The organism is Synechococcus sp. CCAP 1479/10, from assembly GCF_019038515.1.
Taxonomy (GTDB): domain Bacteria; phylum Cyanobacteriota; class Cyanobacteriia; order PCC-6307; family Cyanobiaceae; genus Cyanobium.
Map to the genome: position 1 here is coordinate 1 of NZ_JAFKRJ010000047.1, position 167,920 is coordinate 167,920.

Consider the following 167,920-nt stretch of genomic DNA (forward strand, 5'->3'; position numbering starts at 1 on the left):
CCCCGCCCCCCTGGCGGTGGTGCCCCTGCCCGATCCGGCGGCCCCCCGGCCGGCCGCTGCCACCGCCGCCCCGGCGCTGCCCGCCCTGCGGGTCTACGGGGTGGGGCTGGCGGCCCAGCAGCTGGAGGAGGCCGTGCGCCGCCGCCAGCTGCCGGTCCAGGTGGTGGAGGGCCCGGAGCAGGCGGATGCGGTGCTGAGCGTGCGCGGCCAGCTGGGGCGCGACCCGGAGCTGCGCCGCCAGGCCCGCGACCTCGGCCTGCCGATCCTGGTGATCAAATCCGACACCCCCCACCAGCTGCAGCGGGCCATGGAGCGCCTGCTGGAGCGGCGCCGGGGGGGAGGCGGGACGGACGGGGAGGAACCGGCCGCTCCTGCCCGCCTCGACGACGCCCATGGGGCCCTGGAGGAATGCCGGCTGGCGGTGGAGCAGGTGGTGCTGCCCGAGGGCCGGCCGGTGGAGCTGCTGCCCCGCAGCGAGGCGGTGCGGGCCCTGCAAGCCGAGCTGGTGCACCACTACCGGCTGCGCAGTGCCGTGTTCGGGCGCGGCCTGCAGCAGCGGCTGCGGGTCTTTCCCGCCTGAAGGGGCCTGCCGCCGGGGTGGACGCCGGCGAGTTGACGAAGGACCAGCCGCTGTGGGTAACTAGCAAGGCGCCGGTTTCGGACCGACGCCTGTCCCATCCCATGGGCTTGATTGGGCCGTCGCCAAGCGGTAAGGCATCGGGTTTTGGTCCCGACATTCCTAGGTTCGAATCCTAGCGGCCCAGTTTTTTCTCTCCTTCCAACCGGTGCCTGAACGCCCGTTGCTGGTGTTCGATTTCGATGGCGTGCTGGTGGACGGCATGGCCGAGTACTGGTGGTCGGCCCGGCGGGCGGCCCTGGCCCTGGTCGCCGGGGACGCCGGTGAGCGCGTCGCCGGGGACGCCGCCCCCGCCGCCTGGCACCTGCCGGCGCAGGCGCCGCCGGGGTTCGCCCTGTTGCGGCCCCTGATCCACAAGGGCTGGGAGATGGTGCTGATGGCCGCCGAGCTGGGACGGTCCGACGTCGATCTCGACGCCGCCCTGGCCGATTACGACACCTTCCTCGGGGCGGCCCTGCGGCGCTGGGGCTGGACCACCGACCAGCTGCAGCAGGCCCTCGAGGGGCTGCGGGCCGAGGCCATCGCCGCCGACCCCGACACCTGGCTGGCCCTGCACCGCTTCTACCCAGGCGTCGAGGCGCGCCTGCGCCGCCTGGCGGCGGAGGGGGCCGACTGGGCGGTGCTCACCACCAAGGGCGGGGCCTTCGCGGCCCGCCTGCTGGCCGCCGCCGGCCTCACGCCCCTGGCCCTGTACGGCCACGAACAGGGCAGCAAGCCGTCGGTGCTGGCGCAGCTGCTGGCCGGGCATGACCCCGCTGAGCGTCCCCTGTGGTTCGTCGAGGACCGCCGCCCCACCCTGGAGCTGGTGCGGCGCACCCCCGGGCTGGAGGCGGTGCGCTGCTATCTGGTGTCGTGGGGGTACCTAGGCCCCGGGGACGGGGAGGGGCTGGCTCCCCTGGGCATCCGCTGGCTGGAGCCCGTCGGTTTCGAGGCCCCCCTGGCGCTCTGGCCATGAACCGCTAGAGTACGCCCGTACTACACGGGATTGATACGCCGGCCGCTCCGGGTGGCACTGGTTCTCCAGAGGTCGCAGGATGGCGCCCGGTTCCGGCCCCCTTTCCCATCCCCCACCCCGCGCCTGCACGGCTCCTGCCGGCTGCGGCCCGTTCCATCACCTACCCCCACCATGCCTGCCGATTCCAGGGCCACGGCCGCCGCCGCAGCGTCTTCCTCCTCCCCCTCCACCTCCTACGTGTCCGCCGCCGCCCCCAGCGGCGATCCCCGGGCCGCCGCGGAGCGCGACAAGGCCCTGGGTCTGGTGCTCACCCAGATCGAGCGCAACTTCGGCAAGGGCTCGATCATGCGGCTGGGGGATGCCTCCCGCATGCGGGTGGAAACGGTCCCCACCGGGGCCCTCACCCTCGATCTGGCCCTCGGGGGCGGCTATCCCAAGGGCCGGGTGGTGGAGGTCTACGGACCCGAGAGCTCCGGCAAGACCACCCTCACCCTCCATGCCATCGCCGAGGTGCAGAAGCGCGGCGGCGTGGCGGCCTTCGTGGATGCGGAGCATGCCCTCGATCCGGTCTATGCCGCCGCCCTCGGGGTCGACATCGAAAACCTGCTGGTCTCCCAGCCGGATACCGGCGAGATGGCCCTGGAGATCGTTGACCAGCTGGTGCGCTCGGCCGCCGTCGACATCGTCGTCGTCGACTCGGTGGCGGCCCTGACGCCCCGGGCCGAGATCGAAGGGGAGATGGGCGACCTGGCGGTGGGCAGCCAGGCCCGGCTGATGAGCCAGGCCATGCGCAAGATCACCGGCAACATCGGCAAGTCCGGCTGCACGGTGATCTTCCTCAACCAGCTGCGCCAGAAGATCGGCGTCACCTACGGCAACCCGGAAACCACCACCGGTGGTAACGCCCTCAAGTTCTATGCCTCGGTGCGCCTCGACATCCGCCGCATCCAGACCCTCAAGCGCGGCACCGAGGAGTACGGCATCCGGGCCAAGGTGAAGGTGGCCAAGAATAAGGTGGCGCCCCCCTTCCGCATCGCCGAGTTCGACATCCTCTTCGGCCGCGGCATCAGCACCCTGGGCTGCCTGCTCGATCTGGCCGAGGAAACGGGCGTGGTCACCCGCAAGGGCGCCTGGTACAGCTATGAGGGGGACAACATCGGTCAGGGCCGCGACAACACGATCGCCTGGCTGGAGCAGAACCCCGGGCCGAAGGAGGTGATCGAGACGCTCACCCGCCAGAAGCTCACCGAGGGTTCCGAGGTCACCGCCAACTCGATGAAGCCCCTGGCGGCGGCGGCCAAACTGGCGGCCGCCAAACCTGCGGCCGGTGCCGAGGCCGCCGAGCTGGAGGAGCTGCCGGCCGCGGGCTGATCCCGGGGGCCCCTGAACCAGGCCCCCGGGGCGCCTGGCTCAGGGCTGGGCCGGCAGAGCCGCTCCGGAAGCCCTGGTGCTCGCCGCGGCCGGCTCGGCCGTGGGCTGCAGCACCAGCACCACCCGCTGCAGTTCCTGGATCGCGTCGGCGCCCTCGAGCTTCACCAGCTCCTGGCCGTTGCGGGACTCCACCCAGCTGATGCCGAAATCGGACACCAGCAGCCGCACCATGTGGTTGTCACCCAGGTCGGCGACGAAGGAGGCGCCATGGCCGTCGCGGCCGTCGCCGCAGGTGTAGCAGGTGGCTACATGGCCCTGTTTCCGCAGGGACACTGCCAGGGCCTGGAGGCTCAGGATCAGATCCTCAACGGCCGAGCGGTACTGCTCGGCCAGACGGAGAAACATGGGTCGTTCCCATCACGATCCGCAGATCATAAGGATTTCTTCCGATTCTCGCCAGGCGCTGCGGCGCTGATGGGGAGACCCGCACCCAGGAGACCCGCACCCAGTAAGCCCCCCGGTGTCCCTGCTCAGCCGTCGGCCAGGGTCCACCAGCCCGCCGCCGGGCCGATGAAGCGCACGGTGACCCAGAACAGGGCCAGGGCGCCGATGCCGATCCAGGCCCCCTTGGTGGTGATCGCCACGAAGCGGGAGGCCTGGTCGCGGGTCAGGGGCAGCCAGTCGACGATCCGGGGGGACGTGTCGACGGTCTTGGTTTTGCTGGCGCGTGGCTTGTCGCGGGGCGGCAGACCCTGCTCGGCCCGGCGTTTGGCTTCCCCCATCAGGCGTTCGGTGGCAACTGGCAGCAGGCTAGGAGTCGGGCCGCAACCGGTTCAGGGCCACCCAGGGCTCCAGGGCGGTGAACACCAGCCGCCCCCAGCTGCGGCCCCGCAGGCGGCCGTCCAGCACCGCCAGCCGGCCGCCGCTGCGGCGCAGTCCCGCCACGCCCCGCTGCAGCCGGTTGAGGGCTTCGGGCAGCAGCAGTTCCCGGAACCAGTCACGGCCCTGCTGGCGCAGCACCCCCACCCGGGCCGCCGTGAGCGGATCCTCCAGGCTGGCGATCGGCAGCAGGCCCACCACCACCTGGCAGGGCAGGGGCAGGCGCGGCTGGTTCTCCAGCCACCAGTCCCAGCTGCAGCACACCACCCCGTTGCTCTCCGGGGCCAGGTTCTGGTGGCAAACGCGGCTGCCGAACTCGGCGGCCAGGCCGCTGGCCAGGCCCAGGCAAAGGGCCGGATCGTCGATCAGCACCACCGACAGGCCGCCCTGGCCCAGGACCAGCCGCCGGCCCTGCTCCAGCAGGTGCTCGGCGTACTGGGGACTGTTGGGCAGGGGCTGGCGCAGGGGGGCGTAGAGGGGCAGGGGGTCGGAGAGGGGGGGATCGGCCAGGTCCAGCACCACCGCGGGCTTTAGCCCTAGGGCGGCACCGGAGGCGGGCTGGCCCTCCGCCGCCCGGCCGGTGGCCAGCTCCCCGATCAGCACCGCCCCCCGCCCCACCAGCAGGCCGGCCAGTTCGTTCAGGGGTTCGAGGGGTTGCCGCAGCAGGTTCCACTGCAACAACGACGGATCCACCCGGGCCCAGCTGCTCCAGCCCGCCCCGGCGCTCAGCCAGCGGGGCCAGGGCTCGGGGAGGGGCTCCAGCAGCCGCAGCAGGTGGCGCAGGGGGGCTTCGTCATCGTCGGCCAGGGCCACCAGCCGGTGGGGGGAGCGGGGATGGGCGAGCACCCGGCGGCTGAGCCGTTCGTGCAGGGCCAGCAGGCAGCCTTCGGCGCTGGGCTGGACGCGGCGCAGCTGGTCCCAGTGGCGGGGCTCCAGCTCCACCTCCAGGGCCTCGCGCAGGGCCGCCTCCAGGGTCTCGGCCTCGGGGATCACCAGTTGCCGTTCCCCCAGTTCGCCCTGGCGCCAGGCCGTCACCAGCTCGCGGTGGTCGAGCAGCCATAACGGGGTGCCGGCGGGGGCCCCGGGCCCTTCCCAGCAGGCCAGCTCCAGGCCCACGCTGCGCAGCCGGGGCCACTCCACCCGCAGCAGCCGCTGGCGCAGGGACGGGGTGACCACCAGGGCCAGGGGGACCTCGCTGAGGGCCAGGGGCACCAGCAGGCTGATCCACCAGCTGGGGGCGGTGCCGGGGGCCAGCCGTACCAGGGTGTGGTCGGCCCGGCGCAGGCTGCGGGCCACCAGGCGGCTGAGGGTGAGGTGATGGGGCCAGCGTTCCACCCCCTCTCGCTGCAGGAGAGCCTTGAGGTGCTGGTGGGCGCGGGCTTCCAACATCGCCGGATCGTAGGAAGCTGGCTCCAGCCGATCCGCAGCGACGATGACACCCCTCTGGCAGCGCGAACCGGTGGGGGTGGTGGGCCTGGGGCTGATCGGCGGCTCCCTGGGGCTCGATCTGATGGCGGCCGGGGCCCAGGTGCGGGCCCTGGTGCACCGGCCTTCCACCGCCATGCGGGCCAGGGAGCGGGGGCTGGCCAGCGTGGTGAGCACCGATCCGGCGGTGCTGGCGGGCTGCGGGCTGGTGCTGCTGGCCCTGCCCCTCGACCGGCTGCTGGAGCCGGATCCCGCCCTGCTGGCGGCCCTGCCGGCCGCGGCGGTGATCACGGATGTGGGCTCGGTGAAGGGGCCGGTGCTGCGCCGCTGGCGCCAGCTGCTGGCGGCGAGCGGCGGCGGCCCGGCGGCGTCCCGCTTCGTGGCCTCCCATCCGATGGCGGGCACGGCCCGGGCCGGGGTGGAGGCGGGGGAGAGGGGGCTGTTCCAGGGACGGCCCTGGGTGGCGACCCCGGAGCCGGACACCGACCCGGCGGCGCTGGCGGCGGTGCGGGAGCTGGCGGAGGCCCTCGGGGCCCGCTGGCTGTGCTGCGACGCCGAGGCCCACGACCGGGCCGTGGCCCTCATCTCCCACCTGCCGGTGCTGGTGGGGGCGGCCTTGCTGCAGGCGGCCGACGCCGGGGGCGATGCGGCCTGCGCCACCCCGGAGGTCGGGGCCGGCCTGGTACGGGCCCTGGCCTCCAGCGGCTTCGCCGACACGACCCGCGTCGGCGGCGGCAACCCGGAGCTGGGCATGCTGATGGCCCGTTCCAATCGGGAGGCGCTGCTGGAGGCCCTGGGGCACTACCGGCGCTCCCTGGCCGGCCTCGAAGCGATGGTGCGGCAGGAGGACTGGGGCGGACTGGAGCAGTCGCTGGTGCTCAGCCAGCAATTGCGGCCCGACTTCCTCTGACGCGGCCCGACTTCCTCTGACCGTGGGATGCCGATAGGCTCCGTGCCACATCGATGCCTCCGGGCCCGGCGATGAAGACCAGGCCATCGCGACCGTCTCCGCGCATCCGCGGCGCCAGTGGCGCCACGGGCGGCCGTGGAATCCGCAGTCGCCGGATCCGGCCCGGGTCCTCCCCGGGCACCGTGGTGTTCGTGGGCGAGCAGCGGCTGGCCAAGGTGCAGATCGATGTCATCCATTACGACGCCGATGGCTGGTCGGAGCATCGCGATTTCACGGTGAACGGCTGCGCTGAAGCGGTGACGGAGGGCAGCATCACCTGGATGAACGTCAGTGGCGTCCATGACGTCGCCCTGGTGGAGCGTCTCGGCGAGTGCTTTGGCCTGCATCCGATGACCCTGGAGGACATCGCCAATACCACCCAGCGACCCAAGGTGGAGGAGTTTCCGGGCTATGTCTTCATGGTGTTGAAGATGATCGCCTTCAACGAAGACACCCAGACCATTGACATTGAACATGTGAGCGTCGTCCTCGGCGATCACTTCGTGATTTCCTTCCTTGAGGATGACGGCGACGTCTTCGACGGGGTGCGTGACCGGATCCGTTCCTCCGGCGGCCGGATCCGCTGGATGAAGGCCGACTACCTCGCCTACTCCCTGCTGGACGCCGTTGTCGACCATTACTTCCTGGCCGTGGAACGGATGGGCGACATCATCGAGGAGGTGGATGATCGGCTGCTGGAGGATCCCCATCCCGGCGACATCAAGGAGATCCATAGCCTCAAGCGCTCCATCCTCAGCCTGCGCAAGGCCGTCTGGCCGATCCGGGAGGAGGTGGCCATGATCGTCAAGAGTGAGTCCTCTCTGCTGACGGCCGAGAGCCGGGTGTTCTGGCGCGACCTCTATGACCACTGCATCCAGATCATCGATCTGGTGGAGACCCACCGCGACATTCTCGGGGGCATGCATGACACCTACCTCTCGATCCTCAGCCATCGGATGAACGAGGTGATGAAGGTGCTGACGATCATCTCCACGATCTTCATCCCGCTCACCTTCATTGCCGGTGTCTATGGCATGAACTTCAAGGAGATGCCCGAGCTGGAGTGGCGCGGCGGCTACTACTCGGTGTGGGGGGTGATGATCGTGATCGGCGTCTCCCTGTACCTCTATTTCCGCCGCAAGCAGTGGCTCTGAGGGCCGCACCGGGATCCGCGGTGGTTATGTAGCCAATGCCACTGATTTTGGCTTTTCTTTCTCCCCGCTACGGATCATTGCCGCACCGGGCCGTTCGTGGGCGGAGGCGGCACCCGTTTCTACGGTTGCTCAGGATGCGTTGAGCACGCGTGAGTTTCCTGAGTGATGCGATGCAGCTCCTGAGGGACGCCGGCACGGCGGCGGGCCTCTCCGAAGGGGCGATCCAATGCCATGCCGGCTGCTACCGGGAGAATCTGTCCCGCTGCAGCGAGGCGATGCTGCAGTACGAGCGGGTGTGGCTGCAGCAGCAGCTGCGGGCCCTGCGGGACTGCGAGGGCCATCCGGTGCTGATGGCCCGGGTGGGCGGAGAGGATCGGCTGCGCGCGCTGGTGTCCCAGAGCGTGCTGTTCCAGCTGCTGCTGCAGAACGAGTTCGCCCGGCGCGGCCTGACGCCCGAGGAGCCCCGCGGACCGGTGGTGGCGGCCGAGGAGGCCTGGGAGATCACCAGCGTGCAGGTCAAGCGCGAGTGGGGGATCCTGCCCACCTGAAGCGGATCGCCCTGCTGCACCTGGGGCGGATCCACGACGAGACGCCGGCGCTGCGCGCCCATCTAGCCCGGCGCGGCATCGCCAGCGAGCTGGTGCCCCTGCCCCCGCTTGCGAAGGATGGCGCCCCTGCTCCTGACTGGGGACGCTTCGATCTGGTCAGCGTGCGCGACTGCCGCGGCAGCCACCGTCACGGCGACTTCCTGCCCCGGCTCCGGGCCCTGGCGCAGCAGCTCGAAGCCCTCGGGGTGCCCCTGGCGAACCCCCTTCCGGTGATCGAGGCCGGCCATGCGAAGAACGCCTACCTGCCCCGGCTCGCGCAGGAGGGGGTGGCCCTGATCCCCAGCCGCTGGCTGCCCCGCGGTTGGTGCGGATCCCTGGTGGAGCTCCTGGACACGTGTGGTTGGCAGGAGGCGGTGCTCAAGCCGGCGGTCGGCTCCCTTGGGTGGCACACCTACCGGGTGCGCCGCGAAGGAGCGCACCTGACGATCACGGCAGCCGATGGCAGCCGGCCTGTGGTCACCGGCGCGATGGCGGCCGGCGCGGTTGATGGCTGGCTGGCCGCCCTGACCCGGGACGGAGAGGTGTGTCTGCAGCCGTTCCTGCCCGCGGTCTGCCGGGACGGGGAGTTCAGCGCCGTGATGCTCGGCGGACGTTTCTCCCACGCGGTGGCCAAGACCGTGGCGGCCGGCGGCTGGATCGCCCACGAACGCTTCGGGGGCTGCAACACCCCGCGGGAGGCCAGTGCGGCGGAGCGACGGTGGGCCGAGGCGATCGAGGAGCGCCTGCGCCGGCGCTTCGGGGTGCTGCCCTATGCCCGCATCGACGGACTCCGCGATGGGGCGGGCGAGCTGCTGCTGCTGGAGTGCGAGCTGGTGATCCCGCGCCTGTTCCTGGGTGAGGGCGAGGCCTTCGACCGTTACGCCGAGGTCCTGCTGGGCCCCGCCAGCACCCGCATGGCCTGGTAGCCGTCGAGGGTGGGGGGTTCGCTTTCGGGCAGCTCCTCGGAGCGCAGGGCCACGGCCACCGTCGCGACCCAGGGGCGGGTGCCCGTGTCGGTGGGGAACACCAGCACCACGGTGCCGGCCGAGGGGGTGGTGGCGGGATCCTCCGCCACGATCTCCAGGGCCACCCGGGTGCGGCGGCACTGGAGGGCACGGGCTTCCAGCAGGGCCACGAACTCGTCGGTGTTCCAGCGCGCCTCGGTGCCCTGGCAGGGGAAGCGCTCACTGAGTCCGGCGGCGCTCAGCTCCTCGATGGTGCTGCCGCGGCGCCCATCCCACACCAGCAGCAGGTTGGCGTCATGGCTGAGGGCGTTGTGCTCGACCCGTTCGCGATCCAGCACCAGACGACGCTCGAGGCCCTGCTTCTCGGCGGGCATCGAGAGACACACCTTGAGGGCCTGGGCCACCTCACAGCTGCGCCCTTCGCAGAACCCCCGATGGGCGGTGAGGATGTCGTCGGCAGCGGCCACGATCTCCAGGGCCGGCAGGCTCTGGGTCAGCTCCTGCATCATGGCGTTGAACAGAACACCCCCATCACCGAAGGGGCCGCGGTCGGGATCGGTGGCCTCCAGCATCTGATCGATGGCGGAGCGCACCAGCTCCCGCCTCCAGGTCAGATACGTCATGGGGAATCACTCCGGGTGCAATTTTTTTCAGTGTGTCGCCAGGCGCGAAAACAAGCCACGAGCTGTTACATTCCCCAGCTTTTGTATGAATAGCCACTGTTCAAGGTGTTGGATTCGTGATCAAGCGGCGACGCGTTGCAGCCGCAGCATCGGCGTTTCACCCTCGAAGCCTTCGTCGTAGGCCGTGTCCTCGAGCTGCCCCTGCCAGCCAGGCGGCAGCGTGGCCAGCAGGGGCTCCACCCAGGGATGGACCTTCGGGCGCCGCTCGATCGTGTGGGCGGGGTAGAGGCGCACCTCCCGCCGGCTCACCCGCAGCAGTTCGGCCAGGGCGCGGCGGTGCCATTCCAGGTCGAAGTCGGGTTGTTCGCTGAGCCCGCCGTCGGCGATCGGTGCGTAGCAGAAGAGCAGGTGGCCGCAGAGCACCAGATCGAAGCTGGCCGTCTCGAAGGGAAGGCTGGGCAGCGCCGCCGCCCGGTAGGCCTCCGGGTGGCCGCGCCGGTCGGCGAGGAACGCCTCCAGGGCCTCCAGCTTGCCTTGCTCGAACCGGGACAGGTCGAACTCCGGCCGCAGCGAGTGACTGCGGGCCAGGCGCTCCATGGTGAAGGCGACGTCGTCGCGGCAGCGTTGTTCCAACTCCGCCAGCGACAGGTCGTAGAGGGGGTCGGCCGCCACGCTCTCCACCCCGGCGGCCCGGGCCAGGGCGGTGAACGAGCCGGGACCGCCCGGGCAGTCGAGCACCCGCTGGCCGCGCCAGTCGGCCAGGTCGAGGTTGAAGAAGGCCAGGGCGTCGGCCCCGGTGCGTCCGAAGAACACCACCCTTGGCAGATCCATACGTGTTCCTCAGGGCCCCGCGATGCGGCGCAGACTCAGGGCGATGGCCCCGTCGGCGCGGCGCAGCTCGAGGGCGTCGCCTTCCAGCCGCAGCGTGACGGCCGTGGGCAGGGCGGTCAGGAACTGCCGCTCCTGCTCCATCACCCCGGCGCCCGGACAGCGCCGGCGGGTCGCCACTGGCGTGCCGATGCGCAGGCGGGTGCCCTCCAGCCGCAACGGGGCGGTGAAGCTGTTGCAGCCCGCCGAGCCGGCCAGCTGGCCGCCCTTGAGGACACGCAGCGACAGAGACGTGCCCAGGATCGGGCTCACCAGGGCCTGGCGGCCGTTGTTGAAGCCCGCCACCCGCCAGGTGCTGCCCACCAGCTGCTGCGCCTGGGGCGCCAGCACCAGCAGGGTCCGGCCATCGGCGGCGAGCAGGCGCAGGCGCCCGCCGTCGAAGCGGAAGCTCCGGCTGTTGCGCAGGGCGCTCTGGAAGGCCTCCGCCTGCTGCATCACCACCGGCGGGCAGGCCATCTTCGTGCTCATGCCCCGTTGCGACACCTGCAGGGCCGTTCCCCGCACGCTGACGGGGGCGCCATAGCGGTTGCAGCCGTCGCTGCCCGCCACCCGGCCGTTCTCGAAGCGCAGCGTCAGGCTGGTGCTCCCCACGGGCGGCCGTTCCCCCAGCCGCTCCACCACCCAGGCGGTGTTCTCCAGCCGGGCGGCGGCCGCGGTGGAGGCGAGCGCCGCGGCCTGGGGAGCCGCCGGCAGGAGCACCAGAGCGGAAACGCCGGCCAGGCCGGCCAGGAGGGTCCGGGGGCGGCGCTGTTCGTTCGCTTGCATCGTGATCACAGGGAACTCAGGAACCCAGGCGGGAGGCGATCCAGGCGCCCATGCCGCCGGCGGAGGGGTGGGGCACCGCGTCGCGGTCGAGCCACCAGAACGAAAGGGCCAGCACGTTCAGACCGATGACCAGGGCGTAGATCCGCCAGCCTTCCGGGAGCTTCATGACGTGGGCCTGCGATGGCGGCGACGATAGAACCGCCGCCGCTGGCCCCGTCCCTCAGGCGCCCGGCCGCCGTGGCAGTTGCCGGCCGGCGGCGTCGCTGAGGGCGCGGGGCAGCCGCTGGGGGTCGATGGGCCGCAGGGCGCGCAGATCGAAGCTGGTGTCCACCAGCCGGGGCGGGCTGCCGACCAGATCCAGCACGGTGAGGGTCTGGAAGGGGGTAGTGGTCTGGCCCAGCAGCCGGCGGGGGCCGCTGCCCATGGCCCCGAGGTGGAACAGATCCAGCTGGCCGAGGCGGGCCGGGAAGTAGGCGTGCTGGTGGCCGCTCACGTAGGCCTCCACCCCGTGGCGCTCCAGCAACTGCTGCAGGGCCGCCGGCTGGGCCAGCACCTCCCCCGGGCGGTCGCGGCCCTGGCTTACGGCCCGCAGCGGCAGGTGGCCCACCACCAGACGCCGGCCGGCGGAGCGGGCGGCGGGGCCCGCCAGGACCCGCTCCGCCCAGCGCAGCTGCTCCGCCGGCACCTGGGCGGTGGAGGCGTCCCACACCAGCACGAAGGCGTCCTTCTGGCGGATGGCGTAGTGGAAGGGGAAGTCGCCGCTGTCGACGAACGTCAGCCCGAGGGCGTCGCGGCGCGCCCGCCAGAAGCGGGCCGCCTCGCGGCGGTCGTCGTCGAAGAGGAAGCGGCCGCCGGAGCGGGCGCCGGAGGCGTCGTGGTTGCCCATGGCCGGCGCGAACGGCAGGCCGGCGCGGCGCAGCGGACTGAGAACGCTGCGATCGAAGCCCGCCCACATGGCGGCCAGCCGCGCCTGCCCCAGCCCCGCCTTCTGGCCCGCCACCATGTCACCGGCGCAGATCACCAGATCCGGGCGCAGCGAGGGGATCAGGGCCACGCCCCGGTGCACCTCGTCGATGTAGGTGGTGGAGCCGTAGGAGGCGTTGAGGTCGCTGATCAGCACCAGGCGGGTGCCGCCGCGGGGTGGGGCCACCAAGCCGGCGGCTGCGGCCAGGTCATCGGCCAGGGATCGGGCCGGCCGGATTGCCTGCCAGAGGCCCGCCCCGAGGGCCAGGCCCGAGAGGGTGAGCAGCTGACGGCGGCCAAGGGGCGGTGGCATGGGGCGGCAGCGGGGGTGGACCACGGCAATCCTGACGCCGGCAGCCCCTGGCTCCGGCAGGGGCCGCCCTTCACATCAGGCCAGGTTCCTGGCTGCCGAAGGGGGCCTGGGTCTGGGCCTGGGTCGTCTCCTGGATGGCCAGGCGGCGGCTCTCCAGGATCTGGCCGATCTCGCGGGCGAAGCTGGGCTGGCGGTCGATCATCTGATTGACCACCGTGGCGGAGATCTTCATCACCTCCAGGTCGTTGCTGGCCGCGATCGTGACGGCGCTGGGTTCGCCGGAAAACAGACTCATCTCACCGAAGAATTCGCCGCTTCTGAGGGACAGCAGTTCGCGATCCTCGCCGGTCCCATCGCGTCGGGTCATCAGGGCCTGACCGGCCACGATGATGTAAAGGGCGTTGCCCATCTGGCCCTGGCGGATCACCTTTTCGCCGGCGGCGAAATGCTGCAGGGAAATCCCGGAGGCGGAGGGGGTGACGCTGTCGTCCTCCCGGTTGATCGGCACGTAGGAGGGGATGGCCTGCAGGCTTTCACTGAACTTCTTGGCGAGGCCCTTCTGCTGGCTCGTGGGGCCGTGGAAGTTGTAGACGGTGCGGATCGGGAAGGGGATGGAGAGATTGTTGCGTTTGGCCGCGTACCACACCCGGGTCATGAAACGTTCGCGGATCTGCTCGATCTCGCCGTAGTCACGGATGAAGAACTTCACCTCATAGGTCACGGCGGAGTCCGCATAGGCGAGGGTGAACACATCGGGCTCGGGATCCAGCAGGATCCCCTTGGTTTCCAGGGCCGTGCTCTTGAGCACCTGCCGGGCCAGGTTGGGGGGATCGTTGTAGGAGAAACCGATCTGGATCCGCTCGGCATGGATCGGGGTGGGTTTGGTGAAGTTGCGGATCACCTCGCTGCTGATCAGCTTGTGGGGAATCACCACCATCTCCTGCTCCAGGGTGAGCAGGCGCACGGCGCGCCAGTTGATGTCGATCACCTGGCCCACCACGCCGCCCACCTCGAGCCAGTCGCCCACCGTGAACGGCCGCTCGAACAGCAGGGCGATGCCCGACATGACGCTGCCGAGGGTGTCCTGCAGGGCCAGGCCGATGACGATCGAGCTCACCCCGAGGGCGGTGACCAGGCCGGCCAGATCGGCGTTCCACACGGTGGCCAGCACGAAGGCGGTGCCCAGCAGGATCAGAAACAGGCGGGCCAGATCGATCAGCAGCTTGGGCACCCGGGACCGCCAGGTGTCGGCTTCGGCCTGCTCGAACAGGATCACGTTGAGCAGGGAGAGGGAGGCGTGGATCACGCACACCCAGAACACCGTCTCCACCGTGCGGAACAGGCGGGTGCCGGGATCCATCTGGAGCAGGTGCTGCAGGAAGACCAGCAGCGCCAGCATCGGCACCAGCACGTCCCGCACCAGCCGCACGGTGCCGGCGATGGCCCGCCGCCGCCGCTTGAGCCGGTGGATGATTTCCCCCAGCAGGATCGTGGCCAGGGGGAAGCCGAAGGCCAGGCCGATCCCCCAGAGCCAGATGGGGGTGGGGGTGCTCATGGGGCGCTGACCGGCTCGCCCGCCGCCGCCGCGGTGGTGCTGGTGAGCCGCCAGACCTGCAGGGCGGGCTGGGCCTCGGCGGCCGCGCTGGTGCGCTCGAACTGGTAGAGGTCCTCGAGCCGGTGATGCACCACCGCCGAGACGAGCACGGCCCCGGCAGGACTCACCTGGCTGAGCAGGTGGGCCGTTTTCACCGTTTCTCCCCAGATGTCGTAGACGACCCGGCTCTTGCCGACGATGCCGGCGAGGATGTCGCCGGAGTGCACACCGATCTGGATGCCGAGGTCGAAGCCCCGCTCCAGGTTGAAGCGCCGCAGGATCCCGAGCATTTCGATGGCGAAATCGAGGGCCCGTTTGTCGTGGTCGAGATAGGGCACCGAGAGGCCGCACACGGCCAGGTAGCTGTCGCCGATCGTCTTCACCTTCTCGAGGCCGAAGCGTTCGGCCAGGTCATCGAAGGAGGCCACGAGGTCGTTGAGAATCGCGAGGGATTCATGGGCGCTGAGGGTGGACACGAGCCGGGAGAATCCCTTGAGGTCGGCGAACAGGACGGCCACGTTGCTGACCTCCTCGGCGATCTGGGTTTCGCCGCGCTGCAGACGGCGGGCGATGGCGGCGGGGAAGACGCTGAAGAGCAGCTTCTCGTTCTCCTGGTTCTTCTGATCGACCAGGGCCGTCTGGGTCTGGAGGCTCTGCACCACGGCATTGAAGGACTGGGCCAGCTCGCCGAACTCATCGCCCGAATTCAGGGCCGGGATGCTGGTGAGTTCGCCGGAGGAGACCTTGCGGGCGCTGTCGATCAGCTGCTGCACCGGCTTGACGAACAGATGGGCCAGGGCCATCGCCAGCACGGTGACCACCAGGATCAGCAGGGTGACGGTGATCAGGATCTGATGCTGGAAGGCGTGGATCGGGGCGTAGGCCTCCGACAGGTCCATCTGGGCGAGGATCACCCAGTCGAAGCCCTTGATCTGCAGGGGGGCGTAGGAGCTGAGCACCGGCACGCCTCGGTAGTCGATCACCTGCTGGGTGCCGCTGCCGCCGGCGATCGCCTTGGTCACGGCCGGGGTCGCCACCGGCTGCTGCAGGATCGTGGTGCCGTACTGGCGCAGGCGGGCGATGGCATCGTCCTTGACGCCGCGGGAGGAGAGCTGGGCCAGGTAGGCCTTGGGATCCTCCAGGTAGAAGCGCGAGGCGGAGCGCATCAGCGTGTCCTGGCCCACCAGGATGGTTTCCCCCGACTCGCCGAGGCCGTCCTTCTGCCAGGCCTGGTTGCCGGTCATGACGTTGTTGATCTCGTCGACGGGCATCTGGAAGGCCAGGACCCCCACCAGGGTGGAGCCGTTGTAGATGGGGGCGGCGATGAAGGAGGCGGGGGTGCCGTAGGAGGGGGCGTAGGCGGCGAAATCGACCAGCTGGGTGAAGCCCTTCTCCTTGGAGGCGATCACCTGACGCACCAGCTGGGCGAGGTTGCTGTCCTTGTAGGGGCCGTTCTGGAGGCTGGTGGCGTAATCGGTTTCCTTGAAAACGGTGTAGACGATCTGTCCCTGCGGGTTGATCAGGAACATGTCGTAGTAGCCGAATCTGGCAACGATGTTGCGGAAAATCGGGTGATAGCGGCCATGCACTTGGGAGTAGGTGCTGCCGTCGCGGGCGGCCACGAGCTGCTGCTTCTTGCCGACGGGATTGGGGTTGGCGGCGATGTAATTGTACTGGAGGTGCCGCGTGGCCTTCCCGTTGGGGAGATAGGCGGGCAGATTCGGTGTGCCGGAATGGATCTTGTCGAGGCGCGGCAGGAACTGGGTGCGGTAGTAGTTCTCTAACGCCTGCCCTGACCCGGCAGGCTCGGGTGCGGTGGCGAGCTGGCGATAGGCCGCGTCGAACTGCTCGACGGCGGCAATGATCGACAGATCCTCACTCAGGGTCTGGGTGTGATTCTGGATGGTTCGGAAATAGGACTCAATCTGATAGGCCTTGGAGGCGCGAACGCTGGTGAGCTGATTGAAGACGCGATCGGTGAGATTGATCTGGCCACTGCGATAGCCCAGGGCGGCGGAGAAGAGGGTGGAAAAGCCACTCACCAGAAGCAGCATCAGGATCAGCTTGGATTTGATGCTGAGCTGATTCACCGAACCCCTGGAGAGGTGACGCATCCACACCAGAGCTGTGACCGCTGAAATGCAGAACGTCAGCGTAGTCGGCCGATTCCACTGTTTTGTATTGATTGCAACCCTTCACTTCGCCGTGGCCTGCCGGGGCACCGCGTCGCCTCAGGGCCGGCGCTTCATGCCGCAGAGCTCTGACCAGGAGCCAGGGATGTCGGGTCAGCCGCGGCTTTGCTGGCCCGCGCCAGCAGGCCATGGGCGGCCGGCACGTAGTACAGGGCCAGGGCCGTGGCCCCCACCAGGCCGCCGCAGACCGCGATCGCCAACGGCGGCCAGAAGCCGGAGGGATCGAGCATCAGGGGCAGGAAGCCGACCACGGTGGTGATCGTGGTGGCCAGCACGTGGCGGGTGGCGTGCAGCACCACCGCGGCGGTGGCGGCCGGATCGCCGCTGCGGGCCAGTGGATCGGTGCGGATGGCGGTGAGCACCACGATCGAGTCGTTCACCGCCAGCCCGATCAGCCCGAGGGTGCCGAGGATGGCGGTGAAGCCGAAGGGCGAGCCGCTGAGCCTCAGGGCCAGGGCCGCCAGCCCCACGGACAGCAGCGCCACCGAGGCGATCAGGGCGGCCATCCGGAAGGAGCGGAAGGAGAGCACCAGGGTGGCGGTCATCAGGATCGCCAGCACGCCCACCGTGGAGAGCAGGTTTCCGACCGCCTCGCCGCGGGCATCGGCCTCGCCGCCGTAGGCCAGGCTCACACCGGCCGGCAGCTGCCAGCCCTCCCGCTCGAGCTGGCGGCGGAAGTCCCGCAGCACGGACTCCGGCAGCGCCCCCGCCGTCAGGAAGGCCTGCACCGTGTTGACGCGCTGCCCGTCGCGCCGTTCGATCGCGGCCAGTTCCGGCTCCAGCCGCAGCCCGGCCAGGGCCCCGAGGGGAATCGGAGCCTCGCTGCCGGGCGCCACCAGATCCAGGGAGGCCACCTGCTCCAGATCGCTGCGCTGGGCCTCGGCCACCCGCACCCGCACCGGAACGGTGGTGACCCCCTCCAGGATCGACCCCCCCACGGTTCCCTCGAGGCCGCCCTGGAGCTGGCGGGCGATGGCGCGGTTGTCGAGGCCGCTGCGGCGGGCCTGCTCCTCGTCCACCGCCAGGGCCAGACGGGGCACGGCCTCGCTCAGGCTGGCGGCGGTGTGGGTCACCGGCTCCAGCTGGGCCAGGTGGCGGCGCAGCTCGTCGCCGGTGCGGCGCAGCTGCTCCAGATCGGCCCCCTCCAGCCGCAGCTCGATCGGCGCCTCGAAGGGGGGCCCCTGCTCCAGCTGCTTCACCAGGATCTGGGCCTCGGGGAACTCCTGATCCAGCGCCTGCTGGAGGGAGCGGATCGTCGTCCGCACCCCTTCGGCCCCGCGCAGCTGCACCAGGCCCTGGGCGTAATGGGGGGCGTTCTCCTCGGAGGCGATCACGTTGTAGAAGAAGGCCGGCGCGCTCTCGCCGAGAAACCAGTGCACGTCGTCGACGTGGGGGTCCTGACGGATCCGCTGCCGCACCGCCATCGCCAGGGCCTCGGTGCGCCCCAGGGCGCTCTGCTGGGGCAGCCGCAGCTCGATCTGGAATTGGTCGCGGTTGGTGGGGGGGAAGAACTGCTGCTCGAGGCTGCCGATGGCCAGAAACCCCAGCAACGGCAGCAGCAGCGACAGGGCCACCCCCTTCCCGGGATGGCGCAGGGTCTGGAGCAGGGAGCGGCGGTAGGGGCGGTCGAGGAGGGCCGGGGTGATCCCCTGCTCCCACCAGCGCACGCCTGGCCCCAGGGGCTGCCAGGGCTGCAGCCGGGCGGTGAGGGCCGGGATCACCGTGAGGGAGAGGAACAGGGAGCTGGCCAGGGCCAGGATCACCGTCAGGCCGATGGTGCCGATGAATTCCCCGGTGGCCCCCGGCGAAGTGGCGATGGGCACGAAGGCCAGCACGGTGGTGAGGGTGGAGGCCAGCAACGGCACCAGCAGGTACCGCACCGAACGGCGCACCGCCTGCCCGGCGCTGTCGCCGGAGCGCAGCCGCTGCTGCACCTCGTCGACCACGACGATGGCGTTGTCGATCAGCAGCCCCAGGGCGATCACCAGGCCGGTGGCCGACATCTGGTGCAGGGGCACCTCCAGCACCCGCATCCAGCCGAACACCATCAGGGCCGACAGGGGCAGGGCCGCCCCCACCACCAGGGCGGCCCTGCCGCCGAGCATCAGCACCGACACGGCCACCACCAGCAGCGAGCCGGTGATCAGGTTGCCGATCACGCCGTCCAGGCGCTCCTGGACGTAGCGGCTCTGGTCGAGCACGGTGTGCAGCCCCAGGCCCGCAGGCAGGCTGGCGCGCACCGCGTCGAGCTGGGTGCGGGCCTGGCGGGCCCAGAGGTCGACCCGGGAGCCGGAGGCCACCGTGGCCGACACCACCACGGCCGGCCGGCCCCGCACCAGGGCCAGGCGGGCGGCGGGTTGGCGCACCCCGCGGCTGACGTCGGCCACCTGCCCCAGGCGGGCGCCGGCCCCATCGGCGCCGCTCTGCAGGGGGATGGCGCGGATGCGCTCCAGGGAGTCGAGGGCGCCATCCACCTCCAGCAGCAGCTCGCTGCGGGGGCCCCGCACCTGGCCGGCGGCCTCCTTGGCGTCACTGGCGGCGATCCGTTCGGCGAGCGCGCCCGGGGTGAGGCCGAGCCGGGCCAGCTCCCGGGCGCCGATCTCCACCCGGATCTCCTCCTCCGGTTCGCCGCTGAGCTCCACCCGGTCGGTGCCGGGGAGAGCGCGCAGGCGGCTGGCCAGGTCGTCGGCCAGCCGGGTCAGCAGGCCCAGGTTGGCGGGGGTGTCGAGCTCCCAGGTGAGGCCGACGATCAGGGCGCTGGCGCCGATGTTGCCGTCGCGGAATTCCGGGTCGGTGGCCTCCGGCGGCAGGTTTGGGGTGGCGTCGTCGATCTTGCTGCGCACCTTCCCCCACACCGGCGCCACCTGGCGGATCGACTCCTTGAGACTCACGGCGATCACCGAGGTGCCGGTGGAGGAGGTGGAGTCGAGATGGTCCACCTCTTCCAGCTCCAGCAGGGCCTCCTCGAGGGGTTCGGTGACGAGGGACTCGACCCGCTCCGGGGTGGCCCCCGGCAGGGCGGTGACCACCAGGGCGTTGCGCTGGGTGATCAGGGGGTCCTCGAGCCGCGGCAGGGTGAGCAGGGCCGACAGCCCCCAGACCACCACCAGCAGCAGGGTGAGCAGCTGCAGCTGGCGGTTCCGGTGGAAGACATCGAACATCAGGGCGCCTCCGTGACCCGGACCCCGGGCACGACCCGGTGGGTGCCGGCGGCGATCACCCGGTCGCCGGGGCGCAGGGTGCCGCGCACGAGGGAGCGGTCGCCATCGGTATGCAGGGGCTCCACCAGGCGCCGGACCACCTGGCGGCCCTGCTCCGGCGAGGGACCGGCGGGGCCCAGCACGTACACCGACCAGAGGCCCCGTTCGGCGGCCACCAGGGCGGTGGTGGGCAGCCAGAAGCCGGCGCCCGTTTCGCTGCGCCGCAGGCTGAGGCGGCCCGTGGCCCCCACCGGCAGGTCCTCGGCCGGCAGCCTCAGCACCACTGTGGCGGTGCGGCTGCCGGCATCGAGTTCCGGCAGCAGGGCGCTGACGGTGGCCTGCAGGCGCCGATCCCCCACCCGCACCGGGTGGCGCTGCCCCGGCCGCAGGCCCCGGGCGGCGTCGGGGGGCACCCCCACCCGCAGCTCCAGGGGGGCCGCCTCCACCAGGGTGATCAGCGCCTGGCCGCCGCTCACCACCACGCCCTCATCGAGCCGCCGCCGGCTCACCGTGCCGTCGAAGGGGGCCACCAGCACGCTGCGGGCCAGGTCGACATCGATCTGGCGCAGGCGGGCCTCGGCCTCCTCGACCTGGCCTTCGGCCTGGACGAGCCGACTGCGCAGGGCGGCGCTGCCGTGGATCTGCTGGTCGAGGTCCTCGCGGGAGATCGCCCCCTGGGCATGGAGCCGCCGGCGGCGGTCGCGCTGCAGCTCCGCCAGGATCAGCTGCTGACGTACCTCCTCCACGGCGGCCCGGGCGACATCCCGCTGGGCCAGGGACTGCTGGCGCTGGGCCCGGAGCCGGCGGCGATCGAGGTGGGCCAAGGGCTGGCCGGCCACCACCCGGTCCCCCTCCTCCACCAGCACCCGCTCGAGGGTGCCGGGCAGCTCGAAGCCGAGGCTGCTGCTGCGGCCGGCCACCACCTCACCGGTGTAGTCGCGGCTGGTGAGGAACCGGCTCACCGGCTGGGCGGTCACCACCGCCACCGGCAGGGGGCGCTGGACCTGGGGGCGGGGTTGCCGGAACACCGCCACGGCGATCGCGAGGCCGGCGCCGGCCGCGGCGATCGCGATCGGTGGCCCCCAGGAGGGGGGCCGGCCCCAGCGGGTCCGTCGCAGGGCGCTCAGCAGCGCTGGCGGCGTCGCTGGGGGCGTCCCTGGTGGCGTCGCGGTGGCGGAATCCATGGGGGGACGGCGGCGGGACCCCCTCTGCCCGGCACGACCTGTGCCAGGCACAGAGCTATGCAACAGATTGGGTATGCGCCAAAGTGTATGCACAACTTGTTGGGCAGGTCAATCGGTTCCGGCGGCGGCTGGGTCAGGATCGACTCCCCAGCCGCTGCGATCTCCCCCCTGTCATGGCCCTGGCGCACACGATCCTCACCGTGCTCTGCGAGCGGGACGCCAGCGGCTACGACATCAGCAAGCAGTTCGAGGAGACGATGGCCTGCTACTGGACCGCCAGCCAGCAGCAGATCTACCGGGAGCTGGCCCGGATCGAGGCGAACGGCTGGGTCCGCTGCCAGGTGGTGCCCCAGCAGGGCCGGCCGGACCGCAAGGTGTACGCCATCACCGAGGCGGGCCGGCGGGAGCTCAGCCAGTGGGCCGCCGAGCCCTCGCTGCCCACCCCGATCCGCGAGGACCTGCTGGTGAAGGTGCTTGGCGGCCCCTACAGCGAGCCCGCCCAGCTGCTGGCGGAGGTGCGCCGCCGCCGCGCCGTCCATGCTGGCCAGCTCGCCTCCTATCGGGAGAAGGAGGCCCTGGTCCACAGCCATCCGGCCCTGCCGCTGCAGGAGCAGTACCGCTATCTCACCCTGCGGCGGGGCATCCTGTTCGAGCAGGAATGGATCCGATGGTGCGATGAGGTGATCGCCTTCCTGGAGGGGCAACCACTGGCGCCCGGAGGCTGACGCCATCGGACCTGCGGACCTGACGCACCGCGCCGTGGCGGCCCCCCAGGCTCAGGGCCCGGCCGGCTCGAGGACGCGATGGGAGGGAATCGCATCGAGGGCCATCAGACGACGCTCCACGGCGGGTCCGTTCGCCTGCAACCAGGCCGCCATGGCGTCCCCCGTCTTCGGGCCATAGAGGCGGTGGCTGACGATCACCGCAGTGCCGCGGCCGTCTGTCAGGCGCCAGCGGGCGAAGACGGCCTCGCTGAAGGCGCGGGTGGGGAAGAGGGCCACGACCAGGTGCTCGGCGGGGCGGTCGGCGGTGCGGGGAATGGAAGCCGTGCGCAGCACCGTGGCCCCGTGGCGCCGGTAGTTGCCAAGGGCCCGGTTGGCCATCTCGGCCAGCCCCTCGCCGTCGCTGACCCCGGGGTAGGTGTTGATGGTGACCATGTCCGTCCAGCGGCTCAGGTCGTCCTGGCCCGCCGGGGTGAACTCGTGCTGGTGCTGGGACGACCAGCGCAGCCGGTAGGTCTGGCCGGAAAAGTCCAGCGTCACCGGGGTGGCCGGGGGGCCGGCTGCCGCGGGCGTGGCCATCGCTCCGCTCAGCGCAACAGCCACCAGCAGCGGGGCGGCCCAGCGACGCAGGCCATGGGGGCTGGGCATGGCACGTCGCAACCAGGGGCAGGGTAGGAAGTTCACCGGGGACGGCAGGCGCCAGGGCGCGTAGCGTTGCCGCTTGCTGCCCGAACCGGTGTGGATCGTCGCTGGTTCGCCCCACAGGGACGACGGGTCCTGGCAGCCCTCCTGGCGGGTTGCCTGGGCGGAGCGGGACCCGTCCAGGCCGGGACCGCTGACGGGGGCCCGCCGGCGGTCTCACCCCAGGCGGCCGGCATCCTGCGGATCGTTCGTCAGCGCATGGCCGACGACCATCTCAGGGCGGTGATCGTGCGCGTCACGATCGACGGCAAGGAGGTGGTCACCGAGGCGATGGGCGAATCCATGACGGGCGTGCCCGCCACGGAGGACATGCACGTTCGGAATGGTGCGATCGCCATCTCCTACGTGGCGACGCTGCTGCTGCAACTGGTCGACGAGAACAGGGTGAGCCTCGACGACAAGCTCGCGAAGTGGCTGCCGGAGATCCCGAATGCGGAGCGGGTCACCCTCGGTCAGCTCGCCCGGATGACCTCCGGCTACCGCGACTACGTGATCGGCAATGCCGCGTTCGAAAAGACTGCGTTCGAGAACCCGTTCCGGCAGTTCTCCGTGCAGGACCTGCTCGCCTACGCCGACCTGAAGACGCTCTGGTACGAGCCCGGCACGAGCTGGAACTACGCGCACACGAACTACCTCCTGCTGGGCCTGGCGCTGGAGCGCATCACGGGCCAGACGATGCCCGTGCTGATGCAGGAGCGGATCTTCGGTCCCCTGAAGCTCCGCAACACACGGGACCCCGGCGGAACACCCGCGATCGCGCCGCCGGTGTTGCACGCCTTCTCGTCGGAACGGCGCCAGGGTCTCGGCATCCCGGCGGGGACGCGCTTCTACGAGGAGTCGACCTTCTGGAATCCGTCCTGGACGATCACCCGCGGTGCGGTGCAGTTCACCACCATCCACGACATGGCCACCTCCGCCGAGGCGATCGGAACGGGCCGGCTGTTGTCGCCCCAGAGCCACAGGCTGCAGATCGCTCCGACGCTGCGGGGCTTCGGCCGGCCGATCGAGGGCTGTGCGACCTGCACCACCCTCAGCGACTTCTACACCTATGGCATCGGGATCGTCCTCTCGGGCCCCTGGCTGCTGCAGAACCCGCTGTTCTCCGGACAGGCCGGGGTGATGGCCTATCTGCCCTCACGGAAGATCGCGGTGGCGGTGGCGGTCACCTTCGACGAAGGGGCCTTTGATGCCAGCGGTGGTTACTGCAATGCCGCCGATGACATCTTCCGCGCGATCGGCGCCTATCTGGCGCCGCAGGACGCCCCGCCCGTCAAGGCCCCTGCCAGAGAAAGGTGTTGAAGGATCGCTCGCCCAGCTGGCTCCGGTACTTCAAGGTGTTCTCGCTCGAGAGACTCACCACGGCGCCGAGCCGGTCGGCCAGCTTGAGGCATTGCTGGAACTGCGGGGCGCTGTAGCACTGCACATCGAGCTGGTTGCAGCCCGCCGTGGGCAACAGGCTGGCCTGGAACGGCTGGATGCTGCAGAAGATCGGTTTGGGGTACAGCCGACGCAGCAGATAGAAGTCCTCCAGGGAGTAGTTGGCGAAGAAGTGATCGTCCACCTGGATGCCGTCGCCATGGCGGGCCTCGTGCACCAGATCGCTGATCCCCAGCGCCCGGTACTGGGGAGACTGCACCCACACCACCGGCATCAGTCCCTGGAGGCGGGCCGCCTGGGCCGCCTCCCGCTGCATCGCCTCCGACACCTTGCGGACATCGAGGAACACCACCTTGAAGTCGCTGGCCCGGATGTCGGCCATCACCCCGTTCAGTGACTGCCGGGAGGCGTAGTACCAGATCTGGGGCTGGGACAGCCAGGTGCCGTTGGGGGCCGCCGCCGCCGCTGCCGTGCTGAGGGCCAGGGCCGCGGCCAGGCCGACGGTCGTGGCGGTGGCCAGGGAGCGGAATGGGTTGGCCAGGACCGAGCCCCGGGGTGCGTTTAGTGTGCCCCGCGCTGGCCCTCGCCAGCTCGACCCGCCCGGGCGCCATGCCGTCATCCCTTCCCAGCCAGACCTGCGTGCTCGTGGTGGGGGCGGGCCCCACCGGCCTGCTGCTGGCGGGGGAACTGCAGCGGCGCGGCGTTCCCAACCTGCTGATCGACGCCCGGGCCGAAGCCCTGCACTGGGACCGGGCCACGGTGATCCACCCCCTCTCCCTGGAGATCTTCGAGGCGCTGGGGCTGGTGGACCGGTTTCTCGAAGCCGGCTGCCGGCAGCGCCGGATCCTCATCCACGCCGATGGCCAGCGGCTGGGGGAACTGGATCTGGCCGAATGCGGCAGCCGCTTCGGCTTCAACCTCGGCCTCTCCGAAGAGGTGACAGAAACCATCCTCACGGACCATCTCGAGGGGCAAGGGGGCACGGTGCACCGCTCCTGCCGGCTGGCGGCTCTGGCGCCCCACGGCGAGGGCGTGACCGCCACGGTGGACGGCGACGGGCGGGAGCAGACCGTGCAGGCCCGCTGGCTGGTGGGTTGCGACGGCCTGCGCAGCACCACCCGCGCGCTGAGCGGCCTGGACTTCGAAGGCCATGGCATCGCCAGGCCCTGGGCCGTGTTCGACGCCGCGGTGGAGGGCTGGGCCGACAGCCACGAGGTCAACGCGGCGTATCTGGACGCCTCGCCCCTGATCCTCACGGCCCTGCCCGACGAGCGCTGGCGGGTGTACCTGCGGCCCGCCGCCGAGGAGGGCGATCTGGTGGCGGAGGCCGCGGCCGTGCTGGGGCGCTACCTGCCGGAAGCCCGTTTCAGCGGCGTGGAGAACCCCAGCCGCTTCCACTGCCATAGCCGGGTGGCCAGCGCCTTCCGCGCCGGGCCCGTGTTCCTGGCCGGCGATGCCGCCCACGTGTGCTCCCCGGCCGAGGGGCACGGCATGAACTGCGGGCTGCACGATGCCGCCAACCTGGCCTGGAAGCTGGCCCTGGTGCACCAGGGGGCCGCAGATCCCGCCCTGCTGGACAGCTACGAACAGGAGCGGCGTCCGGTGGCCCAGCAGATCTGCCGCTCCGGCGACGCCACCGAGCAGGCCCACGGGCTGCAGGAGAGCGGTGAGCGCGCCGCCCGCGACCGGGCGATCGCCGCCATGCTGGCCAACCCGGTGGCCCGCCAGCAGGAGGTGGTGGCGGAAACCGAGATGAACGTCAGCTACGCCGGCTCGGCGATCATCGGCGGTGGTGCGGGCCAGCCCTTTGGTGCCGGACAGCGGTTGTCCACCACGATCGCACTGCCGCCCGGGGCCGGCGCGGATCGGCTGCACGCGCTCACCCACCGCTGCGGCCACACGCTGCTGCTGCTGGCCGGCCCGGAGACGCCCCCGGAGGCCATCGCCGAACTGCAGGCCGAACTGGAGGCGGACCGGGCCGCCGGAGCGGTGCCGCCGGCGCTGGTGGAGGCGGTGGTGACCGTGCGGCTGGAGGAGGCGCCCAGGCTGGGCCTGGGGCCCATCACCCTGCTGGCGGTCCGGCCGGACGGCTTCATCGGCCTGCGGGCTGACGTCGATCACCGCAGCGCGGTGCGGCGGTATGGGGGGCTGGTGTTGGGCCGCTGAGCCCGGGACGGGCAAGCAAGCGCCTTCCCAGCCTGCAGCGGGTGGCCAACCCCGACAGTCCCATGGGGGCTATGGGCCCGGGCTGAGCACCAGAAAACCTGCCTCCGGATGGGACGAGAAAGCTTCGATGGCATCGATGTGATCGAGCAGAAGCTCAGCCGTTGCTCCGTTGCCCGCGTTACCGATGGCCAGGCAGATCACCTTCGGCGGGAAACCGCGGCTCATGCTGATCCGCAGAAAATCCTCGTCCTTGGTCACCAATAGGTCGCCGTCAAGGCGAGCCCGATCCCAGATCGCCAGATCGTCGGCCCCACCCAGCCCAAGAAGCCGCACATGCCTTGAACCTGGGAACCCACCGGAGAGCAGAGGCAGGAGACGCTCGGAAAGGTTCTCATCCAGAAGCAGATGGACGCTCACGCCGCCGTGGTCAGGCTGAGGAGCAGGCGTTCCCGATCTGCCGCATAGGCCAGGCAAGCCAGCACGTCGTCATGGTCGAGCTGCGGGAAGTCCTCCAGCAGTTCCGCTTCACTCATGCCGCTGGCAAGAAAGCCGAGCACATCACCCACCGTGAGTCTGGTGCCGCGAACGCAGGGCTTGCCGAAGCGCACGGCTGGATTGATGGTGATCCGCCCTTGGAAGTCCATGGTTCAACGCTAATCCGCCCACGTCGCGTTCAGGCTCGAACGCACACGCGAACCGCACAACCGGCGTGATGGCCGCAACGTCGCCACTGATGGCGACAGCCTCGCCAGGATGGTGACCCCAGCGTCAGGGCCCTGCCCAGGCCGCGCCACACCCGAGAGACCCGTGCCGACAGCAGCGCCCACCTCCGTGCTGACGAAAACCTTCGCGGACTTTGCCCAGCGGGCCGACTATTCGCTGCTGGATTCCCTGCGGGCGGATCCCCAGGCCAGTGGCGACGGCCAGGATCACCGGCCCCGCCAGGTGTTCTCCGGCCATTACGTGCCGGTGACACCAACGCCGCTGCCGGCGCCGGAGCTGGTGGCGCACAGCAGCACCCTCTTCCAGGAGCTGGGGCTGGGCGATGGGCTGGCCCATGACGACCACTTCCGACGCCTGTTCTCCGGCGACATCACGGCAGCTCAGGAGCGGATGCGGCCCTATGGCTGGGCCACCGGCTATGCGCTCTCGATCTACGGCAGCGAATACATCCAGCAGTGCCCGTTCGGCACCGGCAACGGCTATGGCGATGGCCGGGCCATTTCCGTTTTTGAAGGCGTCTTTGGCGGCCGGCGCTGGGAGATGCAACTCAAGGGCGGCGGCCCCACGCCCTACTGCCGCGGCGCCGATGGTCGCGCCGTGCTGCGCTCCAGCGTGCGCGAGTTTCTGGCGCAGGAGTTGATGCACGCCCTGGGGGTTCCCACCTCCCGCTCGCTGACGCTCTATGTGTCTGGATCGGAAACCGTGCGCCGGCCCTGGTATTCCCCGAACTCCCGCTCGTTCGATCCCGACATCCTGGTGGACAACCCGGCGGCGATCACCACCCGGGTGGCGCCCTCGTTTCTGCGGGTGGGCCAGCTGGAGCTGTTCGCCCGCCGCGTCCGCAGCGGTGCCCATCCGGAGGCGCGCAACGAACTGCGGATGATCGTGGTGCACCTGATCGAGCGCAACTACCGCCAGGAGATCGATCCGGCCCTGGACTTCGCTGACCAGGTGGTGGAGCTGGCGGGGTTGTTCCGCGGACGGCTCACGTCTCTGGTGGCGAACTGGATGCGGGTGGGCTACTGCCAGGGCAATTTCAACAGCGACAATTGCGCCGCCGGGGGCTACACCCTCGACTACGGCCCCTTCGGCTTCTGCGAACTGTTCGACCCCCGCTTCCAGCCCTGGACCGGCGGCGGCCAGCATTTCAGCTTCTTCAATCAGCCGGTGGCCGCCGAAGCCAACTTCCAGATGTTCTGGGCCTCCCTGCGGCCCCTGCTCGAGGGCAACCCAGAGGCGCTCGCGCGGCTGGATGCCATCCGCGAGGGCTTCGCCGAAGCGATGGGCCAGGAGCTCGAGGCGATGTGGGCCAGCAAGCTCGGCCTGATCCGCTACGACGCCGAGCTCGTGCAGGACCTGTTGCAGCTGATGGTGAGCTTCAAGGCGGACTTCACGATCTTCTTCCGCAGGCTGTCGGATATCCCCGAGCAGGTTTCGGCCCTGCAGGAGAGCTTTTACCTGCCCTGTTCAGAGGAGCTTGATGGGCAATGGACGCAGTGGCTGCAACGCTGGCGTGCCCGCCTGGCGGAAGCCGGCGACATCCGCGAAACATCGGCAGCGATGAAGCGCGTCAATCCCGCGGTCACCTGGCGCGAATGGCTGATCGCCCCCTCCTATGAACAGGCGGCGCAGGGTGATTACGGCCTGGTCAGGGAGCTGCAGGAGGTGTTCCGCCATCCCTATGCCGCGATGGCTCCGGAGCTGGCGGCGACGTACGACCGACTGAAGCCCAGGGAATTCTTCAACGCCGGGGGTGTGTCGCACTACAGCTGTTCGTCCTGAGCGGAGGACGTTCGCTCTGAGCTGTCTCAGGCTTCGATCAACCACAGGGCCTCGCGGCCGCCCGCGACCCCCTCGCAGTTGAGGCGGCGGTCAAAGCTCACCAGCCGGCCGCCACGGTGTGCCGCCAGCGCCAGCAGGTAGGTGTCGGTGAGCTGGGAGGCTTCCAGCAGTCTTGAAGGATCCACATGGCTCTGGTCGAGCAGGCTGAGCGAGTCCGGCCAGAACTGATGCTGCGGATGGCGGATCAGCTCCGCCACCAGCGGCGCCACCACCGCCGGTGGCCCCGGACTGTTGGGATAGCGGGGCTGGCCGAGGATGCGCAGCACGGCGTTCTGTGTGAGCGGGCAGGTGGCCCACCCCTTCGCCTGCGCGGCCGCAAACCAGCCATGGGCGGGTTCGTGGTGCACGTGGCGCCGATCCAGCAGGGCGATCAGCATGTTCACATCGAGCAGGGCCACACTCACGCCAGCTCGTCGCGCAGGTGGTTCACGAGCTCCAGATCCACCGGTGCTCCCTTCTCCTTCCAGGGCAGCAGGGGCAGGCCGTTGCGATGGTCGGCCCCTGGGTCTCCCGAGCTGGAGCCGGGCGCTGGCGCTGGCGCCACCAGGGCCTGGCGTGCCAGCTCGCTGATCACGGCACCCAGGCTGGTGCGCTGTTGCCGAGCCAGCACCCTTGCCGCCGCCAGCACGTCGTCGTCGAGCTGCAGGGTGGTGCGCATCTGATGTTGACGCATCAAGCATCAATGGTAGGGGTGCCTGCCCTGTCCGGGGTGCTTGCGCGCATACCGCCAGGGGGGCTCCTCATCCCCGCACGACCAGGCTGCCCGTCAGGCCATAACGGCCTTCAGCTGAAGGATCAGCAGCGGCAATTCCACCTGGATCACATCCCACACCACATCAAGATCGACCCCCAGGTAGGCGTGGATCAGTTGATTGCGCATCGCGATGATCTCCCGCCAGGCAATCTCAGGATGGGCGATCCTCACCTCCTCTGGGATGCGAGTGGCGGCCTCGCCGATCAGCTCGATGTTGCGAAGAACGGCGTCCTGCATCAGCTGATTTGCCTCGAACTGCGCACGGTTCAGATCGGCGCAGTAGCCCACGGCACGACGGGCAAACCGATCCATGTCCTGCGAATAGAGGCGCCAATCGCGTTTCGGATTGCCGTCAGAGGGTGATGGCATCCGCCTCCACCGCAGGCCTGAGCTCCTGCCGGAGTGCTTGTTCCGTCACCAGATCGACAGGTTGCTGGAGCAGATCTTCCAGGAACAGCTGGAGGCCATAGAAGCGTCTGGCTGTGGCTGGGCCGTCGAAGGCCACCAGTAGATCCACATCGCTGCTCGGTGTTGCCGTGCCGCGGGCCCAGGAGCCGAAGATCCGCAGGCTGCGCACGCCGAAACGCTCACTCCAGACGGGCGCGTGCTGGCGCAACCGGCTGATCAACGTTTCGGAACTGACGTCCATGGCCGGCAGTGAATGCTCAGGAGTGGCCTGGGATGACGCTAAACCGCCAACGCCAGCTCCGGCACGAACGCCGCCGGAATCCCCCGCTGCAGCCGCCAGCGAATCGCCATAGGCCGCTCGCCCTCGTGGCTCACGTAATCCGCGAACCCGAGGCAAAGAAACGGCAGCGTCACCCCGCCGCGCCTGTTCTCCTCCCGCACGAACAGCATCACCCTGCTTCCGCGCTCAACGTGGTGGATGTATCTCTGCCCGGTGGCGGACGCTTCCCGGGTGAGGCTCTGGCTCTCCCAGTGGAACTCCCACGGGGAGATGGCGTAATCGTTGTAGCGGGTGGTGGGGGAGAACAACCGCTCGGATTTCTTGAGGGTGATGAAGAAGACGTCGCACTGGGTGGCGTCATCAAAGAACACCCCCTCACGGCCGGGAAAAGGGCGGGCCTCGTTCAACAGCCCAAAGGCGGCGAACACCTCGGCGCGGGAGTAGCGGCCGTGGAGTTGGAGGGGGATGGGGGGCGGATCGGCGCGGTCCCAGTCGAGCGGCGCCACCAGGTGGTCGGTGCGATCGAGCAGCAGCGCGAACAGCTCCACCAGTTCGGCGCGGAGACCTGCGGCAACCCAGAGCCGGACGAGGGCCTCGGCCAGGGGCAGGTGCTGCCGGCCGCTGCCCCACAGCTGGGCCATCAACATGCGCCAGCTGCGTTCCGTCTCCGGATCAAAGCCCGCCAGATCGGGCGATGCCGCGCGCTGCAGCTGATCCACCAGCCAGCGCAACCGCTCGGGGTCATCCAGATGCAGCAGCCCCCCGGCGATCCCCCGCCCCAGCCGCTCCTCATCGCCGGTGGCCGCCCCCGACGCCAACCACCCCAACTCTCGCTGCAGCAACGCCCAGGAGCCCGCCACGTTGTAAAACTCCCCCAGCTCCATCCCCAGCCCCTCCAGCAACCCCGCCAGCGAGCAACGCCCGAGGCGGCGGGCTTCGGCGAGCAGCTGGGGACGCCGGTTGGGCAACGAATCTCGCAAATTGGCAAGCACCCGCTCGCTCGCCACCCGATCGAGCTGCAGGCTGCAGCCGGCCGGCAGGAAAGGAAACCCGTCTTTGATCTGCTGCTCCAGCTGGTCGCGGGTGCCGCCGAGCAGGGCGCGGTAGCGCAGGTCGAAGCTGCTGCAGGAACACGATGGCGCTCTCGGTGGGCCGCAGGAACAGCACCGTGTCGATCTCGGGGATGTCGAGGCCTTCGTTGAACAGGTCAACGGCGAACAGGATCTGCAGCTCGCCGGAGCGCAGGCGGCGGATCTGCTCGGCGCGCTGCTCGCGGGGGCTGGAGGAATCGAGGGCGGCGGCGCGCAGGCCGGCCGCCACGAACTTGCGGGCCATCCAATGGGCGTGCTCCACGCTCACGCAGAAGCCCAGGGCCCGCATCGAATCGAGGTTCGTGACCTTGCCTGCCAGTTCGCGCAGGATCAGGCGCAGGCGGGCGTCGTCGGCGGTGTAGAGGTTGGAGAGGGCTTCGCTGGCGTAGCCGTTGCGGCGCCATTCGACCTGCGACAGGTCGGTGCCGTCGTGGAGGCCGAAGTAGTGGAAGGGGCACAGCAGGCCCTGCTCCAACGCGCTCCAGAGGCGCAGCTCGGCGGCAATGCGGCCGTCAAACCAATGGAGGATGTCCTCGCCGCCGGTGCGCTCGGGGGTGGCGGTGAGGCCCAACAGCAGGACGGGCGCCAGGTGGCGCAGCCAGCGCTCGTAGCTGGCGGAGGCGGCTTGGTGGAACTCATCGACGATCACCACGTCGAACGTGTCCGGCGCCAGGTCCGCCGGATCCAGCCCAGCGAGCGACTGCACCGAGGCGAACACATGGCGCCACTGGCTGGGGCGCTGGCCATCCACCAGCAGCTCGCCGAAGGAGCCATCGCGCAGCACCTGGCGGAAGGTGGCGAGGCTCAGGAGGTACGACCCGCTGAAAAGGTGGCACTGAATACAGGAGAGCAGTACGCCTGTTCTCTAGGATCACTTCGGCACTGCATCTAGTGTGCACGGGACTTCAGAGCGCTATGGCTGCCCCCCTGACATGGGTCTCAACCCCTGCTCTCGGCCAGGGCAGATCGAGCGGTGGCAGCGCGGCTGCCGAGCTCTTCGAGGGTGGTGGAAGCCAGCGTCGTCGATCTCTCCTCGAGACTCTCGTTCGTGAGATCTGTCAGAACAGCACTGATCAGCGGATCGGTCGAAAGGCCGCCGAGGTCTGTTTCGACCTGATCCTTCTGCGAGGAGATGAGCGCGATGCCTTTCTCTCAGCCATCAACTGGGAGTCGCTGCGCCCGCATCTGGCTTCCGTGAAGGGGGCCGGGGGAGCTGCCCTGACGCTCCGTGCCGGTATCGACGCCATGGAGGCCGAGACGCTCGTCTGTCTCCGGATCAGCGACAGCGGCACGGCGGGGTTGACCGGAGATGACTGGGACGAGGAAGGAAACTTCCGCCGTCTCTGTGTCCAGAACTTCTCGACTGGGGAGGAAACAGGTCGCGGCGGAAGCTTCGGCCTCGGCAAGGCTGTGAGCTGGATGCACTCCCGCCTGCTCACGGTGCTGTTCACCTCTTCCGTCCACGGGATGGAAGACAGGGGGCTGCGGGTGTTCGGCCGCAGCGAGCTGCCCGCCCATGAGCTGGGTGGAGAAGCTTTTCTTGATGGCGCCTACCTCGGAGTGGCAGCGGAACGGGATGGGATCCCTGTGGCCCTGTCCGACTGGCGTGAGGCAGAGGCAGCCAGCCCGCTGCAGCTTGATCGCGCCGGCATCAGGGGTTCCGGCACATCACTTCTGATCCCGGCATTCCATGAGCCTGATCGAGATGATGTTGGCAGCCTGGGGATTCGTGAGCCTGAGGAGCTCTGCCGCGATCTCACCGACGCCGCAGCGAAGTGGTTTTGGCCCGCCATCAGCTGGGGCCGCCTAAAGGTGCGCTCCCGTGTGCTGGCCTCCGGCGAATCTCGGGCCAGTTTCGAAAGCAGGGCTGAGGTGAGCGGGCTCTGGGCTCCCTTCCTCGCGGCCTCCCGGGCGGAACCCGCTGGAGAGCCGGCGCTGGTGCCCGGTGATTCTGCTGCCACCGACATCACCGGATTCCCCCTGCCCAGCCGCATCCACCCCGAAGACCGACCCGAGCTGCTTCATCCGGCTCTGGAGACCATGATCAGGGTCGGGGTGACACGTGTCTCCCCCAGTGAGGCCTGCCTCCCCTGCCGGTCCACGATCGCCATGATCCGTGGCGCCGGGATGGTTGTGGACTATGCCGAAGGGCTACGCCTCCAGGACGGAGGCAGTTACTGCGCGGTCGCCCTCGTCGGATCCGCGCTGCTTCACACTTTTCCATCCGAGGCGCTGGAAACCTGCAGAGAATTTGCAGGAGATGCCGAGGAATATTTCCGTGCCGCGGAGCCCGTCACCCATGACGATTGGATTCCCACCACACGCAGGTTGCGTGAAAGTTACGACTGGCGAGGCTCTGCTGGCCGGCTCAGGGGACTCCGGGCTGAGATACGTCAGCTTCTCCAGCTTCGCCTCCTCAGTGCCGATGAGCCTGCACCGGATGCAGGACCTGAACTTCTCATGCGAATGCTGAGCCTCGGAGAAGGAGCCGTGCCGGTTTCCTCCGCCACAAAGGGAGAGAAGCCACGACTTGAGGTGCGTGTTGATCGTGAAGGATCCTGGTTTGATCCCCAACGGGGTGGCTGGGCTGTCCAAGGGGAGCTGATCCGCTACGGCCGCGATGACGATTCTGTGACGGCCGGGCTGAGTTTCCGCAGCATCGCCGATTCCGGCCAAGGTGATTCGTGGCGAATCTCCGGGCTTGAAATTCACGGCTCACAGAAGAACCTCACCATGACAGACACCGATGGTCGTCGGCTGGTCTTCTCCGTGGCGCGTGGGTTTTCTTCCGTTCCTTTTCGCTGTCTCGTGTCTCCCCCCGCGGGTGTCGATCCGGCGCTGACCGGTTTCCGTCAGGGAGGTTGATCAATGGAATTCCTTCCTTGGCGAACTGTTGATCTCGATGGGGCCTTCCGCGTCACAGCTCCTGAGAGCATCGCTGAAGAGGTTATTCAGGAGGTCAGCAATGCTGTCACGTTCCGATTCCGTGGTGATCTCAGTGATGTGCGACTGGAGGTCCTGCTCACCCCCCCTTGGGGCTGGGAAGAGTGCTTCCTGCCTCACGAACAGGATGATCCACCCGCGCAGTTTCTCTGCAGGCTGATCAGTCGCTCCACCGGTCGACGCATGGTGATCTCCCTGGAATCCGATGGCCTGGGTCTGTGGTTTGCGGATACTGCCTACACAGCGCTGCTCGATGGTGAGGAGATCCGCGCCGAGGCCCTGCTCGTGCGGACCCGTGAGCCTCAGGCAGCGGTGGACGGTTTCGGCTGCAGAAGGGGGCAGATCCTCGGCCGCAGCAGAATTCACACCGTTCGGTTCTCCGGTCGTCCACGTTCCGCAGAACCCCTGTTCCACCTGCGCTGGGAATCGTTCCCTTCCGGAAACAGCCAGCAGCTGTTCCGGATCCTCCCCGGTGAACCACCCACGATCGAACTGAACGCGGCCGTGAGCTCTCCACTGCGAAGGCTGCTCATGAGTCGCTCGCGTCGACGGAACGGCGGAGCCCTCCTGCGCGATGCGCTCTTCAGCTCCGTCTGTGCCACTGTCTGGCCCGTGCTGGTTTCCACAGCACTCCACGAGCTCGAGACCATCGCCTCAGCGGATCTTTGTGCCACGCCCGAGGAGGCCATAGATCAGCTGGGCAGCTGGCAGAGGCGACTGCTGGCACTGTTTGCGGCAGGGCTGGCCGGAGTGGATCTTGAACCCCATGCCGCGCTCCCGCAGCTTGTCCATGAACTCAGGCGCCCTGGGGGCTTCACGGCCCTCATGCTGAGGTTGCCTGCGCTGATCCAGCAGGAGACCAGGCTGGTCAGGCTGGCCGAGTCGATGGCGGAGGGGGCCCATCTCCCACTCGAGATTGACCCTTCCGGCACAGGCGCTGAAATCGCACCCGTTGTGGGGGTGGACGTGGCATGAACAGCTTTCTTCAGAGGCTGCAGTGCCCCGTCAGCGAGCAGGGCTTGGTCGAGGCCCTGCGAAAGTCAGGCGAGTTGCCCGTGAGCGACCTTTCCAGAAAGGTGGACCTGAGCCGGTTGGATCAGGTTGTCCGGCAGGCGATCACCTCAGGTGTGAAGGAGTCGGCGCTCGATGCCTTCCTGGTCGAACCCCTTCACCGCACTCTCCGCGGTATGGGTGAAGCCCTTCGAACGGACATGCGCATCTGGCACTGGCTCACCGTGGTGCACTACCCCGAGCTGGTCTGGCTCCGATGGAGGGGTTCAGTGCCTGCTGATCCCGAAGAGGGCTTTGTGCTCGGGAACGGCCGAAGGCCGGTGCCCGCCGTGCGTTTTCTGGGCACGGCCTCGATCAATGGTCATGGCCGCAATACCTTTGCTCGCCTCTTCTTTGCGGCCGATCGTTTGATAGGCACAGGTGGCAACGATTATGATCTCGTCCGGAGGCTCTTCAGCAGCCAAGAGCTTCATCTTGGTCTCAGTGACCGCGAATACGGTCTCCTTCCCCATGTGAACCGCGTTCTCACCCGCAGGCTTGCCGATCTGCCGGATCAACAGGTGAGAGCCGGTGTGAGGAGCCTCAACGCTCTTGGCGGTTCAATCTGTCTCGATCTGCTGGATGAGGGAGAGATTGAGCGGCTGGTGTCTCCTGATTCCGTCCCCACTTCCGGCAGTGCATGATGGCGAAATCAACTGTTGTGCAGGCTGATCCTCACCGCCTGAAGGCGCTGAAGGGCCCTGAGCAGAGGCTGGAGGCGCATCCCGAGGCCTGTGAGCTGGACGCACTTCCTGCGCATGTGCGCAAGCTGAACGGCAACAGACCACTTGCGGTGGACCTGTTCTGCGGTGCCGGAGGGCTGAGCCTCGGCTTGCATCGCGCCGGATTCGAGGTGATCCTGGGAGCCGACATCCGGCCGGATTCGATCGCCACCCACCGCCACCACTTCGGGGGATGCTCCCACAAGGGTGATCTGAGTGATCCGGAAGAGCTCCAGAGGATCATTCTTCAGCTCAACCGCTGCGGAGACATCGCACTGGTAGCCGGAGGACCACCATGTCAGCCTTTCTCCCGGAACATCCGCTGGCGCAAGCACGATGAGGATGTGGCCGGACAGCACTGGGAGCTCAACAGCAGTCGGCGGGAACTCTGGGAATCCTTCATGACCGTGGTGGAGGACGTTCGCCCAAGGGCCTTCCTGATGGAGAACGTTCCCGACATCGCCTTGACGGGCGACCAGGAGATCTTCAGAAGTGTGGTGAGCCGTGCTGAAGCGTCCGACTATCGCGTCCATGCTCGGATCGTCTATGCCTGGGAGTACGGCGTGCCGCAGCTTCGGCCCCGGCTGTTCATCGCCGGGACCCGCATCGGCTACAGCTCACCCATGCAGTGGCCCGAACCTAAATACTCTGATCAGGATTCAGCGCCCTCATTGATGGATGCCATCAGTGATCTGCCTCCCCTTGAGGGGGACTGGTGGGAAGAGTGGCAGGAGCGAGAGCATTACAAAGGCCCTTCCACCGCATATCAGAGGCTGATGCGCGACTGGTTACCAGTGGAAGAGAAACTGTTGTATGATCACATCACTAGAAAAGTGCGGGAGGACGACAAAACGACCTTTCAGTTGATGCGAACCACCGGCAAGAAGTATCACCAGCTGGAGGACGAGCATCGGCGTTATCAGGTCACCAGCCGGGCCCAGCGAGAGGGCCGGATTCAGAAGGAGAGTGGTAAGGAGCACAGCTTCGGCAACAAGTACAACATCCTCAGTTTTGATGAGCCGTGCATCACTATCACGGCGCATATGTCGAAAGATGGCTACTGGTACATTCACCCATCGCAGAACCGTACGCTCTCCATCCGTGAGGCGGCAAGAGTCCAGTCCTTTCCGGATGGCTTCCCTTTTCACGGCACACCCTCCAACCGGTTTCACCAAGTGGGGGAAGCGGTTGCCCCTTTGGTGGGCCTAGCTTTAGGTAAGGCACTTCTCAGGGCTGTAGAAAAGACAAACACTTCATGTGCCTGGCTCCAACCGGAAGACATCCGTAATGCTCTTCTGGCTTGGTACAGCAACGAAGGAGGGGGATCTCAGCTTCCATGGGCAAAGCAACGAGAGAACGGTGTGGAGATTCCAGAGGATTTACGTGCATGGCGCGTGTTTCTCGGAGAGCTGGTCGTGACGTCTATGAAGGCAGCACAACAGCAGGTTTTCTGGAAGAGACTGCTGAGCCGTTGGCCAGACCATGAGGCATTTCTTTCTGATCCTGAACCCAGCAGGCGGAGGACCTTCCGCAGCCTTCAGCTGGAAAAGATCGAGAGCCTTCTTCATCAGGTAGCTATCGAATTACGTGAGCATCTTCCTTGGAGGGAGTGGGTAAGACGAGATCTTGAGGGCCTCGGGCGCGACCGCATACGTCAATGCTTAGCGATGGTTGGCATCACGGCAGATCGTTCATGCAGTGTCGGCCTTGGCCGCATGGTTGGGCGGGTCATGGGGGTTGAGCAGCTTGCAGACAGTGGGTCGAGGCAGTTACGGGAGCTTCACCTCGGTCTCATGCTGGGGGGGGATCTCGATGGTCGCATCTATCGAGCTGCAGTAACGGTTGCAGAAACTTGGTGTAAGCCCGAACCTCTGTGTGATGGTGGTAGGGATGAATCTAAGCTGCAATGCCCATTGGCTGGAATTTGCAATCATTCAATTGGTGCGATCCTCGTAGATAGGTAAGTAAAGTGGATTGAATGGTTTGCTCCTAAAATGAACTCATTCTGTTGTATCTTGCCGTCGGCTGTGAATGCCCTTCTTGGCTGTGCCTGCCGTCTGTCAAGCGTCATTTCCACGGCTTCTATTGCATCGTTGATGGGCAACTCTCCCATTCATTATGGTTGTCATGCCACCCATTGACCAAGGTAGTATATGATCAGGTTCGTAGTCATCATAGCTGTCAACGATGCCGTCGCATATTCCGCAAATCTTGTCTATCGATTTGTTCCAAATATAGAGCTTTTGCTCATAGGAAAAAATCCGAACTCGATCTGTGTCGACATATTCTAGCCCTGGGAGAACTAGGTTCGAGATTATTCTGAATCGTGCCTCCCTAATCTCCTTTTCCTTTTGGGCGCCAACAATTGTTCTCCGGTATTCCTCAAAAATTCTCCCCGCTACAGGCATGCTGTCATCGTTTGACTCTACTAGCTTTTCTTCAAATTCTTCAAGTGTTGAACGTATGGTCATCACATTTCTTTCATCCAATCTGATCTTCCGATCTTCTTGGAGAATGGTGATAAACAGAAACAAAGTATAGAAGTCAGAAAGATTACTGGTAAATCGGCTTTGGCCTGGGAGTAAGCGTTTGATCATGCTTAAGGCATTGTCAAACCTTCTTTCATGAGAGGGCTTATCGGGGTAAGACGATTCATAATTCCTGTAGTGGTCCTCTACTTTCTCGCTTTTGTTCTGTGATTGTCCCGTGATGAGAGCTACAAATAGTTCTGAAGTGAATTGTTGGGCCCCCATCCTGTCTGTGGCCTGTTTTCTGAATGCTCGAGATCCCCAAAACTGATCGTCTTGAAGAGCAGCTGTTTTGTCGTAGACCATGGTTTTGAATTCACCATTGTAGAATGCGTTCAATAACTCTTGTGGATTTAGATTTGTTGATGACTTGTTGAGTCGCCGAAATATGTCGATGATGAGGTCTCTGTCTTCAGTTCTTACCTCGATATAGTTAAGTCTATAATTCCAGAATCGCTCGGACATTTCTCTAGGTAGTACTGATGCGTCAGATCCAAGAGGCGCGTCGGTGCAGTAGCAGCCTGATGCCGCGTGGTGAATATCGGTACTCCGTAGGCCTGCTCCACGAAAAGCAAACACATTGTCCTTGAATCGTTTAATGCATGTTAGCCGTTGCTGGCCATCAATAACCTCCCAAATGTCCCTTCCTTGGCTATTTTGGTGGCACCAAAGCCAAATTGGAGGTATTGGGTAGTCTCGTAGAATGCTATCAATCAAGGCTTGCTCTGTTGCATTAGACCATATATAGAACCGCTGGTAGTCGGGCTGTAAAACAAGCTCTTGAGCTCCGGCAAGTCTGCTGATGTGGCTGATATTCCATGTGCCCGGAGTAAACATCATGGGTGAGAAAGAGGCTGGTTGGAATTAAAGCCCGATGGCCTGACCATGTCAAGAGATCCGGAGTTTCAATATGGTGTGAAGTGTCCGAAGGCCGATCCAAGTTGGGTTTGCCATGATGGACTCTTGGCTCGTGGAGGCTAAGTGCTGATTGGCGTCATGACACCATTGATATGAATCTCTTTGAGCGCACTTGGCGTTGTTCCTGTGTGTTGGCTTGGCAAGGGCGATTGGGGGTCGTATGCGAAGTGCTTTAGGAGCTCTGATTCTAATGCTTGGGGATTTCTTGTCTCGCATTCCCAAATAGTCACCACTGTCCATCTTAGCTCCCTAAGGTTTCGAAGGTGCAAGAGGTCGCGTTCCGCATTGCGCAAGAACTTGGATTGCCAGAACTCCCTTCGAGTTTTTGGGTTTGTGGTGAATTTGCATCCAGGATGGCGATGCCAAAAGCACCCGTGAACGAAAATCACGGTCCTGTATTTTGACAAGACTATGTCCGGAGTACCTGGAAGATCACGGCGATGCAGGCGAAAGCGGTATCCAAGTCGGTGCAGCATCTTCCGAACCGTCAACTCCGGTGTCGTGTTCCGCCCCTTGATCGCCGCCATGTTGCGGCTTCGCACCGGTGAAACAGAAATCTGATCTGTCGCGGCATTGTTCTGCTCAGGCACCGCCGAACAGCCTCCTTAGAAGACCCGGAGGTTCTGATGCAGGTGCTTCTGAAAGCTCTGGAGTTTCTGATTGAGAGTTAGAGGAGTCAGAGGTCGCCGAAGGTAAGGACTCTCCCCTTCCGGGATCGTTTTGGTCGCTGGGTTCCTGCCCAGCAGGCACGGATTGAGCAGAACGAGCTGAAACGTACATCTCCTCACGTCGCAGGAATGTCCTGCGGATAAGGGCACCCAGTTCCTCAGGTGGAAGAAGATCGAGCGGCTGCACAACTCCGTAGGCACGGAGATCCTTGGTGGCCTCACGATAGACGCGGGTCTGGATCTCCGCGCTGCTGCTGCTGAGCCGCTCCCGCATGGCGAGGTACTCCTCAGCCAGGCACACAGCGACGTGGGGATTGCTTCCAAGGCTAGGCCTCTCGAGGATGTTGCTGAAATCGTCCTCCTTCAGCTCGCGGATAAGACCCCAGCGATCCGGATGGGATGGTCCTCGATCCAGGCTGAGCACGCGGCGATGGATTCGTTGAAAAGCATTGCGTCCCCCGCCCAGAACACGGCCCTTCCATGCCTTGTCGGATTCCGCAACAGCCGATGGAGGCCAGCGCCAAATAGCGACATCCGGAAGCACAACCACGGTAAGGAATGTCCAGCAGGCATTCCGCAGGGATTCACCGCTGGGCACTCCATCGATCCAGAGGGGTTCCCATCCGCCAAGAATCTCGGCCACCTGAAATTCGAACTCAAGGAAGCTGCGCGGACGCCTTTCCGGGAATCCTTGCTGACGGGCAGCTGAAACGATGAGGTTGCGAAGCTGTTTCAGCGCAGGCTCTTCAACAGGGAAGCCACCAGTGGCCATCACGTAGGCCTGAGAATTCTTCAGCTCCCCTATCGGCTCAAGGGTGGAAGGATCTGAGCAGAGTGCCATTTCGGCCATGATCGGCAGGGCAGCACTGTCCGGCAGCTGGGGAATCAGTATGCTCATGCTCCCTCCGACCCTCCGGCTGAGATGGCCTGGCAGCGTTGGCGAAGGACTCCGGGTTCCTTGCTTGCCTGCTCCCGCAGAGCCTGAGTGGCAGGCGTGCCTTCAATGCCGAGGCTTCTCAGCCACGCGCTTACGACGCTCCCAAGGGAAGCCTCCGGATACTCCTCCTGGGGGTCATAGCCCAGCTCGTCGACGAGGAGGCAGGAGCTGAGCACACTGGCCATGACGTCGGCCCGGATAATCCAGCGGAGCAGGCCATCCTCCTCGGCGTTGAGGCGCTGGATGAATTCCGTTCGGTCACTGTTCAGCAGAAGTGTGACGGAGGAAAGAAGTGGATCGGCAGGGCTTTCAGCCGAAAAAGCAACCAGCCACAGTCCATCGCCGAGGCTGCTCTCGGAAAAACTGATGGCGCGAACTGGAAAGCTGGCAAGGTCTCCCTCCAGAGAGAGAACAGCATCTTCACGATAGAGAACACTGCCGAGGCGAACCTGAAGACCTGCGATGCTTCCGCCACCGCTGTAGATCAGCAGGGTTGCGTTGATCCTGCTGCAGAGATGAGCCGATGTGAGGCTGTACCTCAGTTCGGCAGGATCCGATGGGATGTCTCTGACAGGCTGATCCAATGCCACGAATCGGCGGCCGGTCTGAAGGGTCGAGCCGGTCGACACAATGAGGGCGACTCGAGCACCTTCGAAAAGTGGTGCAAGGCCCGCTTTGGCAAAGAGTTCCTGTGGCTGCCACCCAAGCCGGCAGGTGATCTGCAGCTCGGACTGGTAATCCCAGCTTCCTGATCCATCACGGAAATCCCTGAGGGTGCCATCAATCAAGGCCTGCCACTGTCCAGGTTGCCGGACCAAGGGGAAGAGTGTCGGATAGGGAAACGCTGTTCTGCTCATCGCTGATCTCCTTCGATCAGTTCAGCGGTCAGCCCCACCGCCACATAGTCGGGAACGCTGAGAGAGACGAGAATCTCGACACCCTTGGAAGATGGTTCACATCGAATGGAGCCATCCGCGATCTCAAGGCCCTCACCATCGACGGTGATCCCCAAGATCTCGGGTGCTCTGCCGTTCGGCGCAACGGCTTCCCGCTCCCTTGCATCACTCTGCACCCAGGGAATGAAGCTGATGAGGGCTGTTTCCGTGCTGTCTCCGGTGAGGCGAACACAGAATGTTGCGACGGGAACTTCATCCCTGAGCTCGGTTCCGAGCGGTGCAGGGGATGACAGCTTCAGAGGGCGGCGCCGACTCGGTCCGCCTCTTGGAGCAGGGGCGGGGCCGGCCGATCCCCCTGGCCCGGTGCCGATGAGGGAGCGTCCGAGTTCCCCGGCGAGAGCGGCAAGTGACTCCTGGTCCCTCTCCCTGACCCGCAGGGCGCGGGCGACGTCCGATCCGGAGAGCTTTTTCACACGCTCCTTGATGCGCGTCAGTCCGACATTGACGAATCTGCGCTGGTGTGAAGTCAGCGACTGATCGGCCTTCGGTTCCCAGTCGTCATGAGCAGGTGGCTCGGACCTGGCGTAAGCCTGCTCAACAACGTTGTCAGGGCCTCGATCACAGATATAGACGGCTCCCCACTGGGTCTGATCAGCTTCATTCAGCGAGCCAACCTGGTACCGTACAACTAGCTCAGCCGGTCGAAGCAGCGCCATATGGCAGAGCTTCTCGGGAATCAGGGAATCATCCCCAAGGTGAATCCGGTACCGGTCATCAGCATGGAGCTGAAGAGACGCTTGACACTGTCCGAAGAAACCGATGCGTTGCCTCGGACGTTCACAGAAAACTTCGTCGGTCTGGCTTCTCGCATGCTGAAGGGCCTGTGTTAGAAGCCAGAGAGGCTGAATTGTCGAGGGGTCAGGGAGCTCGGCCTCCTCCCCCAGGATTGACAGCCGACATGTCATCGGGACGGATCCATCCTCGCGAGCGGTGAACTTCGGCCAGCAATGCCAGAGAAGAATCTCCTGAATTCTTGCCATCAAGCGCTTTTTCTGCCCCAGCCCGATTAACTCGGTACGTCCGTTGTCGTCACGAAGATCCTGCAGTTCAGGATCGAGAATCATCAGCGTTGTCCCACGCTGCTCAGGAGTGTGCCGTCCGTACATCCCGAGAGACTGTGCGATCCGAGAGCCCTCTTCGCCTGTCACAGGGTCAACGGATTCCCTTCCTTGGTCTCCGTTGCAGTGAACACCCCACCAGTGGCGGCCTGTATAGCGTTTGCCGTCATGGTCGAAGGCCATGCCTAGTGCCTTGGCGATCAGCCGATTTTCCGGCGCTTGGGCAGTTCCTGTGAGCGAGTGAATGACGACCGTGCTGCAGCCGCTGATCCTGAACAGCGAAGACTTGCCGAACCCGTAGGTACCACCTCCCAGAACCATGTCGCGGGGACTGCCGATATTACGTACGAAGTTCACAAAGTCTGCTACCTCCCCCTCCTGCACTGCCTCTGCAGCAGAGATCGGTCCACCAAGACCCTTGGTACGTTCATCGCTGATCTCCATCACGAGTGGCTCGGGCGAATCGAGAAATCGTTTGATACGCCCCGCAATCGGTTCACCGGCGTCCTGGGGCGGGAGTTCGGAGAAGAAAGCCCGCATTGCCTCAAGATGATCGCTGTCGAGAACCCTTATCCTGATGCGGAAAATCGGGGCCTGTTCACAGCCGAGAGACGCATCCCAGCTGTTCTGGAGGGCCTCTCGGATCACCAGTTCCAGAGGAGACAGCGCCGGCTGACCGAGCAGCCGGATAGCTCCGTCAGCGGCAAGATTGCCATCCCGGCTGTATGGCTCACTGTGGAGATGGATCGGAAACATCTTTTCACTCCATGGCCATGATCGTGCGGCTCAGATCCTCTTCACTCATCCTGAGGTGAGCGGCGTTCCCAAGCAGCACATCGAATCTGAGTTTCGCAATGCCTGGTGGCAGGCAGCCTTCCGCAAAATCGGATTTACGGATACGGGGGAAACCATCAGTGACAGTATACATCGACATCTCATGGAGCGTGAATCGATGTTCAAGCCAGAGATCCTTCTGTTCCTCAAGATAGCCAGCATGAGAGAGGCGCTCAGAAAACTCTTCCTGCTCCTGGATGACGGACAGAATGGAATGGACAAGCTCCGGAACACTGACCGTGCCGATCGGATTTGCACTCATGATGGAGTGGCAGAGATACAGCGAATGGCCTTCGGCAGGTTCCAGCTGATCGAGTCCGTTCACTGTTAGACGTGGCTCCCCTGCAAGATGGGAGGCCTTCGCTTCGATGTCAATCGTTCCCCAGGAGTAGTCACAGGCGGATCCCATAGGACCGTTCCAGCCCTTCCACAGCTCAGGCCGGTGGCGAGTCAGGCGATCGATGAGTAGCAGCTCTCCTGTGAGGCCCAGAATCTCCTCCTGCGAAGGCAGTGGCCCCCCGCTGCGGGAGAGCAGCCGGCGAAAGTCAAGCACCGCATCCATGCAGGCGCGCGATGGCGTCGCCCCTCCCGCGAGGTGATCGACGACCCGGTTGGCCAGAAATCCGAAAGGCTCCTTCAGGTCAGACTCAAGGCAGTCAATGCGTATGTAGGTTTCTGCATTGCCTTGACCATTCTGGAATTGCTGGCGAGAGATTTGAAGCCTCCCGCATCCAGGATTGGGCAACGGAGCACGACCTCCGGGATTGCGGAGCAGGATGCCCCGTGTGCCTCCATCCCCGAGACAGAGAAGTGCATCGCCGGAGCGTAGACCCTCCACATCGAGCGGCATGGCATCGAGACCGGAAGGACTTGGTCCGAGCCGTTCGATCTGGGCCCAGATCTGCAGCATCTTATCGATCATGGATGGCCCTCATCGTCAGTCTCTAGTGAAAGAATCTCTGCCTCATCGAACTCCTCGCCCTCCGCAGGGCGTTCCAGCTTCACTCTGATGAAGTGGCGTGCTGTGGCTCGCGAGACATTTGGGAACACGATGCCCATGCCGAGGATGTGATGAGCGAGCATCTCGGGGCTTTCGAGGCCTGCTAGAAGAGGCAGTCGACTCTGTTGGTCAAGGGGCTTTTCTGGATCCCAGCCTCTTGGCTGAGATTCTCGATCAATTGGATAGAGCAGCAGCAGGGGGCGTTTACCCAGCGCCTCCTCCCGGTAACGCTTCACAGAATCCCAGGAGTCCTTGTCCGTGCTGAAGCCGGGATCCGAAAGACCCCCCAGCCAGGCCCGATAGGCCTCCCGGTTCACATCCACAAGTACATCCGATACCCCCATCAGAGCTTTCAGATAGATGCGCGAGCGGAGTTCCTGATTGATTGAGCCACCGAAGGGAGAATGGAAGGCAGGATTGATCTTGGAGCGGTTGAGAAGCGTGATGCCATTCACCTCGCCGAAGCTGATGCTGCGACCGCCACTGGCCCCGATCACTGCGACATTCCAAGTTTCCATGCATTCCTCGGCTGAATCCAGCTCAGATTCAACGAAGTCGCTGATGCCCTGCATGCTCTCCTTCTCAAGCCTGTAGGTCCTCAAGAAACGAACAACAGCGCGATGATTGACCTTAGGGATGAGAAGAGAACTTCCTTTCCTTTCTGGGTCTCTGCCGCTGTGCTGGACAGCTTCCTTCAGCAGAAGGGCTCCAGCTTCCCAGTTGCTGGCATGAAACTCATTGCTGACAGGAAATCCTATCGTCTGTTCATGGGTTCCATAGTAGCTGATATCGCATTGTTCTAAACTTTCCATTACAAGCTTATTTCTGGCCGTGATGCTGAGGCTTGCAATCTGCGGCACGCGGATGGCCATGTCAGCAGGTGTCCAGCCTTTCCGCGTGATCTCTGAGATCTCAGCGCGGATCAGTTCTTCGACTTGCACAAGGTCACGGAAGGCGTTGTCAAGCTCTCGGGTCATCCAGATCCGCGGCAGATCCTCATAGCCTCGGCGATAGCCGAACCATCGCCCCATTTGCATCAGTGTGTCGTACTGGTTGGTGGTGCGGATGAAGAAACTGCAGACCAAGCCCTCGATGGTCAGGCCTCTAGCGAGGACGTTGCCACCGATCACAATGGTATGGAGTGGTCGATCAGATGTAAAATCAAGGCGCTCGGAGAGCTCCGATTCAGAGTTCTCAACGGTGAGGGTGATCGATTCAGCTGCTGCGAGGAGAAGGGGGCTTAGCTGCTGAAAGTCTTCCGCCTCAGCGGGGCAGTCGAGTTCGGCTCTCCTCCTGCCTTCCAGTGAGCTGGATTCGCGCTGCCAAAGCGCCCGGAGTTCCTCAATACGCTGTGCATTTCCTGATCGCAGGTCTTGCAGAACAGCAGCGAGCCATTCGTTGTGAACAAGGTTTCGCAGTCGCCGATGGCAGCCGGCGTAAATGGTGGTATGGATGAGCATGCAGCAGTGATGGTCCTCTTGCCCGCGATGTGCTCTTGCTGCGAGGGCAAGCAGAAAGTAGTCGCAGGCTGCCTTCAGGCTTGGCGTGAGGGCAGGAGTGAATAGATCACGATTGGTTCTCGAGACAGGCTGTAGAAAGGTGGCGTCGTCATCCGGCACCCTGCGGATGAATGGAAGCTCGGCTTCAAGGTCGGCTCCCTGCTCATCAGCGAAGAGCCTTCTCACGCCGAAATACCCTTCTGGCTCAGCCAGCGAAACGATGAATTCACTGGGATAGAGATCTCTGCTCCCGTCCACCGAGGTCTCTGCCATCAGGATGTTTGCGTACGGAGTTGCCGTATAGCCGACATAGGTGACTCTTGGGAGCTGATCACAAATGTCCCTGATCAGACCATTGATGCGTGAGACGGCACTTCTATAGGCTGATGTATTGATGCTGGCCTGGTCACACTCGTCATCAATGATCAGAGTAGGAATGCTTTTTCGTTCCAGTGCCGACAACCTGCTCATGGCTCTCTTCAGCCGCCTGAGCACTGCTGCATTCTTTTTGACCACCAGAAGGGCGCACTTCCCCCGCTCCAGAGTGGGAAGTTTGATCCCGTCTTCCAGCCTGAAATCCTGACCCTCCGTGGTCCCAACCCACCAGCGTTCGGGGTTGTGCATCACGACGTCGGTTTCGATCCGTCGCTGCGTCTGCTGACGCAGAATGTTCGTCAGTCCCGCCAAGATGATGACCATCCTGTAACCGCTGTCTGCAGCTTTGGCGATGGTTGCCGCCATGCTTGCTGTCTTGCCGCTCTGTACATAGCCGAGCACAAGACCTTGAAACCTTCCCTCAACTCCTGAATTTGGGCAGAGCAGCTCGTTGGTGATTCTTGTGGAGGCCTCATCAATGGAGGAGACGGCCGCCTCACCCCATCCCTTGCTGAGGAGATGATCCCGATATGCGTACCAGTTAGGGCTGGCGTTGTCTCTGGCCCCCAGATACCATCGGCTCTGTCTGCGGCTGCTGATGACCGGAACCGGAAAGAGCCGCACAAGGCCCGCCTCACGCCTTCGGAGGCCAGCGAGCGCTTCGTCGATCAGCGCTTCCTGATCTGCGGTGAGCCCGGGGAAGGCAGACTTGATCTGATCTCCGGCAGCATCGATCCCACCGGCTTCCGTCTGGAGCATGAGCTCCAGCTGCATGGTCACCATGTTCAGGAATGGGCTGCTGGCGCCGGTTGCCTGAGGCAAGGACCCGAATGCTGTTGATGCAAGCCTATCTACTCAGGCCCCCATGCAGGACCTCCTGATTCAATTTGCTGAGTGCCCAACAGAAGAACGTCTCTTCGGACAACCAGGAGCAGGCCTCAATGCCGCATGCGTCAAAAGGTGAAGCTATTCCAGTGGACAAGCCCAGTATCTGCTCGCCATGCTTGCCCGCGATCCACGAAGGAACCTTTGTAGCCGACAATACATCTTTGGCGGTCGCGATGCCAATCTTCACCATGGTCAGCCTTTCTGTGACCCTCTTTCATCGGCATCCCCGAATGCTCAGGTCTGGAGGGGCTGCCAGTTCAGGCGTACCAGTCAGCCCTCCTGGCTCCAGTTCTCCCCAGCTGAGCCGAACACCGGCGGTTTGGCTGCCGTGATCGACGCCGTTTCCACCAGGCCGAGCTGGCTGATTCTGCCGTTCGCGTAGCTGAACATCGCATCCTCCCGCTTGCAGCGGCTGAGGATGTCGTAGGTCACGTTGAGGGCGCTGTTGGCATTGGCCTTTGGCCACCAGATGTAGCCGCCGTCGGTTTCCTGCCGGTAGGTCTGCTTTTGGTTCAGCCACCAGTAGGAGGGCACGGATCCGACCAGTACTTGCGTCTTTGTAGCCGAGGTGAGGCTGGCTGTCTTCAGTAGGCCCGTCTCGACGGGATTACCCCCCGCACCCCACCACGCGCCTCCTCGAAATCCCCCTCCCGCTTCGGGATCAGATGCCAGTGGGCATGAAACACCGTCTGACCCGTCGCCTCGCCTGAGTTCAGCCCCCCTCTTGCTTTGAGCAAACCAGCCCAGCCGCTGATCGACGCGTCCTGGGCACGCAGCTGATCCCGCCGCAGCTTCAGCAGCTCCACCACGGCGTTCCACTCCGGCTGGTGCAGCTCCAGCCCGTCGGCCCCATGACGACGCGGCATCACCAGGCTGTGCCCCTCGTTCTCCGGCAGCACCCGGCCGCTGCCCTCCAGCGCGCAGAACACACAGCCCGCTTCGCGGTGGCCGTAGCTGGCCTGCACACCGTGGAAGTCGGTGCGCCCTATTGCGTAGGCAAACAGCCGTTGCGCTTGCCGGCGTTGCAGCGGAAGCAGAGGGCCTGCAGGTTGCTGATGGCGTCGGAGCCGCCCTGGCTTTTGGGGATGATGTGGTCGCCCTCCAAGGCGCGCTGGTGCTAGTGCTGCGGTGGCGGCTGCGGTGGGCAAACACCTTCTCGCCGCGCTGCTCGCGGAAGGTATCGAGGCGCTGGCGGCAGAGCTCCCGCAGCGCGTCGCGCTCGCCATCGCTCAACGCGTCGCGGCCGATCAGCCTGTCGTGGCCATCGCCATAGGCGGTGATGCCGTTGAAGGTGCACCCGGCCCCACCATGCGCTTCCCAGGATCCGGCGGGTCACGTTGTGCGCCAGGGCCGGGTTGCGGCGGCCGAGCAGTTCCATCAGCATCAGTAGCTGATAGATGTGGCGCATGCGCTCGGCGATGAACTCGCGCAGGCGTTCGTAGGTGGCGGAGGGGGGCGGGGGCATGGGGGGATCCTGGCTGGGGTGAGACGGGGGGTGGCACTGGCAAAGGAGAAGCCTTGCTGCCGTGGCGCTCGCGCGCTCTCCTTCACCCCACAACGACCTGGCGCCCAGAGCCCATCAGCGGGTCCGCCCCGTGGGCACGTAGCACGCGCGCTAACATGGAGGGGTCGTTTCGGGTTGAGTACTACAACGCTCGTGTTCGCGAGGACATCGAGGACTGGCCCGTGGATCTGCTGGCGCGATGCGACGAGCTGCTCGACCTCCTCGAAGATCACGGTCCCCAGCTCGGGCCTCCTCACTCCAAGGCCATGGGCGGCGGCCTGTTCGAACTCAGGCCGATGAGCCGCTCCGGTACCGGGCGGGCTTTCTATTGCTTCTGCAGTGGGCGGGTGATCACCGTGCTCCATGCCTTCGTGAAGAAGACCCAGAAAACACCCAGGCGTGAGCTCCTCATCGCTCGCGAACGCCTCAGGAACGTCAAACGCCATGGCTGACATCCCCTATCAATCGGTCATCCGCAATCGCGGCGCCGAACGCGCCCGGCTCGATCAGGTGCCGGGCTACAGCGAAGCGCGGCAGGAGGCTGCCGTGGAATTCCGTCTGCTCCGGCAGCTCCTCGAGGCACGCCAGCGGGCCGGTCTCACCCAGGAGGAGGTCGCCGTGCGGATGGGCACCACGCGCAGCGCCATCAGTCGGCTCGAGGGATCCCGCAAGCACCTGCCCGCACTGTCCACTCTCCGTCGCTACGCCGATGTGCTTGGCTGCGATGTGGAGATCCAGTTGGTGCCTCGAACCTCTGATGACGCTTCACCGCCTTGGTGAGAGGCTGTGGAAGGCATCGAGGCGCTGGCGGCAGAGCTCCAGCAGCGCCTCGCGCTCGCCATCGCTCAACGCGTCGCGGCCGATCAGCCTGTCGTGGCCATCGCCATAGGCGGTGATGCCGTTGAAGGTGAACCCGGCCCACCATGCGCTTGCCAGGATCCGGCGAGCCACGTCCTGCGCGGGGGCGGAGGCATGGGGGCATCCTGGCTTGGGTGAGACGGGGGGTGGCACTGGTGGAGCAGAAGCCCCGGCGATCACCCTGGCCCACGAATGCTCCCCCATGCAGACCACGCGATCGTTGACGAAGCCAAGATCTGCGACGACCTGCTCTCAGACACGCATCCAGTTGGTCGCTTCAAGGCCAGGGTCTTTCGTTCACTCGGCTACACCGTTGAATCCTGGACACGGCTTCGTGATGATCTGCTCCGCCATGGGCAGACTGGGTCGGTTAAGCGGATCGAGATGAGCACCTATGGGATGAAAGTAGTCATCAGTGCTACGTTGAAAGGCCCCAACGAAGCATCCAGACCATTCCTAACGGTCTGGATGATCCCCGATCATTCCAGCCAGCCAAGGCTCGTCACCGCATTTCCGGAGTCAGTCATGTTCGTCTTGCACCAGACAGTTGCTCTTACCCACGACATACCTGATGCTGGTCTGCAGTTGGGCGATCTCGGTGCTGTCGTCGCTATTCACGATCCTGAAAATGTCGAGGTTGAGTTTGTCGCCGCATCGGGACGCACCCAATCGCTTTTGACGCTTTCAAGCAGCAGCCTCCGAGAGATTGGTGATCAGGATCTGATCGCCGTCCGTTCGCTGGCTACGGCCAAGCATTGAGTTTCGGACGTGCTCAGCGATCCCAACCATCCGCCCGGTGATGAGCTCCAGCGCGCAGAACACACAGCATGCTTCGCGGTGCCCGTTGCTGGCGTGTGCACCGCAGAAGCAGTGCGCCTGCAGGTTGGCGATGGCGTCGGAGTCGTCATGATTTCACCGAGCCGCTGATCGGGCTGCGGTGGCGGCTGCGGTGGGCAAACACCTCTTCGCCGCGCTGCTCGCGGAAGGCATCGAGGCGCTGGCGGCAGAGCTCCAGCAGCCCGTCGCGCTCGCCATCGCTCAGCTCGTCGCCGCCGATCAGGCTGTCGTGGCCATCGCCATAGGCGGTGATGCCGTTGAAGGGGAACCCTGCCCACCATGCGCTTCCCAGGATCCGGCGGACCACGACCTGCGTTGGGGCGGGGCTGCGGCGGGCGAGCAGCTCCATGAGCATCAGCGGTTGGTCGATGGGGCTCATGCGCATGCGCTTGGCGATGGTCTCGCGCAGGCGCTCGTAGGTGGCGGAGGGGGCGGGGGGCTTGGGGGAATCCTGGCGGGTGTGACGGGGGTGGCACTGGTGAGGGAGAGGCCCAAAAGATCCCCATGTCAGCGCCACAACCAGCTCACGGTCGTGATCTGCCGTCCCCCTTAGGCTGGGGAAGCCAGGAAACCGTCATGACAGACCAGCTTGGGCGCATCACCATCAACCCTGAGATCTGCCATGGAAAACCAACCATCCGCGGCTTGCGTTATCCCGTGGAGATGGTGCTCGAACTGTTGTCAGCTGGGATGAGTGCGGCTGACATTCTTGCCGATTATCCAGATCTCGAGGCTGAAGACATCACGGCAGTGCTTGAGTACGCAACCCAGCTTTCCCGAATTCAGCGGGTTGATCTCCTTTCTGCATGAGGATCCTGCTGGATGCCCAGCTGCCACGATCTCTCGTTCGGCCGCTGGAGCAATTGGGTTGCGACGTCCTGCACACCCTTGATCTACCTGATGGAAATCGCAGCGCCGACAGCATGATTTCCTCCATTGCCGACAGCGATGGGAGAGTTGTCTTCAGTAAGGATGCGGATTTCGTCCGTAGTCATCTCTTGCGCGGCACTCCCGCCAGGCTTCTGCTTGTGGCCACGGGCAACATTGGGAACCAGGAACTCACCGCCCTGCTGCTTCGTGTTCTGCCGGAGCTGAACCGGCTGTTTGAAACCCATGTCCTCATCGAGCTGAGTCGGAAGGCATTGGTTGTGAGGCATTGAGCGTCAGTCACCTCCGCGCCGAACAGGTATCTGACCACAGAGCTCCTGGGCCTCCTCTCGGCGATCGTGTGCCGCAGGCGCTCGGAGGTGTCGCAGGGCGGCGGGGGCATGGCTTGAAGCTGGCGGCTCCCGGGCGACCGGGCCAGGTCTGGTTTTGGGCGGCCCGTCAGGCCATCGCCCCTGCTGGGTCCCCTTCTGGTGTGGGCGTGATGCGGCTGCAGCCCACCCGGCTCAGGGGGTGTGGCTGTGCCGCCCCAGACCCTTTGCCCAGACAGGGGCAACATCCTGCCCACCACTGCAAGACTGGTGCCACTGGAGGGCGCCATGCAGGAAATCCTTTTCGTGGTCGAGGAGGCGGAGGATGGTTCCTTCCGGGCCAGCGCAGCTGCCGCGGCGATCCACACCGAGGCCGACACGCTTGAGAACCTCCACAGGGAGATTCGCGACGCCGTTGTCTGCCACTTCGATCCCGGCCAGGCGCCACCCCTGATCCGCCTCCATCACGTGAGGCAGGAACTGCTGGCCCTGTGAGGATTCCGCGGGACGTCAACGGCCAGCTTCTGGCCGAACGCCTGCGGCGCCATGGCTACGTGCTGACCCGTCAAACAGGTAGTCACATGCGGCTGAGCCGAAGCTCTGACGGCCAGCAGCAGCACCTCACCATTCCTGCCCACAAGCCCCTGAGGGTCGGCACCTTGCGGCAGATCCTCAAGGACGTGGCCAGCCAACTGGGCTGCTCGATTGAAGAGGTGATCGGCAGCCTTGAGTTTTAGGGCCGGGCTACGGCGCCTGAGCAGCTCGATGAGCATCAACGGTCGGTAGATGGGGCTCATGCACATCCGCTCGGCGATGAACTGCCGCAGGCGCTCGTAGGTGGCGGAGGGGGCGGGGGCATCCTCGCTGTGCTGTGACGGGGGCGGCACTGGTGGAGGAGAAGCCCCGGCGATCTCCTGGCCCACGAATGCTCCCCACCTCTCTCCCCGCAGCCGCGGCGCGTCCCTAAACCGCTGCCAGAGTGGGCGGGCTTACGGCATTCCATGCCCCACCACGGCCCGCCCCTGGCCCCACCGATCGACCTGGACCGCCTCCTGGAGGCCGGCCTGGGGCGCGACCCGGCGGCAGCGGCGCTGCAGGATCTGGACCACAGCATCGGCTGGGCCGAGCTCGATCGACAGGCGGAGCAGCTGGCCCGGGTCTACCAGCGGCTGGGGCTGCGGCGGGGCGACCGGGTCGCGTCCCTGATCCCCAACCGGGTGGAGCTGGTCGTCCACTACCTGGCCGGCCTGCGCAGCGGCCTGGTGCTCACCCCGCTCAACTACCGCTATGTGTCCCCGGAGATCGACCATGCGCTGACGGTGAGCGGCGCCGCGGCCCTGGTGTTCCACGGCGAGCGGCTGGCCGATGTGCAGGCCAGCGCCGTGGCGGGCGGGCTGCCCCTGGGCTGCCACCGCATCGACGATCCCACCGGTTTCGAGCCCCTGCTGGCCGCGGCACCCGCCGGCGATGAGGCCCCGCCCTGGCCTGACCTGGCGGCGGACGATCCCTGCTTCCTCTTTTTCACCTCCGGCAGCACCGGCCGGCCCAAGGGTGTGACCCACAGCCGCGCCAGCTTCGCCGCCGTGCTCACCTCCCTGATCCAGGCCGTCGAACTGCGGGCCGGCGAGGAGGTGCTGGCCGGCAGCTCCCTGGCCCACCTCGCCTCCTGCGGCCTTGTCCTGGCGGCCCTGGCCGCCGGCGCCTCCGCGGCGATCGCCAGCCGCATCGATGCGGCCACCGTGGAAACCCTGCTGCGGCGCCACCGGCCCTCGGTGCTGCTGATGCTGCCCGCCGCCCTGTTCGAGCTGCTGCGGGATGACCAGCTCCAGCCGCCCGATCTGGGCTCGGTGCGGCTCTGCATCAGCGGCGGCGACAAGGTGCCCCATCAGCTGCAGGAGGAGTTCCGCCGGGCCGCCGGCTTCGGGATCGACGAATGCTTCGGCATGAGTGAGATCGGCTACGCCACCCTGGCGCCCCCGTCGGGCCCGAACCGGATCGGCTCCGTCGGCCGGCTCTGCCCGGGGTTCAGCGCCAGCCTGCGCGACGAGGACGGCAACGAGGTGGCCCCGGGCGAGCAGGGACGCCTCTGGATCCAGGCCCCCTCCCGGATGCTGGGCTACTGGGACAACCCCGAAGCCACCGCCGACACCATCCGGCAGGGCTGGCTGGACACCGGCGATGAGATGCGCATCGACGCCGACGGCACCTTCTGGTTCTGCGGCCGTCGCAAGCAGATCATCGTCCACGACAGCTCCAACATCTGCCCCCAGGAGGTGGAGGAGGCGCTCTCTGAGCATCCGGCCGTGGATCTGGTGGGGGTGATCGGCATCCAGGACCCGGTGCACGGCGAGAACGTGCGGGCCTACGTCACCCTCCGCCCCGATCAGCCCGCCCCCAGCGAAGCCGCACTGATCGCCTTTGCCCGGGCCCGCGTCGGCTACAAGGCGCCGGAGGAGATCCGCGTGCTGCCTGAGCTGCCCCTCACCCCCGTGGGCAAGACCGACCGGCTGGCCCTGCGGCAGCTGGCGGCGGAGGGGCTGCATGCCGGTTGAGGCCTCCCTGCTCGACTGGATCGGCAACCGCGGGCGCCGCTGCAGCGTCGGCGAGGCGGCCGCCGGCACCGGCCTGTCCCTGCAGGAGGTGGAGCCGGGGCTGCTGGCCCTGGTGGCAGAAGTGTCCGGTCATCTGCAGGTGGCCGAGGACGGCACCCTGCTGTTCGTCTTCCCTCCCGCGCTGCGGATGCGGCTGCTGGCCCTCAGCGGCCGCAGGCGCCTGCAGGCCCGGCTGCAGGCGGCGCTGCGCCTGGCCGCCCGCCTGATCCGGCTCAGCTTCGGCCTGGTGCTGGTGCTGGTCACCACCCTGGTGGTGCTCATCCTGCTGGTGCTGCTGATCGTGCGGCTGTTCAACAGCGACGATGGCGACGATGCCGGCCTGGCGTTGCTGCAGGGGCTGGCCCAGGTGCCCCTCACCATCCTGGATCTGATCGTCTCAGGCCTCCGGGCCCCGGCCCGCGAGGGCTCCTCCTCCGTCACGCCGCAGCAGCTGTGGAGCCTGCTCTGGGACCTGCCCGGCGAGGGCGCCGATCCGGCCGCCCTGGGCTTCCTCAGCGCCGTGTTCTCGATCCTGTTCGGCGATGGCGATCCCAATGCCCGCCTCGAGCCGCAGCGCTGGCGCCGCATCGGCGCCTTCCTGCGCAAGCGCGGTGGCGTGGTGATCGCCGAGGACCTCGCCCCGCTGCTCGATCTGCCCGACTGCCCCTCCGATCCCGACCGCCGCCGTGACCTCGCCGATGCCGCCATGCTGCCGGTGCTGCTGCGCTTCGACGGCCGCCCCGAGGTGAGTGAGGACGGGGACCTGATCTATGGCTTCCCCTCCCTGCCCGCCCGCGCTTCCCGCGTTGATGGGCCGGTGCCGCCGCTGCGCGAACGGGCCTTTCGCTTCAGTCGGGCGGGACGCGGGCAACGGGTCGCCTATGGCCTCATCGTCGGGGCCCTGCTGGTGCTCTCGCCGTGGCTGCTGGCGATCACGCCCGCCTGGCTGCCCCCCGTGGCTTGGCTGGCCCGATTCGCCATCGGCTACGCCCTGTTGCTGCTGCTCCTGCCCCTGGCCCGCCTGCCGCTGCAGCACTGGCGCAACCGTGCCATCGCCGCCCGCAATCGGCGCCGCCAGGCCTGGGCCGAGGCGGCCCGCCACGCCGATCCCCAGCTGAAGCGCCGCCGTGCCGTCGCCCGCCGACTGGGCGCCACCGAGGCTGGCCGGCCGGCGCCGCGGGTCGTGTACGACAGCGGCCGCGATCTGCTGGAGCAGTCCATCGACGACCTGGACGCTGGGCCCCGGCCGATCGCCTGAGACAATCCACGCTCGCCTGTGCCCAGCCAAAGACATGTCCGTTCTCGGCAGAGAGGCGATCCTGCAGGCGATCGAAGCGGGCGCGATCGGGGTCACGCCCTTCGTTCCCGAGCGGCTGGGCCCCGCCTCGCTCGACCTCACCCTCGCCCCCACCTTTCGCGTGTTCCGCAAGGTGCACGAGGTGATCGAGGTGCGTGAGCACACCGACTACCGGACGCTCACCGAGAAGATCGTGGTGCCCCATGGCGAGCACATCCTGATCATGCCGGGCGAGACGGTGCTCGGCATCACCCAGGAGCGGCTGCGCCTGGGCCCCGGCCTCTGCGGCTGGCTCGAGGGCCGCAGCCGTTTCGCGCGGCTGGGCCTGATGGTGCACATCAGCGCCCCCTTCATGGGGCCGGGGATCGACAGCCAGCAGGTGCTGGAGATGAGCAACTTCGGTCCCGCTCCGCTCGCCGTGCATCCCGGCACCGCGATCTGCCAGTTCGTGTTCCAGAAGCTGCAGGGCATCGAGAGCTACGCCGGCCGCTTCGCGGGCCAGACGGAGGATTCCTTCTGAGCCTCCCCGGTTCGTGAGGCTGGCAGGCGGGCCTCACCCCAGGTCGTTGATCAGAACGATGCGGTAGCGGGCTTTGCCGGCGCGGAGGTGATCCAGGGCTTCATTCGCCTTGGACATGGGAAAGAACTCCGTGGTGGGTGCGATGCCGTGGCGACAGCTGAAATGCAGCATCTTGTCGGTGGTGGATGGGCTCCCCAGGGGTGAACCGGAGAGGCTTTTCTGCCCGAGAATCATCGGGAAAGCGGCCAGGGCGATCGGTTCAAGGACGGCCCCCACGGTGTGCAGCCGGCCCTTGGGTTTGAGGGCGGCGATGTAGGTGTTCCAGTCGAGGTTGGCGTTGGTGGTGTTGAGGATGAAGTCGAAGCTGCTCGCCGCCCCTGCCAGTTCTTCGGCGTTGCGGGTGTTCAAGGTGCGATGGGCGCCCAGCTGGAGCGCTTCCTCCCGTTTCGAGTCGCTGGTGGTGAAGGCGGTGACGTCGCATCCCCAGGCCCGCAGAAACTTCAGGGCCATGTGACCCAGACCGCCGATCCCGATCACCGCCACGCTGTCGGTGGGTTGGATGCCGAGCTCCACGATCGGGTTGAAGACGGTGATCCCACCACAGAGCAGGGGGCCGGCCTTCTCGGTGTCCAGCCCTTCCGGCAAGGGAGCCACCCAGGTCCACTGGGCCCGCACCCGCGTGGCGAAGCCACCGTGACGCCCGACGATGGTGGCCTCGGCTTTGAGGCAGAGGTTCTGGTTGCCGGAAAGGCATTGATCGCAGGCACCGCAACTGCCGGAAAACCAGCCCAGCCCAACCCGATCGCCGATGCTCAGGCGCTTGGTGTGCTCCCCGAGGGCGACCACCCGCCCGATCACTTCGTGGCCGGGAACAAACGGATAGGCGGTCATGCCCCATTCGTTGTCGAGCATGGAGAGATCGCTATGGCAGATGCCGCAGCTCTCGACGGCGATTTCCACCTCCTCGCTGCCCAGCGGGCCTGGGGTGTAGGCAAAGGGTTGGAGCGGTTGCCCGGCACCGGGGGCAGCAAGGGCCTGGATCGCTGCGGTCATGGGATCGGCGGGCATGGAAACCTGGGAAGCGAGCCTAGGCAGAGCGGTCCATCCCTGTCCGCCTCACCCTTGACGTGACCCCCATCCAGCCCGTCGCCTCAGAAAATCCCCAGCGTCTTCTTCTTGCAGTAGCCCGCCCCGATGTTCATCCAGCCCGAGAGACAGGGCTTGCCGTTGGTGGGCCGCACCTCGTAGTAGATCGGTGAATTGCAGTGCTGCTTGAGGTCGTTCACATATCCCAGCGGGCATTCGTTGTAGCCCGGCAGCTTGGGAATCCGCTTCTGGGCCAGTGCCGGGCCCGGAGTGAGCAGAGGAGCGCTCAGCAGGGGCATGGCCAGCAGACCGGCCGCCAGGGCGAGGGGTGGTTTCGGCATCGTTCGGCTCCTCACATCTTCAGACCCTAGGAACCGCTGGCCGGCGGCGCCTTCGTGACGACGGGCTCATAGCCAAGGGGGAGAAGGTTCCAGTCGCGGTTGAAGACGTGCACCCGCCGGGTGGCCTTGCCTCCGGCTTCGAACGGCAGGCCGGCATGGGCCCAGGCCAGGGCGCTGCCGGCCAGATTGCGCACCGCGAAGCCCCGGCCCCTGAGCTCCCGGGTGTAGAGGCCGCTGCGCAGGCCGATCGTGCAGTAGGGAACCACCAGCCAGGAGCGGTAGCGGGCGCTGTCGCGCTCGAAGTCCTCCTTGGTGATCGCGCCCGGCAGCATCGAGACGCGCCGTTCGTGGGGCTCGCGCACATCGACCAGCACCGCCGGCCGGTCCTTGGGCCGCGCCAGCCACTCGGCCACGGAGATCTCCGGCTGGCCGGGAAACAGCAGCCGCTTCATGCCCCCGTAGCGGCGCCCCACCTCGGCCGCCAGCACGCTGTCGGCGGTGCCGGGGGCCGGCCCACCGCGGCCCACGCCGAGCCCGTGCAGCGCCAGCCCGATGGCGACGGCGGCCGTGGCGGCGACGCTGGTGGCGGCGACGACCACGCGCCCCCGCCGGCGCCGGCCCGGGGCCGTCATCGCAAGGGGATCTCCTGGCACCGGCCGTTCCATGGCCCCAGCCTGGCGCGGGGGCGGCCATGGCGGCAGCGTCTCCATGTCGTGTCGTTTCGCCCCTGGCCCCCAGACTGACTGTCACGACCTGCCCAGCGCGCGGGCACCCCAGCAACGCCATGCCCACCCCCTCCCTGCCGCCGATCGCCGGCCGCGAAGCCGAGATCCTGGCCCTGGTGCAGCAGAGCGGGCCCGTGGCGCTGCCCCGCACCAACCTGCAGCTCGAGGCGATCACCTCGGCCTTCGCCTGTGCGCTGCACATGCACCAGCCCACGATCCCCGCCGGGGCGGACGGGGCGCTGATCTCGCACCTGCAGTACATGCTCGAGCACCCGGGCGAGGGCGACAACCACAACGCCGAACCCTTCGCCCACTGCTACCGGCGCCTGGCCGAGCTGATCCCCCAGCTGATCGCCGAGGGCGCGAACCCGCGGATCATGCTCGATTACTCCGGCAATCTGCTCTGGGGTTTCCAGCAGATGGGCCGCGACGACATTCTCGAAGCGCTCAGGTTCCTGGCCTGTGATCCCGCCGTCGTGCCCCATGTGGAGTGGCTCGGCACCTTCTGGAGCCATGCCGTCGCCCCCTCCACGCCGATCCCCGATCTGAAGCTGCAGATCCTGGCCTGGCAGCACCACTTCGCGGCCCTCTTCGGCAGCGAGGCCCTGCAGCGGGTGAAGGGCTTCTCGCCCCCGGAGATGCACCTGCCCAACCACCCCGACACGCTGTATGCCTTTGTGAGCGCCCTGCGGGACTGCGGCTACCGCTGGCTGCTGGTGCAGGAGCACAGCGTCGAGAATCCCGATGGCAGCGGCCTCAGCCGGAAGCAGACGCTCGTGCCGAATCGGCTGGTGGCCCGCAGCTCCAGCGGCGAGGAGGTGTCGATCACGGCGCTGATCAAGACCCAGGGCTCCGACACCAAGCTGGTGGGCCAGATGCAGCCCTGCTACGAGGCCCTGGGGCTGGGGCGGGTCCCCCTGGGCGACACGTCGGTGCCGGCGTTGGTGGCCCAGATCGCCGATGGCGAGAACGGCGGCGTGATGATGAACGAGTTCCCCCCCGCCTTCCTCCAGGCCCACCGGCGCCTCGCGGCCCAGGACGGCGGCGACGCCGGCACGGTGGCGATCAACGGCAGCGAATACCTCGAACTGCTCGAGGCCGCCGGGGTGGGCGAGGCGGCCTTCCCGGTGATCCAGGCGGTGGGGCAGCAGCGGCTGTGGCAGCGCGTCGGCGCCGCCCCCACCCCCCAGGCCGTGGAGACGGCCATCGCCGAACTGGCCGCCAGCGACTCCTCCTTCTCGATGGCCGGCGCCTCCTGGACCAACGACCTCAGCTGGGTGGAGGGCTACGCCAACGTGCTGGAGCCCATGAACCAGCTCAGCGCCCGCTTCCACCAGGTGTTCGATCCCCTGGTGGCCGAGGATCCCGCCGTGACCCGGAGCGCGCCCTACCAGGAGGCCCTGCTCCACCTGCTCCTGCTGGAAACCAGCTGCTTCCGCTACTGGGGCCAGGGCACCTGGACCGAGTACGCCCGCGAGATCCACCGGCGCGGGGACGCGGCGATCGCCAGGGGCGCCTCAGCCCTGGCCGCCGTCGGCTGAAGCCCCTTCCGGGAGCGGAGCCACCTCGGGGAAGTACCTGGCCATGCAGGCATTGCAGACGCCGTGGGAGAACTCGACGTTGTCGTGGCTCTTGATGAAGGACTCCACGGTCTGCCAGTAGCCCTGGTCGTTGCGGATGCCCTTGCAGTAGGAGCAGATCGGGATCAGGGTTTCCATCACCTCGATGCGCTCCAGGGCGGCGGCCAGCTGGTCGGAGATCCGCTTCAGCTCCAGCTGCAGCACCACCTGGTGGGCCAGGGTCTCGAGGGCGCGGATCTGCAGGTCGCTGAGCTCACGGGGCCGTTGATCGATGACGCAGAGCGTGCCGATCTTGGCCCCGCCCGGTGTGCACAGGGGCACCCCCAGGTAGAAGACGATGTTGGGTTCGCTGCACACCAGCGGATTTTCCCGGAAGCGTTCGTCCTGGCGGGCATCCTTCACCACGAGGGTCTGGTCGCCGAGAATCGCGTGGGCGCAGAAGGACACATCCCGGCTGGTTTCGTTCACCGCCAGGCCCACCTTGGATTTGAACCACTGACGATCGGCATCCACCAGGCTGATCAGGGCGATCGGCACATCACACAACTGGGCAGCCAGGAAGGTGATGTCGTCGTACGACTGCTCGCTCGCCGTATCGAGGATGCGGTAATCGTTCAAGGCCTCCAGTCGGGCCGCCTCGCGGGGAGCCACGTTCGCGCGCATGGGGAGCCCCTTCCTCTGAGTAAACGTAGGCAAGGCCTTTCGGGGGCCCCACCGCGGTTCACATCTCCTCACCCCCTTCGGCCCTGGGCGCCGGGCTGCAGGCGAACGGGGGTGCCGACCGGGTAGACCAGGATTGTGCCGTGCGCTGAGGACTCCTGGCTGGTCCGTTCTCCCGTCTGTTCGGCCGCTTCACGTGGTCTGAACGCCTCAGCGGCGATCCCGCCCCCGGATGGAGCCGCCAGCGGATTCGCGGCGAGAGCGTGCTGCTGGCCGCCATGATCTTCGCCGTCGCGGGGGTGGCCCTCAGCGCCAACTACGTGAGCGCCACCCGACTGCTGCGCAACCAGCTGCGCGACAACCTGCACAGCCTGGTGAGCATCGCCGCCAGCGAGATGGATCCCACCCTCGTCGCCGCCATCACCCGGCCGGAGCAGACGGGAGATCCGGACTATCGCCGCGCCACCGCACCCCTGCTGCGGCTCCGCAGGCTCGTGCCTGACATCTATTACGCCTACGTCTTCATCGCCACGCCGGATGGGCTCCGCTACACGCTCGACAGCACCTACTACGTCCAGAACCCCGGGGCTCCCGCCAGTGCCGTCAGCGTCGGTGACCTCTACGTCGATCCCTCCGACGATGCGCTGCGCGCCGCCCGGAGCGGGGTGGTCACCGTCAGCACCAGGCCCTACACCGATGACTTCGGGTCCTTCATGAGCGGCTTCGCCCCCATCCGCGACAGCGACGGGGCGCTGGTGGGTTTCGTCGGGATCGACATCTCGCTGGCCCAGCTGCAACGCAAGGAGTTGCCCCTGCAGCTCACCTACCTGCTGGGTCTGGTCGGCAGTGCCGGCTTCTCGGTGCTGGCGGCCAACTTCCATCGCCGCTCCCTCAAGGCCCGTGCCCGCGCCTTCCAGGCCATGGCCTCCGCCGAACGGGCCAAGAGCACCTTTCTCGCCACCCTCAGCCACGAGATCCGCACCCCCCTCAACGGCGTCATCGGCATGACCGGTCTGGTGCTGGCCACGGAGCTCTCGCCGCAGCAGCGGGAGTGTCTCGACATCGTCCACAGCTCGGGGGAATCCCTGCTCACCCTGCTCAACGGCATCCTCGATTTCACCAAGATCGAGTCCGGCCATCTGGAGCTGGAGCTCGCCCCCTGCCGGCTGCGCCCCCTGCTGGAGGACACCATCGCCGCCTGCTCCAGCCTCGCCCGGGTCAAGGCGATCGACCTGGACCTGGTGATGCCCCCGGAGCTGCCCGAGGCCATCGTCACCGACGCCATCCGCCTGCGCCAGATCCTGCTCAACCTGATCGGCAACGCCATCAAGTTCACCGACGCCGGCCGCGTTGTGGTCTCAGTGGTGGCCGGGGTTCCGGCGGTGAAGGCGGTGGTTCCGGCGGCGAAGGCGGGGACGATCCCCCTCGAATTCGCCGTCGCCGACACCGGAATCGGCATCCCCGCCGACCAGCTGGATCGCCTGTTCCAGCCCTTCTCCCAGCTGGGCGCCACCGCCCATGCCCCCCAGGCCGGCACCGGTCTGGGGCTGGCCATCTGCCGGCAGCTCGTCGATGCCCTCGGCGGCACGATCGAAGTGGAGAGCATCCCCGGCCAGGGAAGCGTGTTCCGATTCCGCCTGCCCGTGCAGGTGGTGGATGCCGCTGCCGCCCCCGCTCCCGCCGCTGCCTCTGTCGCTGACCCGCCGCCGCTGCCGCCCGCCGACCCGTTCGCGGCGCGCCATCCCCTGCGCATCCTGCTGGTGGACGACAGCGCCGTGAACCGCCGGCTCTGCGAACTGATGCTGCGGCGTCTTGGCTACGAGCCCGATTCCGCCGTCGACGGCCAGGAGGCGCTGGAGCGCCAGCGGCTCCTCGATCCCGACCTGATCCTGATGGATGTGCAGATGCCCCGGCTCGATGGCCTCGAGGCCACCCGCCGCATCAGGGCCGCCACCGGCCAGGCGGATCGGCCCTGGATCGTGGCGCTCACCGCCTTCACCTCCGCCGAGGAGCGGGAGGCGGCGCTGCAGGCGGGCATGAACGCTGTGCTCGCCAAGCCGCTCAAGGCCGAGGCCCTCCTGGCCAGCCTGGTTGCCGCCCATGCCCATGGCCCAACGTGATCCCCAGGCCCACCCACTGAGGATCAGGGCAAGCACAGGCCTCGCTGTTGCCGCTCAGGTCCGCCAGGTCGTGATCAGCCCCTGGACGATGGTGTAGATTCCCGCCGCCAGCAGCACCAGGCTGCTCACCCGGGTGAGGGTGTCGGCGTGGTCGAGCAGTCGCCGGGAGGCGCTCATCAGGCCGACCCAGAGGCTGGAGGCGGCAATCACAGCGGTGTACCCCAGGGCATAGCTCACCATCGTCAGCACGGAAAGCGCGGTGGAACCCGTGACGGCGGCTGCGGCAAGCACCGAGAACAGCACCGGACTGGCACAGGGGGAGCTCACCAGGGCAAAGCCCATCCCCACCAGGAATGGACCACCGGAAGCAGGCAGCTCGGGCAGGCGGGGCAGGGTCAGCGGCAGCCAGCCGCCCAGGTTCAGGCCCATCACCAGGATGATCAGCCCCACCACCAGATGGACCGGACCGCGATGGTCCACCACAATCGCTGAGGCGAACGAGGCGATCAGCCCGAAGAGGCTCAGCACCAGGACGGTGCCGGCCACGAACCCCCCCACCCTGCGGATGGCCTGGGGTCGGCTGATGGGCCCGAGGGTGCCGATGTAACTCAGGTTCAGCGGCAGCATGGCCAGCACGCAGGGCGAGACGCTCGCCAACACCCCGCCACTGAACGCGAACAGGGGAAGCAGAAGTCCCGGCCCGCCGGGCAGGGCCTCCAGCCGATCGGCGTAGGCCTGCGACGCTGACTGGATCGCCAGATCCAGCTGCATGCCGATCACGGGCAGCCAATGGGCCGCCAGGACCCCCAGCAGGGCCAGCCCACCCAGGAGCACAAGAAAGGCCAGGCCTTTCCTGCGGACGGCAGAGCTGTTCATGGCTTGATCATCGACTGGGCTTTCTTGATCGCCGCGATGTAGGCGCGCTCATCCGTGCTGGCGCGGAATGTCTGCACCGTGGCGCCGGTGGCTGGGTTGATCACGGCCACCAGGGAGGTCTGGCTGCGGTTGGCCTCCAGGAACGGGCCAAGTCCGAGGGCACGGGCGGTCTCGCGCGATTTCTTCAGCTGGCTGGCATTGGAGACATCGAATTTCAGGAACGTGGCCTTGCCGGCCTTCTGTTGTCGAAGGGAGCTCAGGGTTGGGTCGATCGTCTGGCACTTGGAGCACCAGCTGGCATAGATGTCGACCACCACGGGTTTGCCCTGCAGGGAGGGGGCGAGGGCGCCAGCCCGTGCCTGGGCGACCCGTTCGGTGACAACCGTGGCGGATGGCCAGGTGCCGGTCACAGAGGAACCAGGCAGGGCAAAGGGATGGCTTCCCCCGAGCGTGAGAGCCAGAGCGGTGAGGGGAGCAGTGATCGGATGTGGCATGGGGGCCCCGAGGGTGACAGCCTTCAGTACCGCCGCAGGCGCCAACCGGATGTCCTCAGGGCAGGGTGAAGCCGGAGGTGTTCAGGTGCTTGAGATCCAGCATCACCACCGCGACCCAGACCAGCACGGCCAGGCCGACGAGGGAGCCGATCACCATCAGCAGGCCGATGATCACCGACTTGGGGGTATCGCTGGCGTTCGGCACGGGCAGGGGGCGAGCTCTCGCCACTGTCCCACGGCCCGGCGGCCTCAGACGGTCGCCTCGGCCCCTTCAGCGCCATCGGCCAGCACCAGTCGCAGCAGCACCGGCGCCAGGAAGGTGGTGCCCATCACCATCAGCAGGATCGCCGCCTCCAGCGACGGCCCCAGCACCCCGGTCTGGGTGCCCAGCCCCAGGAAGATCAGGCCCACCTCGCCCCGGGGCATCATCCCCAGCCCCACCGCCAGCCGGTTGGTGGGCCCGCTGCTGAGGTAGCTCCAGCCGGCCGCCACCTTGCTGACCACGGCGGCCGCCAGCAGGAAGCCGGCCATCACCAGACCCTCGTGGTTGGCCGCATCGAAGGGGTTGAGCACCGACAGGTCCATGCCGCTGCCGATCAGCACGAAGAACACGGTGGCGAACAGGGCCACCAGCGGCTTCACCGCCTCCTCGATCGCGTGCCGGTGGCGCGAGCCGCTGAGGATCAAGCCACCGGCGAAGGCCCCTAGGGCCGCCTCCAGCCCGAAGGCCTGGGCCGCGAAGCAGGCCAGCGACATCACCAGGAAGGCCGCCACCACCACCTCGCCCGGGGCCTTGAGGCGATCGAGCAGCCAGTCGAAGGGGGGCGCGGCGGTGCGGCTGAGGAACAGGGCCACCACCACGAACACCGCGGCCGCGGCGATCAGCTTCAGGATCGGGCCCAGGCTGAAGCCTTCGCCGCCGGCCAGGGCCACCACCACGGCCAGGATCACGATGCCGAGGATGTCGTCGAGCACGGCGGCGCCGATCACCGTCTGCCCCTCCCGGGTGCGCAGGAACTTCAGCTCCCCCAGCACGCTGGCGGTGATGCCGATGCTGGTGGCGGTCATGGCGGCACCGGCGAAGATCGCCGGCAGCAGGGGCACGCCGAACAGGAACTGCAGGCCGAAGGTGCCCAGGGCAAAGGGCAGCACCACCCCGGTGAGCGCCACCGTGATCGCCTGGCCCCCCACCGCCATCAGCTCGTCGAGTTCGCTCTCCAGGCCGGTGAGGAACAGCAGGGCCAGCAGGCCGATCTTCGCCACCGCCTGCAGGTTGGTGAAACCGTGGTCGTAGATCGCCTGCACCTGGTCGGGGCCCACGTGGGCGAGGGCGGCGATGGTGCCCTCGGCGAGGGCGTTGAGCTGGCCGCCCAGCTCCGGCGCCAGGATCAGGTGCAGCCCCGAAACGCCGATCAGCACCCCCGCCACCAGCTCGCCGAGGATGGCCGGCAGGCGGAACCGCACCATCAGCTCCGCCAGGGCCCGGGCGGCGAACAGGATGACGATGAAGCGGCCCACCTCGATCAGGGTCTCGGCCGCCTCGATCTGGTGGCCTCCGGTCGCGAGCAGCAGGGTGGGTGCGTCCATGGCGGGCCGGCAAGGGCGTTGCCGAAATCCTTTCATCCCTGCGCAGGCCGTGGGCCGGGGATCAGCGGACCGGGATCACGGGCCTGGATACTGAAGGGCCAGCCGTCTCCGCCGCCCGCCTCGATGGCCAGGTTCAACCGCTCGCGGCGCCAGCGCCCCGTCAGGGGACGGCTCCGGCCCGGCGCGGTTCCACCGGAGGGCAGACCGCCGGTCTCCCTGGGGGTGGTGGTCGCCATCGGCCTGCTGCTGGCTGGCGTGCCGCTGCTGCTCTTCAACCAGCAGCACTCCGGCGATCAGCTGAAGATCCGCCGCGAACTTCGCAAGTTCTGAGCCCAACGCCCCGTGACCCTCTCCCGCAGCCGCCGCTGGTTCCTGCTCCTGCTGGGGGGCCTGCTCGCCACCACCCTGCTGGCCGCCATGGCGGGCTGGGCGGGCACCACCGCCCGCCCGGCCGATCCCCTGCCCTCCTGGAATCCGGGAGCGGCCCGCGACGGCATCGTCCGCTTCGTCCGCCAGACCACGGACCCCGCCAGCCCTCGCTTCGTGCCGCCCGCCGAGCGCATCGCCACCTTCGACCAGGACGGCACCCTCTGGGTGGAGCAGCCGGTCTACCCGCAGGTGCGCTTCATCCTGGAGAAGGTGCCCGGGGCGGTGACCACCCGCCAGGAGCTGGAGCGGCTTGCCGCCACGGCCCTCAGCGGCATGCCCCTGGACACCTTCAAGGCCGATGTGCGCCAGTGGCTGGCCACGGCCCGCCACCCCCGCTGGCAGCGCCCCTACACCGCGCTCACCTACCAGCCGATGCAGGAGCTGCTCCGCTACCTGCGCGCCAATGGCTACAAGACCTACATCGTCACCGGCGGCGGCCAGGACTTCGTGCGCGTCTATGCGGAGGAGGTGTATGGCATCCCGCCGGAGCAGGTGATCGGCAGTGCCGGCGCCACCCGCTACGGCTACGACAGCTCGGGCCGGCCCTTCCTGACCAAGGAGCCCCGGCTGCTGCTCAATGACAACGACGCCGGCAAGCCGGAAGGCATCCAGCTGATGATCGGCCGGCGGCCCATCGCCGCCTTCGGCAACTCCACCGGCGACCGGCAGATGCTGGAGTACACCAAGGCCGGCGACGGCGCGCGCCTGGCGATGCTGGTGCTGCACGATGACGCCCGCCGTGAGTATGCCTACGGTCCGGCCCTGGGGCTGCCGGACACCAAGGTGGGGCCGTTCACCCAGGGCCTCCATGACGAGGCGGGACGGCAGGGGTGGATCGTGATCAGCATGAAGAACGACTGGAAGCGGATCTTTCCCTTCGAGCGTTGACGGGCGAACCTTGATGGCCGAGATCCCCACTGCGCTCTAGGGTCGAAGTCAGTCGATCCGCCGCCATGAAAGTCCTGGCCGTTTCCCTGCTCAGCGCCTCGCTCGCCCTCGGTGCCGGCTCCGCCGCCCAGGCCCAGCAGCGCTGCACTTTCCTGCAGCCGATCGGTGGCGATGGCACCTCCCCGATCGTTTCCAAGCGGGTCGGGGCTGCCAAGCTGCTCGGCAAGGAGAACTGGAACACCGACTTCATCGTCAACCAGCCCTACAGCAGCTTCAAGTTCTTCTTCACGGCCAACTCCTCCGACGCCAACGCCAAGTACCCGGTGAGTGGCTTCATGAAGTTCAGCGATGGCAGCAATCTGCAGGTGATCAACGAGGTCATGAACCCGCCGATCGGCACCGGGCGGATGTTCGGTCCCTTCCCTGCCATTCCGGGCAAGCAGGCCAGCCAGATGAACTTCAAGGTGGGAGCCAGCAGCGACCCCGGCGCCCTGGGCTTCAGCTACCGAATCTCGGTCCAGGGCTGCCAGTAGGCCCCACTCCGATGCTGCTGCCCCTGCTGCTGGCCCTCTCCCCGGCACCCGGTCCGGTGATCACCAACGGACCCGTGGTGGCCGTGCTGGAGAACCGCCGCCAGCCCAAACCCGATGGCATGGATGAGGTCCAGCCTGTGGCCACCGTCCGGGTGGACGGGAAGGTGGTCGGCCAGCTGATGGGGGCGCTGCGGATCGGCCCCGGCAGCATCGATTCGGTGCTGCAGGTGGTGGAGATGGATCCGTCCAACCCCTACCCGGAGGTGCTGCTCTCCTCGTTCACTGGCGGTGCCCACTGCTGCAACGACACCCGCGTGCTCACCAGCAGCCCCGATGGCCGCCGCTGGTTCGAAGTGCGTCGCGATCCGGTGAACGGTGGGCCCAGCGGCGCCAGCGACCCGCTCGGCAACGGCCGCTATCTGCTGGTGGACGTGGACAACCGCTTCCTCTATCAGTTCGCCAGCTACGCCGGCAGCAGCGCCCCCAGCCAGATCTGGCAGCTGAATGGCCCTCGCTTCGTCGACATCAGCCACAAGCCGGCGGTGTTGCCCCTGCACCGGCGCCGGTTGCAGGAGATGGAGAGCTGGTTCCAGCAGCCGGCCGATCAACGCACCGAGGCCAATGGTTTCCTGGCCGCCTGGGTGGCCACCAAGGCGCTGGTGGGGGAATTCGACAGCGGCTGGAAACGGATGCTGGGCCTCTACGACCGGAGCTCCGACTGGGGGCTGACCTCCTGCGAGGCCGGCTACAACGACAAGGGTGAGTGCCGGCAACCGGAACGGCGCTATGCCAGTTACCCCGAGGCGCTCCGGGCCTTCCTGCGCCGCACCGGTTACCTGCCGGCGGCGCCCTGACTCAGCCCAGGAAGGTCATGGTCAGGCTCACCAGGGCCAGGCCGGTGAGGCCGGTGGCGGTCAGCAGTCCGATGGATCGGTGCACGGGCGTCTCCCTCATGGGCAGAAATCTAGAGCAATCCTTAAGACGCGCAATCGCTCCGTCCTGGCTCGCAGCAATCCGTCATGGAACCGAGCCTCGCGGTGGCTCCCCCGCCCCTGCCAGGCTGGCCGCCCCGGCGACGCACCATGGCGGGTGCCCCCACCATCGCCCTGGCCCTGGAGGGCCAGCTGCGCCTCGATGACCAGCCCGCCCTGCACCGGGCCGTCGACCTGGCCCGGCAGCGTGGCGCGCGGCTGCTGGTGCTGGCCTGCCGGCCGCCATCCCGGCGGCTGAGGGGTCCCCACCAGCGGCGCCTGGAGGCCCAGGCCCTCGCCGCACTGCACGCCCGCCTGGCGGCCCAGGGCGTTCCCCTGCTTCACCATCCCCAGAGCACCACCGCGGCCGCCCTCGCCGAGCTCCATCCCCTGGTGCAGCCCGAAGCGGTGCTGCACGCCGAAGAGAGCCGCCTCTTCGCCACCTGGCCGGTGGCGGCCGAGCGCTTTCCCTTGGTGTTCAGCCCGTTCCGCCGCGGTCTCGAGCGCGACCCGGAACCGCCCCTGCCCCCACCGGATCTCGCCGGGCTAGGGAACGCCTGGGACGAGCTCCCCCGGTCCTGGCTGGCCCCGCCGGTGGCGCCCGGGGCCGGGAGCGATGACCGCAGCGCCTTCCCCTTCCCCGGTGATGAACCCACGGCCCTGGCCCGGCTGGACCACTACCTGTTCGGCTCCGGCGGGCTGCGCGATTACAAGGCCACCCGCAACGGGCTGGTGGGGACGGAGTTCTCCGCCAAGTTCTCCCCCTTCCTGGGGGTGGGCTCCCTCTCGGTGCGGCGGATCTGGCAGGAGGTGCTGCGCTACCAGGAGCTCCACGGCGCCGATGAGGGCTCGGTATGGATGCAGCAGGAGCTGCTCTGGCGTGAGTTCTTCCTCTGGTCGGAGCAGAAGCACGGCGACGCCTTCCATGCCCCCGGCGGCCTTCAGCAGCGCCCGCCCGACTGGGTGGAAGACCGGGAGCGCTTCGTGCGCTGGACCCGCGGCGACGCCGGCCATCCCCTGATCGATGCCCAACTCAACGAACTGCTCACCACCGGCTACCTCTCCAACCGCGGTCGCCAGTGGGTGGCCTCCCACTTCGTCAACGAGCTGCGGCTGCCCTGGATCTGGGGCGCCCGCTTCTTCGAGTGGGCCCTGATCGATGCCCACCCGGCCCTGAACACGGGCAACTGGGCCTACCTGGCCGGCGTCGGCTCCGACCCGCGCAGCTTCGGCGGCAGTCCCCGCCGCTTCGACCTGGAGCGCCAGGTGGGTCTCTACGACCCCGATCAGACCCACCGCCGGCTCTGGAGCCGACCCGCCAGCCTCCCCTCGTGACCCTCACCCTGATCCTGGGCGACCAGCTCCACCCCGACTGGACTCGCCCCTCCCCCCTGCAGCTCGCCCCCGGCCAGCGGGTGCTGATGGTCGAGGACCTCGCCGTGGCCTCCACCTGGCGGTACCACCGCCTGCGGCTGCTGCACACCTTCGTGGCCATGCGCAGCTTCCGTGATGCGCTGGTCGCCCGCGGGGTGGAGGTGCGCTACTGCGAGCTGCCCGAGTCGGTGGGTGTGCCGTTCTGGCAGCGGCTGGCGGTTGAACTGGAGGACGAGCCCGCCAGCCGCGAGCTCCTGGTGGCCGAGGTGGCCGACCGCAGCTTCGAGGCCCGGCTGCAGCGCTTCTGCGTCGAGCAGGGGCTGCGGCTCACCGTGCTGCCCTCACCGGCGTTCCTGGAATCGGTGGCAGGCAGCCGCAGCTGGTTCGAGGGCCGCCGCCGCCCGTTCATGAAGACCTTCTATGAGCGCCAACGGCGTCGCCTCGGACTGCTGCTGGAGGCCGATGGCTCCCCCACCGGCGGACGCTGGAGCTTCGACACCGAGAACCGCCGCAAGCTGCCCAAGGGGTATGTGGAGCCCACCCTTCCGGCGGTGCCGGCCAGCCCCCATGAGCCGGCGGTGCGGGAGCTGATCAGCCGCCATTTCCCGGACCACCCCGGTGAGCTCGGGCCCCTGTGGATTCCCTTCGATCAGGCCGGCGCCGCGGCCTGGCTGCAGCGCTTCCTGGTGGAGCGCCTCGATGGCTTCGGGCCTTTCGAAGACGCCCTCAGCCGGCAGCACGCCACCCTGCACCACTCCCTGCTCTCGCCCCTGCTCAACATCGGGCTGCTCACCCCCGCGGCGGTGATCGCGGCCACCCTGGAGCACGCCCAGCGGAGGCAGGAGGGCGGCCAGCCGGTGCCGATCGCCTCGCTGGAGGGCTTCCTGCGCCAGGTGATCGGCTGGCGCGAATTCGTGCGCGGCATCGACCGGGTGCACGGCGAGCGCCAGGCCAGCGCCAACTTCTGGAACCACCACCGCCGGCTCGCCCCCTGCTGGGACGACGGCAGCAGCGGCCTGCCGCCCCTGGATGCGGCAATCGAGCGGGTCAACCGGCTGGGCTACAACCACCACATCGAGCGGCTGATGGTGGTCAGCAACCTGATGCTGCTCTGCGAGATCCACCCCGGTGAAGTGCACCGCTGGTTCATGGAGCGCTACCTGGATTCCTACGAATGGGTGATGGGCCCGAACGTCCACGGCATGGGCCAGATGAGCGACGGTGGCCTGTTCGCCACCAAGCCCTACATCGGCGGCTCCAACTACATCCTCAAGATGGGCGACTTCAGTAAGGGCCCCTGGTGCGAGATCTGGGACGGCCTCTACTGGCGCTTCATCGACCGCCACCGGGCCTTCTTCCTGGCCAACCCCCGTCTCTCGATGATGGTACGGATGCTGGAGAAGATGGACCCCAAGCGGCGCGAGGCACTGGAGGCCGCCGCCGAGGGGTTCCTGGCGCGGGCCACCCGCTAAGGGGCCTTGGGAACGACGACGCGGGGCGCCAGGTTGAGGTGGCGGATGCGCTGGGCGAAGCCCCGGTCGTCGAAGGAGGCGAGCGTGTCGCAGCCACGGCAGCTGGCGTGATGCAGGGCATCGGCGAAGTCGAGCCCGGCGCGCAGCCCGGCGACGGCCTGCTCCAGGGCTGGGCGATCTTCGGCGCTGAGGCCGGGGTGGGCCAGCAGGTGGCCGAACACCAGCAGCACCTGCTCGGCCCCGAAGCCGTAGTACCCCCGCAGCACCCATTCCAGTTCCAGGGCCACGGTCTTGGGCAGGAACAGGGCCTGCCCCGATTCGATCAGCTGCCGGGCCGCCTGGCGCTGGCGTTCGGTGGCGGCATCGGCCCCGTCCTCTGCGACGAAGTAGCGGGCCAGCACGTTCGTGTCGAGGCCGATCACGGCGTCAGCAGGCTGGCGGGGTCGAAGTCCGCCGGCACCGGCGGACGGGGGCTCCTGAGCAGGCCGAAGCCGCTGGTCGGCAGCGGTTGCTCCGGCTTGCAGGAGCGCACTTCGATGTGATCGCCCACCAGCTGGAAGCTGACCCGACCGCCTCGGGCCAGGCCGAGCTGCTGCCGCAGGGCCTTGGGGATGGTGACCTGTCCCTTGCTGGTGATCGAGCTGGTGGCGGCGTCTTCGGCTGGCATCGTCACCGCCTCCTGAAGCTGGGTCTTACCTGGTAAGGATACGTCGATCAGCGCCGATGGATGAGCATGATTGCGCCCTGACCCACCCCTGCCCGTGACCGCCTCCGCCGCCGACGCTGCCACCCGGCCGCCCGCCCCTGCCCTGCTGCTGGAGCGCCTGGCGGCGGTGGAGGGCATGGGGCCCGGCCGGCGGCGGCTGGTGGTGCTGCTCAGCCAGCTGGGCGACTTCGACAGCCTTGAGTACGCCCAGGCGCTGGCGCCGGTGCTGCCGCAGCTGGAGGCCGCCGGCATCGCCGTGCTGGCGATCGCCATCGGCGACGGGGCGGGCCGCGAGCGCTTCTGCGCCTTCACCGGCTTCCCGCCCGATCGGCTGCTGGTGGACGCCGAACCCCATCTGCACCGTGACCTGGGGCTCTACGAGGGGCTGAAGCAGGCGGGTGGGCCGTGGCCCAACCTGCTGCTGATGTGCGCCGGCCTGGGTTCCCCCGGCACCCTGGCCGAGGTGCTGCGCGGCTACACCGGCGATCGCAGCGCCCCCCAGCGCATCGCCGACGATGAGACGATCCAGGCGGGGCCCCTGCCGCCGATCAAGGGGTCGTTCTTCGCACGGGCCGGCGGCCGCGGCTTCCAGCGCCCCTTCGAGCTGGCCACCGTGCGGCTGCGCAACATGGCCGAGGTGCTGGGCCACTGGCGCACCTACGTCCCCCGCGACGACTTCCTCACCCAGCGCGGCGGCACGTATCTGCTGGAGGCCGACGACACGCTGCTCTACAGCCACCGCGACCGGGGCATCCTCGGCTTCTCGGCCACCATGGCCCGGCCGCTGAGCTTCCTGGAGCCGTATCTGGGCTGAGGCTGGGTGCCGCAGGCACAGACTTAGTCCATGACTAAGCTAAGCAAGAGTCCCGACCCGGCCCTGTGGAACGTCCAGCACCGGCACCCCGTCTGGTGAATGTGCACCAGGCCAAAACCCAGCTCTCGCGGTTGATCGATGACGCCCACGCCGGTGAGACCATCGTGCTGGCCAAGGCCGGCAAGCCCTGGGCACGGTTGATGCCCCTGGAGGCGCCGGCTCCCCAGCGGCTCCCCGGTCGTCTGCGTCACCTGGGTCCCCTCAGCCGGCCCGACGCCCTGCTGGAGCCCATGGCGCCCGATCAGCTCGCCGACTGGGAAGCCAGCCCCGTGGTTCCGGCGTCAGCCCTGTCGTGAGCAGCCCCTCCGCCTACCTGCTCGACAGCCATGCCCTGCTGTGGTGGTGGTTCGCTCCGGAGCGGCTTTCGGGTGCTGCCCTGGCCCTGCTGGTGGATCCCACCAGCCGGATCCTGGTGAGTGCTGCATCGGTCTGGGAACTCAGCCTCAAGCACCATCAGGGCAAGCTGCCCGAGCTGGCTACAGCCATGGCTGATCTTCCTGGCCTGCTACAGGCCGATGGCTTCCAGGCGCTGCCGATCTCCCTGGCCCATGGCCTCAGGGCCGGCGGCTACAGCCAGCCCCACCGCGATCCCTTTGATCGGATGCTGGCGGCCCAGGCCGAGCTGGAGCGGCTGCTGCTGCTCACCGCTGATCCGCAGCTGTCCGTCTTTCCCTGTCAGACGTTCTGGTGAGAAGCGGGGCCGGCCAGAAGAAGCCAGCCAGAAGAGGCCAGCCCGCGCTACAGCCCCTCCAGCAGGGGGCGCAGCGCCTCGGCCGGTCCGCTCTCGGGCTCAAACAGGGGGCCGTCGCCCTCGATGACCTGGCCGCCTGTCAGGACGATCCGGAAGAGGGCGTCACCCATGGAATCCACCACGATGCACTGGCGGGCCCGCTCGCTGACGATCGGCAGGAACCCGGCGAGCCACTCCATGGTGCCTCTGATCCGGCGGGCGTCCCGTTCGTTGTCGTCGTCGAACCCCCCGTAGGCCAGCCGCAGGAACAGGCTGCCCCAGGGCTCGCGGCGCTGGTAGTAGAAGGCGTGGCTGTTGAGGCCATGGCCCCAGAAACCCACGCAGAAGGTGCCGAGGGGAGCGGCGCTCAGGAAGGCATCGATCGTGCTCTGCAGCAGGTAAAGCGGCTCCGTGCCCCGGGCCGTGCCGAACAGGGTCTGCCCCTGCCAGTGCAGCGGCCGATCGGGAGGCAGCAGGCTGAGGGGGAAGGGCCCACCGATCCGCTCGGCGTAGAAGGTCAGAAGGCTGTCGAGCGTTGGCTCCATCGGCGGGTCTGCGGCGGGATCCATCCTCCCCAGCTCGTCTGGATCGAGGCGATTTTCCCTGCGAAGGACCAGAGATGACGAGGCGCTGCTGGTGTCACAGAGCCCCCAGCCCCGCCTTCAGCCCCTCGGTGACGGCCGCCAGGAACGGCAGATCCAGCGTGTCGATCGTGTCGCTCATCTGGTGGTAATGCGGGTTGCGCATGAATGAGGTGTCGGTCACCATCACGGCGTCGTAGCCCGCATCCCAGAACGGGCTGTGGTCGCTGAGGCGCACGTCGGGAATCGCCCGGCCGGCATCGGGCACCGGCAGAACCTTTGTGATCACGTGCTCCCCCATGAGGCTGGCGAGGCCAGTCAGCATCTCGGCGACACCCTGATTGCCCACCACGGCGATGAAATCGCCCCGATCGCCATAGATCGCCTGCATTGCCGGGACTGGATAGCTCTGGGTGGCGGCGGTGTAGGCGAGCATCTCCAGGCTCACCATCAGCTCGAGCTTTTGGCCACTGGCCTTGAGTTCAGAAGCCAAGGCCGTGCTGCCGAGCATGCCCCACTCCTCCTGGTCGAAGGCCACGATCCACACCGGCCGCCGGGGCGGCTCGGCTGCCCAGTGCTTGGCCAGCTCGATCAGGGCCGCCAGGCCGGAGGCGTTGTCGTCGGCGCCGATCGAGTGCAGGGGGCCGTCGTAGTGGGCCGCCACCAGCAGGGGGGCGAGCTCCGGATGCTGGCCGGGGAGCTTGAGGATCAGGTTGGTGCCCGCATCGATGCCCTCACGGAAGTGGTGCTCCTGCACCGGCCCCAGGGCGCCCAGCTGTTCGCTGAGATAGGCACGCACCGCCATCAGGCCCATGGGATCCCAGCGGGCGTGGCGGGGCCGGGCCAGGTGCTGCAGGTGTTCCAGCAGGGGCGCGGGGTCGGGAGTGGGGTGTTCGATGGTGGCTGGCCAGGAGGGGCTCGAAGCCTAACCGCTTGACACCTGCACTGCAAGTGTGGATAATTAGGGAATGGTCAAGGTCTTCGCCCCAGCTGACGCTCTCTACGGCCTCGAGGAGCTCCTCCTCGTCGCCGGCAAGCTGCTGGACGAGGAGATCTCGCCGCGCACCGTGCGCCTTTATGCCACTCAGGGGTTGATCGATCGCCCCGGCAAGGAAGGGCGCAGCGCGGTGTACGGCCACCGGCACCTGTTGCAACTGGTGCTGGTGCGCGCCCTGGCCCGGCGCGGCCTCAGCCTCTCCGCCATTGCTCCCTTCTGCGTTCTGGCCGACGCCGATCTGGAGCAACAGCTGGAGCAGCTCGATGGGGAGTGGGCGGCGGCCACCGCTCCCTCCGTCGCCACCGGCAACGAGGCCCTGCGGTACCTGCGGGATCTTTCGGAGCCGGTCGACGACACCGATGCTCCGTCCTTCGCACGAAAAGCCGCGGCCATGGGCTCCGTCCTTGGGATGCTCAACAAACCCCTGTCCTCCCGCTCACGTTCCGACCGCACCCCCTCCGGATCCCGCTCCAGCGACAACGGCAGCCGCTGGCTGCGTTTCACCCTCGCCCCCGGCATCGAGGTGCACGTCCGCGACTCCGTTCTGCCTCCTCCCGCCGGCCCCCGGCGCCAGCAATGGCTCCAGCACCTCCTGGACCGCCTCAACGCCCTGCTCGACGACGGCTCCCGCTGAACCATTCCCCCTGTCCCACCGCTACCCCCCACCATGACCCGTCCCACCCTTCGCTTCCGGCCCCTGCGGCCGGCGGTGGCCTCCGATCGCCCGTCGACTCTCGATCTGCTGCTCACGATCACCCCGCCGCCGCTGGCCGCCGCAGCCAGCCTTCGCGAGCGGCCGCCGCTCAACCTGGCCCTGGTGATCGACCGCTCCGGCTCGATGGGCGGCACCAAGCTCAGCTACGCCCGCAAGGCCGCCCGCTTCCTGGCCGGCGAGCTCACCGGCCGCGATCGCCTCGCCATCGTCAGCTTCGACGATGAGGTGCAGATCGTCGTGCCCTCGCGGCCCGTGGCCGATCCCCAGCCCTTCATCGCCGCGATCAACACGATCCACAGCGGCGGCTGCACGGCCCTCTTCGATGGCTGGCGAGCCGGGGCCACCCAGGTGGCCGAACACCTCGATCCCGGTGCGATGAACCGGGTGCTGCTGCTCTCCGACGGCCAGGCCAACGAGGGCCTCACCAACCAGGAGCAGATCGCCGCCAAGGTGGCGGGCCTGACCCAGCGGGGCATCAGCACCAGTGCCTTCGGCCTGGGGGATGACTTCGACGAAGACCTGATGGGGGCCATGGCCGCCGCGGGCGATGGCACCCTGGCCCACATCGAAACCCCCGGCCAGCTGGCCGACCTCTACGCCTCCGAGCTCCAGGGCCTGGCCAGCACCTTCGGGCGGCGGGTGAGCCTCGGGGTGCGCGGCAAACACGGCGCCGAGGTGGTCGATCTGCTCAACGACCTCAAGCCCACCGCTGCCGGCAACCACCAGCTGCCCAACCTGCGCGCCGGCCAGGAGCTCAACGTGGGCCTGAAGCTCAAGCTACCCGCCTGGATCCCCAACCAGGAGATCCTCAGCGTCCGCCTGGCCTGGGAGGCCCCCGGCAGCGGCGACCGCCAGAGCCTGATCGAGCACCTGCAGTTGCCGGTGATGGAAGGCGAGGAGATCCAGCAGTTGGAGCCCGATGACGCGGTGGCCGAACAGCTGGCGCTGCTGCGGGCTAACCGGGAACGCCGGCAAGTGATCGCCGAGCTGGATCGAGGGGATGTCATCAGCGCCAGCGCCAGCCTGGGCAAGCTGTTCGGCGACCTGTCGTCGATGCCTGCCACCCCGAGGCTCACCCGGGAGCTCGACCTGCTGAGCGAGAAACTGGCCCTGCTCAAGAGCGATCCCAAGCGCAGCCGCAAGAACCTGCGCCGCGAATCGCAGCGCTCCAGCCTCAATGTGTGGGAGAGCGATGATGAACAGACCTGATGTGGTGGCGATCGGGGATGTGCACGGCTGCGCCTCCCTGCTGGAGCAGGAACTCACCCCACACTTTGATTCAGGCGCCGAGCTGATCTTCCTGGGGGACCTGATCGATCGGGCCCCGGAGCCCGATGGTGATCGGAAGGTGCTCGAGCGGGTGTGGCAGCTGCAGGAGAACCCCGGCGCCTACGGGCTGGCGGCGGTGACGGTGCTGCGGGGCAACCACGAGCAGATGCTGCTGAAGGCGATGGCACCGAGAGCGCCGGATGAGGACGTGAAGCTGTGGCTGTGCAACGGCGCCAACCCCGACCTCCTGCCCCTGGCCCGCGAACGCCAGGCCTGGTTCGAGCAGCTGCCGTACACGGCAATCCGCGGCCGCTATCTGTTCGTGCATGCGGGCGTGCGCCCCGACATCCGCCTGGAGCACCAGGCCACAGACGATCTGATCTGGATCCGGCGGCCGTTTCTGAGCCGGCCCCATGGGTTGCCGTACACCGTGGTGCATGGGCACACCTTTCGCCATGACTTCAAGGTGACGCGGTTGCCGCACCGGATTGGGATTGATACGGGGGCTTATCTGAGTGGAACGCTGACAGCACTGAAGTTGAGGATTCCGTCCCCGCACTCCCACAGCATGGAGATCAGTGTCTGATCAAGCTTCCTGATCCCGGCTGGAAGACCGAGGCCGTCTCTTCAAGCTCAGCCGGACGATCTGGTCATTCGCCCGTACACGCATGCTCTCCCAAGCGATAGGGGGATTCTGGTAACACCGACAGCGAACCTCAGATGACCCAACCCACCGACCCCTCCAGCAGCAGGAACACCCGCTACAGGTTCTGCAATGGGAAGCCCGTTGATCCCAACGAGGGTCTGCACCCTGAGATGGCCGATGACGCACTCGCGGCGTCGTTGCCCTCCGGTATCCCCGCCAGCCCCCAGCAACTGATCGACATGCAGTCCCATGCGCAGCGACCCGAGAAGCCCGAACGAACTCAGAGTCTCAAGGTGAAAGAGGTGCTCGATCGGATCGAAAAGCTCGATACCACGGCTGATGAGGACCGGCAGATCGCTCTTGTCCTTTTGCGGCATCTGGAAGCCTTCCATGACGGTGTCGTCGAAGAGATGGAAGGCGACGACACTGCCAGGCACAGCCAGATCGTGGCCTGGGCCGTTGATGCCGACCGGCTGATGCGGGCCCGGATGCTGCTGGAGTCGGTCGATCTGGACTGACAACCAGCCACGCCCTCCCGATCGCCCATCACCACCCCACCCCCTCATCATCCGCCTGTCATCCACTGTGCCGTTCCTCCCAGAGCGCCTGATCACCCCCAGCCAACTCGCCCTCTTCAGCCGCAGTCCACGGATCGGTGCCTGGTGGGAAGAACTCAAGGCCAGGGGTCTGTTCACGGGCGAGCAGCCACCCCCCTCTTCCCTTGATGAGCAACTGTTCGCCGATGGCCTGCGTCTTGAGCAGGTGTTGCTCAACCAACTGGAAGCCGAGGGCTATCGCATCGCCCGCCTCTCCGGCCAGCAGCGTGAGGCCGATTACGCCGCCACCAGGGCCGCCATGGCAGAGGGCTTCGACTTCATCCACCAGGCCTCGTTGAACAACGGAGAGATCCGCGGCTCGGCCGATGTCCTGCGCAGGATTCCCCAGCCCTCCGATCTGGGCGACTGGAGCTACATCCCGATCGAATGCAAGCTGGCCAGCAAGCCTCGCACCACCTTCCTGGTGCAGGCCTGCGCCTACGCCGAACTGCTCACCCCTCTGCTGGGGCACCGTCCCGATCGCTTCGAGTTGTTTCTCGGTGGTGGTCGCTTCCAGTCTTTCGACACCGATCGTTTCTGGGCCTGGTACCAACAGCTCAGGGCCCGCTACCGCGATTTCCGCGCTGCCTTCGATCCCGCCTCACCACCGGAGGATGAACCCGGTGATCACGGCAGCTGGGGCGCCTTCATCGAGGAGCGCCTGGCCGCCGAGCGGGATCTGGTGCTGGTGGCGAACCTGCGCCAGAGCCAGCGCCTCAAGCTCAAGGCCGCCGGCATCCACACGATCGAGCAACTCAGTGCGCTGGCTCCAGGCACCACCATTGCTGGCCTGGCCCATGAGGCGCTCCATGAACTGCAGCAGCAGGCCGAACTCCAGCTCACCCCAGCCGATGCTGCCGGCAGACCGGCCTATCGGGTACGGCCCCTGAGGCCGGGCAAGGGTCTGTCCGCCCTGCCCGCTGCCGACCCGGGCGACATCTGGTTTGACATGGAGGGGGTGCACGATGCCGTCGCCGCCAGGAAGCTTGAGTACCTCTTTGGCGCCTGCTATCGCGATGAGCCCGGCGGCTCGCCCCAGTTCAAGGCCTGGTGGGCCCACTCTCCACTCCAGGAAAAGAAGGCCTTCGAAGGATGGGTCGACTGGGTGGAGGAACGTCGCCGCCGGTTTCCTGGCCTGCGCATCTACCACTACGCCAGCTACGAGAAGACGGCCATGCGCCGGCTGGCCCAGCAGCACTCCACCCGGGAGGCGGTGATCGATGAATGGCTGCGCTCAGGCCTGCTGGTGGATCTGCTGCCGGTGGTCACCAACGCGATTGTGCTGGGCGAGGAGAGCTACTCGATCAAAAAGGTGGAGCACCTCTACATGGAGGCTCGCTCTGCGGAGGTCACCAACGCCGGGGATTCGGTGGTGGCCTACACCAACTGGCAGGCATCGGGTGAACCTCCCCGGCCGGGCCCAGCCCCTGAGGCCAGCCCGCAGCTGCAGGCGATCGAGGACTACAACCGGGAGGACTGCGAATCCACCGTCTACCTCCATGACTGGCTGCTCCAGCTGCGTTTCGAGCAGGGCCTGCCCGAGCAACCCCTGCAGCTGGAAGACCCAGAAAGGCCCGAGAAAGAACCCTGGCCCCTGGAGGCCCTTGCCGCCGTGCTGATCGCCGAGCTGCCGGAAGCGCTCCAGAGCGATCCCGCCGCCGATGCACCAGAAGCATTGCTTCAGGAGCAGGAGCAACGCGGCCCCCGGGGACTGAGCTGGCGGGTGCAGCGGCTGTTGGCCCAGCTGCTCCCCTTTCACCACCGGGAAGCCAAAGTGGCCTGGTGGGGGTACTTCGATCGCAGGCAGAAAGCGCAGGAGTCTCCAGGGGATCTGGAGAGTGACGGCGAGGCCATCGAAGGGGCCTTGTGGGAATCGATGGAGAGCCGCACCAGCGCCCGCACCGGCGCCGATTACCACAGCTTCCGCTTTGATCCCAGCCAACCGCTCAAGTTGCGCGCCCAACCTGGGCAAAACGGACTCAATCTCGAGATCCCGGAAGCAGGGCTGCAACTGGGGGTGGACGCACTTGATGCGGAGCAGGGTCTGGTGACGCTGAAGTTTCCCTGGAGCAAGCGGGACCGACGTCTGGCCGAGGGGCTCAGTGCAGACCTGCCCCGCACGCCGATCAGCCTGATCAAGGTGCCCGCCGACATCACTGAAAGTCTGCGCGAGCGTCTCGATGAACAAGCTCAGGGCTGGGTCCACGATCAACAGCCCCTGCCCGAGCCGATCCGTCACCTGTTGGAGCGCGAACCTGTGGCCGAGTTGGTGGCGCTCAACGCATTCGTACGCGCCGAGCCCTCAGCGGTGGTGGAGCAGCTGGCCTCCTTCCTGGAAGCCAGCAGCGGCAAGACCCTCGCCCTGCAGGGTCCCCCCGGCACCGGCAAGACCACGGTCACGGCCCAGGTGATCGCCGAACTGGTGCGCCGGGGTCAGCGCGTCGCGATCAGTTCCAACAGCCATGCGGCCATCAACAACCTGCTGCTCAAGACCCAGGCCGTCATCAGCGAGCAAGGCCTGGCCGTGGCCATGGTCAAGTGCAGGAGTGACAACGACGAGCCAGCCCTGGCGGGCACCCCGATTGCTCTGGTGAAGCCCGACCAGCTCACAGAAGCCATGGCCGTGGTGGGCGGCACCACCTTCACCCTCTGCCGACCAGAAGTGGCAGGCGCCTTTGATCTGCTGGTGGTGGATGAGGCGGGCCAGGTCTCCCTGGCCAACCTGCTGGTGATGGCCCGCTGCGCCCGTTCGATCCTGCTGGTGGGTGACCAGCAGCAGTTGTCCCAGCCCTCCCAGGCCGATCACCCTGGGGACAGTGGTGATTCCTGCCTCGCGTACCTGATGCAGGACGCCCATGTCGTCCCTGCCGATCGGGGCGTGTTCCTGGCCACCAGCTGGCGTATGGAGCCCTCACTCACCGCCATGGTCTCGGAGCTGTTCTATGACGGCCGCCTCCAGGCCAGCCCCGCCAACGTCATCAACCGCATCGACTGGCGGGAGCCCTTCACCGCCAGCTATGGCGGGGTCCTGCCCGGCCACGGATTGGTGTTCGAGGCAGTGGAGCACAGCGGGCGCAGTGTCTGCTCAGAGGAGGAGGTCGAGCGCATCGCCCAGCTGGTGGAGGTGCTGCTGGGCTCCAGCTACCGCCATGCCTCCGGCAGCGGCGAACGCAGCGGGGTGTTGACCCCTGACGACATCTTGATCACCGCTCCCTACAACGTGCAGGTGAACCGTCTGCAGCAACAGCTGGGTCATCGCGCGCGGGTCGGCACAGTGGACAAGTTCCAGGGCCAGGAGGCACCGGTGGCCATCCACTCCCTCACCGCCAGCGATGGTGATGCCGCCCCCCGGGGCCTGGGTTTCCTGCTGGAACCCAACCGCCTGAATGTGGCGATCAGCCGTGCCCGTTGCCTCTCGATCGTGGTGGGCTCGCCCGGCCTGGTGAGCGGGATTGCCAATACGGTGGAGGAGGCGGAGCAGATCAATCGGTTGTGCCGCTTGGTCCAGGCATCGATGACAGATGATCGCCGAGATTTCAGCTGTACGGAATTGGATGCCCTTCTCCATCCATCGAGGAACAGCCCATTCTGATCCATTGTGTCACTGACGTGACCCCTCGGAGGGACCTATGTCGTTCAACGTCAAGTCTTGGTTGGTCGATGCGGTGGTCGATTCTGTACTGGCCAAGCCATCCGGCTCACGCCACGGAATCACCGGTTTCTGGGTCGCATCGCTGGACCGCGTACGCAGTGAGCGCATCCTGAGGGTTGGCACCCTCCATGGGCGTCACTTCTTGCTTACCGCTGAGATTGACCCGGATGCGACGCACGTGATGGACCCAAAGCGTTTTGATGAGTACGTCGAGCACGAGATCCTCAAACACTCGAAAGACAAGGTCTCCTATCCCATACAAGCTGCTCGCGCCCATGTACAGGAATGCGTCGAGAAAGGGCGCATCGTCGTGGCCTTCCGGAATGCTCGTGCATTCACTGAAGACTTCAGGAGCAACGGGCGCAATTCCGTATGGTATGAGAACGGTCAGGGATCTTGAAGCCCACCCCAACAGCCCAGGACCTCACACCCCATGCCTACACACCCCAATGAGCGCCTGACATCCATCAGCCGTGCCCAATGCCTCTCGAACACAGTGGCGGAATCGGAGCAGATCAATCAGTTGTGCCGGATCAGGCAGAAAAGCCTTCGTGATAGCAGCCAGTGGATTGGTAGCGAATCCGCTGATTGATCGCGTCCATGCTGAAGTCAAACAGTTCACCGTCGTTGAGATCGATGAACTGACCGGCAAGGAAGAGGCCGTGTTCGATCGTTTCCGCCAGCTGGCCATAGTCGATCCGGTAGAGGTGAGCGTGGTTTCCATAGGAGTCCTTGATGGCCGCGAACAACGCGGAAAGGTTCTCGCTGAATTCCTCATCGAATACCTCCTCGGAGGACACACCTTCCGGCAGGTTGTAGGCCATGGGGCGCAGCAAGGGAATCCCGTCCGGCACCACGACATCCGGCTCCGGCGCATAGACCATCGGGCAGCTGCCACGGGTTTCGAGCATCCATTCCAGAAGCCTGTCCAACCCCTCCGCGTCAACGGTCATCAGCGCCACGTCACCGTCCTCGTCCGGCTGGCTCTTCACCCAGTCGATCGCTTCGATGGCGGCCAGGCCCTGGCCCCCGTCCAGCCAGGGCAGGAGATCCAGCAGGGAACAACCCTGGAATCCCTCCGCCACGAGGTTGTCGATGCTGCGGGTGCTGGTGGTGAGCTCGTCGAGCCACCGCTGGGCCACTGGAGGGAGATCGGTCATGGGGCGGCCGGGGGCGAGGGGCCGTGGATTCTGCCCTGCTTTTACAGTTGCAGTGGCACTGTTGCTACTTTGGCTGGAGGGGTACGGGCTGGTCCCAGGGATTGATCAGATCAAGGCCCAGGCCGGTGAAGTCACTCACGTTGCGGGTGGCCAGTTGGGCGCCCTGGGCCAGGGCGGTGGCGGCGATCACGGCATCGGCCGTGGCGATCGGCCGACCGATCTGCTCCCGCCGCACCAGCAGCTCGCCATACCAGTGGGCGGCTTCCCGGTGGAAAGCCAGCACGCGATCGCCAAGCAGGGCCGTCACCAACGCCTGCCAGCTATCCAGCAGGGCCTGTTTGCGGCGACCCTCCGGCAGCCGGATGAGGCCGTGCAGGATCTCTGCTTCGTTCATCGCCGTGATGCCCACCTCCGCGGGAACGAGACCATCCGCCCAGGCCAGCACCGCCGGCTCCGGCTGGGGCCGCATCAGCTCGGCGATCACATGGGTGTCGAGAACGATCACGTTGGCTCCTCGGTGAACACGGCGGCCCCCGCCATGGAAACCCGCGCGGGCAGATCCAGTTCCACGCCACCGAGGTCGGCGAAGTGAGCGTGGATGCGGCTCCCCAGACCTGGGCTGTCAGAGCCAGCGGGTTGCGGCAGCACGGCTTCGCGCAGGATCCTGCGGGCTTCCTCCTCCATCGAGTGACCGTGGCGGGCGGCCTGCAGTCGCAGCTGGGCCTTGGTGGCGTCGTCGAGGTTGCGGATCGTGAGGCTGGCCATAACGAGGTCCGCGCAGGCCATGCTGTCAGTGCTTGCAACGCTAGCTCTTGCGGTCAGGTTTGAGCGGTGGGCCTTGGCACAACCTGAACACGCCCCGTTCAGCGCAGCAGGAACAACGCCACCAGGCCCCAAACCAGGCCGAGAACATGCATGGCGAGGGGGACGGGCTCGTCTGGCGGGTAGGACGCCAGCAGGCGCGTGCGGCACAGCTCCTGCTGGGCCAGGAACAGGGCACAGACCAGGGATAGGAGATAGGCCACCATCACCCCGAGGTGTTCGAGGCTTTCCGAGATGGCGTCCGGCCCCGACCCGCTCAGGTGCTGGGCGAGGTGGAAGATCTGCCCGGGCAGCTCGGCGCTGAGCATGAACACGAAGAACAGGGCCACCCCTTGGCGCCCCAGGCGGGCGATCTGCGCGGCTGACGGGTGCGCCATCGTTCCGGAGCATGGGCCAGCAGGAGTCTGACCCTGGCATCAGGGGTGGGCCCCGCCGGTGTCCGGCGTCGATCAGGCAGCGGCCGCCCAATCCACCAGGGTCAGGCCCTCGATGCGGGCGAATTCGCGCACGTTGTGGCTCACCAGGGTGGCGCCGAGGGCCAGGGCATGGGCGGCAGTCCAGAGATCGTTGCCGCCGATGGGGGTGGCCCGGCGTTTGAGGGCGGCGGCCTGCGCGGCGTAGTGGCGGCAGATGGCGGGGCCATCGGGGTAGAGCACCGGTACCTGCCGGGACAGGGCCTCGAGCTGCTGGAGGGTGGACTTGCGGCGCTGGCTGCCCTCGGCCCCGCGCAGCAGTTCGGCCCAGGTGATGAACGACATCGCCAGGCTGTCCCCATCGGCGAGTTGATCGATGCGCTCAGCCACCTGGGGCGGCCGGTTCTTGATCAGGTAAATGAGGATGTTGGTGTCGAGCAGATAGATCAAAGGCTCTCCCGCTCCTGCACCGGGATACGACTGGCCTGCTGTGCTTCCAGGCTGGCCACGAAGCTGGGCTCGAAGCCGGCGAGCGTGTCGAGCAGGGCCTGGCCACGCTGGGCCGGGCAGGGGTGAATGATCAGATCGCCGTTGGGGCTGCGGGTGATCTGCACCCGGTCGGTGGCGAGGCGGAACTCGGCGGGAATGCGTACGGCCTGGCTGTTGCCGTTCATGAACACCCGGCTGGGAAGCACGTCCATGGCCCTCTGTCTGGTGTGTACGTAAATGTAGGTACAGGTTAGCCGAAGTCCTTGGCCGTCCTGCTTCGCCGTCCATCGACGTGATCCGCAGGGGTCCTGCAGCCTTCAGGGCTTGGCTTCCAGCAGCTCTGCCAGATAGCTGGAGAGGCGGAACCCGGCCGGATGGGAATAGACGATGTCGGCGATCTTCCAGCTGCCGGCAGGGCCGCGCACCAGCTGATAGCGCAACAGCTGCGGCGCCTCAATGGGGCGGTTGCGCAGGCCTGCCTGCACCGCCACCCGGGCCTCCAGCCCTCCGCCGGGGGCGGCTGTGCAGCCCAGCACCTTGGCGCCGAAGGTCCCCACCTGGGTGCCGCTGAACAGATCGAAGTCGACAAAGCTGCCGCTGGCTGGATCGAGCCCATAGGCACGCCGCAGCTTCTGGTACAGCCCATCGGTGAAGCGGCTTTTCTGGCTCTTGAGCTCGATCGGACCACGCAGGTCCTGCCCAGCCACATGCCAGCGGTAGAGGCCATCCAGCTGGGCCTTCACGGGAGCTGGACAAGGGGTGAGCGCCACGGCCGCCAGCAGCGGCATCAGCTGGGGCAGGGGCATGACGGCGTTGCTGGCGTTGCGCTGAATCCTGGCAGCGGGAGCGGCCAGCTCAGGGCAGTTCCAGCCAACCCCGCAGGGCCAGATCCAGCTCGATCAATAGCTGGGGCTCCAGTTGCCCCACCACCTTGCCCAGGGAGCTGAGCGGCACCGTGAACAGCTTGTCGACCATCAGCTGGGACGGCTTCCTCAGGCCATTGCGTGCCGTCGGCTGGACGGGAAGCCGGACCAGGGGAGCGTCCACCAGGGTGCTGGTGAGCGGGCAGAGGGTGACGCTGGGATGGGCCTGCAACCAGCGATCCGCCTGGACCACCACGGCGGGGCGTGGTTTGCCGGAGTACGCCGCCGGGCTGGCCACGGTCACCACGGTGCCGCGGCGGAGCGCAGGCAGGCTCATGCGGTCCAGTCGCTCCAGTCAGGGAGTTGTTCGCTCCAGTGCTGTTGCGGTTCTCGTTCGGCCAGCCGTTGCGATTGACGGCGGGCTTCCTCGCCATCGCCATGGCGCAGGAGGTACTGGGTGATGGCGTCGCGCACGCAGGCACTGCGGCTCTTGCCGAGCTGGAGGGCCAGCTGATCGAGCCGCCGCTCGAGTTCCGGCTCCACCCGCACCCCGATCGCCATGAATCCTGATGTTGAACGTTTCGTTCTACAGCGTAGGGGGGTGGCGGATCTGGGGGCCTCAGGCGTTCGATCGATGCCCGGCCCTGGCCTTGTCGCCGTGAGACCAATCAAGCCGTGGTAGCCACCATGCGTCACTACCGGATCAGGGCCTGCCATGGACACCGCACGTCTGTTCCAATCGGGCCACAGCCAGGCGGTGCGGCTGCCGAAGGCGTGCCGCTTCAGCGGCAGCGAGGTGGTGGTGAAGCATTTCGGCAATGGGGTGCTGTTGCTGCCCATCGATGACCCCAGGCAAACCCTGGAGGCCGGGTTGGCCGCCTTCGAGCCGGGCTTTGTGATCACGCGTGGGCAGTCGGAAGAGCAGATCCGGGAAGCGATCAGCCCATGATTCTGCTCGATACCAACATCTGCATCACCATCATCAACGCCAAATCAGCCGCGCTAGTGGGGCGGTTCAAGCGCTACCGGCTCGGAGAGATTGGCCTCTGTAGTGTGGTGGCGGCCGAGCTGCGTGCGGACCTGAAGCGCCGGGGCACTCCCATTGGCTCACTCGACACGATGATCGCGGCCCATGCCCTGAGCCTGCAGGTTGAAAACTGGGTGCCGACGGCCTAGGTGTGCTTTCCCACCAGATTGTTCATGCCTGCAGCTGAGCGAGCCGCTGCTGGGGGGTCAGTCCACCCAGGGCCATGTGGCACCTGCGGCCGTTATGGATCCGCAAGTAGGCCGGCAGCAGGGCTCGATCAAGGCCAGGAAGGCTTCCCAGGGAACCGTGGCCTCCATCGCATCCAAGAAGGGCTGGCGACGCGTCCTCTTTTTGGCGTGAATGTGCTCGTGGTCCGAAAAGGCCAGCTGAAGGGGGACGGCCTTCCGTTCCAGCCTCAGTCTTGGATCTCGGTTGATTTTAGTACGTTTTTCAGATGTTCCCTAGGGTTCAATGCTGCTGGCTCGCTAAAAATGTAATCCGCCGTCATTCGCGCTCAATGGTTCACGCTGAACTTATGGAGCCACCGATGGAGGTCTCTGCGATCCTCCCATCGAATCAGCTAACCATTCACTTTCAACCCATCGTCTCCCTGAAGCAAACCTCCGTGGTGGGCCTGGAGGCCCTCGCGCGCCCGGCGCTCATGGGTGTCGGACAGAAGTTCGCCAAGGCCCGCAAGGCTGGGAAGCTGCTGGAGCTGGATCGCCGCTGCCGCATCCGGGCCATGGAGGCCTACCGGGACCTCAACTTGCCCCGGTCCCTGCGCCCCTTTCTGTTTCTCAACTTTGAAACGTCATTGATCGACGAGGGAGTGGAAGGCTCGGGAGCCTTGCTCGAGGCCACCGAGGCCACGGGTCTGGAACCCAGCGACATCGTGATCGAGCTCAACGAAACCAAGGTTCAGGACACGATGACCCTGAAACGCTTCGTGGAGCGCCATCGCGAATTGGGTTTCCTGATCGCCATCGACGACTTGGGATCCGGCCACAGCAACCTGCCACGCATCGCCGAATTGCGGCCCCACATCATCAAGCTCGACCGCAGTCTCATCGCCGGAGTCGACCGCGACTTTGTCAAGCAGGAAATGATGAAGTCGCTGATCTTACTTGGAAAGACCATCGGCACTTTGGTGCTGGCCGAAGGGGTGGAAACCAAGGCAGAACTGGACACCTGCGCCGCCCTCGGAGCAGAGTTCTTCCAGGGCTATCACTTTGCGCGCCCCAAGCCAGCGGCCAATCTGCACCTGGCGGCCCTGCACCCAGTGCTGATGGAAGCCGCCCGCCGGCAACGGGTCAAAGCCGTGGCCGCCATCCAGGCCCGCCAGATGGAGGGCCTCGATCTGATCAATCTGGCCCGCGCAGGGTGTGAAGGCCTACGTCACATCCCTGCCCAAATGTTCGACGGCGCCCTTGCCAACTGGGTAGGCACCAACACCATGATCGAAGCGGCCTACGTGCTCGATGGCGACGGACTGCAGATCAGCAACACGCACCTGGGCCAGGGTCTCCCCCCGTCGAGGAACCGCCTGTTCACACCGGCCACGCGGGGCACTGACCACGCCAACAAGGAGTATTTCTTCAGCCTGATTGATACGGGTCTCCAGCAGCACATCACCGACACCTACATCAGCCTGGCCACCGGCCAGCGCTGCCGCACCGTGGCCACGAGGTTGGAGCACGCCAGCGGCGCTTCCTTCGTGCTCTGTATTGATCAGCGCCTCAAACCCTGATCTGATCGCCAGACAACCACCAGTCCACGGTCCTGCTGATTCAACGGTCGCCTCCAGAGCGCGAGGCCGTGATCGAGCGGTACCGGGCCAGCCCCTTGTAGGGGCAGCGCAGGCTGATCCCGGCTTGCGCTGGAAGGGTCGTCAGCTGCACACCTGGGCAGAGGTCGGGCAGGGATGAATGACCCGATTGCCGCTGGGGCTGCCTGGTGAAGCGAACGCTCCAGCTCACCAGCCCGGCTGATCACTGTGATCCTCCAGCGACGTCGCCAGACTTTCCAGGATCGACTCACGCATCCCTGGGATCGCGACCAGATGGAGCGTCTCCTGAATCGCGTTCCAATCGGCCTCCGACAACAGCAGGGCATCGCCTCGCTTGCCTTTGATCTGCATCGGCTCGTGGGACTCGCCGACCTCATCGATCAGGGATTACAGCCGCCTGCGGACTTCCGTGGCGGAAATGCTGGCCATTGAAGTAATGCCGCCATCGTGTACACTAATGCGTACCGATTCTGGCCCTGGCAGGCGGCGTTGTAGGGCGGCACCGGGCCTCACTCGATCAGCTGCCCATCCTCCAGGCGCGCACCCTCCACCAGGTGGAAACCAATTTTTGAGGATCCACCCCGTCGGAGCTCAGCCAACTCTTTCGGGATGTCATGATGTCAAACCTGCCTCTGCGCGAAATCTCTCGATCTCTAGAAATGCTGGCCTCTCATTTTTGGCCCAGAGTGCAATGTCGTCCCAGTCAATAGGGTTGCTCTTGCACACCAAGATGGCCTGATCCCAGCTCTGGGGGTCTCGCCAGTGGTGGTAGGCCAACAACCTGTCGATCACACAAAGGGTAGGAGTGATCACCCGCAAAGCACCGTGCTCGGTTTGCAGCAAGTCAATCGATCGATGATCTACGGTCCGTTCTCCAAAGCCAAGGGGCCCTGCAGGAAACTCAACCAGCCACTTGGTGCGGGGATGTTCATAGAGCCGTTTATAAGCACCTTGGGTGAAGCCCAGTGGAGCGATCGCCTTGAGCAGGCTCTTGTGATTCGCTGACGTCACAAAATCGAGGTCGTGACTCATGTACTAGTTCTTGCTGTAGATCGATACCGCCCCACCTCCCGACAACGTAGCGGTGATTCCTGCCGCTTCCAACGCCTCACTGATGATCACCGCAAGCTCCTCGATGCTGGTGGCTTCTGTGATTTCAGCCATGGCTGACCAGCACTTTGCCCGTCTTGCGCGGCCGTTGCCGCTGCCGGAAGTATTGCTGCACCTGCTCCTCAGGCAGCAGCTTGAGCTCATCTTCAAGTAGCCGCCTGAGGTTCTGCACGGTTGGATTCCGATCATTGAAGGCGAAGAGGCGGATGTTGCCCACCAATCGGCTCACCAGCACACCCTCTTCTTCCAGGCGCTTCAACTGACGCTGGGTCATGTTCAGCCCAAAGCCGAACGTCTTGGCGATGCGCAGGGCATGTCCTTCCCCGTAGCACTGCAGAAACAACAGCACCCATGCCGCCGTGCGGTTGCCGAAAATCGCTTCAAGCACTGGGTTCATGGCTGGATCCAAAGCACACCGCCTGTGGGCTGCTCAACTCCAATACTGAGTCAGGCTACCCCAGATCGGGGTGGTACGGCCTCGATGCAGGCCTTCCCATGGCTTCTGGTAGGGCAAGGGCTGTGTCAGTCGGCCAGGCCGCTGGGCGGTGGCCACCCCTTGCAATCCCTGCTGGCGAGGAGGAGATCACTCCGCTGTGAGCAGGTCGAGCCCCTGGCACTTCTCTGCTGATTACCCCACAATCCATCTATTGTTGATGCAAATGCATCGGGTTGATGGCCGTCATTGATCCCTCACCCCCGCTCGCCGCCGCAACGGCTCCGCTCACGGATGCCCAGCTGATGATCCAGGCGGTGCTGCGGGCCTCGGATGAGCTGGCGCTGAGCCGCTCGGCCCTGGCACAGGTGCTGGGTCGCGATCGATCGCTCTTTGCCCGGGGCAAGGGCATCGACCCGGCCTCCAAGACCGGTGAGCTGGCCCTGCTGGTGGTGCGTCTGTACCGGAGCCTGGCGGTGCTGGTGGGCAATGACCGCGAGCTGATGCGCCACTGGTTTCACACGTCCAACCGCCACACCGGCGGCGTGCCGGCGGAGCAGGTGCAGCGAACCGAGGATCTGGTGGAGATCGTGCACTACCTCGACGCCATGCGCGCCTGAATCTGATGGCGACGGATCTGCTTGCCAGCGTGCAGGCCGCGGCGGAGGTCCCCTTGGCGGGAACGGTGCTGCGGCTTGTTCAGCAGCAGGGCATCGATGCGCTGGGCCCCCTGGTGGATGATCTGGACCAGCTGGCGCGGCTGGAGGCCCTGGTGGAACGCAGCAAGCCCCCGATGCCCTCCCTGCCGGCGAGCCATCCGCTGCTCACCACCCCGTTCCGCTACCCGCCCCTGCGGCATGGCACCCGCTTCGGGGGCCGGGAGCATCGGGGGATGTTCCATGGCTCCCGCTCGCGCATCGGTTCGTTGGTGGAGGGGGCGTACGACGCGCTTCTGTTCTGGGAAGGATTCAGCGAACCTCCCAAGGCACCGATCCGTCGCCGGCAGACCCTGTTCTCGGTGTTGCTTCAAACCAACCGGGGACTGCAGCTTCAGGCTTTGGCAGACGCCGCTCAGGCCGTCCTGCGGGACCCATGGCACTACGGACCCACCCAACGGCTGGGGAGCTGGATGCGGGAGGAGGGAATCGAGGCGTTCGAATACCTGAGCGCCCGCACCCATGAGCCGCTGGTCCAGGTGGGGGTGTTCACGCCGGCGGCACTGGTCTCCACACCGTTTGATCAGGTGGAGATCACCGGCGAGGTCAACGGCGATCACGCGTCCTTCCTGAGCCATGACGACGGGACGGTGCATCGCTTCTCCAGGGAGGTGTTCCTGGTGGAGGGGGAACTGCCGCAGGCGGCAGAGTGAAGGGGGCCAGTGTTGCCACCACTGGTCGGGTCTGGTGGGGATTGAGCAGCACAGTGGCTTGGGCGTCCCCAGCTACTCAGTCGCGAGGAGCTTGGCGTTGGTCGGGAAGTCTCCCTGCGCCGCTGGGGCAGCTACGGGTGGGTGGCGGTCAGCTTTTGTGGGGATCGCGCCTGCTACCTCCTCGCCATTAATCGGATCCAGCTGCCCGATCGCGCCAGCTTGCACTCACCTGCGGCGTTCTGTGCCAACAACTTCCGCGAGCAGATCCACTCCACCGGTCATGAATCACGTCTTAATGGAAATGGGAATCCCGACCTGAGCGGCGACCGGTGTCCAGATGTCTGTCTCGACGCCGGGTGTCTCGATGGAAACCACCAGTGCATAGCGCGCTCCCCTCTCGCTGCGATCACGCTTTGGCTGATCCTTCCACCAGCCACTGACCGGGTACACGGCGATGACCCCGCGCTCAGCGAGGTCTGCTGCGTTGCAGGAGAGGAAGTCTGAGTGGAGCGAGCCGCGGTTGCGGGCCTGTGCCCCGAGGTACCACTCCGACGAGTCGCCGCCCTTAGAGGGCTTGGCCTCGTCCTCTTCTAGGGCTTGTTTGTTGAGGCGCTTGCGGAACTCCTCTGGCGATTCTGTCGGTCCCTTCACTTCGAAACGCAAACCATGCGAGGCGTAGCGATGGCGGTGTTTCCATCCGCGCCGGCCCGGGTTTGGCTCGATGAAGTACGAGAGCGTGATGCGCAGGCGCACCGGCGAGGCTCCGAGTTCCGCGAGCACGTCGCGAGGCCAGGGCAGGTCGAAGAAGTGCAGCTCACCCATCTTGCCCTTGATGAACGGTCGGATCCTGCTCTGCGCAACGAGGGTGAGCGCATCGTTTGCACTTCGCAGGGCGCGTTCGGCGTTGGGCACACCGAAGCCGTAGCGCTGAACGAGTTTCGCCCGGGCACGCTTGCCGCTCGCCCCGCGCAGGTGGGTCTGCATCTGTGATGACCATTCCGCCGAGTGCACCACAAGAGCGCGCAGCGTCTCGGGCCAATAGCTCGGGTAGTCGGCCGAGATGAGGGCTGCGAGGCGCGCGGCCTGCGCAGTCGCCGCGCTCGTTGCCCAACTTGACACGAAGAACTTCTCAGAGGGCTTGAAGTTTGTCGTGAGCAGGGAAAGATCTGTGCAGGGGAAGTCGACCCCGCCCATGGGGTTCATCACGACGTTTCCGCCCTCGAAAACAACGTCGGGCTTGATGGGCCAAGCCTCCGCAAAGGTCACGCCAGTGGTGCTCCACGGCGACAGCTCACCTGGTCGCGCGACCGGCTGCCAGCTTGCCCAAGCCGGGTCGCTGATCACGGACTTTTCTGTCATAGCCCCGACCGTGAGGGCGTTCCACGCTTGCCCAGGGTCGTGGATGGGATCGATGTCGCTGCGATCGAGGTGGTCGACGGAGAGCGCGGTCTGGTCGATGTTGCCGGCGCAGAGCACGAAGAGGCGTTGCGCGGGGTTGTCACCGTCATCGAGGTAGTTGAGCCCCTGCGTGCTCGGATCGAACGAGCGGCCAGCGGCGAGTGCGTCAATCGCCGCAGACCAGGAGGTGGGCTGGCCTCGATCGCGCTCGTCGGTCGCAGCGATGGACATGGAGAACGTACGACGACGCTCCGGGGCTTGAATCTCTGCGCGGCTTGCCGCTTCCGCCGTGACCGCACCGTAAAGGTCAGGCGGGTTCTCTGGCTGTCCATCGGGAGGCAGGATCTTCACCGACTCAAGACGGTGCCGAAGCACGACGCGCTCTGCACTTGCGAGGACTGGCACAAGGTCGCCGAAGAGCGCAAGGCCGGCCATCTCTGTGCCGTGTCCGTGGTGGTCATGCGTGCCCCATGCAGGCTCGCAGGTATGGCAGTCGGCGGAGTCGAGGGAGGCCTCCAGCAGCGGGTGGCCGCTCGTAACCCCGGTGTCGAGTATGCAGACGGCTGGTGCATCTGCTGATGGCGGTGAGATGCGTTCACGCAGTTCTAGAGCCCACTCCCCCTGGTCCTCAGGACCCATGTCGACGAAGACCGTGGCGGTCTCCTTAGCCTTTCGGACCTCGGCCACGTCGTTGAGCACATCGATCGACGCGGCAAGCTGCGCGGGCGTGCTGCGCACGAGGGTGACGATGCGATCGTCGAACATGAGACGACGTGCCGCGACGACGATCTCTTGCGCAGCCGCGAACTCCATCAGGCGTTCGAGTTCGTTGCCATCCTGGCGACGGAGCCAGACCTCCCACCAGATCGTCTCGTTCTCCTCGGGGTAGGTCTCGGAGGTGTCGGTCCACAGGCAACGCAGGGTCGCGAGCCGAAGCGTCGAGATGGGATCGATCATGTCTTCGTGGCGGCGCTCGCCTTTCTTCTTCCGCGCCGGCTTCGAGTAGCTCTCGAAGCGCTTGAGGAAGTGCTTCACCTTGCCGTCGGGCACAAACACCGTCGCGCGCTCGATGCGGCGTGGCTCGGCCTCCTCGGTCTTGGAGTGGCTGACGGCGACGACCTCAATGCCTTGCCGCGAGTCCTCAAGCGAGGTCACCTTGAGCGGCACTCCGGGTTGGCTCTCGAACTGCACGTAGAGCCCAGGCATGGCGCCGTGGACCTCTATACCAGCGCTTTCACGGCGCTCGTTAGCTTCAGCCGCCGCCGCTTTAAGGGCACGCTGTAGCGCCGTGCCATGTTGCCTCCGATTCGCCGGCGGTTCGGGCTTCGTGACGTCGACCTTCCGGCCGTGGGGCTCGTACCCCTCTGCCGTTGGTGGCTCAGGAACGAATATGTGCTGTTTATTGCGAGGAGCAGCCACGAGTCAGTTCGGTCTGCGCCTGTTATGCGTGCATGCTGCGTCGTTCAGCAAGCGCTGATTCAAGCTCATCATCATGCACCGCAGTGGTGTGATCGAGGATCGCATTCTTTGCAGCCTGTTCGCACGCCATGGCGATCTCTGCATGACTGAGGCCTTCTGCCGCTTTAGCCGCTGCACTCCACTTGATGTTCCTCGTGTCAAGGAGCGCCAGTCTCCTGCGCATCACGCGGGTCGCGATTTCTTCCGTTGGAATCGAGTACTCCAGGACGGCGTCGAAACGGCGAAAGAGCGCCCGGTCAAGCAGACCAACATGGTTCGTCGCACCGAGCACGATGCTGTCCGAGTCGTCCTGCTCAAGGAATTGCAGGAATGAATTGAGCACGCGGCGAATCTCGCCGACGTCGTTCTTGGAGCTGCGCTCGACTCCGAGCGCGTCAAACTCATCGAACAGGTAGACCCCGCGCGTGGACTGGATCGCGTCGAAAACGAGCCGGAGCTTGGCTGCGGTCTCGCCCATGTACTTCGTGATGAGGCCGTCGAGCTGGATGCTGAACAGGGGCAGACCCAGCTCACCTGCAAGCGCTGCCGCGGTCATCGTCTTGCCGGTACCTGGAGGTCCCACCAGGAGGAGCTTTCGTATCGGCGAGAACCCGTGCTCGTGAAGACGGCCGCGCTCCCGCTGCTCCGTGAGCACCCGCTCAAGACGGGAGAGGAGCAAATCAGGAAGGGCCATGTCGGCCAGGAGCGTTTTTGGGTAGCAGGCCGTGAGGAGCCCAGACAGCTCGCCGCGGGGTTGAGCGAGAGGGACTGGCTTGGGACCACGCGCCGGTTCGAAGGCCTTCGCCCGTTCCTTCACCTGGTCAACCAGCTCGCGAAGCTCTTGGGAGAACTTGCCATGGCCACTGCGAGCAGCCTGAGCTGCGACCTGGATGGCGATCGCATAAAACCGGGAGTCATCACCATCGGCGTGACTCCGGATCAGCGCTTTGACCTGGTCGGCACTGGCCACGGAGAAGGGGGCGCGGTGTGGCGATGAATGGACGCAGTGTGGCAAACGATGGCGTCAGAAGCGATGCCCCCGATGGGCATGACCTCTCACTCGTAGCGCTGCTCATCGCCAGCAGCCCTCAGCCACAAGGGAGCTGTGGAGGACCTCGCTGAGTACTCGCAACCAATCTTCGCGTTCTCCCAGCGAGCACTGGGGTCGGGCGGCGGCGGAGGCGGTGGCATCGCGCTGCGGCGAGAGGGTGCTTCAACACCAAGGCATCACGGACCGGCAGGGTTCATTGGGCCTGCCCTCCACATCCGCCCTGGCTCCCGAGCGCTTCTGCCCCCTCGGGGCAGATCAGATCGGAGGCTCGGCGGGCATCGCTGAGCACCTGCAGCAGCACCCGCGGCGATTCGCGCAGCAGCTCGACCCAATGGCCGAGATAGGCGGCGTGATTGGCCATGGCGCTGCCGATCTCGAGCCGATCACCCAGCAGCACCGCCCCAAGTTCGGCGACGAGCTCCTCACGGGCATAGGCCTTGCCGCCATCACCCTCTGCGCCCATACCGCCGGAAAGATCCCTGGACAGCCGGGAGCTGTGGCCGGTGGAGTGGATCGCCTCATGGGCCCAGGTGGCGTAGAGGGCAGAGGCGGAGTGGAAAGCAGCGCGATCAGGGAGGTGGATGCGATCCGGACCGGGCAGGTAGCAGGCCAGATCACCGCCATGGCGCACCGGCACCGGCCAGGAACTGAGGACGGCCTCAGCCGCCGCCAGCCGCTCGGGCTCGGACCGCTGAATCAACCCCTCGGCCTGCCGGCGCTTCTGGAGCAGCACCTCCAGTGCCTCGCCTTCCAGATCGGCGGCATTGAATACGGCCACCGGCCGATAGCTCACCCAGCGGCGGCCGGCTGAATCGGCTGGAGCAGCTTGGGCCACCGAGCCAGCACCCCGCTGATGCACCTGGGGCCGCAGCACATGCACCGCCTTGCTGCCCTTGCGGGGAAAGATCCCCAGCGCCTTGGCCTCGGCAAAGCCGCACCAGTAGGGCAGCGAGGATCCCCGCTGATGCAGACCCAGGGTGAGGAGTGCCGGATTGGCGCCTCGATAGCGTCGGCCTGAGAGCAGATTTACGTGGTGGCCGCCAGCGGCGGGATCCCATTCCCTCCTCCAGGGGGTGGTGCCGGTCTCCAGGAGGGTGATCAGGGAAGCCACCAGCCTTTCATCGGGGGAAATCATGGTGGACTGGGATGGGAAAGCAACAGACACGGGTCGATAGCGCAGGACCGCAAGCGCCAGAGCGGCCAGCGGCAGGGGCTGGCAGCAGCGCTCACAGATACCAATGCCCCCAGGTGTCCAACTCCTGCATCGGCCGGGCTTGCGCCAGCCCTTGTGCGGTCACTCCAGCTGAGGGCTCTTAGGCCCGCCTTTTCAGCTGATCAGTGCCATACCCCATAGGCTGGGGTGAGGCTTGGCCGGCGGATCGCGCCTCAATGGGGATGAAGTTTCGCGTGATCCAGTCGAATGATCGAGGGCTGATCACCAGGGAAGGCGACCGCACCTATGCGAGGCGTAGACCCGCAAAAGGAGAGGAAGCACTGGAGCTGCAGACTCTGTTCATCTGGGTACGCGCGAGAGAGCGCTTTCTGGCAAGGTGCTGGACGCAGTGGACAGGCGAAACCCTTGGGGACGACTTCATTTATGTCGTCAGCCGGTTTCGCGATGTCATCGATCTCCAAGGCGACACTCGCTACCACCAGTGGTGCTCCAAGCAGCTACGCCAGGAGCTTTGGTTGCTGGAGCGACCACCACTTGATATGGAAGCGATGACCTGTCCGCCACCAGAAGATGTTTACGAAGCCAACAGACATCAAACAGCCTTGTATCTGCACAGAAGAAAGCAGCGCCTGCGCGACCTGACGCCAGATCTAAGCGCTGAAGATGCAGAGCTCATCAAGCAGATTTACGACCAACGGGACAAGCTGAACCAAATGGCGGGTTTCATTCAATACCACGTGGATCACATCATTCCCCTTTCAAAGGGTGGCTGGCACCACCCCGATAATCTTCAAGTGATCAGCGGCAGCGATAATGTACGCAAAGGGACGAAAGTGGCTGTCCCGATGGAGCAGGCAAGTAGCACCCAGTCGATGGCAAGTGGCACTTGAGCGAGGCGCATCAAAGGCCTTCCATCAACTCCTTGATTTCTTTCTGCTTTTCTGCAAATCTACTGAGGTCATCGAGGACCATCTCCCAGCTTGGGTAAGGGTGTTTTTGGAGTTTCTTCCAAGACTTCTTGACCCAGATGCACTCTTTTGGAATGTCTCGCTTGAGGGCGCTTCCAAAGGCGAGATACATCCACGTCCATGACGCCGCCTTCCAGGGAACCAAGATAGTTTCTTCCTCCCAGAACTCTGGTGGGTGACCGACCAACTTGCCATTGATCTCACGGGGAGGGATCTTGAGGTGAAGCAATTCATGGCGCAACACATGCTCAATCACTGGTCGCGGCACGTCAGGCCGATTGAAGAGCGAGTGGAAGAAGATTTCTCCACCGGGCTCTCCGCTTTGCCAGCAGATGCAGGCAAGCATCTCGATGGTTTGAAGACTGAGCGTGACGGGGCTTGCTTTCTCTAGCCCCATCTCATGCTGGATCCCTGCCAACAGCTCCAAGATATCGAATGACAAGAAGCTGAGCTCTGGATACCCCGCTGGCTTCTTCCGTGACAATGCCATGGATATCTGGAAAGCAATGAGAGGTCGGTTGCTATGGCAATGGAGTCAGAAAAGACGATCAAGCCTCTACTTGATAAGTGGGGGAATCATCTAATCTCCAAAAATGGCTTCATAGTGCTGCGGATCGAGTTCATCCGCCAGCTCTCGTTTGAGCTTCTCGTAAAGCGTACGATCTTGACTCGCGATGGCTCGAGCCATTGATTTGGCAGCCTCAGCATTTTGCGCGGCCACATAGAGCTTAAACTTCTGGGAAAGCAGCTTCACAGAGCCGTTCCTTCCAAGTAGTGCACTCGTGAGGCTGACTCCGCCTATGATCTTCCCAACAGTTATCGGGTTGATTCCCCACATCGCTGTCTAGTCGTTTAGAAATCTAGAAAACGTATCTGACTCCTTGGCTCGCGCTGTGAACAGCTCAAACAAGGAGCGAATCAATTCTCTGTACATGGTCTTCGTTTCCTCGTCGGCCGAGCCGCTCTTGGATAGCTCAGTGAGATTCTGGACTAATACTGTGAAGTTTTGGCTGTTGATTCGCATATCGGCACAGCGCGCCTCTAGCGCCGATTTAAAGGCACTTTCTTTCGCTCGAATCGCGTAGATCTCTTTGAACGACGACAGGATCTCAGGCAGGTTATCGACAATGCCTTTGACAATCGTCAAGGCTGGATCGAGTGAGGCTGGAGAGTTAATCGGCAAATCTTCAGGCTGGCGTTGCATGGCGATTGAGCGGAGGGCTTAACGAATTGGTCTTATTTCTTGTCGACAACGAGGTCGACAAGTTTCTTGACTCCCCAGGCTGAACCCACCGCAATGACGGGAACGACAAGAACCGTCCCTGCAAGCATCCCACCACCGATTAGCCCACCAAGGGCTGCCAAGCCAGAGGTGATACCAGCAGCGCTCAAGCCAAATACACTTCCAGATCCAGCGATCGCGACGACGGGTACTCCTGCCGCCGCAAGGTTGCCTGCGCATTCTTTGAGCATGGCCTTGAAGGCCTCTGTATTGGAAGGAGTCGACTTGAGCTGCCACAAGTGGAACTGAACATCCTTGATGGCCATGACCTGGTCCTTGGTGATTCCCAGTTGATCGCCTATCTCTTGGACGTAATCCAATTCCTCAGCAGAGATGTATCCATTGCTAAGCGCCAAAAGGAAGAGATCGGCAATGAGGGTAAAGCGCAAATCGCTGTTCCCTAGCGCATGGAGAGTTGCCAGCACCTCCTTTCTGCGCTCTTCTTTAAGATCAAAGACGGCTGCATAAATCTTGGCCTTGCCTTCGTTTGAGATCTCGAAAGCATTGAGTTGAGCATCCAGATGCTTTTTCTCTTCGTCATCGAATTTGTTGTCTATGTTGCAGAGCTCTGCAATTAGCGAAAGATAGGCAACCCTCTCTGGTTCTGGATAGGTAAGCAGTGGATGGGCTGGAGGCTGGGTCATGGCTGGTTTGCTCCTGTGGTTGGTGTGGTGCAGACTTGAATCTATTGCCAATGGATCGTATCGCATCCATCTGGTTCGGCAGGCGACCATGAACATATCCACGAACCCCCTAGCAAGCCGGCGCGACCTCTTCCGCTCTCGTTGATGGAATCAAGCCGGCTCTGGTGGCAGGGCCGAATGCCAGATTCTCTGGGAGACGAGAACAGGCAATGCGGCTCTTCTTCTGAGCAATCCGCCGCCAATCTCATGTATTTCTTGCTCTTCCGTTGTTCTCTGGTGAGGAGGGTGGTGGCGTTCGGCTGCATGGTTCATCCTTCCGGTGCTGAATCGTTTGATTTTCAGTAGATCTGCGGGTTATCCAGCTTCAATGCCGCGGCGTTCTCCAGCACGATGCGCGCGGTTTGGTCGTCGATTCCGTTGGGGGCTTTGACGTGCACCTCCACTGACAGGTTCACCTCAGCGCCTGGCAGGGCCTGCAGGTGACTCATCACCTCCTCCAGGAACTGCCCCATCTGCAGCCCGGCCCGTACCGGATCGAGCTTGAGGGAGCCGGTGAAGGTGGTGCGCAGCTGGGGTGTGACCGGCGTTGGTGCTGAGATGGCGCGGCCAGCTCCGGCGCCGGTGCCGCGACTCTCCGGCGGCAGGGTGGTGGTGCTTGGTGCGGGAGGGGCCACCCCGCCCACTTGCGTTGGTGAGATGGAGGTCGCTGCAGAAGACTCTTCTGCGAGCTGCTTCAGGGCCACCTCGTCTTTGACGATCAGCATCCGCATGGTGGCGGCGCTCTGGATCTGCCCCTGGGGCTTGAGGCCGAAGTAGCGGCCGCTGGCCTCGTCGAAGCCTTCGGCCAGATGGAAGGTGGCATCGCCCTGCAGGGAGGCCTGGGGATTGGTGAGGCCATTGAGGATCACGGCATCGCTGCTCAGCCGGGGCAGGTAGAGGTACTTGTGGCACCAAGTCACCAGCTCCTGCACGCTGATCGAATCACGGTTAGGCCAGAGGAAGTTGTCGAGGTTGCGGCGGATGCGGCTGGCACCGATCTCCACGTAGAGGGCCTCCTCTTCCTTGCATTTTTTCGAGACCCGATCAGCGAGGCGCGGTTCCCCGCCGGTGAGACGAAACTCATCCCACAACGGCCCCTGGTTGCCGGGCTGGGCCTGGTGGGGTAGCAGCAGATGACACCAGGTCTCCGGGATGCGGACGTCGATCGCATCGGTGGCGTCCTTGATGCGCTTGGCGGCCAGGTTCACCTGGCTGAGGGTGAGATCGAGCTCCTCGCGGTTGTCAGAGATGCGCTGCCAGGCCTTCTGGGAGGCGAAAGCATCTACCAGATCATCCAGGGCTCGCTCGTCGGCCGCGAGGAACACCAGGGTGTTGGCGTACTGGCGCGGACTGGAGCCGCGTGAGGCGAGCACCTCCTGGGCCCAGGTGAGGGCAGCACTTTCTCCACCCTTTTTGTGGGGGTACTGGGAAGGCACCACCACCAGGCGGGTGGCCGGTTCATCGGGCACGGCCGCGCCATTGGGCGGAGTGAGGTGCAGCCCTGCGAATGCACCGCGGGTCTTGCCTTCGCGGTCGAGCTTCTGGTTCAGCTCCACCAGCAGGCTGGCGCGGTCGTTGAGGTAGCTCTGCTTGTGCTCGTCGGCGGTGCGGTTGAGGTTGGGCTTGGTGTCGAGCCAGTAGCGATCGCCGTCCTGGTTGAGGAAGCGGGCTTGATCACCGAGCCGCCTGAGGGCGTCGCCAAACACCGCCGGGGCTTCGCCGGGCATGGCGCAGGCGAGCTTGATGCGCTGGTCACCGATGCCGGGCTTGGCCGTACCGGAGCCCGGGGCAGTGCCCATGTAGATGCTGCGGGCTACGCGCTTACAGGCGCTGAGGCGGCCGAGGTTGATGTTGTTGGCGTCGATGCGAACAGGAATCGAGCCTTCGCCGTCGACGTCCTGGGAAATGATCGGCTCCCACTCGTTGGGCAGATAGCGCAGCAGCTCGTTCTTGACCTTGTTGTCATCCAGCGGCATTGAGGAGGGCATGATCATCACGTCCTTGCTGCCGGATTCCCAGAGATCTTCGATGGTCTTGGCGAGCAGGCGTAGCACGCCGCGGGTGCGCTGGAAGTTGGGCAAGGTGCTCCAGTCGTCGTAGAGGCGCTGGAACAGCTCGGGGTGGATGGGGTAGGAGGCCGTCAACTTGTCGCCGTAGTCCGCCTCGCGGGTTTCGGCGGGGAACTCGTTCTTGTTGAGCGCGTACATCTCCTTAAAGGAGCGCACCACGGCATCGCGGTGGGCCCCAGCCTGATCGTTGGGAATCGGCTCAAACAGGCGCCGGCGCACGATTTCGAAGCCTTCGTTTGGATTGGCAGGTCGCCATTCCGTCGCAACGCGTTGCAGCACATTGCGCAGACCCTCCAGCGCCTTCTCGCCATTGGATCCCCCGATCTCGTTGGTGCTCTGGGGAACGGAGATCAGCAGCAGGGCATTGGGCACCTGCTTGGCTGCCTCTGTAAGCGCCTGCGCGAAGGAGATCTGGGAGTCGTAGGTGCCGGCAGGCAGGTCGGCCTTGCCGAACAGGTTGCGGGCGTAGGCCACCCACTCGTCGATCAGCACCAGGCAGGGGGCGCTCTGGCGGAACAGTTCGGCGAGGTCGCGCGCACCGGGGGAGATGCGCTCACGGTCACTGTTGGCCACGATCCCGTAGCCCGCTGGGCCACCCAGCTGGTAGGCCAGCTCACCCCAGAGGGTGTTCACCACGGTGCCGTCAGCCTTGGTAGTGGGTTCTGCTGCACTGAAAGCGGTGCCCACCAGCACGGCCGTGTTGGCCTTGGGGACGGAGTTGATGCCCACTTCGGCGCAGACCTCTTCGAGGCCGGAGAGGAGGTTGAGGGGGGTGCCGGAGCAGAGGTGATAGAGCGCCAGCATCGAGTGGGTCTTGCCGCCCCCGAAGTTGGTCTGCAGCTCGATGACCGGGTCTGCGTCCTGCCCATTGAGGCGCCGCAGGGCGATGCGCAGCAGATCCTTGAGGCCACCGGTGATGTAGGTGCGGCGGAAGAACTCCGCCGGATCGGTGTATTCCGAACTCCCCTTGCCCTGGCGCACCTGGTCGAGGTCGGCGGCGAACTCGGCCTGCTGGTAGCGACCGGTGATCACATCGGGGTGCGGGGTGATCACATCCCGCCAGGGCACCAGGCCTGCTTTGACCTGATTTTCGGTGGTGGTCTTGTAGCGGACCTTGTTGCGGGCTCGCTCCGTGAACACCACCTGCTGGAGCTCGGAGCGCAGGTCGCGGATGGCTTCCGCCTGGGGCACAGCGTTGATGCTGCGGCAGAGGCGAACGGCGGTGTCGAGGTAGCGGTCGGTGTCGTCGGAGGTGATGGGCTCGGAATGGGCCCACTTGTTGCGGGCCACCTTGAGCTCACTCACATAGGCCCGATCTTCCTGGCTGAGCAGCTGCTTGAACACCCCTCCCCAATGCTCCATGAACAGGCCCAGCAGGACTGTGAGGTCTTGCAGGTTTGCCTTTGGATCCAGTCGTTCCTGCCAGCTGGGACCGAGCTTGTCGTAGAGCTCACGGCTGATGTAGGGGAGCAGCCCATCGCGGACTTCGTTCAGCGCCTTGCCGACGCGCTCACTGTTGGAGAGGGCCATGGGACTGGGTGGGGATTACAGCAGGGAGGGCTGAACGGGACTGGCAGCGACGGCCGCCAGCTTTTCGAGTTCGGGCCAGGCGATCACGAGGCCGTTGTAGGCACGGGCTTCCTCTGCCTGCTTGGTCTTCTCGCAGTGGTTATAGAGGCGATAGGACAAGGCCCGGCAGTTGGCCGGCAGATCTCCGTGGCCGGGGATCTCTTTCAGTTGCGCCAACAGTGCTGCCGCGGCCTTCTCACCCGTTTCCAGGCGCTTGATCAGCTGCTGGGTGGCTTCCCAGACGCAGAGGCGCTTGTCTTTGGCGGGATCCCAATCCTCTGGTAAGTCTGAGCGCTGAAGCAGCTGCACCTTGCCGGCCACGGAGCGCAGGATGCCGGCCCTGGCCACACCATCCACCGACAGATTACGGGCCTTGGCCAGGCCTTCTGCGTCGCCAAAGTCGCGCTCTTTGTAGCCGAAGCTTTCGAAGAAGGTGAGGGCAAAACGGCTATCTGCATCGAGGTCACCCTCATCCTGGGAGAGGTAATCATCGAGGGCGGCGTTGATCTCGATCAGGGCTTCCCGCACGCTCATCGGGCTGTCATCGGGGTTGAGTACGGCTCGGGCACCGCTGTAGATGGCCATGCCAGGGCCAATGGCCGCTTGGGCCACATCTACGGGGGCGATGTTGGCTCGTTCCAGCTCCTTGAGAGCCTGGGGCAACTCCAGACGCAGCTGGCGGCGGAAGTCGGTTCGGGTCTGTGATTGTGCCGAATCCGGTCGTCGCTGACAGACGAGCACGACGCTTGAAGCAAGAGCATTCGCAGCCATCCCCCGCATACGATTAGCCAATTCGGTGCGCATGGGCCAGGTGCCATGCAGTTCGAATCCGGCCTGGATAACTGCAGCCAGAAAGGTTTCCCAGCCAGTGCTGGCCGTGCCAGAAGTGGAGTTGGTTTCTGCCTGCTTGAAGGCGTAATAGATGGTTGCAGGAAAAGCTGGGTGTGACTGCTCAACGATTCTCTTCATCGCCTGGGTCATGCCGTCAAGGAAGAAAGATTCCGCCCCTGCTTTGCCATCATGTCGATAGGCGAATGCAACCAGCTCATCGGCCTTTGGAACCGCCACTGTGCCGAATAAGGCTGGAAAGACAGGCTTCAGGGATCGACGCAACCAGACATAGAAAAAGTCGGAAAGATCAGCATAAGGAACATTGTCGTAATAGGGAGGATCAGTGGAGACGAGCTTTCCAATGGTTGCTTTTTGCGAAGAAGCGTCGGCCTGATCTGCGTATCCGGGTGAGTTGGCTGGAACCATGCAAATGGCTTTTGCGCACCACTCCACGTTGTTCATCCAGTTTCCACTCGACTCTGAAAAAGGATTGCCCTCGGCAAAGTCCCAAGTCATAGGTATCGCTTGTCGGCCGAAAGTATTTCTCAAGGCTTCCATCTTGGGACTGCTGTCCCATGAGCAGATCGTGGATCCGCGATCCGCTGATCTGCTTATTGCGAATGCAAGGCCAGTCGCCACAGCATCTCCATAAGCAGCCGCTCCAATACCTCCTTCATGCAGAGGCATTGCCAGATCCACGCGCCCTGCAGAAAGTGCATCTGAATGCACCCTCTCCCGTGCTTCCTGAACCAAGTTCGATAAGGTGGTGAGGAGCACGAGTTGGCGATCTGTGAACAGCTGATCAAATCGGTGCATGCCGTAGGGCTTCACACCGAGGTATTGCGTGCTTCCCGAGATCGTGACATCTGGCTTCCAGCTCGGCTCCGCAGACATCGAGAGGGCTTCAATTTCTGGCGTTGGTGCCAAGTAGACACGGCCTCGATTGCCTTCAGCCACAATTGCCATCATCCGTGCCCCCATTCGCCCGGCGACGCCCTCGGCCTTGATGTAGTCACCTGAGATCGGAGTGGTCGACATCAGGCACTGGAAGTTTGCCCCGCGTGACAACTTGGTGCCGTTCTTGGCTGCTTCAATATCCTTCGGCCTACCCACCTTTACAGTGAAGCGATATCCACCGTCCTCTACCACTGGATCCACATAGGCCTCCTTGCCAATCTTGGTGGCAAGCATGAACGTGGAGACCAAGGGCACGTCCACCTGCGCAAAAGCCGGGTTCGGGCTCTTCACCGTGCGGGCCCAAAGCCAAGCGATCACGGTGAGTTTCTTTCCCACATACGGGTTCAGATCGGGCCGCTCCTTTGACATTTCGGCAGTCACCTCCACCTTCGGGTAGAGATGGCCGATGCGCTTCTCGGCCTCGTCGCGGATCCACTGGCCGTAGTAGCGCACGTCGTCTGCCAGCCCTTGGGCGCCTTTCCACTGCCGCACATCAAGATCGCGCAGGCTGTCCGGATTCACCGGCGGCATGCCAGCGAACTTCGGCGGGATCTCGATCATCGCTTTGTTGATCAGCACCGCCACCGGGTTCAGATCACTGGCGTAGCTCTCCAGCCCCAAACGCTGCGCCTCCAGGGGAAGGGCCCCACCACCGGCGAAGGGATCGTGGAAGCCCGGCAGCTTCTCGGGATTGAAGAGTTCTCCGGCCTCGGGGTGATCGGCATTGTCGGCGCAGGCCCGTCGCCAGCTGCGGTGGATCTCGGCGCGGGCTCGCTGCAGCACTACTTCATTGGTGGTGTTCTCCCAGGTCACCAGCTCACTGATCAGGGCGAACAACCGCAGCCGCTCGTGCTCCTGGGCCTCTTCGGTGGGGAACTCCTCCGGTACCGCCGATGGGTCGTCCACCAGCTGGCAGAAGATCACCGCCCGCGCCGCTGCCAGCGGCCGGCGCGCCCACCACAGGTGCAAGGTGCTCGGGTGTCCATGGCGGATGCTCTTCTCCCGCGCCGAGGCCGCGTTGATCGCCTCCAGTGGAATGGCTACTTCGATCAGCTTCTTTCGGCGTTTGACGGGGTGGTTGCTGTTCATGCGGTCAGTGTGGTTCCTGTGCGTGTTGAAGAACCTCGGAGAGCGGGAAAGTCACGGTGCTTTGCTTGATGTCACCTGGTTGCCACCAGTTGATCCCGCTCACATACACCGGTGGTGATGCTCGCTCACCCGAAACTGAGCAGATGGCAACACGGAATTGTTCGCGTTGATTGTTACTGCATTTGAGCTCGTTGAAGGTGAGGGTCACGCTGTCGGCCCCCACCACCCGGCCTTTCACTTCAATGAAGACTAGGTTGCCGTTGGCGTCAGAGGATTCGATGTCGTAGCCAATGCCGCGCTGGGCGCTCCGATCCACCGGGCTACGTCCCAGTGCACGCTCCGCTGCGAACACGGCCTCCATCGCCAGCAGCTCCACCCGCTTCTTGGCCTCGGCATCGACACTGGCATTGGGGGTTTCTCCCCGGATCTGACGCAGCAAGCCCGCCGGCACGATCAAGGCACCGCCCTTGATCAACGGCACCCGGGCGCTGATCTGAGCTTCCGCATCGAGGGCCTCCATGCGTTTGCCCAGCCGGTTCACCAGCAGCTCCGCCCGGTCCTTGGCCACCTGGGCCGGCAGGCGGGTTTTCTTGCCTGCGGAATCCTTGTGCTTGAGCTCCTCGTACTGGCGGCTCCAATGGTTGATCTGCCGCTGCATGCGGGCCTGGATCTCCTGGCGGGCCTTTTCGATTCGCCCCAGCCGCTCACGCCTGATTTCTTCGAGGTGCTCCGGCACCAGGGTCTGCATGGCGTGGGCCAGCACCAGCTGATCCCAGTCCTGGTTCAGCCAGCCATCCCCGAGCAACGGCTGGATCAACTCCCGCTCCCCCTCCCGCAGGGGCCGGTAGTCGAGATAGGGCGCTGAGCCGGCGGTTTTGGCATCGCCGGAGCGAGAGATCTCCAGGAACTGCAGCCGGTTGGAGATCAACTGCTGCTGCCCCTGACGGTTCCTGCGGCCGTCCTGCAGCCCGTGCTCGAGGCAGACCAGTAGCCGCGGATCAGCGCCCGGGTCGTTGTCGTCGATCAGCACCGCCCCCTGGCCCAGCACCTCGCCATGGCGTTCCCAGATCAGAGAGATGCAGGCCTCCAGCAGGGGATGGCCCGGGCTCACCAGCTCGGCTCTCGGGCTCTGGCCCACGTGCTCCTTCTCGAAGCAGATGCGCTCGTAGCGCGGCTGCACCGGCACCCCCATACCGATCTGCTGATCGCGATCGAGCAGCTGGGGTGACACATGCGTGATCTCGTAGCGGCCCTGCTCTCGGGGGAAGGCCTTGCCGCCCAGCCGCCGGAACGCCTCCAGGAAGAAGTCGTGGACGTAGTGGGGGTGGATGCGGCGCGCCATCGCCCGCTCCATCTGCTGCCTGAGATCCCGTACCTTGCTGGTGTCCATGCCCTGCTTCACTAGGGCGCGGCGCTCCAGCAGCTCCAGCAGGTGATCGGAGTTCACCGCCTCATCGATCTCCTGCATCCGCGCCTTGACGGCCGGATCGGCGTTGTAGCGCACTGCATCCATCAGCAGCTCCCGCAGGGAGCGGCCGGTGAACAGTTGGCCGAGCACGTCGAACACCTTGTCGCCCAGGGCCTTGCGGGCGTTGTCCAGCTTCTCCAGCAGCTGGATGTACACCTCGCCTTCGCGGGTGTCCTGGGCCAGCAGGTTCCACAGGTGGCAGACCTCCTGCTGGCCGATCCGGTGGATCCGCCCGAAGCGCTGCTCCAACCGGTTGGGGTTCCAGGGCAGGTCGTAATTCACCATCAGGTGCGCCCGCTGCAGGTTCACGCCCTCCCCGGCGGCGTCGTTGGCGAGCAGCACCACCACCTGGGGGTCGTTCATGAAGGCGTGCACCACCTGCCGCCGGCGATCCCGCGGCACCCCGCCATGGATCTCCACCACCGCTTCGTCGCGGCCGAGGCGATTCCGGATCTTGCGTGCCAGGTCGGTGAGCGTGTCCTTGAACTCGGTGAACAGCACCAGCTTTCGCCGCCCGCCGTTCTCATCCACCATCAAGGGGTCATCGAGGATCCGATCGAGCTGCTGCCACTTGGCATCGGTGCCGGCGTTCACCACCTTCTTGCTGAGCACCTCCAGCTCCTTGAGGGTCTGGATCTCGAACTCCAGCTCCGCCAGGGTCTGGGCCGAGGTGGCGTTGTCGATGAAGGCGTTCTCGGTTTCCTCGATCTCGGCGGCGGTGTCCTCCTCGTAGAGGTTCTCGATGTCGTCGAGATCCAGCGCGTCCAGCTTGCGATCGAGCTGCAGTCGGTCCCCCACCTGCCGGCCCTGCAGCAGCAGGCGCTCCTCCTTCATCCGGGCCTCCAGGCGCTCATGCCTGCGCTCGATCGAGCGGTGGATGGCAAACGGTGAGCTCGCCAGCCGCCGCTGCAGGGTCATCAGCGCGAAGCCCACGTTCACCCGCCGTTTGCCGCCACCTTCTGCGTTGGCGTTGCGGTCGGCTCGGTTCATCTCGTCGCGCACGTATTCGGTGACGCGCTCGTAGAGCACCTTCTCACTGGGGCTCAGCTCGTACTGGGCGGTGTAGCTGCGTCGCTCGGGGAACAGCTTCTTGCCTTCAAAGGTGTAGAGGTCCTCCTTCACCAGCCGCCGCATTAGATCCGTGGGATCGCTGCGGTGCACGGCGTCCTTCTCCTGACCGGCAAAGCGGTCCTCATCCAGCAGGGCCATGAACAGCTGGAAGTCCTCCTCCTTGCCGTTGTGCGGTGTGGCCGTCATCAACAGCAGGTTGCGGGCATGGTTGCCCACCCGCCTGCCCATCGCATAGCGCTTGGTGGTCTTGAGCTCAGCGCCGAAGTAGTGGGCGCTCATGCGGTGCGATTCGTCGCACACCACCAGATCCCACTCGGGGGCCTGCTCAAGCCGGGCCTGCAGCTCTGCGTCCCTGGCGAGCATGTCCATCCGAGCGATCAGCAACGGCCTCTGCTCGAACGGGTTGCCCAGCCCGGTGGCGTTGATCAGGTCTCGGGTGAGTAGCTCGAACTGCAGCTCGAACTTCTCCTTGAGCTCGTCCTGCCACTGCTCGGTGAGAGAGCCCGGCGCCACGATCAGGCAGCGCTCCAGCTCGCCGCGAATCAGCAACTCCTTGATCAGCAGGCCGGCCATGATCGTCTTGCCTGCGCCGGGATCGTCGGCCAGCAGATAACGCATTGGCTGCCTGGGCAGCATGTGCTCGTAGACCGCACTGATCTGGTGGGGCAGTGGGTCGATCGTGCTGCTGCTCACCGCCAGGTAGGGGTCAAACAGATAGGCCAGCCGGATTCGCTCGGCCTCGCTCACAAGACGGAACTTGTCGCCGTCGCCCTCAAAGCTCCAGCGGCGGCCGCTGGAGACCAGCTCGAGATCCACCTCCTTGTCGCGGAACAGGATCTGGGAGTGGAGGTTGCCCTGCCCGTCCCGGTAGACGACCTGACAGGCCTCGCCCATCATCTGGGCCGTGACCATGCGCACCGCCTCGCGGCCAACTAGGCCTTGGACGAGAGCGTCGGGTTTGAGGTCTTCCAGGCGGGCGGTCATCGGATCAGCAGGGCCTGTCCGTCACTGTCGCCCCCCTGGGCCGTCATGAGCTCTTTGTTCATGCGAAGGACCAGACACCCACTGGTAACGCGCACGCCAAGAAGACCACTGGCATGCAGTTTGGCCGGGCTTCGCCTGGATTGGGGATATCTCGGGGAAGAATCACTGCAACACCCGTCGGAGGCGGCAGGCTTTGCCTACCCCTTGTGTCCTGAGCGTGTCTGCCCCATGCCCTTCCGCTTCCGCCGCAGCGCCCGCCTCGGCCCCCTGCGGCTCAACTTCGGCAAGAGCGGCCTCAGCTCCATCTCCCTGGGGGGCCGCGGGGCGTCCTTCAACATCCCAGTCGCCCGAGCCGGTGGCCCCCGCACCACCGTGGGACTGCCTGGCACCGGGCTGAGCTGGAGCGTGGAGCACAGCGTCGGGGCGCCCTCGGCGTCGCCGGCTGGCCTGCCCAACAGCCGCCGTTTCCGGCCCGGCCAGCTTGAGGCCTTCCGGCAGGGGTGCCTGGGGGTGCTGCAGGAGCAGCTGTTCGCCCCCGGTTCCCAGGGCCAGCGCCTCTGGGACCACAATCTGATCACCCGCCTGCTGGCCGATCCCACCATCGGCGGCCGCACCCAGGGCCTGCTGGCCGTGATCGAAACGCCGGAGGCGATGCAGGCCTACGTGATGCGTGCGCAAAGCCAGGACGACGTGAAGCGCCGGGCCCATCGCTGTGTGGAGGCGGTGCAGGAGGCGCTGCGGCTGGCGAACGCCCGGGGCTGGATCAGGGACTAGGCCGCCAGGCGGCTCATCCAGGAGGGCCGGCGCTGGTCCGGTGCGCGTGGGTCCGACAGCCGGGGGCTCTGTCAGGGATGAATGTCTCGGTTGAAATTATGGCCCTGGCATAAACGCCAATCATCTTGAGCGCGGACTTGCGCCGTCGCCGGCTGGCCGCTGAGCTGGCCTGCCGCCGGGTCCATTCCGGCATCGCGATCGGAGACCTGTGAATCGATTCATGACCGGCCCAAGGCCTGTGCTGGCCATCCATCCGTCTCCGGTGCTGTGCTGGAGGTCGCGTCTCTGATCCGATGACCAATAGCGAGCAAGGGGAGCTGAGCCTCCTCCTGCCAGACCCTGCATCGACGCCGGTGGCGTCCGATCCAGCCCAAGCCCCACTGGCCTGCAAAGGCATCCGCTCCACCAGGGATTTCCCCGCCGATCTCAGCGCTCTCAGCCGGGAGCAGATCGAGCACCACTACCAGGCGATGCGCAACAGCCACGCCTCCCTCACCCGCTCGAGGGCCCAGTTGCAACGCCGCTCCAGGGAGCTCACGGTGGCTCGCGAGCGTTTTCTGGAGACCCTTCGCAGCTATGAGGGCCGGTTGATGGCCCTGGGCCAGGAAAAGGCGGAGGCCCTCCGCATCGCCCAGGACATGCACCGGGAGCTGGAGGCCTTTGAGGACAAACAACAGGCCCTCGACGGCCTGTTGCAAGAGCTTGATGCCGCCAAGGATGAGGCCGGCTACTGGAGCATCTTCAGCATCACAAGGCTGATCGAGCGCATGCGCCGCCTGCTGCGCGGAGGAAGAGAGGGCTGATGGGGGAACTGAGCGATCGCTTCGGCGAGCTGATGGCGCGCATGGCCAAGGGCGATGCCGATCTGTTCCGCACCGTGGGCCAACAGAACGCCGCGATCCGCCAGCTGGTGGAGGAAATCGCCCCGGCGGAGGCCATCGGTGCCTTGAGTGAGTCCCCCCAGCCCTTGCTGCCGAAGGACCAATGCCATCCGGCGGCCCTCAAGGCCCGCTTCCGCACGGCCGCAGCGGCCCATGCCCATCTGGAGGCCGCCCTGGGACCAGCTCCCACCAAAAAGAAAACCTGGGACCATCTGAGCTCCGTGTTTGCGAATGGCGCCTGGCCCGCCCCTGCACGCTCGTTGTCGGTAGCGAGAGCTGGTCGTGGCGGCGTCAGCGAGGAAGCTCTGGCACAAACGGAAGCGCGGCTGTTGCGGCGTATCGATCAGCTGGAAGAACGCGTGATTGGTTTGATCGAGAAGCTGCTGTCAGGTAAGTCCGGATAACACCGCAGACAGAGCCAAGTTCTCAACCACGACGACCAAGGCAAGCGATCGGGCAGCTCAGGATTTGCCGGACAAGCTGAGCCGCGAGGACGTTCTCCCTGGCCGCAAGGATCACCCCCCAACCACCCCCCGCACAAACCGATCGCTCCACACCACCGCCGCCCCCCAGTTCTCCGCCTCGCTGAGCCCCGAACTCCGTGTGGGCTTGAAGCTGTGGTCGCCAGAGGAGATCCAGCCCAGCTGCACCGCCGGCGAGAGGTTGTAGGTCTCCACCTCTTCGCGGCGGCCGAACGTGTCCCGTTCCCCCTGCAGGATCAGGGTGGGCGTGCACAGGGCGGCCAGGTGCTCGGTGCGCAGCTGCAGCGGCTTGCCGGGCGGATGGAAGGGATAGCCCAGGCACAGGCAGCCCCGCACCCCATCGCTGGCGGCCAGTTCATCCGCCAGCAGGCTGGCCACACGCCCGCCCATCGACTTGCCGCCGATGAACAGCGGCCGCTGCGGGCTCTCGCCCGTCTCCAGCCGCACCTGCTGGCGGAACGCCTCCTGCAGCAGCGGCATCCGCTCGGGCCCCTGGCGGCGGCCCGTCTCGCGCATCCGGGCCATGTAGCCGAACTCGAAGCGCACCACCCGCCAGCCCGCCGCGGCCAGGCCGCCGGCGATCGCCGCCATGAACGGGCTGTCCATCGGTGCCCCGGCCCCATGGGCCAGCAGCACGGTGGCCGGCGCGTCGTCGGGGCCGTCGATCAGGCGGGGGTCGGAGCTGGTGCCCATACAGTCAGACCATGACACGCCGGATCGGCCACACGCTGCCTCGCGCTGCACGCCTTGGGGCCCTTGGGTCCATCCTGCTGCTGGCGGCAGGATCGGCATGGGCCGACGGTCGCGGATCCAGCCCGGTGCTGCGCCTCGACGGGATCGGCCCGTTGCGTCTCGGCATGAGCCGGGCCGAAGCCGTCGCCACCGGCTGGCTCTCCGATCCGGGCCCTGGCTGTGAGCTCGGCGGGCCGCCGCTGCCTGTCGTCTACAAGCTCAAGGGGCCCAAGGCGCCGGCGGGAATCGTCGGCACGGCCCAGTTCGAACGGGGTACGTTGCGGGTCTTCGCCTTCTCGGCCGGCGTGCGGACGACGTTCGGCGTCGCCATTCCCGGCGGCACCGTGAACGATCTGCTCACGCGCGCCCGCGCCGCCGGCCTGTCCGCCACCTCGGTCTATGACGAGACGTTCGCCGGACGGTTCGTCACGGTGAATCGGGGCGGCAAGCAGGTGCTCGGTGCGTTTGCCGAAAAGAGCGCGATCGCCACGATTGCGGTGCCCTACGTGCCTGTCTGCGAATAGGGGCGCGCCTGGGGGCGGCGGGGCGGGGGCCATGGGTGGCTTCAGGGAATCAACAGTTCCCTGTAATCGCCGCTCATGGTGGACGCAACAGCAGCCTGTATGGCTTCCGTGGCCAGTCGAATCCTTGGCCAGCTGGTGGTGCTCAGGACAAGGATCGCGATGCTGCGGTCCTGGAGGTTCTGCTGATAACGAAGGTTGGTATCGGTCGTGATCAGCAGCTCGTAACCCTTCTGCTCCGCCAGCCGGATCAGTTCGCCATTGGTGACGGTGGACCAGCCCAGCTCGTAGGCCGTGGCCACGACGTGGCCTTCCAGATAACGGCGCAGGGGAACCGGTGTCCCCTGATCAAACAGGATCCGCATTCAGATCACCGTTGCGGCCGTGCTTCGGGCGACATGCTCCAGAACCAGCCGGGCCTGCGCGACGCTGACACCAGGAAAGAGCTCGATGAACTCCTCAAGGGAAACGCCGTCTTCCAGATTTTCGAACAGGGCCGCCACCGGAATCCGGGAGCCGCGAAACACCCAGGCACCACTGACACGCCCTGGATCGTGCTCCACGGCAGGGCAATCCGCCCAGTCCAGATCCGATCCAGTGGCCATGGGTCCAGCCGGCAGCCGACGTCTTCAGGGTAGACAGCGCATTCGCTGGCGATCGCGCTCCGGCTCCCTGTTCCAGCTGCACGGAGGCCATCCCATCTCAAGCCAGCACGTCCAGCCGCATCAGAGCGGCCGCCTGCCGCAGGCGTCGGTCGAAACAGGCGAAGGTGACCGGCTGATCGCTGCTGCGATCCAGTTCGTGGGCGGCCGCCAGCTGGACACTGTCGTAGCCCCGCAGAGCGAAGCCATCGGCGAAGCGTCCGGCCGTTTCAACCAGCTGTTGGGTCACCTCCACGATCGTGCAGTGCTCCCAGCTCAGGATCAGTTGCTGGCGGGCCTGCTCCAGCGCTGCGGCGTCCTCGGGGTGTTCCCGCTGACGGCGGGCCAGGCCCGCCATCGCCTCGGCCCAGGTGAGCCGACACACCGCGATGGCCTCCGCCTCAAGGCTGGCCTGGTGCATCCGATCGGAGCCCGGCTCGCTGATCAGCAGCTTGATCAGGGCGCTGGTGTCACAGAAGAGGATCACCCCTGACCCCGGTCCTCCAGCACCATCTCACTGACGCTTTTGCCGACGCCGCTGAGACGAACCGGAAGGGGGAAGGCAGGCTTCTGGCCGCTCCAGCTGACGAGGCCGGCGTCCATCGCCGCCTGCAGCGGATGGGTTGCGCCCGGATCCGTTGACCTGACAGCGGTGATGCGGGCGATCGGCCTGCGGTGGGAGGTGACCTCCACCACTTCACCGGACTGAGCGCGAGCCAGCCATGAAGAGAGGTGGGTCTTCAGATCCCGCACCGACACCTGATTGGCGACCACATCGGCCATGATTTCTGGCACTTCTGTGACCACATTAGGTCGGCAGGATGCAGAATCCATGGGCCTGCCTCCCCGCCATGGGCGCGATCCTGCTCACCGCTGTCACCGTGCTGCTGGGCTATGGCCTGGGCAAGGGCGTGCCCCGTCTGGTGCAGGGCTCGGGCCGCCTGGCGCGCCGTTCCCGCTTCAGCCAGCTGGCCTTCGGCTGCCTGCTGCTGCTCCCCTGGCTGGTGGGCATCGTTCTGCTGGTGCAGATTCCCCTGAACCCCGCTCTACTGCTGCCAGCGATCGGCTATGCGGCCGGCATGGCCTGGGGGCGCCGCAAGGTGGGGCTGTAGGGGCCCCCCGGCCCACCCCTCACCGCGGCAACTGCGATTCCAGCTCCCGCAGCCGCCCTTCGAGGGCCTCGATCCGCTCCAGGTAGGTGAGGGCCAGGGCCATCCCGGAGACGTTGAGGCCGAAGTCGTCGCGCAGGCGGGCGGCGCGGCGGGCCAGGCGCACCGTGTGGACGTGGAAGGTCCACACGGGCGCGTGCTGGGCGCAGCGGAACACCCCGAACTGCACCAGTTCGATCACTTCCTCGTGGCCCAGCCCGGAGGCGGCCAGCAACTCCTCGAGGGCGACGGTGCACCCCTCGTCGTCGTCGGGAATCAGCAGATCGTCAGCCATCGATGGGTCCTTCGAGGTGGTGGCGGGGGCTAAAGGCGGAGGCTTCGGCGAGTTCGCGGTACAGCGCCTGCTCCCGTTCGCCGATCTTTTCGGGCAGCACGATCTGGATCACACCGTAGAGATCGCCCGCCCCCTCGCGCCGCTGGGGCAGGCCCTTGCCGGCCAGGCGCAGTTTCTGGCCGCTGCGCATCCCCGGCTTGAGGCTCACCGCCACCGGGCCCTCCAGGCTGGGCACGCTGATCTCGGCCCCCAGGGCCGCCTCCCAGGGGGCGATCGGCAGCTCCAGGTAGAGGTCGTGGCCGACGGCCCGGAAGCGGGGATGGGGCGCCAGCCGCACCTCCAGATAGAGATCGCCGGGGGCACCGCCGGCGATGCCGTCGCCCCCCTTGCCCGGCACCCGCAGCCGCTCCCCCTCCACCACGCCCCGAGGCACCCGGATCCGGCCGCTGCGGCTCTGCTTCTCCACCCGGCCATCGGCCCCCAGCACCGGAACGCTGAGCGAGAACGACACCTCCGTCCCCCGGGCGGCCTGCTCGAGGGTCAGCTCGGTGGCCACCTCCACGTCCTGGCCGCGGATCGGGAAGTCCGCCCCCGGCCGCCGGGGCCCGCCGGTGCCGCCAGCGAAGCCGCCGAAGCCGCCACCACCGAAGCCCATCCGCTCGAACAGGTCGGCCAGGTCCACCTCCTGCTGGCTGGCGCCGCGCGAGAAGCGGGTTTCCCACTCCGGCGAAGGATGGAACTCTTCGCCGGGGCCGTGGCAGCCGAGGTCGTCATAGGCCTGGCGTTTCTCCGGATCGGAGAGGGTCTGATAGGCCTCGCTGATCTCCTTGAACCGTTCTTCGGCGCCCTCCTCCTTGGCCACATCGGGGTGGTATTTCCGCGCCAGTTTTCTGTAGGCCTTCTTGATCTCCTCGGCGCTGGCGTCGCGCTCCACCCCCAGGCTGGCGTAGTAGTCCTTGAACTTCATCGCAGCGTCCCTGCCCGGTGCCCGGGATCGGGACCATCCTCCTACGCCCCTGCTGATCGCCCTGGCGGCGGTGGCCTTTCTCTAGGCCTCGGTGGGCCATGCCGGCGCCTCCGGCTACATCGCCGTGCTGGCCCTGGCGGGTGTGCCGGCACCCGAGATCCGCGCCATCGCCCTGGTGCTCAACGTGCTCGTGGCCAGCGTCGGCACGCTGCAGTTCGTCGTCGCCGGTCACTTCCGCCGCGATGTCTTTGTGCCCCTGGCCCTGCCGGCCGTTCTGCTGCGCCAGTTGATCGGGGCGGTGCTGGTGATCGCCGCCTGGAAACTCCTGGCCGGCTGAGCCTGAGCCGGGCCGTTCAGGCGATCGTCCGGGCCGGGAAGCGGCGCCGCAGCCACAGCGATACGTACACCAGGGCCACCAGCACCGGCACCTCGATCAACGGCCCGATCACCCCGGCCAGGGCCTGGCGGGAGCTGACCCCCCAGACGCTGATGCTGACGGCGATGGCCAGCTCGAAGTTGTTGCCGGCGGCGGTGAACGCCAGGGTGGCCGTTTTCGGATAGCTGAGCCCGTTGCGGCGGCCCACCGCGAACGCCACGCTCCACATGATCGCGAAGTAGAGCAACAGGGGCACGGCCACGGCGGCCACCGTGAGCGGATCGGAGGTGATCGCCTGGCCCTGCAGGGCGAACATCACCACGATCGTGAACAGCAGGCCGTAGAGCGCAAACGGGCTGATGAACGGGATGAAGCGCTGCTCGTACCAGCGGGGGCCTTTGAGGCGCAGGCCGATGCGGCGGCTGAGGTAGCCGGCCAGCAGAGGGAGCCCCAGGAACACCAGCACCGCCGCGGCGATCTCCACCATCGAGAAGGCCACGTCCTGGGTGGCCAGCCCCAGCCAGCCGGGCAGAACCTTCAGGTAGAAGCCACCCAGCAGGGCATAGGCCAGCACCTGGATGATCGCGTTGATCGCCACCAGCAGGGCGGCCGCCTCCCGGTCGCCCCGGGCCAGATCGATCCAAATCAGCACCATGGCGATGCAGGGGGCCAGACCGATCAGGATCAGGCCGGTGCGGAACTCCGGCTGGCCGGGCAGGAACAGCCAGGCCAGCACGAACATCAGGGCCGGCCCCAGGCCCCAGACCAGCAGCAACGACAGCCGCAGCAACCGCCGATCCTGCGCCGCCTGGCCCAGCTCCTCGTAGTGCACCTTGGCCAGCACCGGGTACATCATCAGCAGCAGTCCCAGGGCGATCGGCAGGGAGGTGTTGCCGATGCGCACGGCATCGAGCCAGGCCTGGATGGCCGGGAAGAAGCGACCCAGCAGCAGGCCGCCGACCATGGCCAGCAGGATCCATAGCGGCAGGTAGCGGTCGAGCAGCGACAACCGGGCCAGCACGGCCCTGTCCTCGTCCATGCGATGGCCCCGCTGAATAGATCAACGCTACTTGATTAGCTCGTTGGGCCTGGCTCCGCCACCCGCCGCAGCCGCTGCACCGCATCGGTGACGGGGTGCAGCGAGACGTTCTCCACCGACTGCGCCTGGCTGGCCCCGAACGGGTTGTCGAGATCCGTGATCAGCAGCAGCAGCTTGATCAACAGCAGCGAGATCACCCCGATGAAGAACAGGGATTCGGCGAAGGGCTCGATCCGGGAGAGCACCAGCCCGACGATGAGCACCCCGGTGCCGATGTAGGCGACTCCATAGACGGAGGGGACGAACGTGGTGGAGCGGATCACGTCGATGCGCTGCACGCCGCGGCGGATGTGGGCCAGCTCCAGCAGCAGGGTCGGCCCCGCCTCCCGCATCCAGGCCAGCAGCGCTTCGCTGAAGTCCGCCAGCAGGGCCAGGGTTCCCTGCAGCTCGGCCTCCGGCTGCCGCAGCCCCAGGCCCTGCACCTCGAGGGCGAGGCATTCCAGGGCGGCGGCCAGTTCACCGGGCAGCTTCTCCCCTTCCTTGTAATCCGTCAGCACCCCATTCAGCAGGAAGCCCAGCAGGAACACCTCCGAGGCCACCAGGGCGGAGAACAGGGGATTCGGTGTCAGAACCTCCCAGTGCTCCTGGTGCACCAGCACCCGGCAGGCTTCGATGGCCAGCAGCACCAGGCCCACCCGGCCAAAGAACCAGAGGCGCCGCAGCAGGGGCCTGGGGTCCGGCTTGGTGGCCGGATCCCTGGAACTCGCGGTCATCATGGCAAACCGAACCGTTGCCAGTCTCGGCGGCGATACCGGCCTGAATCAGTCCTTGATCTTGGCCACCTCATCCCGGGCCCGCTTCAGCACATCGCCGCTGAGGGGGACGAAGCCCAGTTCGGCCGCCTGCTTCTGGCGATCCTCCTCCAGGGCCCAGAGCAGGAAGGTGCGCACGGCTTCCGCCTTCTGTTCTCCCTGTCCGCTCTGGTAGGCCAGGATCCAGGTGAAGGCCACGATCGGGTAGCTCTCCGCCCCCTCGGGGTTGCAGTCCTCGCCAGCCAGGCGCTCATCGAGCTTGATGTTGTTGAGGGCCGCCGCTCCGGAGCTGGCATCCGGCAGAACGAACTTTCCTGCCTTGTTCTGCAGCGCCGCCGGTTTCACGGTGCCCCGGAGGTACGCCTGGTTGACGTAACCGATCGTTCCGGCGGTGTTCTGGATCACGCCGGCCACGCCCTCATTGCCCCTGCCGGCCAGACCCACGGGCCATTGCACCGCCTTGCCGACGCCCACCTTCTTCTTCCATTCCTCCGAGAAGCAGGCCAGCGCGTTGGTGAAGTTGAAGGTGGTGCCGGAGCCATCGGAGCGGTGCACCACCGTCAGGGGCCGGTCGGGACAGCCCAGGGCGCTCCAGTTGGTGATCTTGCCCAGGAAGATGTCGGCCAGCTGGGCCTGGGTCAGCTTGAGACCGGAGCAGTCGGGATTGTTGTAGGCCGGGCTGATCGTGCCGCCCAGCATGGGGATCTGCACGGCGCCGCGCTTGCCGGCCGTGCCGGCCTTGAAGTCTTCGTCGCTGAGCGACTCGTCGGTGGCGCCGAAATCCACCGAGCCGGCCAGGAACGAGCGCACCCCCTGCCCGGACCCCACCGACTGGTAGTTCACCAGCGAGCCTTTGGCGGTCTTGTAGTCGGCGGCCCAGCGCTGGTAGGCGGGCGCCGGGAAGGAGGCCCCGGCCCCGTTCAGCGAGGGCAGACCGCCGCCGCCGGAGCCGCAGGCGCTGAGGCCGAGTGCCAGGACGCCGAGCCCCCCCGGGAGGCCGGCGCGACGCAGGCGTGCGAGGGTCCGCTGGTGGGGAAGGGGCACGGGGCTGGCAACGTGTTGTTCCATACATTTACTGCTTACTGGGACGTCGGGCCGGCCCCCTCAGGTGTCTCGTCCGGGGCCTCCACCTCCTGTCCGCGCGGCAGCGGCGGCACGGGGGGCGGCGGCAGCACCTCCAGCTCGGGGGGGTTGGGTGGGGTGTCCGGGCCGATCAGATCCACCGCCGTGCGTTGCATCACCAGCCGGAAGCGCAGCGGTGCCTGGGTTTTGTTGATGAATTCCTGCACGGCGGACACCTGCCCTGCCGTCGGCAGGTCCGGATCGGTCACCCGCACCCGGGCCCGGATCAGCGGTGGGTTCTGCTGCCAGTCGATGCTGAGGCCCACCATGTCGATGGCGGGATCGCCGCCGAGGGTGATCGTGCTGCTGCGCAGTCGTTGCTCGATGGCGGCCTCCAGCTGCTGGGCCTTGTTCTCCTGGCGGGTCTGGTTCACCAGGCGGAAGAAGCTGCTGCCCAGGGGAATCACCAGCAGGGCGGTGAGCGCCACGCTGGTGAGGCCCAGGCGGCTGTGGAACAGCCGGCGCCGGTACACCTTCTCGAGGGTCCCGAGGGACGCCATCGCCCCCACCATGATCCCGAGCAGGTTGGTGGCGAACAGCAGCAGCGCGCCGTAGGCCTGCATCCAGTCGGAGGAGGCCAGCAGGATCCCCACCACGCACATGGGCGGAACCAGGGCCACGGCGATGGCCAGGCCGGCCAGGGCCGAGATGGCGTCCCTGCGCAGCTTGGCGTACATCGCCACCGCCCCGGCCACCAGGGCCACCCCCAGATCCAGCAGGTTGGGGCTGGTGCGGTTCATCACCTCGCTGCCGAAGCTCGGGAACGCCACCAGATGGCCCACCGCCATCGCCAGCAGCACGCAGATCACCACCCCCAGCATCAGAGTGCGCAGGGCCCGCAGGAACATCGGCAGCCGCCCCCGCAGGATCTCGAAGGCCATTGCCTGCAGCGGCATGATCCAGGGGGCCACCACCATGGCGCCGATCACCACCCCGGGGCTGTTGGCCAGCAGGCCGAGGGTGGCGATCAGGGTGGCCCCCACGGTGAGCACCACGAACACCTGGCTGAAGCTGGCGTCGTGCTCGAACTCCTGCTGCAGCGCGGCCAGCCGGTCGTCGGCCGCTGGGGCGGGGGGGGAGGTCATGGCCGTAGCGGGTTGTCGCAGCGCACCCCATCCTGATGGCCTGCTGAGATACGTTCCACAGCCACGGCCACCTGCTCACGCTTGGATGACACGGCGGAAGCCGGGACCCTTCACCCTCTGGCCGCTGGCCATGGCGCTGCTCGCTCCCTCGGCTGCCCAGGCGAACAGCTGGACGTACCAGCGGCTGGTGGAGGCCTTCGAGCAGCGCGGCTTCAGCGTGCTCGGCAGCCACCCCCGCTGCGCCGAGCGAGGGCTGTACGGGCTCTACCTGCGCGAGAGCCGCCGCATCGTGGTCTGTCCCCGCGGCAACCTCGCCGACACCCTGCTGCACGAGGGGTGGCACGGGGTCCAGTCGCGCTGCCTGCGGGGCGCCCCGTTCCTGGGCGAGGAGGACCTGCGCCGGGGCCTGAGCCGCCGCGACCAGCGCGACCTGGCCCGGCTTTACGACGGGGCCCGCTGGCAGCGCGAGGCCGAGGCCCGGGTGATGGCCCGCCGGGATCCCGCCGTCTATTTCCGCCTCGTGGACGAGCTCTGCGGTTCAGCCGCTCCCCCACCGGCCGTCCCGCCGGCTCCGGCGTCACCGGAGAGCGCGCCTCAGGGCCAGGCGGTGAAGCGCACAGGCTCATAGCGGGCGATCGACACCCGCCAGCCCCGGATCGCCAGGGCGGCCAGTTCCGTATGGAAATCGGCCGTGGCGCCGCCGCCGACCCAGCGGGCCTTGAGCCGGGGCAACGGCTCCTGCAGGGCCTCCAGCGGCAGCTCCACCAGCAGCAGGCTGCCGTCCCCGGCGGCCCGCCGCAGGGCGCCCTCCTCGCTGCGCTGCCAGAGGCGAAGCAGCAGCTCCAGCACCAGGGTGCGGCCGTCGTCGCCGGGTTCCGCCGCTTCAGCCGCCGCCACCGCCAGGGACTTGCCGTTCAGGGGCAGGGCCCGCGTCCCTTCCTGCTCCAGCAGGGCCAGCGCCACCAGATAGGGAGCATCCGCCATGACCATCGCCCGCACAGAGCCCCCAGCCTGCTGGATCGTCTGGAACCGGGGCTGATGCCACCGACAGAAGCCGGGGATGTCCTGTAGGAATGACGTCGAAAGTGATCAGACCATGGGCCCTGGCGACGTCACGGTGGTTGTCGTTCCCCGTGAACGGTTCAGCGATGCGCTGCGATCGCTCGATTCCATCGAACGGAACACCGACCGTCCGTACGAGCTGATCTACATCGACGGGAACTCACCGGCCGACCTGGCCGGGGCACTGCAGCGTCGCGCGGCGCAAGGGAACTTCCGCCTGATTCGCAGCGAGCAGCACCTCTCCCCCAATGCCGCCCGCAACCTGGCCCTGCCCCACGTCACAACGAAGTACCTGGTCTTCATCGACAACGATGTGATCGTCACCCCCGGCTGGCTCGGGACCCTGGTGGCCTGCGCCGAGCGCCACGGCTGTACCGCCGTCTGCCCCCTGACGTTTGAGGATGAGGCCTTCAGCGTCGTCCACCACGCCGGTGGCCAACTCCTGTGGAGGTCCATGGGGCAGGGGCGCCGCTGGCTCACCGAACGGCGCCCCTGGAACCATCTGCCGTTGGCCAAGGTGAACCAGCCCCTGGTGGCCGGTCCCACCGAACTCAACGAGTTCCACTGCGTTCTGGTCCGCACGGACTTCTTCGCGCAGAACGGGCCCCTCGACGAGGCGCTGCTGAGCATGGCCGAGGAGACGGACTTCTCGATCGCCGTGGCGGAAAGCGGTGGCTCGATGGTGTTCGAGCCGGCCAGCCGGGTGAGCTACATCCCCCCCTCCCCTGCGAACCTGCTTCCGTCCGACAGGCCGTTCTTCGAGCTCCGCTGGTCCAGTGACTGGGTCAGGAGAAGCGTTGACCACATGGTGGCCAAGCACCACCTCGACCCGCTGTCGCCGGTGGCCAAGCACTGGCTGCGCTTTGTGTTCCAGCACCGCCATGCCTGTGCCACCGGCTCCAGGACCATGCCGGCGATGGACATCCTGTTCGGCGATTTCGGCTCCACCCTCGGCAAGCGGGAGAAGTGCGATCAGCTGCTCCGCCGGCTTTCGCCAGGCTCAGGCGGCGGCCGCTGAGCGCCGCCACCGTCCCCCTCGCCTGGGGCCCTGTCGACGAGGGCCCTGTCGACAAGCCGGAAAGCTCCGGCGAGCATGGCGGTTCGTGGGCCCGTCCCACGCCACCCGCCCCGGAGCCATGGACAGCGTCGACGGCAAGATCATCGTGGGCAGCGAGGAGTGGTGCAGCTTCCCGGACGCCGGGCTGCCGGCGATCAAGGCCCGGGTGGATTCCGGTGCCGCCACCTCCGCCCTCCACGCCACCAACATCGTGCCCTTCGAGCGCGACGGGTGCCCCTGGGTGAGCTTCGAGGTGCATCCCCTGCAGGGTGATCGGGTCGTGGTGGTGCGCCACGAGGCCCCGGTGGTGGCTCGGCGGGAGGTGCGCAACACCAGCGGCGTCTCAGAGAACCGCTACGTGATCCGGGAGCGGCTGGTGCTCGGCGAGCAGAGCTGGGAGGTGGAGCTGACCCTCGCCAACCGGGATGCCATGGGGTATCGGATGCTTCTCGGTCGCCAGGCGATGGTGGGCCGGATCCTGGTGGACCCGGAAGGCAGCCACCACCTGCGCAGCCTCAGCACCGAGGAGAGCCGGGCCCTCTATGCCCATGTCCGCCCGCGCGATGCCGGCCTGCGGATCGTGCTGCTGGCCAGCGACCCCGATCTCTACAGCAACCGGCGCCTGATCGAGGCGGGCGAGGAACGGGGCCACCACATGCGGTTCCTCAACATCCGTCAGTGCTACATCCGCCTGGATCCCCGCAACCCGGAGGTCCACTACCGCGGCGGTGACGTGCTCGGCGCGGTGGATGCGGTCATCCCCCGCATCCGTCCCAGCGTCACCTTCTACGGCTGCGCCGTGACGCGGCAGTTCGAGTCGATGGGGGTGCCGTCGCTCAACAGTGCCCAGGCGATCACCGCCTCCCGCGACAAGCTCTTTGCGTCCCAGGAATTCGTCCGCGCCGGGCTCAACACCCCCGTCACGGGCTTCGCCGATTCCCCCCTCGACACGGTGGACCTGATCCGCATGGTGGGCGGTGCCCCCCTGATCGTGAAGCTGCTGGAGGGGGCCCAAGGCAAGGGCGTGGTGCTGGCCGAAACCCAGAAGGCGGCCGAGAGCGTCATCAATGCCCTCCAGAGCCTCGACGCCAACCTGCTGGTGCAGGAGTTCATCAAGGAGGCCGGCGGCACGGATCTGCGCTGCTTCGTGGTCGGCGGCAAGGTGGTGGCCGCCATCGAGCGCACGGCCGCCGAGGGTGAGTTCCGGGCCAACCTCCACCAGGGGGGAACGGCCCGGACGGTGCAGCTGGAAGCGGCGGAGAAGCAGATGGCCGTCAAGGCCTGCAAGGCCCTGGGGCTGGATGTGGCCGGCGTCGACATCCTGCGTTCCCACCGCGGCCCCCTGCTGCTGGAGGTGAACTCCAGCCCGGGACTCGAGGGGATCGAGACCGCCACCGGCCTGGACCTGGCCGGCAAGATGATCCGCAAGCTGGAACGCAAGCTCGGCTGGGGACGGCCCCCGGCCGATGGCGCCATGGAGGCCCAGCCCGCGGCCCCGGCATGATCGCTCCGGCATGAGCGCCGCCCCATGAGCACCCCCCCATCGGCCTACCTGGAGCTGGAGGTCGTCGAGGCCTGGCTGGGGCCCCGCCGCGTCTTCGAGGACCTCTCTCTGCGGCTCTACGGCGGCGAGCACACCGTGGTGCTGGGCCCCAACGGCTCCGGCAAGAGCTCCCTGGTCAAGCTGCTCAGCCGCGAGCTCTACCCCGTCGTCAAGCCCGGCTCCTGCCTGCGGATCTTCGGCAGCGAAACGGTGAATCTCTGGCAGCTGCGCGGCCGCATCGGTCTGGTGTCCCAGGATCTGCACGCCGCTTACGTCGGTCGGGTTCCAGCTGACGATGTGGTGCTCTCCGGCTTCTTCGGTTCGGTGGGCATCGGCCGCAGCCAGGTGGCCACCGAAGCCCAGAGGCGGCGCGTGGCCGACCTGATGCAGCAACTGGGGCTGGCCGATCTGGCAGAGCGCCCCTACGGCCAGCTCTCCGAGGGGCAGCGGCGGCGCCTGCTGCTGGCCCGGGCCCTGGTGCACGGCCCCGAGGTGCTGGTGCTGGATGAACCCACCAACGGGCTTGATCTGAAGGCGAAACACCAGTTGCTGGCGATCCTGCGCGAGCTGGCCCGCGGCGGCACCACCCTGCTGCTGGTGACCCACCAGATCGAGGCGGTGCTTCCCGAGATCCGCCGCTGCGTGCTGTTGCGCGAGGGCAAGGTGGTGGGCGACGGCCCCACCGACGCCCTGCTGCAGGACGCCCCCCTCAGCGCCCTGTTCGACACCCCCCTGCGGGTGTGCGAGGCGAACGGTTACCGGCAGGTGTTGCCGGCGGGCTGAGCCGCCATCATGCGGGACATGTGCCGCGGCTTCCGGATGCCCCGTCCGATCCGTCTGCCCCGTCCGGTCCGCCTGCTGCTGGCGTTCCTGATCGCCTGCCTGCTGCCGCTGACGGGCCTTGCGACGGCGGCGTTATCCGCGGGGCCGGGGGCCCCAGCTGCCGCCCAGCTCCGGGCCACCTACGTACCCCTGGAGAGCCAACCGTTCCATGGCCAGCTGCTGGAGCTGAAGCAGCAATGGACCGATGCGCCCCTCAACCAGGTGGTGGGGGACAGCCCGCGGGCCACCCTGCTCAATTTCTACGTGGTGATGGCCCAGGTGAACCGGGACATCGCCCGGATCGAGGCCAAGGCTGAGGCGACACCCGGGCTCTTGTTGTCCAGCGCATTGCGTCACGAACTGGCGCTGATCAACAGCTACTTCGAGGAGGCGGTGAAGGCCCTGGATGTGTCGGAGATTCCCCAGAGCATCCGGGCGGATTTCGCCGATGAATACGCCCTCAAGCTCAAGGTGATTCTCGATTACGTCTTCACCCACAGCCGCAAGCCTTTCGAGATTCCTGATGCGGCCGGGATGAAGGCCCTGAACGATGGACGGGTGAACCCCAGCGCCAGCTGGACCATCCCGGGCACCTCCATCACCCTGACGGATGAGGAGCCCGAGGATGGGCGTGATCGCGGCTACCGGTTCTCCGCCTTCACGGTGGCCCAGATCCCCAGCCTCTACGAGGAGATCAAGGATCAGCGAGCGCCATCTGCGGGCCCCTCGAGCCTGCTGACGCCAGCCATCTATGACGCCTTCAGCCTCCGGCCCGGCCATCTCCTGCCACCGAAGTGGTATCTGAGCATTCCCCGGAGCCTCCGGCAAACGGTGCTGGAGTCCCATCTCTGGGACCAGACCCTGTTCCAGATCGTGCTGGGTCTGCTGGCGCTGGTGGCCTTCGCCTTCGTTCAGTTCCGTCTGGTGCTGGCCCTGTTGGCCACCTACCGGATGACCGAACGGGCCGCCAGCCAACCACGCACACCGATGCAGATCTGGCAGGTCGACAACATCGCCTGGCAACGGGTGTTGCTGGCGGCCGTGGCCCTGCCCATGGCCCGTGTGGTGGAACTGCTGCTGGACCACTACGTCAACGTCACCGGCCTGCCCCTGCAGGTGTTGATGTACCTGCTCTACACGCTCTACTTCTGCTGGGCGGGGTTGTTCAGTTTCTTCCTGATGGAGGCCCTCGGCCGCAGCCTGGCCGAATGGGTCACGATCCTGCGCGGGCGGCGCAACGCCCTGCAGCTGAGCCGTGTCAGCAATCTGGTGATGCCCGTCTGCCGGGTCATGGGCGCCATCATCGGCGTCTCCCTGATGTACCGGCTGCTGATCCTGCTGGGCCTGCCGGGCTCCACCGTCCTGGCCTTCTCTGCGGTGCCCGGCCTGGCCATCGGCCTCGGGGCCTCCAAGCTGCTGGGCAACCTGTTCGCCGGCCTGTCGATCCAGACCGACCGCCCCCTGCGGGTGGGGGAGTTCTGCCGCATCGGCAGCAACCTCGGCTACGTCACCAAGATCGGCCTGCGCTCCCTGGAGCTGCAGACCCACGAGAGCCGCATCACCATCCCCAATTCGGTCGTCGATGAGGAGACGATCGTCAACTACTCCCTGCGCTCGGATCAGGCGCACGATGCGGTCCTGCATGTCTTCGAGCTGCACCTGCCCCTGCCGGCCGAGCTCACCCCCGACCAGCTGGACGACCTGGTGCATTACGGCCGCCTGTACCTCACCGATCTGCCGGGATTGTCCGCCGCCCAGGTGTTCCTTGACCAGGCGACAGCCGATGGGGAGCTGCTGCTGCGCTGCTGCGGTCAGATTCACGCCCCCAACTGGACCGACTACCTCACCCTGCGGGAAGCGGTCCTGCTGCGGTTGCGGCAGATCCTCGATCAGGTGATCCGCTCCCGCATGGTGATCGGCGTGGCCTACGACACCAGCCCCGAGCAGCTGCAGCGCATCCCGGAACTGATCGCCTCGCTGTTTGAGGCCGAGCCCCTGGCTGCCTTCCGGGCCTGCCGCCTGATGGCCATCAACGACTTCAGCTACGACTTCACCTACGACTACCGCTCCTCCCAGCCCACCTATCCGGCGTTCAAGGATGAGGTGGCCCGCCTCAACCGGTCCCTGCTGGCCCTGTTCGCCGCCGAAGGCATCGAGATTCCCTATCCCACCCAGGCGGAGGTCCAGCTGAATGGCTGAGCTGACGCTCCAGACCCTGGCGGGCTGCGGCCTGGCGATCGGCGCCTATCCCCGCTTCCGCTACGACGCCCGAGGCGGCGGCGGGCTGGGCAAGCTCACCGCAGCGGATCCCGCCGGTATGGGCATCGGCCCTGGCACCGGCAGCCTCTGCTTCGATCCGGCTGGCCTGAGGATCCCGCCGCTCGATTGGCGCACCACCCGCTTCCTGGGGCTGCCGTTGCCCCCCGGCCTGGCGATCACGATCCACCCGGAGCGGCTCGAGGGCCGCATCGACGGCGCCACCGGGGCGATGGCGCTGCACTTCCAGGCCCGCTTCCGCTTCGCCATCGGCTCCCTCTACCGCGCCCCCGACCTGATCGTCGCCACCACCCTCAGCACCGGTCCGGTGCAGGGCCGCCGCCACCGGGCCAGCGGCCAGCCCCTCGACGGCGACGGCCTTGCACTGCTGGTGGGGGTGGCCAGCATCGCCCCCAGCGGCGACCCCTGGCTCGACCGGTTTCTGGGCTTGCCCGACGAGGCCCTCGCCCTGCTGCGCTGCCGCCTGGTGCCCAAGGCACCGGAAGCCCAGGACTTACCTTGACCCCCTGCCACGCCTGATCCCGCCATGCACCCCCTGCCGCTGCATCTCGGCCCGGGCAGTGATCTGCGCGCCAGCCTCGAGCAGCTGGCGATCGAAGCCGGCGCCTCCGGCTTCGTGCTCGGCGTCGTCGGGGACCTCTCCCAGGCGGCCTTCCAGTGCCCGGGGCTGGAGGAGCCCACCGTGCTGCAGGGCCACCTGGAGATCATCACCCTGCAGGGCACCGTGGCGCCCCAGGGGGTGCACCTGCACCTGAGCCTCTCCGACGGCGACTGCCAGGTGTGGGGCGGCCACCTCGAGCACGGCAGCGTCGTGCTGCGGGGCGCCGACCTGCTGGTGGGCTTCCTGCCGCAGCCCGGAGCACCCCAGGATCCGGCGCAGGCCGCCGTGGCGACCGCAGCGGCCCGGCCCACCGTGCCCGCATCCCCGGCCCAGCCCCGGGTGGAGATCGCCGTGCGCAGCGGCTGCCCCTATTCGGCCCGGGCCCTGCGCATGCTGCGCACCCTCGGCATCCCCCATGGGGTGCAGCTCGCCGACGACGACGCGGCGCGGGCGGCGGTCGCCGAGCGCAGCGGCCTGACCTCCATGCCCCAGGTGTTCATCGATGGCCAGCCCATCGGTGGCTACGACGCCCTGGCCGATCTCCACGGCCGCGGCGAGCTCGACCACCTGCGCTGAAGGGGCCCCCTAGCGGGACAGCTCCGGAAACTGCTCCTTCAGCCGGGCCAGCTTCGGCTGGTCATGGGCGACCACGTAGGGATGGGTCGGGTTGCGGGCGACGAAGTCCTGGTGGTAGGCCTCGGCCGGGGTGAAGCCCCGCCAGACCTCCACCGTGGTGGCGATCGGCCGGGGCAGCGCGCCGGAGCGATCCAGCTGGGCGATGGTGGCCTCAGCCACCCGGCGCTGTTCCGGGTCGGTGGGGAAGATCGCTGAGCGGTACTGGGGGCCCACATCCGGGCCCTGGCGGTTGAGCTCGGTCGGATCGTGGGCCACGGAGAAGAACACCTTCAGCAGCTCCCCGTAGCTCACCCGGGCTGGGTCGTAGGTGATGCGGATGCCCTCGGCGTGGCCGGTGTCGCCACCGCTCACCCGTTCGTAGGCGGCGGTGGCCGGGCTGCCGCCGGCGTACCCGGTCACCACCTCGGTGACGCCCCGCACTTGCTCGAACACCGCTTCCATGCCCCAGAAGCACCCTCCTGCCAGCACCGCCGTGGCGCGTGGCGGTCCGGCCGCAGACAGCGGCAAGGCCAGCAGGCCGGCAGCCACAGCACCGATGGCGGCGGCGGAGGTGAGGTGTGGCGGCAGTCGCATCCTTCGGTACCCGGTGGCTGGAAGGATTACCGGCCGGGGCCCTTGACGGATTTACCCGTAAGGTCGATCAGAGCGAAGGAACCTCCATGGCTGCCCGCCTCGCCATCGGCCCGGTGGACGTGAGTCCGGAGGTGCGCGAGTGGGTGGATGCCGAGACCCTGCAGCGGCTGGTGGCCCGACACCGCCGGGGCGACTGGGGCGTGGTGGATTCCCGCGATGCCCGCGACAACACCATCGCCGCCTACCGGCAGCAGGGGTCGCTGCGCAGCGTCTTCGATCTCGGCCAGGGGCTGCAGGTGTGGATCCTCACCCATGACCTCGGCACCGATCGGCTGCACACCCTGGTGCTGCTGCCCAGCGACGAGTAGACCGCTGCCCCGTGGCCTTGCCTTCACAATTTCTTTCGTCAGCTTGTGTTGCCTCCCCCCTGGACGTTGCGGCTGGATGATGTACAAGGGTGGATAGGTCGTGGGAAGAATGGTGACGATCGAGCTCCCGCAGCCCAGGCGTCAGTCCCGTTCCTCCGGAGAGGCCCGCTCCTCCGGCGAGGTGCGCTCTTCCGCTGAGGGCTGGTCTCCGGCTGACGAACTGGCCGCCCTTGAAACCGTCTGGGCCAGCCTCTGCCAGGACGCGGCGAGCCCCGCCCCCTCCCTCCAGCTGCCGGTGATTTCCCGCTCCAACCCCAGCCTTGCGGCTGATGGTCGGCCCCAGCGCCAACGCCAGCCTCGCCGAATTGATTCCGAGCGGATCGCCTCCTGAAGAGCTTGTTGCTCTTTCGCAATCTTTTTCTTTCGCAATCATTCGGGCGAAGGTGCAAACCTTCGTGGTGAAGGAATGTATGGATCCTTTTCCAGGCACTGAGCGCTGTAACGATTCTGTTTGTTTTCCCAGGAATCGGCTGAGAATCGCTGCTTGACATCGCCGGCGGGCAAGGCCTTCCGGGGAATCCCTTTCCGTTGGTCTCCCGCACCGGTACCTGCCTGAATCCGCCAGGCGGGCCGCCCGCGGCGATGCTCCTCCCTCTGCCCTTTGCGTTGTTTCCACCATGGCCCTGGTCCAAGCCCCTTCCCTTGGTATCGAGCGTTTCGCGGATGACCGCAACAAGGAGAACTGGTCAAAAGCCTCCCAGCAGGATCGCGATGGCATCATCCGTCTGGTGTATCAGCAGGTGCTGGGCCAGCAGTATGTGATGCAGAACGAGCGCCTGGTCGGTGCTGAATCTCTCTTCCGCAACGGTTATCTCACCGTGCAGGAATTCGTGCGCACCCTTGCCAGGAGTGGTCTGTATCGCTCCCGTTTCTTCGAGTCCTGCAATCCCTACCGCTTCATCGAGCTCAACCACAAGCATCTCCTCGGCCGGGCTCCCCACAACAAGGCCGAGATGCTTCACCACTTCACGATCCTGCAGGAACAGGGCTACGACGCCGAGATCGATTCCTACATCGACAGCCCCGAGTACCAGGAGCGCTTCGGCTCCGATGTGGTGCCCTATCTGCACGGCTGGGACTATTCCGCCGGCCACCAGGGTCAGCAGTTCTCCTGGCTGATGCAGCTGGCCGGTGGGGCGGCGGCTTCGGTGAAGGGAGACAGCGCCGGCACCCGCTTCAAGCTCGGCCGGGCCCTGCACCAGGACCGGGCCGTGACGGTGACGGTCCTCCGTCCCCGCTTCAGCGGTGAATCCTTCTTCCAGGCCAACCTGGCCCAGGGCGGCGCCAGCGTTGATGGTCCGGTCTCCCGCAGCGGTCAGCCCACCGATCCTTCCCGCGGCCATCGGGAGGAGGCCCTGGTGGTGTCGGCCGGGGTGCGCGGCACCAGCTCCCCCAGTGGCCGGGTGGCCATCATCACCGCCACCGGGCTGGTGAACAACGCCGTGGTGCGCAGCGGTGCCTACGTGATGCGGGTGCCCTACAGCCGCATGAACGAGGCCCTGCAGCGGGTGCAGCGTCTGGGCGGCCGGGTGGTGCGCGTCAGCGTCAACTGAGCTGACGCTTCGGGGGGTCAGGGCCGCAGGTCCACCCCCCGCCCGGCCAGCAGCTGGCGGCAGGCCATCAGGGCCGAAAGGCTCACCCCGGCGGTCCCCTCGCCGGGGTGGATGGCATCGCCGCACAACCACAGACCCGCCAGAGGGCTGCGGCTGGCCAGGCCGAAGGGTCCGAAGCGGCTGGGGTGCTGGCCCAGGCCGCCCACGTAGCCCCAGGGCCGGCCGGTCCAGCCGGCAAAGCCCCGGGGGGTGGCCAGCTCCCCGTGCAGCCAGTCGGCGGGCCCCACCCCCAGCAGCCGCTCCAGGCCCCGCTGGATGGCGGCCATCGCCCGCTGCTTATGGGCCTGGTACTCGGCCTCGTCCCCGCCGAACCAGGGGCGGGCCGGGGTGAACACGCTGGCGATCACCGTGGCGCGCCCGGCGGGGGCCCGGCCGTCCCCCTCCTGGCTGACGGACACGAACAGGGAGCCGGGGTCAGGGGCCTCCAGCTGCAGGTGGCTGGGGCACCCAGGCGGCAGCCTCTTCCTCTCGACGGCTCCGTAGAACACCAGGGCGCCGCTGGGTTCGCTCAGGGTCTCAAGCCGCCTGCGGTAGCCGCCGGCCAGGGCCTCCCCCAGCAGGGCCGGCAGGGTCTGGGGGGGCAGGCTGACCACCACGTCCGGGGCGCTCAGGTGGAACGCCTCCCCTAGTGGTCGCCTGTCACCTGGCGGAGCCCCGCCGCGATGGCCCGTGATCCGCCAGTCGCCCCCGGGCTGCTCCGGTGGCTGCAGCCGCTCCACCCGGTGCCGCAGCCGCAGCCGGCCGCCGTGCTTGCTGAGGGCGCTCCCCAGGGCCTCGCTGAGGGCCTGCATCGACCCCTCCAGGTGCCAGAGCCCAAGCGGTTCCTGCACCATCGCCAGCACCGTGGCCCCGTAGAGGGCGGCGGTGCGATCCGCCGGTTCCTGGGAATAGAGCCTCAGCTGCAGATCCAGGAAGCGCCGCAGCCGCCCGTCGGCGGCGCAGCCGGTGAGCCGCAGCAGGTCGGCGATGGTGGCGGTGGTGAGCAGGCCGCTGGCCAGAGTCCCTGCCCCCAGGGCCCCCAGCAGCTGGGCCACATCCCACCAGGAGCGCGGCGGCAGCACCGGATCCCGCGACGCGAAGGCCCAGTTGCTCCGGTGCAGGGCATCGCAGAGGGCCCAGAAGCCTTCACTGCCTGGGAACTGGCGCAACCGTTCCTGCCGCCAGCGCTGCGGATCGCGCCAGATCGCCACCGGCTCGAGGCCATCGGCCAGGTCCACCACGCAGCCCGGATCCAGGGCCACGGCCGCCGGCGGCGCCACCCCCAGATGGCGGAACAGCCGGGCATGGATGCCGGCGGGGGCGCCGTCGCCCTCCTCCAGCCCCGCCACCTGGGTGGCCCCCACATCGAACACGTACGGACCGCGCCGGAAGGTGCCGGCGCAGCCGCCGCTCTGGTGATGGGCTTCGAGCAGCTCCACCCGCAGCCCCTGTTTCGCCAGCAGGGCCGCCGCCGTCAGGCCGGCGATGCCGGCGCCCACCACCACCACGTCCACCTGGTCTCTTCCGCTGGGAGGCAACGCTGCACCGATGGTTCAAACGGGATGCTGGCAGATCGGAGCTGGACGCCGGCCGGATCGATCAAGACCGGGGCTTCGATGCAGTTGTGGTGCGGATGTACATCACAAGAGCAGCGATCCAATGTTGGCACTTATGAATTTCTTGACCGCCCTGTAATCGCCAAGGGCTCAGAGGAGGCGAAATCCCCTCCTTTCGAGGTGATGGTCCTCGCCAATGCGACCATCGCATCCTCTATGAATCCTTGTGCGGCAGTGGTTCTGCCTTGGAATCCATGCGCTTAGCATCCCTTTGAATGCATCAGCACTGTCTGCCCTGAATTGTTCCCTGCCCAAGGGCTGGTGGTGATTTGGCCTAAGTCAGACCGTGATACGGTGAATAGTGGTTGAATGTCACATTGGTCCTCGTTCCGTATACAGCCATGAAAATTCCGCCCATCGCCTTACGTGCATTTGCACGCGATGATCAGCGATTGATCCTGTCGAAGTCGCTTTTCGGCGCTGCGGTTGTTGCGGCCGCTGTCACCGGTCTGTCTGCCGGTTCGGCGGAGGCCGTGCAAACAACCACTTGTGGACTAGCCGGTAACTTGACATTCGGCGATAAGACCGTCAGTGGCATTGTTTGCGATGGCGTTGGTAATGACACCGAAATCCGATTCAACAACTTCGGTCTAGCCTATGACTTCGGCAGTGTCATTGATCCTCCAACCCAGTCCGGAAAAATTTCCTATACCATTTCCATCACGGACACCAAGTTTGAGTTCGCTGCCGTTGGACTCGACTCCGGCTGCATCTTCCCGGCCCTTGGAGGCTGTACGGTGACTAAGAATGTGAGCTGGAGTGCTGGCTCAACGTCCTTGGTTTCCAGTAATGGGATTCCCGCCCCTGCCGATTATCTGTTCGCTCCTGGAGTCACCTCGCTCAAGGTTGAGGATATCTTCGTGGCGACCGGCAATTCCGCGGTTTCGACGACGAACAACTTCTTCAGCCAGAGGCCCGGGCGGGTTCCTGGCGATGTCCCCGGACCCCTTCCTATTCTTGGTGCTGGCATGGCCTTCGGTTTCAGCCGTCGGTTGAGGTCCCGGATCAAGGCGTCTTCGACTGCAGTCTGAACTGGATTGGAGCTTCCTGGTTGAGGCCAGAGCTGTCCTTCTCAATCCCTGGCCCTGGCCAGGGATTTTTTCTTGGCTGATCTCGATGAGCAAGGTTGTCTGGAGGATGGGTCGGCTGGCTATCTCCGGCATCCGATGGCCAGCACACGTTCAGAAGCACGACGTTGATCGGCCGTTGTCCTGCCCTGGTGGTGGATTTTCTGCGGTGGCACCTTGATTGTTGCCCCGTCGCCGTCGAAACGATCAGGTCTGCCGAAGCCGCTTTGCACCTGAGGTAGGTATGTTGCTATCGGCCATGGGTGTGATCCTTTTCAACCTCGATCCACTCTTGATCAATCACACCATCAAAATGATGGCGCCTGTGCAAATGACCTTTCCCCATCTTTCCTTGACGGAGGCCGAGGAGACTCTGCAACAGAGTGGCGTGATAGGGGGATCGGCGACCGATGGCGGCAAAGCCCAGGAAAAGGATCAGCATCCTCAGCGTGTTCCCAAAAGCAAGTCCCAGAGAGCGTTGCCACACGCTGGACATGTTGTTGCCGAACTCATATTCGGCGCGTTTGGTGTTGGCGCTGATGGCTTCCGCCAGGCGCTCCCTGATCACGGGGAAGGGTTGGGGAAACGACTCAGGAAGTGGCGCCTTGTTACCCGGGACCTGGGCGTAGGCCCGGCGTAGCTCCGCGGGTGTTTCGGCTTTTCTGATCGCCTCGACGGCTCTCGATGCCTGGGTGAGGAGTTGGGTTGATTCCTGGTTTCTTGTCTGCAGCAGTTTCGCACCAGAATAGATCTGAACGGGGATCAGTAGCAGATACCCCAACGCCACCCAGGTGGCCAGACGCCGCAGCAGTTCCGCACGGTTGGTCAGTGGTTTGGATTGGGGATTCAGTGCGGCAGCGGCTGCCACCAACAGCGCTCCGGTGAGTGGTGTGATGCCTCGGCTGACAAGAAATCCAATCATGACGTCCAGCCAGGCCGGCTTGAGGAGGGCTACGGGCCAGGCCTGAAAGGCCAGTTCGACCAGGAAGTAGGCCAGGATGGCGACACCCACCCAATGAAGAACAGTTGCAAATTCAACCTGCAGCTCGCGGGATGATTCGCGAGAGTTCCGGGCGCTAGTGGTCGGGGTCATCGTTGTCTTTCCTGTCTCTACTGTGATCTGAATATCGGATGGATTCTTCAGTCTGGTCAAGCGAGTTTCACATCACTTGCTGGACGGGGCCGGATCGATGTGTTGGGATTGAAGCCTCGGCCGTGCGGGGTGCATCAGGCCCCTTTGGGATCGGCAAACACCATTCATTCCCACGCTTCCATGTCCCACCCCGCCACCCTTATCCCCTGGCTGGCCGAGCAGCTCGGCGTCGAGCCGGTCGGCTGGACAGCGGTGGGTGGCGGCTGCATCCACAGCGCCTGGCGACTGGATCTGGCCGATGGCCGCAGGCTGTTCGCCAAGACCAACGGGGCCTCCGCCCTGCCGATCCTGGAGGCCGAGGCCGAGGGTCTGCGGGGCCTGGCGGCGGCGGCGGGCGAGGAGGGCCCACGGGTCCCTGTCCCCCTGGCCTGCGGGGTGGCGGGATCGTCGGCCGTGCTGGTGCTCCCCTGGCTCGACCTGGCGCGCGGCCGTTCTGCGGCTCATGAGCCGCAGTGGCGCCGCCTGGGTGCAGCGCTGGCGGCTCTGCACCGCCAGAGCCTGACCCGCACCTGCGTGGTGGGGGATCGGGCCGGGGAGGCCTTCGGCTGGCCCCGGGACAATGTCATCGGCTCCTTCCCGCAGCGCAACGGCTGGGAGACGGACTGGGGCCGGTTCTTCGTGGAACGGCGGCTGGCCCCCCAGCTGGCCCACCTGGCCAGCAGCGGCCACCCCCTGCGGCGGGCCGCCGCGCTGCTGGAGCGCGCCGGCCAGTGGCTGGGGGCACACCGTCCTGAGCCCTGCCTGGTGCACGGTGATCTCTGGAGCGGCAATGCCGCCGTCACCAGCGAGGGCCAGGGGGTGATCTTCGATCCGGCGGTCCACCGGGGCGACAGGGAGGTGGACCTCGCCATGGCGCGGCTGTTCGGGGGCTTCCCCGAGGCGTTCTTCGAGGGGTACCAGGAGACCTGGCCCCTGCCCTCAGGGCACCGCCCGCGACGCGAGCTCTACAACCTGTACCACCTGCTCAACCACGCCAACCTGTTCGGCGGCAGCTACGTGGGACAAAGCGAGGCCTGCCTGGACTCCTTACTGGAGCGGGGCGAGGGCCAGGGGTGGGGCTGAGAAAGGACACGGGGACGTCGCGACGCCCCCGGAGTTGCTGACGCTCAGGTGCTCAGCTGAGGTATTCCTTGCGCAGCGACTGGAGCTTCGCCATCACGGCGGAGCGCTTCTCACCGGTGGTGAGGTTCTTCCAGCTCCAGCTGCCGACCACCACCAGGCCAAGCAGTTCCAGCAGGCCGGGGACGATCGGCAGCAGGTTGATGGTGTCGAGCACGCCCTTGATCAGGATCTGGGCCACGATCACGGCCAGCAGCACGCCGGAGGCCTTGCCGATCCGGCCCACCTGGCTCCAGTCCACCTTGTCGAGGGTTTCGTTGACCTTGCCGATCACTTCGCTGTAGCGCTCGCTGAAATCCACCTCGGGGGCGCTGCTGGTGGTGCTGTCGTCCTGCATGGTCTCCTTCACTTCGGTCGTGCTGTCGATCATGGAAGGAGAGGTCTCCTGACGGAATGATGCATAACGTACCGGTGTGACCCCAGAGACGCCAGAGCAGCTAGGCCTCGGTCGGCAGGCGCTGACGGTGCTGGAGGCCGTCCTGCTGGCGGCCGCCCCCGAGGAGGGCTGTGCCCTGCTGCTGGGTCGCCGCGACCCCTGGCGCGTCGAGCAGGCCTGGCCCTGCCTCAACGTCTGGGAGCCGCCGCCGGAGCGTCGCCGCCGCTTCGCCCTCGATCCCCGCGAGCAGCTGCAGGCGCAGAAATGGGCCCGGGCCCGGGGGCTGACGGTCCTGGGCTCGGCCCACAGCCACCCGCTCTCGGCGCCGGTGCCCTCGGCGCTGGATCGCTCCCTCGCCTTTGCCCCCACCCTGATGCTGATCCTGGGGCAGGCCGATGGCCCCGCCGCGTCGGCAGCCGCTGGGGACGGGCCGTGGTCCCTGGCCTGCTGGTGGTTGCCGGAGCAGGGCAGCCCCCGGCCGCTGGCGTGGAGAATGGACGGTTAGTGCGTCGTGGATCTCCACCGCCATGCTTCCTCCCGACACCAGCGCCGTCCAGCTCAGTCCCGATGAGGTGGTGCGCTTCTCCCGCCACCTGATCCTGCCGGAGATCGGCATGGAGGGGCAGAAGCGGCTCAAGGCGGCCTCGGTGCTGTGCGTCGGCACCGGCGGTCTCGGCTCTCCCCTGCTCCTCTATCTGGCCGCCGCCGGCGTCGGCCGCCTGGGCATCGTCGACTTCGACGTGGTGGACCACAGCAATCTGCAGCGCCAGGTGATCCACGGCACCAGCTGGGTGGGCAAGCCCAAGATCGAATCCGCCAAAGCCCGGATCCACGAGATCAACCCCCACTGCCAGGTGGATCTCTACGAAACGGCGCTCACCAGTGAGAACGCCCTCGAGATCATCGCCGGCTACGACATCGTCTGCGACGGCACCGACAACTTCCCCACCCGCTACCTGGTCAACGACGCCTGTGTCCTGCTCGACAAGCCGAACGTCTACGGCTCCATCTTCCGCTTCGAGGGCCAGGCCACGGTGTTCAACTACCAGGGCGGTCCCAACTACCGGGATCTGTTCCCCGAACCGCCGCCGCCGGGCATGGTGCCCTCCTGTGCCGAAGGGGGTGTGGTGGGGGTGCTGCCCGGAATCATCGGCGTGATCCAGGCCACTGAGGCCGTCAAGCTGATCACCGGCATCGGCACCAGCCTCAGCGGCCGCCTGCTGCTCTTCGATGCCCTCAAGATGAGCTTCCGGGAGCTGAAGCTGCGCCCCAACCCGGAGCGTCCCGTGATCGACAAGCTGATCGATTACCAGGAGTTCTGCGGCGTGGGTGGCTCGGCCCCCGGCCAGGAGGAGGCGGGCAGCGTGGCCACCATCAGCGTGGGCGAACTCAAGACGCTGCTCGATGGCCCCCAGGACGACCTGCTGCTGCTTGATGTCCGCAATCCCCCCGAGGCGGAGATCGCGGTGATCCCCGGCGCCGTGCTGGTGCCCCTCGATCGCATCGAGAGCGGCGAGGCGATCGAAGAGGTGCGGCGGCTGGCGAGCGGCAAGCGGCTCTACGTGCACTGCAAGCTGGGCGGCCGCTCCGCCAAGGCCCTGATCGCCCTCGGACGCCACGGCATCGACGGGGTGAACGTGCAGGGCGGCATCGACGCCTGGAGCCAGGAGGTGGATCCTGACGTTCCGCGTTACTGATCCCCTCTCCCCCGCCAGACAGCGGTGGCTGGAGCGCCGTCGCGCCGAAGCCCGGCGCCTGATCGCCCTCGAGAAGCGCTTCCTGCCGCTCCTGCTCTCGGCCCTGCTGCCGATCCTCGTGATGCCGCTCACGGCCACGCGGGGCTGGCCGGGCCAGGTCCTTCTGGCCCTGGTCTTCAATCTGTTGATCCTGCAGTCGATCCTCACCCTGCCGGTGATCGCCGGGGTGAGCTACGCCAGGCTGCGCCAGGAGATCTTCCGGGGGATCGGGGTGGTGGGGGGCGCCGGACTCTGGTTGCCGGTGCTCACCGGGACCTGGCACGGCGGTCTGTTCCGGGCCGTGGAAATGGTGCTGCTGAGTCTCTTTTTCCTGGCCACCTCCATGCGGCTGGTGCGCCTGCTGGCCCGGGTGCCACGGGTGAACGTGCAGGTGATGGCCGGCGCCGCGGCGGGTTACCTGCATCTGGGTCTCACCGGCGGTGTGCTGGCCACCGCCACCCAGGTGCTCGTCCCCGGCAGCTTCAGCCTCGGCGCGGCCGCCAGCCACCAGGTGCTGCTCGATCGCCTCACCTACTTCAGCTTTGTCACCATCGCCGGCGTCGGCTATGGCGACGTGCTGCCGGCCAATGCGGTGGGGGAGCGCTTCGTCATCCTGCTCAGCGTCGCCAGCACCCTGTACGTGGCCCTGCTGGTGGGCCTGCTGCTGGGTCGGTTCATCGCCTCGGAGGAGGTGGAGATGCTCGAGGAGGACGAACTGGGCCTTGACCGGGTCGATGGGCCCGGGACCCCCTGATCCGCTGTCCCTCGACCGGCCGCTTCAGTAGTCCACGCCGCGCTTGAGGTCGACGCCCCGCTCGGCGTAGTGCTTGTGGCACACCATTTCCGAGTGGACGCTGGCCAGATCGAAGTAGGCCGGCCGGCTCTTGCAGCGCCCCGTGATGATCACCTCGGTCTCGGTGGGCTTGCGCAGCAGGGTCTGGACGATCGGCTCCACCGGCAGCAGCTCCAGATCCACGGTGGGGTTGAGCTCGTCGAGGATCACGGTCTTGTAGAGGCCGCTGGCGATGGCGGCCCGGGCGATCTCCCAGGCCCGTTCCGCCTCCACGTAGTCGATCGGCTGCTGCTGGCCGCGCCAGACGATGGCGTCGCGGCCCGAGCGCAGGTGATCCACCAGATGGGGGTAGCTCTCGCGCAGGGCGGCGATGGCCGCGTCCTCGGTGTAGCCCGCCCCGCCCTTGAGCCACTGCAGGATCAGCACCCGGTGGCTCTTGTCCTGGCTGATGCCCCGGCCGATGGCCTGCAGCCCCTTGCCCAGGGCGCTGGTGGATTTCCCCTTGCCTTCGCCGGTGTAGATCTCCAGGCCCTCCAGACCCTGCTGGGGGCCGCTGTGGGCCCGCATCTCCGAGTGCAGATCGGCCAGCTGCACCAGCTGGCGCGGAGCCCCCCGGCCGGTGCAGATCATTTCCATCCCCGCCGGCTTGGTGGCCATGGTCCGCACCACCTCCTCGGTGTCGAGCAGGCCCAGGTCGAGCACGGGGTTGAGTTCATCGAGCACCACCACCGAATAGAGGTTGCTGGCGATCGCCCCCTTGGCGATGTCCCAGCCCCGCTGGGCTTCCTGATGGTCGAAACGGGTGGCCTCCGCGGCACTGAAGTAGTCCCCCCGGCCGGTGCGCACCTGGTCGATCAGGTGGGGAAAGCCCTGCTGCAGGGCCTCGATGGCGCTGTCTTCGTCGTAGGCGCGGCCGGGGCCCTTGAGGAACCGCAGCAGCAGCACCCGGGTGCGCTTCTGCTCGCAGATGCCCAGCCCGATGGTGCGCAGCACCACCCCCAGGGCCGCCTGGCTCTTGCCCTTGCCTTCCCCGTCGTAGACGTGCAGCTGGCCATGGGCGCGCTCGTCGCTGCCGGCGGCCGTACGGATGCCGATGCCCCGCCCGGTGCCGCGCTGGGGGGTCTGGGTGCTGCGGGCGGCGGGGGTCATCGGCGGGCGGTGGGGCGCATCGGCGGGGGGATCTGGTCCGGATGCTACCGAGCCTTGCCAGGATCTACGCCATGCCTGCCACCCGTCGCCTCAGCCTGCTGGAAGCCCTGCCGGCCCCGCTGGAGCGGGGACTGGAGTCCCTCTGCCACCAGCTCGACGCCTTCCCCCAGGTGGTGGTGGCCTACTCCGGCGGTGTCGACAGCGCCCTGGTGGCCGCCCTGGCCGGCGACCGGCTGGGGGAGCGGGTCCTGGCGATCACCGGCGTCTCGCCGGCGCTGGCCCCCCACCTGCGCCGGGAGGCCAGCGACCAGGCCCGCTGGCTGGGCCTACGCCACCGGGAGGTGGCCACCGCGGAACTGGCCGACCCCGCCTACGCCAGCAACCCCCAGGACCGCTGCTATGCCTGCAAGCGGGAGCTGCACCGGCTGCTGGCCCCCATCGCCGCCGCCGCCGAGGGGGCCCAGGTGCTCGATGGCGTCAACCTCGACGACCTGGGCGACCACCGGCCCGGAATCCGGGCCGCCCGGGAGTTCGGTGTGCGCTCCCCCCTGGCCGAGGCCGGCATCGACAAGGCGGGGGTGCGCCAGCTCTCCCGTGCCCTGGGCCTGCCCTGGTGGGACAAACCGGCCCAGCCCTGTCTCGCCTCCCGTTTCCCCTACGGCGAACCGATCGACGCCCCCCGGCTGGCCCGGGTGGCCGCCGCCGAGGACTGGTTGCGACGGCACGGATTCCCCGAGCTGCGGGTGCGCAGCCAGGGGGAGACGGCCCGCATCGAGATCCCCGCGGCCGGGTTGCCGGCGGCGCTGGAGCGTCTGGCCCATGGAGAGCTTCGCCCCGAGCTGGTGGGGGCGTTCAGGGACATGGGGTTCACCGCCGTGGCCCTCGACCTGGAGGGGCTGGTCAGCGGCAAGCTCAACCGCGCCCTGGCGCCGGAGCAGTGATGGACGCAGAAAATCTGCCGGGGAGGGTGTCCCCGGCAGTTGGTGGTGGATTCACCGGCGCTCAGGCGCTGGCGAGGTGGGGTTCCCTCTGGCTGTCGATCAGGGCCTCGGGCGTCTCGCGCCGGAAGCTGGTGAGCTTGTGGCGGCCGGCGCCCAGCTCCTCCCACAGGACCTGGCAGGCCCTCTCCGGCATGGTGTGGTCACCGCAGGTGAACACGTCCACGGCCGCATAGCCCGACTCAGGCCAGGTGTGGATGGAGATGTGGGACTCCGCCAGCAACGCCAGGCCCGTGACGCCCTGGGGTTCGAAGCGGTGGGTGATCAGGTTGAGCAGGGTGGCACCAGCGCGTCTGGCTGCTGTCGTGATGGTGTCCCTGAGGAAAGCTTCGTCGTCGAGCCTTGCGCAATCGCAGTCGTAGAGCTCGAGGATGCAGTGTTTCCCTACCGCGTCGGTGGTGTCGCCAGGGGCGGAGACGGGGCTTGCAATGGCGTGGGTGGGGGAGGCGGCGGGCTTCCATCCCGGGTTGGGATGCAGGCTGGAAAGGGTCTGGTTCATCGAATCCGGTCAAACAGGTCTCACCATACGCGCCGGAGCGCGGAACTGAGGTTCGCCAGGCTGCCTGCGGCAGCAGGGAGTTCGGGCCTCAGGCCACCAGCGCTCCGCTGCGCAGTTCCACCACCTGGCTGCGGGCCCGCCAGCCCGTGCTGAAGGCCTCCAGGTGGGTGGCGCTCACCAGGCACTGGTGGCCGTCCCCCACCGCCTCCAGCAGCAGTTGCTGGCGCCCCGGGTCGAGTTCGGCCAGCACGTCGTCGAGCAGCAGCAGCGGCGGCTGACCCACCACCTGGCCCACCAGCTCCAGCTCCCCCAGCTTCAGGGCCAGCACCAGGGTGCGCTGCTGGCCGGCGGAGCCGTAGCGCCGGGCGGCCTGGCCGCCGATCAGCAGGGCCACCTCGTCCCGGTGGGGACCCACCTGGCACTGACCCAGCCGCTCCTCCTGGGGCCGCTGCTGGCGCAGCTGCTCCTCCAGGGCCTGGCGCCAGGGGCCCTCCTCGTCGCTGGCCTCGGCCAGCACGGTGCCGCTGATGTAGTCGAGCTGGAGCGGTTCGCCGGCCCCGCCGATGCGCTGCTGCCAGGCCGCCGCCAGCGGCTCAAGGCGCCGCAGGGCCCGCTGGCGGCGGCGGTGCAGGCGGGCCCCGACCAGGGCCATCTGGGCATCGAAGGCCTCCAGCAGCTCCGGCTGTTGGCCGGCGCCCAGGCCGCGGCGCAGCAGCTGGCTGCGCTGCCGCAGCAGCCGTCCGTAGCGGCTCAACAGGGCGCCGTAGACCGGCTCCAGCTGCAGCACCACCCGGTCCAGCCACTGGCGCCGCAGGGCCGGCTCGCCCCGCACCAGGTCCAGGTCGAGGGCGCTGAAGCCGACGCAGCGCAGGGGGCCGATCAGGTCGAGCTGCCGCTCCAGCCGCTTGCCGTTGCGGAACGCCTGGCGTCCGCCGCTGCGCCGCAGCTCCAGCTGCAGGCTGTCGGCTTCATCGGTGAGGGCCCCCAGCCGGCTGAAGGGGTGACCGTGGCCGATCAGATCCCGGTCGACGCTGCAGCGGTGCGAGCGCAGGCTGGTGAGCAGTTCCACCCCCTCCAGCAGATTCGACTTGCCCTGGCCGTTGCTGCCGATGACGAGCAGACGGGGCGCCTCCAGTGTCAGCTGCAGGCCGTCGATGTTGCGGAAGTGCCGGAGGTCCAGGCGGTGCAGCCGGATGGTTCTGGGGCGGTCAGCCGCTAAGGTACCGCCATCGGAGGCCAAGGTTCCCCAGGGGGCCGGAAGCGCCGTGGCAGGGCATGTAGCTCAGTTGGATAGAGCGTCAGATTCCGGTTCTGAATGTCGGGGGTTCGAGTCCCTCCATGCTCGTCAGCCCAGCCCCTCCTCTCGTCCGCTCCGCAGGTCGAGACCCATGGCCCGGATCCCTCCGGGGTCGACCACGAACCCGGCCCGGGTGAGGGCCGTCACCGCTTCGGGCGGGGCGGACAGGGAGATGCTGCAACCGCTCAGTTCCCGCCGCAGGCGGGCCAGGGCGGCCTGAACCAGGGCGCCGATCACCTCATCCCGGCAGGGGTCGCCCGGATCGGCCACCAGGTCCCAGAGGTTGGCATTGAGGGCCTGGTCACTGGTGGCGCGCACGAAGCCCACCAGCTGGCCGCCGGGGTTGAGCACCACCAGATGCCAGGTGCTGCGGGCCAGTACCCGTTCCCATCGGTCCGGGCTGCGGGGGGCATCCCCGCAGGCCACCAGCAGGCGGTTGAGGCTGGCCGGATCGGGGTCGTGCTGCTGCAGCAGGGCGTAGCCCTCCCGCAGGCGCGGAGTCGGGGGCTGGCTGCGGAAGGGGATCAACAGAGAGTCCAGGGAATCAGCCCGTGTTGCGCATGCCGGCGGCGATGCCGTTGATGGTGAGCAGGGCGCCGCGCAGCAGCTCGCTGCGGCTGTAGGTGCGGCCGTCGCCGCCTGCCGGCCCGTCGCCGGGCCCCTCGCTCATCGGCGGCTGCCGTTTCTGCTCCCGCAGCCGGCGCAGCAGCGCCACCTGCAGGTAGCCCAGGGGGATGATCGTGCGGTTGCGCAGGTCGACCGAGAGCTGCAGGGCCGGGTCGCCGTCGAGGAGCCGGCTGTGGTTGCTGATGCGCAGCACCAGGGAGTGGGTGAGGGCGAACTCACTGGCGATCGCCTCGAAGATCTGGGCGAACACCTCCTTGTTCTGGGGACGCCCCAGGGAGGTGACGTAATGGCCCGCCAGCTCCAGGTCGACCTTGGAGAGGGTCATCTCCACCTTGGAGATCAGCATCCGGAAGAACGGCCAGCGCTGGTAGAGCAGCTGCAGCAGCTCCATCTGTTCGCCGTCGGCATCGAGCTCGGCCTGCAGGGCCGTGCCCACCCCGTACCAGCTGGGCAGGAGGAAGCGGCTCTGGGTCCAGCCGAACACCCACGGGATGGCCCGCAGGCTGGAGAGATCCTTGGCGCCGCTCTTGCGCCGGGCCGGCCGGCTGGAGATCTGCAGCTTGCTGATCTCCTCGATCGGTGTGACCTGCTGGAAGAAGGCCACCAGGTCGGGGTTGTCGTGCACCAGGGCCCGGTAGTGGTCGCGGGAGCGGGCCGCCAGCCGCTCCATCAGCACGTTCCAGGTGGGGGTGTCGTCCACCGGGGTGCTGACCATGCTGTTCTGGAGCACGGCGGTGGTGACCGTTTCCAGGTTGTAGAGGGCCAGTTCCGGCAGGGAGTACTTGGAGGCCAGCACTTCCCCCTGCTCGGTGATCTTGATGCGTCCCTTCAGGGTGCCGCTGGGCTGGGCCAGGATCGCCTGGTAGGCGGGGCCGCCGCCCCGGCCCACCGAACCGCCGCGGCCATGGAAGATGCGCAGGGCGACGTCGTGGGCATCGGCCAGCGACTGCAGGGCGATCTGGGCCCGGTGGATCTCCCAGTTGCTGGAGAGGAAGCCGGAATCCTTGTTGCTGTCGGAGTAGCCCAGCATCACCTCCTGGAGGGGCTGCTCGCCGTCGCTGTTGCTGATCAGCAGCTGGCGGTAGAAGGGGTCGGCGAACAGCCGCCCCATCACGGCCGGGGCCCCCTGAAGGTCTTCGACCGTCTCGAACAGGGGGATCACCAGCAGGGCCGATTTCTGGGCCATCGGATCCACCAGCCCGGCCTCCTTGGCCAGCAGCACCACCTCCAGCAGATCCGACACCGTGTGACTCATGGAGATCACGTAGGTGCGGCAGATGCGCCGGCCGAACTCCTGCTGCAGCCGCTGCAGCATCCGGAACACGGCGAAGGTCTCGGCGGTGGGGGCGCTCCAGCGGGCCGCCGGCGGCAGCAGGGGCCGGCGGGTCTTGAGTTCGCTCAGCAGCCATTCCACCCGCTGCTCCTCGTCCATCTCCCCGTAGGGCACCGGCAGCAGCAGGTAGCGGCTGAGCTCGTCGATGGCGTCGCTGTGGCGGGTGCTCTCCTGGCGGATGTCGAGGCTGGCCAGGGAGAAGGCGAAGATGTGCACCTGGCTGAGCAGGTCCTGCAGCGCTTCGCAGCTCAGGCCGGTGGCATCGAGGCTCTCCTTGATCAGCTCCAGGTCGGTGCGGAATTCCTCCACCGAGGCGTAATGCAGTTCCTGGGGGGGGGCCGGCTCCATCAGGCTGCTCAGTCCGGCCTCGTAGCCGGAAGAGCCGTCGCAGGGGGACTCCCAGCCCGCCTCGGCCAGCTGCTGGTTGCGCTGCTGGGTAAGCCGCAGGCGCTCGAGGGTGTAGCTCAGCTTGAGCCGGTAGGGCTCGAGCCGGTAGCGGGCGGCGCGCTCCTCGTAGATCTCCGGGAAGCGCAGCCGGTCCATCTCCAGGGATTCCAGCAGGGCGGGGCTCACCTGGCTCCACTGCATCGAGATGCTGAGCTGGTCACGCAGGACCGACACCGCCTGGATGTAGCGGGCCAGCATCAGCTGCCGCTGGAAGCAGGCCGTGCGCCAGGTGACATCGGGGGTGACCGAGGGGTTGCCGTCCCGGTCGGAGCCCACCCAGGAGCCGAAGGTGCAGAAGGCGTCCTTGGGGGGCTGCACGTCGGGGTAGCTGGCGGCCAGGGCGGCGCGGATGCGCTGGCGCAGCTGGGGCAGGGCGTCGAAGAGCACCTGCTGGAAGTAGTGGAGGGCGTAGTCGACCTCGTCGATCACCGACGGCTTGAACTGGTGCAGCTCATCGGTGCGCCACCACAGCCGGATCTCCTCCTCCAGCTGCTGGCGCAGCCGGTCGTTGTCGTCCGGGTTGCCCTGGCCGTTCACCTGCAGCTTCTGGATCAGGGCCGCCACCCGCCGCTGCTTGTGGCGCACGGTGTGGCGCACGATCTCGGTGGGGTGGGCCGTGAACACCAGCCGGATGTCCAGTTCCCGCAGCAGGCCCTCCAGCTGGCCCGGCGGCACGTTCAGGGCCCGCAGGCGCTCGAACAGCTGGCGGAAGGTGGCCGGATCGCTCTGGCTGGCCAGGGGCGGCAGGAAGGGATCGTTGCTGGCGGGGGCGGGGGCCCGCTTGATGCTTTCGAGGTAGCTGTCCTCCTCGATGTGCTGCTCGAGGATGTTGACCAGCTGGAAGTAGAGGGAGAAGGCCCGGGCCGCGGCGATCCCCTCCGCCAGGTCCATGGCCTTGATCAGCGCCACGATGCCGTCGGTGTCGACGGCGGAGCTGGCCTCAGGGTCGAGGCCCGGCGCCACCGGACCACTCAGTTCCTTGAGCCGCAGCAGGCGTTCCACCTGCTCTGGCGGGCATTCGCTGCGCAGCACCGTCTGCCAGAGATCCTCCACCAGTTCCAGCCGCTCGGTGAGCAGTCGGATCACCCCGGGTGAGGCCTCGGCGGGAACGACCGAAGGCTCGGTCAGGTGGAGCCGCATGGGGGCGGTGGGCGCGGGGGTGCTGTTCATGATCCTCCAGGAACCTCGGCTGCTTCTGTCGCCAGCCATGCGTCCAGCGCCTTCTCCCGGGACGCAAGCGCCACGGCCTCGCTGCCGATGATCGCACCGATGCTTTCGCCGCGCCCATGGCGCGCCAGCCATCGCATCGCCTGGTTGCCGCCGGCGAGGAGGTCGTGGAGGGGCGCCAGCCAGCGCGTCAGCCCCAGCTCGGCCGCCAGCGGCGCCATCGCCTCCAGCTCGGTGGCGATCCAGTCGCGGGCCTCCAGCGTTTCCCCGGTGCGCCAGTGCACCAGGCGGGCCTGGAGGCTGGTGCGGGCCGCCGCCCGGTCGTTGGCATCGGCGATCGCCTCCAGTTCAGCGGCCCCGAACCGGCTGGCGGCCAGGGGATCCTGGCCCAAGGGATCCCGCAGCAGCTGCTGCAGGCGAAGTTCGGTGAAGGCGGTGACCGCCAGCAGCAGCAGCGGATCGTCGATCAGGTCGCAGATGCGGATCTCCAGGCGGTTGAGGCCATGGGGCCGGTCGTCGCCGTTGGGCCGCACCGATGTCCAGAGGTGACGCACGTTGCGCATCGCCCCGGCGGCCAGTTGCTCCTCCATCCAGTCGATGTAGTGGCCGTGGTCCCGGAACAGGGGCACCAGGGGGGGCGTGATCGGAAACTGCAGCCAGCGCTGGGAGTGGGCCCCGGTGACCTCCCCGTCGAGGAAGGGGGAGCTGGCGCTGAGGGCGAGCAGCAGGGAGGCTTCGCAGCGCAGCAGGCGCAGGCCCGCGAACAGGGCGTCCATGTCCGTCAGGCCCAGGTTGATGTGGACGCTGGCGGTCACCACCCGGGTGCCGTAGGTGGCCTCGATGTAGGCGTGGTAAGGGTTCTCGGGGTCGGAGCGCTCGAAGCTGCGGCTGTCCCCCAGGCTCAGGGTGCTGCCCGGCAGCAGGGTGAGCCCACGGGGCTCCAGCCAGCGGCGCAGGCGACGGCGCGGTTCCAGCAGCAGCTCCAGCTGGGCGGTGTAGGAGGCCTCCGGCGGGGTGACGTACTCGAGGTTGCGGTGGTCCGGCTCGGTCATGAACCCCGCCAGTGCGGCGGCCGCTTCGGCGGAGCAGCCCACCACCGTGCCGTCGGCCCGACCGGTGTACATCTCGACTTCGAAGCCCTTCAGCAGCAGGGGAGCGCTCATGGCGTCGCGTCGGCCCCGTCGGCCACGGCCGGCTCCAGGCAGGCCAGGGCCTTGAGCATGCCGCGGGCCTTGTTGCGGGTTTCCTGGTACTCCGCTTCCGGGCGGGAGTCGGCCACGATCCCGGCACCGGCCTGCACCTGCACCCGCCAGCCGCCCTCGGGGTGGGGAAGCACCACCATGGTGCGGATCGTGATGGCCGTGTTGAGGGCTCCGGCCAGATCCACCGCCCCGTAGACGCCCGAGTAGGGCCCGCGGGCATCCGGCTCGAGGGCATGGATGAGCTGCATGGCGCGGATCTTGGGGGCTCCGCTCACGGTGCCCGCCGGGAAAGACGCCATCAGCAGGTCCCAGATGTCGTGATCCTCGGTCAGCAGCCCCTCCACCTCGCTGACGATGTGCATCACGTGGGAGTACTTCTCGATCACCATCAGTTCGGTGACCTGCACCGTGCCGGCCCGGCAGACCCGGCCCAGGTCGTTGCGGCCCAGGTCGACCAGCATCACGTGCTCCGCCCGCTCCTTCGGATCGGCCAGCAGCTCCTCGGCCAGGGCCGCATCCTGGGCGTCATCGGCGCCACGGGGCCGGGTGCCGGCGATGGGCCGCAGGGAGGCCTTCACCCCTTCGGCGCAGGGCTCCGCCTTCACCATCACCTCGGGACTGGAGCCGATCAGGTGCCAGTCGCCGAAGTTGAAGAACGCCATGTAAGGCGAGGGGTTGACCATCCGCAGGCTGCGGTAGAGATCGAAGGGGTCGTGGGTCACCCGGGCCTCGAACCGCTGGCTCAGCACCAGCTGGAACACGTCGCCGGCGGCGATGTGCTCGGCAGCGGCCGCCACAGCGCCCTGAAACTCCTCCTGGCCCCGGTTGCTGCGGGTGGCCAGCTCGGCACCGCTCGCCTCGTGCCAGGCCAGCGGCTTGACGTGGGCCGGCAACGGGGCGTGCATGCGGGCCTCAAGGGCCTCGATGCGGGCCGCCGCCCGGTCGTAGGCCTCACCGGGATCGGCCCCTGCGGAGAGGTCCACGTAGGCCACCGCCGTGATCTGGCGCTTCACCTGGTCAAACACCAGCAGGCTGTCGGCCAGCATCCAGCAGCCGTCCGGCGGGGCCCCGTCCGGGGCGTCGTGGACCGGCACGCTGGGCTCGATCCAGCGGATCAGCTCGTAGCCCCAGAAGCCGAACAGCTGGGCCACCGCCGGCAGGCCCTCCACCGGGCCGGGGCGCAGGGGGGCCAGAGCCTCCCGCAGCAGGCTGAAGGGGCTGCCCTGGAGCTGTTCGCTGCGGCCATCGCGCCAGCGCCTCTCGCCCCGGTCACCGCGGCAGGTGAGGGTCCAGAGCGGGTCGGTGACGACGAAGCTCCAGCGGCCCAGCTGCTCGCCCCCCTCCACCGATTCCAGCAGCACCCCATGGCTGCCGCCCGCCCCCACCTTCAGCCAGGTGGTCAGGGGGGTCTCCAGGTCGGCGGGCCAGCGCTTCCAGAGGGGCAGGAGATTGACGGCCAAGTCAGCGCCTGCCTCCCCACCGGCGATCCGGGCGAGGAAGGCGCTGCGATCAGAACCGGGCATCACGGCGACAGGCAGGCAAAAAAAACGGGGCTCTCGGCCCCGCCGTTATAGGTGCTGGCCGGCCAGGCTCAGGCCTCGTGGGTGGCCTTGCCGCTGAACTTGAGGCTGGCGGGGTTGGGGTTGGCGCCGATGCTGCGGGGGGTATGGCCCACCATGGCGCGGCCTTCGTTGACCTTCTCGGGGAAGACGCCGTCCTTGGGGTGCAGGAATTCGGTGTCGCCGCCCGGGTAGATCCGGTAGATCTTGTAGTCCTCGATCCGGGGCTTGAACTTGGTGCGCAGCTGGGTGCCGAGGGCCAGGCACTGCTCCTTGCGGGCGAAGTACATGAGGTTCTCGCCTGCGTTCATTTCAGCGGCGCCACCGGTGGGCAGCTCAAACACCTGGGCCTTGCTGCTGCTCCAGGTGATGGCGTACTTCTCCTCGGTTTCGGCGGAGTTCAGCAAGCCACCAGTGCTGCCGATGTACTTCGGGAGTTGACCGTTGAGGGCCGTTTCAGGCATGGCTTGAAGACCGTTTCAGGCGGAAGCTAGCACCGTGGTTTTGGGCATCCGAGTACCCCCGGCGGACTCTTCACACCCGTCAACAAACCTGGCTGTCGCCGCCTCAGCCGCCGCGCTCGGCGGCCGGGAAGAACACGGTCAGGTTGCTGCCGCCCCGCTCGGTGAGCCGGCCCCCCAGCCGGTGGAAGAGCCGCTGGGTGGCCTGGCGGCTGAGCTGCAGGCTGCCGGTTTCCGGGTTCCAGCTCAGCACCGGGCCCACCGGCATCGGCACGGCCGCCGCCAGCCCATCCGCCTCACGGCTCTCGGGATCGTCGCTGCTGAGCTGGAGCTTCAGCCGCGAGCCCGCCGGCAGCAGCCGCAGCCGCACTTCGCTGCCGCTGGGCAGGCTGCGGCTGAACCGGTCCATCAGGCCGCCGAGCATGGTCTCCAGCCGGCTGGGATCGCTCATCACCGGCGGCAGGTCGGGGGCGATCTCGAGCACCAGCCGCAGGTCGCGGCGCCCAAGCTGGCGTTGCCAGAGCTCCTCCAGCTGGACCAGCAGCCGGCTGAGGTCCGTGCGGGCCAGTTCGCTGTCGCTCAGGGGCTGGCCGCTGCCGGGCTGGCGCTGCAGTTCCGCCGCCAGGAAGATGAGGCCGAAGCGGTCGATCTGTTCGCTGCACTCGCCGTCGATCTGCTCCAGCCGCTGTCGCACCACCGCCGGCAGGTCGGTGCGGCGCAGCAGGGAGCGGATCAGGGTGCGGATCGTGGCCAGCGGGGTGCGCACCTCGTGGGTGAGGGCTTCGAGCAGGGCCAGTTCGCTGCTGACGGCGTCGCCGCCCTCGCTGCGTTTCTCGCCGTGCACGAGCGGCTGCAGGGTGACGCTGGGGGCCATGGCGGCCAGGCGCTGGGCCAGCAGGGGCCAGAAGCGGGTGCCCAGATCGGGATCGTTGCCGAGCGGGCCCAGCAGCTGCAGGCGGCGGCGCAGCCCCAGGCCCGCGGCCGGATCGTCCTGGGCCAGGCGGCGATCGAGCAGTTCCAGGGCGGCCGAGAGGACCGGGGCGTCGAAGCGCACCACCAGTCGGCGCTCCTGCGGGGGGCCATCGAGGGCCAGGGCCACCTGCAGCACCGGGGTGATCAGCACCAGCAGCGGATCGGTGCCGTCGTCCTCCCGCAGGCTGAGGCGCTGGAAGCCCCCCGGCCGGCCCGCCGTTCCCCTGGGAGGCGTGCCGTGGGCGGCCGGCAGGGGCGCCATCCCCGGCAGCAGCGGCAACCCCGGGGGCATCAGGTTGCCCACCTCGGCGGGCGTCCAGACCCACCCGTCCAGCCACTCCAGCAGGGCAGGTTCGTAGAGGGCCGGCAGGGGGGCCGCCAGCCACACCCCCGGCTGGGGAGGGAAGGCCCCGAGCAGGTCCGCCTGCACCGTGGCCAGGGCGGCCCACCACTGGCGCCGCACGCTGTCCTCATCCCCCCGCCCGGCCGGGACCCCGGCCGCCAGCAGGCGGCGCAGGTCCCCCAGGCTCACCACCATCGCCGCAGGCTGCGGCTGCGCCGGGCCACGGAGGCGCAGAGCCCGAGGCTGATGCAGTTGACGAGCATGGCCGAACGGCCGTAGCTGAGGAAGGGCAGGGGGATGCCGGTGATGGGTCCGAGGCCGATGGTCATGTTGATGTTCACCACCACCTGGAACATCAGCATGGCGCCGATGCCCACCACCACGAGGGATTCGTAGTCGCTGGAAGCCCGCCCTGCGATCTGCAGCAGGCGCCAGATCAGCACCACGAAGCCCACCACCACCAGCATTGAGCCGATGAAGCCGGTTTCCTCCCCCAGGGCGCTGAAGATGAAATCGGTGTGCTGCTCGGGAATGAAGCGCAGCTTGGTGAGGGAGCCGTTCATCAGGCCGGTGCCCCACAGCTGGCCGGAGCCGATCCCGACCTTGCTCTGCAGCAGGTGGTAACCGCCGCCGAGGGGATCCTGGGCCGGATCGAGGAACAGGGTGAGCCGGGCCCGCTGGTGGGGCCGCAGGCCGTGCTCCCACAGCCAGGGGGTCCCCACGGCGAACAGTCCCTGGACAGCCAGCACCAGGGCCAGCCCGATCCTTTTCCAGGGCAGGGAGCGCCAGGCCACCCAGCCCATCAGGGGGATCCAGCCCAGCAGCAGCCAGGGCAGGGTGCCGGCCATGATCGCGGTGAACAGGGGCGAGAGCAGCAGCAGCAGCCAGGTGGCGGGCATGCCCGACCAGAACAGCATCACCAGCAGCACCGCACCGAAGACCAGCGACGTGCCCAGATCCGGCTGCACGAACACCAGCAGCCACGGCACGCTGATCATCCCCACAGGTCGGAGCAGATCGATCGGCCGCTCCACCGGGTACTTGGAGAGCACCCCCGCCAGCAGCAGGATCGCCGCCACCTTGGCGAACTCCGAGGGCTGGACGTAGAAGCCGCCGATGTTGATCCAGCTCTGGGCCCCGAGGGCACTGACCCCGATCACCCGCACCGCGATCAGGCTCACCACCATCAGGATGTAGATCGGCCACTGGAACCGGGCGATGCGGTCCAGGGGCACCCGGGCCAGCAGCAGGGCGATGACCAGGCCCACCGCTGCGGTGATCCAGTGCTGGTACCAGTCGGTGGTGGCCTGCTGGCGCTGGGTGCTGGCGATCAGGGCCCCCGCCAGCAGGGTGAGGGCCATGGGGATGCCCCAGAGGAGGGGGTCGAAGCCGGGGCCCCGCCGTTTCGGCCCCTTGGCGGCGAACCCACCGCGCCGGGGGCTGAGGACCGCCATGGCTTCAGGCGAGGGCCGGGCTGAGGGCGCAGCCGGCACTCAGCCGTTCGGCCAGTTCGGTGAAGGCGCGGCCGCTGGCCGAGCCCGGTGCCGACAGCACCACCGGCAGGCCCCGCTCCCCGCCCTCGAGCACGGGCATCTCCATGGGCAGCTGGGCCAGCAGGGGCACGCCCGCCTCGTCGGCCAGCCGCTGGCCGCCACCGCTGCCGAACAGGGCGTAGCGGCGATCGGGCAGATCGGGGGGGATGAAGGCGGTCATGTTCTCCACCACCCCGAGCACCGGCACGCCCATCTGCAGGAACATCGCCAGGCCGCGGCGGGCATCCTGCAGCGACACCAGCTGGGGGGTCGTGACGATCACCGCGCCGGCCATGGGCACGGCCTGGGCGAGGGTGAGCTGGGCGTCGCCGGTGCCGGGGGGAAGATCCACCACCAGCACGTCCCGTTCGCCCCAGTTCACCTGATAGAGGAACTGGCGGATGATTCCGTTCAACATCGGCCCGCGCCAGACCACCGGCTGGTTCTCCTGGATCAGCAGGCCCATCGACACCATGACGATGCCGCAGGTCTCGATCGGCTCCAGCACCTGGTCGTTGCCGCTGCCCGACACCTGGGGGCTGCGGTCGGCCACGCCCAGCATGGTGGGAGCATTGGGCCCGTAGATGTCGGCATCGAGCAGGCCCACCCGCAGGCCGGAGGCGGCCAGGGCGCAGGCCAGGTTCACCGCCACCGTGCTCTTGCCCACGCCCCCCTTGCCGCTGCTGACGGCGATCACCTGGCGCACGCCGGGGATGCCCTGCCGTTCCGGCAGCTGGGCCCCGCCGGGGCCGTGGCCGGCGGCACCGATCGGGCCCGACGAAGGGGCGGCGGCGGGCTGGGCCAGTTCGATCTGCACGTCGTTGATGCCCTCCACGGCCAGCAGGGCGCTGCGGGCCTCGGCGGCGATGCGCTCCCGCTGGCTGTTGGCGAAACCGGGCAGGGCGAGGCGGAACACGGCCCGGCTGCCCTGATGCCGCAGGTCGCTGATCCAGCCCAGCTCCAGCAGGCTGCGGCCACTGCCGGCGTCGCGGAGTGGCTGCAGGGCCTCGAGGAGGGTGTCGGCGCTGGCCATTCGGCGGCGTCAGGGTCGGGTTGGACGGCGATCCTAGGGGCGGCCCCCCGGGCCGGTCGGGCCGGCCGCGGGCTCCTGCGGTGGCCCTGCGGCCCCTTCCCGAGCCCGTGACAGACGCTCTCGAACCCTTGTGGGACCCCCCGACGGGCTGAAAAGGTGTGCGGATGTTCCGCGTCCGCCGCGCTGCCGTTCCATGGAGATGCCACCTGCCGATTCCCGCAGCCGCGCCAAGGCCCTGCTGATGGGCCTGCAGGACTCGATCTGTGCGGGTCTCGCCAGCCTCGATGGCGGGGCCGATTTCGAGGAGCAGAGCTGGGAGCGACCCGAGGGCGGCGGCGGCCGCTCCCGGGTGATGAAGGACGGCCGCGTCTTCGAGCAGGGCGGCGTCAACTTCTCCGAGGTGGAGGGCGAGCGCCTGCCCCCCTCGATCCTGTCCCAGCGTCCTGAGGCGGAGGGTCACCGCTGGTTCGCCACCGGCACCTCGATGGTGCTGCACCCCCGCAACCCCTACGTGCCCACGGTGCACCTCAACTACCGCTACTTCGAGGCGGGGCCGGTGTGGTGGTTCGGCGGCGGCGCCGACCTCACCCCCTACTACCCCTTCCTGGAGGATGCCCGCCACTTCCACCGCACCCTCAAGGGGGCCTGCGACGGGGTGGATCCGGCCTACTACAAGGTGTTCAAGCCCTGGTGCGACGAATACTTCTTCCTCAAGCACCGGGGCGAGACCCGCGGCGTGGGCGGCATCTTCTACGACTACCAGGACCCCGGCGGCGTGCTCTACAAGGGCGGTGACCCCGAGGGGCCGGCTGCGGCGGCCAGCGCGGCCGTCGGACCGCTCCACCAGAACTGGGAGCAGCTGTTCGCCCTGGCCTCGGCCTGCGGCAACGCCTTCCTGCCGAGCTACGTGCCGATCGTGGAGCGCCGCCATGGGCTGGACTGGGGCGAGGTGGAGCGCCAGTTCCAGCTGTACCGCCGCGGCCGCTACGTGGAGTTCAACCTGGTCTTCGACCGGGGCACGATCTTCGGCCTGCAGACCAACGGACGCACCGAGTCGATCCTGATGTCGCTGCCGCCCCTGGTGCGCTGGGAGTACGGCTACACCGCTGCCGAAGGCAGCCGCGAGGCCCTGCTGACCGAACTGTTCACTCGTCCGCAGAACTGGCTTGAAGACCCTTCCCTGGAGGAGCGCTGCCGACCCCACCAGGCGGTGGGCTGAGGGGCATGGCGGTGGCCGGGCTGCGGCCCAGGCCCACCTCCAGGGCTGTCACGATCCGCTCGGCGATGGCCATCACCGTGGCGGAACGGGTGGCGGGGTTGCGCAGCGAGCGCTCCAGCTGGCCCTCCAGCTTGCCCACCTCCAGCAGGGCGATGCCGCGCCTCGGTCCCCCGAGGCCGCCGCGGAAGGCCATGGGGAAACCGCCGAAGGCCACGGCCAGGCTTTCGTCGAGCGAGCCGAAGGGGCGGTGCAACGGCGGGATCAGCCCCGACCCGATGCCGTCGGGGCCCCAGGCATCGAAGTGGATCTCCAGGGCATAGCCGCCGCTGGCGGCGTGCTGGCGGCCCACGCTCCAGTTGGTGCTGGGGTGGTTGCCATCCGGGATCGTGCGGAAGGGTGGGCGGTAGGAGCTGATGCGCAGCCCCCGCTGCTGGCCCAGGGTCACCACGGCCTCCGCGACGACCATGTTCCAGTAGAGCTCGTCGCTGATGCCGGGGTACATCGGCGGCGCCCCGGCGGCCACGGCGGCGCCGCTGGTGCCGGCGCCGTTCATCCCCTGGGAATCGGCATGGCCGGCCAGCACCAGGATCGGGGTGTCCGGATCGACGGGGCGGGTGCCGATCCAGTCCCGGCCCAGGCGGCTGCGGGGACCGGTGATCGGATCGAGGCTGGCCAGCGCCGGTGCCTGGATCGGGCTGGCCGGCACGGCCGCTTCGGCGCCATGGGCCAGCGGTGTGAGGGGGCCGAGGCTGCCGATCAGCAGGGCAGGCCCCAGCAGCCAGGTCGGACGACGGGAACCCATGGGCTCAGATCGGCGAGGAGAGCAGGGAGCCGTCGCTGGCCAGCTGGAGCCCGGGGCCCAGTTCCCGCTCGATGGCGATCAGTTCGTCCCGGTGGGCGCGCAGGCGCAGGGTGCTGCCGCCGTCGCTGTCGCCGCTGATCAGGCGCATCTCCAGGCTTTCGGGCCGGGCGGCCCGGCGCCGGTAGACCACCCCGGCCAGGGGCCCCACCAGGGCCAGCAGCAGGGGCCACCAGCCGAGGGAGGGCAGCACCTGGCGCAGCACCAGGCCCAGGCAGGCGGCCCCGACGCTGCCCAGCAGCGAGAGCAGCAGGGCGAGGGGCAGGCTGGAGCGCACCTGGCCGCGGAACCGCAGCAGCTGGCGCTCGGGATCGCCGGCCTCGGTCTGCCAGCCCCGGGCGGTGAGCCAGTCGGAGAGGCCCTCGAGCACCTGCACCGGCGGCTGGGGGGAGTGCACGTCCACCACCGTGGTGCGGTCCTTGCTGGCGGCCCTCAGAAAGAAGACCAGGCCGATGGCCATCAGCAGGGTGAGCAGAAGGGTGGAACCCAGGGTGGGCATGGCGGCGCAGCCTTTCGGGCCCGCATTCTGGCCCGGCCGGCCCGGTCGGCGGCCGCCGTGGGCGACGATGGCCGCCTCCCCCCTGTTCCCCCATGGCCCAGACCCCTTCCAGCGGCAGTGCCAGCCCCGGTCCGCCGGCCCGTTTCGCCGTCTTCGACCACGACCTCGACGCCGCCTGGGCGGAGCTGTTCGGCAAGGCCCGGGCCCTGGCGATCGACACCGAGGCCATGGGGCTGATCCATGGGCGTGACCGCCTCTGTCTGGTCCAGATCTGCGACGACGACGACAACGTCTGCTGCATCCGGGTGGCGCGGGGCCAGACACAGGCGCCGCGGCTGAAGGCCCTGTGCGAGAACCCGGCCATCGAGAAGGTGTTCCACTTCGCCCGCTTCGATGTGGCGGCGCTGGCGGAGAACCTCGGCATCGCCGTGGACCCCGTCTTCTGCACCAAGGTGGCCAGCCGCCTGGCCCGCACCTACGCCCCGCGCCATGGCCTCAAGGACGTGGTCAACGAGCTGGTGGGGGTGGAGCTCGACAAGCAGGCCCAGAGTTCCGACTGGGGCCGGGTGGAGGAGCTCAGCGACACCCAGCTGGCCTATGCCGCCGGTGACGTGCGCTGGCTGCTGGCCGCCCGGGACAGGCTGGAGGTGATGCTGCGCCGCGAGGAGCGCTGGGAGCTGGCCCGCCGCTGCTTCGCCTGCGTGCCCGTCTTCTCCGCCCTCGACCGGCAGCGGTTCAATCAGGTGTTCGAGCACTGAGTCCGGGCGGGCTGGGCGGCCCGCCTGTGGGGCCGCTCAGTCTTCGATCATGAACAGGTCGTCTTCCCCCACCGAGCGCAGCTGGCCGTCGAACAGCTGACCCCGGTCGAGGCCGCTGGCCCTGGTTTCCTCCAGCAGGCGTTCTGCCAGGGCCAGCTTGCCGGCCGTGTCCCGGAGCCCTTCCTTGGCCGCCAGGATCTCCACCCGCCGGCGGGCCGCCGCCAGGCTGATGCCCAGCTGGGTGGCCAGATGACCGCAGGCGGCGTTGAAGCTGCGGTCGGGGATGCCGGGCATCGGTGCGGAGGACAAGGGGGCGGTCGGCCCCATCATCCCCCTACCCCGGCAGCAGCCGCTCCCGGATCAGGGCCGCCAGCCGGGCACTGCCGCCGGCCGGTCCCATGCGGCGCCGGCCGATGCGGCCCAGCCGGGCCCGCTCCCCATCGTCGGCCAGCAGGGCGACCAGCCGGTGGCGCAGCTCGGCTGGGCCATGGCAGGGCTGCACCGCTCCCCCCAGCAGCCGGCTCTGGCGGCGGGCGAAGCCGGCCTTGAACTGGGGCCCTGGCCCCGGCAGCGACAGGGCCGGCACCCCCAGCCCCACCAGCTGTTCGGTGGCGGTGCCGGCGGTGGCCAGCCCCAGCTCCGCCAGCGGCGCCCAGGCCGCGAACCGGCCCGGACCCACCAGCAGCTCGAGGGGGCCGCGCCGCCAGAGGGCCGTGGCCCCGGAGCCCTCCGGCGGTGTGCCGGGGACGAAGCCCGCCGCCGTCAGGGGGGCGGCCAGTTCGGCGGCGTAGGGACGGGAGCCGGTGGCCAGCAGCACGCTGATCGGGGGGGACCCCTCGGCCGGCGGCAGGGCCGCCAGCAGGCCGCGCAGGTTGCCGAGGGCTTCGGGCAGACGGCTGCCGGGCAGCAGCAGCAGGCGGCGCCGTCCCTGCAGCCAGGGGGGCAGCGGCGGGGCGGGGGCGAAGCCATCCATCATCGGATTGCCCGGGGCGACGGCCCGCACCCCGTGGCGCCGCAGCCCCCGGGCGGTGAGGCGATCCCGCGCCGCCACCAGCCGGCAGCGGCGCCGGCCCATCAGGGCCCATTCCCAGGGATCCCATTCGCTGCCCTTGGCCCGGTGGTAGCCATCGGCCAGGGGGGAGCGGCCCCAACCGGCCGGAGCCGGTGAGGCCCAGGTGTGGTCGCTCTTCGGGGTGCCGAGGAAGCCGTAGGGGCCGCCCCCGGCCCAGGCCAGCAGCAGGGGCAGCAGGTCGCCCACCGCCAGGATCGGCAGACCCTGCCGGCCCCAGCGCCGCACGATCCGCCACTGGTGCCAGCTGAGCAGCGGCAGCCCGGCCACCAGGTCCTGGAGCAGCCCCGTCAGGCTCTGGTTGCTGAAGCCGCCGCTGGGCAGCGGCTGCCGCGGGCCCACCCGCCGCAGCTCCCCGGCCGCCTCGGCGCCTGCGTAGGCCTGGCCGACCCCCACCAGCGGCAGCACGTCGACCTCCAGCCCGGGGGCCTGCTGCCTGAGGGCCTCGATCAGCCGCAGGGCGATCAGATCCTCCCCATGGCCGTTGCTCAGAACCAGCAGACGGGGGGAGGACATGCCATGGCTGATACGATCCGCTGCGGGGAGTTTGCTCCCCGGCAGGCGGCATGGCCAAGTGGTAAGGCAGAGGATTGCAAATCCTTTATCCCCAGTTCGAATCTGGGTGCCGCCTCTGCAACAACCGGGAGTCTCCTGGCCGCTCCCCAGTGCCTGGGCGGCCGGCACGGTGACCGCCCATGGGTGGCAGACTGCACCGGACACGCCAATGAGGACTGCGGTGGCAGCCAATTCCCCGGAAGAGCCGGATCCGTTCGTGGCTCTGCTCAGCGAGGAATGTCTGGAGATGCTTGAAAAGATCCAGGCCTATCGCGAAAGAATTCAGCTTCCCTCCACACCCAGAGCGATTCTGGAGGATGCCATCATCGAGTATTACACCGCCCTCAAAAGAGTCGGTAACTGGTGAACGGATGTTGGTGATCGGCCCGCCGTCATCCAGGTCCCACCGCAGTCTTCAACCTGACTGATTCTCAGCCCGGCTGATCCCCAATCCATCGGCGCCTCAAGGGGCCTGATCGTCCCGCCGGCCGGGCGGCCGGCGTGGTCCCTCCCCGAGGATCAGATCCGCCCGCTTCCTGTGCAGACTCATGGAGGCTTCCGTCAGCACGACCCACTGGGCCAGGGTGGAGCAGTGCTCGCTGAAGGGCGGGAGATCCAGACGCAGGGGACGCCAGGCGCCCGCATCGATCTCCTGATTGAGTCTGGACTGGGGCAGATCATCATTGGTGACGATCAGCCAGCGGTACTTGCTCTTGAAGTGGTCGAGATACTCCCGCACCAGCGTGTTGGGAAGGTGCTGCAGCACATCCTTGACAAGGATCAGATCGGCAGGGGGGAGGCTGGTCAGGTCCTCGAACAGCTGGAAGTGAACCGTGTCGCTGGCATGGCGTTCGCGGTTGGCCGCCACCACCGAATCGACGATGTCGACGCCTGTGTAGGTGATGTCCCCCCAGTGGATCAGGCGGGAGAACTGCCAGTCGCCGCACCCGAAATCAACGACGCTGCCGATGTCGTTGAGGCGCAGGAAGCGCTGCAGGGTGGCGATGTATTCGCCGTTGAACTCCGGCCGGGATCCCTGTCCCGAGCCTCCCCCCCAGGTGTCACGTTGATAGATGCGGGTGAAGGCGTCCTTGGTCGACATGCCGTCCGGCGGGTCGTCGGCACCCTAGCGGCGACGTTCGATCGACCCGCCGTTGCCTCTCAGGGGAGAACGCCCATGAGCAGCGAGATGATGGCGAAACCCACAACGCCCACCAAGGCCAGCAGGGACGTGGATGGGGGCATGGCCATCTCCCGGACGGATCAATCATAAAGAGAATCTGAAGAGCAGCGTTCCTGTCTGTGGCCTTCGTTGCCGATCGTCATTTCCGTCTCCCTCGCCCTCTCGCCCACCCGCTCCCGGTCGGCTCAGGGGGCGGCCTCCACCCGCCACTGCCGCCCTTCCGGGCCGGTGGCCTCGCAGCGAAAGGAGCGATCGTCGAGCAGGCACTGCCCGCTGGCCAGCTCGGCCCTGGTCAGCCCGAGCGCCGCCTCCCCGTCACCGAATCCCGCCTGACCCACGGCGCTGACCCGCAGCCGCACCGGCCAGCGCGGCTCACAGCGGCTCCGGTGGCAGGCCATGGCGGCGGAGCCTTCCGCCAGCACCCCGGCGAAGACGAGCTGGCGGTCGAGAAAGGAATGGTCGCCACCGGGCTGCAGGAACCGGACACTGAGCAGACCCTCCATCTGCTGGTCCAGCCGCAGCAGGCGGCAGCTGGCCGGGGGCGGCACCGGGCCCGTGCCGGAGGGGGTGATGACGCGGCAGCGGCGCAGGGGCCTTTCCCAGCGACCGAAATCGTCCCCGGACAGTTCCCGGGCCCCCAGGGGCGCCCACAGGACACCTAGGACCACCAGCAAGGCCAGTCCCGCCAGGCCCGGCCGGAGCTTCAATAGCCCGAATCGGCGACGCAGATGCCCTGGCAGCTGATCCCGTTGCTGGCGGTCCGGCCGCAGTGGTGGCAGAGCACCGGATCGGCGGCGGGGCCAGGGGGCGTGGCCGCGGCGGACTTGTCGGCGGCGGCAAGCACGGCGGCGGGCCTGGCCGGGGAGGGCGCCGACCCGAGGGCCGCTGGATTGGTCATCGCGTGTCCCCGGGGGGAGGATCGGATCGATCATGGCTACGGACCGGGACCTGCGTGATCGCCATGGCCGACCCTGCCGCCATCCTGCCCGCTCCGGAGTCGTCCGTCCCCGGGGTCGGGGTCGGCACCTGGGCCTGGGGCAACCAGTTCCTCTGGGGGTACGACCCCGCCCAGGACGAGACCCTGGCCGCCTGCTTCCGCCGCGCGGTGGAGCTGGGGCTGACGTTCTTCGATACGGCCGATTCCTATGGCACCGGCCGCTACGGGGGACGCAGCGAGTCGCTCCTGGGCGAGTTCGTCGAGGCCCTGCCGCCGGACTGCCGCCAGCGGCTGACCGTGGCCACCAAGCTGGCCCCGTTCCCCTGGCGCCTGGGCCGCAGCGGGTTCGAGGCGGCCTTCGAGGCGTCCCGGCGGCGGCTGAGGGGCCACCTGGACAGGGTGCAGCTGCACTGGAGCACGGCCCGCTACGCACCCTGGCAGGAGGGGGCCCTGCTGGAGGGACTGGCGGATCTGGTGGCAGAGGGCCGGGTGGGCAGCCTGGGGGTCTCCAACCTGGGGCCCCGCCGCCTGCGCCGGGTGCACGAACAGCTGGCTCGGCGCGGCCTGCGTCTGGCCAGCCTGCAGGTGCAGCTCTCCCTGCTGGCCCCTGAGGCGCTCGCAGACCAGGGGGTGGCTCCGGTCTGCCGGGAGCTGGGCATCGAGCTGCTCGCCTACAGCCCCCTGGCCCTGGGGCTGCTGGCCCAGTCCCCGGGGGAGGCCCGGGCGGCGCTGCCTCCGGGACCGCGGGGCCTGCTGTTCCGGCGCCTGCGGCCCCGCATCCAGCCGCTGCTGCAGACCATGGAGCGGATCGCCCGCGTCCACGACGCCCCGATGGCGGCCGTGGCGATCAACTGGTGCCGGGCCCACGGCGCCTTGCCCCTGGTGGGCATGCGCCGGCCCGATCAGGCCGAAGCGGCGGCGGCCGCCGCCACCTGGTGCCTTGAAGAGGAGGAACGGCGGGATCTGGACCGGGTGGCGCTGCGCTGCGAGGCGCGCATGCCCGCCAATCCGTTCCAGAGCGGCTGACGACCTCAGGCGCTGAGGGCGTCGGCCGGGTCGGGACTCAGCACCACCGGCAGGGCCGCCGGCCGCGGCTGGGGGGCTTCGGCCCGCTGCAGCAGCCGGACCACCTGGGGATCGGCCGTTTCGCCGCTGAGGGCGCCGTCCTCACCGGGGCCGCAGGCGCTGAGGGCCTCCTGCAGCAGGGAGTCGAAGGTGGAGCCGGGCAGCCGATGGCGGGCCAGTTCGAGGAAGGCGCGGGCCAGGGATTCGCCCGCGGCCGCCCGCAGCGCCGGGTTGGAACGCCGCAGTTCCTGCTCCTGGGCGATCGAGTTGAGAAACCGCTGGGTGATGTCGCGCTTGGTGGTCGCCCGGATCCGGGTGTCCTGGTCGGCCTCGCTCAGGTGGGTCTGGGCCTCCAGCTCCTGCAGACGGCGGTTGAGGCTGTCGAGAACGTCCTGGGCCTCCTTATTGATATGGGTGAGCTGGCCGTCGGAGAGCCGCGGCAGGTCGGCCACATAGACCTTGCCGTGGTCCCGCAGGGTCAGGAAGGTGGGGCGCTGGCCGCCCGTGCCTTCGCGCTGCAGCGGGGCACCGGCGTCCCGCAGGCGGGGACGGGGCTGCTGGGGGCGCTGGGGCGGGATCGGGCCGGCGGAACTGCGGCGGCGCGTGATGCGTCTGGACGTATCGAACATCGGGCAACGAACTCTTCGGAGCGGGAGGGAGCCTGGTCGTGTCGGCAAAGACGCTGACGACCTTAGGAAAAGCGATGCATCAGGACCTGAGCCGCCTCAGTGCGGCAATCCGGCCAGGGGAATCTCGCCGGGGTCGCCCGCCGCGACGCCGCCCAGCTCCCAGGCCGTATGGCCCGAAGAGCGACAGAGCTCGAGGGTGGCGCTCAGGGCCTCGGGCGGCACCACCAGACAGAAGCCGACCCCGAGATTGAAGGTGTTCCAGAGGTCGGCCTCCGGCACCTGTCCCTTCTCCTGCAGCCAGCGGAACAGGGGCGGGCGCTCCCAGCTGCCCGGGTCGACCACGGCGTGGACCCCCGGCGGCAGGCAGCGGGGCAGGTTCTCCGGCAGGCCACCGCCGGTGATGTGGGCCATGGCGTGGAGGGGCAGGCCGGAGCGGCGCAGGTCCTTCACCAGGGCGGCATAGAGAAGGGTGGGGGTGAGCAGGGCGTCGATCAGCCCCTGGCCGGTGGCGGGCAGCGGCGTGGCGGTGTCGACGGCCTCGGCCTCGAGGATGCGCCGCACCAGGCTGAAGCCATTGCTGTGGACACCGCTGCTGGCCACCGCCACGATCCGGTCGCCGGCGGTCACCCGGGTGCCGTCGATCCGCTCGTCCTCCTCCACCACCGCCACGCAGAACCCGGCCAGGTCGTAACGTCCGGCGCCGTAGAAGCCAGGCATCTCCGCGGTCTCGCCCCCCAGCAGGGCACAGCCGCTCTGGCGGCAGCCATCGGCGATGCCCTCCACCACCTCGGCCATGGCCTCGGGGCCGAGCTTGCCGGTGGCGATGTAATCAAGGAAGAAGAGGGGCTCGGCGCCGCTGGTGATCACGTCGTTGACGCACATGGCCACCAGATCGATGCCCACCCCGTGGTGGGCGCCGTGGGCCTGGGCCAGTTCGAGCTTGGTGCCCACCCCGTCGGTCCCGGCCACCAGCAGGGGACGCTTCATCCCGGCCGGCAGCCGGCAGAGCCCGCCGAAGCCCCCCAGTCCGCCCAGCACCTCTGGCCGTCGGGTCGTCTCGACGCTGTCCCGGATGCGTTCCACGAAGGCGCGGCCGGCGGCCACGTCCACGCCGGCAGAGCGGTAGTCCATGGGCAAGGGTCAGCGCTGCACCGATCCTGCATCGGCACGGGGCCGCGACGGGCCGGAAGGGCGCTGGATGGCCCCTCTGCGTGGACGATCCCGGGATTGGCCCACACTTCCATCGCCGCGGCTTATGGAACCAATCAAATCCACTGATGTTTCGATAGCGCCGATGGGCCAGTCAGGCCAGTGGACGCCTGGAAGGGTGGCAAAGATGAAGAAAACTGATCGATCCGGGGGGTCGCCAGAGCTCCTCCATGGCCCTGCGGACTTCGGATAGTTTTCCGGGGTCGTCATTTTCTGTAAGGAATTCGCCAGGCCCATTCGGTCCCGTTCACCTCAGCCAACACCGCTTCAGGTTCCGGTTGTCGTCAACGTCCGAATGCAGTCACCGAGGAAGTCCCTTCCCCGCCTGTCTGCTCCGCCGGTGCATTCCGCCTGTCATGCGAGTCACTCAACTCCTGGGCACCGCCGCCCTCCTCTTCACCAGCAGCATCGCCCCGGCCCAGGCCGGCTCCCTTACTGCCCCGCAGGCGCCAGGGAGTTCCGTTGCCATTCGCCCCGCCGACTTTCCCTCCAACTGGGATCGCTTCGTTGAAGAGATCCGCACCGTCCCCACGGCCAGCAATCTGGTCGCTTCCGCCGGTCGGGTCACCACCGGAGAGGCCAGCTGGTACGGCCCCGGTTTCTTCGGCAACCGCACCGCCAGTGGCGAGGTGCTCCGCCCCGGCACCCTCACCGCCGCCCACCGCACCCTGCCCTTCGGCACCATGGTGCGCGTCACCAACCTCTGGAACGGCCGTTCCGCCGTAGTGCGCATCAACGACCGCGGTCCCTTCCATGGTCGGCGGGTGATCGATCTGGCCCACGGTGCCGCCAAGGAGCTTGGCCTCACCGCCAGTGGCATTGCCGACGTGAAGCTGGAAGTCCTGCCCTGACTCCTCGCTCCGGCCGCGGTCGGAACGTTGTCCATCAGCCCATCCGCCAATCTGGCGGATGGGCTTTTCCTTTGTGCCGGTGCGACTGCTTCAGACCCTGGCCGACCTGAGCGACTGGCGCCGCGGCCAGGCCGGGCGGCCGCTCCATTTCGTGCCCACCATGGGCAGCCTTCACGAGGGCCATCAGCAGCTGTTGCGGCGGGCCTCGGCGGCCGTCTCCGCTGGCCGGCCCGCCGTGCTGCTGAGCGTGTTCGTCAATCCACTCCAGTTCGGGCCGTCCGAGGATTTCGCCCGCTATCCCCGCGATCTGGCCGCCGATGCGGCCCTGGGGGCGGCGGCCGGCGCCGAGGCCCTCTTCGCCCCCTCCGTGGCGGAACTGTTCCCCGACGGCGAGGAGGAGCTCACCGGAGTGGTCCCTCCGGCCGGCCTGCGCCGGTCCCTGTGCGGCCCCGGACGCCCCGGCCATTTCGAGGGGGTCGCCACCGTCGTCTGTCGCCTGCTGGCCCTGGTGCGGCCCGATCGCCTCCTGCTGGGGGAGAAGGACTGGCAGCAGCTCACGATCCTGCGCCGCGTCGTCGCCGATCTGGCCCTGCCGGTGACGGTCCAGGGCTGCGCCACCGTGCGGGAGGCGGATGGGCTCGCCTGCAGTTCCCGCCATCGCTACCTCAGTGCCGCCGAGCGTGAACAGGCGACGGCGCTGCCGGCCGCCCTGGGGGCGGCGCTGGCGCTCTGGCGGGGCGGCACCGCCAGTGCCCCGGCACTCACGGCGGCGGTGACCGGGGAGCTGGAGGCGTCGGGACTCGGCGTGGAGTATGTGCAGCTCGTCCATCCCTTTACCCTGGCTGCGGTGTCCGGCGCCGCCGGGATGTCCCTGCTGGCCGCCGCCGCCCGCTGCGGCAGCACCCGCCTGATCGATCACATCTTTCTGATGAACCGCCCGCCGATCGTCGCCATCGATGGCCCCGCCGGGGCGGGCAAGAGCACGGTCACCAGGGCCTTCGCCCGCCGCCTGGGCCTTCTCTACCTCGACACGGGCGCCATGTACCGGGCCCTGACCTGGTGGGTGCTGCACCGGGGCGTGGACCCGGCCGACCCCGACGCCATCGCCCCCCTGCTCGCCGACCTTGACCTGCGGCTGGAGAGCGACGCCGCCGGGGAGCAGCGGGTGCGGGTCAACGGCCATGAGGTGAGCGAGGCGATCCGTGGCCCGGAGGTCACCGGGCAGGTCTCCACCGTGGCCGCCCACGCCTGCGTGCGGGCGGCCCTCACCCGCCAGCAGCAGGCCATGGGCCGGCGGGGCGGCCTGGTGGCGGAGGGCCGCGACATCGGCACCGCCGTTTTCCCGGAGGCCGAGTGCAAGGTGTTCCTCACGGCCACGGTGGCGGAGCGGGCCCGTCGACGGGCGGCGGATCTGGCCCAGCGTGGCTTCGAGGTGCCGGCCCTGGCGGAACTGGAGGCCCAGATCGCCGAGCGGGATCACCGTGATTCCAGCCGGGCCGAAGCTCCCCTGCGCCAGGCGGACGACGCGGTGGAGCTGGTCACCGACGGCCTGGCCATCGACGCCGTGATCCAGCGGCTGGTCGACCTGTTCCGCGAGCGGGTGCCGGAGGACGCCTGGCCGGGCCCGTCCCCCCTGGAGGGGACTGCGCCCTAGCGGGTGCCCTGGCCGGGGCCCTGACCGGCCTTCAGGGCCTCCAGCAGGCCGCCGCAGGCGTCCTCCAGCAGGTCGAGCACCCGATCGAAGCCCTCTTCGCCGCCGTAGTAGGGATCGGGCACCTCCTCGACGCTGTAGCGGCGGCAGTAGCGGGTGAGCGGGCCGATGCGGGCGGCGGCCTCCCCCCGCCCGGCCAGGCCCTGCACCGCCTCCAGGTTCTGCCGGTCCATCGTCAGCACGTGGTCGAAGCGGCTCAGGTCGTCCGTCGTGATCTGGCGGGCCCGGCTGGGCAGGACGATGCCCCGGCGGGCGGCGGCGCTGCGCATGCGGGCGTCGGCGGGGCGGCCCACGTGCCAGTCACCGGTGCCGGCCGAGTCCACCGTGAAGGCCTGCTCCAGTCCCTGGCGGGCGATCAGGTGCAGGAAGACCCCCTCGGCGGCCGGGGAGCGGCAGATGTTGCCGAGGCAGACGAACAGGATGCCGGTGGGGCGGCCGGCTTCGGAGCGGCTCGTCCCGGCGGTCGGATCAGGGGAGGTCATCGGTTGTCCAGTCGCTTCAGGGCCACACCGGCCCGCAGGCGCACCACCAGAGTCTCCTCCTGCTCCGGCTGCTGGAGCTGGCTGAGGCCCGCCACGGCCCGTTGGCGGTGGGGATGGGGCGGGGACAGGGGCAGGGCCAGGCCCTCGAACCCCACGGCCACGGCATAGCGCACGACCCATTCGCCGTCGCTGCGGCCCGCTTCGAGGGCCTCCAGGCAGCGCAGGCGGATCCCTTCCCGCTCCTGCTCGGCGAGGCTCTCCAGCCGCAGAGCCCCCAGGCCACTGGCGGCGGCCCGGCGCACGCTGGGCCCGACGTCGGTGGCCAGGGCGTCCTCGAGCACGTCCAGCCCGCGCGGGTCGCCGATGCCCGCCAGCGCCCGGACGGCCCAGGCCCTGGCGCCGTAGTTGTGGGCATCCAGATTGGCCAGCAGGGGCCCGACGGCCGCCGGGCCGATCCCGATCAGGCCGTCCACGGCGGCGACGGCGGCCCCGGGATTGTTGAACCCCAGCACCTGCACCAGCTGGGGCACCGTGGCCAGGGGGTCGTCGCAGTCGGTCAGCCGGCGGGTGGCCGCCACCAGCTCCTCGGCGCTGCCGGCCCGCTCGAAGGCCCGGATCCGGTCGGCCGCGCGCTGGGAATCTCCGCTTCCGGCCGTCATCACAGCAGGGCGTCCATCGCCATCAGGAGGGCCTCATCATCGCTGTCCGCCTCACTGCCGCTGCCGGAGCCGCGGCCATGCTCGACCAGCCCCCGCAGGGCGATCAGCTTGAGGCTGTTCTCGGCGAAGGTGCGCCGGATCGGCTCCAGGGCGGGCCGCCATCCCACGGCCCCCAGATCCATCAGGGCCGCACGGCGCACCTGCAGCTGGGGATGCTGCAGCAGCTGGAGCAGCTCGTCCGCCCAGACCGTCTCCCCGGTGAGCTGCAGCAGGGCGCGACAGGCGGCGCTGCGGACCAGGGGCCTCTCGTGGGCGGTGAAGGGGCGGATCACGTCCAGCACCTCCGCCGGCGCCTCACCGATCGCCCCCAGGGCCTCCAGCATCGCTTCGCAGGGTTCCTGCAGCCGGGGGCTGTCGCTGCGGCAGGCGCCGGCGACGGCGGGGCCGCTGGCCAGCCGGCGGATCAGCAGGGGGACCGCTGCCGTCGCCCGAAGTTCGCCGAGGGAGCGGGCCGCGGCCTCCCGCAGGCCGTCGTCGGCGTCGTCGAGCACCGCCAGCAGCTCGGGCACGGCCCGCGGGTCGGCGATCTTGCCCAGGGCCCGGGCCGCATTGCGGGCCACGGCGTTGTGCTCGACACCGGCACCCGGATCCCGGGGCTGGCGCTGGGTGAGGGCGGCGAGCAGCAGGGGAACGGCCTCCGGGTGCCGGCTGCGCATGCGCCCCAGCCACCAGGCCGCGTAGTACTGACGGGATTGGTCGTCGGTCTGGCGAAGCTGCTCCAGGGCCTCGGCTTCGCTGATCGGTTCGCCGTCACCGGCCATGGCTCTGCGCACGTGCGAGGGGGCTCGGGGAATGCTGCCATCCCCGGGGCCGGCGGGATCCGGCCAGAAAAAAAGGGCCCCCCGAAGGGGACCCCGAGACAACGATGGCCTTGAGAGCTCAGACGAGAGCGCTGATGGCGTAGTCGATGTAGTTG

The 167,920-nt window shown here is 67.3% G+C and carries 183 protein-coding genes, 3 tRNA genes and 2 pseudogenes; 80 read left to right on the forward strand and 108 right to left on the reverse strand.

The features are described 5' to 3' along the window. From KUG39_RS15200 to recA, 4 genes and pseudogenes are all read left to right on the forward strand, one after another. Nucleotides 1-580: pseudogene (locus KUG39_RS15200) on the forward strand (AAA family ATPase); the annotation flags it as partial. 112 nt (nucleotides 581-692) lie between these two features. After that, nucleotides 693-764 (forward strand) — tRNA-Gln (locus KUG39_RS15205). 36 nt (nucleotides 765-800) lie between these two features. After that, nucleotides 801-1,592 carry an HAD family hydrolase gene (locus KUG39_RS15210; protein WP_286194020.1) on the forward strand — a complete coding sequence of 264 codons (792 nt, stop codon included), beginning with the start codon at nucleotides 801-803 and terminating at the stop codon, nucleotides 1,590-1,592. A gap of 171 nt (nucleotides 1,593-1,763) precedes the next feature. Further along, nucleotides 1,764-2,963, forward strand: coding sequence for a recombinase RecA (recA, locus tag KUG39_RS15215; protein WP_286193240.1), 1,200 nt, complete (start codon nucleotides 1,764-1,766; stop codon nucleotides 2,961-2,963). Between the two features lie 39 nt (nucleotides 2,964-3,002). Here the strand turns inward: recA and KUG39_RS15220 are convergent, their stop codons facing one another. From KUG39_RS15220 to KUG39_RS15230, 3 genes are all read right to left on the reverse strand, one after another. After that, the gene (locus KUG39_RS15220; protein ID WP_190611513.1) at nucleotides 3,003-3,368 is read right to left on the reverse strand and encodes a DUF1815 family protein; all 366 of its coding nucleotides are present in this window, start codon (nucleotides 3,366-3,368) and stop codon (nucleotides 3,003-3,005) included. A 125-nt stretch (nucleotides 3,369-3,493) separates the two neighbouring features. Beyond that, nucleotides 3,494-3,745 carry a DUF2839 domain-containing protein gene (locus KUG39_RS15225; RefSeq protein WP_216916237.1) on the reverse strand — a complete coding sequence of 84 codons (252 nt, stop codon included), beginning with the start codon at nucleotides 3,743-3,745 and terminating at the stop codon, nucleotides 3,494-3,496. Nucleotides 3,746-3,773: 28 nt separating this feature from the next. Next, nucleotides 3,774-5,231, reverse strand: a complete 1,458-nt coding sequence (locus KUG39_RS15230; protein WP_190611514.1) for a helicase — start codon at nucleotides 5,229-5,231, stop codon at nucleotides 3,774-3,776. A gap of 43 nt (nucleotides 5,232-5,274) precedes the next feature. Between KUG39_RS15230 and KUG39_RS15235 the strand changes: the two genes are divergently transcribed. The 4 genes from KUG39_RS15235 to KUG39_RS15250 all read left to right on the forward strand — a co-directional run bounded on the left by KUG39_RS15235 (nucleotide 5,275) and on the right by KUG39_RS15250 (nucleotide 8,883). Continuing rightward, a complete protein-coding gene (locus tag KUG39_RS15235) occupies nucleotides 5,275-6,177 on the forward strand; it encodes a prephenate/arogenate dehydrogenase (RefSeq protein ID WP_216916240.1) in 903 nt (300 codons plus the stop codon). 71 nt (nucleotides 6,178-6,248) lie between these two features. Beyond that, the gene (corA, locus tag KUG39_RS15240) at nucleotides 6,249-7,370 is read left to right on the forward strand and encodes a magnesium/cobalt transporter CorA (RefSeq protein WP_216916243.1); all 1,122 of its coding nucleotides are present in this window, start codon (nucleotides 6,249-6,251) and stop codon (nucleotides 7,368-7,370) included. A gap of 170 nt (nucleotides 7,371-7,540) precedes the next feature. Then, a complete protein-coding gene (locus KUG39_RS15245; RefSeq protein ID WP_094584915.1) occupies nucleotides 7,541-7,918 on the forward strand; it encodes a hypothetical protein in 378 nt (125 codons plus the stop codon). Further along, a complete protein-coding gene (locus KUG39_RS15250) occupies nucleotides 7,897-8,883 on the forward strand; it encodes an ATP-grasp domain-containing protein (protein ID WP_216916246.1) in 987 nt (328 codons plus the stop codon). The genes KUG39_RS15245 and KUG39_RS15250 overlap by 22 nt, the downstream gene beginning before the upstream one ends. Here the strand turns inward: KUG39_RS15250 and KUG39_RS15255 are convergent. The 9 genes from KUG39_RS15255 to KUG39_RS15295 form a co-directional block, all read right to left on the reverse strand. After that, nucleotides 8,835-9,545 (reverse strand): hypothetical protein, encoded by a 711-nt coding sequence (locus KUG39_RS15255; RefSeq protein ID WP_190611519.1) that lies wholly within the window; start codon nucleotides 9,543-9,545, stop codon nucleotides 8,835-8,837. The genes KUG39_RS15250 and KUG39_RS15255 overlap by 49 nt on opposite strands. A 120-nt stretch (nucleotides 9,546-9,665) precedes the next feature. Continuing rightward, nucleotides 9,666-10,376, reverse strand: coding sequence for a class I SAM-dependent methyltransferase (locus KUG39_RS15260; RefSeq protein ID WP_216916249.1), 711 nt, complete (start codon nucleotides 10,374-10,376; stop codon nucleotides 9,666-9,668). Nucleotides 10,377-10,385: 9 nt separating this feature from the next. Beyond that, complete coding sequence (locus KUG39_RS15265) at nucleotides 10,386-11,198, reverse strand: META domain-containing protein (RefSeq protein ID WP_216916252.1); 813 nt, start codon at nucleotides 11,196-11,198, stop codon at nucleotides 10,386-10,388. Nucleotides 11,199-11,214: 16 nt separating this feature from the next. Further along, nucleotides 11,215-11,364, reverse strand: a complete 150-nt coding sequence (locus KUG39_RS15270) for a hypothetical protein (protein ID WP_158219505.1) — start codon at nucleotides 11,362-11,364, stop codon at nucleotides 11,215-11,217. Nucleotides 11,365-11,418: 54 nt separating this feature from the next. Then, nucleotides 11,419-12,474, reverse strand: a complete 1,056-nt coding sequence (locus KUG39_RS15275; RefSeq protein WP_216916255.1) for a metallophosphoesterase family protein — start codon at nucleotides 12,472-12,474, stop codon at nucleotides 11,419-11,421. Nucleotides 12,475-12,544: 70 nt separating this feature from the next. Next, the gene (locus tag KUG39_RS15280) at nucleotides 12,545-14,029 is read right to left on the reverse strand and encodes a mechanosensitive ion channel family protein (RefSeq protein ID WP_216916258.1); all 1,485 of its coding nucleotides are present in this window, start codon (nucleotides 14,027-14,029) and stop codon (nucleotides 12,545-12,547) included. Continuing rightward, entirely contained in the window at nucleotides 14,026-16,182 is a 2,157-nt protein-coding gene (locus KUG39_RS15285; protein WP_216916261.1) for an adenylate/guanylate cyclase domain-containing protein, read from the reverse strand. Before KUG39_RS15285 ends, KUG39_RS15280 begins: the two co-directional genes overlap by 4 nt. Nucleotides 16,183-16,313: 131 nt before the next feature. After that, a complete protein-coding gene (locus KUG39_RS15290; protein ID WP_216916264.1) occupies nucleotides 16,314-19,421 on the reverse strand; it encodes an efflux RND transporter permease subunit in 3,108 nt (1,035 codons plus the stop codon). Then, nucleotides 19,421-20,644: an efflux RND transporter periplasmic adaptor subunit gene (locus KUG39_RS15295; protein ID WP_286193241.1), complete on the reverse strand. Its 1,224-nt coding sequence runs from the start codon at nucleotides 20,642-20,644 to the stop codon at nucleotides 19,421-19,423. Before KUG39_RS15295 ends, KUG39_RS15290 begins: the two co-directional genes overlap by 1 nt. Before the next feature lie 173 nt (nucleotides 20,645-20,817). Between KUG39_RS15295 and KUG39_RS15300 the strand changes: the two genes are divergently transcribed. Continuing rightward, a complete protein-coding gene (locus tag KUG39_RS15300) occupies nucleotides 20,818-21,369 on the forward strand; it encodes a PadR family transcriptional regulator (protein WP_216916267.1) in 552 nt (183 codons plus the stop codon). Between the two features lie 51 nt (nucleotides 21,370-21,420). Here KUG39_RS15300 and KUG39_RS15305 read toward each other — a convergent pair whose 3' ends face one another. Beyond that, nucleotides 21,421-22,014, reverse strand: a complete 594-nt coding sequence (locus KUG39_RS15305) for a hypothetical protein (RefSeq protein WP_216916270.1) — start codon at nucleotides 22,012-22,014, stop codon at nucleotides 21,421-21,423. 90 nt (nucleotides 22,015-22,104) lie between these two features. Here KUG39_RS15305 and KUG39_RS15310 point away from each other — a divergent pair, with 90 nt between their 5' ends. Continuing rightward, nucleotides 22,105-23,367, forward strand: coding sequence for a serine hydrolase domain-containing protein (locus tag KUG39_RS15310; RefSeq protein WP_216916272.1), 1,263 nt, complete (start codon nucleotides 22,105-22,107; stop codon nucleotides 23,365-23,367). Here the strand turns inward: KUG39_RS15310 and KUG39_RS15315 are convergent. Then, nucleotides 23,339-24,064 carry a hypothetical protein gene (locus tag KUG39_RS15315; RefSeq protein WP_286193243.1) on the reverse strand — a complete coding sequence of 242 codons (726 nt, stop codon included), beginning with the start codon at nucleotides 24,062-24,064 and terminating at the stop codon, nucleotides 23,339-23,341. The genes KUG39_RS15310 and KUG39_RS15315 overlap by 29 nt on opposite strands. On the opposite strand from KUG39_RS15315, the gene KUG39_RS15320 reads away from it, so the two are divergent. Further along, nucleotides 24,055-25,611 carry an FAD-dependent monooxygenase gene (locus tag KUG39_RS15320; RefSeq protein ID WP_216916274.1) on the forward strand — a complete coding sequence of 519 codons (1,557 nt, stop codon included), beginning with the start codon at nucleotides 24,055-24,057 and terminating at the stop codon, nucleotides 25,609-25,611. The two genes, KUG39_RS15315 and KUG39_RS15320, sit on opposite strands and share 10 nt — an antisense overlap. A 69-nt stretch (nucleotides 25,612-25,680) precedes the next feature. On the opposite strand, the gene KUG39_RS15325 is transcribed toward KUG39_RS15320, so the two are convergent. After that, nucleotides 25,681-26,028, reverse strand: coding sequence for a DUF5615 family PIN-like protein (locus KUG39_RS15325; RefSeq protein WP_216916276.1), 348 nt, complete (start codon nucleotides 26,026-26,028; stop codon nucleotides 25,681-25,683). Next, nucleotides 26,025-26,255 carry a DUF433 domain-containing protein gene (locus tag KUG39_RS15330; protein ID WP_216916278.1) on the reverse strand — a complete coding sequence of 77 codons (231 nt, stop codon included), beginning with the start codon at nucleotides 26,253-26,255 and terminating at the stop codon, nucleotides 26,025-26,027. Before KUG39_RS15330 ends, KUG39_RS15325 begins: the two co-directional genes overlap by 4 nt. A 187-nt stretch (nucleotides 26,256-26,442) precedes the next feature. Between KUG39_RS15330 and KUG39_RS15335 the strand changes: the two genes are divergently transcribed. Then, entirely contained in the window at nucleotides 26,443-28,116 is a 1,674-nt protein-coding gene (locus tag KUG39_RS15335; RefSeq protein WP_216916279.1) for a protein adenylyltransferase SelO family protein, read from the forward strand. Nucleotides 28,117-28,142: 26 nt separating this feature from the next. Here KUG39_RS15335 and KUG39_RS15340 read toward each other — a convergent pair whose 3' ends face one another. The 6 genes from KUG39_RS15340 to KUG39_RS15365 all read right to left on the reverse strand — a co-directional run bounded on the left by KUG39_RS15340 (nucleotide 28,143) and on the right by KUG39_RS15365 (nucleotide 31,493). Then, nucleotides 28,143-28,580: a TA system VapC family ribonuclease toxin gene (locus tag KUG39_RS15340; RefSeq protein ID WP_216916281.1), complete on the reverse strand. Its 438-nt coding sequence runs from the start codon at nucleotides 28,578-28,580 to the stop codon at nucleotides 28,143-28,145. After that, nucleotides 28,577-28,834, reverse strand: coding sequence for a ribbon-helix-helix domain-containing protein (locus KUG39_RS15345; protein ID WP_216916283.1), 258 nt, complete (start codon nucleotides 28,832-28,834; stop codon nucleotides 28,577-28,579). The genes KUG39_RS15340 and KUG39_RS15345 overlap by 4 nt, the downstream gene beginning before the upstream one ends. 108 nt (nucleotides 28,835-28,942) lie before the next feature. After that, the gene (locus KUG39_RS15350; protein ID WP_216916286.1) at nucleotides 28,943-29,299 is read right to left on the reverse strand and encodes a HepT-like ribonuclease domain-containing protein; all 357 of its coding nucleotides are present in this window, start codon (nucleotides 29,297-29,299) and stop codon (nucleotides 28,943-28,945) included. Beyond that, entirely contained in the window at nucleotides 29,283-29,579 is a 297-nt protein-coding gene (locus KUG39_RS15355) for a nucleotidyltransferase family protein (RefSeq protein ID WP_106221736.1), read from the reverse strand. The genes KUG39_RS15350 and KUG39_RS15355 overlap by 17 nt, the downstream gene beginning before the upstream one ends. A gap of 38 nt (nucleotides 29,580-29,617) precedes the next feature. Further along, the gene (locus KUG39_RS15360; protein WP_286193245.1) at nucleotides 29,618-30,436 is read right to left on the reverse strand and encodes a DUF3427 domain-containing protein; all 819 of its coding nucleotides are present in this window, start codon (nucleotides 30,434-30,436) and stop codon (nucleotides 29,618-29,620) included. Continuing rightward, nucleotides 30,408-31,493: a DEAD/DEAH box helicase gene (locus KUG39_RS15365; protein WP_216916289.1), complete on the reverse strand. Its 1,086-nt coding sequence runs from the start codon at nucleotides 31,491-31,493 to the stop codon at nucleotides 30,408-30,410. The genes KUG39_RS15360 and KUG39_RS15365 overlap by 29 nt, the downstream gene beginning before the upstream one ends. Nucleotides 31,494-31,624: 131 nt before the next feature. On the opposite strand from KUG39_RS15365, the gene KUG39_RS15370 reads away from it, so the two are divergent. Genes KUG39_RS15370 through KUG39_RS15385 form a run of 4 tightly spaced genes read left to right on the forward strand, consistent with a single transcriptional unit; the run spans nucleotide 31,625 to nucleotide 37,388 of the window. Then, entirely contained in the window at nucleotides 31,625-33,574 is a 1,950-nt protein-coding gene (locus KUG39_RS15370; protein WP_216916291.1) for a hypothetical protein, read from the forward strand. Between the two features lie 3 nt (nucleotides 33,575-33,577). Then, entirely contained in the window at nucleotides 33,578-34,627 is a 1,050-nt protein-coding gene (locus KUG39_RS15375) for a hypothetical protein (RefSeq protein ID WP_216916293.1), read from the forward strand. Further along, a complete protein-coding gene (locus KUG39_RS15380) occupies nucleotides 34,624-35,346 on the forward strand; it encodes a DUF6339 family protein (protein ID WP_216916295.1) in 723 nt (240 codons plus the stop codon). The genes KUG39_RS15375 and KUG39_RS15380 overlap by 4 nt, the downstream gene beginning before the upstream one ends. Beyond that, on the forward strand, nucleotides 35,346-37,388 hold the full coding sequence (locus KUG39_RS15385; protein WP_216916297.1) for a DNA cytosine methyltransferase: 2,043 nt from the start codon (nucleotides 35,346-35,348) through the stop codon (nucleotides 37,386-37,388). Before KUG39_RS15380 ends, KUG39_RS15385 begins: the two co-directional genes overlap by 1 nt. A gap of 96 nt (nucleotides 37,389-37,484) precedes the next feature. Here KUG39_RS15385 and KUG39_RS15390 read toward each other — a convergent pair whose 3' ends face one another. The 10 genes from KUG39_RS15390 to KUG39_RS15435 form a co-directional block, all read right to left on the reverse strand. Beyond that, nucleotides 37,485-38,792 carry a GmrSD restriction endonuclease domain-containing protein gene (locus tag KUG39_RS15390; protein WP_353617404.1) on the reverse strand — a complete coding sequence of 436 codons (1,308 nt, stop codon included), beginning with the start codon at nucleotides 38,790-38,792 and terminating at the stop codon, nucleotides 37,485-37,487. Nucleotides 38,793-38,929: 137 nt separating this feature from the next. Continuing rightward, the gene (locus KUG39_RS15395; RefSeq protein WP_353617405.1) at nucleotides 38,930-39,460 is read right to left on the reverse strand and encodes a very short patch repair endonuclease; all 531 of its coding nucleotides are present in this window, start codon (nucleotides 39,458-39,460) and stop codon (nucleotides 38,930-38,932) included. Further along, nucleotides 39,453-40,436, reverse strand: coding sequence for a DUF6339 family protein (locus KUG39_RS15400; protein WP_216916302.1), 984 nt, complete (start codon nucleotides 40,434-40,436; stop codon nucleotides 39,453-39,455). Before KUG39_RS15400 ends, KUG39_RS15395 begins: the two co-directional genes overlap by 8 nt. Continuing rightward, nucleotides 40,433-41,332, reverse strand: coding sequence for a hypothetical protein (locus tag KUG39_RS15405; protein WP_216918360.1), 900 nt, complete (start codon nucleotides 41,330-41,332; stop codon nucleotides 40,433-40,435). Before KUG39_RS15405 ends, KUG39_RS15400 begins: the two co-directional genes overlap by 4 nt. Then, the gene (locus KUG39_RS15410; RefSeq protein ID WP_216916308.1) at nucleotides 41,329-43,245 is read right to left on the reverse strand and encodes a hypothetical protein; all 1,917 of its coding nucleotides are present in this window, start codon (nucleotides 43,243-43,245) and stop codon (nucleotides 41,329-41,331) included. The genes KUG39_RS15405 and KUG39_RS15410 overlap by 4 nt, the downstream gene beginning before the upstream one ends. Before the next feature lie 4 nt (nucleotides 43,246-43,249). Then, the gene (locus KUG39_RS15415; RefSeq protein ID WP_216918362.1) at nucleotides 43,250-44,245 is read right to left on the reverse strand and encodes a PD-(D/E)XK motif protein; all 996 of its coding nucleotides are present in this window, start codon (nucleotides 44,243-44,245) and stop codon (nucleotides 43,250-43,252) included. Continuing rightward, nucleotides 44,242-46,971: a Z1 domain-containing protein gene (locus KUG39_RS15420; protein ID WP_216916312.1), complete on the reverse strand. Its 2,730-nt coding sequence runs from the start codon at nucleotides 46,969-46,971 to the stop codon at nucleotides 44,242-44,244. The genes KUG39_RS15415 and KUG39_RS15420 overlap by 4 nt, the downstream gene beginning before the upstream one ends. Before the next feature lie 384 nt (nucleotides 46,972-47,355). After that, nucleotides 47,356-47,619 carry a hypothetical protein gene (locus KUG39_RS15425; protein ID WP_216916314.1) on the reverse strand — a complete coding sequence of 88 codons (264 nt, stop codon included), beginning with the start codon at nucleotides 47,617-47,619 and terminating at the stop codon, nucleotides 47,356-47,358. Nucleotides 47,620-47,669: 50 nt separating this feature from the next. After that, nucleotides 47,670-48,050 carry an HIT family protein gene (locus KUG39_RS15430; protein WP_216916316.1) on the reverse strand — a complete coding sequence of 127 codons (381 nt, stop codon included), beginning with the start codon at nucleotides 48,048-48,050 and terminating at the stop codon, nucleotides 47,670-47,672. Between the two features lie 20 nt (nucleotides 48,051-48,070). Next, nucleotides 48,071-48,190 carry an HNH endonuclease gene (locus tag KUG39_RS15435; RefSeq protein ID WP_216916319.1) on the reverse strand — a complete coding sequence of 40 codons (120 nt, stop codon included), beginning with the start codon at nucleotides 48,188-48,190 and terminating at the stop codon, nucleotides 48,071-48,073. A gap of 515 nt (nucleotides 48,191-48,705) precedes the next feature. Here KUG39_RS15435 and KUG39_RS15440 point away from each other — a divergent pair. Further along, the gene (locus KUG39_RS15440; protein WP_216916321.1) at nucleotides 48,706-49,041 is read left to right on the forward strand and encodes a type II toxin-antitoxin system RelE/ParE family toxin; all 336 of its coding nucleotides are present in this window, start codon (nucleotides 48,706-48,708) and stop codon (nucleotides 49,039-49,041) included. Beyond that, nucleotides 49,034-49,369, forward strand: coding sequence for a helix-turn-helix transcriptional regulator (locus tag KUG39_RS15445; RefSeq protein ID WP_216916324.1), 336 nt, complete (start codon nucleotides 49,034-49,036; stop codon nucleotides 49,367-49,369). Before KUG39_RS15440 ends, KUG39_RS15445 begins: the two co-directional genes overlap by 8 nt. On the opposite strand, the gene KUG39_RS15450 is transcribed toward KUG39_RS15445, so the two are convergent. Continuing rightward, nucleotides 49,355-49,540: a hypothetical protein gene (locus KUG39_RS15450; protein ID WP_216916326.1), complete on the reverse strand. Its 186-nt coding sequence runs from the start codon at nucleotides 49,538-49,540 to the stop codon at nucleotides 49,355-49,357. The genes KUG39_RS15445 and KUG39_RS15450 overlap by 15 nt on opposite strands. A gap of 99 nt (nucleotides 49,541-49,639) precedes the next feature. Between KUG39_RS15450 and KUG39_RS17390 the strand changes: the two genes are divergently transcribed. After that, nucleotides 49,640-50,206: a DUF4926 domain-containing protein gene (locus KUG39_RS17390; RefSeq protein ID WP_286193247.1), complete on the forward strand. Its 567-nt coding sequence runs from the start codon at nucleotides 49,640-49,642 to the stop codon at nucleotides 50,204-50,206. Nucleotides 50,207-50,351: 145 nt separating this feature from the next. On the opposite strand, the gene KUG39_RS15465 is transcribed toward KUG39_RS17390, so the two are convergent. Further along, on the reverse strand, nucleotides 50,352-50,663 hold the full coding sequence (locus KUG39_RS15465; RefSeq protein ID WP_216916328.1) for a hypothetical protein: 312 nt from the start codon (nucleotides 50,661-50,663) through the stop codon (nucleotides 50,352-50,354). A gap of 197 nt (nucleotides 50,664-50,860) precedes the next feature. Here KUG39_RS15465 and KUG39_RS15470 point away from each other — a divergent pair, with 197 nt between their 5' ends. The 7 genes from KUG39_RS15470 (at nucleotide 50,861) to dcd (ending at nucleotide 55,888) form a co-directional block, all read left to right on the forward strand. Continuing rightward, nucleotides 50,861-51,094, forward strand: a complete 234-nt coding sequence (locus tag KUG39_RS15470; RefSeq protein ID WP_216916331.1) for a DUF433 domain-containing protein — start codon at nucleotides 50,861-50,863, stop codon at nucleotides 51,092-51,094. Then, a complete protein-coding gene (locus KUG39_RS15475) occupies nucleotides 51,091-51,444 on the forward strand; it encodes a DUF5615 family PIN-like protein (protein ID WP_216916333.1) in 354 nt (117 codons plus the stop codon). Before KUG39_RS15470 ends, KUG39_RS15475 begins: the two co-directional genes overlap by 4 nt. Nucleotides 51,445-51,768: 324 nt before the next feature. Beyond that, on the forward strand, nucleotides 51,769-51,975 hold the full coding sequence (locus KUG39_RS15480; protein ID WP_216916335.1) for a 2-oxoisovalerate dehydrogenase: 207 nt from the start codon (nucleotides 51,769-51,771) through the stop codon (nucleotides 51,973-51,975). Further along, nucleotides 51,972-52,217 carry a type II toxin-antitoxin system HicA family toxin gene (locus KUG39_RS15485; protein WP_190611541.1) on the forward strand — a complete coding sequence of 82 codons (246 nt, stop codon included), beginning with the start codon at nucleotides 51,972-51,974 and terminating at the stop codon, nucleotides 52,215-52,217. The genes KUG39_RS15480 and KUG39_RS15485 overlap by 4 nt, the downstream gene beginning before the upstream one ends. A gap of 264 nt (nucleotides 52,218-52,481) precedes the next feature. After that, complete coding sequence (locus KUG39_RS15490) at nucleotides 52,482-54,032, forward strand: class I adenylate-forming enzyme family protein (protein ID WP_216916337.1); 1,551 nt, start codon at nucleotides 52,482-52,484, stop codon at nucleotides 54,030-54,032. Further along, nucleotides 54,022-55,329: a hypothetical protein gene (locus KUG39_RS15495; RefSeq protein ID WP_216916339.1), complete on the forward strand. Its 1,308-nt coding sequence runs from the start codon at nucleotides 54,022-54,024 to the stop codon at nucleotides 55,327-55,329. Before KUG39_RS15490 ends, KUG39_RS15495 begins: the two co-directional genes overlap by 11 nt. 34 nt (nucleotides 55,330-55,363) lie before the next feature. Further along, nucleotides 55,364-55,888, forward strand: a complete 525-nt coding sequence (gene dcd, locus KUG39_RS15500) for a dCTP deaminase (RefSeq protein ID WP_094584946.1) — start codon at nucleotides 55,364-55,366, stop codon at nucleotides 55,886-55,888. A gap of 33 nt (nucleotides 55,889-55,921) precedes the next feature. Here the strand turns inward: dcd and ahr are convergent, their stop codons facing one another. The 3 genes from ahr to KUG39_RS15515 all read right to left on the reverse strand — a co-directional run bounded on the left by ahr (nucleotide 55,922) and on the right by KUG39_RS15515 (nucleotide 57,947). Next, nucleotides 55,922-56,941 carry an NADPH-dependent aldehyde reductase Ahr gene (gene ahr / locus KUG39_RS15505; RefSeq protein WP_216916341.1) on the reverse strand — a complete coding sequence of 340 codons (1,020 nt, stop codon included), beginning with the start codon at nucleotides 56,939-56,941 and terminating at the stop codon, nucleotides 55,922-55,924. A 98-nt stretch (nucleotides 56,942-57,039) separates the two neighbouring features. Next, the gene (locus KUG39_RS15510) at nucleotides 57,040-57,315 is read right to left on the reverse strand and encodes a hypothetical protein (protein WP_216916343.1); all 276 of its coding nucleotides are present in this window, start codon (nucleotides 57,313-57,315) and stop codon (nucleotides 57,040-57,042) included. Nucleotides 57,316-57,341: 26 nt separating this feature from the next. Further along, a complete protein-coding gene (locus tag KUG39_RS15515; RefSeq protein WP_216916433.1) occupies nucleotides 57,342-57,947 on the reverse strand; it encodes a rhodanese-like domain-containing protein in 606 nt (201 codons plus the stop codon). A gap of 152 nt (nucleotides 57,948-58,099) precedes the next feature. On the opposite strand from KUG39_RS15515, the gene KUG39_RS15520 reads away from it, so the two are divergent. Then, entirely contained in the window at nucleotides 58,100-59,581 is a 1,482-nt protein-coding gene (locus KUG39_RS15520) for a polysaccharide deacetylase family protein (protein WP_216916345.1), read from the forward strand. Here the strand turns inward: KUG39_RS15520 and KUG39_RS15525 are convergent. Further along, nucleotides 59,558-60,283, reverse strand: coding sequence for a GAF domain-containing protein (locus KUG39_RS15525; RefSeq protein ID WP_216916347.1), 726 nt, complete (start codon nucleotides 60,281-60,283; stop codon nucleotides 59,558-59,560). The two genes, KUG39_RS15520 and KUG39_RS15525, sit on opposite strands and share 24 nt — an antisense overlap. A gap of 260 nt (nucleotides 60,284-60,543) precedes the next feature. Here KUG39_RS15525 and KUG39_RS15530 point away from each other — a divergent pair, with 260 nt between their 5' ends. Continuing rightward, a complete protein-coding gene (locus KUG39_RS15530; RefSeq protein ID WP_216916350.1) occupies nucleotides 60,544-62,400 on the forward strand; it encodes an ATP-binding protein in 1,857 nt (618 codons plus the stop codon). A 54-nt stretch (nucleotides 62,401-62,454) separates the two neighbouring features. Here KUG39_RS15530 and KUG39_RS15535 read toward each other — a convergent pair whose 3' ends face one another. The 4 genes from KUG39_RS15535 to KUG39_RS15550 all read right to left on the reverse strand — a co-directional run bounded on the left by KUG39_RS15535 (nucleotide 62,455) and on the right by KUG39_RS15550 (nucleotide 65,357). Then, nucleotides 62,455-63,276 (reverse strand): sulfite exporter TauE/SafE family protein, encoded by an 822-nt coding sequence (locus tag KUG39_RS15535; RefSeq protein WP_216916352.1) that lies wholly within the window; start codon nucleotides 63,274-63,276, stop codon nucleotides 62,455-62,457. Beyond that, nucleotides 63,273-63,686 carry a thioredoxin family protein gene (locus KUG39_RS15540; RefSeq protein ID WP_353617229.1) on the reverse strand — a complete coding sequence of 138 codons (414 nt, stop codon included), beginning with the start codon at nucleotides 63,684-63,686 and terminating at the stop codon, nucleotides 63,273-63,275. Before KUG39_RS15540 ends, KUG39_RS15535 begins: the two co-directional genes overlap by 4 nt. 139 nt (nucleotides 63,687-63,825) lie before the next feature. Beyond that, entirely contained in the window at nucleotides 63,826-63,975 is a 150-nt protein-coding gene (locus KUG39_RS15545) for a hypothetical protein (protein WP_216916354.1), read from the reverse strand. 44 nt (nucleotides 63,976-64,019) lie between these two features. Beyond that, entirely contained in the window at nucleotides 64,020-65,357 is a 1,338-nt protein-coding gene (locus KUG39_RS15550; protein ID WP_216916356.1) for a cation:proton antiporter, read from the reverse strand. A gap of 123 nt (nucleotides 65,358-65,480) precedes the next feature. Between KUG39_RS15550 and KUG39_RS15555 the strand changes: the two genes are divergently transcribed. From KUG39_RS15555 to KUG39_RS15580, 6 genes are all read left to right on the forward strand, one after another. Beyond that, nucleotides 65,481-65,687 carry a hypothetical protein gene (locus KUG39_RS15555; protein WP_143594043.1) on the forward strand — a complete coding sequence of 69 codons (207 nt, stop codon included), beginning with the start codon at nucleotides 65,481-65,483 and terminating at the stop codon, nucleotides 65,685-65,687. 12 nt (nucleotides 65,688-65,699) lie between these two features. Further along, nucleotides 65,700-66,674, forward strand: coding sequence for an HAD family hydrolase (locus KUG39_RS15560; protein WP_216916358.1), 975 nt, complete (start codon nucleotides 65,700-65,702; stop codon nucleotides 66,672-66,674). A gap of 65 nt (nucleotides 66,675-66,739) precedes the next feature. After that, entirely contained in the window at nucleotides 66,740-67,207 is a 468-nt protein-coding gene (locus KUG39_RS15565; RefSeq protein WP_216916361.1) for a hypothetical protein, read from the forward strand. An 11-nt stretch (nucleotides 67,208-67,218) separates the two neighbouring features. Next, on the forward strand, nucleotides 67,219-68,061 hold the full coding sequence (locus KUG39_RS15570) for a hypothetical protein (RefSeq protein WP_216916363.1): 843 nt from the start codon (nucleotides 67,219-67,221) through the stop codon (nucleotides 68,059-68,061). Nucleotides 68,062-68,289: 228 nt separating this feature from the next. Further along, on the forward strand, nucleotides 68,290-69,513 hold the full coding sequence (locus KUG39_RS15575; RefSeq protein WP_216918364.1) for an FAD-binding domain-containing protein: 1,224 nt from the start codon (nucleotides 68,290-68,292) through the stop codon (nucleotides 69,511-69,513). Beyond that, nucleotides 69,510-71,024, forward strand: a complete 1,515-nt coding sequence (locus KUG39_RS15580; protein WP_216916367.1) for a cryptochrome/photolyase family protein — start codon at nucleotides 69,510-69,512, stop codon at nucleotides 71,022-71,024. Before KUG39_RS15575 ends, KUG39_RS15580 begins: the two co-directional genes overlap by 4 nt. Here KUG39_RS15580 and KUG39_RS15585 read toward each other — a convergent pair. Next, the gene (locus KUG39_RS15585; RefSeq protein ID WP_216916370.1) at nucleotides 71,021-71,446 is read right to left on the reverse strand and encodes a type II toxin-antitoxin system VapC family toxin; all 426 of its coding nucleotides are present in this window, start codon (nucleotides 71,444-71,446) and stop codon (nucleotides 71,021-71,023) included. The two genes, KUG39_RS15580 and KUG39_RS15585, sit on opposite strands and share 4 nt — an antisense overlap. Then, complete coding sequence (locus tag KUG39_RS15590; protein WP_216916373.1) at nucleotides 71,443-71,691, reverse strand: AbrB/MazE/SpoVT family DNA-binding domain-containing protein; 249 nt, start codon at nucleotides 71,689-71,691, stop codon at nucleotides 71,443-71,445. The genes KUG39_RS15585 and KUG39_RS15590 overlap by 4 nt, the downstream gene beginning before the upstream one ends. Nucleotides 71,692-71,866: 175 nt before the next feature. On the opposite strand from KUG39_RS15590, the gene KUG39_RS15595 reads away from it, so the two are divergent. The 3 genes from KUG39_RS15595 to KUG39_RS15605 all read left to right on the forward strand — a co-directional run bounded on the left by KUG39_RS15595 (nucleotide 71,867) and on the right by KUG39_RS15605 (nucleotide 73,295). Further along, nucleotides 71,867-72,544: an AhpC/TSA family protein gene (locus tag KUG39_RS15595; protein ID WP_216916435.1), complete on the forward strand. Its 678-nt coding sequence runs from the start codon at nucleotides 71,867-71,869 to the stop codon at nucleotides 72,542-72,544. Nucleotides 72,545-72,645: 101 nt separating this feature from the next. Next, nucleotides 72,646-72,900: a type II toxin-antitoxin system Phd/YefM family antitoxin gene (locus tag KUG39_RS15600; RefSeq protein WP_216916437.1), complete on the forward strand. Its 255-nt coding sequence runs from the start codon at nucleotides 72,646-72,648 to the stop codon at nucleotides 72,898-72,900. After that, on the forward strand, nucleotides 72,897-73,295 hold the full coding sequence (locus tag KUG39_RS15605) for a type II toxin-antitoxin system VapC family toxin (RefSeq protein ID WP_216916376.1): 399 nt from the start codon (nucleotides 72,897-72,899) through the stop codon (nucleotides 73,293-73,295). Before KUG39_RS15600 ends, KUG39_RS15605 begins: the two co-directional genes overlap by 4 nt. Nucleotides 73,296-73,342: 47 nt before the next feature. Here the strand turns inward: KUG39_RS15605 and KUG39_RS15610 are convergent, their stop codons facing one another. Both KUG39_RS15610 and KUG39_RS15615 read right to left on the reverse strand, forming a co-directional pair. Further along, nucleotides 73,343-73,903 (reverse strand): hypothetical protein, encoded by a 561-nt coding sequence (locus KUG39_RS15610; protein ID WP_216918366.1) that lies wholly within the window; start codon nucleotides 73,901-73,903, stop codon nucleotides 73,343-73,345. A 70-nt stretch (nucleotides 73,904-73,973) separates the two neighbouring features. Continuing rightward, nucleotides 73,974-74,720 (reverse strand): M20/M25/M40 family metallo-hydrolase, encoded by a 747-nt coding sequence (locus KUG39_RS15615; protein ID WP_286193249.1) that lies wholly within the window; start codon nucleotides 74,718-74,720, stop codon nucleotides 73,974-73,976. A 163-nt stretch (nucleotides 74,721-74,883) separates the two neighbouring features. Between KUG39_RS15615 and KUG39_RS15620 the strand changes: the two genes are divergently transcribed. The 6 genes from KUG39_RS15620 to KUG39_RS15645 all read left to right on the forward strand — a co-directional run bounded on the left by KUG39_RS15620 (nucleotide 74,884) and on the right by KUG39_RS15645 (nucleotide 82,190). Further along, complete coding sequence (locus KUG39_RS15620) at nucleotides 74,884-75,546, forward strand: MerR family transcriptional regulator (RefSeq protein WP_216916383.1); 663 nt, start codon at nucleotides 74,884-74,886, stop codon at nucleotides 75,544-75,546. A gap of 33 nt (nucleotides 75,547-75,579) precedes the next feature. Next, nucleotides 75,580-76,836 (forward strand): vWA domain-containing protein, encoded by a 1,257-nt coding sequence (locus KUG39_RS15625; protein WP_216916385.1) that lies wholly within the window; start codon nucleotides 75,580-75,582, stop codon nucleotides 76,834-76,836. Further along, the gene (locus KUG39_RS15630; RefSeq protein ID WP_216916387.1) at nucleotides 76,823-77,482 is read left to right on the forward strand and encodes a metallophosphoesterase family protein; all 660 of its coding nucleotides are present in this window, start codon (nucleotides 76,823-76,825) and stop codon (nucleotides 77,480-77,482) included. Before KUG39_RS15625 ends, KUG39_RS15630 begins: the two co-directional genes overlap by 14 nt. Before the next feature lie 134 nt (nucleotides 77,483-77,616). Next, nucleotides 77,617-78,060: a hypothetical protein gene (locus KUG39_RS15635; RefSeq protein WP_216918368.1), complete on the forward strand. Its 444-nt coding sequence runs from the start codon at nucleotides 77,617-77,619 to the stop codon at nucleotides 78,058-78,060. A 67-nt stretch (nucleotides 78,061-78,127) separates the two neighbouring features. Continuing rightward, on the forward strand, nucleotides 78,128-81,730 hold the full coding sequence (locus tag KUG39_RS15640) for a TM0106 family RecB-like putative nuclease (RefSeq protein WP_216916391.1): 3,603 nt from the start codon (nucleotides 78,128-78,130) through the stop codon (nucleotides 81,728-81,730). Between the two features lie 37 nt (nucleotides 81,731-81,767). Continuing rightward, nucleotides 81,768-82,190 (forward strand): hypothetical protein, encoded by a 423-nt coding sequence (locus KUG39_RS15645; RefSeq protein ID WP_216916393.1) that lies wholly within the window; start codon nucleotides 81,768-81,770, stop codon nucleotides 82,188-82,190. Between the two features lie 133 nt (nucleotides 82,191-82,323). On the opposite strand, the gene KUG39_RS15650 is transcribed toward KUG39_RS15645, so the two are convergent. From KUG39_RS15650 to KUG39_RS15690, 9 genes are all read right to left on the reverse strand, one after another. Beyond that, entirely contained in the window at nucleotides 82,324-82,950 is a 627-nt protein-coding gene (locus KUG39_RS15650) for a hypothetical protein (protein ID WP_216916395.1), read from the reverse strand. A gap of 64 nt (nucleotides 82,951-83,014) precedes the next feature. Beyond that, the gene (locus tag KUG39_RS15655; protein ID WP_216916397.1) at nucleotides 83,015-83,455 is read right to left on the reverse strand and encodes a type II toxin-antitoxin system VapC family toxin; all 441 of its coding nucleotides are present in this window, start codon (nucleotides 83,453-83,455) and stop codon (nucleotides 83,015-83,017) included. Continuing rightward, entirely contained in the window at nucleotides 83,452-83,715 is a 264-nt protein-coding gene (locus KUG39_RS15660) for a FitA-like ribbon-helix-helix domain-containing protein (RefSeq protein WP_216916439.1), read from the reverse strand. The genes KUG39_RS15655 and KUG39_RS15660 overlap by 4 nt, the downstream gene beginning before the upstream one ends. Nucleotides 83,716-83,813: 98 nt before the next feature. Further along, nucleotides 83,814-84,149, reverse strand: coding sequence for a hypothetical protein (locus KUG39_RS15665; RefSeq protein WP_216916399.1), 336 nt, complete (start codon nucleotides 84,147-84,149; stop codon nucleotides 83,814-83,816). A 72-nt stretch (nucleotides 84,150-84,221) separates the two neighbouring features. Further along, nucleotides 84,222-84,635, reverse strand: a complete 414-nt coding sequence (locus KUG39_RS15670; RefSeq protein WP_216916401.1) for a type II toxin-antitoxin system VapC family toxin — start codon at nucleotides 84,633-84,635, stop codon at nucleotides 84,222-84,224. Beyond that, on the reverse strand, nucleotides 84,632-84,886 hold the full coding sequence (locus tag KUG39_RS15675) for an antitoxin (protein WP_216916403.1): 255 nt from the start codon (nucleotides 84,884-84,886) through the stop codon (nucleotides 84,632-84,634). Before KUG39_RS15675 ends, KUG39_RS15670 begins: the two co-directional genes overlap by 4 nt. A gap of 105 nt (nucleotides 84,887-84,991) precedes the next feature. After that, nucleotides 84,992-85,480, reverse strand: a complete 489-nt coding sequence (locus tag KUG39_RS15680) for an ABC transporter substrate-binding protein (protein WP_216916405.1) — start codon at nucleotides 85,478-85,480, stop codon at nucleotides 84,992-84,994. A gap of 49 nt (nucleotides 85,481-85,529) precedes the next feature. Then, the gene (locus KUG39_RS15685; protein WP_286193250.1) at nucleotides 85,530-85,874 is read right to left on the reverse strand and encodes a type II toxin-antitoxin system PemK/MazF family toxin; all 345 of its coding nucleotides are present in this window, start codon (nucleotides 85,872-85,874) and stop codon (nucleotides 85,530-85,532) included. Beyond that, nucleotides 85,871-86,098: a ribbon-helix-helix protein, CopG family gene (locus KUG39_RS15690; RefSeq protein ID WP_094584975.1), complete on the reverse strand. Its 228-nt coding sequence runs from the start codon at nucleotides 86,096-86,098 to the stop codon at nucleotides 85,871-85,873. The genes KUG39_RS15685 and KUG39_RS15690 overlap by 4 nt, the downstream gene beginning before the upstream one ends. A gap of 154 nt (nucleotides 86,099-86,252) precedes the next feature. Here KUG39_RS15690 and KUG39_RS15695 point away from each other — a divergent pair, with 154 nt between their 5' ends. The 3 genes from KUG39_RS15695 (at nucleotide 86,253) to KUG39_RS15705 (ending at nucleotide 88,311) form a co-directional block, all read left to right on the forward strand. Then, a complete protein-coding gene (locus KUG39_RS15695; protein ID WP_216916407.1) occupies nucleotides 86,253-86,486 on the forward strand; it encodes an antitoxin in 234 nt (77 codons plus the stop codon). Further along, nucleotides 86,483-86,713 carry a PIN domain-containing protein gene (locus tag KUG39_RS15700; protein WP_216916409.1) on the forward strand — a complete coding sequence of 77 codons (231 nt, stop codon included), beginning with the start codon at nucleotides 86,483-86,485 and terminating at the stop codon, nucleotides 86,711-86,713. The genes KUG39_RS15695 and KUG39_RS15700 overlap by 4 nt, the downstream gene beginning before the upstream one ends. 398 nt (nucleotides 86,714-87,111) lie before the next feature. Then, a complete protein-coding gene (locus KUG39_RS15705) occupies nucleotides 87,112-88,311 on the forward strand; it encodes a sensor domain-containing phosphodiesterase (protein WP_216918371.1) in 1,200 nt (399 codons plus the stop codon). A 225-nt stretch (nucleotides 88,312-88,536) separates the two neighbouring features. On the opposite strand, the gene KUG39_RS15710 is transcribed toward KUG39_RS15705, so the two are convergent. The 4 genes from KUG39_RS15710 to KUG39_RS15720 form a co-directional block, all read right to left on the reverse strand. Further along, nucleotides 88,537-88,734 (reverse strand): type II toxin-antitoxin system Phd/YefM family antitoxin, encoded by a 198-nt coding sequence (locus KUG39_RS15710; RefSeq protein ID WP_286193265.1) that lies wholly within the window; start codon nucleotides 88,732-88,734, stop codon nucleotides 88,537-88,539. A gap of 228 nt (nucleotides 88,735-88,962) precedes the next feature. Next, the gene (locus KUG39_RS15715; RefSeq protein WP_216916413.1) at nucleotides 88,963-89,382 is read right to left on the reverse strand and encodes a hypothetical protein; all 420 of its coding nucleotides are present in this window, start codon (nucleotides 89,380-89,382) and stop codon (nucleotides 88,963-88,965) included. 3 nt (nucleotides 89,383-89,385) lie between these two features. Beyond that, complete coding sequence (locus KUG39_RS17395; RefSeq protein ID WP_286193251.1) at nucleotides 89,386-89,514, reverse strand: hypothetical protein; 129 nt, start codon at nucleotides 89,512-89,514, stop codon at nucleotides 89,386-89,388. Next, nucleotides 89,507-89,857, reverse strand: coding sequence for a hypothetical protein (locus KUG39_RS15720; RefSeq protein ID WP_216916415.1), 351 nt, complete (start codon nucleotides 89,855-89,857; stop codon nucleotides 89,507-89,509). The genes KUG39_RS17395 and KUG39_RS15720 overlap by 8 nt, the downstream gene beginning before the upstream one ends. A 275-nt stretch (nucleotides 89,858-90,132) precedes the next feature. On the opposite strand from KUG39_RS15720, the gene KUG39_RS15725 reads away from it, so the two are divergent. The 3 genes from KUG39_RS15725 to KUG39_RS17765 all read left to right on the forward strand — a co-directional run bounded on the left by KUG39_RS15725 (nucleotide 90,133) and on the right by KUG39_RS17765 (nucleotide 91,766). Continuing rightward, nucleotides 90,133-90,513: an MbcA/ParS/Xre antitoxin family protein gene (locus KUG39_RS15725; protein WP_216916417.1), complete on the forward strand. Its 381-nt coding sequence runs from the start codon at nucleotides 90,133-90,135 to the stop codon at nucleotides 90,511-90,513. Nucleotides 90,514-90,518: 5 nt separating this feature from the next. Beyond that, on the forward strand, nucleotides 90,519-91,262 hold the full coding sequence (locus tag KUG39_RS15730) for an RES family NAD+ phosphorylase (protein WP_216916419.1): 744 nt from the start codon (nucleotides 90,519-90,521) through the stop codon (nucleotides 91,260-91,262). A gap of 141 nt (nucleotides 91,263-91,403) precedes the next feature. Beyond that, nucleotides 91,404-91,766 (forward strand): zincin-like metallopeptidase domain-containing protein, encoded by a 363-nt coding sequence (locus tag KUG39_RS17765; protein ID WP_502988655.1) that lies wholly within the window; start codon nucleotides 91,404-91,406, stop codon nucleotides 91,764-91,766. Nucleotides 91,767-92,186: 420 nt separating this feature from the next. Here KUG39_RS17765 and KUG39_RS17635 read toward each other — a convergent pair. From KUG39_RS17635 to KUG39_RS15745, 3 genes and pseudogenes are all read right to left on the reverse strand, one after another. Further along, nucleotides 92,187-94,079, reverse strand: a pseudogene (locus KUG39_RS17635) (S8 family peptidase); the annotation flags it as partial. 22 nt (nucleotides 94,080-94,101) lie between these two features. Then, a complete protein-coding gene (locus KUG39_RS15740; RefSeq protein WP_216916448.1) occupies nucleotides 94,102-95,088 on the reverse strand; it encodes an AAA family ATPase in 987 nt (328 codons plus the stop codon). Between the two features lie 274 nt (nucleotides 95,089-95,362). Beyond that, on the reverse strand, nucleotides 95,363-96,280 hold the full coding sequence (locus KUG39_RS15745) for an ArdC family protein (protein ID WP_216916449.1): 918 nt from the start codon (nucleotides 96,278-96,280) through the stop codon (nucleotides 95,363-95,365). Between the two features lie 284 nt (nucleotides 96,281-96,564). Here KUG39_RS15745 and KUG39_RS15750 point away from each other — a divergent pair, with 284 nt between their 5' ends. Next, complete coding sequence (locus KUG39_RS15750; protein ID WP_216916451.1) at nucleotides 96,565-97,233, forward strand: HNH endonuclease signature motif containing protein; 669 nt, start codon at nucleotides 96,565-96,567, stop codon at nucleotides 97,231-97,233. Nucleotides 97,234-97,243: 10 nt separating this feature from the next. Here KUG39_RS15750 and KUG39_RS15755 read toward each other — a convergent pair whose 3' ends face one another. The 7 genes from KUG39_RS15755 to KUG39_RS15785 all read right to left on the reverse strand — a co-directional run bounded on the left by KUG39_RS15755 (nucleotide 97,244) and on the right by KUG39_RS15785 (nucleotide 109,314). After that, nucleotides 97,244-97,753 carry a hypothetical protein gene (locus KUG39_RS15755; RefSeq protein WP_216916453.1) on the reverse strand — a complete coding sequence of 170 codons (510 nt, stop codon included), beginning with the start codon at nucleotides 97,751-97,753 and terminating at the stop codon, nucleotides 97,244-97,246. Nucleotides 97,754-97,891: 138 nt separating this feature from the next. Next, complete coding sequence (locus KUG39_RS15760; protein WP_216916455.1) at nucleotides 97,892-98,065, reverse strand: hypothetical protein; 174 nt, start codon at nucleotides 98,063-98,065, stop codon at nucleotides 97,892-97,894. 90 nt (nucleotides 98,066-98,155) lie between these two features. Continuing rightward, complete coding sequence (locus KUG39_RS15765) at nucleotides 98,156-98,515, reverse strand: hypothetical protein (RefSeq protein WP_216916457.1); 360 nt, start codon at nucleotides 98,513-98,515, stop codon at nucleotides 98,156-98,158. Nucleotides 98,516-98,547: 32 nt separating this feature from the next. Continuing rightward, on the reverse strand, nucleotides 98,548-99,303 hold the full coding sequence (locus tag KUG39_RS15770; protein ID WP_216916459.1) for a TerB family tellurite resistance protein: 756 nt from the start codon (nucleotides 99,301-99,303) through the stop codon (nucleotides 98,548-98,550). 272 nt (nucleotides 99,304-99,575) lie between these two features. Then, nucleotides 99,576-102,875: a DUF499 family protein gene (locus tag KUG39_RS15775; RefSeq protein ID WP_216916461.1), complete on the reverse strand. Its 3,300-nt coding sequence runs from the start codon at nucleotides 102,873-102,875 to the stop codon at nucleotides 99,576-99,578. Nucleotides 102,876-102,890: 15 nt separating this feature from the next. Then, complete coding sequence (locus KUG39_RS15780) at nucleotides 102,891-105,791, reverse strand: DUF1156 domain-containing protein (protein WP_216916463.1); 2,901 nt, start codon at nucleotides 105,789-105,791, stop codon at nucleotides 102,891-102,893. 4 nt (nucleotides 105,792-105,795) lie between these two features. Further along, complete coding sequence (locus KUG39_RS15785) at nucleotides 105,796-109,314, reverse strand: helicase-related protein (RefSeq protein ID WP_216916466.1); 3,519 nt, start codon at nucleotides 109,312-109,314, stop codon at nucleotides 105,796-105,798. A 228-nt stretch (nucleotides 109,315-109,542) separates the two neighbouring features. Here KUG39_RS15785 and KUG39_RS15790 point away from each other — a divergent pair, with 228 nt between their 5' ends. The 3 genes from KUG39_RS15790 (at nucleotide 109,543) to KUG39_RS15800 (ending at nucleotide 111,373) form a co-directional block, all read left to right on the forward strand. After that, a complete protein-coding gene (locus KUG39_RS15790) occupies nucleotides 109,543-110,088 on the forward strand; it encodes a DUF4236 domain-containing protein (protein ID WP_216916468.1) in 546 nt (181 codons plus the stop codon). Between the two features lie 353 nt (nucleotides 110,089-110,441). Further along, a complete protein-coding gene (locus tag KUG39_RS15795; protein ID WP_094584980.1) occupies nucleotides 110,442-110,891 on the forward strand; it encodes a hypothetical protein in 450 nt (149 codons plus the stop codon). After that, nucleotides 110,891-111,373, forward strand: a complete 483-nt coding sequence (locus tag KUG39_RS15800; protein WP_216916470.1) for a hypothetical protein — start codon at nucleotides 110,891-110,893, stop codon at nucleotides 111,371-111,373. The genes KUG39_RS15795 and KUG39_RS15800 overlap by 1 nt, the downstream gene beginning before the upstream one ends. Nucleotides 111,374-111,484: 111 nt before the next feature. Here the strand turns inward: KUG39_RS15800 and KUG39_RS15805 are convergent, their stop codons facing one another. Next, nucleotides 111,485-112,144, reverse strand: coding sequence for an alpha/beta family hydrolase (locus tag KUG39_RS15805; RefSeq protein WP_216916472.1), 660 nt, complete (start codon nucleotides 112,142-112,144; stop codon nucleotides 111,485-111,487). Between the two features lie 125 nt (nucleotides 112,145-112,269). Between KUG39_RS15805 and KUG39_RS15810 the strand changes: the two genes are divergently transcribed. Further along, entirely contained in the window at nucleotides 112,270-112,707 is a 438-nt protein-coding gene (locus KUG39_RS15810; RefSeq protein ID WP_216918373.1) for a hypothetical protein, read from the forward strand. A 41-nt stretch (nucleotides 112,708-112,748) separates the two neighbouring features. Here the strand turns inward: KUG39_RS15810 and KUG39_RS15815 are convergent, their stop codons facing one another. From KUG39_RS15815 to KUG39_RS15830, 4 genes are all read right to left on the reverse strand, one after another. After that, the gene (locus KUG39_RS15815) at nucleotides 112,749-113,069 is read right to left on the reverse strand and encodes a hypothetical protein (RefSeq protein WP_216916476.1); all 321 of its coding nucleotides are present in this window, start codon (nucleotides 113,067-113,069) and stop codon (nucleotides 112,749-112,751) included. Next, the gene (locus KUG39_RS15820) at nucleotides 113,070-113,309 is read right to left on the reverse strand and encodes a DUF433 domain-containing protein (RefSeq protein WP_216916478.1); all 240 of its coding nucleotides are present in this window, start codon (nucleotides 113,307-113,309) and stop codon (nucleotides 113,070-113,072) included. Between the two features lie 97 nt (nucleotides 113,310-113,406). Further along, nucleotides 113,407-113,832: a type II toxin-antitoxin system VapC family toxin gene (locus KUG39_RS15825; RefSeq protein ID WP_216916480.1), complete on the reverse strand. Its 426-nt coding sequence runs from the start codon at nucleotides 113,830-113,832 to the stop codon at nucleotides 113,407-113,409. Then, nucleotides 113,829-114,128 (reverse strand): type II toxin-antitoxin system Phd/YefM family antitoxin, encoded by a 300-nt coding sequence (locus KUG39_RS15830; RefSeq protein WP_286193267.1) that lies wholly within the window; start codon nucleotides 114,126-114,128, stop codon nucleotides 113,829-113,831. Before KUG39_RS15830 ends, KUG39_RS15825 begins: the two co-directional genes overlap by 4 nt. Nucleotides 114,129-114,196: 68 nt before the next feature. Here KUG39_RS15830 and KUG39_RS15835 point away from each other — a divergent pair, with 68 nt between their 5' ends. After that, on the forward strand, nucleotides 114,197-114,457 hold the full coding sequence (locus tag KUG39_RS15835) for a hypothetical protein (protein ID WP_216916482.1): 261 nt from the start codon (nucleotides 114,197-114,199) through the stop codon (nucleotides 114,455-114,457). Between the two features lie 19 nt (nucleotides 114,458-114,476). On the opposite strand, the gene KUG39_RS15840 is transcribed toward KUG39_RS15835, so the two are convergent. Both KUG39_RS15840 and KUG39_RS15845 read right to left on the reverse strand, forming a co-directional pair. Beyond that, entirely contained in the window at nucleotides 114,477-114,788 is a 312-nt protein-coding gene (locus KUG39_RS15840) for a chaperone modulator CbpM (RefSeq protein WP_190611575.1), read from the reverse strand. Continuing rightward, nucleotides 114,781-115,755, reverse strand: a complete 975-nt coding sequence (locus tag KUG39_RS15845) for a DnaJ C-terminal domain-containing protein (protein WP_216916485.1) — start codon at nucleotides 115,753-115,755, stop codon at nucleotides 114,781-114,783. Before KUG39_RS15845 ends, KUG39_RS15840 begins: the two co-directional genes overlap by 8 nt. 91 nt (nucleotides 115,756-115,846) lie before the next feature. Here KUG39_RS15845 and KUG39_RS15850 point away from each other — a divergent pair, with 91 nt between their 5' ends. Next, nucleotides 115,847-116,092, forward strand: a complete 246-nt coding sequence (locus KUG39_RS15850) for a hypothetical protein (protein ID WP_216916487.1) — start codon at nucleotides 115,847-115,849, stop codon at nucleotides 116,090-116,092. 16 nt (nucleotides 116,093-116,108) lie between these two features. Here KUG39_RS15850 and arsB read toward each other — a convergent pair whose 3' ends face one another. From arsB to KUG39_RS15870, 4 genes are read right to left on the reverse strand one after another with little or no spacing between them, the layout of a single operon-like run. Beyond that, nucleotides 116,109-117,170, reverse strand: coding sequence for an ACR3 family arsenite efflux transporter (arsB, locus tag KUG39_RS15855; RefSeq protein ID WP_286193268.1), 1,062 nt, complete (start codon nucleotides 117,168-117,170; stop codon nucleotides 116,109-116,111). 35 nt (nucleotides 117,171-117,205) lie between these two features. Next, nucleotides 117,206-117,943: a hypothetical protein gene (locus KUG39_RS15860; RefSeq protein ID WP_216916489.1), complete on the reverse strand. Its 738-nt coding sequence runs from the start codon at nucleotides 117,941-117,943 to the stop codon at nucleotides 117,206-117,208. Between the two features lie 48 nt (nucleotides 117,944-117,991). Continuing rightward, on the reverse strand, nucleotides 117,992-119,026 hold the full coding sequence (gene pstS, locus KUG39_RS15865; protein WP_216916491.1) for a phosphate ABC transporter substrate-binding protein PstS: 1,035 nt from the start codon (nucleotides 119,024-119,026) through the stop codon (nucleotides 117,992-117,994). Between the two features lie 35 nt (nucleotides 119,027-119,061). Beyond that, on the reverse strand, nucleotides 119,062-120,189 hold the full coding sequence (locus KUG39_RS15870; protein ID WP_190611579.1) for a DUF389 domain-containing protein: 1,128 nt from the start codon (nucleotides 120,187-120,189) through the stop codon (nucleotides 119,062-119,064). A gap of 85 nt (nucleotides 120,190-120,274) precedes the next feature. On the opposite strand from KUG39_RS15870, the gene KUG39_RS15875 reads away from it, so the two are divergent. Beyond that, entirely contained in the window at nucleotides 120,275-120,817 is a 543-nt protein-coding gene (locus KUG39_RS15875) for a hypothetical protein (protein WP_216916493.1), read from the forward strand. Here KUG39_RS15875 and KUG39_RS15880 read toward each other — a convergent pair. Continuing rightward, nucleotides 120,784-121,173: a DUF8680 family protein gene (locus KUG39_RS15880; protein WP_216916495.1), complete on the reverse strand. Its 390-nt coding sequence runs from the start codon at nucleotides 121,171-121,173 to the stop codon at nucleotides 120,784-120,786. The genes KUG39_RS15875 and KUG39_RS15880 overlap by 34 nt on opposite strands. Before the next feature lie 112 nt (nucleotides 121,174-121,285). Here KUG39_RS15880 and KUG39_RS15885 point away from each other — a divergent pair, with 112 nt between their 5' ends. From KUG39_RS15885 to KUG39_RS15910, 6 genes are all read left to right on the forward strand, one after another. Continuing rightward, nucleotides 121,286-122,269 carry a glycosyltransferase family 2 protein gene (locus KUG39_RS15885; protein WP_216916497.1) on the forward strand — a complete coding sequence of 328 codons (984 nt, stop codon included), beginning with the start codon at nucleotides 121,286-121,288 and terminating at the stop codon, nucleotides 122,267-122,269. 118 nt (nucleotides 122,270-122,387) lie between these two features. After that, nucleotides 122,388-123,812, forward strand: a complete 1,425-nt coding sequence (gene rimK, locus KUG39_RS15890) for a 30S ribosomal protein S6--L-glutamate ligase (RefSeq protein WP_216916499.1) — start codon at nucleotides 122,388-122,390, stop codon at nucleotides 123,810-123,812. A 24-nt stretch (nucleotides 123,813-123,836) separates the two neighbouring features. Then, on the forward strand, nucleotides 123,837-124,634 hold the full coding sequence (locus KUG39_RS15895; protein ID WP_216916501.1) for an ABC transporter ATP-binding protein: 798 nt from the start codon (nucleotides 123,837-123,839) through the stop codon (nucleotides 124,632-124,634). A 36-nt stretch (nucleotides 124,635-124,670) separates the two neighbouring features. Next, on the forward strand, nucleotides 124,671-126,872 hold the full coding sequence (locus KUG39_RS15900; protein WP_216916503.1) for a mechanosensitive ion channel family protein: 2,202 nt from the start codon (nucleotides 124,671-124,673) through the stop codon (nucleotides 126,870-126,872). Next, entirely contained in the window at nucleotides 126,865-127,452 is a 588-nt protein-coding gene (locus tag KUG39_RS15905; protein ID WP_216916505.1) for a hypothetical protein, read from the forward strand. The genes KUG39_RS15900 and KUG39_RS15905 overlap by 8 nt, the downstream gene beginning before the upstream one ends. A 24-nt stretch (nucleotides 127,453-127,476) precedes the next feature. Then, complete coding sequence (locus tag KUG39_RS15910; RefSeq protein ID WP_094585000.1) at nucleotides 127,477-128,127, forward strand: PCC domain-containing protein; 651 nt, start codon at nucleotides 127,477-127,479, stop codon at nucleotides 128,125-128,127. A 9-nt stretch (nucleotides 128,128-128,136) separates the two neighbouring features. Here the strand turns inward: KUG39_RS15910 and msrA are convergent, their stop codons facing one another. Then, nucleotides 128,137-128,760, reverse strand: a complete 624-nt coding sequence (gene msrA / locus KUG39_RS15915) for a peptide-methionine (S)-S-oxide reductase MsrA (RefSeq protein ID WP_190611586.1) — start codon at nucleotides 128,758-128,760, stop codon at nucleotides 128,137-128,139. An 86-nt stretch (nucleotides 128,761-128,846) separates the two neighbouring features. Between msrA and KUG39_RS15920 the strand changes: the two genes are divergently transcribed. The 3 genes from KUG39_RS15920 (at nucleotide 128,847) to KUG39_RS15930 (ending at nucleotide 130,741) form a co-directional block, all read left to right on the forward strand. Beyond that, nucleotides 128,847-129,128, forward strand: coding sequence for a hypothetical protein (locus KUG39_RS15920; RefSeq protein WP_094585002.1), 282 nt, complete (start codon nucleotides 128,847-128,849; stop codon nucleotides 129,126-129,128). A gap of 112 nt (nucleotides 129,129-129,240) precedes the next feature. Beyond that, complete coding sequence (locus KUG39_RS15925) at nucleotides 129,241-129,519, forward strand: hypothetical protein (protein WP_216916507.1); 279 nt, start codon at nucleotides 129,241-129,243, stop codon at nucleotides 129,517-129,519. 286 nt (nucleotides 129,520-129,805) lie between these two features. Further along, nucleotides 129,806-130,741, forward strand: coding sequence for a phycobilisome rod-core linker polypeptide (locus KUG39_RS15930; protein WP_216916509.1), 936 nt, complete (start codon nucleotides 129,806-129,808; stop codon nucleotides 130,739-130,741). A 17-nt stretch (nucleotides 130,742-130,758) separates the two neighbouring features. Here KUG39_RS15930 and crtD read toward each other — a convergent pair whose 3' ends face one another. After that, nucleotides 130,759-132,318 (reverse strand): C-3',4' desaturase CrtD, encoded by a 1,560-nt coding sequence (gene crtD / locus KUG39_RS15935; RefSeq protein ID WP_286193269.1) that lies wholly within the window; start codon nucleotides 132,316-132,318, stop codon nucleotides 130,759-130,761. Between the two features lie 419 nt (nucleotides 132,319-132,737). Here crtD and KUG39_RS15940 point away from each other — a divergent pair, with 419 nt between their 5' ends. After that, on the forward strand, nucleotides 132,738-133,427 hold the full coding sequence (locus tag KUG39_RS15940) for a hypothetical protein (RefSeq protein WP_216916511.1): 690 nt from the start codon (nucleotides 132,738-132,740) through the stop codon (nucleotides 133,425-133,427). A gap of 286 nt (nucleotides 133,428-133,713) precedes the next feature. On the opposite strand, the gene KUG39_RS15945 is transcribed toward KUG39_RS15940, so the two are convergent. After that, nucleotides 133,714-134,556 carry a hypothetical protein gene (locus tag KUG39_RS15945; protein ID WP_502988656.1) on the reverse strand — a complete coding sequence of 281 codons (843 nt, stop codon included), beginning with the start codon at nucleotides 134,554-134,556 and terminating at the stop codon, nucleotides 133,714-133,716. Between the two features lie 180 nt (nucleotides 134,557-134,736). Between KUG39_RS15945 and KUG39_RS15950 the strand changes: the two genes are divergently transcribed. Beyond that, a complete protein-coding gene (locus KUG39_RS15950; RefSeq protein WP_216916515.1) occupies nucleotides 134,737-135,678 on the forward strand; it encodes a fructosamine kinase family protein in 942 nt (313 codons plus the stop codon). 52 nt (nucleotides 135,679-135,730) lie between these two features. Here the strand turns inward: KUG39_RS15950 and KUG39_RS15955 are convergent, their stop codons facing one another. Continuing rightward, on the reverse strand, nucleotides 135,731-136,105 hold the full coding sequence (locus KUG39_RS15955) for a CAAD domain-containing protein (protein ID WP_216916517.1): 375 nt from the start codon (nucleotides 136,103-136,105) through the stop codon (nucleotides 135,731-135,733). Between the two features lie 43 nt (nucleotides 136,106-136,148). Here KUG39_RS15955 and KUG39_RS15960 point away from each other — a divergent pair, with 43 nt between their 5' ends. The 3 genes from KUG39_RS15960 (at nucleotide 136,149) to KUG39_RS15970 (ending at nucleotide 138,601) form a co-directional block, all read left to right on the forward strand. Then, nucleotides 136,149-136,616, forward strand: a complete 468-nt coding sequence (locus KUG39_RS15960; protein WP_233133867.1) for a M67 family metallopeptidase — start codon at nucleotides 136,149-136,151, stop codon at nucleotides 136,614-136,616. Nucleotides 136,617-136,638: 22 nt separating this feature from the next. Then, complete coding sequence (moeB, locus tag KUG39_RS15965) at nucleotides 136,639-137,808, forward strand: molybdopterin-synthase adenylyltransferase MoeB (RefSeq protein WP_216916519.1); 1,170 nt, start codon at nucleotides 136,639-136,641, stop codon at nucleotides 137,806-137,808. A 121-nt stretch (nucleotides 137,809-137,929) separates the two neighbouring features. Continuing rightward, nucleotides 137,930-138,601 (forward strand): ion channel, encoded by a 672-nt coding sequence (locus KUG39_RS15970; protein ID WP_216916521.1) that lies wholly within the window; start codon nucleotides 137,930-137,932, stop codon nucleotides 138,599-138,601. 24 nt (nucleotides 138,602-138,625) lie between these two features. Here KUG39_RS15970 and KUG39_RS15975 read toward each other — a convergent pair whose 3' ends face one another. After that, complete coding sequence (locus tag KUG39_RS15975) at nucleotides 138,626-139,789, reverse strand: cob(I)yrinic acid a,c-diamide adenosyltransferase (protein WP_216916523.1); 1,164 nt, start codon at nucleotides 139,787-139,789, stop codon at nucleotides 138,626-138,628. Nucleotides 139,790-139,860: 71 nt separating this feature from the next. On the opposite strand from KUG39_RS15975, the gene larE reads away from it, so the two are divergent. Further along, nucleotides 139,861-140,730 carry an ATP-dependent sacrificial sulfur transferase LarE gene (gene larE, locus KUG39_RS15980; protein WP_216916525.1) on the forward strand — a complete coding sequence of 290 codons (870 nt, stop codon included), beginning with the start codon at nucleotides 139,861-139,863 and terminating at the stop codon, nucleotides 140,728-140,730. A 61-nt stretch (nucleotides 140,731-140,791) separates the two neighbouring features. Here larE and speD read toward each other — a convergent pair whose 3' ends face one another. After that, on the reverse strand, nucleotides 140,792-141,286 hold the full coding sequence (gene speD / locus KUG39_RS15985; RefSeq protein ID WP_190611595.1) for an adenosylmethionine decarboxylase: 495 nt from the start codon (nucleotides 141,284-141,286) through the stop codon (nucleotides 140,792-140,794). 88 nt (nucleotides 141,287-141,374) lie between these two features. After that, on the reverse strand, nucleotides 141,375-142,466 hold the full coding sequence (gene recF / locus KUG39_RS15990) for a DNA replication/repair protein RecF (protein WP_216916559.1): 1,092 nt from the start codon (nucleotides 142,464-142,466) through the stop codon (nucleotides 141,375-141,377). 91 nt (nucleotides 142,467-142,557) lie between these two features. Here recF and KUG39_RS15995 point away from each other — a divergent pair. After that, a tRNA-Arg gene (locus tag KUG39_RS15995) sits at nucleotides 142,558-142,631 on the forward strand. On the opposite strand, the gene KUG39_RS16000 is transcribed toward KUG39_RS15995, so the two are convergent. The 8 genes from KUG39_RS16000 to KUG39_RS16035 form a co-directional block, all read right to left on the reverse strand. Then, nucleotides 142,632-143,111, reverse strand: coding sequence for an N-acetyltransferase (locus KUG39_RS16000; protein WP_216916527.1), 480 nt, complete (start codon nucleotides 143,109-143,111; stop codon nucleotides 142,632-142,634). Between the two features lie 16 nt (nucleotides 143,112-143,127). Beyond that, nucleotides 143,128-146,130 (reverse strand): phosphoenolpyruvate carboxylase, encoded by a 3,003-nt coding sequence (gene ppc, locus KUG39_RS16005; protein ID WP_094585079.1) that lies wholly within the window; start codon nucleotides 146,128-146,130, stop codon nucleotides 143,128-143,130. A gap of 26 nt (nucleotides 146,131-146,156) precedes the next feature. After that, nucleotides 146,157-147,320: a glutamate--cysteine ligase gene (gene gshA / locus KUG39_RS16010; protein WP_190611596.1), complete on the reverse strand. Its 1,164-nt coding sequence runs from the start codon at nucleotides 147,318-147,320 to the stop codon at nucleotides 146,157-146,159. Further along, a complete protein-coding gene (locus KUG39_RS16015; protein ID WP_216916529.1) occupies nucleotides 147,317-148,882 on the reverse strand; it encodes an anthranilate synthase component I family protein in 1,566 nt (521 codons plus the stop codon). The genes gshA and KUG39_RS16015 overlap by 4 nt, the downstream gene beginning before the upstream one ends. Before the next feature lie 68 nt (nucleotides 148,883-148,950). Beyond that, nucleotides 148,951-149,382, reverse strand: a complete 432-nt coding sequence (locus tag KUG39_RS16020) for a photosystem I reaction center subunit II PsaD (RefSeq protein WP_094585018.1) — start codon at nucleotides 149,380-149,382, stop codon at nucleotides 148,951-148,953. A gap of 103 nt (nucleotides 149,383-149,485) precedes the next feature. After that, a complete protein-coding gene (locus tag KUG39_RS16025; protein ID WP_190611598.1) occupies nucleotides 149,486-150,889 on the reverse strand; it encodes a sensor histidine kinase in 1,404 nt (467 codons plus the stop codon). Continuing rightward, nucleotides 150,880-152,148 (reverse strand): rod shape-determining protein RodA, encoded by a 1,269-nt coding sequence (gene rodA / locus KUG39_RS16030; RefSeq protein WP_216916531.1) that lies wholly within the window; start codon nucleotides 152,146-152,148, stop codon nucleotides 150,880-150,882. The genes KUG39_RS16025 and rodA overlap by 10 nt, the downstream gene beginning before the upstream one ends. A gap of 4 nt (nucleotides 152,149-152,152) precedes the next feature. Next, nucleotides 152,153-153,259, reverse strand: coding sequence for an Mrp/NBP35 family ATP-binding protein (locus KUG39_RS16035; protein WP_094585021.1), 1,107 nt, complete (start codon nucleotides 153,257-153,259; stop codon nucleotides 152,153-152,155). A 193-nt stretch (nucleotides 153,260-153,452) separates the two neighbouring features. Between KUG39_RS16035 and hemF the strand changes: the two genes are divergently transcribed. Beyond that, nucleotides 153,453-154,478 carry an oxygen-dependent coproporphyrinogen oxidase gene (gene hemF, locus KUG39_RS16040; protein WP_216916533.1) on the forward strand — a complete coding sequence of 342 codons (1,026 nt, stop codon included), beginning with the start codon at nucleotides 153,453-153,455 and terminating at the stop codon, nucleotides 154,476-154,478. Here hemF and KUG39_RS16045 read toward each other — a convergent pair. Together KUG39_RS16045 and KUG39_RS16050 are read right to left on the reverse strand one after the other, a co-directional pair. Continuing rightward, nucleotides 154,405-155,280: a dehydrogenase gene (locus KUG39_RS16045; RefSeq protein ID WP_094585023.1), complete on the reverse strand. Its 876-nt coding sequence runs from the start codon at nucleotides 155,278-155,280 to the stop codon at nucleotides 154,405-154,407. The two genes, hemF and KUG39_RS16045, sit on opposite strands and share 74 nt — an antisense overlap. Nucleotides 155,281-155,284: 4 nt before the next feature. Then, a complete protein-coding gene (locus KUG39_RS16050; RefSeq protein ID WP_190611602.1) occupies nucleotides 155,285-155,836 on the reverse strand; it encodes a cofactor assembly of complex C subunit B in 552 nt (183 codons plus the stop codon). Nucleotides 155,837-155,928: 92 nt separating this feature from the next. Here KUG39_RS16050 and KUG39_RS16055 point away from each other — a divergent pair, with 92 nt between their 5' ends. After that, entirely contained in the window at nucleotides 155,929-156,594 is a 666-nt protein-coding gene (locus KUG39_RS16055) for a ribonuclease D (RefSeq protein WP_216916535.1), read from the forward strand. Between the two features lie 36 nt (nucleotides 156,595-156,630). Here the strand turns inward: KUG39_RS16055 and KUG39_RS16060 are convergent, their stop codons facing one another. Together KUG39_RS16060 and KUG39_RS16065 are read right to left on the reverse strand one after the other, a co-directional pair. After that, nucleotides 156,631-156,888: a DUF8658 family protein gene (locus KUG39_RS16060; RefSeq protein WP_094585026.1), complete on the reverse strand. Its 258-nt coding sequence runs from the start codon at nucleotides 156,886-156,888 to the stop codon at nucleotides 156,631-156,633. Nucleotides 156,889-156,928: 40 nt separating this feature from the next. Next, nucleotides 156,929-158,179 (reverse strand): lipid-A-disaccharide synthase-related protein, encoded by a 1,251-nt coding sequence (locus tag KUG39_RS16065; RefSeq protein ID WP_216916537.1) that lies wholly within the window; start codon nucleotides 158,177-158,179, stop codon nucleotides 156,929-156,931. Between the two features lie 44 nt (nucleotides 158,180-158,223). Here KUG39_RS16065 and KUG39_RS16070 point away from each other — a divergent pair. Both KUG39_RS16070 and KUG39_RS16075 read left to right on the forward strand, forming a co-directional pair. After that, nucleotides 158,224-158,294: transfer RNA gene (locus KUG39_RS16070), tRNA-Cys, on the forward strand. 105 nt (nucleotides 158,295-158,399) lie between these two features. Continuing rightward, the gene (locus tag KUG39_RS16075) at nucleotides 158,400-158,585 is read left to right on the forward strand and encodes a hypothetical protein (protein WP_143594051.1); all 186 of its coding nucleotides are present in this window, start codon (nucleotides 158,400-158,402) and stop codon (nucleotides 158,583-158,585) included. Nucleotides 158,586-158,681: 96 nt separating this feature from the next. Here the strand turns inward: KUG39_RS16075 and KUG39_RS16080 are convergent, their stop codons facing one another. The 3 genes from KUG39_RS16080 to KUG39_RS16090 form a co-directional block, all read right to left on the reverse strand. Then, on the reverse strand, nucleotides 158,682-159,320 hold the full coding sequence (locus KUG39_RS16080) for a class I SAM-dependent methyltransferase (protein ID WP_190611604.1): 639 nt from the start codon (nucleotides 159,318-159,320) through the stop codon (nucleotides 158,682-158,684). A 266-nt stretch (nucleotides 159,321-159,586) separates the two neighbouring features. Then, nucleotides 159,587-160,075, reverse strand: coding sequence for a hypothetical protein (locus KUG39_RS16085; protein ID WP_216916539.1), 489 nt, complete (start codon nucleotides 160,073-160,075; stop codon nucleotides 159,587-159,589). Between the two features lie 29 nt (nucleotides 160,076-160,104). Beyond that, nucleotides 160,105-160,299 (reverse strand): DUF8639 family protein, encoded by a 195-nt coding sequence (locus tag KUG39_RS16090; protein WP_094585030.1) that lies wholly within the window; start codon nucleotides 160,297-160,299, stop codon nucleotides 160,105-160,107. A gap of 63 nt (nucleotides 160,300-160,362) precedes the next feature. On the opposite strand from KUG39_RS16090, the gene KUG39_RS16095 reads away from it, so the two are divergent. Next, nucleotides 160,363-161,364 (forward strand): aldo/keto reductase, encoded by a 1,002-nt coding sequence (locus tag KUG39_RS16095; protein ID WP_216916542.1) that lies wholly within the window; start codon nucleotides 160,363-160,365, stop codon nucleotides 161,362-161,364. 5 nt (nucleotides 161,365-161,369) lie between these two features. Here the strand turns inward: KUG39_RS16095 and KUG39_RS16100 are convergent, their stop codons facing one another. Then, entirely contained in the window at nucleotides 161,370-162,032 is a 663-nt protein-coding gene (locus tag KUG39_RS16100) for a DUF8655 family protein (protein ID WP_094585031.1), read from the reverse strand. Between the two features lie 96 nt (nucleotides 162,033-162,128). Continuing rightward, nucleotides 162,129-163,163, reverse strand: a complete 1,035-nt coding sequence (gene purM, locus KUG39_RS16105) for a phosphoribosylformylglycinamidine cyclo-ligase (protein WP_216916544.1) — start codon at nucleotides 163,161-163,163, stop codon at nucleotides 162,129-162,131. Between the two features lie 434 nt (nucleotides 163,164-163,597). On the opposite strand from purM, the gene KUG39_RS16110 reads away from it, so the two are divergent. Further along, complete coding sequence (locus KUG39_RS16110) at nucleotides 163,598-164,092, forward strand: septal ring lytic transglycosylase RlpA family protein (protein ID WP_094585033.1); 495 nt, start codon at nucleotides 163,598-163,600, stop codon at nucleotides 164,090-164,092. A 58-nt stretch (nucleotides 164,093-164,150) separates the two neighbouring features. Then, nucleotides 164,151-165,746, forward strand: coding sequence for a bifunctional pantoate--beta-alanine ligase/(d)CMP kinase (locus KUG39_RS16115; RefSeq protein ID WP_216916546.1), 1,596 nt, complete (start codon nucleotides 164,151-164,153; stop codon nucleotides 165,744-165,746). On the opposite strand, the gene KUG39_RS16120 is transcribed toward KUG39_RS16115, so the two are convergent. From KUG39_RS16120 to KUG39_RS16130, 3 genes are read right to left on the reverse strand one after another with little or no spacing between them, the layout of a single operon-like run. Then, nucleotides 165,743-166,285: a low molecular weight protein-tyrosine-phosphatase gene (locus KUG39_RS16120; RefSeq protein ID WP_216916548.1), complete on the reverse strand. Its 543-nt coding sequence runs from the start codon at nucleotides 166,283-166,285 to the stop codon at nucleotides 165,743-165,745. The genes KUG39_RS16115 and KUG39_RS16120 overlap by 4 nt on opposite strands. Further along, nucleotides 166,282-166,944, reverse strand: a complete 663-nt coding sequence (gene cpcF, locus KUG39_RS16125) for a C-phycocyanin alpha-cysteine-84 phycocyanobilin lyase subunit CpcF (RefSeq protein WP_216916550.1) — start codon at nucleotides 166,942-166,944, stop codon at nucleotides 166,282-166,284. Before cpcF ends, KUG39_RS16120 begins: the two co-directional genes overlap by 4 nt. Next, nucleotides 166,944-167,765: a HEAT repeat domain-containing protein gene (locus KUG39_RS16130; RefSeq protein ID WP_216916552.1), complete on the reverse strand. Its 822-nt coding sequence runs from the start codon at nucleotides 167,763-167,765 to the stop codon at nucleotides 166,944-166,946. Before KUG39_RS16130 ends, cpcF begins: the two co-directional genes overlap by 1 nt. Nucleotides 167,766-167,920 lie beyond the last annotated feature (155 nt).

Coding starts and splice junctions, on each gene's coding strand:
- KUG39_RS15685 (WP_286193250.1), bottom strand. CDS start 85,874: ATGAGCCTGCCTGCGCTCCGCCGCGGCACCGTGGTGACCGTGGCCAGC.
- KUG39_RS15270 (WP_158219505.1), bottom strand. CDS start 11,364: ATGAAGCTCCCGGAAGGCTGGCGGATCTACGCCCTGGTCATCGGTCTG.
- KUG39_RS15765 (WP_216916457.1), bottom strand. CDS start 98,515: ATGCAACGCCAGCCTGAAGATTTGCCGATTAACTCTCCAGCCTCACTC.
- KUG39_RS15275 (WP_216916255.1), bottom strand. CDS start 12,474: ATGCCACCGCCCCTTGGCCGCCGTCAGCTGCTCACCCTCTCGGGCCTG.
- ppc (WP_094585079.1), bottom strand. CDS start 146,130: ATGCGGCTCCACCTGACCGAGCCTTCGGTCGTTCCCGCCGAGGCCTCA.
- KUG39_RS16025 (WP_190611598.1), bottom strand. CDS start 150,889: ATGGTGGTGAGCCTGGGGGACCTGCGCCGCCTGCTGGCGGCCGGGGTC.
- ahr (WP_216916341.1), bottom strand. CDS start 56,941: ATGACCGCAGCGATCCAGGCCCTTGCTGCCCCCGGTGCCGGGCAACCG.
- KUG39_RS15330 (WP_216916278.1), bottom strand. CDS start 26,255: ATGGACTTCCAAGGGCGGATCACCATCAATCCAGCCGTGCGCTTCGGC.
- arsB (WP_286193268.1), bottom strand. CDS start 117,170: ATGGACGAGGACAGGGCCGTGCTGGCCCGGTTGTCGCTGCTCGACCGC.
- KUG39_RS15490 (WP_216916337.1), top strand. CDS start 52,482: ATGCCCCACCACGGCCCGCCCCTGGCCCCACCGATCGACCTGGACCGC.
- KUG39_RS15785 (WP_216916466.1), bottom strand. CDS start 109,314: ATGACCGCCCGCCTGGAAGACCTCAAACCCGACGCTCTCGTCCAAGGC.
- KUG39_RS15420 (WP_216916312.1), bottom strand. CDS start 46,971: ATGCAGCTGGAGCTCATGCTCCAGACGGAAGCCGGTGGGATCGATGCT.
- KUG39_RS17390 (WP_286193247.1), top strand. CDS start 49,640: ATGCTCCCCCATGCAGACCACGCGATCGTTGACGAAGCCAAGATCTGC.
- KUG39_RS15390 (WP_353617404.1), bottom strand. CDS start 38,792: ATGATGTTTACTCCGGGCACATGGAATATCAGCCACATCAGCAGACTT.
- KUG39_RS15415 (WP_216918362.1), bottom strand. CDS start 44,245: ATGATCGATAAGATGCTGCAGATCTGGGCCCAGATCGAACGGCTCGGA.
- KUG39_RS16020 (WP_094585018.1), bottom strand. CDS start 149,382: ATGCCTGAAACGGCCCTCAACGGTCAACTCCCGAAGTACATCGGCAGC.
- KUG39_RS15630 (WP_216916387.1), top strand. CDS start 76,823: ATGAACAGACCTGATGTGGTGGCGATCGGGGATGTGCACGGCTGCGCC.
- KUG39_RS15830 (WP_286193267.1), bottom strand. CDS start 114,128: ATGGCCGATGTGGTCGCCAATCAGGTGTCGGTGCGGGATCTGAAGACC.
- KUG39_RS15900 (WP_216916503.1), top strand. CDS start 124,671: ATGCCCCGTCCGATCCGTCTGCCCCGTCCGGTCCGCCTGCTGCTGGCG.
- KUG39_RS16065 (WP_216916537.1), bottom strand. CDS start 158,179: ATGTCCTCCCCCCGTCTGCTGGTTCTGAGCAACGGCCATGGGGAGGAT.
- KUG39_RS15350 (WP_216916286.1), bottom strand. CDS start 29,299: ATGCCATCACCCTCTGACGGCAATCCGAAACGCGATTGGCGCCTCTAT.
- KUG39_RS15315 (WP_286193243.1), bottom strand. CDS start 24,064: ATGACGGCATGGCGCCCGGGCGGGTCGAGCTGGCGAGGGCCAGCGCGG.
- KUG39_RS15445 (WP_216916324.1), top strand. CDS start 49,034: ATGGCTGACATCCCCTATCAATCGGTCATCCGCAATCGCGGCGCCGAA.
- KUG39_RS15480 (WP_216916335.1), top strand. CDS start 51,769: ATGCAGGAAATCCTTTTCGTGGTCGAGGAGGCGGAGGATGGTTCCTTC.
- KUG39_RS16115 (WP_216916546.1), top strand. CDS start 164,151: ATGGGCTTTTCCTTTGTGCCGGTGCGACTGCTTCAGACCCTGGCCGAC.
- KUG39_RS15220 (WP_190611513.1), bottom strand. CDS start 3,368: ATGTTTCTCCGTCTGGCCGAGCAGTACCGCTCGGCCGTTGAGGATCTG.
- KUG39_RS15535 (WP_216916352.1), bottom strand. CDS start 63,276: ATGAACAGCTCTGCCGTCCGCAGGAAAGGCCTGGCCTTTCTTGTGCTC.
- speD (WP_190611595.1), bottom strand. CDS start 141,286: ATGAACCAGACCCTTTCCAGCCTGCATCCCAACCCGGGATGGAAGCCC.
- KUG39_RS15680 (WP_216916405.1), bottom strand. CDS start 85,480: ATGCCCCTGCCCCAGCTGATGCCGCTGCTGGCGGCCGTGGCGCTCACC.
- recA (WP_286193240.1), top strand. CDS start 1,764: ATGCCTGCCGATTCCAGGGCCACGGCCGCCGCCGCAGCGTCTTCCTCC.
- KUG39_RS15635 (WP_216918368.1), top strand. CDS start 77,617: ATGACCCAACCCACCGACCCCTCCAGCAGCAGGAACACCCGCTACAGG.
- KUG39_RS15470 (WP_216916331.1), top strand. CDS start 50,861: ATGACAGACCAGCTTGGGCGCATCACCATCAACCCTGAGATCTGCCAT.
- KUG39_RS16055 (WP_216916535.1), top strand. CDS start 155,929: ATGGCCCAGACCCCTTCCAGCGGCAGTGCCAGCCCCGGTCCGCCGGCC.
- KUG39_RS15255 (WP_190611519.1), bottom strand. CDS start 9,545: ATGACGTATCTGACCTGGAGGCGGGAGCTGGTGCGCTCCGCCATCGAT.
- cpcF (WP_216916550.1), bottom strand. CDS start 166,944: ATGACGGCCGGAAGCGGAGATTCCCAGCGCGCGGCCGACCGGATCCGG.
- KUG39_RS15910 (WP_094585000.1), top strand. CDS start 127,477: ATGCACCCCCTGCCGCTGCATCTCGGCCCGGGCAGTGATCTGCGCGCC.
- KUG39_RS16110 (WP_094585033.1), top strand. CDS start 163,598: ATGCGAGTCACTCAACTCCTGGGCACCGCCGCCCTCCTCTTCACCAGC.
- KUG39_RS15920 (WP_094585002.1), top strand. CDS start 128,847: ATGGCTGCCCGCCTCGCCATCGGCCCGGTGGACGTGAGTCCGGAGGTG.
- KUG39_RS15380 (WP_216916295.1), top strand. CDS start 34,624: ATGAACAGCTTTCTTCAGAGGCTGCAGTGCCCCGTCAGCGAGCAGGGC.
- moeB (WP_216916519.1), top strand. CDS start 136,639: ATGCTTCCTCCCGACACCAGCGCCGTCCAGCTCAGTCCCGATGAGGTG.
- KUG39_RS16050 (WP_190611602.1), bottom strand. CDS start 155,836: ATGCCCACCCTGGGTTCCACCCTTCTGCTCACCCTGCTGATGGCCATC.
- KUG39_RS15625 (WP_216916385.1), top strand. CDS start 75,580: ATGACCCGTCCCACCCTTCGCTTCCGGCCCCTGCGGCCGGCGGTGGCC.
- KUG39_RS15945 (WP_502988656.1), bottom strand. CDS start 134,556: ATGACCCCGACCACTAGCGCCCGGAACTCTCGCGAATCATCCCGCGAG.
- KUG39_RS15955 (WP_216916517.1), bottom strand. CDS start 136,105: ATGATCGACAGCACGACCGAAGTGAAGGAGACCATGCAGGACGACAGC.
- KUG39_RS15555 (WP_143594043.1), top strand. CDS start 65,481: ATGGCCAGGTTCAACCGCTCGCGGCGCCAGCGCCCCGTCAGGGGACGG.
- KUG39_RS15975 (WP_216916523.1), bottom strand. CDS start 139,789: ATGACCCCCGCCGCCCGCAGCACCCAGACCCCCCAGCGCGGCACCGGG.
- KUG39_RS15260 (WP_216916249.1), bottom strand. CDS start 10,376: ATGGATCTGCCAAGGGTGGTGTTCTTCGGACGCACCGGGGCCGACGCC.
- msrA (WP_190611586.1), bottom strand. CDS start 128,760: ATGCGACTGCCGCCACACCTCACCTCCGCCGCCGCCATCGGTGCTGTG.
- KUG39_RS15730 (WP_216916419.1), top strand. CDS start 90,519: ATGGCGACGGATCTGCTTGCCAGCGTGCAGGCCGCGGCGGAGGTCCCC.
- KUG39_RS15570 (WP_216916363.1), top strand. CDS start 67,219: ATGCTGCTGCCCCTGCTGCTGGCCCTCTCCCCGGCACCCGGTCCGGTG.
- KUG39_RS15495 (WP_216916339.1), top strand. CDS start 54,022: ATGCCGGTTGAGGCCTCCCTGCTCGACTGGATCGGCAACCGCGGGCGC.
- KUG39_RS15520 (WP_216916345.1), top strand. CDS start 58,100: ATGCCCACCCCCTCCCTGCCGCCGATCGCCGGCCGCGAAGCCGAGATC.
- KUG39_RS15805 (WP_216916472.1), bottom strand. CDS start 112,144: ATGGGCACCAGCTCCGACCCCCGCCTGATCGACGGCCCCGACGACGCG.
- KUG39_RS15665 (WP_216916399.1), bottom strand. CDS start 84,149: ATGGCGCACCCGTCAGCCGCGCAGATCGCCCGCCTGGGGCGCCAAGGG.
- larE (WP_216916525.1), top strand. CDS start 139,861: ATGCCTGCCACCCGTCGCCTCAGCCTGCTGGAAGCCCTGCCGGCCCCG.
- KUG39_RS15790 (WP_216916468.1), top strand. CDS start 109,543: ATGCCCTTCCGCTTCCGCCGCAGCGCCCGCCTCGGCCCCCTGCGGCTC.
- KUG39_RS15510 (WP_216916343.1), bottom strand. CDS start 57,315: ATGCCGAAACCACCCCTCGCCCTGGCGGCCGGTCTGCTGGCCATGCCC.
- KUG39_RS15575 (WP_216918364.1), top strand. CDS start 68,290: ATGGCGGGTGCCCCCACCATCGCCCTGGCCCTGGAGGGCCAGCTGCGC.
- KUG39_RS15295 (WP_286193241.1), bottom strand. CDS start 20,644: ATGGATTCCGCCACCGCGACGCCACCAGGGACGCCCCCAGCGACGCCG.
- KUG39_RS15780 (WP_216916463.1), bottom strand. CDS start 105,791: ATGAACAGCAACCACCCCGTCAAACGCCGAAAGAAGCTGATCGAAGTA.
- KUG39_RS16045 (WP_094585023.1), bottom strand. CDS start 155,280: ATGGGTTCCCGTCGTCCGACCTGGCTGCTGGGGCCTGCCCTGCTGATC.
- KUG39_RS15305 (WP_216916270.1), bottom strand. CDS start 22,014: ATGCCCAGCCCCCATGGCCTGCGTCGCTGGGCCGCCCCGCTGCTGGTG.
- corA (WP_216916243.1), top strand. CDS start 6,249: ATGAAGACCAGGCCATCGCGACCGTCTCCGCGCATCCGCGGCGCCAGT.
- KUG39_RS15875 (WP_216916493.1), top strand. CDS start 120,275: ATGACACGGCGGAAGCCGGGACCCTTCACCCTCTGGCCGCTGGCCATG.
- KUG39_RS15370 (WP_216916291.1), top strand. CDS start 31,625: ATGGCTGCCCCCCTGACATGGGTCTCAACCCCTGCTCTCGGCCAGGGC.
- KUG39_RS15840 (WP_190611575.1), bottom strand. CDS start 114,788: ATGGCTGACGATCTGCTGATTCCCGACGACGACGAGGGGTGCACCGTC.
- KUG39_RS16120 (WP_216916548.1), bottom strand. CDS start 166,285: ATGACCTCCCCTGATCCGACCGCCGGGACGAGCCGCTCCGAAGCCGGC.
- KUG39_RS15675 (WP_216916403.1), bottom strand. CDS start 84,886: ATGGACGTGCTTCCCAGCCGGGTGTTCATGAACGGCAACAGCCAGGCC.
- KUG39_RS15695 (WP_216916407.1), top strand. CDS start 86,253: ATGGACACCGCACGTCTGTTCCAATCGGGCCACAGCCAGGCGGTGCGG.
- KUG39_RS15475 (WP_216916333.1), top strand. CDS start 51,091: ATGAGGATCCTGCTGGATGCCCAGCTGCCACGATCTCTCGTTCGGCCG.
- KUG39_RS15880 (WP_216916495.1), bottom strand. CDS start 121,173: ATGGCGGATGCTCCCTATCTGGTGGCGCTGGCCCTGCTGGAGCAGGAA.
- KUG39_RS16095 (WP_216916542.1), top strand. CDS start 160,363: ATGGCCGACCCTGCCGCCATCCTGCCCGCTCCGGAGTCGTCCGTCCCC.
- KUG39_RS15280 (WP_216916258.1), bottom strand. CDS start 14,029: ATGAGCACCCCCACCCCCATCTGGCTCTGGGGGATCGGCCTGGCCTTC.
- KUG39_RS15465 (WP_216916328.1), bottom strand. CDS start 50,663: ATGAGCCCCATCGACCAACCGCTGATGCTCATGGAGCTGCTCGCCCGC.
- KUG39_RS15835 (WP_216916482.1), top strand. CDS start 114,197: ATGGGCGCGATCCTGCTCACCGCTGTCACCGTGCTGCTGGGCTATGGC.
- KUG39_RS15285 (WP_216916261.1), bottom strand. CDS start 16,182: ATGCGTCACCTCTCCAGGGGTTCGGTGAATCAGCTCAGCATCAAATCC.
- KUG39_RS15620 (WP_216916383.1), top strand. CDS start 74,884: ATGGTCAAGGTCTTCGCCCCAGCTGACGCTCTCTACGGCCTCGAGGAG.
- purM (WP_216916544.1), bottom strand. CDS start 163,163: ATGGACTACCGCTCTGCCGGCGTGGACGTGGCCGCCGGCCGCGCCTTC.
- gshA (WP_190611596.1), bottom strand. CDS start 147,320: ATGAGCGCTCCCCTGCTGCTGAAGGGCTTCGAAGTCGAGATGTACACC.
- rimK (WP_216916499.1), top strand. CDS start 122,388: ATGGACAGCGTCGACGGCAAGATCATCGTGGGCAGCGAGGAGTGGTGC.
- KUG39_RS15660 (WP_216916439.1), bottom strand. CDS start 83,715: ATGGCCAGCCTCACGATCCGCAACCTCGACGACGCCACCAAGGCCCAG.
- KUG39_RS15525 (WP_216916347.1), bottom strand. CDS start 60,283: ATGCGCGCGAACGTGGCTCCCCGCGAGGCGGCCCGACTGGAGGCCTTG.
- KUG39_RS15235 (WP_216916240.1), top strand. CDS start 5,275: ATGACACCCCTCTGGCAGCGCGAACCGGTGGGGGTGGTGGGCCTGGGG.
- KUG39_RS15845 (WP_216916485.1), bottom strand. CDS start 115,755: ATGAAGTTCAAGGACTACTACGCCAGCCTGGGGGTGGAGCGCGACGCC.
- KUG39_RS15690 (WP_094584975.1), bottom strand. CDS start 86,098: ATGGCGATCGGGGTGCGGGTGGAGCCGGAACTCGAGCGGCGGCTCGAT.
- KUG39_RS15820 (WP_216916478.1), bottom strand. CDS start 113,309: ATGGCCACTGGATCGGATCTGGACTGGGCGGATTGCCCTGCCGTGGAG.
- KUG39_RS15970 (WP_216916521.1), top strand. CDS start 137,930: ATGCCGCTCACGGCCACGCGGGGCTGGCCGGGCCAGGTCCTTCTGGCC.
- KUG39_RS16090 (WP_094585030.1), bottom strand. CDS start 160,299: ATGACCAATCCAGCGGCCCTCGGGTCGGCGCCCTCCCCGGCCAGGCCC.
- KUG39_RS15930 (WP_216916509.1), top strand. CDS start 129,806: ATGGCCCTGGTCCAAGCCCCTTCCCTTGGTATCGAGCGTTTCGCGGAT.
- KUG39_RS15400 (WP_216916302.1), bottom strand. CDS start 40,436: ATGAGCATACTGATTCCCCAGCTGCCGGACAGTGCTGCCCTGCCGATC.
- KUG39_RS15700 (WP_216916409.1), top strand. CDS start 86,483: ATGATTCTGCTCGATACCAACATCTGCATCACCATCATCAACGCCAAA.
- dcd (WP_094584946.1), top strand. CDS start 55,364: ATGTCCGTTCTCGGCAGAGAGGCGATCCTGCAGGCGATCGAAGCGGGC.
- KUG39_RS15225 (WP_216916237.1), bottom strand. CDS start 3,745: ATGGGGGAAGCCAAACGCCGGGCCGAGCAGGGTCTGCCGCCCCGCGAC.
- KUG39_RS15595 (WP_216916435.1), top strand. CDS start 71,867: ATGGGGCCCGGCCGGCGGCGGCTGGTGGTGCTGCTCAGCCAGCTGGGC.
- KUG39_RS16060 (WP_094585026.1), bottom strand. CDS start 156,888: ATGCCCGGCATCCCCGACCGCAGCTTCAACGCCGCCTGCGGTCATCTG.
- KUG39_RS15905 (WP_216916505.1), top strand. CDS start 126,865: ATGGCTGAGCTGACGCTCCAGACCCTGGCGGGCTGCGGCCTGGCGATC.
- KUG39_RS16080 (WP_190611604.1), bottom strand. CDS start 159,320: ATGTCGACCAAGGACGCCTTCACCCGCATCTATCAACGTGACACCTGG.
- KUG39_RS15615 (WP_286193249.1), bottom strand. CDS start 74,720: ATGGCGGTGCGTGCCTATCTCAGCGAACAGCTGGGCGCCCTGGGGCCG.
- KUG39_RS15230 (WP_190611514.1), bottom strand. CDS start 5,231: ATGTTGGAAGCCCGCGCCCACCAGCACCTCAAGGCTCTCCTGCAGCGA.
- KUG39_RS15290 (WP_216916264.1), bottom strand. CDS start 19,421: ATGTTCGATGTCTTCCACCGGAACCGCCAGCTGCAGCTGCTCACCCTG.
- KUG39_RS16100 (WP_094585031.1), bottom strand. CDS start 162,032: ATGTTCGATACGTCCAGACGCATCACGCGCCGCCGCAGTTCCGCCGGC.
- KUG39_RS15940 (WP_216916511.1), top strand. CDS start 132,738: ATGAAAATTCCGCCCATCGCCTTACGTGCATTTGCACGCGATGATCAG.
- KUG39_RS15440 (WP_216916321.1), top strand. CDS start 48,706: ATGGAGGGGTCGTTTCGGGTTGAGTACTACAACGCTCGTGTTCGCGAG.
- KUG39_RS15775 (WP_216916461.1), bottom strand. CDS start 102,875: ATGGCCCTCTCCAACAGTGAGCGCGTCGGCAAGGCGCTGAACGAAGTC.
- KUG39_RS15720 (WP_216916415.1), bottom strand. CDS start 89,857: ATGAACCCAGTGCTTGAAGCGATTTTCGGCAACCGCACGGCGGCATGG.
- KUG39_RS15725 (WP_216916417.1), top strand. CDS start 90,133: ATGGCCGTCATTGATCCCTCACCCCCGCTCGCCGCCGCAACGGCTCCG.
- KUG39_RS15375 (WP_216916293.1), top strand. CDS start 33,578: ATGGAATTCCTTCCTTGGCGAACTGTTGATCTCGATGGGGCCTTCCGC.
- KUG39_RS15300 (WP_216916267.1), top strand. CDS start 20,818: ATGGCCCTGGCGCACACGATCCTCACCGTGCTCTGCGAGCGGGACGCC.
- KUG39_RS16130 (WP_216916552.1), bottom strand. CDS start 167,765: ATGGCCGGTGACGGCGAACCGATCAGCGAAGCCGAGGCCCTGGAGCAG.
- KUG39_RS15245 (WP_094584915.1), top strand. CDS start 7,541: ATGCAGCTCCTGAGGGACGCCGGCACGGCGGCGGGCCTCTCCGAAGGG.
- KUG39_RS15590 (WP_216916373.1), bottom strand. CDS start 71,691: ATGCCAGCCGAAGACGCCGCCACCAGCTCGATCACCAGCAAGGGACAG.
- KUG39_RS15885 (WP_216916497.1), top strand. CDS start 121,286: ATGGGCCCTGGCGACGTCACGGTGGTTGTCGTTCCCCGTGAACGGTTC.
- KUG39_RS15705 (WP_216918371.1), top strand. CDS start 87,112: ATGGAGGTCTCTGCGATCCTCCCATCGAATCAGCTAACCATTCACTTT.
- KUG39_RS15860 (WP_216916489.1), bottom strand. CDS start 117,943: ATGACCGCGAGTTCCAGGGATCCGGCCACCAAGCCGGACCCCAGGCCC.
- KUG39_RS15645 (WP_216916393.1), top strand. CDS start 81,768: ATGTCGTTCAACGTCAAGTCTTGGTTGGTCGATGCGGTGGTCGATTCT.
- KUG39_RS15515 (WP_216916433.1), bottom strand. CDS start 57,947: ATGACGGCCCCGGGCCGGCGCCGGCGGGGGCGCGTGGTCGTCGCCGCC.
- hemF (WP_216916533.1), top strand. CDS start 153,453: ATGGAGATGCCACCTGCCGATTCCCGCAGCCGCGCCAAGGCCCTGCTG.
- KUG39_RS15650 (WP_216916395.1), bottom strand. CDS start 82,950: ATGACCGATCTCCCTCCAGTGGCCCAGCGGTGGCTCGACGAGCTCACC.
- rodA (WP_216916531.1), bottom strand. CDS start 152,148: ATGGCGGTCCTCAGCCCCCGGCGCGGTGGGTTCGCCGCCAAGGGGCCG.
- KUG39_RS15355 (WP_106221736.1), bottom strand. CDS start 29,579: ATGGACGTCAGTTCCGAAACGTTGATCAGCCGGTTGCGCCAGCACGCG.
- KUG39_RS16015 (WP_216916529.1), bottom strand. CDS start 148,882: ATGCCCGGTTCTGATCGCAGCGCCTTCCTCGCCCGGATCGCCGGTGGG.
- KUG39_RS15265 (WP_216916252.1), bottom strand. CDS start 11,198: ATGCAAGCGAACGAACAGCGCCGCCCCCGGACCCTCCTGGCCGGCCTG.
- KUG39_RS15320 (WP_216916274.1), top strand. CDS start 24,055: ATGCCGTCATCCCTTCCCAGCCAGACCTGCGTGCTCGTGGTGGGGGCG.
- KUG39_RS15715 (WP_216916413.1), bottom strand. CDS start 89,382: ATGAGTCACGACCTCGATTTTGTGACGTCAGCGAATCACAAGAGCCTG.
- KUG39_RS15385 (WP_216916297.1), top strand. CDS start 35,346: ATGGCGAAATCAACTGTTGTGCAGGCTGATCCTCACCGCCTGAAGGCG.
- KUG39_RS15895 (WP_216916501.1), top strand. CDS start 123,837: ATGAGCACCCCCCCATCGGCCTACCTGGAGCTGGAGGTCGTCGAGGCC.
- KUG39_RS15405 (WP_216918360.1), bottom strand. CDS start 41,332: ATGAGCAGAACAGCGTTTCCCTATCCGACACTCTTCCCCTTGGTCCGG.
- KUG39_RS15770 (WP_216916459.1), bottom strand. CDS start 99,303: ATGCGATACGATCCATTGGCAATAGATTCAAGTCTGCACCACACCAAC.
- KUG39_RS15565 (WP_216916361.1), top strand. CDS start 66,740: ATGAAAGTCCTGGCCGTTTCCCTGCTCAGCGCCTCGCTCGCCCTCGGT.
- KUG39_RS15345 (WP_216916283.1), bottom strand. CDS start 28,834: ATGCGCACCACCCTGCAGCTCGACGACGACGTGCTGGCGGCGGCAAGG.
- KUG39_RS17395 (WP_286193251.1), bottom strand. CDS start 89,514: ATGGCTGAAATCACAGAAGCCACCAGCATCGAGGAGCTTGCGGTGATC.
- KUG39_RS15870 (WP_190611579.1), bottom strand. CDS start 120,189: ATGACCTCCCCCCCCGCCCCAGCGGCCGACGACCGGCTGGCCGCGCTG.
- KUG39_RS15800 (WP_216916470.1), top strand. CDS start 110,891: ATGGGGGAACTGAGCGATCGCTTCGGCGAGCTGATGGCGCGCATGGCC.
- KUG39_RS16035 (WP_094585021.1), bottom strand. CDS start 153,259: ATGGCCAGCGCCGACACCCTCCTCGAGGCCCTGCAGCCACTCCGCGAC.
- KUG39_RS15750 (WP_216916451.1), top strand. CDS start 96,565: ATGAAGTTTCGCGTGATCCAGTCGAATGATCGAGGGCTGATCACCAGG.
- KUG39_RS15550 (WP_216916356.1), bottom strand. CDS start 65,357: ATGGACGCACCCACCCTGCTGCTCGCGACCGGAGGCCACCAGATCGAG.
- KUG39_RS15950 (WP_216916515.1), top strand. CDS start 134,737: ATGTCCCACCCCGCCACCCTTATCCCCTGGCTGGCCGAGCAGCTCGGC.
- KUG39_RS15815 (WP_216916476.1), bottom strand. CDS start 113,069: ATGCGGATCCTGTTTGATCAGGGGACACCGGTTCCCCTGCGCCGTTAT.
- KUG39_RS15410 (WP_216916308.1), bottom strand. CDS start 43,245: ATGTTTCCGATCCATCTCCACAGTGAGCCATACAGCCGGGATGGCAAT.
- KUG39_RS15610 (WP_216918366.1), bottom strand. CDS start 73,903: ATGGATCCCGCCGCAGACCCGCCGATGGAGCCAACGCTCGACAGCCTT.